Below are 230,686 nucleotides of genomic sequence, written 5' to 3'. Positions count from 1 at the left end.
CGTGCACCGTGCAGGCGACGTGGCGGATGTCCGGGCGCGACTCGAGCGCCTTGAGCGCCCGGGCCGCGAACTGGCGAATCTCGTGGTAGCCGAACTTCCCCAGCTTCACGGTGCCGAGGAAGAGGGCCAGGGGCGCGCCGATGGCGCCTCGCGTCTCGATGAAGACATGCTCCCCGATGGGCACCGAGAAGCTCGCCATCGGGATGCCCGCCTGGACGAGCCGCGAGGCCACGGCCTGATCCGCGCCGTAGAAGCTCTGGGCGTGCTTGAGCAGCACCACGTCCGCGCGCGTATCGGTGATGTTTCCGGCTTCCAGAACGAGATCGAGGGCAGCGCTCATCGGGAGGGACTGTCTCACGGAGGGGGCGGGCCCGTCACCGGGGCGCGACCTCGACCGCGCCTCCCGGCTCCACCGTCACGCGCACGGGCAGGAAGCGCTCGATGAGCCACGCGTGCGTGGTGAGGTGCTCCGTCACCCGCGCCGTCGTGTAGCGCGTCGTCCCCGGAGACGAGGGGCCCAACAGGCCCGCCGCCAGCAGCGCCGCGGGCAGGAGGATCTGATCCCCGAGGTGCTCGTCCAGCGCGCCCCCGCTCTCCATGAAGCGCGCCACCTCCTCCGCCGCCTCGCGCCCCACGTCCTCCGCGGGAAGTCCCCGCTTCCCCAGGGCCGTGAAGCCGGCGAGGGTGTTCTCGAACTGCGCCAGGATGAACGTCACCGTGCCCACCGAGTGCGTCACCGGCAGCGGCCGGTTCTCCGCGTGGCTGTAGATGCCCCGCTCGCGCAGCGCCGCCACCGCCGCCTTGGACTGACGCTCCGCGATGCCAAAGGGCAACCCGCCCACGAACGAGCCCACCGCGATGTCCCGCAGCGTCCCGCGGGAGGGCAGCTCCACCCGGTTCGGTGGATCCCTCACCGGCTCCACCTCGGCGATGAACTCTCCCGCCCCCTGCGGGTAGAAGCCCGCGTGCACCAGGCGCAACGAGGCGTTCAGCCCGTAGGCCTTCGCCACCGGCAGCCACACCCCCACCACGTAGTGGTAGCTGGGGCTGTGCGGCAGGTGCGTCCCCCCGCGCAGGGTGAGCGAGCCGCCCCCCGCCAGCGCCAGCGGGTAGAAGAGGCACTGGAAGAGCAGCGGCGTGCTGCCCGCCGTCCCCACCTCCAGCACGTAGTTGCCCGGGTGCACCGGCCCCGGCTCGAAGCGCAGCTCCGAGGCGCCCACCGCCGCGCCCTCGCTCTGGCCCCCGCTGATGGCCTCCGCGCCCCGCACGCAGGCGAGGTGCTGCGGCCTCAACCCCGGCGGCTGGCGGTGGGCCCGCACGTTCTTCATGTGGAAGGGCCTCCCGGTGATGAGCGACAGCGAGAGCGCCGAGCGGAGGATCTGCCCTCCTCCCTCCCCCTCGCTTCCGTCGAGCTCCACCGGTCCGTCGTGGCGGTCCGTGCCTGCCATGCCCCTTCCCCTCCGAGAAAGTCCCGCGCAGCCTAGCAGAAGGCTTTCGGGTACTGTCCGCCCGCCGTGGCCCTCGCCATCTTCCTGTTCACCTACGTCTTCATCGCCGGTATCCGCCTCCCCTTCCCCCGGCTGGATCGCCCCGGAGGCGCGCTCGTGGGCGCCGTCCTCATGGTGGTGGCCGGTATCGTCGCCCCCTCCGAGGTCTTCAACTACAGCGCCGATCCCTCCCGGCACGCCGTGGACATGGACACGCTCGTGCTCCTGCTGGGGATGATGTTACTCGCGGACTACCTCTCGCAGGCCTCCTTCTTCCGAGCGGCCGGTGCCTGGGCGCTGCGCAAGGCCCATACGCCCCGGCTGCTGCTCGTGGCCGTGGCCTGCACCAGCGCCTTCCTGTCCGCCTTCCTCGTCAACGACACCCTCTGTCTCATGCTCACCCCGCTGGTGCTGGTGGTCGTCGAGGACGCGCGGCTGCCTCCCATCCCGTACCTGCTGGCCGTGTGCATGGCCTCCAACTCGGGCTCGGTGGCCACCTTCACCGGCAACCCCCAGAACATGCTCATCCAGGGCGCCTCCGGGCTGCCCTATGCGCAGTTCGTGGCCTACATGGCGCTGCCGGCCGTGCTCTCCACCGGCGTGGTCATCGCGGGGCTCCTCTTCGTCTTCCGCAAGCAGCTCTCCCACGAGCGCTTCGACACGCACCCGCCTCCGCCTCCCGTGGATCGGCCGCTGCTCGGGCTCACGCTCGCCACGCTCGTGGGCGTGGTCGCCGCCTTCTTCATCGGCCTGCCCATGAGCTGGAGCGCCCTGGCCGGCGCCGCGGTGGTGATGACGCTCTCCCGCCGCGCCCCGCCCCGTCAGGCCATCGAGCGCGTGGACTACGTCCTGCTGCTCTTCTTCGCCTGCCTCTTCGTGGTCGTCTACGGCGTCAACAAGGCCGGCTGGGCGGATGACATCTACCGCGTCTTCTCGCCCTTCATGTCCGGGCCGCCCTGGCGCGAGACGCTCGGCTTCGCCGGGCTGACGCTCGTGGCCTCCAACCTCTTCAGCAACGTGCCCTTCGTCATGCTGGCGCGCGCCTGGGTGCCCACGCTGCATGATCCCGTGCTGGGCTGGCACGTGCTGGCGCTCGGCTCCACCCTGGCCGGCAACCTCACCCTGGTGGGCAGCGTGGCCAACCTCATCGTCTTCGAGGCCGCGCGCGGCAAGGCCGAACTCAGCTTCCTCGGCTACCTGCGGGTGGGTTTGCCCATCACGCTCGTCAGCTTCGTGCTGGGGCTCGCGGTGCTCCTCGCGGAGCACGCGCTCTTCTGAGCACTACGGATCCGGATCCGGCAGCTCGCCCGGCCCCAGCTCGGGCTCGGCGGGCTTCGGCGGCGCCGGCAGCTCACGGCCCGTGGAGTGGACGCTGTCGCCCTCTTGCGGCGGCGGCGCGCCCGGCTTGCGATCCGGCGGACGCAGCTCCTCGGCGAACTGCGCGGCGACCACGTCCAGCATCGACGTCAGCTCCTGGCGGAACAGCGACGGATCCTTCCCCACCTTGAAGGGATCCAGGTGCTCGGCGCCCTCGGCCACGCGGTCCACCTGGAAGGGACGGCGCCAGAGCTCCGTACGCCCGTTGATCTTGAACATGCGCGCATAGCCCCGCATGTACGCCCCCGCGTGCCCCTTCACGCTGCGCATGCCGTAATCCTGGATGACGAACTCCACCACCGAGTCCGCTCCCAGCCGCGTCAGCAAGTCGTAGTCCGGGGCGTTCGCTGGCACCTCCTCCACCAGGAAGCTCTCCAGCATCGTCGCCACCCGCGCCGGATCCAACGTGTCCACCCACGGCCGCTCCTCGGGGAGCTGCCGGAACGTATTCACCCGCAGGCGCTCGGAGACCTCGAAGCGCGTCACCGCCGCGGTCAGCTTCGCCTGCAGCCGGCGATCCGCCTCCTTCGGCTCCAGCTTCTTGAGCTTGTCCTTGTAGGCGCTGTCGTCCCGGAACACGAGGCTGTGCGGGCCCGCCTCCAGCTCGATCCGGGAGATGAACGCGGGCCGCGACACGCGATCCAGATCCGCGCCCGCGAGCCGCTGCGAAGCACAACCCCCAGTGAGAAGCACCACCCATACGAGGAATGAGATTCGCCCCATTCCTCACACATACAGCATTTTTCCGCTTCTACCCAACGCACGGCGTCAAGGGACGGACACTCTCTCCCAGGGGGAGCAGGCTTCAGAACAGCACCAGCTCCTCGTGAGGCTCCAACGTCTCCCCGTGGACGTGGGGATGCCCTCCGAGGAGGGCCTCGTTGCTGCGCTGGCGGGCCTCGGAGAGCTCGGAAACGAGCTCGAGGATCTGCGGGTGGGTGAGGATGAGGGTGTCGAAGTCCTCGCGGGGCAGCCGCAGCAGCGAGGTGTTGCGGGCGGCCGTCACGGTGGCGTTGGCGGGCGTCTTCTGCAGCAGGGACATCTCGCCGAACAGCTCGCCCTCGTGCAGCCGGGCCAGGGACTGCTCGCCCTTGGTGACGGCCACCTCGCCGGAGAGCACCACGTAGAGGCCGTCCACCTGGTGGCCCTCGTGGATGATGGTGTCGCCCCGGCGCACCTCGCGGGCCCGGAAGCGCTCCACCAGCTCGCGCCGATCCTTGCGGCCGAAGGGCTGGAAGATCGCCGAGGTGTTCACCACGTCCGACAGCAGCCGCTGCCGGCAGAAGCGCCTCAGCGCCCGGGCCACCTGCGGGTAGCTGCGCGAGAGGCCCGCGAGCACCGGCGCGGAGATCTCCAGCACCTGCGTCTCCTCGGAGGCGCTCACCACCGAGGCCGAGCGCGGCGCGCCCGACAGCAGCGCCATCTCACCGAAGAAGGCGCCCTCGCCCAGCTGGGCCAGCTCGCGCTGCTCGCCGCCGGCCTGGCGCACGATGCGCACCCGGCCCGCGCAGATGACGTAGAAGGCATCGCCCTTGGTGCCCTGCTCGATGATGCGTCCGCCCTCGGGGAAGCGGCGCAGCGGGCAGCGCTCGAACAGCGCGATGAAGGCGTCGCGCGGCAGGTCCGAGAAGAGCGGAATCTTCGGCAGCGCCTCGTCCTGGGGGGCCGCCTCGGCGATGGGCTCCTCGGCCTCCGGCGTGCCCGGCTCTTCCATCGCGGGGGCGGACGCCACGGGTTCCGCGAGCTGCCCCGCGCCCGCGAGTGCCGCCAGCTCCACCGCGTGCAGCAGCGAGTCCGCCTGGACGGCCAGCTCCGTGAAGGGCGTGCTGCCCGGCACCGGAGGCTGGAAGTCCACGCCGTCCTGGGGCGTGAAACGCTCGAGGCGCGGCGAAGCGGGGCCCACCGCCGCCACCCGGAGGGGCTGGGGCGGAGGCTCGGGTGTGGCGGGCGCGGGGTTCGGCTCCATCTCCGTCACGGCCGGACGGAGGTCGCTCGAACGGCGGCGCAGACCGGGAGGCCCGGACTTCGCCACGGCGGCCTGGGCGGGCGCGGCCTCCGGGCTCCCCTCCTCCGCGCCGCTGAGATCCAGCTCCACCTCGATGTCCGCCGCGGGCGCGGCGGGAGGCTCGGCCCCCGTCTCCTCGATGTCCAGCTCCACCTCGATGCCCGACAGGGACGAGGCGGCCTTGAACCCGGGCGCGGGCGTGGGCGCGGGCTCCCGGGCGGACGCCTCCTCCGAGGCCAGGGCCTCGTCGACGTCCGGCGGCAGCTCGATGAAGAACGCGGACGGCTTCGCCACCGGAGGCGCTTCCAGGGGCTTGGGCGTCACCGCGCGAGCCGCGCCTCCCGCTCCACCCCGGCGGGCGTAGAGGTTGGCGAGCATCTGCTGCACGCCCTGGTGCGACGCATCCAGCTCCAGGATGAGCTTGCTGGCGGCGATGGCGCGCGGGAGGAACCCCTCGCGGGCGAAACCCTCGGCGGCGGCCTGGTAGGCGGAGATGGCGCGGGCGTTCTCGCCCACCTTCACCCAGGCATCTCCCAGCCGCACGCGCGCCTGGTGGTCCTTCGGGTCCAGCTGACAGTATTCCTCGAAGAGCTCGGCGGCCCGGGCAAAGCGTCCCTTGGTGAGGGCTTCGTTGGCTTTGTCCCTGAGCTGCCGTGGCTCCATGTCAGTGTGCCCCCTCGGCCGCGGTCGTCGTCTTGGCCAACGCCGTCACCGCGGCCTCTCGGACCCGACGGTAGTAGTCACTCTTGAGCGCGTCCAGTGCATCGGCCTGGGCGCCGGTGCCCATCTTCGTGAGCGCCCCCGCCGCCGCGGCCCGGATCTCCGGCAGATCATGGTACAGGTCGCGCGCCACCACCTCGGCCGCCGAGGTGTCGCCGATCTCCCCCAGGGCGGTGAGCAGCTCGCGCCGGCCAACGCCCGAGGGCTCCTCCAGCGCCTTCACCAGCGTGGGCACCGCCTCCTTCGCCTTCAGCCGGCCCAGCAGCGTGGCGGCCAGCACCACCTCGGGGCCGCCGTCGGAGACGACCTTCTGGAGCTCGCCCGCCGCGGAGGCCGGCGCGCCCGCCTTCACGAGCGCATCGAGCACCACCAGCTTCTCGCCGTGGATCTGCGGCAGCAGCTCCACCAGCGCGGATCGTCCGGCCTCGCCCTGCTCGGCGAGCGCCTGGGCCAGGGCCTTCACCAGCTCGCGCTCGGCCTCGAACAGGCCGTTCTTGGCGAGCGCCACGCCCTCGGGCCCCAGCCGCGTCAGGCCCACCAGGGCGGCGGTGCGCACCGTCACGCTGGAGTCACCGGCGAAGCTCTTGAGCAGCTCCAGCGCCCCGGGCGCCTTCACGGACCCGAGCGCGCGCAGCAGCCCGGCCAGCGGCTCGAGCTTGCTCGAGTCCACGTCATCGAACAGCTCGGCGGGCGCGCGCTGCTGCACCACGGGCCGGCCCTGCTCGCGCGCCTTGGCCGCGTTGAGCGCCTTCACGCGGGCCATGAGGCTGGCGTGCTTCTCGCGCTTCGGATTGTCACCGCTCCCCGGCTGGGAGGGATCGAACCCCGGCCCGTAGCGCTCGGGCAGCTTCAGGGTGACCCAGTCCTGGCGGAGCGCCTGCGCGGCCGCGAGCTCCTGCTCGAAGGCCTTCTGCAGCACGGGCGCCGCGGAGGACTCCCCGATGGCCGCGGCCGCGTCCACGGCGAGCGCGCGCAGCGTGGCATCGCCCTGGGTGATGTAGGGCAACACCTTGGGGAGCAGATCCCTGGCCGCGGGGCCGAGGCCGATCACCACCTGCAGTCCGCCCGCGGCGGTGGAGGGACGCGCCAGGCGCTCGACGATGGGCTCCACGGGGCAGCCGCCGCGCTCGCGCATGGCCCGGGCGACGGGGATGGCCTCACTGGTCTCGGCGTCGAGCGCGATGGAGCACAGCGCGGCATCCGTCTGGGGCTGGCGCGGCATGTCGAGCAGGGCGTCGATGGCCAGGGGGCTCACGGAGCTCTTCTCCACCGCCACGGCCTGGAGCCGGGGAATGGCCTGGGGCTCCTGCAGCCGCGTGAGGGCGGTGATGGCGGACTCGCGCAGCTCGGGGAAGCTCTCGTCGAGCAGGGGCAGGATGGCCTGCACGGCGCGCTTGTCGCCCAGGTCCCCCAGGCCGCGCACCGCGGCGGCGGCGAGGACGACCTGGCTGTCGCGCACCAGGGGCACCAGCCGGTTGAAGGCATCCGGACGGCCGCTCTTGCCCAGCTCCTCGGCGGCGCCCACGCGCTCGGGCAGCGAGCCCTCGTTGAGGGTCAGCAGGTTGCGCTCCCAGATGGCCTTGGACTCGGCGGCGACGACCTCGGCCATGGCGCCCGGCACGTTGGCCTGCTTGAGGGCCTGGACGATCACCTGGCGCGTCTGACGGCCGCGGCGGCCGTACTGCAGCGTGAGGTAGGCCTTGGCCTTGTCGTTCTTCACCTGCGCCAGGGCCATGGCCGCCTGACCCTGCACGTCCACGTCGGAGTCCTCGAGCAGCTCGCCGAGCAGATCCACCACGCGGGGATCCTGGCTCTTGCCGAGGGCGGAGGCGGCCTCGCCGCGGACGATGGAGGCCATGTCCTTGGCGGCACGGGTGAAGAGGGCCAGGTCGTCGGGACGGGCGTCCTCGGCGAGCTTCTTCACGGCGAGAGCCCTCACCTCGGGGCGAGGGCTCTGCAGATCCGCGAGGAGCTGATCCCGGCTCCCACTGCACCCGGCGGTGGCGAGAAGGGACAGGACGACAAGGAAGGTGCGCGCGCCGGTTCGCATCGTTCTCCGAGGAGGGAAAGCGTGAGACGCCGGCGGTTATATCAGCGGTGCGCGCGACCGCCCACGACTCAGCGGCCCTTGCGAGGGCCCCCTCGGCCCCTGGGCGCCCCAGCGCCGCGAGGACCGCCGGCCCCCCGGGGACCACCAGCGCCTCGGGGACCACCGGCACCCCGGGGACCACCAGCGCCTCGGGGAGCCCGGGAGTTCCACTCGGAGGAGGGACCCGGCTTCTTCGCGCGCCAGTTCACGAAGGACTTCGAGCCCTCGCCAGCCTCCTCGCCTCCCGGGCGTGCCGCACCGCGGCGCTCCTCACTACCCCGAGGACCCGCGCCGAACGGCTTGCGCGCGGGACGCTCACCGCGCTCCTCGCCACCGCGAGGCGACCACTCGCGGCGCTCCGGACGGGGCCCACGCGAGGGAACCCGGCGCTCGGCGCTCGGATTCGACGCGAAGGGGCTGCTGCGTTCCGGACGGCCACCGGCATCCTCGCCGAAGGACCTGCGCGCGGGACGAGCACCCCGCTCCTCACCACCGCGAGGCGACCACTCCCGGCGCTCCGGCCGGCCACCCGCGCTCGCGCCGAACGGCTTGCGAGCAGGACGCTCACCGCGCTCCTCACCACCCCGAGGACCCGCGCCAAACGGCTTGCGAGCAGGACGCTCACCGCGCTCCTCGCCACCGCGAGGCGACCACTCCCGGCGCTCTGGACGGCCACCCGCGCCCGCGCCGAACGGCTTGCGAGCAGGACGCTCAGCGCGCTCCCCACCACCCCGAGGACCCGCGCCAAACGGCTTGCGAGCAGGACGCTCTCCGCGCTCCTCACCACCCCGAGGCGACCACTCCCGGCGCTCCGGCCGGCCACCCGCGCCCGCGCCGAAGGACTTCCGGGCAGGACGCTCTCCGCGCTCCTCACCACCCCGAGGACCCGCGCCAAACGGCTTGCGAGCAGGACGCTCACCCCGCTCCTCACCACCCCGAGGACCCGCGCCGAACGGCTTGCGCGCAGGACGCTCACTCCGCTCCCCACCACCCCGAGGCGACCACTCCCGGCGCTCCGGACGGGCACCCGCCCCCGCACCGAACGACTTACGGGCAGGACGCTCACTCCGCTCGCCACGCTCCTCCCGCTCGGGACGGCTGCTCGGAGTCTCCTCGCTCTCGACCTCGTCCTCGCCGGGCGTCCACGTCCCACGGCGCTCGGCTCCACGGCCCGCCGCGCCACGGAACGCCGGACGGGAACCGCCCTCGCCACGCGGGGCGAACGTCTTGCGCGCGGGAGCACCCGCCGCGGCTCGCGCCGGACGCTCCGACTTCACACCCTTGCGCTCGGGACGCTCCGTCCGGGCGGCCTCACGGGGCGCGGGCTTCGCCGCCGCACGCGACCGGGCCGGCGCGGGAGGCGCCTCGTCACCGAAATCATCGTCATCCAGGTCCGCCTCCGCGAAGCCCGGGGCCGAGCGCCCATGGCGCCGCGGCGGCAACCGCAGCTCGCGCTCCGGCGGCGAGGCCTTCCCGTCCGCCACCTCCTGCAGCATGCGCACCTGGCTCTCCGACAGCGGCCGCAGCTCGCCCGGGCGCAGGCCCTCGACGGTGATGCCCGCGTAGGAGGGCCGGAACAGCCGCACCACCGGGGCCCCCACCGCGGCGCACAGCCGCTTGATGAGGTGCGGGCGGCCCTCGGCCACCACCAGCTTCAGCCACGTGTTGCGCTCGGCCTGCTCGAAGACGTCCACGGACAGCGGCGTGGCCATGCCGTCCTCCAGCCGCACGCCGCCGCGCAGCTTCTCCAGCGTGGCCGCGTCCGGCGAGCCCTTCACCTTCGCCAGGTACGTGCGCGGCACCTGGAAGCTCGGGTGCGTCAGCTTGTGCGCCAGCGCCCCGTCGTCCGTGACGAGCAGCGCCCCCTCGGCGTCGTAGTCCAGCCGGCCCACCGGGAAGAGCCGCTTGCCGGTCTCCTCGATGTAGTTGGCCACCGTGGGCCGCCCCTGGGGATCCGAGAGCGTCGTCACGACGCCCACCGGCTTGTAGAGCACGTAGTAGGTGGACTCCTCCGGCGGCGAGACGAGCTTGCCGTCCACCGTCACCAGGTCTCCCGGGGACACCTTGGAGCCCAGCTCGGTCACCTTCTCGTTGTTCACCGTGACGCGGCCCTCGGTGATGAGTTCTTCCGCGTGCCGCCGGGAGGCCACGCCCGCGCGGGCCAGGTACTTCTGCAATCGTTCAGACGCCATTTCCGCCACCTTCCACTTCTTCGTCGACCCGTCAAGCGGGCTCTACTGGCCCCTTATCACCTTCGGCGGGTGGCGGGGTCGGGTTCAGGATGCTGGAGGCGGCCTTCTGCGTCTTCTCCGCGGCGTCCATGGCCTGCTCCAGCTCCTCGAGCGCGGCCTCCGACGCCGCCACGCTCTTGTCCATGCGCTTCTGGAAGTCCGGATCCGCCAGCAGCTCCACGGTGCCGGCGGCACTCGGGGCCGAGGACCGCTCCTTCTCGACAATCTCCTGGTGCTCCTGCGTCAGCTCGTGGAACTCGCGCAGCGTGGGCAGGGCGGACAGGTCCTTCAGGGCGAAGAACTCGAGGAACTCGCGGGTCGTCCCGTACAGCATGGGCCGGCCCACCTCCTCCTTCTTGCCCAGGATCTTGATCAGCTTGCGATCCAACAGCGCCTTGATGACGGCGCCGCAGTCCACGCCGCGGATGTCCTCGATCTCCGGGCGGGTGACGGGCTGGCGGTAGGCGATGATGGCCAGCGTCTCCACGGCGGCGCGGGTGAGGCGCTGGGGCTTCACGCGCAGGTAGCGCCGCACGTACTCGCCCGAGTGCGGATCCGTGCGGAACTGCCAGCCGCCGGACACCTCGTACAGGACGATGCCGCTGATGCCGTCGCGGTGGATGCCGGAGATGAGGTTGAGCGCCTCCTGGATCTTCTCGCGCTCGATGCCGGTGGCCTCGTAGAGCTGATCCAGATCCAACGGCTTCTCGGCCACGAAGAGCACGCTCTCCACGACGGTGCGGATGCGCTCCGGGGAGAGGTTGCGGCTCTTGGCGACGAGCTTCTCGAAGGACGACTGGAGGTCGGGGACCTCGTCGGCCTCGATGGTGGCGGCCTCGGAGTCCTCCAGCTCGTCCTCGTCACCGGGGCCGGTGACGGCGGCGATCTCCTCCTCGGTGAAGGGGCTGGGGCCGCCGGAGGAGCGCGGGGGCTTGCCTCCGGTGTCCTCGGGGCCGTTGTTACCGGTACTCACTCTCATCCACCTCCGTGGGGACCAGCCGTTCCAGGGCATCCCCGTTGGGCGTGAGCATGATGTCCGCCAGGGGGGCTTCCTGGCTCACCTTGAGCAGCCGCCGCTTCACCATCTCCAGGATGGCCAGGAAGGTGATCACCAGCTCCTGACGCGTACGATGCTCATCGAACAGACTCTCGAAGGTACACGCTCCCTGGGCCTTCAGGCGCTCGGCGATGCGCAGGATGGCCTCGGAGATGCTCACCTTCTCGCGCACCACCTCGTGCTGCAGCTTGGGCGTCAGCCGCTCCAGCACCCGGTCGAGCGACTCAATCAGCTTGAGGACGGAGAACTCCTGCAGGCCCACCTCCTCCTCGGGGATGGGCACGGCCTCCACGGGCACGCGGCGCGGGAACACGTCGCGATCCAGGAGGTCCTGCTTCGCCAGCTGCTCGGCGGCGTCCTTGTACTTCTGGTACTCGAGCAGGCGGCGCACCAGCTCGGCGCGAGGGTCGGCGGCCTCCTCCTGCTGCAGCTCCGTCACCGCGTCCGTCGCCTGCTCGGCGGTGTCCTGGCGCGGCAGGAGCATGCGGCTCTTGAGGTGGGCCAGCGTGGCGGCCATCACCAGGAACTCGCCGGCGATGTCGAGGTTGATCTCCCGCATCTTCTCCAGGTGCTCGAGGTACTTCTCGGTGATGAGCGCCAGGGGGATGTCGAAGATGTCGAGCCGGTGCTCCTTGATGAGGTGGAGCAGCAGGTCGAGCGGTCCCTCGAAATTGGGCAAGGCAACGCGGAACGCGTCACCCGGACTGCGGGGCACGTCTGCCTCGAGGGTCTCCTCGGTGGGAGGGGCGCTGCGACGGCCTGCGCTCACCAGACGTCCTTCATGCGCTCAGGGAACGCCCACGGCGCGGCGGACCCGCTGCATGAGCTGGGAGGCCTCGGCACGGGCGCGCTCGGCGCCATCCTGCAGGATACGCTCGAGCTCGGCCGGATCGCGCTTGAGCTCGTCATAGCGCTTGCGGGCCGGGCCGAAGTTCTCGTGGAAGGCCTCGAGGAGCAGCTTCTTGTACTCGCCGTAGCCCTTGCCGCCCGCGCGCCAGGACGCATCCACCTCCTGGAAGCGCTGCTCGGGGAGCATCAGCTTGAGCAGATCGTACAAGGGGGCGTTCTCGGTGGGCTTGGGCGCCTCGACGGCCGTGGAGTCCGTCTTGATGCCCATGATGCGCTTCTTGATCTCCTTCTCTTCTCCGAAGAGCTCGATGGTGTTGCCGTAGGACTTGGACATCTTCTGTCCGTCCACGCCCGGCACCGTGGCGGTGCTCTCCTGGACGCGGGCCTCGGGCAGCTTGAGGATGCCGGGGGCATGGCCCTTCTCCTTGCCCTCGGGATCCTGGGGGTCGTAGCCCGGCACGTAGGTGAGGTTGAACTTCACGGCCCAGTCGCGGGCGAACTCGATGTGCTGGATCTGATCCTTGCCCACCGGCACGTAGTCCGGGCTGTAGAGCAGGATGTCGGCGGCCATCAGCACCGGGTAGGCGAAGAGGCCGAAGTCCGGGCTGATGCCCTTGGCGATCTTGTCCTTGTAGCTGTGAGCGCGCTCGAGGTGGGCGTGGGGCACCACGGTGCCGAGGATCCAGTACAGCTCGAGCACCTCGCGCACGTCGCTCTGCCGGAAGAGGACGGCCTTCTTCGGATCCAGGCCGAGCGACACGTAGGCCATGGCGGCGTCACGCGTCAGCTCCTCGGCGAGCTTGGGCTCGCGCACGGTGGTGAGCGCGTGCAGGTTGGCGATGAAGAAGTAGGCCTGGCCCTCGTCCTGGAGCTGCACGAACTGACGGATGGCGCCGTAGTAGTTGCCGATGTGCAACCGGCCCGACGACTGGACTCCCGAGAGGATCCGCATGACTCCCACGCCTATACACGAAAGGGGTGACAGCCCTGGTTCGCACACCCAGGGCGACCCTGCAACTTTCCTGCAAGCCCGTTGCACGGAATGAACTGGCCCGCCCGCTCCCCGAGCAGACCGACTCCTGGAAACTTCTCGGGAGGCGAGACAAAAGGCCGTGAAATCAAAGGGTTGCCGGGGCTGGCCACCTTCGTTACCCTGCCGTTCCCCCAGCAGGAAGGAAGTCGTCGACATGGAGCGTTTCAAGGGGAATCTGGCCAGCTACCGGCTGCAGCTGTTGATGCCCGCGTTCTTCGAGGCACCCGCGGTGGACGGGATGCTGCGCGTGGAGCGGGGTGCCGTGCGGCGGCACTTCTTCTTCCAACGCGGCGACCTGGTGGGCGAGAGCTCCAGCGAGGCGACGGAGCACCTGGGACAGATGCTGGCGCGGCTGCGGATTCTCGACGCGGAGCGGGCGGCGGTGGCGTTCGAGGCGGCGGAGGTGGCGGGGGTGCCGTTTGGCACCTACGTGGTGGAGCGGGGCCTGGTGGCGAGGGCGCGGCTGCTGGAGGCGATGGGGCACAAGGCGCGCGAGGCGCTCTTCGACTGCTACGGGTGGGAGTCCGGCGAGGTGGAGTTCCGCCCGGGGCTGCCGCCGCTGGGGCGGGCGGTGGAGCTGCAGCTGGGCCTGAAGGAGCTGCACCGGGACGCGCTGGCGCGGCTGCTCGAGTGGAAGGTGTTCTGGAATCTGTTCCCGGGGCCGGCGACGACGTTCGGGGTGTACCGGGAGTTCGCGGTGGAGACGGTGTCGGCGGCGGAGGAGCAGTTGCTGCAGCTGGCCGAGCACGGGGCGACGCTGAGCGAGCTGCTGGCGGCCTCGGCGGAGGGTCCGCTGCACGGGGCGCGCTGGGTGCTGCGCCTGTACCGGCGAGGGGCGCTGACGCCGCGCAAGCCGAGGGGCCCGAAGGTGGGCGAGCAGGCGGAGCTGGCGGATCTGCTGACGCTGGCGCGAGGCCTGGTGGACGGAGGCCGGTACGAGGAAGCGGTGGCGGTGGCGGCGCAGGTGTTGGAGCGGGCGCCGGTGCCGGAGGCGCACACGCTGTACCGGGAGGCGGAGGTGCGGTTGACGGTGGCGCTGGCGGAGGAGGTGCTGGCGCTGGACGGGCGGCTGTACTTCGAGCCGTTGCCGCGCCCTGCCCCGCCGTCGCTGACGGCGGACGACCTGTACCTGTACACGAAGCTGAGGGGCACCCGGACGGTGCGCGAGGCACTGCGGAACACGGCCATGGGCGAGCTGGCGGCATACCGCTCGCTGAAGCGGCTGATGGAAGCGGGCGTCGCGAAGCTGATGCCGGACACCGGGACTCCGAGGCGGCGTGCGAAGACGGAGCCCTTCGGAATCCCGATCGTCGTGCGCTGAGCCCGTGCGATGTCCCCTCTCCCCCTGGGAGAGGGCTAGGGTGAGGGTATAGAAGCCCGTGTGGCACCGGCCCGTGGCCACCACAGCGAGCCCAGCGTCAACGAGAGCCCGTCAAACGGCTCGGCGATGACCGCTCCGTCTCCGCTGTGCAGACCCACGCGCAACCAATCCCTGTCCTGCCGGCGGTAGATCTCCAGGCTGCGAGCCGATGGATCGATGAGCCAGACATGGCTCACGCCCTCGCGGTGGTAGAGCGGCAGTTTGCGTTTCCTGTCGACCCGCTCGGTGGAGGGCGAGAGCACCTCGCACAGCCAATCCGGAGCCACCGTGGAGAAGGGCGCGTCCATGAAGGGCGGGACAGGCATCCGGTCGCGACGCCACCCCGCGAGGTCCGGCACCAGGACGTCCCTGCCGAGGTGGAGCTCCGGCTCGTTGAGGATCCACCACCCACCGCCGGGCCCATGCTGTCCCAGGTCGGAAGCCGGGCCCAGCAGCACTCCAAGTGCCCAGGCCACCCGCAGATGCGGCATGGCCGGTCGCGGAGAAGCCACCAGCTCGTCCCCCAACAACTCCCCCACCCACCCGACCGGCAGCGCCTCGATGTCCTCGTACGTGGCCGGCTTCTTCCCCTTCCCCATCTCCGCACCCCCTACCTCTGTGGTCAGAACCCGCGAGGCAGCACGTCGCTTCCTCGTCTCGGCCCATCATACACCGGACTCTGACTTCTCCGGTAGGGTCCTCGCACTGCGGGGGCCGAGGCGTTCCTCCAGGAGTCCACGTTCCCGGACGCTTGCGAGTGCTCAGGACATTCCCCTATGACCCGCCCGCCTCCCCACCCGACAGGAAAGTGCTCCCCATGATCAAGAAAATCATCTTCGGCGCCATCAGCGTCATCGTGCTGGCGCTGCTCGGCCTCATCGCCCTGCAGCCGTCCACCTTCAGCGTGCAGCGCAGCGCGACGTTCAAGGCGGCGCCGGACATCGCCTTCGCGCTGGTGAACGACTTCCACCGCTGGGAGGGGTGGTCGCCCTGGCAGAAGCTGGACCCGAACCAGAAGATGACCTTCGAGGGCGCGGCCGCGGGCGTGGGCGCGAAGTACGGCTGGTCTGGCAACGATGATGTGGGCGAGGGCCGGATGACGATCGAGGAGAGCAAGGCCAACGAGCTCATCCGCATCAAGCTGGAGTTCATCCGGCCGTTCGCGTCCACCAGCCCAACCACCTTCACCTTCAGCCCGGCGGCCGAGGGCGTGAAGGTGACGTGGAGGATGGACGGCACCAACACCTTCATGGGCAAGGCCGCATCGCTGTTCATGGACATGGACGCGATGCTCGGGAAGGACTTCGACGCCGGCCTGGCGGCGATGGGCAAGCTCGCAGAGGCCGAGACGCAGAAGCGCGCCGAGGCGGAGGCCGCGAAGCTGGCGGCCGAGAAGGCAGCGGCAGAGGCCGCGGCTGCGGCTCCGGTCGAGGGCCAGCCGGCGCCCGCGGGCGGCCAGACTATGGCGGCGCCCACGCCGTGATGAGGTGAAGGCGGGTGGAGGGCCTACGTCCCCCCTGCCCTCTTCCTGGCCACGCGGCCGCCCAGGGCGCCTCCCCGCCCGCGCACGTCGTCTCCGCGCGGGTGGGCGTTGTCGTAGACGGCCCGCAGCCGCGCGCTGTTGACGTGCGTGTAGATCTGCGTGGTGGCCAGGTCCGCGTGGCCGAGCATGGCCTGCACGGCGCGCAGATCCGCCCCGCGCTCCACCAGGTGGGTGGCGAACGAGTGCCGCAGCTTGTGCGGCGACAACGGCTTGCGGATGCCCGCCTTGAGCGCGTAGCGCTTGAGCAGCTTCCAGAAGCCCTGCCGGGTGAAGCCGTCCCCGCGCGGAGTCACGAAGAGCGCCTTGGACTCGCGCTCGCCCAGCAGCAGCTGCCGGGGGCCCGCGAGGTACGTCCGCACCTTCTCCGCCGCGATGGTGCCCACCGGGACGATGCGCTCCTTGGCACCCTTGCCCTTGGCCACCAGGTAGCCGGCGCCCAGCTGGATGTCGTTGATGCCCAGGCCCACCAGCTCGCTCACGCGCAGGCCGGTGGCGTAGAGCACCTCGAGCATGGCCTTGTCCCGCATGCCCGCGGGCGAGCTCTCCTCGGGCGCGGCGAGCAACTGCTCCACCTCCTCGAGCGTGAGGAAGACGGGCAGCTTGCGCGCCGAGCGCGGGGTGTCGATGTCCTCGGAGGCATCCTTCTCCACGTACTTCTCGGCCACGAGGAAGCGGTGGAAGCTGCGGATGGCCGCCAGGTGCCGTGCCTGGCTGCGGCGGGAGAGCCGGCGTGTGTTGAGCGTCGTCAGGTGGCCGGTGATGTCGTCCTGCTGCACGCGCACCACGTCGGTGATGCCCTTGCGCTTCAAGTCCGCGAAGTACACCGCCAGGTCCGCGGCGTAGGCATCCACCGTCTTGCCGGACAGGCCGCGCTCGGCGCGGATGAAGGCGATGAACGCGTCGAGGTACCCTTCCATGGTGCGTGCAGGCTACCCCAGTGGGGGACACGGGCAATCTTCCGGGCAACCTGGGTGGAAGGTGGAACAGGATGAACCTCCAAGATCGACTGAAAGCGCTCACCGGCCTGCTCGGGCCCTGGTCCGAGCTCTGGTCACGTTCCATCCTCCAGAACTGGCCGGAATCGAGAGCCGCCTATCCCGAATCCTGGCTGTCCTACGCTGAATCACTCGACGAAGCGGGCGAACGGATGCTGGATGATGGGGAGCTTCCAGGTGAGCCACCCCGTTCGCTGCATTCGCTCGTGCTCGAGCTGCGTGAACTGACAGCGCTGCCCTGGCATGAAGGCGCTCAACGCCTGACGACCGCGGACGCGCAGGGACTCAATGCCAAGAAAGCCCATGAGATCGAGCGGGTCCTCTCCCTGCTCGGGCCGAGAACCCGGATGATCCGCCAGGCGGTCGACATCGGTGGCGGCATGGGACATCTCGCTCGTCTCTGTGTCAGGACTTTCGATTGGACCTTCCACAGCATCGATCGGGATGCGGCTTTGCAGGAGAAAGGCCGGGACTGGCTACGACGGGCCCGGACCCTGCCGCGGGAAAAGCTGTGTTTCATCCACGCCTCCGTCGAAGACAGGCCGCAGAGCGAGATTGATCCACTCTTTTCCGGTCAGGACCGGGTCTCGATTGGGTTACACACCTGCGGGCCGCTCGCGCTGACGCAGATTCGCAAGAGCCAGACGGCAGGGCTGCTGCTGAACTTTGGCTGTTGCTACGACCAGATGGATGCCGCACGGGACTACCCTGTCTCCCGCTTCGGGAAGGCCCATGCGCTTCCCATCACCCGGCGTGCCCTGTTCCTGGCGACGCGTGGACGGCACCACAAGACCGGGGCGGAGTTCGCGCTGATGAAACGCGTCAACGAGCAACGGTTCGCGCTCGATCTCCTGCTGAGGCAAAAGTTTCCCGCGCTCGGCTTCGTGCGGGCGGGGGATGCACCCAAGACGCTCTATGCCGGGAGTTTCGCTGTCTATGCGCGTGATCGCCTGGAGCGCCTGCGACTCGATGCCGGCATGACGGACGCCGAGCTGAATTCCTTTGAAGTGTCCGCTCGCCCCGAGACGAGGCGCATCTTCCTCTGTCATCTGATGAGGGATCGCTTCGCGCGGGCGCTGGAGATCGTGATTCTGCTCGATCGCGCGCTACTCCTCGAGGAGATGGGCTTTCAGGTCGAACTCCTGCAGGTCTTCGAGCCGCGCCTCTCTCCCCGCAACATCGCCCTCATCGCGTCAAGGGCGGACTGACCGGCTGAACGGCCGCTGCACCGGCCTGGCGCACAGCCCGCGTGTCACCCATCTCCACCGCCAACTCGAGCTTCTTCTCCGCCTCCACCCCAGCACCTCCGAACTCTACCTACCACCCGCCTTAGAAATACGTCACACCGTTCAAAAGCAATCACAACAGATGAAATCAATTTCCCCCAACCCCAGCACCCATATCATCATGGAAAAATCAGGAACCGAAAAGACAAGGAGATCAAGATGCATGGACTGAGGATGTGGGGACTCGCGCTGTCTCTGCTTGTTGGGATTGCACATGCGGAGCCTGTCATTCCGCAAGAAAATACCCGACAAGGCATTCTTCTGAACGAAGTTCCGACCCGGGTCGAGGCCTTCACGAGCTGGCTCACCAATGCCGCGGATTTCACATCCTCCTCATCATCGTCACATCTGAAATTAAAATACACGAATGTCCGGCAGAACTCCGCTCTTGATGTCTTCGAGCTACAAACCGATGGAAGCCTGAGAATCCTGAAGGCTGGAGTCGTGTCTCTCTCCGCGAGCTATGATGCGATTCCCACAAGCGGAGCAAGGTATGTGGAGATGATGATTCTCATCAATGGCGCCATCGTCGCTCAATCGGTTGGCGCGAACACAGGCGACTGGACGCAGGTTGCCACTCATATCAACTGGAAGGTCGAACCCAACGACACACTCACGTTGCTTGCGAGGCCTTCTGGGATCGCAAGCATGGACAACGGCTCCTGGAGCGTGCTGACCGTGAAGTGGACATCACGGTGATTCAGACCGAGCCCGTCTCGTACTTCGTACTGTCAATCCAGCTGGCCCTTGCCCTGCCGGAGCACCTCGATCTGGTCGTCGATCAACGACACCACCGTCGAGGGCTCCATCAGCCGTACCCCGCCATCGAGGATGAGATCCAACCCGTGCCCCAGCGCGTCCTTGATGTCCTTGGCGTCGATGAGGGGCTCGCCCTCGGCGTCCGTGGCCGAGGTGGTGACGATGGGCCTGCCCAGCGCCGCCGCCAGCGCTCGCGCGAGCTCCGAGTCCGGCACCCGGATGCCCACCTGCTTCTGCTTGGACATCATCGCCTCGGGCACCAGCCGCGTGGCCTCGAGGACGAACGTGAAGGCCCCGGGCGTCAGGCTCTTCATCGTCCGGTACGCGAAGTTGCTCACGTGCGCGTACTTCGCCACGTCCGACAGGTCCGGGCACAGGAACGACAGCGGCTTCTTCCTGTCCCGCCCCTTCAGCTGGTACAGCTTCTCAATCCCCTTCTTCGAGCCCAGGTCGCACCCCAGGCCGTAGTAGGTGTCCGTCGGATAGGCGATCACCCCGCCGCTGGAGAGGATCTCCACCGCGCGCTGGATGTGCCTCGGCTGCGGGAACTCCGCGTTCACCTCGATGATCGCCGCTGACGCCATGACCGTGTCTCCTCAGGCCGGCCCTTGTAGCGGCTAGGAGTGTACCTCGCCACTGCGCTGCAGGGCCCGCCGGGTGAGCACCGGGCCGATCAGCTCATGCGCGGTGATCATCGCCACGATGAGCACCTCCACTTGGGGCCCGAAGTCCGGGAAGGTCCGCGAGATGAGCGCCGCCAGCCCGAACGTCACGCCCGCCTGCGAGATGAGCCCCATCCACAGATAGCGGCCCAGCCGGGGATCCTCCGCCGGAGCGAAACGCCGGCACGAGCCGTAGATGGCCACGCCGCGCAACGCCACCAGCAGCAGGGCCGCCGGGCCCACCGTGAGCAGCGCGTCCAGCTTGAGCCCCGCCCCGGCCGCGGCGAAGAAGAGCGCGAAGATGGGCAGGCCCGCCACCTGGATGGCGTGGTGGATGCGCTCGCCCTCTCGCTCGTCCAGGTTGGCGATCAGCGCCCCGGCCGCCAGCGACACCAGCAGCGGCGACAGGTGCAGGCGCGCGCCGCCCTCGGCCGACACGAAGCACAGCCCCACCAGGAAGAGCGGCAGCTCGCGCTTCACCCGCCGCATGTACACCAGCATCACCACCGCCAGCAGGCACCCCACCACCACCGAGCCGAACAGCTCCCACCCCACCCCGCTCAGCAGCCCCGCCACGTCCAGCCCGCCACCGAAGCTCGCCCGCGTCAGGCCCGCCGCCACGGCGAAGGCCACCATGACCACCAGATCCCCGATGATGACGAGGGCCATGAGGAACTCGGTGAAGCTGCCGCGCGCGCTCGTCTCCTGCACGATGGCGATCGTCACCGTGGGCGAGAAGGACACCACCACCGTGGACACGAGCGCGCTGACGGCCAGCGCCTGCCCCACCGTCATGGGCGTCAGGAAGGGCAACACCGGCTTGAGGGCGAAGAGCGCCGCGAAGACGGCCAGGAACGTCGCCCCGCAGACGGCGACGCACAGCGCCGCCACCTTGGCCCCCACCCGGCGGATGAGCCCCCACTGCAATTCCGTGCCCGCCACCAGCGCGATGAGGCTCACCGCCAGCCCCTTCACCAGCTCCAGCCCCTTCACGCCCGCGCTGGGGATGAAGCCCAGCGCGTAGGGCCCCACCGCCACGCCCACCAGCAGGTAGCCCGTGAGCCGGGGCAGTCCCAGCCCCTTCGCCACCTTGCCGGCGAACAGCCCGCACAGCAGCAGCGCGCCCGCGGCGAGCGTCACCGGCGTGCCCGTGTCCACGCGCCACACCTGCGCCCGGCCAATGGCCGCCAGCACCAGCACCAGGAACAGCAGCCGCAGGAGCGCCCCCTTCATGACGGGCCTCCTCTCGCCGGGGTGGACTCCAACACGGAGCGGAAGGCCTGGTTGCCGAGCAGCTCGTTGATGACGGCCCCCGCCACCACCACGTCGAAGACGCGCTGGGACAGCGGCCCCGGCACCAGCACCAGGTACTCCACCACCAGGCACAGCGCGAGCCCACCCTGGGCGATGAGCGCGTAGCCCAGCCGCGGCGGCAGCGCCAACGTGCCCCCGGCGATGCGTTGCGCGAGCGCCCCTCCCAGCACCTTGCCCAGGAAGCGCAGGCCCAGGTACCCCGGCAGCAGCGCCCACGCCATCAGATCCCTCGCCTGCACGTGGGCGCCCACCAGGAAGATCAGCAGCAGGTACGCGGGCCGCTCGAAGCGCCCCAGCCCCCGCGCGGCCTGCTCCACGGCCCGGCCCCCCACCAGCGCCAGGGTGGCCCCGCAGGCCACTCCCGCCAGCAGCGCCGACACCCGGAGGTACGCCGCCGCCCCGGACACCAGCGCCACCCCGCCCAGCAGCACCGCCATCAGCTCGCCCTGATCCTTCAGCCCGTGCATGAGGAAGGCGAGCAGTCCTCCACACGCCATGCCCAGCAGCAACGCGAGCGCCACCAGCCCCAGCCCCTCCAGCGGATGGCCCGCCGCGCCGAAGGCCAGCGCCAGCACGAGCACCCCCAGCCCCACCAGATCATCCAGCATGGTGAGCAGCGCCACCGCCAGGCCGCTGCGCCGCTCCAGGCGCCCGGTGCGGTAGCCCAGCACCGCGAAGTGGCCCGAGGACAGACTCGCCGCCGCCCCCAGCAGCGCCGCCGCCCCCACCGCCGCCCCGGGCTCCAGGCCCATGGTGAAGAGCAAGGGACCGGCCAGGGGCAGGGCCACCCACAAGAAGGCCGTCCCGGCATGAGCGAGCGCCGCCGCGTACACCTCCCGGGGCAGCAGCCTCAGCAGCCGGGGCTCCAGGTTCAGGCCGATGATGATGCCCGCCACCCCGAGCCCCAGGGCCAGCACCGGCCGCAGGGCCGTCAGATCGCCCCAGGAGAGCACCCCCAGGGTGCCCGGCCCCATCACCGCCCCACAGGCCAGGAAGAGCAGCCCGCTGGCCGCCAGGTGCGCCAGGGACGGAAAGCGGCCAGGGTCCAGCACCGTCCGGCTCGAGGCGAGCAGGGAGAGCGCCGCGATGGCGAGGAAGACGAGCAGCGCCTGCACGGAGACGGTGCTTACACCGCCCGTCGCGGTTCGTCACTCCCGGCGATGCATGGGGGCGGCGATCACCGGCAGGGCCACCAGCCGTCCCATCGGCGGGTCGTCCGCGTCCATCTCCAGCTGGACGCGTTGTACGAGCCGCTCCACCTCCTCGGCGGACTGGGCCGGCAGGAGGCTCACCAGCACGAGCCGATCCTCGTCCGCCCCGAGCGCGAGGCTGCGCAGGCCGGCGAAGATGGGCACTTCGGCCGACAGCGTGGCCGCGGCGCTTCGGGCCCGCACGACCAACGGCTCCGGGATACCGAAGTCCCGGAGCCGTCGGATGGCCCGCTCAGGTTGGTCCGCGTGGTCGAGGAACGCGAGGAAGAGGTACACGACCCGTGTCTATCCGGTCCGCGGCCCTTGCGTCACGCGCTACTCGGTGCGGCCTGGGCCCGGCTCGCCGGACGGAGGCGAGGCAGATGCTGTCGGCTCCTCGGCCGCTGGGGCTGGGCTTCCGCCGGCCGCCGCCTCCTGCGCCGCCCGGGCCGCCCGCTTGCCCTCCTCGATCAGCTTCTTCACCTTCTGGCCGCCCTTGCGGCCGATCTCCTCGTAGAAGTTCGGCCCCCGCGTGGCCTTCACGCGGTCTCCGCCCTTCTTGCCGATCTCCTCGTAGAACTTCGCCCCGCGCTCGGCCTTCACGGTCTCGCCGCCCTTGCGGCCGATCTCCTCGTAGAAGGAGCGGCCCCTCTCGGCCTTCACCGTCGCTCCGCCCTTGCGGCCGATCGTCTCGTAGAACTCCCGGCCCCGCTCGTTGCGGACGGTCTCTCCGCCTTTCCGTCCCGCCTCGGCCACCGTCATGCTGCCCTTGTTGTCTTTGTCCTGCTGCATGTCGTCTCTCCTCCTACGTTCTCCCCATCCCCGCCAGGGTGCCCCTTGCCCCAAAACTTGGGACGGAAGCGCCCCGATGCAAGCAAGCTCCGTACACCGCCAGCCGTTCACACCGGACAGAGCACTGAAGATCCCCAGGAATTATGCGGAGTTGGGGGCCTACGCTGTCCCGGCGGGCGTGACTACGGCCTGCCCGCCCGGACGCTTCAGTGTCAACAACACACCAGTGCGCGTTGCAGATTCCCGTTCGCTGTCCCACCTTTCCCGCCAATCGAGAGTGGGAGGACGGCGTGAACGGTGGAGGCGGAGGAGGAATGGGTCTCAAGGCCTGGCTGAAGCTCCTGGCGCCGGTGCTGGCCTCCATCGGGGGGCTCACGATGCTGCGGCTGCTGGGCCCGGACTTCATCAACCAGGAGCAGCTGCACGGCTTGCTGGCGCCCATGGGGAAGTGGGCGCCGGTGGCCTTCGTGTTCTTCCTGGCGGTGCGGCCGGTGACGCTGCTGCCCGGCCAGGTGTTCACCGCGGTGGGGGGGATGATCTTCGGCACCCTGGCGGCGACCATCTATTCACTGATGGGCAGCTTCCTGGCCACGCTGCTCATCTTCGGACTGTCGCGCTGGCTGGGGACGCGGTTGATGAAGCGCATGGCGGGCAGCCGCTATCCGGCGATCACACGGGCGGCGAAGCGGCACGGCTTCAAGTTCGCGCTGCTCATGTGCATCAACCCGCTGATGCCCACGGACGTGATGATCGCGGCGGCCACGGCGGCCCGGGCGCGCTTCTGGCCGCTGGCGATGGGGGTGCTGCTGGGCACCGTCCCGGGCACCTTCCTCACGGCGCAGTTCGGCAGTGGACTGGCGCAGGGGCGGACGGTGATGACGGTGGTGTCCGGCGTGGGGATGGTGGTGTCGCTGGGGCTGGGAGCGCTGCTCGGCCGCCGCATCTTCCGGGAGATCAGCGAGGACGCCCCGGCCGACGAGCCGGAGGAGAAGGCCGAGCCCCGGCGGCCTCGTGAACCACCGCTGAGGACGAAGGGCCAGTCAGGCATGCGACCGTCGCTGTCGACCTTCCAGGAACTGCCGCCCGCGGGCCCGTGAGCCCCCTCAGCTCCGGACCTCCGCGCCCTCCCGCTCCAGGGCGTCCAGGGCGGAGGTGATCGCCTCCACCAGCGCCGCCTCGTCACCGGGGCCCTCGATCCGGGCGCCCTGGCGGGTGACGTAGAAGGAGTCCATGGCGCGGTGGGCCTCGGTGGCCACCTTGGCGAGGGCAATCCCAGCGCCCGCGCGGGTGAGGGCCGAGGAGATGGCGTGCAGGAGGCCCACGCGATCCTGGGCCACCACGTCCACCACGGTGAAGTCGCGGGAGGCGCGGTTGTCCACGGTGACCTTGGGAGGAACGGGAGGCAGGTGCCGTTGCAGGACGGAGCCGGAGCGGCGCCGGCGCAGCACGTCCTCGATGGTGGTTCCGCCGGAGAGCACGCGCAGGAGATCCGTCCGGGCCATGCGCCAGCGGGAGCGTTCGAGCAACAACCCATGCGGGGGCCGCACATCGAAGACGTCCAGCGCGAGCCCATCCGACGTGGAGATGATGCGCGCCGAGAGGATGTCGATGCGGTGGGCGGAGAGCACGCCCGCGAGCAGCGCGAGCAGACCGGGCCTGTCCTGGACGGCGAAGGACAGCTCGCTGTAACCGGCGTCGGGGTGGTGGCGCAGGGCGGCGGCGAGGGGGCGCTTCCGGGCGCACGCGAGCAGCCGCCCATGGAGCGTGGCGCGCGAGGGATCCGTCCCGAGGAAGTACCGCTCGGGGAGCACCTGACCCAGCTCGCGCGCCCGGGGCTCGCCGAGGACGCGGGCCCAACGCGCGTGGAAGCGCTCGCGCAGGTGCTCGGCGGAACCCTCCCCTCGCGGAGCCACCGAGCCCACGAGGTGGGCCCGGGCCTTGTCATACAGCTCGCGCAGCAGCTGTGCCTTCCAGCCCGTCCACATGCGCGGCCCCACCGAGCAGATGTCCGCCCAGGTGAGGAGGTAGAGACAGGTGAGCTTCTCCACGTCGCCCACCCTGCGGGCGAAGTCGGCGATGAGGGCGGGATCACTCAGGTCGCGGCGCTGGGCGGTGTGGCTCATCGCCAGGTGTTCCTTCACGAGGAACTCGGCCACCTCGCGCTGACGGGGCGTCAGGCCCAGCCGCTCGCCGAGGGCCACCATGAGCAGGCGGCCCTTCTCCGAATGATCTCCACCCATCCCCTTCCCCGCGTCGTGCAGGAGCATGCCGAGGTAGAGCGGGAGGGGATCCTTCAGGTCGCGCATCTCGCGGGAGAGCTCGGGCTCCTGCGTGACGAGATCTCCGGCGCGCAGGCACTGGAGGCGGCGCACGGCGAAGAGGGTGTGAACGTCGACGGTGTACACATGGTACAGGTCGTGCTGGTGGTGGGCGGTGACGCGGCCGAACTCGGGCACGACGGCGCCGAGCACGCCGGCATCGTGCAGGGCGAAGAGGAGCTCGCCGCGAGTGCCGGGCCGGGCGAAGAGGGCCTTGAAGGCGGAGGTGACGGCGGGGGTGGCGCGGGCGGCCTCGAGCGCGGGCAGGGCCTGCACGGCCTGCTCGCGGGCCCACGAGTAGAGGGGCAGCCCCTGCTCCTCGGCGGTGCGGAAGAAGTCGAGGACGGTGGCGGGCTCGCGGGTGAAGAGGCCCGGGTCCGACACGGTGAGCTTGCCGCGGAACACCTTGAAGGCGCCGATCCGGCGCTCGGGGAAGAGGGAGATCTTCCGGGCGGTGCTGAGCTCCTCGCAGCGAGCGATGAGCGCGTCGGCGGCCTGACGCAGGGCATGGGCGGACAGGTAGTAGTCGCGCATGAAGGCCTCGACGGGCAGCACGGGGCCCTGCTGGTAGCCGAGGAAGCGCGCCACCTCCTCCTGGAGATCGAAGGTGAGCCGGTCCTCCTTGCGTCCGCGCAGGAAGTGGAGCTGGTGGCGGATGCGCAGGAGGAAGTCGCGGGCGGCCTTGAGGCGCGCCACCTGTGAGCCAGGAAGAATGGACTGCTGGAGCAGACCGGTGAGGCCGCGCGTGCGGAAGCGGACGCGGGCGATCCACAGGGCGGTCTCCAGATCTCTCAGCCCGCCATTGCCCTGCTTGAGGTTGGGCTCGAGGAGGAAGACGGAGTCGCCGAAGCGCTCGCGGCGGGCGCGGAGCTCCTGGACCTTGTCCTGGATGTAGGCGTCGGCGCGGTGGGTGAGGAGCTCGGGGAGGACGTCCTCGGCGAGGTGGCGGAAGACGGCGGCATCGCCGGTGACGAAGCGCGAGTCGAGCAGCGCGGTGCGGATGGTGTGGTCGGACTCGGCGGCGCGGGCGCACTCGTCGGGGCCGCGAGCGCTCCAGCCGACGGCGCGCTTGAGATCCCACAGGAGCGTGGGGAACGCGCGGGCCAGGGGGGCGGTGGCCTCCTCGGAGACGCCGGGGCCGCGCAGGAGGAGCAGATCCAGGTCCGAGTGGGGAGACAGCTCGCGGCGCCCGTAGGAGCCGAGCGCGACGAGGGCGAGGCCCGGAGGGGCATGGAGCTCGGCGGAAAGCTCGGAGAAGAGCCCCTGGACGAGCCGGTCCGTGGCGGCGGAGAGGAGGCGGCAGGTGGAGAGTCCGGCGGCCCCCTCGCGGTGGAAGGCCTCGACGCGGGCGTGGGCGTCGCGGAGGTATTCACGGGCGCGGGCCAGCCGGTCCTGGGGATCACCGGGGCGGAGCTCCGGAAGCGAGCCGAGGGCCTCGCGATGAGAGGGCGCGGGTGGCTGCGGGATGGGCGGAACGCTCATGGAGGAGGTTCTAGCGCTTCGGCCAGAGCCGTACCCAATCATCTTGGATGAGCTTGCCGCTCATCTGGTCGGTACTGCCGCTCGCCATGAAGTCGCGGGGACCGCGCAGGGCGAGCGTCCCGGCCTCGAGCCACAGCAGCAGCAGGGCGCACGAGGCGAGCACCGGAAGTCTCCCGGCCAGGGAGGGGCGGCTGTCGGCGAACACCTTCAGGGGCAGCAGGAGCAGCGGCACCAGCACGGGAAAGAGGACCAGCATGCCGCGCGTGTACCCGAAGAAGGCCAGGGTGATGAGCGCGCGGTGCAACAGCACCAGGGTGAACAGGCTGAAGGCCCGGTGCGGCGCGCGCAACGAGAGCCCCGCCCCCAGCAGCAACAGCAGCGCGAGCGGCCACTTCAACCAGGTGCTCTCCGGGACGAAGACATCCACCGGCGCGCGGGCCCCCTCGAGCCCTCCGGGCAGGTTGGAGGCGCCATACCCCAGGCTCAAGCCGTCCAGCCAACGTCCCAGCTTGGCGGCCAGCAGGCGGACCGCGCCGGCGGGGTGCTCGCCCATCCACCGCAGCCCTTCCGCATAGCCGTGCAGCAGCAGGTGGCGCTGGGAGGGATTGGCCGCGTCCAGCCGGCCGTCCTGGCCGAGCCGGTTGACCAGGTCCGGCGTGAAACCGCCCGTGGCTCCGGCGTGGTTGGCCATGGCGAAGTTGATGGGGCCATAGACGGTGACGGGGGCCACCACCGGCAACGGCTCGAGCTCCGGCGTGCGCGCGTTGAGCTCTTGGAGCACGCGCGCGTTGTGCAGCGCCCAGGGCGCGAGCACCACCAGGGACACCCCCACCGCCCCCGCCCACCGCACGAGCTGCGCGCGCACCGGGGCGCCCCGCTCCCGGTGGAGCCAGGCGTAGACGAGCAGGAAGGGCCACAGGTGCAGGTGCTCGGCCCGGGTGAGCGCGCCCAGCCCCATCACCGCGCCCAGGAGCACCGCGCCCTTCCACGACGGCCCGCTCCGGTGCTCGAGCATCAGCCAGCACGTGGCCGACAGGAAGAGCACGTACAGCACCTCGTTGCTGTACGTCGTCGAGAGCACCAGCCACCCGAAGCTGGCCGAGAAGAGCCCCGCGGCCAGCAGGCTCCACCCCACCCCGAGCACCCGGCGCCACCACCACCCGGTGAAGGCCACCGTGGCCGAGTTCAACAGCGCCAGGCTCAGCTTGTAGGGCCAGGCACTACCTCGCGGCTCACCCAGGAGCTGGTACAGCAGCCCGAGCGTCCAGGGAAACAACGGCGGGTGGTACGGGAGCGATGCCTGCGCGGGCCGCCCGCGTGCCCAATCGAGCGCATAGGCATGGAAGAAGCGCGAGTCCCCGTAGAAGAAGATGGAGAACGGCCAGTTCCGATCCATCGACGCCTCGAGGAACAGCAGCCGCAGCACGAGGCTCAGCAGGAACGTCCCGAGCACGCCCACGGCCACCGCGTGCCGCGTCAGGAATCCAGGAGCGTTGAAGCTTGGCGATCTCATGAAACCTCGTTGAGCCTTCCATCGTTATTTCTCATGACCCTCTAGAAAAGACACTCCTGGATAGAGCAGGATTCACGGGCCGTCCGGGTCTCTCAGTACGACGAGAGGGACGAGCGAATCCAGATACCCCCCGGCAGATCAATCCACGAGGTGTGACATGAAGCGATTCCTGGGCGTCGCGACGCTCGCCACCGTCCTGAGCTCTGGCGCGAGCTGGGCCATCCATCCCGAGCACGGAGCGTCGCGCAGCGCCGTGGCCCGTCAGGCCTTCTTCAACTCCGAGCTCTCCATCAGCTCGAACAACGTCGAGCTGCGCGAGGCCCGGGCGAAGGGGAAGCTGAACCCCGCGAGGGAGCGGGCGTTGAGCGACTTCATGCAGCGCTACGGGAAGGACATCAACGTCTACCTCGAGCCGCGCTCGGGAGCGGTCTCCGGCATCCATGCGCGCATCCCGATGATCCCGGGCAACGGGATGGACAACCGGGTGACGCTGAGCGGCGTGGGCCAGAACCTCGGCCGCGCGGTGTCCACGGTGGACGAGTCCGTGGTGGGCGAGCTCGTCGTCCGGTTCGCCCGTGACCACGCGGAGGTGCTGGGCATCGATCCGTCGCAGCTCGGCGAGCCGCGCGTCACGCAGGTCACCGAGCACCTCTGGCAGGTCCACATCCCGCAGCAGATCCAGGGCATCCCCGTGCGCGAGGGCCGGCTGGCGGCCACCCTCAGCCATGGCAACCTGGTGCTCATCGGCACCGAGGGCTGGGCGGACGTGAAGATCCGCACCCTGCCGCTCGTGGCCGCGGATCAGGCGCTGGAGCGGGGCCTGGCCCGCGCCGGTCTGGCCCACAGCCCCAAGGCCATCTGGAAGGACGCGAGCCTCGAGGTGGTGCCCACCTCCGAGGGAGAGGGATACGGCCACAAGCTCGTCTGGGCGTTCGGCTTCCAGGACGAGGGGGACGACGCCACCTGGGAGGTGCTCGTCGACGCCCACAAAGGTGAGGTGATCGCCCTTGAGGACAAGAACCAGTACCTCGACGCGTCCATCACCGGCGGCGTCTACCCGCTGACCAACACGGAGATCTGCCCGACCGACGGGACGTGCGGCTCGATGCAGGCCAACTACCCCATGCCGTGGGCCAACACCGGCCTGGTGAGCCCCAACAACTTCACCAACGGCGCCGGTGTCTTCAGCTACACCTCCGGAACCGTCACCACCACGCTGAGCGGCAAGTACATCGGCATCAGCGATCGGTGCGGCACCGTCAGCAACGCCTCCACCACGGGCGACATCAACCTGGGCGGCACCAACGGCCAGCACGACTGCACCACGGGAGGCGGCTCCGCGGGCAACACCCCGGCGGCCCGCGCCGCGTTCTACGAGCTGAACAAGCTGGCGGAGCAGGCGCGCGGCTGGCTCCCTAGCAACACCTGGGTCAACGCGAAGCTCACCGCCAACGTCAACATCGCCAGCACCTGCAACGCCTACTGGAGCGCGGGGACGGTCAACTTCTACCGGAGCGGCGGCGGCTGCCGGAACACCGGGGAGATCGGCGCGGTGTTCGATCACGAGTGGGGCCATGGCATGGATGACAACGATGCCAACGGCACGCTGAGCGCCTCCAGCGAGGGGTACGCGGACATCGCGGCCATCTACCGGCTGCAGACGTCCTGCGTGGGCCACGGCTTCTTCGCCACCAGCAACAGGGGCTGCGGCCTGACGGCGGATGGGACGGGCTACAACCAGAACGAGGCGCAGTCGGGCGCGGCGCACTGCGATCTCAACTGCTCGGGCGTGCGCGACGCGGACTGGGCCCAGCACTCGGACAACACCCCGGACACGCCGCAGAACCACGTCTGCGTCCGGTGCACCACCTCGACGGGCCTGTGCGGCCGCCAAACGCACTGCGCCGCCGCGCCCACCCGCCAGGCCGCGTGGGACCTGGTGGCCCGCGACTTGCGCGCCGCGCCGTTCAACTACGACGCGAACACGGCGTTCATCGTCGGCAACAAGCTCTTCTACCAGGGCAGCGGCAACGTCGGCTCGTGGCACGCCTGTGACTGCACCGCGAAGACCTCCAGCGGCTGCGGCTCCACCAACGGCTACATGCAGTGGCTCGCCGCCGACGACGACAACGGCAACCTCGCCGATGGCACGCCGCACATGACGGCCATCTACAACGCCTTCAACCGGCACAACATCGCCTGCGCCACGCCGGCGCCGCAGAACGGTGGCTGCTCGGCCGGCCCCACCGCGACGCCCTCCGTCACGCTCACCCCCGGCACCCGCCAGGTGGCGCTCTCCTGGACGGGCGTCACCAACGCCGCGAAGTACTGGGTGCTGAAGACCGAGGGCCACGCCGGCTGCAACTTCGGCAAGGCGCTCAAGGCCACCGTCACCGGCACCACCTGGACGGATACCGAGGTCCTCCCGGGCCGGCCGTACTGCTACTCCGTGGTGGCCGCCGGCTCGAGCAACGCCTGCTACACCCAGGCCAGCACCTGCTCCTGCGTGACGCCCAACTGACCGGGCAGCCCGTCGGCGCCATCGTGCTCGACGGGCACCACGGCTACGACTCCTGAGCCAGGCCGTCAGTTGCACCCGACGCACCCGCCGGGCTCGCCCCGGTAGGTGCCCGTCGTGAGGAACCACTGCTTCTGGCCCAGCGTCCCGCTGCTCGTGCTGGTCTGCTCGTGGACGTGGTAGTGGTAGACGGGCGTCTCCGGGCTGTCCGCGGTGAGGCCGGTGTGGCCGCCCACCGAGTCCAGCACCGGGGCGCTGCCGTCCGCGTCCTTCCTCCCGTAGATGGGGTAGCCGTCGCGCATGACGCCGATGAAACGCGCGTCGTCGTAGGAGAGCGCGTAGGGCTCCGAGTGGTAGTGGTAGACGCCCGTGTTCTGCGGATGGGCGCCGCACCGGTCGAACGTCTTCGCCTCCGTGAAGATGTCATCGCCGGGCGCCGCGAAGTTGCCGAAGATGGGCACACCGTTGAGCGCGAGCCCGACGATGGCACCCCGCATGGCCTGGGACAGCATGCTCTGCACGACGGGGAAGTCGATGGTGTAGCGCTGCGCCACAATCGAGTTGGGGTTGCGGATGGCGCCCGAGTACGTCTCGTAGCAGGCGTTCGTCGTGGAGAAGTAGAAGCTCTTGTAGTCCGGCTGGCCGTCCGCCTGCGCCCGCACCATCTTCAGGCCGTTCGTCGTCGTGGACGAGAGCGAGACGCGGCAGGAGAACTGGAGCCAGTAGCCCGAGAGCCCCTGGGCCTTGCGCTCGGCCTCGCACGCGCTGGTGTCGCGCGTGAGGAGAGGGCACCCCGAGGGGCTGACCGTGGACGTCTCCGCGGTGTTCGCCGTCAGCGTGCAGGCGCCCGCGTTCGAGGTCCCCGCGTCGGGGCTCGTCCCCGGGTTCTCCGGGTCCGCCCCACACGCCGCCAGGCCCAGACACATCCCCACTGCGACAATCCGATTCCAGGTGCGATTCATCGTACGGTTCTCCCCTGCTCCATTCACGAGCACATTCCCTGAGACCCGTGGAGATGAATTCCGGGCAACCCGGTGGGATTTCTGGGCTTCCGAGACGGGTCAACACCCCGAAAGGGTTCCTGGAAAAACGGTGCGGCAACGCCCGGGAATCTGGCGTAAGGAGCGGGCGCATGGCGCGGATCATTGACGGAACTGAAATCAGCCGGGTGATGCGGGAGGAGTTGGCGAAGCAGGTGGCGGAGCTCCGGGCCTCCGGGGTGACGCCAGGGCTCTCCGTGGTGCTGGTGGGCAACAACCCCGCGAGCCAGGCCTACGTGGCGAGCAAGACGCGGGCGTGCGAGGCCCTCGGCATGAAGGGCCAGACGCTCAACCTGCCGGAGGACGTGTCCGAGGAGGAGCTGTTCGCGGTCATCGACCGGCTGAACGCCGACCCGGCGGTGCACGGCATCCTCGTGCAGCTCCCGCTCCCGGCCCATCTGCCCTACAAGGCCGTGCTGGAGCACATCCACCCGGACAAGGACGTGGACGGCTTCCACCCGATGAACGCCGGGCTGGCCTTCGTGGGCGACCCCCGGGCCTTCGTGCCCTGTACCCCGGCCGGCATCATGGAGATGCTCCGCCGGGAGGGCATCCCCACCCGGGGCAAGCACGTCGTCATCGTGGGGCGCAGCCTCATCGTCAGCAAGCCGCTGGCCTCGCTGCTGATGGCCCCCGGGCCCGATGCCACGGTGACGCTCACGCACCGGCACACGCCGGACCTCGCCTCGTACACGAGGCAGGCGGACATCCTCATCGTCGCGGTGGGCAAGCAGAACCTCATCACCGCCGACATGGTGAAGCCCGGCGTCGTCGTCATCGACGTGGGGCAGAACCGCGTCCCCGACGAATCCTCCCCTCGCGGTTACCGGATGGTGGGAGACGTGGACTTCGACGCCATCCATCCGAAGGCCGAGGCCATCACGCCCGTGCCCGGCGGCGTGGGCCCGATGACCATCACGATGCTGCTCGCGAACACCCTTCAGGCCGCGCGACAGGCACGGCAGGCGCGCGAGCTGCCGGGAAGCCCGCGTTGAGGGTCAGGTGCCGAGAATCAGCGGTGTTCCAGACCCGGCACCCGGCGGGCTGGGCCTACGGCGGCGGCTCGCGCGGCAGCGACGTGGGCATCGTGCGCGACGGCGGCATCTTCAACTACCGGCAGTTCAGCGGCATGTCCGTCTACGGCAACAACTGCGAAGTGACCGCTCGGCGGTCATTCCGTTCTTCCAGAGACCGAGTCGTACCATGAGCTGCCCGCTGCGCTGGCGCTCGCCCTGGCCCGAGCTGCGGCTGCTGCACCCCAGCCCCCTGTCATGAGCTTGGCGCGCTCGTTCGTGGCTGCCGGGGCGCGCTTTCATGCTCCGACCGGCCCCACCAGGACCCGCCAGGTCCTAGCTCCAATGGAGGACCCGGCCATGTGTCTCCGAGCGTGCTTCGCACTTCTGCTCTTTCTCTCAGCCTGTACGACGACCCCCCCAAGCCCAAGAGAGCCAGCGGCCCAAGACCCAAGGCTCGCCAATCTCCAGCGAGCGGCGAAGCTGCCCTGGACGGACGGAGGGCAGTGTGCCGTCCGCGAAGCTTCTGAGCCCTGGCCCGTGCTGGCGGAGCGGTGCTTTCATGCCCTCGACCATGACCGGGTTCGGTTTCGGGACATCACGGGCAGATGCGCCGTCGCCTCCGCAGGTGCGGCAGTGGGCGTCGGACTCTGTGTCTTGGCGGCGCCGGAGATCATCGTGGGAGCAGTGATCGTCGCAGGCGTGGTGGTGGTGGGATTCGCCATCAAAGAGGCCCTGGATGCGTATGAGCTGAGCTGGGGCGATCCCAAGAAAGGGAGGCCCGCGCCAGAAACGAGGCCCGCGCCAGAAACGAGGCCCGTGCCTGACACAAAGCCCGCCCCGCCGAAGCCCTCGCCGAAGAAAAGGCCCAAGCCGGAGCCCAAAGGACCGGATTTTCCTCCCGTGGGGCCAACCGAAGTCACGGAGCGAGAGCGCCGCCCGGAGTGCAAGCCCCAACGGGTGCCGCCCAAGGGTGGAAATAGGCTGCACAATCAGTGTGCTGACGGGATTCCGTTCAACGCCTACCGTGGGGCCAACGCGCTGGTGAACGGCAAGGCTTTCGACGCGTTGCAGGTTGTCGCGGGCGTGCTTTGGGAGGTGAAGACTGACAACTTCGGTTCGTACCCGCTAGAACTTCAAAACATTGTGATCAAAAAAAATGTGCATGATTTCTTGATCGAGCGTGAGCTTGCGAGGGCATGTGGATTTGACTTCCGGGTCGGTGTGCGAAGCGCAACGCACAAGGCCATGCTGGAAATCGAGGAACCGCAACTCCAGGGCATTATCGTCCTCATGGATTGGTGCTGAAATGTCCGCCACACGAAAAGACCAGATGACCATGATCGTCTACGCGCCTGCGCTTACGGTCGATGATGGCCGTCCTTTGGCTGTTGTTCATGGAATGGAAAGCGCAGTTCCTGGCTTGTGCATCGGGCTCATGATTTCTGACGAGGGACAACTTGTCCCGTTACAGGATCGTGATGCACTTGTTGCCCGTGAGAGTAAGCGCGGGGAATTTCCGACTCTGCGCAGCATCGATGACAACCTCCGAGTGAGCGTCATGGGATGGGGGAAACCGGCGGCGATTTCCCCTGGCGGTCGGGCACAGTTTGAATTCCATGTGTCAGTGCCTCTGTCCGCGGAGGGCATCGCGGCCGCGGCGGCTTTGCTAGAGGCTGTGGCGGAGGAAGCACGCGCGTTCTGGGGGCACGCGACGCCGTTCAGCGCGGGGGTGGACATTGCACGCCAGACGAAGAATCGGCCAGACGACCTGGAGCCGCCTCCCCGTGGCCTGCCGGTGATCAGATCTCCTGGTGCCATGCGCTTGCCAGAGATTCCGCATCGCCTTGGGTGGCTGAACTACTGGTCAGACGCCGCTGCACGGATCATCGGCTTCCCGGACCCGCTCCGCGACGCCGAGCTGCTCTCACGGGCGCGGCGTACCGCAACGGGCGGGTGGGTCGTGCAGCTCACCGATGCGCCGCTCGACCTGGACAACCCCGCCCACCTGGACGCGCTTAAAAGGGCCTACGAGCGCTTCCCGGAGATTGGCGGGCGCGCTACCCCTTGAGGCTCGGCACGGCTCGCGCTGGCCGTGCTCACGGAGATGATGGCAGGAATCGAACCCGCCACCGGAGGCTTCCGGCGAGAGCGCTCCCGCCGGGAGACCGCTTGCCGTTGTGATAGGAAGTGCCTCCGTCCCAGGAGGTGAGCCCTGTCTTCGGAGCCCCGCAGCCGTTTCCTCGAGAAGATGCTCGATCGCCTGTACGCCTCGCTCGCGTCGGGCCCGAGCATCAACTGCCGTCCCCACAACAGCCGCCAGCGCGTGGACCTCACGCTGCTGAGCCGGCTGGATGGCACCTCGCCCCACTCCGTCCTCGCCGGGCTCCTCGGGGACAAGGCCACGGTGAAGCTCTCCGTGCGCACCCCGAGCGCCTCCAAGGACGCCACGGACTCCCCCTCCAAGCGCGAGGACGACGAGCGGCAGACCCTGCTGCGCAAGCTGAACACCATCGCCGAGGATGCCCGCACCTTCGAGCAGGACACCGGCGCCCAGGTGCTCCACGTGGGCTTCCCCCTGCTCCACCTGCCCCCGAACACCCAGGACTCGCGCGGCTTCAACAGCACCAAGCGCGTCCTGGCGCCCATCGCCTTCATCCCCGTGCGCCTCACCCTCAAGAAGGGCCGCACACCGGGCCTCGAGCTCGAGTCCGCCGCCGATGGCGCGGATCGCGTCATGCCCAACACCGCCCTCATCGCCTGGGTCGAGCGGCAGACCGGCAAGCGCCTCGGGGAGCTGTTCGCCGACGAGTCGGGCCAGGATCCCTGGCGTGAGCTCAACGAGCTCTCCGCCGCCGTGGCCAGCGCCCTCGAGCTGCCCGCCCCCGCGCCCTTCTCCGCGGAGACGCCCCTCTCCCCCACCCCACGCTCCGAGGACGAGACCACGGCGGGGACCGCCATCCTCCCGTGCGCCGTGCTCGGCCTCTATCCCCTGTCCAACCAGAGCCTCGTGGATGACATGCGGGCCCTCGTGGACGGCGAGCCCGTCCGGGGCCCCATCGAGAGCTTCCTGCGCGTGGGCGTCTCCCTCGGCGCCCAGGGCTCGCCCAGGAAGGACGCCACGGCCCAGGGCACCTGGCGCGCGGGCGAGGACCGGCTCGTCTCTCATGCGGACCCCTGCCAGTCACGCGCGGTGCGGCTCGCGCGCAGCAGCCGGGGCCTCGTCGTCCACGGGCCTCCCGGCACCGGCAAGTCGCAGACCATCGCCAACGCCATCGGAGACCACCTCGCGCGCGGAGAGCGCGTCCTGCTCGTCTGCGACAAGCGCACCGCGCTCGATGTGGTGAAGCATCGGCTGGAGTACCTGGGCCTCGGCTCCCTGTGCGCCGTGGTGCACGACGCGCAGCGGGATCAGCGCGAGCTGTACCTCGGCATCCGCGAGCAGCTCGACAACCTCACCGAGTCCAAGGTCAACCCCGCCGCCAAGGCCGAGCTGGCCCGCGTGGACACCGAGATGCAGGCGCTCCACGACGAGCTGTCCTCCGCCGAGCGCGCCCTCTCCGAGCGCCCCGCTGGAGGCACCGAGCCCTCCTTCCACGAGCTGGTGGGCCAGTGGTTCGGCCAGGAGGCCCCGGAGTCGCTGGCCCGTGCGACCGAGTCCCTTGGTGCCTTCCGTCTGGCCGAGTCCCGTCCCCACGAGCGCGAGGTTCGCGAGGTGCTGGAGCGCGCTGGCAAGGAGGGCTACCCGGACAACCCCTGGCGCACCTCGCTCGGGGCCGAGCTGAAGGACTACCTGTCCACGCCGCTCGCCACGTACCGCGAGCGCATGGCGTCCGCCCTGGAGGCCGCGCGTGAAGCGGATGCCCAGGCCTCGCCCGATGTCCCCGCCTTCTCACCCACGGGAGACGTGGCCGCCGAGGGCCGGGCGCGAGCCGAGCTCGCCGACAAGCTGGAGCGCGTGCTGAGCGAGGCGCGTCCCGAGTGGCTGGCGCGCTGGGCCTCCTCCATGTCCGAGGCCGTGCAGGCGACGAAGACGCAGCTCGAGGGCCTGGCGCCGCAGGTACAGGTGTTGAACGAGGGCCCGCTGGACACGGAGCTGGCCCTGGTGCACCGCTCGGAGCCGCAGGGGTTGAGTGCCCTGGGGCAGTCCCTGGCGTTCCTGGCGTCCTGGCTGCTGGTGGCTCGCAAGTGGTACCGCTTCCTCTTCTTCTTCACCCGCCGGGCGAAGGCCGCCGAGGTGCTCCGGCGCTTCGGGCTCGCCGTGGGGGCCGAGACCGCCGAGCGCGTCTCCCGCTTCCTCACGGGTGTGCGCGCGCGGCTCCTGCTCACCGAGTTCCATCACTCGGTCCTCGCCCCCGGTCCCACCGGGCCCCTCGCGGATGAGGCGCTCGCCCGCGGACTGAGGACCCATGCCGCGCTCTTCGAGGTGTTGTTGCAGCTGGAGCGGCCGGTGTTCGCCTCGTGCCGGCAGGCGGTCCGGGAGGCCTTGAAGTCCGACGACGCGGCGCGGGCGCGCCTGCTCGCGGGCCTGCGCCAGTCCGCCGCCCGGAGCGAGGCCGTGGTCCGGCTGGAGTCCCGGCTGGCCGAGGTGGGCCTCTTCTCCTCCGAGTGGCGCGTGGCCCGGAGCCGGGCCCTGCGCTCGGGCGAGCAGATGCAGCCGCTCGTCTCGGCCCTCGCGGCGCGGCTGTCGAGCGTGGAGGGGCTGCTGCGAATCCAGACCCTGGTGACGGGGCTGCCTCCGGCGCTCGGCATGGCGGCCGAGAAGCTGGCCCTGGCCGTAGCGGACGCGGAGAACGGCTGGCGCGCGGTGCGCAAGGCGGTGCTGGCCGCCGAGGTGTCCGCCCGGGTGAAGGAGAGCCCGGTGCTCCAGCACATCGACGCGGACCGCCTGCACGCGAGCCAGACGCGCTACCGGGCCCTGGAGGCACGCAAGCGAGAGCTCGTGCGAGACGTCATCCTCCACCGCTGGACGGAGTGCCAGCGCGAGCGGCTGCTGGCCGCCACGGGAGGACGGCTCAACGGAATGGGCGCGGAGCTGCGCCGCCGTCTGCTGCTGCGGGGCGAGCGAGCACTTCGGGTGCGACAGGTCATCGCCGCGGGTGCGAGCGTCGAGGGAGGCGATCCCCTCTTCGACATGCGGCCGGTGTGGATGGCGAGCCCCCAGACGGTGGCGCAGATCTTCCCCCGCCGGGAGCTCTTCGACGTGGTCATCTTCGACGAGTCCTCGCAGTGCCGGCTGGAGGAGGCACTGCCGGTGCTGACGCGGGCGAAGCGGGTGGTCATCGCGGGAGATCCCAAGCAGTTGCCGCCCACGCGCTTCTTCGAGTCCGCCGTGGTGCAGAGCCAGGAGGAGCTGGACGCCGAGGACGAGCAGGGTCTCTTCGAGGATCAGCAGGCCGAGGTGGAGGATCTGCTCGGCGCGGCGCTGAACCTGGAGATCGATCAGTGCTACCTGGACGTGCACTACCGCTCACAGAACGCGGATCTCATCGGGTTCAGCAACGAGCACTTCTATGACTCGCGGCTGCAAGCCATTCCGGGGCACCCGTCCAACCGGGTGGAGCACGCGCCGCTGCGGCTCCTCCACGCGAGAGGCCTGTACGAGAAGCGGGTGAACGTGGTGGAGGCGCGAGCGGTGGGAGCGCTGGTGAAGGAGCTGCTCTCGCAGCCGGAGCCGCCGTCCATCGGCGTGGCGTGCTTCAACCTGACGCAGCGCGATGCCATCACCGAGGTGCTGGAGGAACTGGCGGCGGCGGACGCGGACTTCGCGGCGAAGCTGGCGGCGGCCCGGGTGCGGCGTGGCGAGGGCTCGTTCGAGGGGCTCTTCGTGAAGAACCTGGAGAACGTCCAGGGTGACGAGCGGGATCACATCATCATCAGCACCACGTACGGTCCCGACGCGAAGGGCCGTTTCTACCGGCGCTTCGGACCGCTGGGGAGCGCGGGCGGAGGGCGGCGGTTGAACGTGCTGGTGACGCGGGCGCGGCAGCAGGTGCACCTGGTGACGTCCATCCCGCGCGAGGTGTACTCGGCGCTGCCTCCAGTGGAGCAGGGCCGCAAGCCGAACGGAGGCTGGCTGCTCTTCGCCTATCTCCAATACGCCGAGCGGCTCACGGAGCAGTACGCGAGCGAGTCCGGACAGCCTGAGGAGACACGGGAGCGGCCGGAGCCGGTGGTGCACGAGCGCGAGACGGAAGCGGGCTCGGCCTTCGCGAGGGCCCTGGCGACGGATCTGGCGCGGACGCACGGCGTGTCCTCGGACGTACACTGGGGCAACGACGGCTTCTGCGTGGACGTGGCCCTGCACCATCCCCGCCGCGCCGGGGACGTCACGGTGGGCGTGCTGTGCGATGGCACGCGCTACCCGAAGGCGGCGGACCCCGTGGAGTGGGATCTGTTCCGCACGGCCATCCTGGAGGGCCAGGGCTGGAAGCTGGTGCGGCTGTGGACGCCGCACTTCTTCCGGGATCCCGAGAGCGCGCGGGAGAAGGTGCTCCAGGCCGCCAGCGAGCAGATCGCCCGCCAGCCTCCCGTCCCGGACACCCAGGACCGGGGCGAGACCCGCCGCGTGCTCAATTGAGCGCGCTCGGCCCTTCTTGACGATCTCAGTCCACCTGCACCTTGGCCAGCTGACGGCGGCCGAGGAAGTCCTCCACGCCCAGGGCGATGGCCTGGGCCACGTCCTCCTGGTACTTGTCCGAGGCCAGACGGCTCTCCTCCTCGGCGTGGGACAGGAAGGACGTCTCCACGAGGATGGCCGGCATCTTCGCGCCCAGTAGCACGTAGAAGAGCGCCTCCTTCGTGCCCAGATCCCTCACGCCCTTGTAGCCGCTGGACAGGTGGCTCACGAGGTTCTTCTGCACCCGGGTGGCCAGCCGCGTGGACTCCTCGGTGTTGGCCTTGGTGGCCAGGTCCGCGAGGATGAACTGCAGATCGCTGATGCCCTTCTCCGAGGACGCGTTCTCACGCGCCGCCAGGCGGATGGAGTAACGGTCCGCCGACGTGTTGAGCGTGTACGTCTCGATGCCGCGCAGCTTCGAGGTGGGCGCCGAGTTGCAGTGGATGGAGATGAAGAGATCGCCCCGCATCTCGTTGGCCATGCGCGCGCGCTCCTCCAGCTTGAGGTAGCGGTCGCCCTCGCGGGTGAGCATCACCTCCAGGCCCCGATCGCGCAGCTCGCGCGCCAGCTTCTGCGCGATGGCCAGCGTCACTTCCTTCTCCTGCGTCCCCTTGCGGCCGATCGCCCCCGTGTCATGCCCGCCGTGTCCCGCGTCGATCACTACCCGGCGCACCTTCAGCCCGAGCTGCTCCGCCAGCGTCAGCTCGGCTTTGCCGGACACCTTGGCCACCGCCTTGAGCCGGGCCTGCGCCACATGCTCGTCCACCGGGGCGGTGATGGGCTTGTTCGACGCGAGCACCTCGGTCTTCGAGGGCTCCACGGCCGGCTTCACCGGCTCCACCGCCGGCTTCACGGGCTGCTCCTCTGCCACCTTCACCGGCTCCACCACCGCCGCCTTCGCCGGCTCCACCACCGCCGGCTTCACGGGCTGCTGCTCGGCCGCCTTCGCCGGCTCCACCACCGCCGGCTTCACGGGCTGCTGCTCGGCCACCTTCACCGGCTCCACCACCGCCGGCTTCGGCTCCGGAGCGGGCCCCGGCTGCGGCGCCTGCTGCGTGGAAGCGGGCTCCCTCGACGTCCGGCCAATGGCATCGATCAGCGGCGAGCCACCCGTCCGCTCCCCCGCCGTCGCGGAGGCCACGGTCTGCTGCGCGGGCGCGGGCTGCGGCTCGGCCGACTTGGACAGCTCGACACGGATCACCGGGAGCGGCTCGGAGGCCGGCTTGGACGACGGAGTGGAGGCCACGGCGGGCGGGGCCTTCTCGCGCGGAGGGGCCGGCGTCTTGGGCGCGGGAGGCGGCGGCAGCGAGGCCAGCAGCGCCTTCAGGTCCCGGACGCGATCACCTTTGGGGTTGGCCTTGAGGCTGCCGGTGATGACGCGGCGCGCGGCCTCGGGCTGATCCAACCGCTCGAAGTACATGCGCGCGAGCGTCAGCGCCGCGTCGTCCGCCAGCCGGTGCCTCGGGTGGGACTCCACCACGCGGGTGTAGTCGGCGATGGCCGCCTGCTGATCCTCGGGGACGAAGGAGATGCGGCTCAGCTCGCTGAGCAGCTCCGCGGCCGTGTAGAGCGCGTCCGGGGCCCGAGGGCTCTTCGGATGGTTGCTCGCCACGGCCTCGAACCGGGCCGCCACGTTGAGCCAGTTGTGGCGCAGCTTGCGCCGCGCGGCATCATCCTTAAGGGCGTAGTAGGACCGACGCGCCTCCTGGTAGGCGGTCTCGGCCGGATCCCGTTTCGCCTGGGTGGCGATCGGCGACAGCACAGCCAGGAGCAGGACGAGGCGCGGGAGCATGGTCGGTCCTCCAAGGACGAAGAGGGCTACAGGTGTGTGTCACGGCCCCCCTGCCCCCGCAAATTTTCGCCCCCCTCAGCGGATCCACCCCAAGGAGCGTGCCAACTGCTCGTCGATGACCCGGGCCTCGCCGGGCAACGAGGACAGCACCGCGGCCAGCACCTTGTCTCCATTGCGCACCGGCGCCCGGCCCGAGCGCAGGCGCGCGCGCACCGTGTGCTTCTGATCCTCCTTCCGGAAGCTGGCCGGGAAGAGCACCTCCCGGCGCGACTCCGGCAGCGGGCCCTCCGGGGTCAGCCACACCAGCATCCCCTTGCGCAGCGGCTCCAGCTCCGCGCGCAGCGTCCGCCGCAGCTCCCGCACGAAGAGCCCCACGCCCACGAGCGCTCCAAGTCCCAGGCCCCAGGGCACCAGCCCCAGCGTCTTCGCGCGCGCGCGCACATACCCCGCCTCCCGGGGCTTGTCCGGCACGAGCGGATCCACCAGCAGCAGGACGCGCGCCCCCGGTCCCAGGCCCTCGGCGTACTCGGCATGCGTGCGAACTCCACTGGCCGAGTACCGCACCTCACCCACGGCGTAGAGCACCTCCAGCGTGGCCTCGGCGCCCTCGCGCTCGCCCCGGGGGGGCAGCGTCGACGCCGCCAGCTGGCCCTCCAGCTCCTGGGCGCGCGAGAGGAAGTCCTGCTCCTCCACCACGAAGCGGCCCAGGGCCCTCGCGCCCGCGCCGAGCACCGCCATCAGCCCCAGCCCCAGGAGCGCCACACGCACCAGCCGGGCCATGGCACCGGGGACCTTCGAGAGGGGAACGCGTCGGGGAGCCTGGGGGATACCGAGTTGCATGCCCCCATCCTACCTGCTCCTCCCGGCTCACCCCCAGGACAACACGTACTCGCAGGAGAGCGGCCCCAGCACCCGGCTCCACACCCGCGGCTCGCGCGTGCCCACCACCTCGAGCGCCGCCACCAGCGCCCCCTCCACGTACGCGCGGGGGAGGAAGTCCCGATCCAACTGCACCAGGGCGCTGCCCGACTGCGCCCACGCCACCACGCACTGGCCCCCATTGGCCGCGCCCGCCGCGTAGGCCATGGGCAGGCTGTCCAGCAGCTTCTTCGGATGACCCGCCAGCAGCGCCTGCAACGGCCTGCCCGTGGCCGAGGCGAAGAAGTCCGTGGCGGCCCGGCGCCCCAGCGCCCGCATCGCCCCCGGGAAGTCTCCGTACCCGTTGCCCAGCAACCGCGCCGCCGTCCACAACAGCCGCAGGAAGTCGCTCGCCGGGTAGCACGTGAAGTCCGCGAACTTCCGCCGCCCACACACCTCGACGCAGTGCTCCACGCAAGCCTCGTCCCCCAGCGCCCACATCACCTCCAGCACGCTGCGGAAGAACATCCCGCGCACACTGTCGGCTGGTGTCACCAGTCCGAGTCTCCGCTCCAGTTCCAGTTCGGCCCCGACCTCTCCCGGATCGGCGCCGTTCTCACGCCTCATGTGCAACGCCCCTCCCGGGCTACCTCCCCCCATCACCGCCCTAATATCGAGCAGGCGAGCGCATCTCGCACGGAAGACCTGCCCCGGAGGTTTGGATGCGGAACAGATCGCCTCGGGGAGCAGACTCCCCGGATGCGCTCCAGGCAGGCACGCCCCCATGGGGTATCCGCAACGGAGTGGCGAAGTCCTTCACGCTGGCGGTGTATGGTTGTGGACAGGCCGCTCGCGGAGCGCGGGCGTGGGGGACGTACCTTCGTCATGTCGAGCACTTCCACCATCCAGGCGGGACAAACGATCGCGGAGTCCGCGAGGCCCCATGGACAGGGGCGTTGGAATCAGCGGCTGGGGGGGTGGATCCTCTCGCGGCTGGACGTCTTCCTGTCGAAGCCGCTGCGCCGGGCCGCCCCGGAGGATCTGATCCGCTGCCGCCTGCTGGTCTGCATCGCCCTGGGGTTGATGCTGCTGGATCTGGTGGTGCTGCTCGCGCTGCCCGTCAGCCCCCAGCCGCTGATGCACGCGTCCATCGGGCTCTTCTCCCTGTCCATGAACACGGCCGCGCTGGTGCTGCTGCGGCGGCGCTCCTCCCACGAGCTCTCCGCGCTGATCATCTGCTCGGCCATCGCCACCGCATTCGTGTTCACCTGCATCACCAGCACCCGGCCCTTCTCGGCCTCGCATGCCGCGAGCATGCTCCTGCCCGCGATGTCGGTGTACCTGATGGGGGCGCGGCTGGGGTTCATCCTCACCGTGCCGGTGGCCCTGTTCGTGGGCCTCATCCACCCCATCCACTTCCTCGCCCGCACGTCCGAGCCCCTCCACGCGGGCAACCTGTGGATCGTGGACATCTGCGCCGCCCTCTGCATGATGAGCATCTGGGCGATGAGCTGGCTGCACACGTCCGCGCGCAACCAGGCCCACGCGGCGCGCGAGCAGGCGCTGCGCACCCTGCGCGAGAGCGAGCGCAAGCTGCAGAGCCTCATCGAGAACACCGAGGACCATGTGTGCTCGGTGGACGTGGAGGGGCGGCTCATCCTCGCCAACTCGGCGCTGCGGCGCGCCTACCGTGAGCGCTACGGGCTGGAGCCGGTGCCGGGCGAGCCCTTCCTCCTCCACGCCCCCCCGGAGCACCAGGAGGGCTTCCGGCAGGTCCTCGAGAAGGCGCTCCGCGGGCAGCGAGTGAGGCACGAGGACTCCTATGTGCGAGGGGACCGGACGCAGCAGGTGCTCGACATCTCCTACAACCCCGTCTTCGGCGAGGATGGCCGGCCGCTGGGGGTGAACCTCTTCGGGCGGGACATCACCGAGCGCAAGGAGTCCGAGCTCAAGCTCAGCGAGATGCACCGCAGCCTGTTGGATGTCTCGCGCCACGCGGGCATGGCCGAGGTGGCCACCGGCCTGCTGCACAACGTGGGCAACACGCTCAACAGCGTCAACGTCTCGGCCAACCTCGTCACCGAGCGGCTGCGCAACCTCCGGGTGAGCGGGCTCGTGCGCTCCGCGGAGCTGCTGCGCGAGCACTCCGCGGACCTGTGCACCTTCCTCGCCACGGATCCACGCGGCCGGCAGCTCCCGGCCTACCTCATCGCCCTGGCGGACCAGCTCACCGAGGAGCAGCAGGCCCTGCTGGACGAGCAGCGGACGCTCACCGAGGGGCTCGAGCACGTCAAATCCATCGTCAGCATGCAGCAGGAGCACGCGCGCTTCGCCGGCATGGTGGAGCTGATGTCGGTGACGCGGCTCATCGACGACGCCCTGCGCCTGCAGTCCGTCTCCTTCTCCCGCCATGGGATTGAAGTGCACCGCGAGTACGCGGACGTGCCGCCCATCCTCCTGGACCGGCACAAGCTGCTGCAGATCATCCTCAACCTGCTGAGCAACGCGCGGCACGCGCTGATCGACAGCGGCAGGCCGGACAAGCGCATCACCATCCGCGTGGCGCCCGCGCCCGACGACCGGCTGCGCATCCAGGTGGCCGACAATGGCCTGGGCATCCCCGCGGAGAACCTGGGACGCCTCTTCTCCCAAGGCTTCACCACCCGGAAGAACGGCCACGGCTTCGGGCTGCACATCAGCGCGCTGTCCGCCATCGAGATGGCCGGCAGCCTCACCTGTGAGAGCGACGGCGAGGGCAAGGGCGCCACCTTCACCGTCGAGTTGCCCATGCAGTGCGAGGATCCCCGCCTCTGAGGGCGGGGCTCCCCGGCCCACGTCCTACTTGGACTTCAGGTCGCGCTCACCCAGGTTCGTGGCGCCGATCCACCGCAGGCGGTTGAAGCCGTCGAGGTTCTTGTTGGCGACGACCTGGAAGCAGGTGGACGCGCCCTGGGCGGCGATCTCCACGGACCAGCCGAGGAACATCTGCCAGAGGCGGAACCACCACTCGCCGTAGGTCTTCACGACGTCGGCGCGGTTGGCCATCCAGTTGTCGTACCAGCGCGAGATGGTGAGCGAGTAGTGGATGCCCACGTTCTCCACGCTGTGGATCTCGAAGCCCGCGGTCTCCAGGTTGCTCACCACGAAGGAGAGCGGCATGGAGGCATCGGCGCCCGGGAAGATGTACTTGTTCATGAAGAGGCCCCAGACCAGGTCCTCGAAGTGGAAACCCAGGGTCCCCTTCTTGGCGCGCAGCCCGGCGATCTGCAGGTAGAAGAGCCCGTCGTCGGCGAGCATCCCGTACACCTGCTTCATGAAGTCCTGGAACTTGCGCACGCCCACGTGCTCGGCCATCTCCAGGCAGGAGATCTTGTCGTACGGGCCGGCGGGGATGTCACGGTAGTCCAGCGTGAGGATGCGGGCGCGCTCGCTCACCCCCATGCGCTGGATCTGCTCCGTGCCGTACGCGGCGCCCTTCTCCGCGATGGTGATGCCCGTCGCGTCCACGCCGTAGTCCTTGGCGGCCGTCGCCACGAGCGTGCCCCAGCCACAGCCGATGTCGAGGTAGCGCTCGCCCTTCTGCAGCTGCAGCTTGTCGCAGACCAGCTTCATCTTCTGATCCTGCGCCTGCTCCAGCGTCTGGTTGGGCGAGGTGAAGAAGCCCGACGTGTAGATCATCCGCGGCCCGAGGAACCAGCCGAAGAAGTCGTTGCCCCGATCGTAGTGCTCGCGGCCGATGCGGATGTCCTGCTCCTGCGAGTGGATGAGCACCTCGGGCAGGAAGTTGGTGAGCAGGAACTTGAAGTGATCCGCGACGAACTTGTAGTCGGCCACCGAGTGCCGCTCGCGGATGAAGGCGCGGAAGTCCCCCTCGATGTCGAGTCGCTCGTGGATGTAGTCCTCGATGAGCGTGGTCATCGGGACCTTGCCAGCGGCATAGCGTGCGGCGGCTGGACCCTTCGGGTTGAGACGGAACGACACTGGAGCGTCCATGCGTTTTCTCCTGAGATGATGTACCTGGTGGAGGAAAGCGGGCCCGCACGAGGGCCCTGTCCCCCCCTGGTGCGGGGTGGCCGGCCACACTACGTGAGTACGCGCGGTCACGTGTGAATTCCTTCACAGCCCGCCCCGGGTGCCGTCGTGTTAAGAGCGTCCGGCATTCAACGACGACGTCACGAGGGGGGGAACATGCGGACATCATTCATCCTGGTTGCCACGGCGAGCGCGCTCATCGCGTGCAAGGGCGGAGGCACGGCGGGTACGGCGGACTGCTCCACGTCTGCGGCGTCACCGGGCGGCTCGGCGGGGCTCACGTCCTTCGAGCAGGGCCTGGTGGGGCCGTTGCTGTCGGACGTGCGCGAGGGCGTGCAGCCGTACAACGAACAGAGCATCGGTATCTGCAAGGGCCAGGGCCGCGACTGCGAGGAGTTCCTCGGCACCAGCGTCGACGAGCTGCCGCCGGGCGAGTACATGATGCGCGCCGAGCTCAAGGTGCCGCGCGTGGGAGAGAAGGGCACCTGGCGGGTGAAGTTCGAGGCCCAGTGCACCACGACGCGCAAGACCGAGCGCGGAGAAACCACCAGCACGAGCACCACCAGCAAGGAGTACGACGTGCAGTACGCCGGTGCCGAGCGCGGCTCGCGCCTCTCTCCGCTCTACACCATCCGGAGCCCGGACCCGAGCGGCGAGAAGCACTGCAACTACAAGGTCACCTCGCTGCACCCGGACAAGCCCACCGAGTGGACGGGGAGCTGGTCCGTGCCGCAGGGCTGAGCCCTCGGAACTGTGGGAATCGCGTGCGATAGTCGAAAGTCCGGGCGCCCCCAAGGGGGGCCCGAGAACGAGGACGATTCATGCACGCTTTTCCCCTGAAGAAGTCGTTGTACGCGATCATGCTGTTGAGCCTGGGCGGCGCCGGCTGCGACTGGTTCCCGGGTCATGACGGTCCGGATCCGCAGCCGTCCAACATCGCCCCCATCATCACCCAGGTGCTCGCCACGCCGGCCTCCATCAACGAGGGCTCGAACACCGGCCTCTCGGTGACCGCCAGCGACCCGGATGGGGATGCGCTCACCTATACCTGGACGCAGCTGAACCCCGCGACTCCGGCGGGGACGTTCGGCGGCGAGACCGGCTCGACCCGCACCTGGACGGCGCCCGCCATCGCCACCAACACCACGTTCACCCTGCAGGTGACGGTCTCGGATGGAAAGGGAGGCTCGGCCCAGGCCTCGGTGGATGTGCCGGTGGCCAACGTGGCCGCCCCCAACCGCGCGCCCACCGTGGACGCGGCCATCACCGTCGCCACCCCGGCCATCGCGGGTGACGTGACCCTCTCCATCGGCGCGACCGATCCGGATGGGGACACGCTCACCTACGCCTGGAGCACGAGCGTGGCGGGCCAGGGCACCTTCACGGCGCCGACGGCCGCCGGGACGCAGTGGCTCTCGCCCGAGCTCACCACGGCCACGACCTACACCTTCCAGGTCACCGTCTCCGATGGGACCGAGTCCGTGACGCGCACGCTGGCCGTGGAGGTCGGCGTCCCCCAGTACGCCCGGGACATCCAGCCCATCTGGGACGCGCAGTGCACGAACTGCCATAGCAGCCCCCGAGGCCTGGACCTGCGAGCGAGCAACTCCTACGCCTCCCTCGTCAACGCCGCTGGCACCGGCAGCTACCCCGCCGGCTGCGGTGGAACCACGCGCGTGGTGCCGAACGATCCCAACGACTCGTTGTTGGTGAAGAAGATCAGCGGTACCGCCTGCGGCGGAAGGATGCCTCAGGGCAACACGGACTACTTCGACAACAACCCCGGCCAGCTCACCCGCATCCGCTCGTGGATCCTCGCGGGCGCTCGCAACGACTGACGGCGGCCACAACGGCCTCCACTTCCGGAGTGGGAGCGCGCTACTGTCGCCCCCCTCCGGAGGGTAGAGAGGCATGCGGCGTTTCGAGTTCGTCGAGGGCTCTTCGAAGAAGTTCTGGAAAGCGGCACCGGTGCCTTCCAACACCGACGCACCCATCGCCTGGAGCGAGTCGCTCATGCGGCGTGTGCACCCGCGGCGAGGCGGGCTGGCGGTTCCGGTCCGTCCCCTCGTCTCCGTGAAGAAGGCCTGGGCTTCGGCCCGCGAGACGTTCTCGAACCGCGGGGGGCCCGGGCACGACAAGGGCAGGTTCGGCGCGCAGACGAGGGCCCTCGCGGCGCGGTTGCACGGGACGGAGCCCGCCATCGGCACTCCCGAGGAGGACGCCATCCTCCTGGCCTTCATGCAGCACAAGGCGAACTACAACGACAAGACGCCCCACATCGATGCCACCGTCGACCTGCTGTTCTCACTGGGAGGGCCCGCCCATGCGACGCGGGCCGTACTCCTGTCGCTGGCGATGCACCTCGACGGCTCGGGCTCGAATTCCGAGGTGAAACAGGGCCCGGGGACGGACTGGTTCAACAGCCTGCTCCGGGGGGAGCTGTGCGGGCTGCCCCGGCTGCGCGCCCTGCTCGCCACCCAGACCGATGACGCGGGCTACGCGGCCGCCCGTGACGCCGCCGCGGCCCTCCAGGAGCAGGCCACCGCCGAGCAGCGTGCCGGCGCCGCCTTCCTCTTCCCCACGGAGAAGGCCTGGGTCCGCGCCGAGGCCGAGGCCTACAACCCACAGCCGGACATGCAGAGCGATCTCTTCCTCTGCTCGATCTCGGACCGCGCCACCCTCGAGCTCGTGGCGCCCCACCTCCAGGGGCTGTACCTGCTCGGCGGCTACTACACCCGGGACTACCTGCCCTCGCTGCTGGACGGCGTGGGCGTGGACGCGTTGGTGCTCCTGCGGAACATGGACACCCTGCAGTACTCCAACGCCGAGAGCCGGCGGGGTTGGGCGGAGCTCGTCTCCGTTCTCAACACCGACGAGGCGATGACGCTCCTGCTCGATCACCTCGACAAGGAGGTGACGCCCTTCGCGCTCGAGGCGGCGCTGCGTTGGCCCGGCCGCGCGCTGCGCCTGCTGGTGCCCAGGGCCGCCCAGCGCGGCAAGGAAGCGGAGGCGCAGCGCACGGTGCTCACCACCCTCGTGCGCCGCGCCCCCGAGGCCGTGCGGGCCGAGCTGCCCGCGCTGTCCGAGGAGGCGCGCAAGCTCGTCACCAGCCTCCAGGCGGGGTCCGCCGGCCCCGACGTGCCCGAGGCGAGTCCCAGCCAGCTCCCGCCCGTGCTCGCCCATCCGCCCTGGAAGACGGGCAAGCCCGCCACCCTCCCCGTCCTCGCGGACGTGACGCCGCCCGCGCTTCCCGATGCCATGGTGTGGCGCGAGGGAGAGCGCGAGGCGTGGTCCCAGGAGACGGGGCCATATGAATACGGCGAGCAGTACTCGAAATACACCCCGGCGCAGTGGGAGGGGGTACGCAAGACCCTGCCCCCGGAGACGGCGAAGCCCCGGGCGAGCTTCTTCGCGTACGCCCCCGAGGAGCTCGCCCACCACTACCTCGCGCACTTCGTGCCCACCCAATGGGGAGACGAGGGCTGGCTGCCCGCCATCGCCGCGCACCTCGGGCTCGCGGTGCTCCCCTCCCTGCGCCTGAACGTCAACGCGAAGGGAGGAGAGTCGTTCCGCCTGCTGTTGCCCTTCGGCGCCTCGCGGCTCGCTTTGCAGGTGGCCGAGGCCCTCGTGGGCTCGAAGAAGGCCCGTTACCACGCCCGCGCCTGGCTGCTCCGCCACCCCGAGCACGCCACCGCCGGGCTGCTCCCCGTCGCACTCGGCAAACAGGGCAAGGCCAGGGACGCCGCCTGCGCCGCGCTGCGCCTGCTGGCCAGCAACGGACACGAGGCCACCGTGCTCGACGTGGCCGGCCGTGTCTCGCCCCAGGTGCGCGAGGCGGCCGCGCAGGTGCTCGCGTTCGATCCGCTGCAACTCTTCCCCCAGAAGCTGCCGAGGCTGCCCGGCTTCTTCACCCCGGGAGGCCTGCCCCGGCCGCTGCTCGCCGATCGCTCGGCGAAGCTGCCCGTCGCGGCCGTGGAGACGCTCGGGATGTGCCTGGCCATCTCCTCCCTCGAGGAGCCCTATGCCGGCCTGGCGCAGGTGAAGGCCGCGTGTGAGCCGGCGAGTCTCGCCCGCTTCGCCTGGGGCCTCTTCGAGGCGTGGATGGTGGCGGGGGCGCCGAGCAAGGAGGCCTGGGCCTTCCAGGCGCTCGGCCATCTGGGTGACGACGAGTCCGCGCGGAAGCTCGCGCCGCTCATCCGCCAGTGGCCCGGGGAGGCGGCCCACGCGCGCGCCGTCACGGGACTGGACGTGCTCGCCACCATCGGCACCGACGTCACGCTCATCTACCTCAACGGCATCGCCGAGAAGGTGAAGTTCAAGGGGCTCCAGGAGAAGGCGCGGGAGAAGATCGAACAGATCGCCGAGGCCCGGGGCCTCACCCGGGACGAGCTCGCCGACCGGCTCGTGCCGGACCTGGGGCTGGACGAGAACGGCTCGCTGCCGCTGGACTTCGGCGAGCGCACCTTCACGGTGGGCTTCGACGAGCAGCTCAAACCGTTCGTGAAGGACGCCACGGGGGCGCGGCTCAAGGATCTGCCCAAGCCCACGAAGAAGGATGACGCCGGGAAGGCCCAGGCGGCCGAGGAGCGGTGGAAGGCGCTCAAGAAGGACGCGAAGGCGGCCGCGGGCCTCCAGGTGCTGCGCATGGAGCTGGCCATGTGCGCCCGGCGCCGCTGGAGCGCGGAGACGTTCCGTCAGTTCTTCGTCGAGCACCCGCTGCTCATCCACGTGGTGCGCCGCCTGGTGTGGGGCAGCTACACGGCGGACGGAAAGCTGGCGGCCACCTTCCGCGTCGCCGAGGACCGGACCTTCGCGGACGTGAACGAGGACACGTGGGCGCTCGCCGATGACGCGAGCGTGGGGATTCCGCATGCGCTGGAGCTGGATGCTCAAGCGGGGGCGTGGGGGCAGATCTTCGCGGACTACCAGTTGCTGCAACCGTTCGCGCAGCTGGGCCGCCCCATCTACACGCCAACGGCGGAAGAGCGCACGGGCACGGAGCTGGTGCGCGTGAAGGGGCTGAAGGTGAACACCGGCAAGGTGCTGGGGCTCGAGACGCGCGGCTGGCGCCGGGGTCCTCCGCAGGACGGGGGCGTGGTGGGCTGGATGGAGAAGCACCTCGGTCCGGATCGCATGATCGAGCTGGACCTCGACCCCGGCCTCTACACGGGCATGCTCTCCGAGTCGCCCGAGCAGACACTGGGCACCGTCACGGTGCGCAAGCCCAACACCTGGGGGAAGGAAGGCACGTACCCGCTCGGGACGCTCGACCCCATCCTCTTCTCCGAGCTGGTGAGGGATCTCGAGGGGCTGCGGCCCTCTTGATTCGAGGCAGATGGACGACCGGCGGGTTCGAGTCCCGCCGCGTCCAATAGAGGTTGCCCGCCGCCTTGAGTCGAACTCACTCCTAACGAGGAGACGCGGATCGCCTTGGGGGACCAAATCGGTGCTTGTCGGACCAAATTTGGACCAAATCCGGAGGCGAGCGGTACGCCAACACACTCCGCCGGTCTCCACATCTCACGCAGGCGAACACGTCGAAGTCGAACGTCTTCCTCAGAAGTTGCGCCCAGTCCACTCGCGACGTCCACTCCTTCTGCAGCTCCTTGCCGGCCGCTGCCTCGAGCGCCACGCTCGCCTCCTCCGTTCCTGCTTGGAGGAGCAGCCCCCCTGTCGCGGGGAGCACGCCGCTCGCACTCCCGCTGTCCGTCAGCAGCGATACTTCGGCACTTCGCGCGAGAGCCTGACGAGCTGCTCGCGGATCTGCTGGAGGGTTGAATCTTCGAGCGAAGCCGGAGACTCCTTCAGGAGCCAGCGGAGATACTGGTCGAGGACCTGCTGAGCCTGCTCGGTCTTGTCCTGAAGATTCAAGGCGACGAAGAGGCCCCACGCCATGAAGACCGTGTCGGGGGCCCGTCGCCCAATGGCCTTCTCGAGGGCTCGAACGCCTTCCTCATGGAGTTCCTGCTGGGCCTTGAAGTCCCGCTGCTCCCGCAGAAACGAGGAGAAATCGGCCCATGCGTCGCGTGTCTGGGGGTGGTGCTCACCCAACCTCTGACGGCGGAGGCTCAGGATCCGCTCGTGAAGTTCGCGAGTGCCCTTCTGGTCTTTCTGCACCTCGAGTGTATGGACGAGATCCGTCATCAACGAGAGGGTGGAGGGATGCTCCGCACCGAGTACCTGACTGGAGAGCACCAGCGCCTCCTCCTGGAGTTCGCGCGCCCTCGCGAGGTCCGATTGGAAGTACGCGGTGGTCGCGAGGTTCTTCATCGCGACCAGCGTCTCGGGGTGCGTCTTTCCCATGACGCGGAGATAGGCCTCGAGTAGGGCTTCCTGCATGGCCCGCGCGGTGCCGAGATCACCCTGCTTCCGAATCGTGGTAGCGAGGGCAGTCTTCGACAACAAGGTGAGAGGATGCGTCTCTCCGAGCGTACGCTGCCGGATGGACAGGACACGCTCATGCCAGGCTCTAGAGCCCTGCACATCATCCAGGTCCCAGAGGATGGTGGCGAGGTTGTTCATCGCATGGAGGGTGTCCTGGTGCTCCTCTCCCAAAAGCCGTAGGCGCGCCTCGAGCACGTGCTCCGCGAGGGGCCGGGCACCCGGGTCATGCAAATCCGCCAGCGCCAGGGAAAGATTGTTCATCAAGATGAGCGTGCCGGGATGGTCCTCCCCCAGGAGCCGCAGATGCGCTTGGAGCGTTTTCTCCAGCAACTCCCGCGCTTCCCGGGGGCGCCCTTGTTGACGCAAGGACTCCGCGCGATCGCAATCCGCACTCAGGGTGGCGAGGTGCTCCTCGCCCAGGGACTCGCGGGCTCGCTCCGCGACGGCTTGACGGAGCTCCGCCGCCAGCCTCACCCACCCCCGTATCGCCCGGAAGGTCCCCAGCCTGGAACCCAGGTCCACACCGATCGCTGGCATCAAGGAAGCCTTCAATCGCTCGAAGAGCCACTCCGCATGGGGAGCGAAGGCTTCCAGCAAGGGCCACGCTTCCGGATTCTCGGAATGAGCAGGAGACATGAACCGCGCGAGCACCGTCCCCGCTGCCTCCATCATGAGCATAGAGTTCTGCGAGCGGCTGCGGATGAAGTCCGCGAGCACCCGATGCATGGCTCCGAACATGGGCACCCGGCCCCCCGTCGCTCCGGTGACGAAGGAGCGCACCGTTATCATGCTCCGGACCGGCGGGGTGAAGAGCGGCTTCATGAGGTCGAGCAACGCAATGGGAATAGGGGCGGGTGAGAGGTGCGCGAGGAACTCGGCTGCCCGCTGTGCCTCTGGGGTGAGGCGTTCGAAAGAGATGGAGAGCGCTTCGGTGACGCCCCGTAGCTGTCCTTCCGGAATGTGCGGGCGCAGGGCCTCCATCTGCTGGTCCAATTCCAACGTGGGGCCCACGTGCCGCGACTTCTCGAACAACTCGGCCGGAGTGATGGCGCTGGCATGCATCGCTCGGTTCAGCAGTTCCAAGGCCAGCGGGAGGTGCCCGACCCAGTCCGCGATGAAGTGCCAGTCCTGGGCGCCCAGGCTGGAGCGATCCACCCCTTGTGTGAGCAAGGCCACGGACGCGTCCGGCGCGAGCGTGGGCACGGGGAGCGACTGAAGACCCTCGTTGCCCAGGGAGCGCCGGACGCGAGAGGTGACAAGTAACGCAACCCGGCCCTGCGCCGGGCACCAGGTCTTGAGCGGTCTCGGACTCTGGCCCGGGGGCGTTTCCGGAACGTTGTCCACGACGAAGAGCACGCGCTCCTTCGCGGAGACCGTGTGAAGCGCCTGCGCCAGCTCGCGTGCGGCATTGCGCTGCTGTTTGCGGAACTCGGGCAGGGGCTCGACGCCCGGATTCAGGGTGCGGAGGATGTCGTGGTGCTGCTCCTCGAGCCGCTCATCACTGACATCCGCGTCCACCCAGAAGAGCCCTCCTGGGAAGCACAGGGGCCCCAGGCGGTGCAGGTACTCCAGGGCGAGCCGCGTCTTGCCGAAACCTCCCGCCGCCTCCAACGCCCCCGAGAGCGCCGCGCCCGCCCCCTCTCCCACGTGCGAAGAGGTGAGCGCGAAGTCGATCCTCCACAGCTCATCCTCGCGACCCACGAAGGACGCGCCGATGGACGGGGGCGGGTCCAGGGGATGGAGCCGCAGGCCCGCGAGGCTCCTCGGAGGCGGGAGGGCGGACGACTGGAGAAGGCTCTCACGGGTCTCCTCCAAGCGCCCCAGCTTCTCCAGGCGCGACTCCAGGGACGGCGGCTCACCGGCCAGACACGCGCGAATCCACTGCACCAGCGCTTCGGTCTGCTCGGCCCTCGGCCACTGCATGGCCCGGAGTGGGGGCGGGAGCCGCTCCAACGTACCGGGTGACGGGTCCCAGGCGGGGAGCGCCAGTACGAGGGACGAGAGCGCCAGGGATTTGTCGACCTCGGGAGCGTTGGGCGAGAGCGCAAGGAACGGAGTCAGCGCGGCACGCAGTTCCCACAAGCAGTACCACCGCGTGAAGTACAGCTCGTCGGCGAAGGCGACGATGACGCGCGAGCCCAGCAGCGCATCCGCCAGAGCCGAGGGGAAGCGCTCACCCACCTCGATGCTCGACGTGTCGAGGAACGCGACGTCCGCGCCCAACGCCTGCTGCAGCGCCTTCGCATGCTCGAGGGACGACCCACGCGCATAGGAGATGAAGACCTGGGGACTCATGTGGCGGCGAGCCTGACGCCTTCAGCCACGGGAGTGAAGCCCGCGGAGCACGCCCGCGTCACCCCGTGTGGGCGCCAAAACGGTTGTGGCGCTGGGTGTCGCACATGAGGCCGTACACGAGCAGCAAGCACAGGATGCAGCCGGACACGTCACACTCCAGGTACCGGGCGTGCGTCCCGCTCCACGTACCGGGGCAGGCTCAGAGCGAGAGTTCCTTATGGTTTCGTCGGATTCAGTTCCAAGGTACGCATGAGCGCACCTGCTGGCTGCTCATTGCCGAGCACCAATGCCTGGGTCGCCCTGACCAGATTTTGAAGCACTTCCGCTGAGGAGAGCGCGCTGAGTGGGAGTTCAAACCAACGGAGCTCATCCGCTCCCGACCACCGGCTTTGCCCCTTGCCAGTGGGTCTGGCGATTCGAATGCCGGGTTCTGTGCTCATCAAGCGTTCGAACGTGCCCTGGTCACCCATCGCGTGGAACAGGAACCAATGGTCCAAATGAGCGTCCACCGTCGACCAACTCACTCGACCGCCAAAGCACTGAGGTCCCTGGCGCACGCCGTCGTGGAAGAAAAAGCCAAACACCGCGGCGACTCCAGTGTCAGCGTTCTCGGACACACCCGGCGGCGTTACACAGAACGCCTTGAAGTATGTGAACGGCCATTGATCCAATGAGAGCCCCATCGCCGCGCCCCCCCATCCGCTCCCGCTCCGGACCGTCCAGCCGTCTTCAGCGAAGGTGGACTGCGCATCGTCCCAGACTGCCCGCGTCTGTGCGTACACTTTCGCGATCCAGTCGAACGCCCGTCGGCCATCCTCCTGCCAGCGCATCTGTTCCTGCGTCATCTGCTCTCCTTGTAGAACTCGGCGGTGCCAACGAGTTGCGGCGCCATAGGCCACTCGTAAAAACCGCCAGGGTACCCGGGTGAGGACAGGACCTCGTCGGGATTCTGCCACCGATCAGCCCGAGCCGGGTCACGGAAGGGCTCGGTATAAAAGTCCGGGCTGCCGAGGCTCCCAAGCTGCTCGTCGAGTCGAATCGACCGGAAGCGAAACATCCGTACGCGTTCGAGGAGCTGGCAAACATCAGCCAGATGGCGGGACGACGAGCGCTTATTGACGATCACTTCATGAACATCCCGCCATGACAACCAAAAGAGTCGCTTCAACTCCTCTCCTTGACTGTGCTGCGCTAGCACACTCGCGGATTCGCGAAGCGACTCCCGTGGCATCGCTCCATGATGGGTGAGGTAGAGCAGCGCGCAGGGCAGCTCAGCATTGGTGCGGACGGCTTCAAGGAGATAATAAGCGAGCTGATCGCCGCTCCGCGCGTCACGATCAATAACCCCTAAGCCAGACTTTTCCGCGCCAAGTTTGGCCTCGACAATCACCCGACAAACGGTCCTGCCTCCTGCGCGCAAGTCAAGCCACGCGTCCGGCTCCCTTCCGCCGAGGTTCGGCCATAGCTCCACTTCGAAATCATCGAAGGCCGGCAACGCATAGCTACCCTCGAACAGCTTCGCGTGTGACAGAATGTGTCCGAGCAGCTCCGCATCCCGGCTGTACCGAAATGCGTCGAAGAACGCAGCAGTGAGCGCATCCTCGGACTCCGGGATCTTACCGTTCAGAACGAGCGAAATCACGGATACCTCCCTCCCTTGTGAGGACCGCATACTACAGTAGCCCACGAAGGTCATCTCGCACAGCGTGTGTGTGCTTCGAACTCGCGCCCGCGACCCTCCGCGTCTACGCGCCCAAGTCTACCCACCAGCACTGAGCCTGAATTCGGGCGGCCCTGCGGCCCTCCGTGGAGCACGCCTCGAGCCGAGTTGCAAGTGCAACCAAAATGGCAAGAACATGGATGTCCATTACATGCCAGAAGAGTACAGAGACGAGGCTCGAACCAAAGTCTTGTCAGACCCCTGATCCAAAATCCAAAAGACATTCTCCCGGCATGCGCGCACACCCGACCGAGGAGGATGGGGGGACAATCCATGCCGAAGGCACATGAACTCATTGACGACTTCAATGACAACCTGACGGACACGTCCAAGTGGACGGCCACTGCCAGAGGGGTGCAGGAGGTGAATCAGCGTCTCGAGTGCCGGCCTGAAACCACCTCCCCCAGATACGCGGGGTACTCCTCCAGTGCCAGGTACGACCTGACCGACTCCTTCATCCAGGTCGAGGTCATTCAGGCTCTGCTGTTCACGACGCCCACTGTCGAAACCATGCTCGCCGCCAGGGTGGATGGCAACAACATCGTCTACCTCAATGCCGCCAACAAGAGCCTGTCCTGCTACCAAGGTGTGGCGGGAAGCTACACGCTGCTCGCACGCGTCCCCTACGATCCGGAGCTCCACCGCTGGTGGCGCCTGCGCGAACGCACGGGCGTACTCCATTGGGAAGTCTCGGCCAACGGACAGGATTGGACCAGCCTGTTCAACAAGCCCGCGCCCCTGTCCCTCACCTCCGTCACCCTCGAACTCATGGCAGGCAGCATCGATGTGGCCCCCCTCCCCGGTGTGGCCATCTTCGATTCGCTCAACACCTCGGGCACCCGCCAGTCCAGACGCGTGGAAGAGCGACGCCTAGCCTCCCTGGGCACCCGCGAGAAGGCCGCCCAGCTCGCCGCCGAGCGCCCCCACCCTGAGCACTTCAACAACAACGACGAGGTCAACTACCCGGACCGGCCCTTTGTCGGCAACTACTCCAAGGGCCTCCGGCACGACTCCGTCGGCGACCCCGAGCCCATCTCCTATGGCACGCTGCTCCGGGCCCTGGAGAGCCGTGCGCCCAGTGACTTCGAGCGAATCCTCCAGCCCTCGGGCGCCGTGAAACTCACCAATCCCCAGGCCGGCTTCGCCTTCGACCTGGAGGGCCCGGACGCCCAGGCCGTCACCCAGCCTCCCGCGCCCCGCTTCGACAGCCGGGGGACGGCGGCCGAGATGGGTGAGCTGTACTGGATGGCACTCGCCCGCGACGTGCCCTTCATCAATTATGCCTCCGAGGCAGCCATCGCCAACAGCATTGTCGAGCGCGCCATCCGTTCGCTGAGCACCGAACTCCCCGCGTTCGGCGGAACCACGCCCGTCACGGCGCAGAACCTCTTCCGCGGCATCTTCCCCGGTGACCAGGTGGGCCCCTACGTTTCCCAATTCCTCTGGAAGGGTAACAGCGACCCGCGTAAGCCGGACGGCCAGGGGCGCGATGCCGACGAAGGCTTCATCACCTACGGCACGCAGGTCATCGATCAGCGCCAATGGACCGTGAAGGGCTTCCCCGATCTCGGCGCCGCCGCCGACTACCTCACTCGCCGTACAGAATGGCCGGGACGATCGGGGCAAGGACCAGTTCGACACCACCCGCCGACGCTTCATCCGCAACCTGCGCGACGGGGCCAACTTCGTTCACTTCGATCAGGTGGTGAACGCGTTCTGGAACGCCGCCTTCCTGCTGCTCTCCGAGCCCCTGGGCAACCAGCTCACAGGCATGGGCGCCAGCCGGCCCCAGGTGGATAAGGAATTCGCCTGCGATCAGGGCAACCCCTATGACCCACCGGGCACCGTCGACGACTCGCGCACCCAGGTGGGCTTCGCCACCTTCGGGCCCATCCACCTGCTGCAACTGCTCATCGAGGTGTCCGGGCGCGCCGCGCGAGCGGTGTGGTGGCAGAAGTGGGGCGTGCACCGGCGGTTGCGCCCCGAGGAGTTCGGCGGGCGCGTCGACAACCACCTGTCCAGCCCCAGCCGACGCACCTATCCAATCGACGCGTCTCTCCGCAACTCGCTGTCGACGGGGTTGCTCAGCACATACTTCCCCAGCCGCTGGGGCTCCTTCCTGCTCCCACAGGCCTACCCCGAGGGATGCCCCACCCACCCGGCCTACGGCGCGGGTCACGCCACCGTATCCGGCGCCTGCGCAACCCTTCTCAAGGCGTACTTCGATGAAAGCGCGCCCATCGAAAACCCACTCATCGCCAGTGCGGATGGGACCACTCTGGTGTCCTACACTGGGGCGGACGCCGGGCAGATGACCATCGGTGGAGAGCTCAACAAACTGGCCAGCAACATCTCCCTCTTCCGCAACGCCGCAGGCGTCCACTGGCGCTCCGACTACACCGAGTCCGTTCTGCTCGGCGAGCGCGTAGCCATCGGGTTGCTGCGCGAAATGAGCCTCACCTTCAACGAGGACGACGCCTTGTTCCTGATCACCCGCTTCGACGGCACTCCCATCCGCATCATCGACGGACGCGTGGAACCGAGTTGAGCGCATGGTGGGCCCCCGGCGCCAGACCAGGAAATTCCATTCAAGGAAGTACCTTGATGCTCCTTGCCTTACCTGAAAGGGATTGACTCGATCGTCCTCGTGCGTCTGGAACAACCCCCATCAAGCATGGGGGAGCTTGCGCAGGACCTCGGCGGCTTCTTCGTACACTCTGCCAAGCACTTCGTCCTGGGGCTTGTGTTCCTCCAGCAGGTCGGCGTCCTCCCGCTGTCCCACATACTCGAGGAGAGTTGCGGCTTTGATGCTGCGAACTGTCTCCGAGGCCGCAATCATTCTCCGGGAGACCTCGCGTAACACCGTGCGCGCCTTGGGTGGGAGCGTGGAGATGAGGCGCTCACGGTGTAAGAGCAGCAGGTTGAACAGGCGCTCACAGAAACGCCTTTCCTGCCCCTTACGTGTAGATGCCATGTTGAGCATGGACGCGGCCAGGAAGATGAACGAGGGCAGAACAGGAACCAGTTCCTCTGGCACCTCCTCATCCAACACGGTCAGGACCTTGGTCTTCTGCTCAAGGGGTACCGACTCGTCTTCAATCCACACCCGCAACTCTTGCGAAGAGCCCTCCAGCAGGCGAAGCAGGGCCCGCAGACCCTCGGAAGCAGGCGGGGCGATTCGCTGCAGTCCCGCGCGAACAGCGGGGAGCAACTCTGGATGCCGCTTGCGCCAGAGGGCGTAGACCACGTCATCCACGTCGGAACTATCTGGCGTTCCAGCGGCCAATCGGTTCAGCCTGCGTACGAGGGTCGACCTCGAACGGGTGCTCTCGAGGTGCCCAAGTGCCTCGGTGATGACCTGCACGACGGATGAGGCGTCGGAGTCCCCTCGCGATTCCTCCACGAGAAGCTGTTTCTCCAAGCGTCTGGCGCTCGTGGAACCACCCAGTTCCCCCAAGGCGAAGGCAGCCGCCTGGCGCACCTTCCCCTCGGTAGACTGGAGCATCTGCTCCAGAACGCCGTGGACCCTTCTGGGCTGCGCCTCGCGCAATGTCGCCACCAGGGCACGTGCCCTCTCCTGCTCTCCCCAGTGGAAGGCATCCACCAGCTCCGACCGCCACTGCTCCACATCGATTTCCCGTGCCATGGGGCGCTCCAGAATCCAGGCTACCTCACTGGTATGGGCGCTCGAAGCACCACGCCCCTTTCCTCTCCAGCGTCCTGCCGCCAACAGGACACGCGCGGCTCGCGACCACCACCCCTGCCTCCCTGCTATACGGCCAGCGCCGCCAGCGCCATCTCCCCAACGCCCCCGGGAGTCCCCGGAGGCGGGCGCTGTTACGTGGTGCAGATGGCCCGCTTCTCCTCTTCAGCCCTGGAGCTCCCCAGGCGCCCTGCTCGTCCACCTCCTCGCCAGGGGCCTCGATGAGCCATTCCATCAAAGCCCCCTGGGATGACGAGAGTCAGCTCGTCCACCTGCTCGCCAGCCACACGGTCGAGGCGTTCTTCATGATGGACGCCCAGGGGCTCGTCACCTACGCCAACCCCGCCGCCGAGCGGATGTTCGGCTGGGGCCGACAGGAACTGCTCGGGCAGGTCCTCCACGATCTCGTCCACCACCACCACCCCGATGGCTCCCCCTTCCCCATGGACACCTGCCCCCTTGGCCAGGTGATGCGCGAGGGACAGCCCGTCCGGGACCACGAGGACCTCTTCATCCACCGGGATGGCTCGTTCATCCCCGTCTACTGCTCCAATGCCCCCATCCTCGCCGAGGGGCACATCCTGGGCGCCGCCCTGGTCGTCCACGACATCTCCGCGCGCAAGCGCGCCGAGCAGGCCCGGGCCGAGCAGGTGCGGCAGTTCCAACTCCTCGCCGACACCCTCCCCCACCTCGCCTGGATGTCCCGGCCCGATGGCACCTGCGAGTACGTCAACCGGCCCTGGTGCGAGTACACCGGCCTCTCCATGGAGGAGTCGCTCGGGTACGGCTGGACGCGCGCGATCCACCCGGAAGACCTGGCTCGCGTCCTGTCGCACTGGCAGCGGACGCGGGACACCCTCGACGGCCAGGAGGCCGAGCTCCGGCTGCGCCGGGCCAGGGATGGCGCCTGGCGGTGGTTCATCGCCCGGGCCCAGCCCGCGCGGGCCGCGGACGGAACCCTCCTGCAGTGGATCGGCTCCTGCACCGACATCGACGAGCAACGGCGCGCCGGCCAGGAACGGATGGAATTGCTGCGGCGTGTGCAGGCGGCCCATGCGGCGGCCGAGGAAGCCAACCGGCTCAAGGATGACTTCCTCGCCACCGTGTCCCATGAGCTGCGCACGCCCCTGACGGCGATGCTCGGCTGGCTCCAACTCCTGCGCTCCGGACGCCTGTCCGAGGAGAAGCGCGCCCGCGCCCTCGACACGGTGGAGCGCAACGCCCGCGCCCAGGCTCAGGTCATCGAGGACCTGCTCGACATCTCGCGCATCATCACCGGCAAGCTCCGCCTGGAGCCCGGGCCCCTGGACATGCGCAACGTGGTGGAGGCCGCGCTCGAGTCCACGCGGCCGCTCGCCGACACCAAGGGCGTGAGGCTCGAGCTGGACACGCGCGAGGAGCCCCTGCCCATGTGGGGCGACGCCGGGCGGCTCCAGCAGGTGGTGTGGAACCTGCTGAGCAACGCCATCAAGTTCACCCCCCAGGGCGGCCGCGTCACCGTCCAACTGCGCCCGCTGGACGGCTCGGTGGAGCTGCGGGTGACGGACACCGGCGTGGGCATCTCCCCCGCCTTCCTGCCCCATCTCTTCGAGCGCTTCCGCCAGCAGGACAGCAGCAGCCGCCGGTCGCATGGCGGGCTCGGGATCGGCCTGGCCATCGTGCACCACCTCGTCGAGCTGCACGGCGGCCAGGTCTCAGCGCACAGCCCGGGCGTGGGCCTCGGCTCGAGCTTCGTCCTGCTCCTGCCCCGCGAGCCCCGCCCCGCTCCTCCGGCTCCCACTCCAGCCGCTCCGCCTCCCGTCCCCGCGCACATGGAGGAGGAAGTGCCGCCGGCCCGCTCCGTGCTCGCCGGCCTGCGCCTGCTGCTCGTGGAGGACCAGGAGGACACGCGGGAGATGCTCCGCATCGTGCTGGAAGACCACGGCGCCCGGGTCCGTGCGGTGGCCTCCGCGGCCGAGGCCTTCCACTGCCTCCGGGAGTGGCGGCCGGACCTGCTCCTCTCGGACATCGGGCTGCCCGGGGAGAACGGCTACGAGCTCCTCCAGCGCATCCGCGCCCTGCCCGCCGCGGAGGGCGGGCTCACCCCGGCCATCGCGCTCACCGCCTACGCGCGCGCCGAGGACCGGGCGCGGGCCCTGAGCGCGGGCTTCGACATGCACGTGCCCAAGCCCATCAAGGAGGCGGAGTTGCTCGCCGTCCTCGCCGCCGCGACCGAGCGGCTCGCGGCCGGGGAGACGTCACGCACCCGGGACGCGCCGTAGCGACGACGCGCCCGCCGCTCAGGCGCCGCAGAGATCGTCGTGGAAATCGACGTTCGACTCCATGCCGCTGTCGTCCACGACCTTGAAGTCGATCTCCAGCCTGTTGAAGTTGTCCCGGGTGGACGTCTGCGCGCAGGAGTAGCTCTTGGTCCAGCTCCCCGAGGCCCAGGAGCCAATGGACGAGGTGCCATTGCTGTACCGGATGGTCCGCCTCCACATGGGCGTGTAGATGCCCGTGCCGCCACTGGCGCCGCCGGTGCAGCTGAGGCTGGTCGTCGACACGCGCGAGCAGGAGAGCGTGGCCGTGGGGCAGGCCTGGACAACCGTCTGGGAGCTCGTCTGGGGCGTGTTGCCCGTGCAGATCTCCGTCTGCCCCGCGCTGTCGCGGTTCATGGGGTAGGCCTTCACCTGGAAGGTGTGTGAGCCGCAGGTGATTCCCGAGACGCTGAAGGACCAGTTTCCCCGGTAGACGCCCGCAACGGAGTCATAGGTGCCGTAGGACTCCTGCCTGCTGCGCTCGACACCATCGACGTAGAACAGCAGGTACGCCCCGTTGGCGAAGGTGGAGGTCGTCCAGGTTCCCGCCCCGGCCAGCACGCCGCCGTAGGAGCTGACCCCGTTCAGGCCCAGCTGGCTCACGCTCATGACCGAGCACATCGCCGATTCCCGGGTGCCCGTCGGCTCCTCGGCAACGCCGGCTCCCTCCTCGGGGGCACCCCCACAGGCGGTCAGCAACAGCCCGGAGAGCATGGCACTCAGGAAAGAACGCTTCTGGACTCGTCGCATCGTCGGGCTCCTCTCAGCTCAATGACAGGCACGGGGGCCGACGTCGAATATGACACGAATCGCCTTCCGGTAAAACAATAAAAAACCGCCCAAGCTGTCCAAGTGGAGCAACGGGAGATCGTGGTCTCCCGCGGCGCTCAAGAGGCTGGCGTGTCCCACCCCACTTGGGTACGAGGTGCTCCCGATGGCGACGACCCGGAAGAAGAACACCGCCCCCACCCCGGCCGACAGCGGCCCGGCGAAGGACGTCCAGCGGCCTCCCGCGGAGACCCTCCACGCGGAGGAGCTGGAGAAGCTGCGGGCCCACGATGACGCGCCGAAGCCCCCGGGCTGGAGCATGTCCCTGCACGCGGTGCGCCGCTTCATCCTCGGAGACGAGTCGCTGGGCGTGCAGCGCAAGTTCGTGGGCAACCCGAGCCTCGTGGACCGGGCCATGGTGACGCTGGCCACCAACCGCGGATTGATGCTCGTGGGCGAGCCCGGCACGGCCAAGAGCCTCCTGTCCGAGCTGCTCGCCGCCGCCATCTCCGGCACCTCCACGCTGACCATCCAGGGCGGCGCGTCCGTCACGGAGGATCAGATCAAATACTCGTGGAACTACGCGCTCCTCGTGTCCGAGGGCCCCACGCCCCGCGCGCTCGTGCCCGCCCCGCTCTACACGGGCATGAAGGAGGGCAAGGTGGTGCGCTTCGAGGAGATCACCCGCTGCCCCCTCGAGGTGCAGGACTCGCTGCTGTCCATGCTGTCGGACCGGGTGCTGGCGGTGCCGGAGCTGAAGGACGAGGACGCCATGGTGTTCGCGCGGGACGGCTTCAACGTCATCGCCACCGCGAACACGCGCGACCGCGGCGTCAACGAGATGAGCGCGGCGCTCAAGCGGCGCTTCAACTTCGAGACGGTGTTCCCCATCGGCGACTTCAACACCGAGCTGTCCCTGGTGCGCAACGAGACGAAGCGGCTGCTGGAGCGCTCGGGCGTGCCAGTGACGCCCTCGGAGGACCTGCTGGAGGTGCTGGTCACCACGTTCCGCGAGCTGCGGGCCGGCGAGACGAGCGACGGCCAGGCGATGGAGCGGCTGTCGGCGGTGCTCTCCACGGCGGAGGCCGTGTCGGTGGCCCACGCGGTGGGCGTGCGCGGCTACTACCTGCGCGGGGATGGAGGCTCGGCGGCGGACCTGGTGGAGACGCTGGCCGGCACCGCGGCGAAGGACAGCCCCGAGGATCTCAAGCGTCTGCGCGCGTACCTGGAGCAGCGGGTGGCGCGCCGCAACGGACCCCAATGGCGCGCCCTGTACGAGGCCCGCCACCTCCTGCCGGGCTGACACCGTGGGCATGCAGGGGACTCCGGGCCTCCATGTCGTCGGCGTGCGCCACCACAGCCCGGCGTGTGCCCGCGTCGTGGCCCACACGCTGCGCGAGGTGAAGCCCCGCCACGTGCTCATCGAGGGCCCGGCGGACATGAACGCCCGCCTGGACGAGCTGCTCCTCCCGCACGAGCTGCCGCTGGCCATCTTCAGCAGCTACCGCGACGAGTCGCGCACCCATGCCTCGTGGACGCCCTTCTGTGCCTACTCGCCCGAGTGGGTGGCCCTGACGGAGGGCAAGGCGGCCGGCGCGCAGGTGCGCTTCATGGACCTGCCCGCCTGGGACAAGTCCTTCCACGGCGTGCGCAACCGCTACTCGGACGGCGAGCGCCGCACCGCCCGGCTCATCGAGACGCTCTGCCGCAAGCTGGGCCTGGAGGGGATGGATGCCCTGTGGGATCACCTCTTCGAGCAACCGTGCGAGCTGGACACCCTGGCGGAGCGGCTGCGCGTCTACTTCGACTCGTTCCGCGGCGAGGAGGAGGCCACCGAGAGCGACCACCGGCGCGAGGCCTTCATGCTCGCGCACGTGGAGGCCGCGCTGGCCCTGGGAGACGGGCCCGTGCTGGTGGTGTGCGGCGGCTTCCACGCGCCCGTGCTCGCGCGGGCCACGGTGAAGCCGGGCACCCCCTTCCCCGAGACGCCGAGCCACCCGTCCGCGCGCAGCTACCTCGTGCCGTACAGCTTCCGCCGCCTGGACTCCTTCACCGGCTACGAGTCCGGCATGCCCTCCCCCGCCTTCTACCAGGCGGTGTGGGAGCTCGGTCCCGAGAAGGCCCCGGAGCACATGCTCCGCGCCGCCGTCACCCGGTTGCGCGGCCGCGGACAGCACATCTCCTCGGCGGACCTGATCGCCACCTCCGTCATGGCCGAGGGACTCGGACGTCTGCGCGCCCACTCGGCCCTGGCGCGCTCGGACCTGCTCGACGGCATGGCGGCCGCCCTGGTGAAGGACGCGCTCGACGTGGCGCTGCCGTGGACGATGCGCGGCGTCCTCTCCCCGGACACGGATCCGCTCCTCGCCGAGGTGCTGCGCGCCTTCTCGGGCGAGCGCACGGGCCGCATCAGCGACCTCACCCCGAGGCCCCCGCTGCTCGCCGACGTGGAGCGCGCCCTGACCACCCACGAGCTCCGGCCGCAGGGGCGCGCCCGGAAGGTGAACGTGGAGCTGCGCGAGCCGGCGCACCTGGAGCGCAGCCGCACGTTGCACCGGCTGCGGGTGCTCGGCATCCCCGGCTTCACGCGGGACGCGGGCCCCACCTTCCCCACCGAGCCCGTGCTCCAGGAGTCCTGGACGGTCTCGCCCTCGGAGGACTTCATCTCCTGGGTCATCGAGGCCTCGGGCTGGGGTCCCACGCTGGAGGGAGCGGCCACCGGACGGCTCGAGGAGGCACTCGGCACGGCGGGCCCGGACCTGGGCAAGCTCGCGCTGCTGCTCGCCGAGAGCCTCTTCATCGGCGCGAAGGGCCTGGCGCAGCGTGTGCTCGAGAGCGTGGCCGCGCAGGCCCTGCACGAGCCGGATCTCACCCGCCTGGGCACCGCCCTGGAGCGGCTGCTCTCCGTGTGGCGCCATGACGTGCTGTTCGGCGCCCAGGGCTCGGCCGAGGTGGGCACCGTCATCGCGGCGGCCTTCGATCGGGGACTCTGGCTGCTCGAGCAGCTCGACGGGCCCGCGCTTCCCGCGGACGAGGGACACCTGCGCGCCATGGCCGCGCTGCGCGACACGCTCCGCTTCGCGGGCCGGGCCCTCTCGCTCGACGAGACGCACGCCGCCGCAGTGTTCGAGCGCCGCATGGCCGATCTCCGCGCCCCGCCCGCCGTGCGAGGTGCCGCGCTCGGGGCGCTCTGGTCCCTGTCCCGCTTCTCCGACGAGGCCAGCGCCGAGGCCGCCGCCATCCGCGCGACCCGGTCCGCCGCACGTCCCGCCATCCTGGGCGACTTCCTGGCCGGCCTGTTCCGGCTCGCCCGCGAGCAGGTGGTGCGCGCGCCGCCCGTCACCGCCGTGCTGGACGAGGTGCTCCGCGAGCTGCCCCAGGAGGACTTCCTCGTCGCCGTCCCGGCCCTGCGCCTGGCCTTCGGCTTCTTCCCGCCCCAGGAGAAGGAGGACATCGCCCGGTCGATCCTCACGCTCCACGGCAAGGATCCCTCCGGCGCCCGGTCACTGCTCCGCCTCGAGGTGGCTCCGGCGATCGTCGCCGCGGGCGCGGCGCTGGACGAGGAGGTGGAGCAGGTGCTGGCCCGCCATGGGCTGCTGCGGCCCCCCGAGGGAGGTGCACGATGACGCTGGATCCCCTGGCGCGCTGGCGCCTCGTGCTCGGCGAGGCTGCCGAGGGAGCACTCGGCGGCAGCCTGGACGCGCAGGGCCGCGCCATGAACGCGGCGCTCGAGTGGCTGTACGGGCGCGAGGGAGACCTCGCCGAGCGCGACGTGCGGGGGCGTCAGGGCGGCCTGGGCCCGTCCTCGCTCAGCGTCCCGGACTGGATCAACGAGGTCCACACCCTCTTCCCCCAGGAGACCATCGAGCGCCTCGAGCGTGATGCCGTCGAGCGCTACAAGATCGACGAGGTGGTGACGCGGGCCGATGTGCTCTCGCGCGTGGAGCCCAACGAGACGCTGCTGCGCGCCGTGCTGCGCACCAAGCACCTCATGAATCCCGAGGTGCTCGCGGTGGCCCGCCGCATCGTCGAGAAGGTGGTGCGCGACCTGATGGAGAAGCTCAGCAAGGAGGTCCGCCAGACCTTCTCGGGCGTGCTCGACCGGCGCCGCCGCTCGCCGCTGAAGGTGGCGCGCAACTTCGACTTCCGGCGCACGCTGCGCGAGAACCTGGACCGCTACTCCCCCACCGAGCGCAGGGTCTCCATCGAGCACGCCGCGTTCTTCTCGCGCACCCGGAAGTACACCGAGCGCTGGCAGGTCATCCTCCTGGTGGATCAATCCGGGAGCATGACGTCATCGGTCATCCACTCGGCCGTCACCGCGGCCTGTCTGTGGGGGCTGCCGGGCATCCAGACGCACCTGGTCGCCTTCGACACCGCCGTGGTGGATCTCACCCGCGAGGTGACCGATCCCGTGGAGCTGCTGATGAAGGTGCAGCTCGGAGGCGGCACGGACATCCAGAAGGCGGTGGCCTACGGCGCGGGGCTCATCGAGTCCCCTCGTCGGAGCATCGTCGTCCTCATCACCGACTTCTACGAGGGCGGCGGCCCCGAGCTGCTCGTGCGCCGCGTGAAGGAGCTGTGTGCCCAGGGGACGAAGGTGCTGGGGCTCGCGGCGCTCGAACCGGATGCGACCCCCAACTACGACCGGGACCTCGCCCGGCGGCTGGTGGACGTGGGCGCCCACGTGGGAGCGATGACGCCCGGCCAGCTCGCGGCGTGGATCGCCGAGAAGGTGCGCGCATGAGCCGCCCGGATCTCCTCGCCCTCACCCCGCAGGCCGTCGCGAGCGTGTCCAACCTGGGCCTGGTGAAGCGCGCCCAGAAGGAGCTCGAGCAGGGCAAGGGTCCCCGGCTGGAGGAGCTGGCCGATGGCACGGTGGTGGGCACCTTCGAGGAGGGCATCACGGCCCGGCTCCTCCCGGGCAAGAGCCTGAAGGACAGCCCCTGCTCGTGCAACTCCACCACCGTGTGCCGGCATCGCGTGGCCGTGGCACTCGCCTACCCGGCGTTCGCCCACGCCTCGAGCGCGGCTGCGGCACCGGAGAAGGCCGCGGAGGCCACGCCGGAGCCACCCTGGTCCCCGGGCTCGGTGGAGGACAAGACCCTGGAGGAGGTGGTTCCCCGCCGCTCGCTGGAGCGGGCCGAGTCCCTCCGCGAGCGCGGCTACCTCGCGCAGGTGCGCCGGGGGACGTTCGTGGGCGAGGACATTCCCACCGTGTCGCTCGCCACGTGCACGGTGCGCTTCCTCGTGCCGCGGAACCTGGGCTACGCGCGCTGCGACTGCTCGGTGGGCACGGGCTGCGAGCACCTGCCGCTCGCCATCTGGGCCTTCCGCGCCGCCGACGCGAAGGACCCCACGAGCCGCGAGCTCTCCGTCGAGGTGGCGCGAGGACACGTCGCGTCGCACGAGGGCGGGCCCGCGATGGACGCGGCGAGCGATCTGGCCAGCTTCCTCCTGTTGGAGGGCGCCCAGCACGCCAGCACCGGCCTCGCGGGGCGCTTCGCGGTGGCACGCGCGAGCCTCGCGGACGTGAAGATGGCCTGGCCGCTCGCGGCGCTGGAGGAGCTGGAGGATCTGCTCGGCGCCTACGTGAGCCGAGGTGCCCGCTACACCCCGGCGAAGCTCTCGGCCACCCTGGCGGAGCTCCTCGCCCGGCTGCGCGCCGCCCGCACCTCGGGCGCCGTCCCGCCCCGCGCGGTGCTGGGCATGGACGAGGCCCCCGAGACGAAGCTCGACTACGTCCGGCTGGTGTCGCTCGGAGCGCGGCTGTTCGCCGATGGCCGGGAGCGCCGCGCGGAGCTGGTGCTCGCGGATCCGGCCAGCGCGAGCCTCCTCGTCGTGCGCCGCGCCTTCACCTACGCGGAGGATCAAACCCCCGAGGACGGCGCCGAGCTCGGACGCCGCCAGGGGGCTCCCGGTGCGACCCTCGAGGCCCTCGCGCGGGGACAGGTGGTGACCTCGGGGGCCACGCGCCTGCCGGATCGCCTCGTGGTGTTCTCCACGCGTGGGCTGCAGCGCACCTCGGTGACGCCGCAGTCCGGGGACTGGAGCCAGCTGCCGGCGCCATTGCTCGTGAAGGATGTCTCCGCGCTGGAGGCCTCCCTGCGGGCCCGGCCTCCGCGCTTCCTGCGGCCCCGGCAGCTCGCCGAGAACGTGCACGCCTTCGAGGTCTCCCGCGTCGTGGACGTGTCCTATTCTCCGGGCGCCCAGCTGGTGCGCGCGGAGCTGGAGGACGCGAGCGGGCACGGCTTCCTCGTGGAGCTGTCCCACCGCGCCGTGGCCCCTGGGGCGCTGGATGCGCTCGCCGAGGGACTGGCCGGAAAGCGCGGGGCGCCGCGCTACGTCTCGGGTGAGGTGCGGAGGACCGCCCGGGGCCTCGTCGTCGAGCCGCTGGCGCTCTCCTGCGAGGGCTCGGGGGTGGTGGTGCTCGACGTGCAACCCGCCACCTCGACGGGGCCGCTGCGAACCTCTGGGGACAGGCCAGCCCTGGAGCCCCTCCCGGCGGCCCTGGCCGAGCTGGAAGGCTGTCTCGCGGACGCGGTGCACCAGGGCCTGCGCCACGTCGTCCCGGCCTGGGGCACCCGGCTCTCCACCGTGGCCGCGCGGGTCCAGGAGCTGGGGATGAAGCGCTTGGCGCAAGACCTGGGCGCGCTCGCCACGAAGCTGGACGCGGCCCGCGCCTCCGGACTCCCTGGCGACGAGGCGGCGCTCGCGGCCGCCTGGGCCGATGCCGCCCTCCGCGTCACCGTGGGGCTCGAGCAGCTCGGGGCGTAGGCCCCCTCCCTACTTGTCAGGAATCAAACACTCTGATGAGTCTGGAAAGTTTCAGTTGAAAACCTCAAATTTAGAGGTACCTTGTATCCCACGAAAGCATCGGCAAACCCACACGGGGCCGTGCGCGTGGGGCCGTTGGCATTCGGGAGGGTAACCACGGGCAGATTTTTCTTCTTCATGTCGTTGCAGGGCTCAACCTGTTGCATCCCGCGGAGGTGTTCCGATGAACGACGAGCACAAGCCGGAGTCCACATACGGGGATGAGTGGTTCGCGCTCGAGGACGGGCTCACGGGCTCGCGCCGGAACGTGCTGGGGGCCCCCTACGTCCCCCTCCGCGCCTCCTCCGTGGCATCCGCCGCCCCCGCCAGGAAGCAGGCAGCACCCGCGGCCGCCCTGGCGCGGTTGCCGGAACAGTCGGAGCTGCTGCTGGAAGCCCGGCGGCTCTTCGATGCCATGGGCGTTCACCTGCCCCAGCGCATCAGCGCCGAGGAGCTGGGTGATGCGCTGGAAGCCCTCCAGCGGATGGTGAGGGCGGGAGAGTCGACGTGGAGGATCCAGATGAGGATCCTCTCCACCCTCTTCTGGGTCAGCGCCCACACGGTGCAGGACGGCGTCCACGCGCTCCTCGGGGCGGAGACGGCGGCCACCGGCAACAACGGCCAGGGCCACGAGTAGCAGGAGCACCCGGGCGGGGCCGCGATGGCCCTGCCCGTCTTCGACACCCCCTCTGGCTCACAAGGCGTAGCGCTCGGCGTCCCGCCGTTTGAGATCCAGGCCCATTCCCGGCCTGGACAGGTCCGGTGTCAGCGCCCCCTTCACCGGGCTGCGCGCGCCATCGAAGAGCATCTGCTCGATTCGCACGTGATCATGGAAGTACTCCAGGTGCACCAGGTTGCGCGCCGCGCAGGCCACGTGCAGGTGGAGGCTCGGCGCGCAGTGCCCCGACAGCGGCACCTGGAAGCCCTCGCAGAGCGCGTCCACCTGCAGGAAGCCCGTCACCCCCAGGCACCGCGTCGCGTCCGCCTGCAGCACGTCCACCGCCTGGGCGCCCAACATCCTCCGGAAGTAGATGGCATCCCAGCCGTACTCCCCCGCCGCCACGTTCATCCCGCTCGGAAGCCGCTGCCGGAGCAGGTGCAGCCCCTCCAGGTTGTCGCTCGACACGGGCTCCTCGAACCAGACGACGCCCGCCTCCGCGAAGCGGTCCGCCATCGCCAGCGCCTGCTTCGCCGTGTAGGCGCCGTTGGCGTCCACGAAGAGCCGGGCCTCGGGCCCAATGGCCCGCCGCGCCTCCGCCACCCGTTTTGCGTCCTCGTCCGGGTGGCTGCCCACCTTCATCTTCACCCGCGGAATCCCCTGCTCCACCCACCCCGAGAGCTGCTCCCCCAATCGCTCGAGGGAGTACGAGGTGAAGCCGCCACTGCCGTAGACGGGCACCCAATCCCTCGCGGCCCCCAGCAGCCGGACCAGCGGCACGTCCAGGAGCCGCGCCTTCGTGTCCCACAAGGCCGCGTCCACCGCGGAGAGCGCCATGGCCACCAGGCCCGGCCGCCCCTTGTTGCGCACCCGCATCAGCAGCGACACCATCCGCGCGGGCACGTCCATCACGTCGTGGCCCTTCAACTCCTCGGCGAGCGTGCCGTGGATGAGGCTCGCCGCCGAGGCATCCGCGTACGTGTAGCCGAGCCCCCGCGTGCCCCCCGCCGTCAGCTCCACCACCACCAGGGTGGTGCTGTCCCACTCCGCGGTGCCGTCCGCCTCGGGCGCGTCCGTGGGTATCTCGTAGGCCCGGGCCTCGATGCGTTCAATGGGGACGACGTCGCCGCGCTTCCGGACCATGGCCGCTCCAGCGTCAGTCCTTCTTGTGGGGCTTGAACTGCTCCACCATGCCCTTGAGGGACTGCTTGATGAGCCCGGCCGCCTTCTCGTCTCCCCTGAAGATCGCCTCGGAGAAGTGCTTCGCCTGCTCCAGGGTGATGTGCGGCGGCAGCGGCGGCACGTCCGGGTCCACGTACGCCTCGAGCAGCACCGGGCGATCCGCGCTCAGCGCCTGGTCCCACGCGCGGGCGATCTGATCCGGCTTGTCCACGCGGATGCCGCGCAGACCGAGCGACTCGGCGTACCGGGCATAGGGGAAGTCCGGCAGATCCTGCGAGGCCGGGTAGCGCGGGTCTCCCGCCAGCACGCGCTGCTCCCATGTCACCTGGTTGAGGTCGCGGTTGTTGAGCACCAGCACGATGAAGCGCGGGTCCTTCCACTCCTTCCAGTACTTGGCCACGGTGACGAGCTCGGCGTTGCCGTTCATCTGCATGGCGCCGTCACCCACCAGGGCGATGACGGGCCGGTCCGGGTAGGCGAACTTGGCGCCAATGGCATACGGCACGCCGCAGCCCATGGTGGCCAGGTTGCCCGACAGCGACGCCATCATCCCCTTGCGAATCTTCAAGTCGCGCGCGAACCAGTTGGCCGCCGAGCCCGAGTCCGACGAGAGGATGACCCCGTCCGGCAGCTTGGGCGACAGCTCGTGGAAGACGCGCTGCGGGTTGATGGGGTTGGCGTCGTTCATCGCCCGCCCCTCCACCACCTTCCACCACTGGCGGATGCCCTTCTCCAGCCCGTCACGCCAGCTCCGGTCCTCCTTGCGATTGAGCAGCGGAATGAGCGCGCGCAGCGTCTCCTGGGAGTCGCCCGTGAGCGGCACCTCCATGGGGTAGCGGATGGCGAGCATGCGGCTGTCCAGATCGATCTGCACTCCGCGCGCCTGGCCCTCGGGCGGGAGGAACTCCGAGTAGGGGAAGCTGGTGCCCACCATGAGGAGGGTGTCGCACTCCATCATCATGTCCCAGCTGGGCTTGGTGCCCAGCAGGCCGATGGCGCCGGTGACGAAGGGCAGCGCGTCCGGCAGCACCGCCTTGCCCAGCAGCGCCTTGGCCACGCCCGCGCCCAGCAGGTCCGCCACCTCGATGAGCTCGTCCGCCGCGCGCAGGGCGCCGGCCCCCACCAGCATCGCCACCTTCTTGCCGGCGTTGAGCACCTCGGCGGCGCGCTTGAGGTCCTTCTCCTGGGGAATCACGCGCGGCTCGCTGTAGCCCACGCTCGAGTGGATGGAGCCGTGCACGCGCGGAGGCGGCTGGTACGTCTCCTCCTGCACGTCGTTGGGGATGATGACGCACGTCACCGTGCGCTCGGCCCGGGCGATGCGCACGGCCCGGTCCACCGCGTGGCGGATGGCCGAGGGGTTGGAGACCATGACGATGTACTCGCTCGCCACGTCCTTGAAGAGCACGGGCAGATCCACCTCCTGCTGGTAGTGGCCGCCCAGGCCCATGCTCTTCTGCTGGCCCACGATGGCCACCACGGGCTGGTGGTCCAGCTTGGCGTCATAGAGGCCGTTGAGCAGGTGGATGGCGCCGGGGCCCGAGGTGGCCACGCACACGCCCACCTCGCCGGTGAACTTGGCGTGGGCGCACGCCATGAAGGCGGCCATCTCCTCGTGGCGTGTCTGGATGAACTGGAACTCGGAGTTGCGGCCGAGCGCACCGAGGATGCCGTTGATGCCGTCTCCCGGGTAGCCGTAGAGGCGGCGGATACCCCACTGCGAGAGGCGATAGAGCAGGTAGTCGCTGACGGTGGCACTCATCTGGGCTCCCCATCTTCCAGGCGGTGAAATCGCACTGGCTGAAATTGGGGTTGGCCCGGGAACGATGGGAACCCACGGGGAGCGGACGAGGGAGCCCACGCGGGCCCCTCTGAATCACCATCTTTCCCCTGCAGAGGGGTGCCTAGCTTCACACGGGGAGAAATCACCCATGCGTCCCATGGCCACCATCCAACGCGCGCTGTCGAGGGTGTCACGCAAGCGGCCGCTCTCTCACTCGCTCCCGGGCTCGCAAGGAGGCGATCTCCTGGTGGACGTACGCGGGTTGGAGGCCGACCTGCACCGCGCCGTGAAAGGCGAGGTCCGCTTCGATGACGGCACGCGCGCGCTCTACGCCGTGGACGCGTCCAACTACCGCCAGGTGCCCCTGGGTGTCGTCATTCCGCGCAGCATCGAGGACGTCATCCAGACGGTGCGCATCTGCCGCGACCACGGCGCGCCGCTGCTGTCGCGCGGTGGCGGCACCAGCCTCTGCGGCCAGACCTGCAACGTGGCCGTGGTCATCGACTGGATGAAGTACCTCCACCAGGTGCTGGAGGTGGACCCCGGCACCAAGACGGCCCGCGTGCGGCCCGGCGCCGTGCTCGACGATCTGCGCGAGCAGGCCGAGCGCTACCACCTCACCTTCGGCCCGGATCCGGCCACGCACTCCCACTGCACGCTGGGCGGCATGATTGGCAACAACTCGTGCGGCTCGCACGCGCAGATGTCCGGGCCCGTCGCCCACAACGTGCTGGAGCTGGACGTGCTCACCTACGATGGCCTGCGCCTGAAGGTGGGCCCCACCTCGACGAAGGAGGAGACGCACACCACGCGCGGCCGGGCGCACCTGCTCTTCGAGATGCTGCAGGGCCAGGTGATCCGAAAGGGCTGGCGCGACGAGAACGTGAAGCGGTCGCTGGACCTGTGCCTGGCGTGCAAGGGCTGCAAGGGCGACTGCCCGGTGAACGTGGACCTGGCCACGCTCAAGGCGGAGTTCCTCTCGCACTATTACCAGGGGCACCTGCGCCCGAGGCCCGCCTACGCCATGGGCCTCATCATGTTCTGGGCCCGCGCGGCCAGGGTCGCGCCGGGGGCGGTGAACTTCCTCACGCAGCACTCGCCGAGCAAGGAATGGCTGCAGAAGCTCGGAGGCATGGCGACGGAGCGGAAGATGCCCCGCTTCGCCCCCGAGTCCTTCCAACACTGGGCGGCACGCCGGCCGGTGTCCCAGGGCAAGGGACGGCGGCGGGTGATGCTGTGGCCGGACACCTTCAACAACCACTTCTTCCCGGAGACGGGGGCCTCGGCGCTGGAGGTGCTGGAGGACGCGGGCTTCGAGGTGGTGGTGCCCCAGGGCTTCCTGTGCTGCGGCCGGCCCTTGTACGACTTCGGCATGCTGCCCACGGCGAAGTGGCTGCTGAGGCGCACGCTCCACCGGTTGCAGCCGTACATCGAAGCGGGCGTTCCACTCGTGGGGCTGGAGCCGAGCTGCGTGTCCGTGTTCCGCGACGAGCTGCGCAACCTCTTCCCGGACGCGGGCCTGGCCGAGCAGCTGCGGCGGCAGACGTTCCTCTTCAGCGAGTTCCTCGACACGTACGCGAAGGACGCGCGGTTGCCGCGCCTGGAGAAGAAGGCGGTGGTGCACGGGCACTGCCACCACAAGTCGCTCTTCCAGCTCACCGACGAGAAGTCCCTGCTGGACAGGCTGGGCCTGGACTACGAGGTGCCGGAGACGGGCTGCTGCGGCATGGCGGGCTCGTTCGGCTTCGAGGCCGGAGAGAAGTACGAAGTCTCCCAGAAGGTGGGCGAGCGCGTGCTGCTGCCCAAGGTGCGGGAGACGCCCAGGGACACGCTCCTCATCGCCGATGGCTTCAGCTGCCGGGAGCAGATTTCCCAGAACACGGATCGCCAGGCGCTGCACGTGGCGCAGGTGGTGCGGATGGCGAAGGCCTACGGGGCGGCGGGCCCCTCGGGCGAGTACCCCGAGCGTGGCTGGGTGACGAATGGGTTGGGCAAGCCTCCGCCCCGCTGGGGACTGCGCGCGGCGGTGGTGGGCGTCGTGGGCCTGCTGCTTGGGGGTTCGTGGCTGCTGCGCAACGGCGCCTCTTCAACTGGTCACTGGCGGGCATACCCGTGACGTGGGGTTGTAATCCTCGAAGTCCGAGGTAGTCTCCGCGGCCCATGGACACTCCCCTCTCGACCCGGACCGCGATCCTGACCGTGCTGGTGCAGGACAGGAGTTTCGGACTGGAGCTGATCGAGAAGGTCCGTGCGCGGACCGGGGGGAAGATCGTCCTGGACGAGGGCTCGGTGTACCCCGCCCTCAAGGCGCTCGAGCGCGAGGGCCTGGTGCGCAGCTTCGAGGGAGAGCCCCTGGCGGAGCGCGGGGGCCGGCCGAGGCGCTACTACGAGCTGACAGGCAAGGGCCGGCGTGCCGCGCTCGAACAGAAGCGGTCCGTGCCCGGAGGACTGCTGAGACCCGCGGGAGCCTTCTGAGTCGCCACCGCGTGCTCGGTTATGCGGTATAGGGGTCCAAGGCTCACGCCCCCCCATATGCTCTGGCTCCTGTTCGCAGACACCGTCCCGGAGTTCATTGCCTGCCTGTTCGCGGTGGGCACCCGTGCGCCGCTCAGCTCCCGGAATTTTCCCCTCGAGGGGGCACCATGACGGCGGAGCGGAACACGTCGGAGGCCCGGCTCGCGGGCATCATCTCCCTGGCCGCGGACGCCATCATCTCCGTGGATGGCCAGGGACGCATCACCCTCTTCAACTCCGGGGCGGAGCAGATCTTCGGCTACAGCGCCCAGGAGATCCTCGGTCAGCCGCTGGAGCTGCTCCTCCCCGAGCGCTTCCGGGGCGGCCATCCCGGGCACCTCGACGCCTTCGGACGGGGGCCGGTGGCCTCCCGGAGGATGGCCGAGCGCCAGCCCATCTTCGGCCGGAGGAAGAACGGAGAGGAGTTCCCCGCCGAGGCCGCCATCTCCCGGATGGAGGTGGAGGGCGAGCGGGTGCTGACGGCCATCCTGCGGGACGTCTCGCTGCAGAAGCAGGTGGAGGCGGAGCACCGTTTCCTGGCGCGGGCCGGGGAGACGCTCTCCAGTTCCCTGGACGCCGAGCGCACGCTGGCCGAAGTGGCGAGGCTCACGGTGGAGTCGCTGGCGGACTGGTGCATGGTGTACGTCTCGGAGGGCGAGCACGTGCGCCGGCTGGAGGTGGCCCACCACCTGCCCGGACAGCGGGAGCTGGCCACGGCCCTGCGCGAGTCCCGCATCGACATGAGCCGGCCCTTCCTCGGGCGCGACGTGCTGATGCGGCGCGAGCCCCTGCTCATTCCCGTCATCACCCCCGAGGCGCTGGAGTCCATGGCCCAGGGCGGCGAGCACCTGTCCCTGCTGCGGCGGCTCGAGCCGCGCTCGCTCATGGGCGTGCCGCTCGTGAGCGGTGAGAAGCTGCTGGGGGCGTTGCTCTTCATCTCGACCCGCCCGGGGCGCGGCTATGGCGCGGCGGACGTGGAGTTCGCCCAGGGGCTGGCACGGCTGGCGAGCCTGGCCCTGGAGAACGCCCGGCTCTACCAGTCCGCCCAGCGCGCGACGAAGGTGCGCGACGAGGTGCTGGGCATCGTGGCCCATGACTTGCGCAGCCCGCTCAACTCCATCTCCCTTTGGACCCAGGTGGTCGAGCGGCAGATCCAGAAGCTGGGCCCGGCGGACCTCCAGACGCGGAGCCAGGAGGCCCTGGGCTCCATCGCCTCCGCGTGCCGGCGCATGAGCCGGCTCCTCCAGGATCTCCTGGACGTGGCGCGGCTGGAGGCGGGCCGGCTGTCGTTGAGCGTGAGCCCCCAGACCCCCGCCAGCCTGCTCCGGGAAGCCGTCGACTCGGCCCGTCCCGAGGCCACGGGGCTCCAGCTGCACCTGGAGGCACCCCAGGAGGCGCCCCCGGTCCTGGCCGATCGCGATCGGCTGCTCCAGGTCTTCTCCAACCTGCTGGGCAACGCGGTGAAGTTCACGCCTTCGGGAGGGGAGATCCGGGCGGGCGCGAACGTGGAGGGCGAGGAGGTCCGCTTCTATGTGCGCGATACCGGTCCGGGGATTCCCGCCGAGTCGCTCGTGCACATCTTCGATCGCTTCTGGCAGGCGAACCGGGCGGACCGCCGCGGAGCGGGCCTCGGGTTGTCCATCGCCAAGGGCATCGTCGAGGCGCACGGGGGAAGGCTCCAGGTGGAGAGCGAGCCGGGCCGTGGCAGCACCTTCTCCTTCACCGTGCCTGCCGTGCCTCGAGCGAAGCCGCGCTGAAACGCCATGACCTCCCCTCTCCTGCTGACGATCCTCGTGACCACGCTCACCTCCAACACGCCCCCGTCCCCGGAGTTCGGCGCCGACGCCGCGACGCGCTTCGCGCAGCTGGCGCTCGCCTGCGTCCACAAGGAGTACCCGAACAAGATCGCGCACGTGATGACGGGCGACGCGGATGTGCGCCCGCCTCGCGAGCTGACCCCGGCCTTCTACGGCTGCTACGACTGGCACTCGGCCGTGCACGGGCACTGGCTGCTGGTGCGGCTGGCGCGGACCTTTCCGGAGGCGCCCTTCGCCGCGCGCGCCCGGGAGGCGGTGGCGAAGAGCCTGACGCCCGCGAACATCGAGGCGGAGGTGCGCTACCTGAGCGCCCCGGGCCGGGTGTCCTTCGAGCGCCCCTATGGGCTGGCGTGGCTGCTCCAGCTCGCGGCGGAGCTGCGGGAGTGGGACGATCCCCAGGCACGCGAGTGGTCGGCCACGCTGAAGCCGTTGGAAGCGCGCGCGGCCGATCGGATCCGGGAGTGGCTGCCCAAGCTCTCGCGGCCCATCCGCGAGGGCGAGCATGATCAGACGGCCTTCTCCTTCGGGCTCATCCTCGACTGGGCGCGGCGGGCGGAGGATCGCGCGATGGAGCAGTTGCTGACGTCGCGGGTGGAGACCTTCTACGGGAAGGACGTCCGGGGCCCGCTCGCGTACGAGCCCTCGGGGCAGGACTTCCTCTCGCCGTGCCTGGCGGAGGCCGACCTGATGCGGCGGCTCCTCTCTCCGGCGCGCTTCGCCACGTGGCTGCGCGGCTTCCTGCCGGAGATTCCCACGGATGGCTCCACGGCCTGGCTCGCCCCGGCGGTGGTGACGGACCCGAGCGATCCGAAGCTGGCGCACCTGGATGGCCTGAACCTGAGCCGGGCGTGGATGCTGGACGGCATCGTGTCCGGACTGCCGCCCGCGGACAAACGGCTGCGCTCGCTGCGGGCGACGGCGAAGCTCCACCGCGAGGCGGGGCTCCAGGCGGTGACGGGAGCCCACTACGAAGGCGGACACTGGCTGGGCAGCTTCGCCGTGTACCTCGTCACGAACAGGGGCCTGCGCAAGCCCTGACGGAGCGGCTCACCCCCCGCTGCCGGGCTGGCGAGGCTCCGCTGGCGAGGGGATGAGGATGAGCGCCTCCTGCGGCGGGATGAGGTACTCCGCGCCCTTCTCCGTCACCACGGCCATCTCCTCGACGGAGAGCGTCTTCGTCTCGCCGGGAGTCGCGAGCTTCCAGGCGAAGAAGCCGTCGAAGCCGAAGACCTGACCAGGACGCAGGGGCCGGAGCGCCCAGCCCTCGGGCGGCTTGCCCTTCTGCGCACCCGAGAGCGCCGGGCCCACGTCGTGCGCCCAGTAGCCCACGGGGTGGCCCGTGCCCCACATCACCGGCTCCGAGCCCGCCTCGCGCATCCAGTCCCGCTGGGCCTTGTCCACGTCATAGCCGCGCACCCCGGGCTTCATGGCCGCGAGCGCCACGCGGCTGCCCTTCTTCGACTTCTCCCACTTCTCCAGTGCCTCGGCGGGAGGCCGCGTCTCGCCCGGGGCGAGCACATAGGCGAAGCGCTGGATGTCGGTGCTCCACATCCCCTCCACCTTGATGCCGAAGTCCATCTGGATGAAGTCACCCGGCTGGATGACCCGGTCGGTCGCGTGCGAGTGGCCCCGGTCCGGGCCGGAGTTCACGTTGGGGTTCTGGTCGGGCTGCCAGCCGTCCTCCACGCCCAGCTCGGCCATGCGCTTCTTGAGGAAGCGCGCCACGTCCGAGTCACGCGTCCTGCCCGGAACGACGGTGCGGTAGGCCTCCTCCTGGAGCGAGGCCGTCAGCGCCGCGGCGCGCCGCATGATCTCCACCTCCTCGGGGAGCTTCACGGACAGCCACTCGAAGACGAGCTCCTCGGCGGAGACGATGCGGCGGCGCAGCGCGGGAGAGAGCGCCGCCTCGAGCCGCTGACGCTGGGTGGCCGACAGCCCGTCCGCCACGGTGAGGTGGCTCGAGGAGTTCACCGCGATGCGCTGGGGCTTCGCCTCGGCGAGCGCCGTGGCCACGCGGGCGAACAGGTCCGTGCCGCGCTCCAGGGAGACCACCTCGTCGAAGGGGCCCACGTCCTGGAGGGCCTTGGCCTCACCCGCCGGAGACAGCGCGAGCGAGCGCACCCCGCCCTTCTGCTTCAGGAACAGGAAGGCCGCCTGGGCCCCGGTGTTCTCACAGCCCACGTGCATGGCCAGGGGATCGTTGTCGTTCTCGCGGCAGATCACGACCCAGGCATCCACCTGCGCCAGCTCCATGGCGCGCGGGAGCAGTTGCTGGATGCGGGCCTTGCGGATGCGGGGCCAGGAGCTCTGGGCGTGGGAGTCGGCGGCGCTGGCGGGCAGCGCCGTCAGGAGCAGCAAGGCGGAAATCAGGGCACGGCGCATCGAGGTGGGGCCTCCGGACGAGCGACAGGGCCCACCATTCTCACACGTCCCGCTGGACCGCGACCAAACGGATGGCCTTTTCCGGGCACGCGACGACGCACAGGCCACACGCCTGGCACTGGTCCGCCTGGGGCGTATAGGCCGTCTTCCGCCCGTGCACGATGCTCTTGAGCTTCCCGAGCACGGAGAGCCCGGCGAAGTCGGAATCCTCCATGCGGCGGACCTCGAAGACGCCGTAGGGGCAGACCTCCACGCAATCGCGCTTGCCCTCGCACCTGCTCCGGTCGACCACGGGGACGAAGCTCCCGGCCTCGGCCCGGCACTGCTCGCCAGGACGATCCGGGTGCGCGGCCGCGCGCCGGGCCTTCTCTCGATTCAGCGACTCTGGCATCAGACGCTCCTCCTCGGCACTGTACCGCTTCGAGGGGTGAGCCGCGAAGGTTGGCGGGCGAGCAGAGGAGCGCCGGGAGGGCATCCGGCCCTTCAACATCTCCTGGGGACCGGGCTGGCGGGTGCTAAGGTGCGCGGCCGATGAAGCGCATTCTTCTCGTCCTGGTTGGGATGTTCGTCCTCGCGGTGGGCGGTGTTGCCGGCACGTTCTTCTGGGCGGAGCGCGAGGTCCAACGCGCCGTGGCCCCGCCGGGCGCCCCCTCCGTGGAATTCACCGTGCCCAAGGGCACCACGGGCCGCGGTCTGGGCACCCAGCTCGCCGCCCAGGGGCTGATCCGCGACGTCCGCATCTGGCGCTGGCACCTCTACCGCCGCGGCCACTTCGCCCCCAAGGCGGGCCGCCACAGGGTGAGCCCGTCCATGACGATGGCGGAGTTGTCCACCGCGCTCGAGGGCAGCCCCATCCCCGAGGACGTCCCCTTCGTCGTCATCGAGGGCTGGCGCCTGCGTGACACCGACGAGGCGCTCGCCGCCGCGGGCCTCATCAAGCCCGGCGCCTACATCGCCGCCGCCAGCGAGCCGAGCCGCTACACCGCGGCCTTCCCGCTCCCGCGCGCCACGCTCGAGGGCTACCTCTACCCGGAGACGTACCGGGTGGTGCCCGGGGCCTTCAACGTCCAGGAGCTCATCCAGCGCCAGCTGGACACCTTCGCCGAGCGCTTCTACACGCCAAACCGCGAGGCCCTCGAGCGCAGCGGCCGCAGCCTGCACGAGGTGGTGGTGATGGCCTCGATGCTGGAGCGCGAGGAGCCGGTGCCGGCGCAGCGTCCGCTGGTGGCGGGCATCCTGTGGAAGCGCGTGGACAAGGGCTTCCCGCTGGGCGTGGACGCGACGTCGCGCTACGAGCTGGCCGAGTGGAATGACCGGGTGGCCTTCCTCAAGCGCCTGCGCGACCAGGAGGATCCGTGGAACACGCGGCACCGCAAGGGGCTGCCGCCGGGGCCCATTGGCGCGCCCACGGTGGAGTCGCTCCAGGCCTCGCTCAAGCCCAAGCCGAGCGAGTTCTGGTACTACCTCCACGACGCCGAGCGGCGCCTGCACCCCTCGCGCAACGCCGACGAGCACGAGGCGCTGCGCCGCAAGTACAACGTCTACTGACGGTGGCTCACGCCGAGGCGGCCAGCGGAGCCGGCTCGGCGCCAGCGGGCTCGTCCAGGACGCGATCCGGCACCTGGGCGAGCGCATCCCGGAGGACCTCCATCCCCGCTCCGGCCCGGCAGGCGCGCTCGCTCAGCACGCGCCGCCAGCCCCGCGCCCCCGGCTGCCCCGCGAAGAGCCCCAGGATGTGGCGGGTGACGCGCGACAGGTGCACACCGCGCGACAGCAACTCCTCCACGTACGGCATCAACGCCTCGACCACCTGACGCCGGGTGGGCGCGGGGCGCTCGTCGCCGAACAGCAGCCCATCCGCGAGCGCCAGCATGTACGGGTTCTGGTACGCCTCGCGGCCGATCATCACGCCATCGGCCCACTGCAGGTGCTCGCGCGCGGCCTCCAGCGACTTCACGCCGCCGTTGAGCACGAGGGTCAGCTGGGGGAAGTCCGTCTTGAGCTGGCGGACGACCTCGTAGCGCAGCGGGGGAATCTCGCGGTTCTCCTTGGGGCTGAGGCCCTGGAGCCAGGCCTTGCGCGCATGCACGATGAAGGTGTCACAACCGGCCCCGTGGATGGTCCGGACGAAGTGCGTCAGGAGCTCGTACGAGTCGAGATCGTCGATGCCGAGCCGGTGCTTGACGGTGACGGGCAGGCGGGTGGCGCCGCGCATGGCCTCGACGCAGCGGGCCACGAGGTCGGGCTTCGCCATGAGGCACGCGCCGAACATGCCGTTCTGCACGCGGTCCGAGGGGCAACCCACGTTGAGGTTCACCTCGTCATAGCCCCACTGTTCGGCGATGCGGGCGCACTCGGCGAGCTGCTCCGGATCACTGCCTCCGAGCTGGAGGGCGATGGGGTGCTCTTCCCGGGAGAAGTCGAGGTGCCGCGCCTTGTCGCCATGGAGGATGGCGCCGATGGTGACCATCTCGGTGTACAGCCGCGCGCGCTTGGAGATGAGGCGCAGGAAGTAGCGGTCGTGACGGTCCGTCCAGTCCATCATGGGCGCGACGGAGAGGCGGTGGATCGAGCGGTCGGTCATCGGGGCATCCATGCCGGGGTTCGGGCCTCCATGCAAGCCAGTCCGATGAACACACGGTGAAGAACGAGCCCACCTGATGGGGCGCGATGGGCTCTCTTCGAGGCATGCAATCGGAGGCCCGGTTGCTCGTATACCCTCCGGAGATCCCACCGTCATGGCCCGTGCCTACCCTTTGTCCGCAGCCCGTGTGTGGGGAGCGCCCCATGCGGCGGCGGACCGTGAGGGCCTGGGCACATGAGGCACCCATCCCGTGTCTTGAAATTCGCCCTGGCCCTCAGTCTCGCGCTGCACCTGGTGCTGCTGTGGTGGTGGCAGCGCATCCCGCTTCCCCCGTCTCAACCCTCCGTCTCCTCGCATTCCACCCGGAGTCCAGTGGAGGTGCTCGTCGTCGACGTCCCCCCTCCCCGGCCCGCTCCCGCTCCGCCTCCTGCCCCGACGCGCCGGGGTCCGGAGACGCGCCAGCCCCAGGCGGGACGCCAGGGCGACAGGCCCCGCACGGCCGCACCCGACGCGGGCCCACCGTCAGCCCCCGCGCCCCTCGCCAGTGACGTGCCCCGGGCCGAGCCGGGTCCGGAGAAGCCCTCGCTCCTGCCGGACGCCGACACGTTAGCGCTCCAGTCCGGTGGAGACTTTCCCGTGCCGCCATCCGAGCCGGGGCCTCCGGGCACCCGCCTTCATGCCCCCGCGCGCCCCGCCTCTCCCCAGGAGCTCGCCACCGAGACGGCCCGCGACACCATCGCCCGGCGGCGCGCCGAGAGCGGCCTGACGCACTCGTACTTCGGAGACATGGGCCGGGTGCTCGCGCGGCACTTCCAACAGAGCCATGCGGAAGTCGAGCGCGGACAGACGACACGCGAGAAGGTGGCCCAGAAGGCGCGCGACGTGGGCAGCGTGCTCTCCCGCTCCGGCGAGATGGAGGATCCGCTCGAGCACCCCCGCCGCGTCGATCCGCTCGCGAACGGACCGGCCTCCCACCCCATGCTGGAGGATGCCCAGAAGCGGCTGGCCTACTCGCTGCCCAGCAAATGGACGCACAGCGAGGGCGTGGCGAGGGTGCGCCTCACCCAGGGCGCCGACGGGAAGGTCCTCTCCGTGGAGTTGCTCACGCCCTCGGGCAATGGGGGACTGGATCAGGCCGCCGTCACGGCCGTGAAGACGCTCGGCGAGGAGCTGCCCTCCCTTCCGCCGGAGGTCCTCCGGGGCCGCGACTCGGTGGTGAGCGAGTGGAAGTTCGAGCTGCTGCGCACCGTGGGAGGCCCGGGCGCCAACGGCGTGGGCATCGTCGGAACGTTCGATCCCGTCACCGGTGTCGAGGACGCCCTGCCCACCTTCGCGGCCCGGAGCCACGTGCGTGTCACACTCGTGGCGTATTACTGAGACGCTGCTGCACCGCGCTCCACTCCAAGTGGTTTCAGGGCGATCTCGGCGCTTGGGCTCGCCCCCCATTCGTGAGACACACGCGGGCGGATGCGGGGGGTTGTGAGGGCCTTGCACGTGCGTCTGGATTTCAACAGAGGAATGGAGCGCTTCACCCGGCTGTCGTACCGGCGGCCCGGGCTCGTGCTCGCATGTGTGGTGGCGGCGGCGCTGCTGTCGGGCGTGCTGGCCTCGCGGCTCGTCTTCCGGGGCTCCTTCGTGGAGCTGCTCCCGGCCCACACCCAGGAGGTGCGCGAGCTGGAGGCCGTGTCCCAGAAGGCCGGCGGTGACGGCTACCTGGTGCTGCGGGCCCGCGGTGGGACTCCGGAGACGCTGCGCCGTTTCGCCCATGCGCTGGCGCCGAAGCTGGAGGCCCTGGACGAGGTCCGCTACGTCGAGTTCCACTACGACACGCGCTTCTTCGAGGAGCGCGCCCTGCTGCTGCTTCCCGCGGAGCAGCTGCGCTCCCTGCGCGCGGACCTCGAGGCCATTCTCCGGGCGGAGAAACGCGCCGCCCTGCCGCTGCTCGTGGAGCCCGAGGAGACGCCACCGCCCTCGCTCGAGGAGCTCGCCCGCCGCTACGCGCCCCGCGCCGCCGCCGTGCGCGAGTACCTGAGCCCCGCGGACGGCAGCGAGCTGTACCTCTTCGTGAAGCCCTCGGGCGTCGCCGCGGATCTCCCCTTCGCCCAGCGTCTGGTGACGCGGGTGCGGGAGACGAGCGCCGAGGTGGCGCGCCACTTCCCCGGGGTGGAGACGGACGCCACGGGCGCGCACGTGCTGCGGCTCGAGGAGGACAAGCGGATGCGCGCGGATCTCACGCGTGCGTCCATGCTCTCGTGCGCCATCGCGGCGCTCATCGTCGTGCTGTCCTGCCGGCGGCTGTCCTCGCTCCTGGTGGTGGGCGCGCCCGTGGGCGTGGGGTTGCTCGTCACCTTCGCGCTGGCGCAGCAGACCATCGGCTACCTCAACATCATCACCGGCTTCCTCGTGGCCATCCTCATCGGGCTGGGCATCGAGTACGGCCTGCACCTGGCCATGCGCTATGGCGAGGAGCGCCGCCAGCACCCCGCCGCGGAGGCGCTCGTCGAGGCCGTGCTGGGCACGTGGAAGGGCGCGCTGACGTCGGCCTGCACCAACGCCGCGGCCTTCGCCGCGCTCACGCTCGCGCAGTTCCAGGCCTTCGCCCAGTTCGGGTGGATCGCCGCCGCCGGGGTGATGTTCACCGTGCTGGCCACGTACCTGGGAGGCCCCGCGCTCATCGCCCTGACGGAGCGGCTGCGGCCCGGACGCGCGGAGCGGCCGCTGCCGGCCCGTCCCCGCCGCGAGGCCCCGCACCTGTCCCGTGCCGTGCTGGTGAGCATCGTCGTGGGCGTGTGCGCGCTGGCCGCCTGGTCCGCCACGGTGGTGGGCTCCATCGGCTTCGAGCCCGACATGCGCAAGCTGCGCGGGGAGTTCGCCGCCACCCGCCTGGACGATCACATCATCGCCCAGCTGGGACGGCGCCACTCGCCCACCATCTTCCTCGCCGAGGACGTGTCGCGCGCGGGCCAGCTCGCGGCCGCCCTGCGGGAGCTCGAGACCCGCCATGGCGCCGAGCGCACCTTCACGGAGGTGGTGTCGCTCAGTGACTTCCTGCCGCGCACGGGCGAGGACGTGGAGGTGGAGCGGGCCGCGCTGCGCGCCTTCCTCGAGCGCATCCCCGCGAGCGCCTGGGACTCGGAGCGGGTGGGCCCCGCGCTGCGCCGCCTGGAGTCCCTGCTGAATGCCCGGCCCTACGGCGTGGAGGAGCTGCCCGCCGAGGTGCGCCGCCGCTTCACCGCGCTGGATGGACAGGGCACCTTCGTGCTCGCCTTCAAGCGCGAGTCGCTCGCCGACACGGACGCGCTGCACCGCTTCGGCGTGCAGATGGACGAGCTGCGCGAGGTGGCCCGGGCCCGGGGCCTGGCGGTGCAGGTGCTCGACCCCAACCTCATCGCCTACCGCATCTTCGAGCTGGTGAGGATGGATGGCCCCTGGCTGCTGCTGGCCGCCGCGCTCGCGGTGTTCGCGATGATGGGGCTGAGCCTGCGCAGCCTGCGCCGGGCGGCGCTGGTGGCCGGGCCGCTGTACCTCGGGCTCGCGTGCCTGCCGGCGGCGATGCACCTGTACGGGCTCAAGCTCAACTTCATCAACGCGGTGGTGCTGCCCAACCTGCTGGCCATCGCCGTGGACAACGCGGTGCATCTCTACCACCGCTACCGCGAGGAGGGGCCGGGCTCGCTGCCCCACGTGGTGCGCACCACGGGCGTCGCGGCGGTGGTGGCCACGCTGTCCAATGCTGCGGGCTACGGCGCGCTGCTCACGGCGCGTCACCCGGGTTTGCGCTCCATCGGGGAGATCGCCCTGCTGGGTGTCGTCTGCGCCTCGCTGGGCACGACGGTGCTGTTCCCCGCCGTGCTCGCGTTGCTCGAGCGCCGCGCGCCCGCGGGCCTCCCGGAGCAGGAGGAGCCCCTGTCCCTTCCGCTCCAGACGGAATCGGAAGAGGAGCCCCGTCACTCGGCGTGACGTGAAGAGACCCGGTACGTGCGCACCCGGGTCATCCCGCTCCCCGCCCGGGTCTCAGAAGACACAGGATCTGTCAAGCCATCTCTGGAATCCCTGACTTGACGGCATACGGCCTCGTGTTGGAAAGGATTCTTCCAGTCCTTCTGTAGGGAGCCGTCATGCAAGCCAACCGTCTGGCATCACGCTGGAATCGTCTGAGAGCAGCCCTCGTCGCGGTGCTGCTCGTGGGGGGAGCGGTTGCGGGTCACGAGGCGTCGGCGTCCTCGTTCACCCTCTTCGAGAGCGGACAGGTGCGGCCGCTCGCGCTGTCCCCCAGTGGCAGGTTCCTCTACGCCGTCAACACGCCGGACAACCGCCTGGAGATCTTCCAGGTGGTGGCGGGCACGCTCTCGCACGTCTCCTCGGTGCCCGTGGGGCTCGAGCCCGTGGCGGTGGCGGCGCGGAGCGACGACGAGGTCTGGGTCGTCAACCATCTGTCCGACAGCGTGAGCGTCGTGCGCCACAACGTGTACGGGCGCGCGGGCGCCGTGGTGCGGACGCTGCTCGTCGGTGACGAGCCGCGCGACATCGTCTTCGCCGGACCGATGAAGAGCCGCGCCTTCATCACGGCCGCCCACCGCGGGCAGAACGTCCCCTTCGATCCGCAGTTCACCACGCCGGGCGTGGGCCGCGCGGACGTCTGGGTCTTCGACTCCAACAACCTGGGCAGCTCGCTGGCCGGCAACCCCCTGAAGATCATCACGCTCTTCAGTGACACCCCGCGCGCACTCGCGGTGACGCCGGATGGCTCGCGTGTGTACGCCGCCGCGTTCCACTCCGGCAACCGCTCCACCGTGGTGCATGAGATCCTCGTGCCCAACGGAGGCGAGGCGGCCGGTGGCGTCCCGGGACCCAACGTCAACGCCGAGGGCAAGCCGGCGCCCGAGTCCTCGGTGATCGTCCACTTCAACGGCACGGACTGGGTGGACAGCCTGGGCCGCCCGTGGACGGACAAGGTGAAGTTCTCCCTGCCGGACAAGGACGTGTTCGTCATCGACGCCAACGCCAACCCGCCGGCGCAGCTCTCCGGCACGGCCGGCTACTACACCGGCGTGGGCACCATCCTGTTCAACATGGCCGTCAACCCGGTGAACGGGAAGGTGTACGTCAGCAACACCGAGGCCCGGAATGACTTGCGCTTCGAGGGCCCGGGCACCTTCGCGGGCGAGACGCTCCGCGGCCACCTGCACGAGAGCCGCATCTCCGTGCTGAGCTCCACGGGTGTGGCCCGGCGGCACCTCAACAAGCACATCAACTACGCGGCCTGCTGCGCGCCCATTCCCAACGCGGAGAACGAGAAGAGCCTCGCGCAGCCGCTCGGCATGGCGGTGAACTCCAATGGCACCACGCTGTACGTGGCCGCGTTCGGCTCCTCGAAGATCGGCGTCTACTCCACCGCGGCGCTCGAGGCGGACACCTTCGTGCCGAGCACCACGAACCAGATTCCGCTGAGCGGTGGCGGGCCCACCGGCATGGTGCTGGATGAGAGCTGCGGGCGCATGTACGTGCTGACGCGCTTCGACAACGGCATCTCCGTGGTCAACACCGTCACGCGCCAGGAGGTGGCCCACCTGAAGATGCACAACCCCGAGCCGGCGAACGTGGTGGCGGGACGTCCCTTCCTCTACGACGCGAAGAAGAGCTCGAGCCACGGCGACTCGTCCTGCGCGAGCTGCCACATCTTCGGTGACTTCGACAGCCTGGTGTGGAACCTGGGCAACCCGGATGGCACCTACAAGGTGAACCCGAACCCGATCGTCCCGGTGCCGCCCGAGTTCGGCGATGATCCGACCTTCGGCCAGGATCCCAACTTCCATCCCATCAAGGGGCCGTTCTCCACCCAGAGCCTGCGCGGGATGGCGAACCACGGACCCATGCACTGGCGGGGGGACCGCACCGGCGGCTACACCGCGCCGAGCGCCCAGCCGGACAGCGGCGCCTTCAACGAGGCCGAGGCCTTCAAGCAGTTCAACCCGGCCTTCATGGATCTGCTCGGGAGGAACGCGCAGCTGTCCGCCGCGGAGATGCAGCAGTTCACCGACTTCATGCTCCAGGTGAGGTACCCGCCCAACCCGGTGCGCAACCTGGACAACTCGCTCACTCCGGCGCAGCAGCGCGGGCGGGACTTCTACTTCAACACCACGAGCTTCTTCCACGGCTCGTGCAACTCCTGCCACACGTTGGATCCCAACGCCAACCCGGGCGAGGGCCCGGTGGGCAAGGGCTTCTTCGGAACGGACGGCCGCCCGTCCTTCGTCGCCACGGCGCTCTTCCCCAAGACGCCGCAGCTGCGGAACATGTACCAGAAGATCGGCATGTTCGGCGTGGGCTACGACTTCGGCTTCACCCCGGCGGATGGCTTCATGGGAGATCAGATCCGCGGCTTCGGCTTCAACAGCGACGGCTCCATCGACACGCTGTTCCGCTTCAACAGCGGCTTCGACTTCCACCCGATCTTCAACTCGGTGGGCATCCCGGAGGGGCCCGAGGGCTACCAGGCCAAGCTGGACATGGAGCAGTTCCTGCTGGCCTTCGACACCAACCTGGCGCCGATCGTCGGCCAGCAGGTGACCCTCACGCCTGGCAACGCGTCCGTGGTGGGCCCGCGGCTCAACCTGCTGGTGGCGCGCGCGAACGCCGGGGAGTGTGACCTGGTGGCCCAGGGCCGGATCGGCCTGAGCGAGGTGGGCTTCTTCTACCAGGGTGGCTACTTCAAGCCCGACCGGCAGTCCAGGCCGCAGCTGACGGACGCGGCCCTGCGTCTGCAGGTGTCCACGGGGGGTGGGGCGCTGACCTATACGTGCACGCCTCCGGGCTCGGGCCAGCGCATCGGCATCGATCGCGATCTGGACGGCTTCCTCGACGGCGACGAACGGGCCGTGGGAAGCAACCCGGCCGATCCCCTCAGCACCCCCTGAGCAGGCCGAGCACCCCCATGGCCAGACAGCACGAGTCTTCCCTCCCCGCCCGGTCGTCTCTGGCTCGCTCGACGCTCATCAACATGGGGGTGCGCATCGCGGTGATCATCGCGCTGACCACCTTCTTCAGCTACCTCCACATCTTCTACTCCCTGCGCGACGAGGCCCTCGTGCAGTTGAAGCGCAACGTCACGGAGCGCAGCCAACGGGAGCAGCTCCTCTTCGTGCTGGCGGAGGACGACCACGCCGCCATGAAGAAGGCCCTGGAGGAGCGGCTCCAAACGTTGAGCCAGGAGGACGTGGACGCCCGGTTCGACGAGCTGTTCGCCCCGCGTGCGGATGGGACGATCCGCAACCGCCGCGAGAGCTTCGATGGCACGCGGATGCCGGGCGTCTTCGTTCCCCCGGGCGTGACGGCGGATGCCGACTTCCGCCGCCGGCTCGTGGCCGCTTATGACGTGACGGCGCAGTACGCGCCCGCCTTCCACGTCCGCTTCGAAACCACCGGCATCATCCTGCCGGAAGGCGCCATCGCGGGGTACTGGCCGGAGGGGGCCAACTACTTCCAGGATCTCGAGCCCACGTTCTCGCTCGAGGACTTCGAGTACTACACGCTGGGGTTGCCCGCGAACAACCCGCGGCGGGTGTCCGCCTGGACGAGCATCTACGAGGATCCGCCCACCCAGACGTGGATGGTCACCGTCGCCACCCCGGTGGACGTGGAGGGCCGCCACGTGGGGACCATCACCCATGACGTGCTCCTCAACGATCTGATGGCCCGGACCATCAACAACCACATGCCCGGGGCCTACAACATCCTCGTCCGCGAGGATGGGCAGCTCATCGCCCACCCCGAGATGAGGATGAAGAGCGGAGAGGGCGTCTACGACATCCTGAAGAACACCGGGAAGCCGGAGGATGCCGCCGCGTACGTGGGCACCGCAGCGCAGCGGGCCCACCTGCACGCCATCTTCGAGCGGGTGAAGAACCAGTCCCCAGAGCAGACCGTGCTGGAGCTCCCGGAGTACGACGAGCTGCTCGGCGTGGCCCGGCTGAAGGGCCCGGGGTGGTACGTCGTCACGGTGCTGTCCGAGCAGGTGGTGTCCGCGGGCGCGTTCCGGGCGGCGCGCTACGTCCTGGGATTCGGCGTGGCGTCGCTGCTGCTGGAACTGGCCATCATGTACTGGGTGCTGAAGCAGCAGATTACCCGCCCGCTGATGGGCTTCACCCAGGCCACCGCCCGGCTGGAGGCCGGCGACTTCGACGTCCAGTTGGAGACCTCGCGCGGCGACGAGCTGGGGCAGTTGGCGAACGCCTTCCAACGGATGGCCGGGGAGATCCACCGGCGCGAGGAGGCACTGCGGCAGGCCAACGAGGGCCTGGAACAGCGGGTGGAGGAGCGCACCCGGGAGCTCCAGGACGTCCACCGGCAGCTGGTGGAGACGGCGCGGCAGGTGGGCCGGGCGGAGATCGCCACCAACGTGCTGCACAACGTGGGCAACGTGCTCAACAGCGTCCTCACCTCGACGCTGCTGGCCCGGGAGCGGCTGGGCGCGTTGAAGCTCGAGAGCCTGGAGAAGCTGGCGGAGCTGCTCGAGGCGCACCGGGCCGATCTCCCCACCTTCCTCACCCGGGACGAGCGCGGGAAGAACACGCTGCCCTTCCTCACCCGGCTGGGCCAGTACATGTCGGAGGAGCGGCAGGAGCTCCAGACGCTGCTCGGCGACATCAGCCGGCACACCGAGCACATTGGCGCCATCGTCAAGCTGCAGCAGCGCTACGCCCGGACGCCCCAGCACATGTTCGAGCCGGTGCAGCTGGGGGAGCTGGTGGAGGACGCCCTGCGCATCAACCAGGCCGCGCTCGGCCGCCACGCCGTCCAGGTGGAGCGCGACCTGGCCACCGTGCCTCCCGTGGAGACCGAGAAGCACAAGGTGTTGATGATCCTGGTGAACCTGATCAGCAACGCCAAGTACGCCATGGATCCGGTGCCCGCGGGACAACGGCGCCTGACGGTGAGCCTGGCGAATCTCACGCCCGGGTGGATCCACATCGAGGTGCGGGACAATGGCGTGGGCATCCCGCCGGAGATGCTCACACGCATCTTCCAATATGGCTTCACCACCCGCAGCGAGGGGCACGGCTTCGGCCTGCACTCCAGTGCCCTGGCGGCCCAGGAGCTGGGAGGCTCCCTGAAGGCGCACAGCCCGGGACCGGGCCAGGGGGCCACGTTCACACTGGAGCTGCCCCTCACTCCCGAGCAGCGCGGTGAGCGGGCGAGCGCGTAGCGGAGGCCCCATGGACACCACCCTTCCACCCGCGGTCCGTGTGCGCTGGCTCGTCGCCGGGGCCTTCCTCCCCTCCCCTTCGGGCCACCGGTTCCTCCTCACCGAGGCCGCCTTCGCCGAGCAGCTCGGGCGCGCCGGGAGCGGGCTGAACGTCACCCTCCGGGATCGCATCGGCTCCGGCGACGCGAGTTCCCATACCCTCTCCTTCGAGGGGCTGGAGTCCTTCCAGCTCTCCGCGGTCATCGACGCCCTGCCGGATCTGCGCACCCTGCGCGCCGTCCGTGACGCGCTCTCCGGCGCGAGAGGCCTCGGTCCCCAGGACGCCGCCCGCCTCCTGGAGGGCCTGGGCCCGGGCCTGCTGTCCTCGGCGCTGGCCGAAGCCCTGCGCCAGACGCACTCGCCCCAGGAGGCCCGCGACGCCGCGCTCGCGCTCGTCGAGGAGGCCCTCTTCGGCACCGCGCGGGACATCCTCCTGCACCCCCGGGTGGCGCGGCTGGAGTCCGCCTGGCGCGGGCTGCACTGGCTGTGGACGCACTGCCCCACCGCCGCGGGCATGGACATCGAGGTGCTCGACGTGGAGCCCCACCAGCTGGTGGACGCGCTCACGCGGAGCCTCGACGTGCCCGCCCTTCAGCGGCCCGATGCGTGCTTCCTCGTGGATCCCCTCGACGACGTGGACACCCTGCGCCGGCTCGCGGCACTGGGTGAGCAGGCCTGTCTGCCCCTGGTGGTGGCCGTCCGGGAGGCGCCCGAGTCGGAGGCGTGGAACCGGCTGCGAGCGGAAGAGGACTCCCGCTGGCTGTGTGCCGCGCGGAATCCCGTGGTGATGATGGCCGAGCAGCACGGGGAGGTGCACCGCGAGTGCTTCACCAGCCCCGCGTTGGCCATGGCGGCCCTGTTGGCGGCGAGCTTCCGTGACACGCGCACCTTCGGCCGGTTGGTGGGGCCGGGCAGCGGGACGCGGGCACCGGCCGTGTGGAGGCCCGGCGGACGCTCGCCGGTGTCGACCGAGGTGGGCCTCTCCCTGAGAGAACAGGAGCGGCTGGCCGCGCGGGGCGTGGTGGGCGTGGGAGGCTGGTGGGACTCGAACGCGGTGCTGCTGGCGGCGGCGCCCATGGTGTACGGCGGCGGGGATGCCACGCCGCTGCCCGCGCAGCTGCTCACCGGCCGCATCGTCCGCCTCGCCGAGGAGATCGCCGAGCGGCTCCCCGGGGGCGCCAGCCAGGACGCGGTGTCCGCCGTCTTCACCCGGGCCGCCGAGGCATTCCTCCCCACGGGGAATGCCGGGCGGGCCTGTCAGCTGCAGGGCAAGGTGGTGTCCACGGGGAACGGCGAGCGCGGCGTCCAGGTGTTCGCCGCGCTGAAGCCCGAACTCGCGGGCACGCACGTGCAGCTCGAGTTCATGCTGCCGCTGCACGGCTGAGAGGCGGGCCCGGGGCTCAGCCGGCCCAGGGCAGGCCCTGAGAAGTGCGAGGGGCTACGACAGCCAGTGGAGGTCGCCGGGGACGAATCCAGGGGCGATGTGCGATGATGCGCCCAGGCACCCTGCTCGAGGGGAGGACACCACCCGGTGAGGACGGCATTCCAGGAGGAGCTCAAGCCCGAGTTGACGCTCACCATCGGCGGCCAGTCCTTCTCCATCCCCGGTGGGCAGGTGAAGCACCTGGCCGTGCGCCTGGGCAGCCACGGCTTCAACGCCTCGGTCACCTTCTGGACCTCGTTGGAGAAGAAGGACTCGCCGCTCTTCACCGCCTTCCAGAAGCCGGACCTCGTCCAGGTGCGGCTGGCCGTGGCCTCGGTGAACCCCGCGCTCGACTCGCCGCCCGCGCCGCTCGTGGTGCAGGGCATCGCCCGTAGCCGCCGGGTCATCGCCGAGCCCCACGGCAAGGACAAGAAGGCCGAGCGCGTCTTCCGCCGCTACACCTTCGAGTTCGCCGACGCCGCGCAGGTGCTCTGGCGCCAGCACCGCCCCATCGAGCTGCACACGGACATGTCCATGCAGGAGGTGCTCGAGGCCCACAAGGCCACCCTCCAGCTGTCCTACGACTGGGCCTCGCTGCGGCAGAAGCAGGAGATGCTGTGCCTCGCGCTGGGCGCGGATGCCCCCGAGGTGAGCTTCTACGACTTCGTCCTCTGGTACGTGGACGCGAACAACGGCGTCTTCAGCTACGACTGCCAGAAGAACGAGTACCTGCTGGCCGACAGCAAGCCCTCGGGCACGGCCGAGCCGCTGGATCGCCTCCAGGTACAGCACGTGGACGTGCGGCTGCCGCAGCCCATCCGCCACGGCACGCGCGTGCTCAACGCCCTGGCCAACGGGCCCACCACCACGCCCATCGAGCAGCCGCAGGCCGTGGCGGGCGTGTCCCATGACGTGCTGCTGCGCACGCCCATCACCACCCAGGCCGAGCAGCGCGAGAAGCTGGAGAAGGCCCGCCTGCAGGTGCGCCAGCGGCAGTTGCAGCTGTCCTTCAAGCACTTCCCCACGGTGCCCGTGCATCCCGGCGCGCTGGTGCGCCTGGAGGGCCCGCTGTGGCCCAAGGCGTTGACGGGGCTGGACGAGGACCAGCGGGTGCTGGAGCTGGAGCTGGAGGCCCATGCCGAGCGCGATGGCCAGCACGACAACCAGCAGACGCCCCAGGCCAACTACCAGGTGATGATGTCGGCGCGGCTGGAGTCCGCCTCGGAGCCGCTGGTCACCCTGCCCCCCTTCCGCGCGCCGCGCTACCCCATCCACGTCGAGGCCCTGGTGCACAGCCCCGGCGGCGAGCCCCAGGACAGGCGCTACCTCATCGTCGAGGACGAGAAGACGTCACTGACCTGGTTCCGGATGACGGTGCCGCTGTGGAACCAGACGGTGAGCGTGCCGGCCGAGCCCATCCACTTCCCGGGCCAGTTCTTCTTCCCGCCGTACAAGAACACGCGGGTGCTGGTGGCGCTCCACTTCGCGCATGCCGAGTTCGACCGCTTCCTCGACTGGAAGGAAGGCGTGCGCACGCCGCAGGACGGACAGGGCGATCAGATCCTCCTGGGCTGGAACAAGACGAGCCAGACGGCCTTCACGCACGACTTCCAGGAAGACAAGCCGGTGTGGAACATGCTCCGCACCAACGGGGGTGACACCCAGGTCATCCGCATGAAGGAGGGCAACCTCTTCATCCAGGTGAAGGAGTCGGAGGCCAGCGGGCCCCCTACCCCCACGTACGATGTCACCCCCCAGGTCGAGGCCGCCAAGGGAGACCTCACGGCGGCGGTGGGAGGCGCTGTCGGGGAGACGTCCGCCGCCTACCAGGCCGCGATGGGCTCGGTGCGTGCGAAGATGAAGAGCGCCCAGGCGGAGGCCAAGGCGGCGCTCAGCGGGGCCCGCGCGGAGGTGGGCGCCAAGGTGGCCGAGGCCAAGAGCGGGCTGAAGGGGGCGACCTCGCGGCTGTCCCAGGGAATGGGGCAGTTGTCGGGCGCGGCGGAAGCGGCCAAGGCGGCCCTGAAGAAGCTGCTGTGAGAAGGAACCGGGGGACGGAGCGCACCCATGAAGCAACTGAGCGGCAAGGTAGCGGAGCTTCGCGGAGAGCTGGAGTCCTTCAGCACGGGCGTGGTGGCCCGCCTGAAGCCGATCCGCACGGAGGTCGAGGCCCTCACGGGCAAGCTCGAGGCGGCCGTGGGCGCCCTGCGCCCCGAGGTGGACGCGTTCGGTGGCGAGCTCTCGAAACAGATTGATGCACTGGACGCCGAGCTGGCGGAGATGGAGCCCTGAGTGAAGGCCCTGTGGTCCAGGTTCGACAAGGCCGCGGACGACGTGCTCGCCCTGCGCGAGAAGCTCACGTCCTCCGGGGGCCGGATCCAGAAATCCGTGAAGGCCATCGAGCCGGCGGTCTCCTCGCGTTTCGACGCCCTGGAGAACACGGTGAAGGACAAGGAGAAGTCCTTCGTGACGCAGCTCGACTCGCTGGGGCAGGAGGTGGTGAAGCGCTGCCAGTCCCTCTCCTCCGAGCTGCTCGCCGCGCTGAAGAAGCGCAAGGACGCCCTGAAGGCGAAGCTCGACGAGCGCGTGAAGCAGCTCGAGGCCGAGTACAAGAAGCTGCGTGATCAGGCCGAGCAGGAGCTGAAGAAGCTCACCTCCGAGCTGGAGGCCCGGCAGAAGCAGCTCGAGGGGGAGTACAAGAAGCTGCGCGCCCTGGCCGAGCAGGAGGCGAAGAAGCTCACCACGGCGCTCGAGGCCCAGGAGAAGAAGCTCCAGGACGAGCTCGAGAAGCTGCGGGCCCAGGTGAAGAAGAAGGAGCCGGGGGCGGCCGCCCAGCTGGAGACCCGCGAGAAGCAGATCAAGGAGGAGCTCCAGAAGCTGCGCGCGCAGGTGGATGAGCAGGTGAAGAAGGCGGCCGCGCAGGCGGATGCGCGCGAGAAGCAGATCAAGGACGAGATCCAGAAGCTGCGCGATCAGGTGGAGCAGCAGAAGAAGAAGTTCGAGGAGCGCGAGAAGCAGCTCGAGGAGGACTTCCAGAAGCTGCGCGCCGACGCGGAGAAGGAGCTGGAGAAGGCCTTCGCGGAGATCGAGGCCCGCGAGAAGCAGGTGCGGGAGGAGCTCGAGAAGGTCCGCACCCGCGCGAGCCAGGAGCTGGAGGGGGCGGCCACGAAGCTGGAGAACGTGACCACCCTGGTGCTGGCCCCGGCGGTGCAGATCCGCGAGACGGTGGGCCAGGAAGCCGAGCGGCTGAACACCGCGCTCGACGCCGTGATCGCCGAGCCCACCAACGCCCTGCAGCGGCTGCACGATACCGTGCAGTCGACGAGCGAGTCCTCGAAGGCCGAGGCACGACGGTTGATCGGCCAGGTGCGCGCGGGGCTGGAGCCGGTCCGCTCCACGGTGAAGAGCGCCACCGAGACGGCCGATCAGCTCCTCCAGACGCTGGAGACCACGGTCGCCAACACGCTCGGGGCCGGGCGCGATCAGCTCAACCAGGTGCTGGACACCCTCGAGCAGACCCTGGCCGGGCAGGTGGAGAACCTGGCCAGCCAGATCAAGGCCGTGGAGCAGCTGATCGAGCAGATCCAGCAGCAGATCGACGCGCTCATCACCCAGGGCAGCGAGGCCATCGACACCGTGATGAGCACGGCGATGGCCACCTTCGAGTCCATCCAGCGGCCCGTGCAGCAGACGATCGACACCGCCTTCTCGGTGATGGATCAGCTGATGGAGACGGTGGCCCAGCTCGAGAAGCAGCTGCAGGCGCTCTTCGCCCTGCTGCCCGAGAAGCTCGAGCAGTTGCAGACACTCTACAAGACGCTGGTGGGCACGCTGGAGTCCGTGCTGGCCAAGGCCGTGCAGATGCTGGAGGCCATTCCCGCCTCGGACCTGCCCAAGGCGCTGGTGGATCCGGCCATGCAGGCCATCAGCAAGGTGGTGACGCAGATCTCCACCCAATTGACGGCGATCTCCAACCAGGTGGGGCAGCAGATCACCTCCCTGTCGGATCAGCTCATCACCCAGGTGGAGCAGCTCCAGACGCAGGCCGTGCAGCAGGTGCAGACGCTGCAGGATCAGCTCGTGCAGCAGATCGGCACCCTGCTGGAGTCGGTGCAGAGCACCATCGATCAGGCCGTCACGCAGGTGGAGCAGCTCGTGGCGCAGGTGACGGCGCAGATCGCGAACGCGCGGGATCAGGTGGTGAAGCAGGTGGAGGCCATGGTGGAGCAGGTCTCCGCGCGCGTGGACGCGCTCAAGACGCAGGTGAAGGAGCAGCTGGACATGCTCCAGCAGCGCCTGGCGGACGGGGTGAAGACCGCGACGGACCAGATGGCGAAGGTGGGCGAGACGGTCGAGACCCAGGTGAACGCGGCGCGCGATCAGCTCAAGTCCAGCATCGACACGGCGCGCACGTCGGTGGAACAGGGGCTGGAGGAGGTCCGCAAGGCGCGGGAGCGCATCGAGACCGAGCTGACCCAGCGGGTGGATCAGCTGCTCACGCCCATCGCGACACAGGCCGGCTCACTGATGGATGCGGCGGCGAAGCAGATCGACGCGATGGCGGGCCGCGTGGACGAGGCCCGGGAGCAGCTGCTCGCGCCAATGGACAAGATCGAGCAGTCCATCAAGGAGACCACCCTCTTCGAGGAGCCGGTGAAGCAGGCCCGCACGTGGGTGGAGAAGATGATGGACGGGCTGGACGCCCAGGTGCGCGCGCTGGCGGCCTGAGCTACTTCCCGCCGGGGAGGCCGGGCAGCTTGGGCATCTCCTTGGGCAGCTCCGGCATCTTGGGCGCCTCGGGAGGCTTGGCCTCGGGCGCGGCCATCTGATCCTGGGGCAGCGCGGGAGGCGTCGAGTCGCTCAGGATGCGGCTCACGGTGAGCTCGATGTCCACCGCGCTCGACACGGGTGGGCTGAGCAGCAGCTGCCAGTTGCCGTCCGGGGCGGTGAAGAGGAACGAGACGGCCAGGGCCCCCTCCGACGGGGCCTTCACCTGGAAGCGCTGGATGGTGCCCGGGTAGATGACGGACGTCTGGAGCACGGTGTTGTCCGGGGCGCCCACCTTGGCGGCCACCTCGGAGTACGCCTCGTTGGCGTACTGCTTGGGGTCCACCTGCCGGACGAGCATGTACATGGGCCGGCCCAGGTTCGTCCCGGGAGGCGACTTGACGTTGAGGTTGATCTGACTGGCGCCACAGCCACTGAGCAGTGCCAACGCCGCCAGGGCCGAGAACCGATACATGCGTGCGCTCATCGTGGCACCTCCCGGAAGGGCACCCAGGGGTCTCCCTTGAGGCCGAAGCTGATCTCCAATCCGCGCTTGCCCACGCCGTTGCCCTGCAGGGCGAGGCTCCACTGGCGGCGCTGATCGCTGGTGAGGGTGGCCTCCTCGAAGAGACGGAAGCAGCTCCAGGCCGAGCGGTTCCACGGCAGCGACAGGTACTGGGGCGCGTCGCGCGCGGGCGAGCGCATCTCCAGCACGATGGAGGACACCTGCTGATCCCACCAGCTCAGGGGGAACTCCTGCCAGGTGGGGCTCTGGTTGAAGCCGTAGGCGGTCGTCTTCCCGCACTTGAGGGAGGACATGGTGACGAAGACGCCGGTGATGGGCGGCGCGGGCAGGGGCTGGGGCTGCACCTTGAGCATGAGCGGCCGGGGCCTGCCCTCGTCATCCCACAGCAGCTTGGACAGGCGGGACAGGCGGCTGAGGCTCAGCAGCAGCTCGTCCGGCATGGTGAGCTTCTCGCGCAGGGGCCCGCGCAGGGACCACTGGGTGCCGCGCTCCACGGCGACGCGGGAGAACATCTGGTCCACGAAGTGCCAGAAGGCACCGTCCTTGCGGCGCAGCACCTCCAGCTCGCCCGGATCCACGTCCTCCTTGGAGTCGGGGTTGAAGGGGTAGCGCTCCAGCATGGGCCGCAGCATGCGCCCGGCGGCCTCTTCCCACTGGCGTGACAGGGTGCTCTCCAGCTCCTGCTTGCCCAGCTTCTGCACCTGGAGGAAGGGCTCGAGGAAGGGCTGGCGCAGCTCGCCGGTGATGCCCTGCGAGTCCAGCCACTCCTGGGCCTTGCGCAGGTACGAGCCTTCCTCCTCGAGCAGCATGGACAGGGCCACCTTCTCCAGCGGGGTGATCATGTCCGAGAGCTCCGCGGTGCCATCCTGCGGCGCCTCTTCGCCCTCCCCTTCCTCGGCCGGGGCCTTCTTGTCCTTCTTGGCGGGGGCCGCGGCGGCGGCCTTGTCGTTGCCCGCGGCGGCCTTGTCCTGGCCGGGCCTGGACACTGCGTCCAGCTCGTCGTGCATCTGCGCCACCAGCGCCTGGTACGGAGCGAGCGCGGCATAGAAGCCGCTCTTGTCCGCCGTCATGAGCTGGACGATGGGCCGGAAGGGCGCCACGGCGTTGCGCAGCGGCTCGTAGTAGGGGCCCTCCAGCGGCTCGAGGTTGGCGCGGGTGGCCACGTCGCGCAGCATGTCCACCTGCTCCGAGGACGGCTGGGTGAGCCGGGCCAGCGAGTCGAGCAGCTGCCGGCGCGGCGCGGTGAAGCGGTAGCCGCGGATGGTGTGGAAGAGCCCATCGCGGTAGCCCTGGGAGAAGAGGTTCACCCGCTTCTGCACGTACGCCTCGCGCTTGGCGGCCTCCTCCAGCGGCAGCTGGGCGTTCTTGAGGCGCTGGGTGAAGTCATCCACCAGCGGCTTGAGGTCCGCCTCGAAGGGCGTCCGGGTCAGCACCATCTGCCCATCGCGCACGGAGGCGTGGGCGGCGACCGACAGCCGTCCGCTCTTCTCATAGGTGTCGAGCAGGGCCTGGAGCAGATCCCGCGACAGCTGGGGCGGGCGGAACTCGAAGGACTGCTGGAGCAGCTCGATGCGGTAGGGGCCCTTGTTCTCGCCCGTCAGCCAGAGGCCATCGCGGGTGAGCAACTCGGAGGGGGTCATCTTCTCCACGGCCTGGTAGCCCGCGTAGGCCTCCTCCTCCATGCGCAGCACGGCGGCGAGCGTGTCCCGGTTCGCCCTCAGCCAGTCGAGCACCTGCACGGTGGTCTCGATGCCCTCGAAGTGGCGCGTGTTGACCTGCACCGCCGAGGCGTCGAACAGGTTGAGCACGGTGGGCAGCGAGGCGTAGACGTCCAGGTCCGCCAGCTGCGCCTGCAGACGCTCGCGCTCCTCGCGTCGCAGATCCAGCTCGGCGAGCCCCTTGGGCCCGGCCTCCAGGGTCTGCCGCAGGAAGAGGAAGTGATCCACCCAGGGCTTGAGCTGGCTCTCGAACGTCAGCCGCTGCGCGTAGGGCCAGCAGGACCAATCCTCGTCCGCGTTGTTGGAGATCTGCACGGCGCCGCGGCGGCAGGGCGGTGAGCGCTCCCAGGGCTCGTCACTGGCGAGCACGTAGGTGGCCACCAGGGGCTCGCGCAGCTCCAGCGCGGAGATCCACGTGCGGCTCTTCTCGATGGTGGAGGCGGTCTCGTTCGCGTCCTCGCCGCCGCGGAACCGGCTCAGGAGCCGCGTGTGCTGGGGCTGGATGCTGGAGCTCACGAAGGTGCCCAGGCTGTCCCCGTTGGAGGCGTGCAGGGTGGCCAGCAGGTAGAGCACCTGCTCGGGGCGGCAGTCCCTGGGCTGCTTGCGGCAGTGCGTGAGGGCGGGCCGCAGGTGGCTCTCGCGGATCCCCCGGGCCAGGCGCTGCCGCAGATCCGCCATCTCATCGGGGAAGCTGGAGCTGAGCGGCGGCCACCAGCGCGTGGCGCGGTTGAGATGCAGCAGCGCCTCCGCGGCCTCGTTCACCTCCTGCTCGACGACCTCTCCCCTGCCCTCCAGGCCCTGCTCGCGCAGCTCGGCGATGGTGTCCTCGAAGCCCTTCAGCTCGTCCTGGGCCTCGCCCAGCAGCGAGTAGAAGTGGGCGTACGCGGCGATCACCGGCAGACAGCCCACCACGGCGATCGTCACGGCGCGCCGCAGGTGGGTGCGCAGGTAGTGCTGGCGCAGCGACTGGGTGGAGCTCTCCTCGGCCAGCACGGACAGGGTGTCGCTGGCGCGCGCCTCGGGCGTACGGGAGGAGAAGAACACCCGGGTGATCCGCGGCTTGAAGGAGAGCGTGTCGCCCTCCAGCAGCGCGGAGACGAAGCGGCCCAATGCCGAGAACGAGCGGCCGCCCTGGGAGTAGAAGTGCTCCAGGCGCTCGAAGTCGTCCACCGGCAGCGAGGTGAGGCCCAGGGCCAGGTACTGCTCCTGCCCTTCCAGCAACGAGGCCAGCCGGCCTTCCTCACCCGCCTTGGGGATCTCGAAGGACAGCGGCACGTTGTGCTTCTTCAGCAGCCGGGCGAAGTCCTCGAAGCCCTCGAGCCCGTCCATGTGCGTCAGGCACAGGCGGGTCTCCATGGGACCGCCGCGGGCCTCGGACATGATGTTGAGCTTGCCGCGCAGCAGCTGGGCCATGCGGCGCTGCTCGTCGGGCGGGGTGTCCGCCAGCCAGCGCACGTCCAGGGCGATGACGGCCAGGCCCTTCTGCCGGTGGTTGAAGCACTTGCTCCACATCCGGCGCAGGGCGCGGCGCGCCCCGAGCGACTCATCCTCCAGCAGCGGCGCGGACACCTCCTGCACCACGCAGTCGGGGCCCAGGTAGATCTGCAGCAGCGCGTCCGCGGTGTAGCTGGGGAGGAACTGGCGGGCCTGGCGCTGCCAGTCCACGTCCAGGCCGATCAGCTCCGTCTTGCCGCTGCCGGCGGGCCCGAGCACCACCACGTTGGGCAGGTCCACCACGGCGGCGCGGTTGGCCCAGGGCAGTCCGGAGAGGAACGCCTGGCGCACCCGCAGCAGGCGGTTGGAGTCCATCGGCGGAGGGCCGCTGGCGGCCGGATCTCCGGCACGGCGGCGGCGCCACCACGGCAGGATCCACTTCACCGTGGCGAACACGAGGAACGCCACGACGGAGATCACGAGGATCCAGATGAGGTACGGGCTCACCAGGGCCCAGAGCTTGCCGAGCGTCGTCGCGCTCGACTTGACGGACTGGGCCCCCGAGTTGAGGGAGTTGACCCCCGCGCTGAGCGCCTTCGTCGGATCTCCGCCCCCGGCGGGAGCTTGCGCCAACACCACATTCAGCAGCTGCGACCCCACGGATCATCTCCCCCCGCGGGCCGCGCTCGCCTTGGAGCGGCCAGAGCGCGCGGCCAGTTGGAGTGCCTCCAACACGTCTTCCAGCTCGTCCAGGGTCTGCAAGAGCTTGTCGTGCCGGGCCTCGTGCTCCTTGGGCGCCAGCCGCGTGCCACCGGCCTCCGGGAAGAGCGCGGCCACTCCCGCGCGCACCTCGGCCAGCAGGGGCTCCACACCCGCGCTCAGTCCCCCCAGATCGGACTGGATGATCTTCTCCAGGCGGACCAGTTGCGTCCGGGCTCCCTGGAGCTCCTTGGTGATCTGCGCTTCGGCCCTCATCGCGATAGCCACCACAGTAGCACCGGGACGGTCACCACCACGAATCCGGACACCGCGTAATAGCGCCACGGGAAGGCGTGGACGAGCGGCTGCTGCGCCGCGGCGGGCGGCGGAGCGGGCACGGCCTCGGGCGTGGGGATGCGAGCGGCCAGGCGCTCCTTGTACTCGCGCAGCCGGGCGGTGTTGCCCGCGTAGCGGCCCTCGAAGCCGGCGGTGAGGCAGAAGTGCAGCAGCTCGAAGACGAGCGGCGAGGCCCCGCGCTGCACGAGCTTCTCGTCGGCCACCTCGTAGAAGCGATCGCCGCCCGAGTCGATGCCGTACAGTTTGTACTGCAACAGGGGCCAGTCGGCCTGTTCCAGGTCCGCGAGCCGGCGCAGCACCAGCTCGTCGACGAGATAGACGAAGGGACGCACCGCCTCGTCGATCTCCTCTTCGCGGTAGGTACCGCCCAGGGCGCGCTGGAGGAAGCCGACCTCGGCCAGGAGCAGTTGCTGGAGCTGGGCCAGTCCCTGGAGGCCCACGCGGACCTGGGTGCGCTCACCGCCCGCGGCGGGCTCGGGAGGCAGGGATTGATCCAACAACGAGCGCACCTGGCGGTGCGTCCGCAGGATGCTCTGCCAATGCTCGAGTTTCATGAGGATACCTTGAACTGGAAGGGCCCTGCCCCCGCCACGGTGGGCCGCAGCACGACCGAGGCCTCAGCATTCCACGCTTCCAGCAGTTGCTGCACCTGCTCGAGGAAGCAGGCGACCAGGGGCTCGGCGCTGGCGTCGAAGGGCTCGAGCAGCAGCTCGTAGACGTGCAACAGGCCTGATCCACGCAGGGCGCCATCCGGGGCCACGGTGGCCTTGAGCTCGCGGAGCCAGGGGATGACGCGGCGGAAGGGCTCCTCGGCGGGAGTGCCGAGGTAGTTCAGCAACGCGGCCAGCTCGTTGCGCTCGAGCGTGGATTTGACCTTCCAGGCGAGCAGCCGGGTCAACCCCGCCACGTCATTGCGCAGGGAGCTCTCGCGGTGCGCCTCGAGCCGGCCCACCAGCTGCCAGCCGAGGCCCTCCACGTGGCGGCCCGGGGTGGAGACGGAGACCTTGCCCACGGCCTCGGAGACGAACTGGGGCTGGTACCAGAGCGCCTCCACCAGGAGCTTGCGCGGCTCGAGGAAGGCCTCGGGCATGCGCACCAGCAGGCTGTGGCGCGCGCGCAGATCCTCGTCGAGCGACTCGTCCAGCTCGTAGCTGGGCCCCTCGCCGGGGAGGAAGGCCGGGCGCATGGGCGTGCGTCCCGTCTTGTCCAGCACGTACACGCCGGTGATGGAGTGCAGCTGCAGATCGCGCCCGGCGGTCATGCCGCGGACGGGGTACTCGGAGCGGGTGCCGTCGGTGACGATGGGCTGGGCGGGCTCGGCCTTGAGGTTCTCCACCGGGACGACGAAAGGGTGGAGGAAGTCCGGGTAGCTGGAGCGGCCCACCGACCAGGACTTGTCCAGGTCCAGGCACAGGCTGAAGCGAGTCCACTCCTTGCGGTGCGAGGGCACCGACACGTGGAGGAAGAGCCCCTGCTCGGGCATCTGGAAGAAGGCCCGGACGCGCTGCAGCGGGTGCTCATAGGCGCCCGCGTCATCCAGCTCGCCGGGGGCGTTGCCCAGGGAGAACTCGCACGGCAGCGGCTGGGAGGACTCGTTGGCGGGCGCGTCGTACACCACGCCCACCTGGGTGAGGTGCTGGCGCAGCGCGTGGAAGACGGCCAGCGAGGGGCGGTACTCGTCCAGGTGGCGCACGTGCAGGCTGAAGAGGCCCACGGGATCCCGGCGCGGGAAGCTGGACGCGTAGCGGAGGATGAGCCGCCAGCGCCCGTCGGGCAGACGCACCACCTCGGTGCCCGCGGAGGAGATGGGGAGGATGCGCAGGTGGCGGCGGGTGCGGAAGGTACCGGCCACGCCGTGGGCGGGAGACAGGCGCAGCTCGGTGCCCCGGGTGAGCACCACCGTCTCGGTCATCTTCTCCGCCGGCAGCGCCTGCACCAGGCCCACGGCGGGCAGCGGCTGCAGGAGGAAGTCGAAGAAGGAGGAGAACAACCGCAGCCAGGTGGAGCGCAGGTTGTGCTGCGTGGCCAGGCGCGTCTGCACCGAGAAGAAGGCCATGGACTCGATGAGGCGCCGCACGTGCGGGTCCTCCCGGTCCATGGGCACGGTGGGGTACGAGCCCAGGAAACGCTGCCGGAAGCGCTCGAGCGCATCCAGCTCGTTCAGGTAGTCCAGGTAGATCCGCTCCGACGAATCGCTCACCGCACCCTCATCATCCCAGCTTCACGAGCGAGCCGCCGACGGTGGTCATCGAGCCCTTGAGATCGGCCATGCCGGAGGACTCGAGGCCGAGCTTGGCCTGGGCGGCGACCTTGATCATGGGGGCGGCCAGCTCCGCCTGGGCCTGCCCGGACATCTTCAGGTTGACGCCCTCGATCTTGTTGTCCCCGCCCGAGGCCGTGAAGCTGGTCTGCATGCCCTTGAGATCGAGGTTGGTGGCGGCCTCGATGGCCACCTTGGCGTTGGAGGACAGCGCGGCGTCCTGCGTGGCGCTCTGGGTGAGCTTGGCGCTGGAGGTGAAGGTCATGTCCTTGGTGCTCTCCACCGTGAGCGTGTCCTGGCTCGCCCAGCTGGAGGCCTTGGCGGACTTGAGGGTGAGCGTGCCGGTGGCGTCCACGGTGAAATCCTTGCACGTGATGGTGACGCTGTCCTGCTTCTGGACGTAGGTGCTCGTCTCCTCGGAGCCCTTCACCGTGATGGTGATGCTGGTGCCATCCATCACCACCGTCTGGGTGATCTGGTCGTCGGCGTTCTCCACCTTGACGGTGACGCCTTTCTCCTTGTCCAGTTCAACGGTGCAGACGAGCTTGCCCATGGTTCCTCGCCCTCTTGGTGGGGATCCGAAGCGCCCCGCGCATCACGACTGCTCTTCCTTCACTTCGATGAGCAGCGTGCCCTCGTCCAGTTGGATCTTCTGCGTGTCCTTGGCACTCGTGCGCTGCATGAGGAACACGGGCTTGTCGTCCGTGTAGAAGTGCTTGAGCGCGGTGCCATTCTCGGGAGTCTTCCCCACCAGCAGCTGCACGCCCTGCCCGTCCTGGGGCATGCGCGCGCCAGTGCGCCAGTCCAGGAAGCGCTTGATCCACGCGTTCTGGAAGCCGAGCGCCACCAGCACCCGCTCGCCCTTGTAGGCCGGGAAGTAGAAGTGGCCGGGCAGCAGGTTGGGGTTGAAGGGAGCGGGGATGATCTGATCGGCGAAGAGAGGGATCTTCACCTTGTACCCGTCCTGGGACGTCTTCGAGTCGGTATAGGCCTGCCAGGTCTCGTCCTTCTCGGCGCCCTGCTCGCTGACGATGAGGCCCTCCACGTAACGGGGGTAGGCCGGGGGCTGCCAGGCGGGCAGGTCCACGTGGGGATCGTCCTTGCGCTCCAGCCGCGTGCTCATGCGGAAGGAGAAGAGCGCGCTGGGATCGTTGTAGACCTCTTCCTGGCCCTGCTCTTCCGACACCTCACCGGACACGTGCAGGCTGCGGACGCGGAGAGGCTCGCCCGCCGCGAGGCCCGCGGCGTTCCAGGCGGCGTTGTCCGGCAGCTTCACCAGGGCGCCCGGGGTGAACGTCTTCTCGGGGAAGGAGCGCCAGACGAGCTCCATCTCCGGGCCGCGCCACTTGAGCCGCGCCGTCTCCAGGTCCACCCGGGCCTGCACCTCGTCCGAGATGGGGGTGACCAGCAGCACGTCCTGGCGGATGCCGGCGACGGCCTGCGTCTGGGTCACGGGCTGCGTCTGGGGGCTCTCGGCCGTGGCGTTGAGCACCGTCACGTCGTGGCGGATGACCTCGGGCAGCAGCACCTCCAGGCCCTGGAGGTTGTCCTCCTGCAGCTTCAGCGGCGTGCCCGAGGCGTCCTTGGCGGCCGCGAACTTGTAGCCGTGGGCGGCGTAGTCGTACGTCCACACGCCCATGTGGCCGTGCACGTACCAGAGCACCCAGTCGTAGAAGCTGGCGCCGCGCTGGGGATCCAACCCCACGAAGATCAGGGAGTGCGAGGTGCCCAGGCCCGCGTCCCAGTCATAGGCGAGGCTGATCTTGTCGCCCTTGTGCTCGTCCAGCACATCCTTGAGCGTCTTGGAGGTGTAGAGGGCACAGGGGAAGTGCTGCCGCCACAGCACGCGCGCGGCGTCGAGGAAGCGGATGCCATAGCGCCGGTGGAGGATGACGGTGGCGCCGCTGGTGGTGGGGACGACCTCCTCGACGAGCGTCTTCTCGGTGACGAGCCCCTTCACCGTCAACGCGGTGTGGGACGGCCGGGCGGACGCCTCGGCGAGCACGGCCTTCACCTCGAGCGACACCTCGACCAGGTCGGGCTTGATGAAGTCCGCCAGCAGCGCGTCCTTCTCCTTGCCACCCTGGGCCGAGTTGTCCGTCAGGAGGAACTCCACCTCCCCTTCCAGCCCCCAGCTCCACAGCTCCAGGGCGAAGCGCTTGATGCTGCCGGCGATGATTTCATGCGCCTTGCCGGCGATGGTGAGGGTGAGCGAGACGGTCAGCCGTTCGTCGAAGGTGCGCTCCATCACCCCTCCTCGTCCTCTTCCACCCGGACGCGGCCGCTCACGGTATGGAAGAGGAGCCGCAGTGTGCAGGGCGCTCCGTTGAGCCGGGCGGTCAGCACGAAGTGCAGCCACAGGCCCGAGTCCCGGCCGCGCAGCTCCAGCTCCGGCTCCTCCAGGCGAGGCTCGAACTGCCGCACCGAGTGCAGCAGCTCCTCGGAGAGCGTGGTCATCAGATCGCGCGTGCCGAACTTCTCCGTGTAGCGGCCCACGCCGAAGCCCTGGACGAAGTAGCCGAAGCCCTCCTTGGTGTTGAGCACGGACTCCAGGTTCTGCCGCACCAGGGGCAGCTCACCCTGTTGGGAGCCGGAGCGCTGCCAGGGGCTGGTGAACTTGTCGAGGAAGGAGGGGCGTGCCATCTCAAGCCCTGCGCCAGAAGAGGAAGACCTGCGTGCCCTGGAGCGACGGGGTGGCATAGAAGGCCATGCCGTTGTCGCGCTGGGCGTACTGCCACTCCTCGCCCATGGACAGCTTGTACCAGGAGATCTCCGGGCCGAAGGCGTGGGGGAAGGCGGGGTGCGGCACGTGCTGGAAGGGAATGCCCCGGAGCGCCAGCCGGCGCACCGCGGGCAGCCGGGCGGGGCTGGCGATCTTCACGCCCTCCATGGAGGGCGGCTGGCTGGGATCCTCGCTGCGCACCAGCAGGTACAGCTCGCTCGGCACGCCCTCGTCCAGCGTGGGCAGCGGCGCGAGGACGAACTGGCCCTCCTTGTGATCGAAGGGCTTGTAGGTGAGCCGCGTGTCCTCGGGGCGGAAGGCCCGGTTGAGCAGCGTCATCCACCCCCACAGCCCCTCGGCGGGATTCTCGTGGAGGTAGGTGGGCATGTCGCTGGTGGGCTCCAGTTCCAGGTAGCAGCACACCTCGAAGTAGAACTGCCGCAGGGCGGCGAAGAAGAAGTACGGGTGCGGGCTGATGCCGTTGCGCATGTCGGTGCGCAGGGCCTGCAGGCGGTGCACCTCGAGCAGCGTGCGGCGGGCACTCGCGAGCCGCTCGCCCCGCTGGTAGCTGTCCAGCAGGAGGGTGCGGAGCTGGCCGTGCGCCTTCTCCAGCAACGAGTCCAGCTCGGCGAGCAGCCCGTTGAGGAAGGGGTTGGGCCCCACCAACAAGAGCGGCGGCACCTTCCGGGATGCGGGGCGCCAGGAGCCATCGAGGTTCTTGGAGAAGGACACCAGCTCCAACGAGGAGAGGGCCCTGTCCACGGCCTGCTCGCTGGAGAGCTGCAGCTTGCGCAGCACGCGCTGCACGTTGGGCGGCTCGTCCGCGTAGAGCGGCACGCCCTCGGTGCCGCGCGTGTCCTCCAGCAGGTGCAGGAAGACGGTGACCTCCGCGCGCCCGGTGGCCTCCAGCGAGAAGGACGGCAGGGCGGCGTTGCCGGGCACGTCCACCAGGAAGCCCCCGGGCAGGACGGCGGTCAGTGAGGAGATGGAGAGACTGCCTTCGGCCAGGAGTGCTTCACTCCACGCGAGCGAGGCGATGCCCACCTGGGGCAGCCCGGACAGCCCGGCGTGTACCCGCGCCTCCGCGGAGAGGGACTCATCCTGGGCGCGAAAGTGCTCGGGAAGGAGCGTCTGGCCAACCTGCCAGCGGACCCGCGCGAGCTTGTGGTGCTGCATAGTGTTGCTTCCTGGGGTGAAGGGTCAAAGAGGCCGTCTCGCTGGAGGCTCTCCAGCCCCTCCCAGGCGGGACTCGAACGCGCCTTCCCATCACCCTGGCAGGAGGAAGCCTCCTCCCGCCAGGGGTCCGACGGGCTAGCGGCGCGCGGTGACTACTCCGCGGTGATGCCCCACTGCTTGGACAGGTTCTTGTTCAGACCCGTGGCCATGTGCACCACCTGCTCCAGGGTCTGCGGCTTGATGCCGATCTGGAGGGTGAAGTTCTCGGGCGACTGCACCTCGCGCGACGCATCATCCGCCACGGAGAGGTTCAGGTCGTTGCCGTTCTTCTCCAGGATGCCCTTGAGCTCGGCGTCCAGGTGGTTGGACTTGAAGTACTTCTTCTCCTTCGGGTCGTACTCGTAGACCACGTAGTTGAAGGTGACTTCCATGTTGGTCCAGTCCGTGAGCAGCTTGGCCTGGAGGGCCTGCTTGTTGGACGTGGAGATCTGCGCGGACAGGTACATGGCGTCCGTGGTGCCCGTCTCCCACAGGTAGTGGCTGAGCACGCCCACGACCTTGGAGCCGAAGTCGGAACCCGGCTGCTCCGGATCCTTGATGGTGGCCTGATCGGCGACCAGCTCCACATCACCCACCACCAGCTTGGTGATGTAGCCCACCGGCGTCTGCTTGTCCTTCTTGAAGTTGAAACCCTGGTACACGTCCAGGGACTTGGCGTACTGAGGCATTTCGCCCTCCTGCGCTTGATTGAATGGGGACTACGACGGGGGCCTGGTCATCCCAGGCGGGACTCCAACATCAGCTCCACGTTGAGGCCTTCGAACTGGATGTGCGGAAGCACGGCCACCTTGCAATCATACCAGCCAATCTCACCCGGGCGGGCCTCAACCTGCACGGCCACGGACTTGAACGGGAAGCGCCGCAGCGTCAGGTCGTCCGGGTTGGTCACCGTGGTGACGTAGCCCGACAGCCAGGACTCGATCTGCCGCTGCACGTAGCCGGCGTCCGCCGTGCTCCCGATGTTGTCGCGCTGGATGCTCTTGATGTAGTGCGCCAGGCGCGTGATGGAGAAGGTGTAGGCCAGGTTGGTGACGAGCTGCGAGTTCTCGGAGTCCTTCGGGTCCTTGAACTTCTTGGCCTGCTTGATGGACTGGGTGCTGAAGAAGGCGGCCTCGCCCGTGGACTTGCGGTACACCAGCGGGATGAAGCCGTTGCGGGCGAACTCGTACTCGCGGTAGTCCGGGATGGCGATCTCCACCGGCGCCTGGATCATCTTCTGACCGCGCAGGGTGAAGGAGTCCACGGGCAGGCCCGTGACGAGACCGCCGCTCTTGGGGCCGCGGATGGACTGGCACCAGCCGGACATCTCGAAGGCCTTCACCAGGTTGCGGCCCATGAGGAAGGCCGTGTTGCCCCACAGGTACTTCTTGGAGTCACCCTGGGCGTCCTCCTTGAAGTTGAGCACCTCGCAGGGGTTGCTCTCGGGATCCCACGGCAGGCGCACCACGTAGCGCGGCAGCGTCAGGCCGATGTAGGCGGCCTCTTCCTTGTCGCGCAGCTCGTGCCACTTGCTGTAGCGCGGGTGGCTGAGCACGCCGTCCAGGTTCTTGAGCGACTCGAGCTGCTCGACGCTGTCGCAGTCGAAGAACCTGGGGCTGGCGGCGGCGATGAACGGACAGTGCGCCGCGTTGGCCACCGTGCCCATGCGCTCCAGCCACGTCAGGTCCGCGCGCGAGGCGCTGAAGTCGTACAGGCCCAGCATGACGCCGTAGGGACGGCCGCCGAACTGGTCGTACTCCTTGATGTAGACCTTGTCGAAGAGGGCGCTGGAGAAGAGGCTGCTCGAGTTCTTCTCGAAGTCCTCGGCCAGCTCCTCCTTGGCCACATCCAGGATGTCGAGGGTGATGTCGGCCTGGAAGTTGGTGTTGTTGACGAGGTCCTCGAGACCGCGCCACACCGACTCCACCTGCTGGAACTTCTCGTGGTGGAGGATCTCGTTGATCTGCCCCTCGATGAGCTCATCGATGCGGGCAACGGCCTTGAGCACCTCGCCCTTGTCGAAGCGGATCTGCCCCGCCTCGTCCTGGACGGGCTCGACGTTGTAGAGCAGCGCGGCGAGCGAGGACATGAAGCGCTCGTCGCCCGGCACCTGCACCTCGTTGTGGGTGGCGGGCACCAGGCCGGTGCCGATCATCGGCGAGGCGCTGGTGGGCATGTCGAGCCCGCGGACCTTGAACAGCTCATTCAGGTAGTTCTTTTCGACGGCCATGGGAAGAAGGTTCCTCGGCGTGAAGAAGGGTGCGTGGGGTGATCAGGCCTTGGCGGCCGAGGTACCGGCGGCGAGCGCGGGCTGGTCGGACTTCGCCTTGGCCGGCGTGGGCAGGCGCATGGACTCGTAGCTCTTGAGCGCGTCGCTCTCCAGGAGCTTCTGCAGCTGCTCCTTGTTGGAGAACAGCTCGTAGAGGGTGCGGCGCAGCTCCTTGCGGTTGTCGATGTCCGACTGCATCTCCATGAGGAGCTTGCGCAGGAGCATCAGCGCCTTGAGCTTGGGCACGTGGTGGACGATCTCGTCCGGGTGGAAGGACTTCATGCGGTCGATGGGAAGCTGGACCTGCATCTTCCCCTCGCCATCCGCGCTGACCTTGTCGTCCACCTCGAACGAGATGGACATCCCCATGTCCTTCATCAGCTCGTTGATGTTGGAGCCGGTGACCGAGCGCATGGCGCGCTCGTCCAGGTCCAGCTGCCGGTCCTTGGAGCTCCCCTGCGAGAAATCACCAAGCACCACGACGCGGAAGGGCAGCTTCACATCTTCCGGCTGGCCGTTGATCTTGGTGCGGTAGACGAGCGTAATACGAGACTTGGGCAGCTTGTCCTGGATGGGCACGGCTTCTCCTTACACCGAGCGGTCTGCGTCCCCTGCTTGCCCCCGCGCCGACCCCCACCACCGCAGGACACAGCCCGCTGTGTTCTGGATCGGGAGTTTAGGGAGAAGCGATTACAGGGGTCAAGGGAGGCTCTCCCGCCTCAGGAGCCACCAGGCGAGGAAGAACGCGACGTGTCACCCGAAAACAGGAGGACCTGCCGGGTCTGCACCTCGGCGCCGTGAAGCGGATCATAACCGAGGTGGCTCTGGCGCTCGATGCGCAGGAAGCCCTCTTGTTCTCGCAGCACGAGAATCACGGTGAGCATCAGCACCGTCTCGGAGAGCAGCGGCAGCAGCTGCGCCTCGAGGCGGCGCTGGGCCTCGATGGCCCAGGGAACCCCGCTGCTGCAGATGGGCTCGTCGGCGAAGAGCCGCACCTCCATGCCACCGGTGGGGATGGAGGCGAAGCCGCCCATGGCGCCGCCCTCACCGAGCGCGCTGGCGCCCAGCCGCATCTCGGGCGCGGCGACCTTCTGCGGGCGGACGTCGCGGCGCACCGACAGCTCCGTCTCGGGGAAGACCTTGCGGAAGAGCCAGTGCAGGGTGCTCTGACAGGTGGGGCGCATCAGGCGCAACCGGTCCTTGGCCGCCTCCGGCCACCCGGGCAACAGGGCCCCTTCGCGCTCCGGGTACAGCCCGGCGAAGCACTCGCGCAGCAGCTGGTGATCGAAGAAGCCGATGAAGCGCTCGAGCCGATCATGGTCGAGCTGGTCCATCGTCTGCATCATGAAGGACGGGAGCGGGGACTGGGCGCTGAGCAGGCCCACGTTCACCGTGATGATGATGCGCTTGCGCGGCTGGTGGATGAACTGGATGTCGTGCACCAGGTGGGACTGGTGCAGGGTGGTGCGGTGGCTGCGGTACTCGATCTCCGCGTCGCCGTAGCCGGACGTGTTCAGCACGTCCAGCAGCGCCGGGACATCGAAGCCGCGGATGCGCTCGCGGATGCGCCGCTCGAGCGCCTCGTCCATGGCCTACTCCCCTTCCCCCGAGCCCTGCGCGAGGAAGGCCTCCAGATCCACGCGGTAGAGCTGATCCAGCGCGCGGAAGGACAGCGTCTCGGTGCTCTGCAGCAGGGATTCCACCTGCTCCGCGTTGGTGCTCAGCGCGGCGAAGAAGCGGGAGAAGAGCGCGGGCAGGTACACGCGCGGATCGAAGTGCTCCACCACGTTGAGCACATCGGCCGCCACCACGCTGGCGCGCTGGAAGTCCTGGCGCGCGACGAGGGTGTCGAACGCGGCCAGCTTGAGCATCAGCTGGGCCAGGGCCGGAGAGACGGGCATGGTGGGCACGGCCGGGGTGGGAGCGGAGCGCGCGGACGCGGCGGGACGCACCGGGGCCTGGGACTCCTCCTCCGCGGCGGGCTCCTCCGTGGGCTCCGGCCCGGGCTCTTCCTCCGGGGCTGGGGAAGGCAGCGACTGCAGATGGCCCTCCAGCCACTGGGTGAGGCGGCGGAACGGAGCCTCACAGCCGTTGCGAGGCATCGCCCCGGCGAACGCGGAGAAGATCTCCTCGCTGAGCGTGAGCGCCTGCTCCAGGGGCTCGCGGTTGGTGGGGGCGTTCCAGCGCTGCCACGTCTCGTCCTTGAGTCGCTCGTGGTGCTCGAGGTGCTTGTTGAGCACCTTGAGCATCCAGCGCAGACCGCCATCGGCGAAGACGTCCTTGCGCTCGCGGGGCCCGAAGTACTGCCAGTTGATCAGCAGCGTGCGGGAGAGCCCCTGGAAGACGAGGGGCATGGCCTCCAGACCGCCCTCGATGAAGAGACCGAGGAGGTAGGGGCCCACCAGCCGCACGTCGTAGAGGCCCTCGCGCAGCAGCGCCTCGGCGGCCCGAGCCGCATCGAGGTAGGCGCTCTTGGACACCAGACCGTTGACCTTCTCCAGCCGGTCATCCGAGCTCTCGAGGTCCGGGGCCTCGGCATCCAGGAGTTTTTCCAGCAGGTTGCGCTGGAGCGGAGAAGGAGGAAGGGACTTCGCGGACTCAGCCATCTTGCACCGTGAACTGACCAGGGGAGACGACCTGGATGACGCCGCCCCAGTTGCACATGAGTTTGCAGTTGCTGTCCAAGGCCGGCATGTTGCCGATCAGCAGCTTGGGGCAACCGGGCGCCCAGGGAGCCGCAGTGGCGGGCACGCACGGCATGGGCGTGAGCACTCCCATGGCCGCCGCGGTCGCCGCGGCCACCGTGGGGTTGGCCATGGACATGCACATGCCGAAGGGCATGATGTTCAGCATCGGCTTGTTGTCCATGATGTTGGCCGCCGGCGTGGTGGCCAGGATCTTGTTGGTGGGCAGCACCACCATCGAGGAAGGGGCCGCACCGAAACTGCACTGCAGCATGGCCCCCATGACGACCTGGACTCCCATGGCGCACTCCGTGGCGAAGGTTCGCGCGGCGCGCCATCGTCACACACCCTGCCCTCCTTTTTCCAGCAGGTGGCCACGCAGCACGGTGAGGGACTGGAAGAGCGGATCCGAGCTCTTCCGGTGCAGCGCTCCCGTGAGGTACTGGGTGTGGCACCAGGCCTCGTCCACCTGCCCGTCCACCTTGCGAGGATAGAGGGGGATGAACTCGGTCCGGTCCGGCAGGTGCTCCGCCCCGAGCTGGAGCTCGAGCCAGCGGCGGAGCTCCTGCAGCCAGAGGTTGCTCTGCTGCGCCTGGGCACCGGTGAAGACGAGCAGCACATAGCGGTAGTGACCGGCCACACCTCCCGTGGGGGCAGGCACCACGGCGGCGCCCCGTACGAAGGCCAACTCCTGCACGGCCTCGGCCACCTCGACGGCCGGGTAGACACGCCCTTCCCTCCTCGCCGTCCGGGGTCCCCCGTAGTGGTACAGGCCGTAGGAGCGAGTAAGGACCAGGTAGGCGGGCGGCCGATCCTTGTCTGGGAGCAGGGTGAAGACGCCCAGATCTCCCGGTGCCTCCTGGCCGCTCATGTTGACGTCGTGCAGCGCCCAGCGGCGTCCGGGAGCGGGAGGCGTCTCCGTGTGCACGTCCCTCACCCGCCGCGGGGAGACGAGCACCGCACCACCAGCGGAGGGATCCACGAGCACGTTGGAGGATGGGGTCGTGGACAGCCCGCACTGCTTGACCCAGGCGCGCCAGGACTGCCAGTCGATGGGCTCCTCGGGGTTGCGGAACCAGTGGGCCACGTTCTTGAGCTGCGTGCGGGCACGCAACAGCACGTCCCGCAGTGCTGGCGTGACGCCGAGCGCCCGAACGGGATGCTCGGTGAGCAGCGCGGGATTGGCCTCGATGTCCGGCAGCTCGAGGTGGAGGTACGTGGCCCCGCGCAGCAGGGTGGCGAAGAGAAAAGCCGGCAGGTGCTGCAGTGGGTGGAAGCCGGGAGCGGCCAGATGCTCTCCGGGACCGACACCGAAGGTGAGCAGCCCATCCACCAGCGCCCCACGCCAGGCGTCCTCCGCGAGGAGCGGAGCCGGCGTACCAGCGGGCTCCACCAGGGGTGAGAAGAGCAGACCCACCGGATCGGCCGGCTTGTAGGTGTGCGAGGTGAAGGCGGGAGAAGCCTGCCCCTGGTTGTTGAGCAACTTCTTCTCGAAACCCTCCAGCAGGAGCACCTGGTGCGGCTCGGCGGCGACGTGGTCCGGCGCGAGCGCGGCCAGGCGGCGCGCGATGAAGCGCCGGCCCTGGGGTGGCAGGAAGCTGATGCAGGCCCCCAGGCCCAGGGCGGCCACGAGTGAGACGAGCAGCTCGCTCCCGACGGAATAGACCAGACACACCTTGGCGCCAGCCTTGACGCCCTGCCGTGCCCACTCCGTGGCCCGCCGTGAGGCCTGCTCGTGCAACTGACGGTAGGTCAGCACCTGCCAGCCGCTCCTGCGGTCGTAGTTGCGCAGGGCCACGCGATCCGTGTTGCCGTGACGGACGACGAGGTCGTGGAAGAAGTCGTAGTGCTGACCCGCGCGGCTCTTGAGGGGAGCGCCGCGGCCCACATGGGCCACGGCCAGGGCGGCGGCGAACCCGTCCGGATCCTCCCAGCTCTGCTGCTGCCAGACGGGCACCCCTACATCCGCCGGGGTACCCGTCTCGAGCTGTTCGAGGATCTTCCTGACGTCGAAGATCATCCGGCTACTCGCGCCTGCGCCGCCGCGAGCCCAGGCCCACGAGCGCCAGCAGCATCAGCATCCCCGCGCTGCCCGCCTCGGTGCTGCCGCAGGCGCAACCACCGCCCGAGCCCGTCAGGATGCGACCAATCCCCTTCACGGGGATCTGAACCTCGGGCTCTGCGATGTCCTGCAATCGCACCTGCACCTCGTCCTCGACCTCACCTGCCTTATCGGGATCAAACGTCACCGTGAAGGTAGCGCTCCCCTCTGGCGGAATGCTTCCTGTCAGGCCGCTCGTCCCCAGGCCGAAAGGAGACGCATCGAGCGCTTTCATCGTCACCACTACATTCTGCGGCTGGGGCGACTTGTTGGTGATGGTGACTGTTTTGGTCTGTGCTGGCGCCGTGGCATCCACCCGGCCGAAATCCAGACTGGCCACGTCGGTACTGAGAACGCGTCTCGTTGCCTTGCCCTGCATCTTGAACACCACTGCCCTGGGCTTCAGCGGAGAACTCGTCCCGAAGTACAGTTCGGTCTCGGACGTGGACTCCACCACAGGCTGGTATTTCACCTTCTTGATGACGGGCTCGCCGGGATTGAGCACCAGGCCCTCCAGAGAGGCCCAATCGAAGAGGAAGGGCTCGCCGTTGCTGTAGATCACCTCTGGCTTGAGAAGGGTGATTGGATCACTGCTCAAGTTCATGAGGGTGATCGGCTCTTCTCGCATGCCGGTCCCAGCACGCACTCCACCGAAGTCCAGTGGTGAGGGGTTGATGGAGAGCACCGTGGGAATGCCCTTGCCACGCAAAGGAACTTCTATCGGCGAAGGCAGTTGGGCGAAGAAGAGTTTCAGCACACCATTCGCATCGGCCTGGGCCCGTGGCCTGAAGGTCACATTCAGGGGAAACGGCGTGCCGCGAACCAGCTCAACCGACGTTGGCAACGTCGCTGGTATGAACTGCGCGGAATCCGTCCCCACGACCAGGGCCCCCGTGAGGTTGATGCGGCTGTCCGTGTTGTTGGAGATGTGGAGCGTGCGCGGAAGCGAAGTATTGTCCACGAGTTGCTGCCCGAAATCCAACTCCGACTCCACCGAGACGGGATCACGAACTCCCACACCCACGATTGACACCAATACACGCGGTACGCTCGTACTGCTCGGCACCGCGAGCAACTGGGCCGAAGCCAACGGTTGCGCGTCGGTCGGCGAGAATGTCACGAACAACGTCTCGCTCGCCTTTGGCGCGAGGGGAATGGGCAAATCGGAATGCGTCAACTTGAACGTTTCGCCCGTTTGGCTCAGCGTTATACTGTTGATGGAGACCGAACCGTTGCCCTCATTGGAGATCTTGATCTGGGCCGTGGAGGAGGAACCCAGCAGGACTCCCTCAATCTTCAGGCTGGGTGGATCCACGACCAGGACAGGCGACGTCCCCTCACCCGAGACATCGAACCTGACGGTCTTGGCATTCGAAGTAATGACTGCCCTCGCCTCCCGGAGACCTACCGCCGTCGGGGAGAACTTCAGTTCGACAGGGACGACGTCCCCGGCATCCACCGACAAGGTGAAGAGGGTGCCCCCATCGGCACTGCGGCCGACACTGAAATCCGACGCCATGTCATCGGTGCCCGCTGTGCCCCCATCCAGGACGGTCTTCTTGTCGAAAGAGATGTCATAGATTTGCAGGGTCCTCACGCCTTTGTTCCTGATGGACAACGTCTGTGAGTTGACCCCGCCCACATTGGTCTTGTTGAAAGTGACGCTCGGGCGGAGCAACTCGACCTCCGCGCCCTCGCCCGTGCCCGTCACCGTCAGATTATGCTTGGGATTGAGCGCGGAATCAGTCTGGATGACGAGGTTCGCGCTCTGATAACCGTTCACGAGGGGCCTGAACGCGACGAAGAACTCGTGCACGTCCACAGCTCCGGGCCTCAGCGTCATCCCAGTGTTGAACCCCGTGATGATGAAGGGATTCTCCTCCGTCGAGTTCTGGATCGTCGCACTCACGAGCGTCAGTGGGGCATCTCCCCCGTTTCTCACCCGCACCGCCACCTTCGCGGAAGAAGACCCCACCTCCGCTCCCCCGAAGTTGATATCGGTGGGAGACACACTGCTGAGCCCATCGATGCCTGTTCCGCTCAACGCCAGAGGCGGGACCGTATCAATGGCATTGCTGAGAATCGTCACACTGCCCTCCACCAGGCTTCGCACCGAGGGCGTGAAGATCACGTCGAGCGCACGCGTTCCTCCCTCCTTGGGCACCACCAGCGGGGCCTCTGGAGAAGGGAGTGACATGGACGGAGAGATGGCAAAGTCACGAGTGAAGACAAGTCCCTGGATCTTGAGATCGGCCTTGCCATCATTCGTGATGAACACCCGCTGGGGCAGGCTGGGGCTCCCCACGCGCTGATTACCGAAAGCAAGGAGAGACGAGGACAGCCTGAGCCGGGCGGCAACGCCATTGCCAATCAGGGGGAGCTCTACCGGATTGTTGACGGCGTTCGAGTTGATGACGAGAGTCGCGGAGGATTCGGCATTCTGCGTAGGCGTGAAAGCCACCGGGAACTGCACGTACCCGCCATCAGGCGAAATGTCCACGAGTGTGCTCGGGCCGCGATATTCGAAAGGAGCACTGGAGACAGCGGTACCGCCGTCTGCCAGCTTGGTGATGACCCTGGCACTGGTCAGATCGAGCGGAGCGCCTCCGATGTTCGTGAGCCGCACCAGTTCCTGTTTCGTACTGTTGACCTCCACGTTTCCGAAATCGAGCGCGGTCTGGCCAGGCTGGCTGGGAAGAGAAATCTGCACCTTCGCCTCAGTGCCCCTGCCCGAGAGCGTCAACGTATGGGAGTTGTGGGTGGCGGAGCTCTCGATGATGATGATTCCATTCGCATCCCCCGTTCTGCTGGGAGTAAACCTCACCTTGAGGGGATAACCTGGACTGCCAGGATTGAGCACCACCGGCGAGGAGAGCCCTTCCACGCTGAACTGACCATCCGAGTTGAATGAGACCCGCGTGAGCGTGATGGCGACCGGGGTTTCGTTCTTGAAGGTGACCTGCTGCTCGCCAGGCGTTCCTCCTACGCGAACGTTACCGAAGTCGATGGTGGTGGGGGACACCCCGAGCGAAGTCTCGCCATTGCCAGACAGGTTGACGGTGACCCTGGGATTGACCGGATCATTGGTATCCAAGGTGATGCTCCCGCTGACCGGGCCCTGTGCGGTGGGGCGGAACGTGACCGCAAGCGTTCTGTCCCTGTCGTCATCCGTCAGGTTGAACGGATCCGTCGAGTCGAGCGAAAAGGGTCCACTCACGCGAACGGAAGTGATGCGAAGAGTACCACTCCCCGTGTTGCTCACCTTCACTGGCGTGGGCGCGCTGACACTCCCCACAGGCAGCAAACCAAAGGCGTATGACGTGGGCTCCACCTTGACAGCGGGCTTCACCCCCCTGCCACTGACCTGGAACTGGCTCTCGAGGAAGTCCGGGTCCGCACTGGTGAGTTTGATGGTGGCCGAAACAGCAGCTGGCATCTCGGAGAGAGGCTTGAACTTCACCGTCAGCGGCAGGTCTCCCGGAGACAGCGTGTACGGGGTTGCCGGAGGAGAAACGAGCGTAAAGGCCGAGTCCCCCTCAATGGAGATCTTGGAGAAGGTGATGGAGCCGGTACCGGTATTGCGCACCGTCACCGTGCCCGTGGTGACGTCGGAACCCACATAGGTTTCGCCAATGTCGAGTCCGCCAACCGGGGCAAACGCGATGTTTGGCTTTACTCCCCTGCCCTTGAGGGTATAGGGGGTGCTGGCGAATGCCGTGTCCGCACTGTTGAAACTCAGGGTGCCGATAACGGATGCGGACATCAAGGCGACAGGCTTGAACTTCACCAGCACCTGCTCCTGTCCACCGTTGGCCGCCAACGTGAAGGCCCCGCTCGGCCTGGTCACGATCGTGAAGGACGAATCACCCGACAGCGTGACGGAATCGATGGTGATGTCGCTGGAACCATCATTGCGGATCGTCACCAACTGCGTGGGCTCGTTGTTCACTCGTACGTTGCCAAAGTCGTACCCGCCAGCCGGATCAAACACGAGGTTGGGATTCACCCCCCTGCCGCTCAGGGTGTAGGGGGTGCTGGGGAATTCCGTGTCCCCGCTGGCGAACGTCAGGGTAGCCGTGACGGATGCGGACATCACGGCCGTGGGCTTGAACTTCACCGTCACCTGCTCCTGCCCTCCATTGGCCGCCAGCGTGAAGGCGCCGCTCGGCTTGGTCACGATCGAGAAGGCCGAGTTGCCCGTCAGCGCCACCGAATTGATGGTGATGGCCATGCCGCCGGTATTGCGGATGGTCACGACCTGCGTGGGTTCGGTGTTCACTCGCACGTTGCCGAAGTCGTACCCACCGGCCGGCTCCAACACGAGATTGGGCCTGACGCCCTTACCGCTGAGGGCATAGGAGGTGCTGGAGAATTCCGAGTCCCCACTGGCGAACGTCAGGATGCTCGTGGCGGCAGTGGTCATCGGGGCGGTAGGCTTGAACTTCACCGTCACCTGCTCCTGCCCTCCGTTGGCCGCCAGCGTGAAGGCACCGCTCGGCCTGGTCACGATCGTGAAGGACGAGTCTCCCGCCAGCGCCACGGAGTCAATGGTGATGGGAAGACCACCGTTGTTGCGGATGGTCACCACCTGTGTGGGCTCGGAATTCACACGCACATTGCCGAAGTCGTACCCACCGGTCGGTGACAGTACGAGGTCGGGCTTCGCCCCCCTGCCGCTCAGGGTGTAGGGGGTGCTGGGGAATTCAGTGTCCCCGCTGGCGAACGTCAGGGTGCCCGTGACGGATGCGGACATCACGGTGGTGGGCTTGAACTTCACCGTCACCTGCTCCTGCCCTCCGTTGGCCGCCAGCGTGAAAGCGCCACTCGGCCTGGTCACGATCGTGAAGGACGAGTCTCCCGCCAGCGCCACGGAGTCGATGGTGATGGGGATGCCTCCGGTATTGCGGATGGTCACGACCTGCGTGGGTTCGGCATTCACCCGTACGTTGCCGAAGTCATACGGACCGGTCGGCTCCAACACGAGGTTGGGCTTCGCCCCCCTGCCACTCAGGGTGTAGGGGGTGCTGGGGAATTCCGTGTCTCCGCTGGCGAAGGTCAGGGTGCCCGTGACGGATGCGGACATCACGGTCGTGGGCTTGAACTTCACCGTCACCTGCTCCTGCCCTCCGTTGGCCGCCAGCGTGAAGGCGCCACTCGGCTTGGTCACGATCGTGAAGGCCGAGTCACCCGTCAGCGCCACGGAGTTGATGGTGATGGGGAAACCACCGGTATTGCGGATGGTCACGATCTGCGTGGGTTCGGCATTCACCCGTACGTTGCCGAAGTCATACGGACCGGCCGGCTCAAACACGAGGTTGGGTTTGACGCCCCTGCCGCTGAGGTTGACCGTGGCGCTGGTCTTGAACGCATCTCCAGCGATGTTGAAACCAAGCGTCCCCGTGACGGAAGATGCCATCGGGGCAAGGGGCTTGAATTTCACCGTCAACGTCGTCTGTCCACCCCCTCCTGGCAGGGTGACTGAACCACCCGGCGGAGACACGAGCGAAAAGGACGAATCACCTGCCACGGCAATACCACTGAGGGTGACGTCGGTAAGGCCGGTATTGCGAACCGTCACCGTCTGCGTGGGTTCAGTGCCCACACGCACGTCATCAAAAGCGAGTGATTCAGGACTCACATCGGTGGCGAAGCTCACCCCCGTTCCGGAGAGAGGGACCTCCGTCGTGGCATTGGCGGCATTGCTGGCGATGATGAGGTTACCAGAGAAAAATGCCAGGGCATCGGGCGTGAACTGTACCTTGATGACCTGGGTTCCACCGTTTGCATTGACGACAAGCCCCCCAGCGGGGATGGTGGGACTGACAATCGAGAAGACAGGGTTGTCAGTGGAAAGCCCGGAGACCGTCAGGGGCGCGCCGCCGTTATTGGTGATCGTCACATCCTGGGCAGCACTGAGAACGCCCCTCTTCTGATTGCCAAAGTCGATCCCCTCAGGCGAAACCTCGATGCTCCGCTCCGCGACAGTCAATGTGATATCAACATGGGAAGCACAATAATCCCCGTCATTCGGAGCGATCGTGAGTTGGTTCTTGGTCGTACCCGTGAGCCAACCAATGCCGGCGGGGTTCGCTTTGTTGAAAGGCTTCGCTGAATCACAAGCGGAAGGTGGCCCACAGGTGCGATCCGAGACGGAGAAGGTGGTGCCACCACCAGCACCAGTGTAGTTGAGAGAAGCACCATTCAGTTTGACGCCAACAGTCGTAGTGCCTTTACCATCACTGTCCACGCTCGCGCCGTACACTTCCGCCTTGAATCCCACGACCAGCAGGCCGGCGGGAATAGTGACGTCAATGTCCTTCGTCCACTCAGGAGAGGTCGCACTACCTGGGCAGCGGTACCCACCGGATCCACACGAGAGGCAAGTGGTACTCGTGCCCGGACCGTTCCCCGTCCACTTGAGGGTATGAAGAATGGGGTCGGTGGAGACCGCCGCAGACCTTCGCTGGAGCGAGACGGGTGGAACCGCAGGAGCCGCTGGACCCGTTCCCTCTGGTTCACTGGACCTACACGACGCCAGCACTCCAAGAAACAGCAGGGCCAACACCTTGAGTCGGAGCACTTGTCTCTCCCCACGTAAAGCGAGGTAGGATTCTACCCGATCATGAGCATACCTTCCTTCACCCGGGGCGCAATGGCCGCCATGTTGCTGGGCTGCTCTCTGGCCTCGGCGCAGTCCACCGACCAGTTGCCCGGCTTCGACCTGGAGCGGCTGGACGCGAACACGGGACGCGGCACGGCACTGGTCGGCAATGGCGAGCTGATGGTGCCCGGAGGAATGAGCCTGAGCCTGCTGGGGCACTACCAGCGCCTGCCCCTCGTCCTGAATGACGGTGAGCAGGATCTGGCAGTGGTGCGAGACAGGGCGACCGCGCTGCTCTCGGCCAGCTACGGAGTATTGCCGTGGCTCGAGCTGGGGGCCCAGGTCCCGTTCGTGCTCTGGCAACAGGGGGATGATCCGAATACGGTGGGCCTGTCCGCACTGGCCGCCCAGGGCATGGGAACCCCCGTGCTCCAGGCTCGGCTGGGTCTGCTGTCACGGCGCCAGCGGCAACCCGTGGACCTGTCGGCGGACCTGGGAGTGGGTCTGCCGGTTGGCACCGGGCTGGCGCTGGCGGGCGATGAGGGGCCTCGTTTCCACGCGCGCCTGGTGGTGGGCACGCTCCTGGGTTCGCTACAACCCTCCCTCGAGGCGGGCGTCCTGTTCCGCCCCACCATCCTCCTGGGAACCGCCGAAGAGAACGCGGTCAGGCAGGGCGCGACCTCGGAGGTTCGCCTCGGAGCGGCGCTGTCCACGACGGGAAACGGGTTGAGAGGTGAGCTGGGGCTACGGGCCACGCTCGTGCCCCAATCAGCCCAGGTTTCCATGGATCTGCTCGGAGGCGTGCGGTTTCCGCTCCTGGTCGGGTTGGACGCTTTCGTCATGGGAGGACCCGGCCTTGGCGGAGCACTCGGAACGCCGCGCTTCCGCATGCTCCTCGGCGTCTCGTTCCGAAGCGAGCCGCCACCCAGGATCTCCTTCATCGACGAGCATGTGGATCGCGAGTTCCAGCTCTCACTCGCCACACCGAAGCCCCCGGAACGAGACGATCGGATCCGTCCGGCCGGCACCTGGGAGCTCATGTCCGTCACCCGTGACGACCCTCAGGGGACGTCGGACGTCAGAACGCAGCGGGAACCTCCGCGGCCCTATCAGCCCGGTCCCCAGGAACGGCTCGTGATGAGGGGTGAGCTCCACTTCACGCAAGGTAGCTCCGAGTTGCAGGGCGTGGTGCCCCTGCTGGATCAGGCCGTCCTGCGGCTGTCGGAGCTCCCCAAAGGGGGCACCCTCATCATCGAGGGGCATGCGGACACCGAGGGTACCGACTCGTCCAACATGATCATGTCGCTGCGACGTGCCCAGGCGGTACGGCGCTATCTGCTCGATCAGGGCGTTCCCGCGACCCAGGTGCGGATTCGCGGCTTCGGCTCGGATTGGCCGGTGAGCGCCAGACCCGCCACCGAGCAGGAGCGGCAGCTCAACCGCCGCGCAGAGGTACTTCTCATCACCGAGGCACCGGCGCCACTCACCACCCAGGCTCCGGCCCCGTAACGCCCCCTCTCCTGTTTCTCGGCTGGTAACGTGGGTGACAGCCCACCCACCGGCCAGGCATTGCCCGACACGACTCCCTCCTTCGACTGGAGTGAGGTGAAGCCCTTGCGTGTACGGCGGGCAGTCGAGCGCGCCATGCGAGGCGTGCACCGCCGGGGCCTCCACCAACGCCCCCCCCTCGCGACCGATTCGTCCTATCATCGCGGCCCTCTAGTCGTGAAAAGGAGTTCAAAATCCATGAGACTCAACAAGGCGCTCCCATGGTTTCCCGCGCTGCTGGTGCTCGGAGGGTGTCCCGGCGGAAATACCAAGGAGCCAGCCCATCTGAACGAGATCACGGTGACCTGTGATCCCAACCCCGTGGTTGCCGGGCAGACCACGAAGTGCACCGCTGAAGCCAGGGACCAGTACGGCGAAAAGTTCACCAGCGTTTCCGGTTACGACTGGAAGTCCAGCAACGAGTCCGTGGCGAAGGTGGTGGATAAGGCTGGGAATGCCACCACGTCCGCCGCCGGAACAGTGACCATCAGCGCCAGTGCCACCTCAGGCAACGAGACCCGGCAGGGAGAGGTCACCCTCACGGTGAACCAACGCCCTCCCACCCTCCACACCACCAACATCACGACTTCCGAGACCTGGCGAGCGGCCGAGAACCCGCACGTGGTGAGAGGGCAGCTCGTGGTGAACGGCACTGGCGGAGCCCCCACGCTGACCCTCGAGCAGGGCGTGGAAGTCCGTTTCGACCAGGACGCCGAGCTGCGCATCTCCAACGGAGCCTTCAGGGCCTTGGGGAGCCAGGGGGCGCCGATCCGAATGGTGGCCAACCAGAGCGCCCCCCCCAAGGGCTACTGGCGGGGCGTGGTGTTCTCCACGGAGGGGAGCGGTTCGGAGCTGAGCTTCGTCACGCTGAGCGACTGTGGGAACGCCGCGGGAGCGGGCGCATGCCTTGCCGTGGAGAACAAAGCAGCCCCCGTGCTTCGTGACGTGACGGTGCAGAACAGCGGCACCGTGGGAGTGAAGGTGGCGGATGACGGCAGTGCCTTTGGAACTGGCTCGACCAGGCTCCATGTGTCTGGGAGCACGGGCTACGCGGTGCACATGGCCGCCAACCAGGCCGGCACGCTCCCGACCGGAGGCTCCTTCACGGGCAATGCCCCCAACGCTGTCGAGCTCAGCGGCAATGTCTCGCTCTCGCAGACCTGGCCCAACCCCGGCATCCCCTACGTCATCAATAGCCTGGTCCTCATCGAGAACCCCCCGGACGACAGCACCCCGGAGAATGCTCCGGGCCCCACGCTCACGCTCTCCGCTGGCACGGTATTCCGCTTCGGAGCCACCGGTGAGATGGTCGCCGGTTACCACCTCACGGGGGATTTGATCGTCAATGGAACCGAGTCCTCGCCCATCCTTTTCACGGCCGACTCGGACAACCCCAAGCCCGGCCAGTGGAGGGGAGTGCACCTGGCGGACCATGCCACCGCCGCCAGCCGCATCTCCTACACCACCATCGAGTACGCAGGTGCTGCGAGCAGCCTCCTCGGGACGACGGGCAATCTGAATGTGCACGGGTCTCTTCGTCCGTGTGAGGTTGATGGCCCCTGTCCCATCATCCAGAACGTCGTCGTGCAGAAGGGCAGTGGATACGGCGTCTACATGTCGAATGGTGCGAAGTTCGGTCCGGGTTCGACAGCACTGAGCCTTCGCGACAATGGCAACTATCCCCTTTCGCTACCAGCCCATGTCGTCGGGACGATTCCCACGGGAATCACCTTCAGCGGCAACACGCCCAATGCCGTGGAGATCAGCGGGAGCGGCGTGGACACCACCCAGACATGGCGGAACCTGGGCATCCCCTACGTGATCCAGGGAAACGTGAACGTGGGCTATACGACCAATCCAACGCTGACCGTGGAAGCTGGAACGCAATTGCGGTTCGCCCAGAACACCGAGCTCACCATCGGAAGTTACGCCAGCCATCCCGGTGCGCTGATCGCGGTGGGAACCGCAGAAGCACCCATCCACTTCATCCCGAATACCTCGACCCCGACGAAGGGGTACTGGCGCGGGCTGCACTTCTTCCAGGGAGAGGGAAGCCGGCTTGACCACGTCCTGATCTCCCATTCCGGAGCCGCTGGCCGTTTCTTTGGGGGCAACCTGAACGTCTACAAGGAATTGGGCGCGTTCGTGACCAACAGCACGTTCAGTTCCTCGGCCAGTTGCGGCGTCACCGTGAGTGATGGCTCCTATCCGGGCACCACCGCCGTGACGACGGACTTCTCCCTGGCCACGTACAACAACACCTTCGTCAACAACGGCGTCAACAAGCAGTGCGCGGACGCATGGATTCCATGACGTCCACGACACACTGTTGCTGGAAGAGGTAGGTTGGAATTCCAGCAGAGCCCCACGATTCCGCTCGGCGGCCGGAGCGCGCCGCCGAGCGGAAGGTAGCAGGTGAGACTCAGCTCCGAGGAGCAACGGCGCCAATCCGGACGAGGAACCGGGCCTTTCGCTCCAGATCCCGCTGCAACTCATGCAAATGGCGGGTCGAGTCGCGCACCACCGGCACGCTGGCGGGCGGGCTCGCTGGCGGCGCGGGCACGAGCGACGGGGGGCTCACGGGCCGCCGCTGTTCCAGCACGACCTTCGATGCCTCGCGCTCGACCGGAACGCTCCGGGCCTTGCCGATCAGCGCCTGGCGGACTGGAAGCGGAGGCACACGCTCATCGACCGCACGGCCATAGAGCCACGCACCGCATCGCCAGAGCACGTCGTAGCGCTGATGCAACAGCGTCCAAAAGCGATCGCGGAGCTCGACAGCCTTGACGAGGGACGGCGCTCCCCCTTCGCTCTCGACGCCCTGCTGTCCGAGCATCACACGCAGCTTCCCAGCGAGTTGCTCCGCCTCGGAGATGTCGGACGCAACCACCGGCGATCGGCCGGAGATCCTCGCCTCGTTCCTTCGCAACAACGCGACGAGCGCCAGGCAATCGTCCAGGACATCGTGCTGACCGCGAAGCCAGACCTCATCGACATCGGCATCGGGAAGCAGCCGAGCCTCGGCGAGAGCGTCAGCGGCCTTGCGCAGCTTGCGGCGCAGCTGTTGCACCCGCTCGAACATCTTTCCGAACGAGGACGCCTCGAGCTCGCGGTCTACCTGCAGCGCGGCGAAGGCCAGACCCTGAGCAAGCCGAGGGAGCATCGAAAGCTCCACGACGTTGATGTTGGGCAGCCTGCCGATGACCACCGTCCCACTGCCCAGCACATTCTCCACACCGCGCATCACGGTTTGGTACGTGAGCACGATGTCGGCACAGCACTCCTCGACGAAGCCAGGCTCGACGGCCTTCGCCTCGACGAGGAACGCGTCGTAGGCGGCCTGCGAGCTGATGCTTTCGAGTTCGGTGGCGTCCGCCGAGCCATTCTCCGATGTCTCCGGCTTACCGCCGTCATCCTCTGCCATGTGGGCAGATTATCGAGGGCGCTCCGGTGCTGCAACGCGCCCCCTCCCCGCCTGGGCACGGGAAACCCGAGACGCTCGGCCACAGGTCATCACCCCATGAGCAGACAGCCAGGCACGTGGGCCGAGGCCTCGAGGAGCATGACGCGCAGTCGCTCCTCCGGCTCACTGCGTGCCGAGCAGCAGCCAGGTCCGCATGGGCCCCTTCCCCTTCACGGGGACGATGCCCTGATCCTGGAAACGGAAGCGGCCCCGGAGCCGCTCGTAGACCGCTTCCGACAGGTGGATACCATCCACCACGCCGTGCGACTCCATCCGGCTCGCCGTATTCACCGTGTCGCCCCACAGGTCGTACGCGAACTTCTTGCCGCTGATCACCCCCGCCGTCACCGGGCCCGAGTGCAGGCCAATCCGCAGGTGCAGCGGTATCTGCAGCTGATCCCCCAGCTTCAACACCTCCGCGCGCATGGCCAACGCCAGGTTCGCCATGGCCTCGGCGTGGTCGCTCCTCGGCAGCGACAGCCCGCCCACCGCCATGTACGCGTCCCCGATCGTCTTCACCTTCTCCACCCCGAGCTCGTCCGTGAGCTGATCGAAGATGGAGAACACCATGTTCAGCACCTGCAGCACGTCCGGCGGCGAGTGCTGCGCGGCGAAGCGGGTGAAGTCCACCAGATCGGCGAACAGCACCGTCACGTCCGGGAAGTTCTCCACGATGATCCGCTGGCCGCTCTTCAACCGGTCCGCCACCGGTTTCGGCAGGATGTTCAGCAGCAGCTGATCCGCCCGCTCGCGCTCGCTCTGGATGGTGCGCAGGTGCGCCAGTTCCTGCTCGTGCATCCGGCGCAGCTGGGTGAGGTCGTGGTAGATGGCGATGAAGCCCACCCGCTCCCCCTCCACCGTCACCGGCAACGCCACCAGCTCGACGTCCACCGGCGTCCCATCCTTGCGCAGGCGTTGGGTGACAATCTGCACCCGGCCGCGCTCGAGCGCCTCGCGCGCGGTGGCCTCGGCCTCCTCCTGGATGGGCCCCTCCCCCGCCAACAACCGCAGGATGTTCCGGCCCTTGGCCTCCTTCGCCGTGTAGCCGAACAGCCGCTCGGCCGCCGGGTTCCAGGACACCACGTTGAACCGGAGGTTCACCGTCACCATCGCCACCGGACTGTGGAGCACCAGCGACTCGTAATACTCCTTCTGGTGGCGCAGCGAGGCCTCGACCTCCGCGTGCGCCGTCAGATCCCTCAGCACCAGCATCCGCCCTTCCGGCAGGGGCACGCAGCTCACGCGCAACACGTGCGCATGGCGCGGAGACTTCTCCGTCCCGTGCCAGACCCACTCCCCTTCCCTCGGCGGCTCCCCCGAAGGCAGCGGTTCCGGCGGAGTCCACTGAGGCAGCAGCTCCGAGAGGGGTCTGCCCCTCAGCGCCTCCCCGGACTCCCCGAACAGCCGCTGCGCGGCGGCGTTGGCCTCCATGAGCCGGTCCTGAAGGTCCAGCACCAGCACGCCGTCGGACGTGTGCTCGAAGAGGGCGGTATGGGCGCGGCGCACCAGGTCGGACATGGAGGATTCCATGAGCAGTGTAGGCCACCCTGCTGACGTGGGCACCCCCTCCCTTTCCTACTTCAGCTCCCGCTGCAGCTTCGCCAGCAGGGTGAGCGCCTCCATGGGCGTCGTCTCGTCCACCTTCACACCTCGTAGGGCCTCCAACACCTTCTGGTGCGAGGGCTCCAGCTTCGGCCCGGGCTCGGCCACTCCGCCGAACAGCCCCAGCTGCCCCGGCGACGGCGCCCGCGACGACGTCCGCCGCGCCAGCCTCGGCCGCCCGCTGTCGTCGAACTCACCGGACTCGAGGTTCTGCAGGATGTCCCTCGCCCGCGTCACCACCTCCGGCGGCAGGCCCGCGAGCCTCGCCACCTCGATGCCGTAGGAGCGGTTGGCCCCTCCCGGCACCAGCTTGCGCAGGAACAGCACCTTGCCCCCCTGCTCCCGCACCGCGATGCACATGTTCTTCACCCGGGGCTTCTCCCGGGAGAGATCCACCAGCTCGTGGTAGTGCGTGGCGAAGAGCGTCCGCGCCCCCACCTTGTCGTGCAGGTGCTCGGCCACCGCCCAGGCGATGGACAGGCCGTCGTAGGTGGACGTCCCCCGGCCAATCTCGTCCAGCACCACCAGGCTGCGCCGCGTGGCGTGGTGAAGGATGTGGCTCGTCTCCGTCATCTCCACCATGAAGGTGGACTGCCCGCGCGCCAGGTTGTCCGCCGCTCCCACGCGCGTGAAGATCCGATCCGACAGCCCGATATGCGCCGCGCCCGCCGGCACGAAGCTGCCCGCCTGCGCCATCAGCACCGTGAGCGCCACCTGCCGCATCACCGTGCTCTTGCCCGCCATGTTGGGTCCGGTAATCACCAGGATCTGCGCGTCCTCCGAGTCCATCTTCACGTCGTTGGGGACGAACGCCTCGCCCGCCCCCAGCATCCGCTCCACCACCGGATGCCGCCCGCCGGTGATGGACAGCACCTCGGACTCGTCCACCACCGGCCGCACGTACCCGTACTCGGCCGCGCACCGCGCGAAGGACAACAGCGCATCCGCCGTGGCCACCGCCTCCGCCGCCGAGCGCAGCCGCGGCGCTTCCTTCGTCACCTGGGCCCGCAGCTGCTCGAAGAGCTCCAGCTCCAGCGCGCTCCGGCGCTCCTCCGCCGTGAGCACCTTCTCCTCGTACTCCTTCAGCTCCGGGGTGATGAAGCGCTCGGCCCCCACCATCGTCTGCTTGCGGATGTAGTCCGAGGGCACCAGGTGCAGGTTCGCCTTCGTCACCTCCAGGTAGTACCCGAACACCCTGTTGTAGCGGATCTTCAGCGAGTTGATGCCCGTCCGCTCCCGCTCCCGCGTCTCGATCTTCAGCAGGAAGTCCTTGCCGGAGGTGGACAGCTCCACCAGCTTGTCCAGCTCGGCGTGGAAGCCCGGGCGGATGAAGCCGCCCTCCTTGAGGCCCGTGGGCGGCTCGTCCACCACCGCCCCCAGCAGCAGCTCCGTCAGCTCCGGCAACGCCCCCAGCGGCCCCGCCAGCGACTTGAGCAGCGGGGACTCGCAGCGCGCCAGCACCGCCCCCAGCCGGGGCAGCTGCGCCAGCGACAAGCCCAGTGCCCGCAGATCCCTCGCGTTGCCCGCCCCCAGCGACAGCCGGCCGCACAGCCGCTCGATGTCGCCCACCTCCTTGAGGAGGCTCGTCATCTCCTCGCGCCACACGCTGCGCTGGGACAGCTCCTCCACCGCGTCCAGCCGGGCGTTGATCTCCGGCAGCGAGCACAGGGGCGCGGCCAGCCACCGGGCCAGCTTGCGCGCCCCCAGTCCCGTGGCCGTCCTGTCCAGCACCCCCAGCAGCGAGCCCTTGCGGCCCCCGTCCCTCAGGGTGCGCAGCACCTCCAGGTTGGACCGGGAGGCCTCGTCCATGAGGAGGTGCACGCCCCGCTGGTGGCGGCTGAGCCTGTCCACGTGGGCGGCGGCCGTCTTCTGCGTGTCCTTCAGGTAGCGCAGCGCAGCGCCGGCGGCCCCGGTGGCCAGCGGCGCGTCCTGCAGCCCGAAGGCCTCCAGCGACTGCACCGCGAAGTGACCCCGAAGGTAGACCGTGGCCCGCCCGGGCTCGAAGGCCGCCTTCTCCAGTTCCGCCACCGCCGGAGGCCTCGGCAGCCGTGACACGAGGGTGGCCGTGTCCGGGGAGTCCCTCTCCCCCTCGGGCACCAGCAGCTCCCGCGGCTCCACCCGGGCCAGTGCCTCCACCAGCTCCTGCGTGGTCTCCGCCTCCAGGCAGAAGAACTCGCCCGTGGAGGCCTCCAGCAGCGCCGCCCCGAAGCCGTGCGCTCCCGGGTACACCGCGGCCAGGAAGTTGCTCGCCCGCGGCTCGAGCGCCTCCTCGTCCAGCACCATGCCGGGGGTGATGACGCGCGTCACCTCGCGCCGGACGATCCCCGGCCCGCTGCCCGCCTCCTCCACCTGCTCGCAGATGGCCACCTTCAGCCCGTGCTCCACCAGCTTCGCGATGTAGCGGCGCGCCGAGTGGTACGGCACCCCGGCCATCGGCACCTTCTCCGCGTTCTTCGCCCGCGCGGTGAGGGTGATCTGCAAGAGCTCCGAGGCACGCACCGCGTCCTCGAAGAACATCTCGTAGAAGTCCCCCAGCCGGAAGAAGAGGATGGCGTCCGGGTTGAGCGCCTTCACCTCGAGGTACTGCCGCATCATCGGGGTGAGCGCGCCAATCTCCCGCGCCCCGGCCTGCTCGGCCGCCGCTTCCACCGGCGCCTCGGCCTCGTCCCCGTGTCCCTTGCCTGCCTTCGCTTGCGTCGCGCCCATCGCCGCCTCTTGTGTCATGCGTCCGGTCCCGGATCAACAGAACACATGACTTCTGCCGTCCCCCCGTCCGTGCCTACTCCGCCGATGGCTCGCACGTCCTCCTGACGGCCAGCCGTCCCGGTCCGGAAAAATCGTGAGCTGCTCCTCCGAAAACGGTTGGCCTGCACCACCCCCGGAGGGCACCCTTCCGCCCGCCATGGAGACCCGCACCGATACCGTCCAGCCCGTCCCCGTCCCCCGGCTCTTCAAGGCCGCCGTGGCGCCCGTCCAGGCCTTCTTCAAGCTCGAAGCCAGCGGCGGCATCCTCCTGGCGCTCTGCGCCCTGGCGGCCATGATCTGGGCCAACTCGCCCTGGGCCGACACCTACACCGGCCTCTTCGACGCCCCCCTGGCCGTCGGCTCGGGCAGCGCCCCCTTCCATTTCACCTTCCGTGAATTCATCAACGACGGGTTGATGACGATCTTCTTCTTCCTGGTGGGGATGGAGATCAAGCGGGAGCTGGCCGCCGGAGAGCTGCGCTCCCTGTCCAAGGCCCTGCTGCCGCTCATCGCGGCGGTGGGCGGCATGGTGGTGCCCGCCGCCATCTACGCGGCGATCAACGCCGGGACGCCGGCACTCAAGGGGTGGGCCATCCCCATGGCCACGGACATCGCCTTCGCCATCGGGTGCCTCACGCTGCTCAAGGGGCGGGTGAGCCACGGCCTGGTGGTGTTCCTCACGGCGCTGGCCATCTTCGACGACATCGGCGGCATCCTCGTCATCGCCATGTTCTACGGCACGGGGCTGCACGTGGAGTGGCTGCTGGCGGCCCTCGGCGTCACCGCGGTGCTGGCGGCGTGCAACAAGTTCTACGTGCGCAACGGGCTGGTGTACGCGGTGCTGCTGGGAGCGCTCTGGTACACCATGCACCACGGCGGCGTGCACGCCACCATCGCGGGCGTGGTGGTGGGAATGATGATCCCCGCCCGGCCCGTGCGCCGGGGCCGCCTGGTCCTCGAGGAGCTGCACGGCTTCATCGGCCAGCTGCTGCGCGAGCCCGAGGACGAGGCCGTGCGCACCAACCAGCTGCTGCACATCGAGGAGCAGCTCGAGGACATCGAGCCGCCGCTCACCCGCTTCGTGCACATCTGGCACGGGTGGTCCGCGTACGCCATCGTCCCGCTGTTCGCGCTGGCCAACTCGGGCATCTCCCTGGCGGGGATGAGCCTGGCGGACGTGCTCCAGCCCCTGCCCCTGGGCGTGGTGCTCGGCCTCTTCGTGGGCAAGCAGGTGGGCATCTTCCTCTTCACCTGGGTGGCGGTGAAGACGAAGCTGGCGGACATGCCGGGGCGGGCACGGGTGCCGCAACTGCATGGCGTCTCGGTGGTGGCCGGCATCGGCTTCACGGTGGCCCTGTTCGTGGCCGGACTGGCCTTCGCCCACGAGCCGCACCTGCTGACGGAGGCGAAACTGGGCATCCTGCTCGGCTCGCTCCTGTCCGCGGTGGTGGGCTACCTGTTGTTGCGTTTCGGACCCACGCCCCGGCCCCAGGGGGAGCCGGCCTCCGAGCCCGCCTCCGGGACGGCTTGAGCGGACGACAGCGGGGCTTCTTGGGGTTTGCCGGCGGCGCGGGCCCGTGGAAAGGTGCCGGCCACCGTGCTTCTCCAGGATTTGAACCGCGTCCGGCAGATTGGGGTCATCGCAGCGCGCCACGGCTTCGGCGAGTGGCTGGAGCGCGCGGGCGTGTGGCGCCAGCTCGGGCGGCGCGAGAAGGTGGAGGTGTCCCCCGAGGCCCAGCGCGCCTCCACCGCGCGCCGCTTCCGGATGCTGCTCAATGATCTCGGCCCCACCTTCGTGAAGCTGGGGCAGATCCTCTCCACGCGCGCGGACCTGCTGCCGGCCGAGTACATCGAGGAACTGGCCACGCTGCAGGATCATGTGGAGCCCGTCCCCGTGGAGGACGTGTACGCGCAGATCCGCGAGTCGCTGGGCCGCGAGGCGGACGAGCTCTTCAAGCAGATCGAGCCCCAGCCGCTGGCGGCGGCCTCCATCGCCCAGGTGCACCGGGCGGTGACGCTGGAGGGCGACGAGGTCGTGGTGAAGGTGCAGCGGCCGGGGATCGCCGAGCGGATCGACTCGGATCTGGTGGTGCTGCGCTCGCTGGCGAGGCTGCTGGAAGCGGTGGTGGAGGAGACGGGCATCTACTCACCCACGGGGATCATCGACGAGTTCGACCGGGCCATCCACGAGGAGCTGGACTTCGTGCACGAGGCGTCGAACATCCGGGCCTTCCTGGAGAACAACCGCAACCGGCCGTACATGAAGATTCCGCGGGTGTACGACGGGCTCAGCAGCCGGACGGTGCTGACGATGGAGTTCGTCCGCGGGGTGAAGATCAGCCAGGCGGAGCTGTCGCCGGAGGATCGTCGGGAGGTGGCGGGCCACATCCTGGACGCGAGCTTCCGGCAGCTCTTCGAGGACGGGCTGTTCCACGGAGATCCGCACCCGGGCAACCTGCTGGTGCTGGAGGGCAACCGGCTGGCGCTGCTGGACTTCGGGGTGGTGGGCCGGCTGTCGCGCGCCATGCAGGAGACGCTGGTGATGCTGGCGCTGGCGGTGGCGCTGAAGGACAGCGACTCGGTGGCGCGCATCCTCTACCGGGTGGGCGTGCCGGACGCGCGGGCCAACCTGGTGGGCTTCCGCAACGACATCGAAGGACTGCTCGGCAGGCACCTGCCCATGACGCTGGGCCAGGTGGACGCGCGCAGCCTCATGCGGGAGCTGTTGGATCTGGCGGTGAAGTACCGGATCCGGATCCCCAAGGAGTACGCGCTGCTGAGCCGGGCCTCGGTGTCCACCGAGGGCATGTTGCGCAGCCTGTACCCGGACCTGAACATCCTCGAGGTGGCGATGCCGTACGCCAAGGAGCTGCTGGCGGACCGGTATGATCCGAGCCAGCTCCAGGGCGGGCTGATGCGCACGCTCTTGCGCTTCCAGTCGCTGGCGCAGGACCTGCCCACGCAGCTGTCGCAGATATTGCTGGACCTGGAGTCGGGGAAGTTCAGCGTGACGGTGCGGGCGGAGCAGTTCGACAAGCTGAACGACAACCTGCGCAGCGCGGCGATCGTGATGTTCATGGGCCTGTGCGCCTGCGGGCTCATCGTGGGAACGTTCATCTCGTTCGCGCAGACGCCGTGGCAGTACCACGGCCTGCCGGTGCTGGGCCTGCTGGGCATCATCCTGTCGGCGGCCATCTTCGGCGCGGTCTTCACCTGGTACCTGTTCGGCAGACGCTTCGGGAAGGTCCGGGTGAGCCGCTGGCTGGCGAAGAAGCGCCGGAAGTGAGCCCGCCCACCTTGAAGGGTGGCCTCGGGCAGTGACTCCCCAGGTGGTCCTTCAACGGGGTGACGCCTTCTGATTGAAGCAGGGGCGTGCTCATCCTCCCACGCTTCTACTCGACCTCCACCACGGCCCGGCTCGAAACCCGGGCGCGGCAGCTCGGTCTGCGCCTGGGCATCTCCTACGGCGAGGGCGACCGCTGCGATCGCTACTTCATCGTCTCGGTGAACGGAAAGAAACTGGAACGCATGGTACCGCTCGGATGGACCGGACCGGAGGCCGAGCAGGCCCTCGTGCAGTACGCCAAGGAGATGCACGCGTCGAAGTGAACCCACCGGGTTCCTTCCCTCGCCCGCGCGCCATGCCAACCCGTCACGTCCGGGGCTGCGGGCAACCGCTCTGGTAGCCTCCGGCGCTTTTCGGAGGTAGGCTGGATGTTCGACGGAAGCGGTGGACGGGGCGATATCCCCTCGCTGGGATTGGCTCCCGGCATGGTGGTGGCGGGTTTCACGATCGAGGGGCTGCTGGCCAGCGGCAGCTTCGGCACCGTGTACCGGGCCAGGCGGGACGGCCGCCTCTTCGCCATCAAGCTGGTGCCCCTGGCTCCGCGCGGAGACCGTGAGGTGGACGCGCTGCGCCGGATGCGGCACCCGAATGTCGTGGGCTTCCATGGGTATGGCCTCTGGCCAGAGGAGCAGCCGCACTCCCTGGTGCTCGCCCTGGAGCTCGTCGAGGGCCTCCCGCTGGACCAGTGGGCGCAGGAGGAGAACCCGACCGCGCTCGACCTGGTGGGCCGCGTGCTGCTCCCGTTGGCGCTCACCCTCGCGGATGTGCATGCCATGGGCGTGGTCCATCGGGACGTGAAGGAGGCCAACATCATCGTGCGGCAATCCGATGGGATGCCCGTGCTGGTGGACTTCGGCGCGGCGAGCCTCGAGGGGGCCCAGCGCCTGACGCAGTGGATGCCACCGGGCACCCCCGAATACCGCAGCCCCGAGACGCTGCGCTTCGGCCGGCAATGGGAAGGCGAGCCCTACCCGGTCAGCCCGGCGGAGGACCTGTGGGCCATGGGCGTCGTCACCTACATCCTGCTGACGCGCAGCCTTCCCTTCGGGGACCGGCACGACCCCGGGATGGTGCGCGCCATCCTCGAGAAGACCCCCCGGGCTCCGGATGAGCTCAACCCGCGTGTCCCTCCCGCCTTGAGCGAGCTGTGCATGCAGATGCTGGAGAAGGCACCCGAGGACCGGTACGCGGATGCCCGGGCGCTCGCGGAGGCGCTCTCGACGGCGTGGAGCGAGGCGGACCGCTCCTGGCGCGTGCGCCTGTTCCCCGAAGTCAAACGCGAGGAGGCACCCGCCCCGCCCCCGCCTCCCGCCCCCGAGGCGCCCATCGAGCGGCAGGCACCTGGCCGATGGCGGATGGCCAGGCTCGTTCTCGGCGCCGCCCTCCTGGGAGGCGTCTTGATTCCTTCCTCCCAACGTTCCGAGTCCCCCCCCCCTCCCCAAACGCAACACGCCAGTGCTCGCCAGGAATTGGCTCCTCCCCAGGTGATGGGAGAAGTTGGGCACGTCGCGGGACCGCAGAAGTCACTGCCCCCCGCGCCCGTCGCCAGCGCGACGCCAACCCAGGAGCCCAAGATGATCAAACCCAAGAAGGCCCGTTCCCTTGCCGCCGCCACCCTCTTGACCGGCGCCGCCTGCATGGGGGCCGGATGCGCGAGCACTCCGAAGCACGAGCCCCTTCCAACCTCGCCGTGCCCGCCCGGTGCGAAGGAGGCCCTGACGCAAATCGGCCTCATCCCGGGAGACGCCAGGCGCATCTACATCCCCCCCAATGAGCCGAGGGGGCACACCATCGAGATTTCGGAGGGCGAGGTCACGGCTCGAGTGGTCGGTGCCTGGGGGAATCTGCCGAATGATGCCTTCTTGTACGGTGAGTTCATCTTCCGGAAGAACCATGTCTATGGCCACTTCACTCGTGCCCAATTGAAGAACGGGGAGATCGTGCCGGTCTGCATGGAGGTGACTACGTCACGGGGCATTGGTATCGCGAAGGAGCCCGGCAGCACCTCCAAGAAGGCCATCGTCAAGAACTTCCTGTACGCCTCGGTGACGTCGAGATTCGACTAGGCCGCGCAGAAAGACCCTCACCGTGCTCCCCACCCTCCCCTTTCTCCTGTCCCTGGTTGTCCTTCAAGGTACTCCTGACCTGGAACCGGCCGTCGCGTGTGAGGACTCACAGCGAATTGATTTGACGTTGACGCCCTCAGCGGAGGCTCGCGAGATATGCGTCAGCCCGGGAATGATGACGGGCTTCCTCTTCGACACCATCCCCGGGTCACTGGAGTTACAGGAGGAAGTGCGTTTCGTGGAGGTGCTCCGCGGCCAACGTGGCATCAGCTTCGTGCCACCCAAGGACATGATGCCTGGAGAGCGCCTGCGGCTGACGGTTCGCTTCGGAGCCGCAGCCGCTCAAGAGATCATCACCTTCATCCTGGTGGCCCACCGGGGACAAGCCACCCGGCAGGTCGAGGTGTACCGCGACAAGCGCCCTCAGGAGTCCTACCAACAGGAGGCACTGGAGGAGCGCGCGAAGAATCAACAACTCCGCAACGCGAACCAGCAGTTGCAGGTTCAGCTGGAACGGGCACGGGGACTCCGGAGCCTCATTGCCAATGGCATCGTAGGGCATTCCGGAGTCCAGACCCTGGATTTGGCAGTGGACAAGACCAACATCCCGGCCGGAGTCGTATTCTTCGACACCGTCGTCAGCTACCGCGCAGGCAAAACCGTGGTGGCGGAGACGTGGTTGAGTAATTTCAGCGCAGCGCCGTGGAACACAATCCGGGCATCCCTGCTCACCGCCGACAATGAGGAGGTACCTGGGGTACAGTTCCTGCAGCTGAATGTCATTGCGCCCACCATGCGCGAATCAGTCATCCTGGAAGTCAATGCGGAAAGCAAGGATTTCCACGGTGAGTTCAAGCTGATGCTCTGGGATGAGACATCGCGAGTCATCACCTTTCCAGGGTTGAGGTTTCCGTAGGCCTCGTTCCCTGAGCCACCGTGCCATGGCCTGGGCGAGGCCGCCCCGGCACCCGTCATTCATCACGGAACCACTCCGCTGGAATATCCAATGCCGCGAGAATCCGCTCGGGCGAGCGCTCGCCCTTGATGTTGCCCACCGCCGGCACGAATGAATCCTCACGAGGCGGCAGCGAGAAATGGCCGATGCACGCTCCTCCCCGAAGGACGGTAACGAAGAACACATCCAGGCTCGGAGAGGCGGCTACTCCATAGCCCGTCACATGGGGAAGCCACTCGGAGAGAGTGATGTCGGCGAACCCGATGTCACCCGTTTCGCTGGACACGCGGAGCCCTCGCGGTGTGTCCTCGAAGCGATAGTGGCCCGGAGGAAATGGGTCACCCGCCTCCTCCAGCACCCGGGATGCCTCTTGCGCCCGGACGCCCTCCATCAGGGCGGCTTTGCGCAGGGGCTTGTTGGCCGCGGCTCCAGATGGCTGCTCTGCGCCAGGCAGCGGACAGCCGAGAGACTGTGCCAATGCATCTGGGTCTGCCTCCTCGACCTCCAGCGTGCCATGTCGCCAGGACGTGACGGCCCACGGATCGTTGCCGCGGTCAATCGAGTACACGGGCTCATCCACTTCGAGTGACAGCTCTTTGGCGATTTGAAACCCGGCGCCGACATCGCTGGGATCCGTCCCCACGATGGCATGGTAAAGACCACTGCCTGGAATGACCTCGAAGGATGGCTCTTTTTCGTCCTCCAACATCAGCGCGGAGCGGACGCGGCGCTCGAGTTGTACGGGATCTCCTGGAGTCAGGACGGCCCAGAGCGGCCACTGGCTCATGGTGCGCCTCCTGACAAATTCTCTGGAAGGCTCAGCGCCGCACGCAGTTGCCTGGTCTTGTCCAGTATTTGAGCCTCCTCCAACTGGATGACTTTCGTGCCCGGTGAGTATTTGAGCAGGAAGCCCAATAATTTGGCTCTGGTCGGTCCGCTCAAGTTGTCCGTGCTGACGAGAAACGGTTGTCCGTGAGGTGCCTTGGCCGCATCAGCCAGTTGATCGATCAGGTGCTGGAGTTGCTTGACGAGCGCCTCCTGCTGCTCGTCAAGCTTCCTGCCTGCATCTCTGGTCAGCCAGGAGTCGAGCGCTCTGCGCCATCGCTTGTCGTTCCAGCCTTTGACTTCTACTCCATGCTGAAGTTTCGATCCGGCCGTCGCCGTCAGTACGTTGTCGATGATGTGCCCGGCTCTCATTTTCACCTGTCGGCCGGTCAACCGGAATCCCTTGAAGAGTTTTTGTGCGTTGTCTTCGGTCAGCATCTCCGCTGCGACGCCTCGGAGTTGCTCGCGCACACGCCGTTGAAGTCTCGAGTTCCATGGCTCTGCCGCCGCCTGCTGGAAATCCTTCCACGACGTCATCCTGTTTCTACCCATGAAGTCGAGGTCCTTCATGGACAGCCCTGTTGAGCGGAGCCAGCCCAGGTCCACGCTGCCCTTGCAAGCCTTCCTGGCCAGTTCAACGACTGCTTCGGCGTCCAGTTCCGGGTGGCTGACGAGCCACTGGGCCTGCTTCAGGAGGGCAAGCGGATCCTTCAGGCTTGGAGCTCCCGAGCGTCTCAGAAGCCGCGCAAGTGCCGGCTTCGCCGCACTGGGCGTGGAGGAGCGCAACAATTCCACGGCGGAGAGGTACGCCTGAGCCTTGTCGGCCGGCAGGGCGGCCGCGCGCCGTGCCACCGCACCGTAGGCGAGCGCCATCTCCTGGCTCTCCGCTGCCAGCAGCTTCAACGCATGCAGTGTCTTCTCGGCCTTCTCGGCCGCGAGCCCCGCGCTGCGAATGCCGCCAATGGCCCGTGCGGCGGCCATCTCCCCGCGGATGGCGAAGAAAGCCTGCTTGAAAGCCTCGGCGCCGCCTGGAAGAGAAAACCGCAGCCCGTCCGGTGTCGCAACGGCCTCGCCCTCGGCGAGCATCCGCTCCAGCGTTTTCACCAGCGCATGAACGGACTCCACCGACTCGCGCAGTCCGGACGAGGCGCGGGCCCCCGCCGCGCTCAACGCCAGCCTGCCCCGGTTCACCAACTCGCGTCCAATGCCCGAGGAGGCCAGCTTGGAGATGTCCCTGCCGGCCAGCGCCACCATGGCCAGGTCGTGCACCGCGAGGAAGGCCCGTCCCGCTGACGTCCGCGACAGCTCGTCCCGGTATGTGTCCACCGCCGCCAGAGTCGCCACCAGCGACATGCGGCCCACGAACAGGCGCACCGCGGATCCGCGCGCCTCCAGCACATCATGGTCGAGGGCGAGCAGAGGCCGAGGCTCCTGCGGTGTCGCCGTGGCGAGGGCTGTCTGGAGGAGCTCCCGCCGCAAGGCCGCCAACTCGCCCGTACCGGCCCCCAGCCCGGGCCGCCAGTCTCCCGGCCGAATGAGGAGCGTGTCCGGGTAGTACCAGTAGGCATTGCCATCGAGCTCTTCGAGCGGCTGGGGAGCGCCGGCAACGGTGTTGAATTCAGCGCTGTAGCCCCGCCAGCGCCCATCCTTCCCGGGAAGGATGACGCGCGGGCTTCCACGGAAGGCGTTGCGCACGCGCAGTTCCGCCCGCTCCAGGGAGGTCTCCTCGGTGAGCAGCAGCAGGGTGCGCACCTGGACGCTGGAGCCGCCCGCGAAATAGAAGCGGCCCACCACACTGCCCGGAGCCAGGACGGGCGAGCCATCCGTGACGCTGTAGCTCACCTTGAAGCGTTTGGAGCGCAGAGCGATGGCCTTCCGCAGGGGCTCGGCGGCTCCCGCGAGGAGGTGTACACGCTGCGACTCGTCCCACCAGGGCTCGAGCGCCTGGAGGTAACGGTCGAAATAGCTCTGCCCGGCCCCGTCCAGAATGTTGGAGCGTTGAGCCCAGCGCAGGCCGCGCTCCACCAGCGCGGCGGCCCCGGGCCCGTCCGGAGGGGCCGCCGAGAGCTGGGAGCGGCTCCACGCGACATCCGCTTCCAGCTGCGCCTCCAGGGCCCGGCGCATGGCGGTGAGCAACTGTGGCACGAGCGCTGGCGGGTGGCGCACGCGCACGCAGACCTGGAGGCCCTCCTCAGCACTGGAAGGTGGCGCACGGGGCTCGATGTCGAAAGCGCCCACCGCCGCGGCATCCCCGAAGAGCCGCGAGGCGATGTCCTCACGCGAGGCGTACCCGGGAACCCAGAGCAGCTCGGACCGAGCCGGATCCTCCTGAACGGGGAAGGAAGCGTCCTGTGCCGAGAGCAGGGCGAGTGCGCCCTCCTCCTCGTTCTCGGCTGTATCCTCCCGTTCCAGCGCGACCCGTTCGTCCTCCAGCCACTCTGGCGGGATGTCCTCCATGGGCGGGAGGCGCCAGGTGCGCTCCAGGGCGGGCGTGTCCTGGTGGTGCCAGGCCCACTCATAGGAGAGGGTGAGCATGGCACCGGCGCCAGTCCCCTCCGGAACGTCTACCTCCACCTCCTCCCGGCCTCGCTCGCTGCTCACCACTCGGGGGAGCGGTGCCGGTGGGTAGCCCTCGAGCGGGTCCACCCGCAGCCGCTCGTCCTCCCCCCAGTTCAGCTCGCCCGCGGCGATGATTTCATCTCCTGCCTCCACCATGAGGCGGCCGGGGTCCATCACCCGGAGGGAGAGCACGCCTTCCTTCCAGTCTTCCAGGGGAGGGTTGGGGGCTCTGGCTCGCGCATGCGCTTCGGCCGAGAGCGTTACCCGCTCTCGTCTCAGCTCTTCGCCGGCCACGCTCATGCTGGCGACGAGGCAGCTTGTGAGCAGGAGGGCCTGAAGTCCTTTGACCCAATGGGACCGGCACATGCTCCCTCCCCTTCCCGCCTTCGGCTCCCGCCAGGACAATCACTACTCGGAAAGGCGGGTGAGACACCTTTCATGGCGGGGTGCTGTCCTGTCAACTCCGCCGGACGATGAGAGCTCTCCAACCAAGCCAACGCGGTGAACGGCCATATGTCCACCAGTCAACATCGCCCGTCTTTCCGTTGGTTCCGGGTCTGACGGCTCTTCATGCTGCTCCCCCTCGGCGGCACGCCGCCGCCTCAGGGGGAATCACTGAATGCGTACCCGGATGCTCGCTGCCTGCCTGTCGCTCGCGCTCACCGCTTGTGACACCGAGTCCTTGGATCCTTCCGCCGATACCGCCTCCACCGAGGATGTCCAGGCGGCCCTCGCCGCCCTGCCCTCGGCCCAGGTGCTCGGGGCCCACGAGGACGGCGTGCCGTACATGATTCGCGGCCGGCTCGGCACCTCGACGAGCTCCCTCCGGGGTGTCTCCGCCTCCGAGGCCCACGCGAACGTCAGCGCCGCCCTGTCCCGCATCACCCCCGTCTTCCGGCTCCAGGCCTCCGACCTCGTCGTGCGCAAGCTCTCCCAGGACGAGCAGGGCCACACGCACATCCGCTATGCGCAGACGAAGAACGGGCTGCCCGTCGTGGGCCACGAGCTCATCCTCCACGTGGATGAGAACGGCCTCGTCCATGCCGCCAACGGCTCGGCCCGGGATGGCGAGTCCGTCCCCTTCCGCGCCCGCATCGCTCCCGAGGCCGCCCGCGCAGCGGCGCTCGAGAGCACCCCGGGCACCGTCCACGCCGAGGAGGCCCCGCGGCTCGTCTACGTCCGCTCCAGCGAGGATGGACGGCTGAAGCTTGTCTTCGAGGTGCTCGTGACGGGCGAGAACGGGGATCAGCCCATCCGGGAGCACGTCTTCGTCAACGCCCTGGATGGATCCATCACGGAGCGCACCTCGGACATCCACGAGGCACGCAACCGTCTGGTGTACTCGGCCAACAACACCACCACCCTGCCGGGAACCCTGAAGATCAGCGAGGGAGGCATCACCACGGGCGATCCCGTCGTGGACAAGGCCTATGCCCACCTCGGCACCTTCTATGATTGCTTCAAGGCCAACTTCAACCGCGACTCGGTCAACAACGCCGGGGCGCCGCTGACGGCCACGGTGCACTACAGCAACAACTACGTGGGCGCCTTCTGGAACGGCACCACCATGGTCTGTGGTGATGGGGACGGCGTCACCTCGGGCCCGCTGTGCAACGACATGGACGTCATCAACCACGAGTACTCGCACGCGATCATCAGCGCCGAGTCCAACCTCACGTACGCGCTCGAGCCCGGTGCGCTCAACGAGGGCTTCGCCGACATCTTCACCGCCTACTGCGAGAGCTGGAGCAACGCCTGGTCCACGAACGCGGACGTCTTCAAGATCGCCGAGGACGTGTGGACTCCGGCCACCGCGGGTGACGCGCTCCGCTACATGTGCGATCCGGCCCTGGATGGCTCGTCCAGGGACTACTACCCGGACCGCTACATCGGGTCGGCCGACAGCGGCGGCGTGCACGCGAACTCGGGAATCGCCAACCTGGCCTTCTGCCTGCTGAGCAAGGGTGGCACGCACCCGCGTGGCAAGAGCACCACCGTCGTGCCGTCCACCGGCGCGCAGAAGGCCGGCGCCATCTTCTACAAGGCCAACTCGGACCTGATGACGGCCAGCACCACCTTCGCCCAGGTGAAGACGTACACGGAGCAGGCGGCCGCGATGCTCTACGGCTCGGGCTCGGCGGAGCAGACCGCGGTCACCCGGGCCTGGGAGGCCGTGGGTGTGGGCCTGGCGTCTCCCCCCACCCCGCTGACCAACGGTGTCGCCCTCCTCAACCAGTCGGGCGCCGCGAGCTCGCAGAAGTTCTACTACCTGGATGTGCCGGCCAGCCGCCCGGTGACCTTCACCATCAGCGGCGGCACGGGCGACGCGGACATGTACGTGAAGTTCGGCTCGCAGCCGACCACCAGCTCGTACGGCTGCCGCCCGTACCTGGGCGGCAACAACGAGACGTGCAACATGGCCGCGCAGGCCACCGCCGGCCGCTACCACGTCATGCTGTACGGCTACAGCGCCTACTCGGGCGTCTCGCTCACGGGCACGTACTGAGCCACGCACGGCCCCCGGGAGCACACCTCCCGGGGGCCGCTTCGTCTCGAGCGGACGTGCTCAGTTGCGGCGGCGGCGCAGGCTCCACGCGCCGAGCACCAGCGTCAACAGCGCCGCCGAGCCCGCGTCCGTGGCACCGCAGCCACACGACTGCGTGGCGAGCCCTCCCCCCATCTCCTGGATGATCCCCAGGATGGCGGGGCCATTGTCCTGGATGAGCATGGGCGCGCCCACGTCGCTGTACTGCTCCACGCGCTCCGCGTTCGGCCCCCGGGTGACGGGCTGGTTGAACTTCGTGAAGAAGAAGCGCCCGTCCGGCAGCTCGATGCGCACCGTGCGCTGGGAGAAGTCCTGCTGGCAGCTCTCATAGTGCGCCTTGGCGGTGAAGACGTTGGAGATGTCCGGCGCGTCCGGGTTGAAGTCGAAGTCCGGATCCACCGTCATCTCCTCGGCGGACATGGTGGTGTAGAGGCGCGTGAGGTACGGGTGGGCGTCGAGCAGGGCGATGGCTCCCTTCAGCGGTCCCACCACCTGCGTCTCCAGCGCCTGCGCGAAGCCCTGCGCATCGAAGGCCGGCCGCCCCGGATCCGCGTCGATGGCGGACCGGTAGTTCCACATGAAGTTGTAGAACTGGGACTCCGGCACGCCCTGCGACACGAGCGAGGCCGGCATGGGGATGTACTTGCGCAGCAGGCCCTGCACCGTGCTGTCACCCAGGAAGCCCTGGTTGAGCATCTGCTGGGTGAAGTCCACCGGGTGTGAAATGGACGAGAGCGCCGCGGTGTCGTAGTTGCGGCCGAAGTTCTGCTTGAAGCCCCGCGCGAAGGACGTGGAGCTCCCGGCGAACTCGGTGAGGAACGCGCGGCCTCCCGCCTCGTCCACGGCCGCCGTGGCCACCATCGGGTAGTTGCGGCCGCCCCCCAGCCAGTCCACGCGCGTGGGGTTGATGAGGACGTGCCGGTAGTTCGTCGGGATGGCGCGCTTCTGCGCCAGCACGTAGGCGATGATGGGCATGTCCGGACGCGCGGCGATGGCCGTGAGCCGGATGGGCACGCAGGGCCGGTTGCTCTCGGACTTCAGCACGATGGGCCGCAGATCCCCCACGTCCTTGTCCTGTTGCAGCTTGAGCGCCACGAAGTAGTAGCCGTTGCCCACGTACGGCGTGAGCGCCTCGCCAGCCGCCTCGGGGATGTCGTAGCCGTTGGTGGTGAGCCATTCGCGCAACGCCACCGCGTCGTCCGCGGTGAGGGTGGCCGCGTCATAGGGCCCCACGTCCTCGCGCGACACCACCACGACGCCGCCGTCCCCGGCCCCTCCCGGCGCGGCATCCTCCATGGGCGGCGACCCGAAGACGCTACCCGGAGGGAAGAGCGGCTGGCACGACTGATCCCACTGGAGCTGGAAGCGCGGCTGCGTCACCTGGTCCAGGTACGTGAAGAGCTGCGCAGAGCCCACGCTCAGCGTGGGCTTCGCCTGCACCGGCACCACCCAGGCGAACTTCTTCGCCTCGCCCTGGTACTGGATCTGGACGTGGGCCTCGATCGAGCTGCCGTTGACGCCGAAGACGATGCGCTCTCCGGCCTGATCGATGGGCGTCTGGGAACAGAAGAAACCGCCGCACGCCTCGGCCCTGGGCGCGGACAGCAACCCAACGGCCACCAGCGCGCCGAACACCACCGCGTGACGCATGCAAACCCCCTTCGAGGGAAACCCGGAGGGCATTGCAAGCCCCCGGCCGGACGTCAACCCCGCGACATCCGGGGCCTCGAAGGGGTGGGCCCCTCGGAAATCCACGAGGGGCCCACGAATCCCCGGCGGGGTCAGCTCCCCGCGAGCCGGGCCTTGTCCTCATCCACCCCGGGCGCGGGCTCGCCACCGGAGCCCGGGCCGTGCTCGCCGGAGTCTCCGGAGCCACCGCGGAGCCGCTCCAGCCGCGCCTTCATCCGATCCGCCACCACGTAGAAGGCGGGCACCACCAGCAGGCTGAGCACGGTGGAGACGGAGAGTCCGCCCAGCACGGCCACGGACATGGGGGCGCGCGTCTCGCTGCCCGCGCCCAGCGCCAGCACCGCGGGCACCGCCGCCATCATCGTCGCCAGCGACGTCATGAGGATGGGCCGCAGGCGCACCGGCCCCGCCCGCTGCATGGCCTCCACCGCGTTGGCGCCCAGCTCGCGCTGCTGCAGCGCGTAGTCCACGAGGATGATGGAGTTCTTCTTCACAATGCCCATCAGCAGCAGCAGGCCGATCATGCTGAAGATGTTGAGCGTCGTGTTGGTGCCCCACATGGCGAAGGCCGCCCCCGCCACCGACAGCGGGAGGATGGTGAGCACCGTGACGGGGTGGAGGAACGAGTTGAACTGCGAGGCCAGCACCATGTAGGCCACCCCGATGCCCAGGAAGAGGGCGAAGAGGAGGCTGTCCATCGACTCCTGGAAGGCCACGCTGGAGCCGCCGAACACCACGCGCGTGCCGCCGGGCAGCTCCTTCGCCAGCCGCTGCACCGTCTCCATCGCCTCCTGCTGCGTGGCTCCGGGGGCCACGTTGGCGTAGATGCTGATGGCGCGCTCACGGTCCTTGCGGGTGATGGCCTGCAGTGCCGGGCGCTCCTCCTGCGACACCAGCGAGGAGAGCGGCACCAACTCACCGGTGCCGGTGCGCACCTTGAGGATCGACAGGTCCTCCGGCCGGGAGCGCTGATCCTTGAGCAGACGCAACCGCACGTCGATGCGGCGCCCGCCGGTGCTGTACTTGCCCACGCGCACGCCGCCCACCAGGGCGTTGAGGGTGGAGCCCACGTCCTGCATGGACACGCCCAGATCCGCGGCGCGCGCACGGTCCGGGGTGATGCGCAGCTCCGGCATGCCCACCTGGTAGTCCGTGTCCACGTCCACCACCTTGCCGCTCGCCTGGAGCTGCTCGCGCATGTCCGTGCTGGATTCGATCAGCCGCTCCCAGTCCGAGCCGCGCACGCTGAACTCCACCGGAAAGCCGCGCGAGCCGGTGAAGCCGCTCTGCGACAGGTCCATCACCACCGCGCGCAGGCCCGGGTACGAGTTGAGCTCCTTGCGCAGCACCTGGTTGAACTCGGACATGGGCATGCGCTGCTCCGGAGGCACCAGGGTGATGAAGAGCATGCCGCCATTCACAGAGCTGCCGCCGCCCCCCACCACCGCGAACAGGCGCGTCACCTCGGGCCGGTGGCGCAGGAAGTCCTCGGCCCGCAGGAAGAGCCGGTTCGTCTCGTCCACCGTGCTGCCCACCGCCGTCTGCAGGCGCACCATGACGCGGCCCTGATCCTGGGAGGGGACGAACTCGCTCGACAGGCCCTTGAAGGCGAAGCCGGACAGCGCCAGCAGCGCCAGCGCGCCGCCCAGCACCCACCAGGGCCGCTGCAGCCCCCGGGCCAGCACCCTGCCGTAGTGGTGCTCCAGCCAGGTGAAGGCCTTGTCCACGGCCAGGCCCACCCGGCTGCGGCCCTCGCGGCCCGTCTTCAGCAGCTGCGCGCACCGGGCCGGCGCCAGGGTGATGGCCTCCACGTAGGACAGCATCACCGCCACGCACAGCGTCACGCCGAACTGGAGGAAGAACTTGCCGATGACCCCCTTCATGAAGATGACGGGGATGAAGATGGCCACCACCGCCAGCGTGGCCGCCAGGGCCGCGAAGGTGATCTCCCGCGTGCCCTCGCTCGCCGCCTTCACCCGGCTCTTCCCCTCCTCCGCGTGCCGGAAGATGTTCTCCATCACCATGATGGCGTCATCCACCACGATGCCCACCGCCAGGGACAGGCCCAGCAGCGTGAAGGTGTTGAGGGTGAAGCCCAGGAAGTAGATGACCGCCACCGTGCCCAAGAGCGACATGGGGATGGCGAGGATCACGTTCATCGTGCTGGAGAGCGAGCCGAGGAACGCCCAGCACACCAGCGCCGTCAGCAGGCAGGCCAGCAGCAGCTCGAACTCGATCTCGTGGACGCTCTCCTCGATGAACTGGGTGGAGTCGAAGTTGATCCCCAGGTCCATGCCCTCGGGCGCGTCCTTCTGCAGCTCGGCCAGGCGGGCGCGCACCTCCTGGGCCACCGCCACCGCGTTGGCCCCGCGCTGCTTGCGGATGCCGAGCCCCTGCGCGGGCTGCCCATCCACGCGGGCGATGCGGCGCTCGTCCTCGAAGCCGTCCTCCACCAGCGCCACGTCGGACAGGTAGATGGGAGCGCCGTTGCCCTCGCGCACCACCAGGTGGCGCAGCGTCTCGAGATCCAACGCCTCGCCCATGACGCGGACGTTGACCTCGCGGCCCGCCGTCTCGATGCGGCCCGCGGGCAGCTCCACGTGCTCGCGCTGCAGCGCGGTGACGATGTCCGCCACGGTGAGCCCGCGCGCGTCCAGCTTCTGCGCGTCCACCCAGATGCGCACGTTGCGATCCAGCGAGCCGCCCAGCGACACCTCGCCCACGCCCGGCACCGTCTGGAGCACCTCCTTCACCCGGTAGCGCGCGAAGTCGGAGATGAACTGCCGGGAGAAGGGCCCGGACACGCCCAGCCACATGATGGGGTTGTCCTCGGGGTTGCTCTTGGAGATGACCGGCGGATCCACGTCCCGAGGCAGCCGGTTCTGCGCCTGGCTCACCTTGGCCGTCACGTCCTGCAGCGCCTTGTCCACGTCGCGCGAGAGATCCAACTCCACGGAGATGCCGCCACCGCCCTGGCTCGCCCGGGAGGTGATGGCCTTCACGCCCTCCACCTGCATCACCGCTTCCTCGAGCGGCTCGATGATGTCCGTCTCCACCGCCTCCGGCGAGGCCCCTTCCCAGCTCACGTTGACGCTGATGACGGGGTAGTCCACGTCCGGGAACTGGCTGATGCCGATGCGCTCGGCCGCCACCAGTCCGAAGACGATGGTCGCCGCCATCAGCATCCAGGCGAAGACGGGCTTCTTGATGCAGACGTCCGTGATGCTCATCGGGCTCCGCCTCCCGTGTTCGCTTCCACTTCCTGGCGCGGCTCACCCGTGACGGCCGGCTTGGGGCCCTCGGCGATCCGCACCCCGGCGCCGTCCTTCAGCGCCTCTCCCCCCCGCACCACCAGCTGCTCGCCGGGCTTCAGGCCCTCGCGCACCTCCACGAGCCCGTCCGCCGTGCGCAGGCCCAGCTCCACCACGCGCTCGCGCGCCTTGCCGTCCTGCACCACGAACGTCAGGAAGCCGCGCTCGCTGGGGCGCACCGCCGTCTGGGGAATCACCGGAGCCCCCTTGGCCGTGTCCACCGGCACCGTCACCGTGGCGAAGGCCCCCGGCCGCAGCGCCTTGGCGTCCTCGCCGCGCACCTCCGCCGTCACCTTCACCATGCGGCTGGCTGGATCCGCCGCGTCCGCCACGTAGCTGATCTTCCCCGTGTACGTGCGCGAGTCCGAGCGCACCGTGAAGCGCGCCGGCATGCCCGGCTTCAGCCGCGCCACGTCCGCCTCGGGCACCGTGAAGCGCAACAGCAGTGGATCCCTCCGCAGCAGCGTGGCCAGCACCGTGCCCGGCTGCACGTACTGCCCCGTCTGCACCGTGCGCGTCTGCAGCACCCCTTCCATGGGCGCCTTCACGTACGCGTCCCGCAGGTTGAGCTCGGCCTGATCCACCGCCGCCTTCGCCGCGCTCGCGTCCGCCGCGGCGGTGCGCGCCCGGGCCTCGGCCGTGTCGATCTGCTCGGCCGGCAGCAGCCCCGGCTTCACCTCGTTGGCCGCCGCGCGCCGGCTCGCCGCCGAGTCCGCCTCGGCCTTCGCCGCCAGCGCCTTCTCCAGCGACGCCTGCGCCGAGCGCACCGCGATGCTGTAGCGCGTGGGCTCGATCTCCGCGAGCACCTCGCCCTTCTTCACCGACTGGCCCTCCATGAAGCGCACCTGCTCCACCACGCCCGCCACGCGCGCGGTGATCTGCACCTGCTCGAAGGCCTCCACCGAGCCCACCGCCGAGACGACGTACTCCACGTCGCGCGACTCCACGGGCCGCACCTCCACGGGGAACTGGAGTGGACCGCGGCCACCGGGGCCTCCCCCCTTCCCGCCGCCCTTGCCACCGCCCTGGGCCGCTGGAGCGCCTCCCGCCGGCTTGCCCCCACACCCCGTCCCCAGGGCGAGCGCGGCGCCCAGTACCCAAGTCACCACACGCGTCTTCACTTACGGCTCCTTCCCCAGCGGATCGAGTCCGACGGCGGCCCGCAGCTCCAGGAGCGCGGACCCCAATGCATAGCGAGCCCGGGCAAGCGCCACCTCGGCCTCGAACTGCCTCACCTGCGCATCACTCAACGCCAGCGACGACGCAATCCCCTGACGGTAGAGGATGCTCGTCTCCTCGGCGTTCTGCCGGGCGGCCTCGAAGGCCACCTGGCTCCGGTTCAGCGCGGCCTGCGCCGTGCGCAGCGCCACGTTCGCCCGGTCCACCGAGACGTCCACCCGGCGCGTCCGAGCCGCCACATCCAACTCCTGCACACGCACCAGGGCGAGCCGCTCCCGGCGATCCGCGTAGCGCTCGCCTCCGTCGAAGAGCGACCAGCCGAGGTTCACCGACAGGAAGGCGTTCCAGTTGCGGCCGGCGAGGCCCGCCTCGTTGGTGAGGGTGTACACCCCGGAGGCCGACAGCGTGGGGAAGAGCCGGGCCAGCGGCTCCCGCGCGAGCGCCTCCTGCTGCTGAATCCGGAGCTTCGCGGAGAGGATGTCCGGGCGGCGCTCCAGGGCGCCCTCGGTCAGCGGCGCGAAGGACTCCGCGGGCCGCGAGGCCTCGCCCAGCAGCGTCTCGGGCGCCGCCAGCGGGCCCTCCACGGGCGTCACCAGGAGATAGCCGAGCTCCAACCGGCTCGTCTCGGCCTGACCCACCGCGTCAGCGAGCTCCGCCTCCGCGGTGGCCACGTCCAGCTGCGCGCGCGTCACGTCGTTGGTGCTGGCCAGGCCGGCCTGGGCGCGGGCCTTGGCCTCCTCGAGCGACTGGCGGGCGAAGGCGAGCCGGCGCTCGGCGGCCTGCGCCACCTGTTGCTGGCCCAGCGTGGTCAGGAAGGCCGTGGCGGCCTGGAAGGACACCTGCCGGCGCGCCTCCACCGCGTCCAGTGCCGTCGCCTCGCGATCCCGGTTCGCCGCCTGGAGGAGCGGAAAGCCGCGCGCGTCGAAGAGGGGCACGCTGGCCGTGGCGTTTCCGGACAGGGCGTTGAGCGTCTGGATGACCACGTCCTCGCCGCCCACCTGGCGCACCACCTCCTGCAGGCGGCGGGTATAGGTGGCGCTGACGTCGAGCCTCGGGAAGAAGAAGGCGCGCGCCCGGGCCACACGCGCCTCGGCGGCCTCGGAGCGGGCCTGGGCCGTCAGCGCGGACTCATTGCGCTCGGCCGCCAACGACACCGCGCGCTCCAGCGTCAGCGGCTCCCGCGTGGGCTCGGACTGCCCGGCGGCCGGGGTCTCTGCTCCAGGCCCGGGAGCGGGCCGCGAGTCCTGCGCGCGCGCTTCCGGCACACATAGGGCGAGCCAAGCGCACACGGGGAGGGCAACAGCGGAGCGAATCAAGTGCATGGTCGGGCGAGGAGGGGGAGCTCCGGGGGGGAGAACGACGGGCCCATATATAGGACCCGAGCGAGCAGGACCACGGGAACCCACCTCGCTGGACGCTGCATCGCACATCGGGCTAATGGGGAGGAGGACGAAGACCTTACGAGTGGGGCGCGGCGCGCCCGGGAATGCCCGAACGATGCGTTTATTCCTGCTGGCCTTGGGAATGTTGGCGCTGTGCGGCTGTCGCGGGGAGCAGCCCGGGGCGGGCGCCGTGCGTGTGGAAATCTTCTACGCCACGTTCCGCCCGGGATGCCTGACTGTGACGGCACTGGACGAAGCGGATGTGAGCCACACCGAGACGCAGCAGCTGACGGTGGAGGAGCGCAACAGCGACGCCAAGACGGTGGCGGTGTTCCGCAAGGCGGACTGGAGCCGGAGCCTGCAGGTGATCGCGAACGCGCACGAGCGCTCGTGCTCGGGGCCGGTGGTGGCCACGAGCTCGCGGCAGGTGGAAGTCCCCACGAGCGGCGCCACGGCGGTGTACCTGGATCTGCGCGCGGAGGATCTGGACGGAGACGGCTTCGTCTCGGCGAGCGCGACCGGAGGCAAGGGCACGGACTGCGATGACACGGACGCCACCGTGAACCCGAGCGCCTCGGAGATTTGCGACGGCAAGGACAACAACTGCTCCGGCAACGAGGAGGACGTCCCCAGCAAGAATGGCTACTACGTGGACGCGGATGGCGACGGGTACGGCGACCTCTCCCGGGTGGTGAGGGCGTGCGTGCGGCCCGCGGGCACGGTGATGGAGGCCGGGGACTGCGACGACAGCGACCCCGGCGTGCACCCGGGCATGGCCGAGTCGCGCTGCGACGGGCGGGACGAGGACTGCGACGGCACGGCGGACGATGACTTCCGCGTGGGCGCCACGTGCAGGACGGAGCTCGGCTGCACGGGCGCCTGGGCGTGCACGGCGGCGAAGTCCGGAGCGGAGTGCAAGAGCTCGCAGGTGCCGGTGACGTGGTACGCGGACGGAGACGGAGACGGGCTCGCCGGCACGTGGACGGCCCTCGCCTGCGAGGCTGCCGCGGGCGCGAAGTCCACGGTGGAGGATTGCGATGACACCTCGCGCTTCCGCGGCGGCACCGAGGTGTGCGACCGGCTGGACAACGACTGTGACGGCCTCACGGACGAGGGCGGCGTCTGCGCGACGAGCAGCTGGACGACGCGCACGCTGTGGACCACGGCGTGGGAGGCGGTGACGACCTACGCGCTGGGGAAGGCGTGGCTCGCGGGCCCGGGCGGCTGGCTCGCGCACGTGAATGGCCCTTCGGTGACGGACTTCTCGACGGCGTGCGGCACCACGAGCTCCTGGAAGGTGGCGTGGGCCCGGCCGAGCGACGGGCGCGTCTTCGCCGGCACGGCGGAGGGCACCTTCGCCAGCGTCCACCCCTCCACCTCGGGGTGCGTCATGCAGACGGTGAGCGGGGTGCCGGGCACCGTCACCGGCATGGTGGGTTACGAGCGGAGCGGCACCACCACGGTGTACGCGGTGACGAGCACCGGCCATGTGCTGCGCTGGGAGTGGCGGGATCCGGTGAGCACGCCTCCGCCGGTGGTGGTGGCGACGCAGCTGGCGGCGAACCTGCGGAGCATCCACGGCCTGGGCCCGGACACGCTGCTCGCCGTGGGCGCCGAGGACTTCCAACCCGGCGTCGCTCCCCTGCCCCGCGTCTACCGTCTCGACATGGCCTCGGGGCAGTGGATGCGCGAGGAGCTGCCGGCGGACGTGGGCACGGGCTACCTGCACGGCGTGTCCGTGGTGGACGGAGCGCTGGCCTACGCGGTGGGCGAGCACGGCCTGGTGCTCGAGCGCCAGTCGGGGACGTGGCGCAAGCTACCGCCCCCCGGAGGCACGGCGGCGCCGGATCTGCTGGACGTGGCCGCCTTCCACCCCACCGCCGTCTACGTGCTCTCCAACAAGAGCGGCACGTTCCTCCACCGCTTCGACGGCACGGCCTGGAGCGAGCCCTACCCCCAGAGCCAGGTGCTCCAGTCGCTCGACGCCATCAGCCCCCGGGAGCAGTGGGCCGCGGGACAGAACGGCACGCTGGTGCGCTGGGGCGCGCCCTGAGCCCGGGGTGACATGGAGCTGCGCGCGGACAGGCTCTCGGTTCGGCAGGGGGGACGGTCGCTCCTCGAGGAGGTGACCTGCACCCTTCCACCCGGCAGCCGGGTGCTCGTCCTGGGGCACTCGGGCGCGGGCAAGACGACGCTGCTCAAGGCGCTCGCGGGGCTGGTGACGCCCGCCAGCGGACGGGTGCTCTGGAATGGCGAGGACGTGGCCCGCCTGCCGCCCGCCGGCAAGCGCGCGCGCCAGGCGGCGTTCGGCATGGTGTTCCAGACGGATGCCCTCTTCGACTCGCTGACGGTGCGCCGCAACGTGCTGCTGCCCCTGGAGCGGCGGCGGGTGCCTCGCGAGGAGGCGGAGGCACGCGCGGACGAGGTGCTGCGCGCGGTGGGGCTCGCGGAGGCCGCGGACGCCCTGCCCGAGCGGCTCTCCGGAGGCATGCGCAAGCGGGCTGGCATCGCCCGGGCGCTGGCGGCGAGTCCCACGGTGCTGCTGGCGGACGATCCCTTCGCGGGGTTGGATCCGGGCACGGCGCGGCAGGTGGCGCGGGTGCTGCTGGAGGTGGCCGGGAGCGGCTCGCTGGTGGTCGCCGCGCCCGAGGCCCCACCGGAGCTTCCCCTGTCCCGCTGGCTGTACCTGCGGGACGGACGGCTCGTCCACGACGGCCCGCCCGCCCCCGAGCTGGAGACGCAGCCGGACGAGGCGCTCACGTGACGGCGACGCTGACGTGGCTCGGCCAGGAGGCGCTGGGCGCGGTGCGCGGCGTGGGCTCGGTGGCGCTGGTGCTGGCGCGCACGGTGCTGGGGCTGGCGCGGATGGACCGCCACGAGCTGCTGCGCGGGCTGGAGGAGTTCGGCTGGGGCTCGCTGCCACTGGCGCTGGCGACGGCGGCGCTGACGGGGGCGACGGTGGTGGTGCAGACGTCGCTGTACGTGGAGCGCTTCGGGGCGAGGGCCATCCTCGGGTGGGCGGCGGGGTACGCGGTGCTGTGGGAGTTCGGCCCGCTGCTGCTGGGGCTGGTGATGGCGGCGCGGCTGGGAGCGCGCAACGCGGCGGAGCTGGCGACGATGCAGGTGGGCGGGCAGCTCGAGGGCCTGCGCGGGATTGGATTGGATCCCTTCGCGGTGCTGGTGGCGCCGCGCGTGGTGGCGATGACGCTGAGCGTGTCGGCCCTGTCCGCCCTCACCTTCCTGGTGGCGGTGCTCTTCGAGGCGGTGGCGGCCTTCTTCACGCTGAAGCTGCCGGTGCGGGCCTTCTTCGGCAGCTTCGAGCAGATGCTGCACGCGACGGACGTGGTGGGCGGCATGGTGAAGGCGAGTGCCTTCGGACTGGCGATTGCCCTGGTGTCGACGGCGGTGGGACTGAGGGCGCGGGGAGGCGCGCGGGCGGTGGGCCGTGCGGCGGCGGGTGCGGTGGTGCACGGATGTGGCGCCATCTTCCTGCTGGACTTCCTGCTCACCACCACGCTGGCCATGTGGCTGAGCTGAATCCGGCCGGGGCCTGAGCTCAGTGGGCCGGGGTGAGCTTCAGGCGCGAGCCCGTGGCCGCCTCGAAGAACGCCGCCAGTGACCGGGCGATGGCCTCCGCGCGCTGCACGGCGGCCGCATCGGGCGACTTCCCTCGGTGCAGCAGGTAGATGGACAGCGTGAATTCACGCTGGGCCTCGGAGGCCGAGGGGCGGCGAGGCCCCATGGCGGCCACGATCCGCTCCATCGTCACCGGCACCTTCCGGGCCGCCAGCCGCCCCTCACCGAGCTCCTCGATGTCGGTGAGGAGGAAGGTGTCGGGCACCTCCTCGGGTCGGGCCAGTCCCATCGCGTACAAGTCCAACCAGGAGAACCCCGCTGGCGTCAGGTAGGGCTTCTCCTCCCTCATGAAGGTGCCGTCGGCCTCCTCGCGCAAGGAGTGGCCCCCCATCAGGGAGCTCTCCGGATACGGCTGGGAACTGAAGAGAGAGGCCACGGAGTACGCCGCCGGAAGGTGGAGCCCCTCGGGCCAGTGACATTGGCAGTCGTCGCCGAAGAGAGGCCGACGCTCACCGCTCGCCGGCTCCAGCTGCTCGAGCCCCACTCCCCAGCGGTGTGTCAGCTCGTGGGCCAACAACCCCACGGCGAAGGCATGCCCCCCGTATTCCCTCCGCCCGTCCGCCACCACCTCGTCGAAGCGGGACACGCCCACCCAGACGGGCCGCACGGCCACCTGCAGCGCCGAGGAGCCGAAGAACACCCCGGGGCGCGGAGACTTCACCAGGGGCCCCAGGCCCTCCAACGGGTGGTTGATGGCCCCGGTGGACGCCGCCGCCGCGTAGAGGCCGTCGAACCGGAAGTCGGTCATCAGGATGACGAAGTCATCCCGGGCCGGGTGCTGGGAGTAGATGTCCGGGAGGTACGTCGTGGCCTCTCGCGACAGCACGGGATGGTGGAAGACCTCGTAGAGGGTTCCTCCCGCGGCGTCCCCCGCCGAGAGGTCACTCTCCCCGCTGACGCCGTCCCAGGGAGCGGCGCCCGCGAAGAGACCCACGATTCCGTCGAGCTCGGGGACGCTCTGGTACCGGAACTCGATGGTCCCATCCGCGAAGAGCTTCGCCTGGAAGATGCACGCTCCGCGCGGCCCGTAGGAGACGGATCCCTCGGGACGCATGGCCTTCCAGGTCACCTCGAGGCTGTCCGCCTCGTGCTTCACCGCGACCATGCGGGCCCCATATTCGGCCCAGAGGGGGACGATCCACTTCGCCCGACCTTCGCGGACGCGGGCCAGGAGCAGATCGGCGGCGGTCCGCATGCCGCCCTCGGGCCAGAGGGCGCTGGCCGAGATCGCCTCCGCATCCGGGGCCCCGAACGAGAGGCTTCCACTCGGGTTGACGAACAGGCTCTTCCAGGTGGTGCCGCCAAACGGAAAGGCAAAGGGCAGTTCCACCAACCAGGTGCCGAACAACGGCTTGGAGCCAGCGAGGTCCAGCTCGATGGGACCCTCCAGGACGTGGAGGGTGTAGCCTTCGGGTGAGGGCGTGAAGCGCAGTGTGCGCTGCTCCAGGTCGAACGGCCGGGTGTCCTGGAGGATCCACCCGTCCGCGGGAACGGCATGGACCCACCGCGGCTCGTCACCGCAGGCACTGAGCACCGCGAGAAAAAGGGCGCAGACGATTCTTCGCATGAGGCGGACAGGCTACCGCACCGTCGCACCTGTCACGCGGCGGCCGCGGCCAGGACGCGCTCCGCGGGACGGGCGGAGCGGGCCTGTTCTACTGCTTCGCGGCGGATCAGGGCGCGCGTACGGGCCGGGTGACAGGCATCACCCGTGGCCTCGGGCGGGCCTCAGCACCTCGGTCCGGGGCCGTTCCCGCGCGGAAGCGGGCGCTCGCACCTCGGACAGGCGAGCCAGCGTGAAGGCGCCCACCGCCATGACCAGGTCCCTCACCGCGATGTCGAAGTACTTCCCCGTGGTGAGCAGGTTCAGGGCAATGCCCACCAACCACGCCGAGACGATGTAGGCCCCCTCGCGCGTCAGCTTCGACAACACCAGGAGCCCCGCGGCGATCTCGATGATGCCCACCGCGTGCATGAAGGTGCTGGCGGGAATGACCCGGGCAACGAGGGGACTGAGGTACTGCTCCCAGTTCGTCAGCAGGTTGAAGAACTTGTCGAGCCCCGCGACGATTGGCACCACACCCAACGCGAGCTTCAGGGCCCACCAGGACTGATTCAGACGGCTATCCATGTCGATGACCTCTCCTCCGCGAGCAGCACCGTTGCTGCCATGGGATGGGAGTCGCGAGCACGGCGAGAGGTGACACGCCGGGGGGCTGTCACGTCCGGGCCGCCCGCCGCATCTCATGCGTATGGAGACGACGACAGGACAGGCAACCAGACAGGCGGCCATGGGCTCGCCCTCCGATGAGGAGATCGTCCACCGCGTGTGTGCGGGAGAGACAGCACTGTTCGAGGTGCTGATGCGCCGGCACAACGCACGGGTGTACCGGGCCGTGCGCGCGCTGCTGCGGGACGAGGCCGAGGCCGAGGACGTGATGCAGCAGGCCTACGTGCTCGCGTTCACGCACCTGGACCAGTTCAAGGGCAGCGCGAGGTTCTCGACGTGGCTCCTCCGCATCGCGGTGAACGAGGCGCTGCTGCACCTGCGCAAGCGCAGTCGGCTGGTCGCCCTCGATGGAGGTGCGGACGATGCACTGGAGGCTGGCATGAAGCGGTTGGACCGACCCACGCTGGACCCCGAACGGCGGACCGCGGAGCGCGAGCTCGTCCGGCTCCTGGAGACCAGCATCGACGCGCTGCCGGCCTCCTCGCGGATGGTGCTCATGCTGCGGGAGGTGGACGGGCTGTCGACGGCGGAGACCGCCGAGGTGCTCTCGGTGAGCGAGGACGTGGTGAAGACACGGCTGCACCGGGCCCGGGCGCTCCTCCGGGAAGAGTGGGAGAACCGGCTCGGTGGCCAGCTCGAGGAGGTGTTCTCCTTCCTGGCTCCGCGCTGCGACCGCGTGGTGGCCGCGGTGATGTCCCGCCTCGGGGCGCACTGACGGCGGCAGGCGAGATCTTCACCCGGCCTGGAGGCCCGATCACTCCCGATACAGGCCGGGGCGGACAGTTTGCGCGACACCGCCCCCTGCCTGAGAACCGGAGGGGGCGGTGAAGAACGCGAAGTCACAACGCTGGGACAGGGACGCTCAGTAGACCTGCACCTTGCGGAGGGTGGAGGCGTTGAGGCTGCGGCCGTGGGAGTCGCTCAGGGCCGTGGACTGGACGCCCAGGGTGCCCGTCGTCGTCCAGGCCTTGGCGCGCGTCGTGGTGGTGCTGGGCGCGGCGCTGTAGGAGGTGGTGGTGCCGTCACCCCAGCTGAACCGGGAGGAGACGGTGTCGCCGTACGGCCAGCAGGGACGCATGCGCGAGCTGTAGTTCGTGAAGGTGTTGACCGGGGTGCTGGCGGGGCCGAGCAGCGTGGGCCGGAGGGCGGTGGAGCCGCCGCTGATCAGATCCCAGAACTTGATGTGGCGGCGCGAGGTGTTCCACAGGTTCCAGTTGTTCGAGGAACCAAAGGCCGAGGCACGGGCGGTGATGTACAGCTGCCAATCCAGATCGAAGGTGAGCGCGCTGACGGTCTCGTTGATGAAGTCGCCGTCGGCGTCACCGCAGGTATTGCCGTAGTAGCCCCAGAGGTCGCCGTACAGGTAGGGGCGCAGACCCACCTGCGCATAGGCGATGCGCTCGCTGTAGAGGTAGGCGCGCACGGCGACCTGGGCCCACAGCGTGGGGTAGATGCGGCCGGACACGCTGGCCGTCACGGGTTGGGGCGTGGGCGCGCTGCCCAGGTTGTAGTTGGCGTAGCCGCTGCAGCCGCCGGTGTTGCAGGTGTAGTCGAAGCTGCCCGTGGCCGTCTGCTGGCCGTTGTAGGCGAGGGTGCCCGTGACGGTCGCGTTGATGCTCACGCCCAGCTCGATGGGCAGGTTGAAGCCGATGTGCACCGGCAGGGGGCCAATCATGAAGTTGAGCGAGCCCAGGTGCGGCTTGGTGATCTGCCGCTGCCAGTTGAAGGCATAGCTGAGCGAGCCGTTGATGGACGAGTCGTTGCTCACCGAGGCATTGCCCCAGGCGCGCGCATGGCCGAACCGGACCGCGTAGGGGACGCAGACCCAGAAGACCTTGCTGCGCTTGATCTTGATGACCACCTCGCCCGTGGCGCTGCCCGACATGTTGCCCGTGGTGTAGAACGAGCCGGAGAAGCCGCCCCCGAAGTTCGCCGAGGTGTTGATGGGGGTGTTGATGCTGAAGCTCTTGCTGCGGCTGTGGACCTTGTCCGAGCACGAGCCGAAGGGCCCCATGCCCTGGACCTGGCCCTCGTCGACGGGCTCGGCGATCTCCTTGAGGTACGGGGTCAACTCCCCCTTCTCCTCGGCGATGAGGAGCTCGTCGACGATGCGCTTGTCGATCGAGAACACCTTGTCCTCTTCCGTCTTGGCCTCTTCGAACGCGATCCTCACATCCTCCTGGATCGCGATGGGCAGCTTCAGCTTCTCGAAGGCCGCGAGGGACGTCAGGGTGTAGAACTCGCGCGAGTAGGGCTCGGCCTTCTCGTCGTCCACGGGGATGCCGGAGATGAGCTTGAGCTGATAGCCCTCGCCCTCCTCGAGCACCGTCTCCGAGTAGATCTTCGGATCCTCACCGGGATCTTCCTGCTCCTGCGCGAGCGCCTCGGCCCCCGTCAGCAGCGACAGGCCCGCGGCCAGGCACCAGGCAAGGGACTTCCATCCACGGCGCGCGGCCGTGGTGACACGGTAGGAGTGAGTCATGGCATCCATCCTTGAAACGAGACAGGAAACCCGGGGCCGCTCCTGGGAGTTGGGAGCGAAAGCAACTGCGTCCGGCGGGTGGAAAGCCGTGTCTCATGATTGACTTTGGATTTCAAGCCTCACAGACAATCCCTGTTTTGTTGCCTCGGAGGCAACGCAGCCCCCGAAGCAACACGTTGCCTCGGGAGCAACAGCGCGTCTCAAATGACAAGAATATGTGTCTTGGATTGATAGCTGGAGAGACTCAGCTCACCGGCACACCGCACGAACGCCATCCGGGGTGCTGGAAAGGTCCAGATAGGCCCGGCACTCCGCGTCGTTCTCACACCCGGAAAAGGTGCATCGTCCCGCGTGGCACACCTCGAAGGCTGTAGCGTTGCACTCGTTGTCCTTCGTGCAGCCCACGAAGCACGCGCCATTCTCACAACGGCCGCGTGGATCACCGAGCACGAAGCTGCACTCACGATCCGAAGTACAACCAGAAGGCACGCAGGCTCCCGCTTCACAAGCATGGAGTCGCGGACAGTTCTCATTGGTCTTGCACAAAGTCTTGCAAGCTCCCGCGACACAGCGCTCTCCCTCGCCGAGACAGTCCCCCTGGTCCCGGCACTCCACGCACTGGCTCGCCACACAATACGGCGAAGACGTTGACGGACATTCCGAGTCCCTGGCGCAGGCCGGTTCCTTGTCCACGCAGAGCTCACTCACGCATGCGCGATTGCACTGGCAGAGCCTGCGATAGGCATCACAATCATTCGGGTCGGCTTTGCACGCCGCTTCGTAGATGTCGCAGCCCGAAGCGGGAACGAAATCGGCACAACATCCGGCATCATTCTCACACTCGACCCGGTAACACCCCTTGCCTGTCACGCTCAGGTAGGGGCGATCGGGAACACATGTCTCGTTGATGCAGGCGAGACCGAGCTTACAGTCGTTGCGAGCCCGGCAGCTCTCGCCTGCCGTACCGCGTTGAAACGAGGTTTCGCTCGAGCAGCCCGCCAGCAGACCGCCGCTCAGCAAGACCCCGAGAATGAAGATGGACGACACGGTAGGACCCAGGCGCATGATTTCCTCCATTGACAGTATCGATACATATTTGAAATCAAAGCTCTTCACATTGTCACCCCTGCTGGAGAGCCGTGATGCCTACTCACCGAGGTGGATTTTTCACCCCGCTCAAAATTTCCGCGGCTGCGGTGATGTTCCTGGTGACCTCCCTGTCCTGCCAGGGCACGGAGGAGTCCCCCACGGGCGAGACAGGTGAAATCGCCGCGCAGCGGCTCACGCCACGCGCGCTGGAGGCCAGCACGGACCCTGGCGCCTGGGCGCTCTTCGATCGCGACACCGCCATTGGATGGAGACCCTCCGCCAACAGGGGTCATACGGATGTCACGGCCCAGCTGGACGCACGCGCGGAAGTGGCCGCGCTCAAGGTGTTCGGCCCGAGCCCGTACCGTCTCTCGTTGCTCGACGCCCTGGGCCAGCGCATCTCGGGCCCTCATGACCTGACGGCCCTGCCACACGGCTGGTCGGTGCTCCCCCTGCAGGCGCCACAGCGAATGGCGCGCCTCATCCTGAGGTTCGAGCCTTCGCACGAGAACGAAGCGGTGGTCCCCGAAGTGGAGCTCTGGGGCACCTCGGAGGCCCTGCCGCTCGCCTGGGAGCCATCCACTACCTCTGGCGAAGTACCCCCCGCTGCGCTCGCCGACGTGCTCCCCGTCACCCCGGAGAGCGAGAGCCTCAGCCGAGAGCCCACCAGCGGTCTCTCTGGCTGCACCACGCTCTCGTTCCAGCTCGCACGCCACCCCGGCACATACCGGCGCGCCTGGCTGAGCTATCACGCCGAGGGCGTGTTCCGGCCACTGGTCTTGACGCGCGGCATCAACGGCGGACCGCGGATGCTCGGATTCTGGGTGCCGCCCACCGCCGAGGCCTCCGGTGAGGAGGCAAGGACATTCGTTCATCCCATTGACACCGAGCAGCTGCGCTTCGGGCACAACGAGGTCGAGTTCTGCCTGCCCAGCGAAGCCCGCGGCACCATCAAGCTCGGCGCGGTCAAGCTCATGGCCGAGCTGGATCATGGCAGCAATGCCATCGAATCCGCCTCCATCGCACCGTTCGATGCCATTCCCACGCAAGGTGCGATGGCCCTGCTCCGCGAGGGGGGTGAGGCAGTCACGGTCGCGGCGGGCCAGGAGCTGGTCGTCGCCTTCGAGCGGTGGATCTCTCCGGACGTGGTGCGCATCGCCGCTGGGTCGGAGGTAACCTGGTCCCTGCGCTGCGTGGATGCCGACGCGGTGGCGCATGACCTGCCAGCCTCTCGCCTCGAAGTCACCCCGGGCATGACGGAGTATGCCATTGGCGATGCGGGGAGCGTGCGCTGCGCTGGCCTCCGCCTGCGCCCTTCCGCGGATGTCTCGGTCACGCGCCTGCGCGTGTTTGGCTCGGGCGCTGCTCGCCGCATCGACTTTCCACGCATCGTCCTCGCGTCGGCCCGCGAGCACTTCGGGCATGAGGCGTGGGTGGAGGGTTGGGCACGTGCACCCAGTCATGTGAGTGGCGGCGTGCGCGTGAGCATCGACAGCCGGGAGACCGATGGCACCGCGGGAGTGTTCGCCTCCATGCTTCGGCGGACCACGAAGCCCGATGAGGCCTGGCCGGTGACCGTCACCGCCCGCTTCGCCGATGGAAGCACCTTCACGCGTCAGTTCGTGCTCGACCGCGACGCGGGCCTCATGCCTGGGGCCGCAACCCGAGACCCCGTGCTCAATGACGGCCTCACCCAGGAGGAGCGCCGCGCCCGCTATGGCGACGTGGGGCAACTGGCCGAGGCCGAGGTCGCGCCTGGTCAGGCGAAGCGCATCGAGCTCGGCACCCGTGTGTCGGTCGACGTCCCGGCCACCGCCATGAAGGGCCGCAAGCGTGTCTCGCTCAAGCAGCTCGATGCCTCCCAGCTTCCTCCGCTGGATCCAGGTCTCGTCAATGTCACCGCCCCCTTCCGGCGCGCTTACGAGTTCCAGCCGCACGGCGAGACCTTCGACGATGCCCTGAAGGTTTCGTTGCCCTACCAGCCCTCGCTGGTGCCGCCGGGCTATGTGCCCGAGGACATCCAGACCTTCTACTATGACGAAACCCTGAAGCGCTGGGAGCCGCTCGCCCGCGCCGGGGTCGCGCGCGACCGGGAAGTCGTCGAGAGCCTCACCGATCATTTCACCACCATGATCAACGCCATCGTGGTGGCACCCGAGCATCCGCAGATCGCCTCGTTCGATCCCAATCGCCTCAAGGGAATCAAGGCGGCCACGCCCTCGGCGGGCATCCAGCTCATCCAGCCACCGCAGGTGAGCTCCAATGGCGATGCGGCGCTGAACTACCCCCTGGAGCTTCCCCCGGGCCGGCTCGGCGTACAGCCCTCGTTCGCGCTGGGTTATAGCTCCGCGCGCGGCAACGGCTGGATGGGGCTTGGCTGGGACATCGGCCTCTCCGCCATCGAGGCCGAGACCCGCTGGGGTGTTCCCCGCTACGACGCGTCCCTGGAGACCGAGACCTACCTCTTCGATGGGGCCCAACTCTCCCCCACCGCGCACCGAAGCCTGCCGAGCCCGCGCTCCACGGGCGACAAGGTGTTCCACCCCCGCATCGAGGGCTCGTTCCAGCGCATCGTGCGCCATGGCACGGGCCCCAGCCGGTACTGGTGGGAGGTCACCGACCGCAAGGGCACGCGCTACTTCTACGGCGGTACGCCCGAGACAGGCAGAGTCTCCTCGGCATGTCTGACGGACGATGAGGGCAACGTCTTCCGCTGGGCCCTGCGTGAGATTCGCGACACCCACGGGAACCGCGTGCGCTTCGACTACGACACGGTCACCTGGAGCGCACCGGAACAGGTCCCTGGCCGTGACCTGTACCTGTCTTCGGCTCACTACACCCTGCGCGTGGGAGAGACCACGGCGCCCTATCGCGTGGTCTTCCTGCGCGAGCCCGCCTGCACGCCAGAACGCCAGACGGGCTGCCGCCGGGACCTCATCGTGAGCGGCCGCGGTGGTTTCAAGCAGGTCACCAGTGAGCGCCTGAGCCGCGTCGAGGTCCACTACCGCCAGACACTCGTGCGCGCCTGGGATCTCGACTACGACCAGGGGCCTTTCGGCAAGAGCCGGCTGAAGAAGCTCACCCAGTTCGGCGTGAACAACCGGCCCTTCCTGGGCAACGTCCACACCTTCGAGTACTTCGACGAGGTGACCAGGACGAGCACCGTCTATGACGGCTTCGCGCCGGAGCAGGCCTGGAACGCGGGACCGGAGAAGCCCGATACGGGACTCGCTCTGCCGGACGGATTCTACGATGCCATCGGAGAGGCCGATGCCAGCGCCCTGGGTGGGTCGCGGACGCGGTCGTTCGGAGGCCACCTGTACGTCGGCGTCGGCTTCGGCATGACCAAGGGGCTCTCGGTGGGAGCCAAGGTCGGCCGGCGGTCGGACGATACCAAGGGCCGGGTCGTGCTCGCGGACATCAACGGTGACGGACTGGCCGACCGCGTGTTCCGTGGCGCGGGCGGTGGTTATTTCTTCAACCGCAACCAATCCGGCCCCGCGGGCAGCGCCAGCTTCGCGACCTCGGCCGTCCCTGTCGAGGGTCTTCCGGCGCTGTCGCATGAGCGCTCGCTCATGAGCTTGTCCGTCGGCCCCGAGGCGTACTTCACCCCAGGACAGTTCCACGCGAACCTGGCCTTCTCGTCCTCGGAGCAGGACACCTATCTGTCCGACGTCAATGCGGACGGACTGGTGGACCTGGTGCAAGGCTCCGCCGTCTACTTCAACTGGCGGCGCGCGGACGGCCTGCCCCGATTCGTTCCCGGAGACAGCAGTGGCACTCCGGTGCACATCGGCGCGAGTGCAGTGGCCCCTGGTGCGCTGCCCGCATCGCTCGAGGACCCCGAGTTCGAAGCCGAGCTCGACCGCCATGCCCCGCCCGTGGATGTCGTCCGGAGTTGGCAAGCCCCCTACCCGGGGCGTGTACGCATCTCGGGAGAGGTGAGGTTGAGCCGGGCCCAGCGCTCCGGCGGAGATGGTTTCAGAGCCACCATCGAGCATGCCATCGAACCTGAAGGCAACCAGCTCTGGGCGCACGTCTTCGGCCCCGCTGAGACCCGGCCACAGAATCCCAGCGTGGAGGTCGATGTCGCCGCTGGCGAGCGCATCCTGTTCCGGGTCCACGCGCTGGAGAACGAGTGGGATGACCGGGTGAACTGGAGCCCGGTGGTCGAATACATGGGGCTCGCTCCGGACAAGGACGAGAACCGCCTCGACGTCCATCGCTTCGACGCCACAGCCGAGTTCGCGCTCGCTGGACGCGCCAACACCGGCATGAACGTCCCCTATTCCGGCACCATGCGGGTCTCGGGCCGGCTCACCAAGCTGCGCGAGACGTCCGATGACATCACCGTCATGCTCATGGTCGACGGCAAACCGGCGTTCGCCCAGGTACTCCCCCACTCGTCCCGGAGTACCGTCAATCTTGATCAGGCGATCTCGGTCAACGCCCGGAACTTCGTCTCGCTGCGCATCCACTCGGACTCGCCTGTCGATCTGACCGCACTCGCCTTCGAGCCCATCAGCGGCACGGACGGTAAGCCCAGACACGGCCCGTGGATCCGCTACACGAGCGCACGGAACGAGGATGGCCGGGCCGTGCCCGTCGTGGATCACCAAGGGAAGCCCATCTTCGACATCCCGCTGGTCTACGACATGACCACGTATTCGCTGCGCACACCGGTGAGCCCGGCTCCCGCCTTCGTGCCAACGGTCAGCGGAAACTTCCCCCTCGTGGCGACAGTCGACGCGGGCAGCACGCTTCACACGGGCACGGTGACGTTCACGGCGAAGAGCCAGGGGCGCCTGCTTGGAAAGAGGCAGGTCACCATCGACAAGGGCGGCATCCATACGATGAACCTGGATGTGCAGGTGACCGCCAACGAGCCGGTCTTCTTCTCCTTCTCCGTGAGCACCCCGGAACTGTTCGACGCCGTCCGTACCACGGTCTCGAAGGGAATCATCCCGCTCCCGTCCATCCGCTACGGCGTGGAGCGGCCGGGCCGACTCTCTCATGGCTATCGTGGCTGGGCCTACGGTGGCTACAACGGCGGTGAGGCGCGGGGCGAAAAGCCCATTCCGCCAACCGAGCTTGACAAGCCGCCGCCCTTCGACGGCACCGAGACCATCAATGAGGACACGGCCGCCGACATGGCCCGCCGGTTCTCCGAGGAGGGCATGCGAGCGTTCTCGTTGCTGCCCATGGCCGACACATTGCCCTGCCGCTACACCGAGGAGGATCCCTTCGAGTGCAGCCCGGTGCGAGGCGGCCACTGGCAGGGGCCTCATGAGCTCATCTATGTGACCGCGACCGAGATGTCGACCACGCGGCTCGGGGGTCCCCTGCCGCGGCTCCCGAAGCCAGCCCAGCTCGCCGGAACTCCGGCAGTGCCCCGCATCTCCCGCTCGCGCAACACGGCCGTGGGTGGCGGCGCCGGTCCTGCCTCCTTCTCCATGTCCGACGGGAAGTCGCGAGGCCTGCTCGATTACCTCGACATGAACGGTGACGGCTTCCCCGACGTGGTGTCGCCGGAGCGCGTCCAGTACACGTCGCCCCTGGGAGTCCTCGCGGAGCTGCGTGAGGTGCCGAGCCGCGAGCTGCGAATCAACAGCTCCGAAAGCTCGACCTTTGGCATTGGCGGCAACATCTCCAGTGCGATCGCCACCGCGCGCGGTCTGATCGGTGGCGGTGCCGAGAAGACCGGAGGTGGTTCCGCCAGCACCCAGCAGATGCAGCCGGTTGGATTCTCGCTGAGCCTGGGCGCCAGTAAGGGAGACGCCACGTCCGAGGCAGACCTCATGGACGTCAACGGTGACGGGCTGCCTGACCGGGTTTGGAAGGGCGCGGGGACGCTGGATGTGTCGCTGAACCTGGGCTACCGGTTCGCGGCTCGCGAGCCCTGGGGGCAGGCCGTCATCCACGAGGGCGTCACCGAGGAAAAGAACGCGGGCGCCTCCCTGGGCTTCAACGATGGCGTCTACGGGTTCGGCGGAGGCATCAACGGAAGCAACAGCCAATCCGGAGTCAAACCAGGCGGTGGCTCCCTGCTCGATGTCAACGGCGACGGTCTGCTCGATTACGCCACGCAGGATGCCGCTGGGCTGCGGGTGTGGTTCAACCAGGGCCATCGAATCGCCGCGAACCCGGTGATTTGGAGCGGAGGTACCGGCAGCAAGGAGATCTCCGAGAACCAGTCGACCACCCTTGGAGGTGGCGCGTACTTCACCATCAGCATCCCTGTCTTCGTTGGAATCAGCCTCATCATCAACCCGGGCGCGGACTTCGGCGAATCGGTCGGTCGGCCCACGGTCTCCATCCAGGACATCAACGGCGACGGGCATCCTGATCATCTCGTCTCGAGCAACCCGCATGAGATCAAGGTGGCTCGCAATCGCACGGGCCGCACCGACCTCCTGCGCCACGTGAAGCGTCCGCTGGGCGCGGAGTTCTGGCTCGACTACGTGCGCACCGGCAACACGCAGGACATGCCACAGAGCCGCTGGGCCTTGAGCGAGGTCAAGGTCTACGACGGCCAGGCCGACTCCGCCGAGCTTGGCAAGGTCACGGACTACTCGCTTCAGCGTATGCGCTACGAAGGAGGCCGCTACGACCGTTACGAGCGCGAGTTCTACGGCTTCGCCCGGGTCGAGGTCGACACGCTGGATACCCGCGGGTGGAATGGTGTCTCGGATTCGAGCACGCTGCCGGTCTACCGCCGCCAGAAGCTCGAGTTCCGCAACAACGGCTATCACGAGCGCGGTCTCATGGCCGCGTCGCAACTCCTGGGCGGCGACGGCTCCGTCTTCGAACGCGCCACCTACCAGTACGAGCTCCGCGACATCGAGAACGGTCTCGTGCTGACAGCCGAGCAGGCGGCGCGCACCGAGGCGGTGTTCCCGGCGCAGGTGGAGGAGCACCACTACCAGCACGAGGGCGATGCCAAGGCGTTCATCCACACCTTCACCACCCAGGACTACGACAGCTACGGCAACGTCATCTCGCTCCATGACGCGGGAGGGCCTGGAACGAGTGACGACTATCGGGCGGAGATCAAATACACGGGCCGGCTGTCCACCTGCCGTGCGCACCACATCGTGGGAGTGGCCGATAGCATCATCGTGCGAGATGCGGCTGGTACGCTCCTGCGCAAGCGGGAAGCCGATGTCGACTGTGCCAGTGGCACGGGCAACGTGAGACAGATTCGCGTGTCCCTCGACAGTGACACGGCCGCCCACACGGATCTCAGCTACGACACCGATGGCAACCTGAAGAGCGTCACCTCACCGCCCAACCACAACGGCCAGCGCTATCAGCTCCGCTATACCCATGATGATGAGGTGCGGACCCACGTGGTTCGCATCGACGACAGCTTTGGCTACTACTCCACGGCCGGGTATGACCTGCGCTTCGGTGCGCCCACGAGCGAGATCGACATCAATGGCAATCCGGTGCTCACCGAGTATGACGACTTCGGGCGCATCTCGCGTGTTCGTGGGCCTTATGAGATAGAGCGAGGGCTCGATTACACCATCCGTTTCGCGTACCGGCCCGATGCCGTGGTGCCCTATGCCACCAGCGCGAACATGGATGTGTTCCGCAATGTGACCGATCCGATCGAGACGGTGACCTTCGTGGATGGCCTCGGCCGGGCCATCCAGACGAAGAAGGATGGCACTCTGCACCGCGGGGTCGATGCCGCTGCGCAGGATGCCATGATCGTGTCGGGCCGCACGCACCTCGATCCCTGGGGCCGGGTCATCGCGCGGTGGTATCCCACCGAGGAGCCCAAGAGCACGGCGCGAAATCTGTCATTCACCCGGCCGGTGGATACCAGCGCACCGCCTACGCGCATCACCCATGACCTGCTCGACCGCGAACTCCTGGTCGTGATGCCCGATGACGCACGGACGCAGAGGACTTATTCGCTGGGGTCGGCGCTCTCGGGTGGCGGCCTGTGGGCATTGACCACCACGATCGATGCCGAGAACAACCGCCGCGATGCCTGGCGTGACGCGCGCGACAACATCCGCGCAGTGGTCGAGTACCTGGACGGACGGGGGATCACCACGCGCTACGAGTACGATCCGCTCAAGCAAATCCGGCGCGTGCTCGACGCGGCTGGCAATCTCACGCGGTCGGATTACGACCTGGCCGGCCGGAGAACCGACGTAGTCCATCCCGACAGCGGCCACACCGAGATGGCCTATGACGAAGCGGGCAACATCATCCGGCGAATCACAGCCAACCTGCGCCGTGAAGGCGGGGCAATCGAATACCGGTACGACTTCACGCACCTGACCGAGATCCGATACCCGCGCTACCACGACAACGACGTGACCTATGCCTGGGGCGGAGCCTCACTTCGGGATCAGGGTGGCAATCGTGTGGGCCGTATCGTGCGCGTGGACGACAACAGCGGATTCGAGGAGCGGCGCTACGGCGCGCTTGGCGAGACTGTCTACGAGCGGCGCAGCATTGACAGCCGCACCATGGGCAACAGTTCCAACAGCCCAGAGATCTACGTGACGCGGTACATCTACGATACCTGGGGACGGCTGCAGCAGATGGTCTACCCGGATACCGAGGTGCTCACGTACTCATACGACTCAGGCGGGCAGGTTCGCGCGGTCGAAGGCGTGAAGCTGGGAGTCCGGTTCCCCTATGTGACTCGGTTGGAGTACGACCGGTTCGATCAGCGTGAGTTCCTGCAGACAGGTAACGGCATCCGCACGCACTATGGCCATGATGCGCGCAGCCGACGGCTCGCCACCCTCGCAGCCGGGGAGTTCCAACGATTTACGTATAAGTTTGATAAAGTTGGCAACGTCACCAACCTGGTTAACGACGTGCCGCATGCGCGACCAAACGAGTACGGCGGGCGGGTCGAGCAAATCTTCTCCTACGATGACCTGTACCGGCTGACCAGTGCGACCGGTACGTGGTTCCAACCACCGGGCAAGAGCAACGAATACTCGTACGTGCTGCAGTACGACGAAATCCACAAAATCAAGCTAAAGAACCAGCAGCATTGGATCCGCAATCGCAGTGACAGCAAGCCCATTCCGCAGCACAAGACCACCTACGCATGGAATTACGATTACGGCTCCGCCAAGCCGCACGCGGCGACACACATTGGAGACCGGACGTTCTTCTACGATGACAACGGCAACCAGACGGGGTGGGACGATGACCGCAATGGTCAACGCCGGACGATCGTGTGGGACGAGGAGAACCGCGTCCACTCGATCTCCGACAATGGGCGGACCACGCGCTTCGTGTATGATGATGGAGGGGACCGGATCATCAAGACGGGCGCACAAGGCGAAACCGTCTATGTGAATGACAAATGGACCGTGCGGAACCGGTCTGTGGGAACCAAGCACGTCCATGTCGGCACGATGCGCATTGCGTCCAAACTGTCTCCAGGCGATGCACACGTGCGACCGGATGACCATGACCTGGTCTCCATGATGCTCGGCAAGTGGTGGGAGCATCGCTCGGTGAACGGCCATCAGAGTGGCCGCAATGTGGAGAAGAATCCGCATTACGAAGTGCCCAGCGAGATGCCAGATGATGGAATGCCGGATACGAACTTCCTGTACTTCTATCATTCGGATTACATCGGCAGTACGAGTTACGTGACGGATGTGGACGGGGAACTGTATGAGCACATGCAGTACTTTCCGTCTGGCGAGCCCTGGGTGGACCAGCGGTCCAATACCGAGCGATTGCCTCACTTGTTCACCAGCAAGGAACTGGATCAGGAGACCGGGCTTCATTACTTCGGGGCGCGGTATTACGATCCACGAGTGGGGTTGTGGACGAGCACGGATCCGGCATCCTCCGATTACCTTGATGGACAAGCCGGTTTTGGCGGCGTGTACCAACCAGTCAATCTGTCAACGTACGCATACGCTGGTCACAACCCACAGACCTACATCGATCCGGACGGCCGAATCGTCTGGCTGCCCGTACTCGCAGCAGCCTGGGCGATTACGGAAGTGGGACTGGCCGCTTACGATGCCTACAATGCATATCAAACAATCAATGACCCGAACGCCACCACGTTCGACAAGGGAATTGCCGTCGGCGGCGTCCTGCTCTCGGCCCCGCTTCCAGGCGGCGGTTACGGTGCAATTGGCAAACTGGGAAAAGAGGTTGTTGAGGAGACCTTCGAGCAAGGATTCAAGCAAGGCAGCCGCGAGGTCGCCGAGAAGGTTGCAAGCGAAACCAGCCAGTTCATCGACGATGCCGCAAAGAAGGCTGGAAATCGCCGGGGGCCGAAAACGGACCCCAATGCTCCTCACAACGCCAAGATACGAGAAGAGGCCGACCGGCTTGAAACGGAAGGAAATACCATCATTGCCGGGGGGGGCAGAGCAAAGGAGCGACTCATTCCAACGCCGGGAGGCTCCAAGAGCGGCCGGCGGCCGGATATTTTGTATGAGACCCCGGATGGAAAGATCCAAGGTAGAAATATCGGGAAAACCAAGGCGGACGGATCGCCTGTACCGCGAGAAGTGGATGCCCTCAACGACCTTAATGGCCCCGGTGGGGTTCCAACCGACTTCGTTCCTTACGATAGGTAACAAATGACTGATATTTCTATTCAGCTCCATGCGCTACCGGAAGAACTCCTGCCCATCATGAGTGAATGCGCACGAGATTTCAGCCTGCATGTCACGGCATTGAGATTCAAGCCATTCACGGCCACCGCGATCGATGCAGACGTTCTTCATGAGCCCATGCTTGATGGAGGTGTGCGACGAATCGCATTCACGATTACGAAACCATCCCTTCCGGCGGAAACTCTCAATGGGTTTCTCGATCGGAACCCCGATGCCTTGTTGTTGGATCTGGGCCGTCTCAAGGAAAACGGTCTCGGGGAATCATGGCTGACGGCACGCACGTCCAACACGGTGGCGCTCGAAATATGGAAACGGGTAGCGCAGAAGTTCCGAAGCGCAACAAAGGCAGGCGCTATTGCAATCGACCCCAGAACCGGAGCCACATCGAAACTCAAGGCGCATCGCTACTCCGAAGGAGCCAGAGCACTCCAGTCAAAAGGAGTGGTGATGCTTCCGGTAGCGGGAAGCTCCATTATTAAATTACCTGATTGAAAACAGCCCAAGCTCGCCGAAAAGCCGTATAATGCGGCTCCGCGCTTGGGCACTTTTCACTTCAGCAGCCACTCCGCCCTATTCATTCCAGGGTTTGTGCCTGACTGGTAGCATCGGGGCCGTCATGAACCCCCTGGCCTTCATCGGAGCCCCGGCCTTGATGCTCGCGCGCACGGTGCGGGCGAGCGTGCGCCATGGCCTGTCCTGGCGCGAGTGCCTGCACCAGTTGCACGAGACGGGCTCGCGCAGCGCGTGGCTGGTGATGTCGGGGATGGCCTTCTTCGGGGCGGTGCTGGTGACGTTCGCGGACAGCCAGGCGCGCAAGGTGACGGGGAACCTGCCGGTGGTGGGTCCGCCCTACTTCGAACTGCTGGTGCGGGAGTTCGGCCCGGTGGTGTCGGCGCTGCTGGCGGCGGCGCGCGGCGGGGCGAGCCACAGCGCGGAGCTGTCCACCATGAGCGTCAACGAGCAGGTGGAGGCGCTGGAGATGTCGGCGGGAGACCCGTACGCGGACCTGGTGGCGCCGAGGGTGGTGGCGGGGCTGGTGGGGGTGCCGCTGCTGTGCATCGTGGGGACGATGGCGGCGACGCTGTCGGCGGTGGCCACGGCGAGCTGGGCCTTCGGGGTGGACGGGACGGCCTTCATGGACGCGCGGTTCGTGGATGGGTGGGACGTGCTTGCGGGGCTGACGAAGGGAGCGGGCTGCGGCCTCTACATTCCGCTGGCGGCGGCGGTGGCGGGCCTGTCCGCGCGCGGAGGCGCCGAGGCGGTGGGCGAGGCCACCACGCGCGGGGTGGTGGCGGCGTGCTTCGGCTGCCTGCTGATCGCCTTCGTGGTGGCGCTCGGCTTCCAGGCGCTGGGAGTGTGAGCGGGAATGCTGCGCTTCTCCGACGTGGAGGTGACGTTCGAGTCCGGCCGGCGGGTGCTGACGGGGCTGAGCGCGGAGCTGTCCACGCGGGAGCTGACCTTCGTGGCCGGCGCGAGCGGCGCGGGCAAGAGCGTACTGTGCCGGCTGGCGGTGGGGCTGCTGAAGCCAGAGTCGGGCCGGGTGGAGCTGCTCGGCGAGCGGGTGGACACGATGCCCGAGCGCGCCCTGCGGGCCCTGCGCCAGCGGGCGCCGTACCTGGTGCAGGGCCCGGCACTGTTGGACTGGCGGACGCTGCGGGAGAACGTGGCCCTGGCGGCTCCGGGCCTGTCACCGGAGGCGGTGCACGAGGCCCTGGCCCAGGTGGGGCTGGAAGCGGCGGCGGATCGGCTGCCCACCGAGCTGGGGCCCGGGGCGAAGAAGCGGGCGGCCATCGCCCGGGCGCTGGCGCTGCGGCCGGAGTACCTGCTGCTGGACGAGCCCACCACCGGGCTGGACCGGAGGGCGGCGGCGCAAGTGGAGGAGGTGCTCGCCTCGGTGAAGGCCCGGGGGCTGGGCGCGTTGGTGGTGTCCCATGACTACCGGCTGCTGCGGACGTTGGCGGACCGGGTGCTGGTGGTGGGTGGGGGGCGATGCGCCTTCCTGGGCACACCGGAGGCATTCCTGGCATCCTCGGAACCGGAGCTACGGGCCCTGACGGCGCCCTTCCTGGAGAGCGCATCGGATGGATGAGCGTCGCTTGGAGATGAAGGTGGGCGCGCTGGTGCTGGCGGCGCTGGTGGGCGTGCTCGGGCTGCTGTGGTTGATGGGCGAGCTGACGCTGGGCCGCGACACGGTGCTCTCGGTGGACTTCAGCCACACGGGCAACGTGGTGAAGGGCGCGCCGGTGAAGCTGGGCGGCGTGGTGGTGGGCCGGGTGGAGGAGATCCACCTGGAGCCGGACCGGAGGGACGCGCAGGGCCGGCCGCTGCCCGTGCGGATGGGGCTCTCGGTGAAGCCCGAGGCCATGGTGGCCCTGCGGGAGGACACGCGGGTGACGGTGGCCACGGTGGGGCCGCTGGGCGAGCCGTACCTGGAGCTCAACCCGGGCTCCGCGTCCTCCCCTCCCCTGCCCGCCTCTGGAGGCTCGCTGCGGGGCACGGACGCGCCGCGGTTGGATCTGGTGGCCCAGCAGCTCTCGGCCTTCCTGGATGTGGCGAGCGGCGCGCTCGCGGAGGATCCGGAGGGCATGCGCAACCTGGCCACCAACCTGTCCCGGCTGACGGGCACGTTGGCCGGCGTGCTGAGCGACAACCGGGGCGACCTGAAGAGCCTGACGGGCGATCTGACCGCGGCGGCGAAGGACCTGCGGATGCTGGCCAAGGTGACTCGGGAGGCCATGCAGCCCGGAGGCACCGGGGCCCGGCTGCTGGGCGACGCGGCGGAGACGGCGGCGCTGATGAAGCGCGAGCTGCCCGGCCTCTCCGGCTCGGCGGCGAAGACGCTCAACGGGCTGTCGATGGTGACGGGCGGGCTCGACGCGAAGGATGGCGAGCGGCTGAAGCTGGCGCTGGAGCGCTACACGGCCGCGGGCGAGAAGCTCGATCAGATGGCCGCGAAGGCGGACCGGCTGCTCGCGCGCATCGAGGCCGGCGAAGGCACGGTAGGTGCGTTGCAGAAGGACAAGCAGGTGTACGACGACCTGAAGACCCTGCTGTCGGACCTGCGCAAGCACCCGTGGAAGATGCTCTGGAAGGAGTGAGGGAGCCGAGCCTCTCCCGGCGCGATGGACGGGTTGACTACTCAACCACGAGAAGTCAGGGGCTCATGGAGATGCCCGAGCCCGGAGGCTGATCGCGCACGAGCCACGGGTTGACAGGTAGACGCGCCCCCGGGGGAACGAGTCCGCGGCCCGACACAGCTCCATCCCCTGGCCCAGGGTGCAATCCCCCACCCGGGCAGGACGGCGCACCTTGTCCCTCACATCCGCAAGAGGCCGCCGAGCATCACGCCAAAGGCCGCGTGCGACACCAGCGCCATCAAGGGTGTCCGCGTCCCGTAGTGCAACCCCAGGAAGCCTGGCGGCTCCAATTGCTTCACTTCCGTGGGGCCCTGGGACTCGCTCGCCATCCTCGGGTGTACGGCGGGCATGGCCGGCAGCACCACCAGCAGCACGAAGCCCGCGTGCAGCACCCCCATCAGCCCCCCCAGCCACCAGCTCGCCCGCCCCCAGGCGGCGAAGGCCACCACGTACACCCCGGAGAACAACAGTCCGAGCAACAGGTGCAGCCCCAGCCCATACACCTTCGCCCTGTCCCGGTCCGCCGTCACCATCGAGCCCAGCAGGTAGGGCAGGTTCATCCGCGTCAGCCTCAGTTGCTGGCTCCCCGCCAGCAGCCCCGTCAGCACCAGGGTGCTCACGAAGCCCCACACCCCCCAGCGCAACAGCCAGCTCATGCCCGCGCCTCCTCGCCGGTTTCCTCCCGCCCCGGGCGCCACACCGGCTCGCGCCAGGGCCTCGCCTCCTCCAGCTCCAGCGCCGCCGAGATGAGGCCCACGTGCGTGAAGGCCTGGGGGAAGTTGCCCCGGGCCTCCCCCGTCTCCGGGTCCAGCTCCTCCGCGTACAGCCCCACGTCGTTGGCGTGGTGCAGCAGCCGCGCGAAGGACTCCTCCGCCTCCGCGAAGTCCCCTCCCCCCTTCGCCAGGAAACCCACCCGCCAGAAGGCGCAGATGCCGAACGCGCCCTCGCCCTCGTGGATGTCGTCCTCATTGCGGAACAGCAGCCCGTCCCCCACCCCGAGCCGCTCCTGGATGCACCGGTACGTGCTCCGCATCCGCTCCGAGCGCGCGTCCTCGAAGCCGTACCAGGACAGCAGCAGCAGGTCCGCGTCCACCTCGTCGCCGTCCAGCTTGCGCACATAGCTGTGCAGCCGCTGGTTCCATCCCCGCGTCCGGATCTCCTCGCGCAGCTGCTCGCGCGCCTCCCGGAAGCGCTCCACCGGCACCCGCACGCCCCGGAATACCCCGCGCCCGTGCAGCTCCAGCAGCCGCTCCAGCGCCATCCAGCACGACACCTTGGAGAAGGTGTGCTCGCCGCGGCCCGAGCGCGGCTCCCAGATGCCCTCGTCCGGCCGCTCCCAGACCTTCGTCACGTATTCGCCGAAGCGCCGGAGCATCTTCAGCGCGTCCCGATCCAGGTGCCCGCCGCGACGCGCCAGCTGCGCCACCGCGTCGATGGCCTCTCCATAGGCGTCCAGTTGGAGCTGCGTGGCCGCCGCGTTGCCCACCCGCACCGGACGGGAGCCCTCGTAGCCACGCAGGTGTGGCAGCTCGCGCTCGCCCGCGCGCACCCGTCCGTAGACGTCGTAGAAGACGTGCATCCGCGGCTGCGTCAGCCACGTGGCGCGCAGCAACCAGGACACGAAGGCCTCCGCCTCCTCCTCGTAGCCGAGCCCGTAGAAGGCCCGCGCGGTGAAGGCCGCGTCCCGCACCCAGCAGAAGCGGTAGTCCCAGTTGTCCTTCCCGCCCGGCACCTCCGGCAGGGACGTGGTGGGCGCCGCCACCACGCCTCCCGAGGGCCCGAACGTCAGCAGCTTCAACGCCAGCGCGCTGCGCACCACCGCCTCCCGGTACGGCCCCGTGTACGTGCACTTCGCCGCCCAGTGGCGCCACGCCTTCACCGTACGTGTCACGTGCTCCCAGGTGAAGCGCCCCACCGGCGGCAGCACCGCCGGCCCATCGTCCGTCGCCGTGAGCGAGAAGTGCACCCGCTGCCCCGCCCGGAGCGGCAGCCGCCCGGACAGCCCTCCCTCCGGTCCCGGCCGCAGCGGCACGTCCGTGCGCAGCGTGTACAGCCACCCGCCCTGCTCCAGCCTCCAGCCCAGCTTCCCCCCATCCTTCACCCGGGCCTTCGCCCTCCCGTAGTCCGGCCTCGGATCATAGAGGACCTCCAGCGTCACCTCTCCCCGCTCGCAGGACACGCAACGCACCAACTCGCGCTCGGGACGAGGCCAGGGCGGGCGCTCCTCGTGGATGGGCATCAGGTCCGTCACCACCAGCACGCCCGTGTCCGTCTCGAAGCGCGTCTCGAGCACGTTGGTGTCCGGCAGGTAGCGCCGCGTCGCTCGCGAGGGCCCCACCGGGTGCAGGCGCCAGGTGCCGCCCGCCTCCGGATCCAGCAGCGCCGCGAACAATGAGGCGCTGTCGAAGCGTGGCCAGCACAGCCAGTCGATGGCGCCCGCGCGCGAGACGAGCGCGGCGCCATGACCGTCCCCGATGATGGCGTAGTCGTGAATGCGCGCGCGCCGCAAGGCGGGCCTCCCTTCCCGGAGGGTGGTCACTCCGCCGGGAGCGTCAGCCGGAGGAGAGCGCCGGGCGCCCGTCCTCCTGGCCGCTGAAGCGGTGCGCGGGCGGGACCTCTCCCCAGCCCATGCACCTCTCCTGTCGGAAAGGTGGCACCGGGGCGCATGGGTTCAACCCGGGGAGCGAGCCCACGCTCGGATGAGCACGGCAGCGAATGCCAGGTACGATGGTAGGTAGACAACCAGGTTCGGGGTCGAACCCGCGTGCGATTCCAGACATCGTGTGAACAGTCGCGGTTCACTATTGGAACGACGTGAAACGCACGCTTGGTGAGCTTGTCTGCCATTCGTAGGGTCGAAGGCCCTCGGAGACGCTCGTTGATGGGAGCGAAGGTCCGAGGCGCTCTATGGCCTGGGTCTTCAAACGACGCGCGAATACGGTGTCCCGAGTCGTCGCCGCGGCCTTGCTGGCCACGCCGGGGCTCGTGCTCTTCCTGCTGTGGCTCTACGCGCGCAGCCCGCTGGCGCAGAACATGCGCCAGCCCATCGCCCAACCGGTGCAGTTCGACCACCGCCACCACGCGGGCGACGAGGCCATCGACTGCCGCTACTGCCACAGCTCCGTCGAGGTGTCCTCCAGCGCCGGCTACCCCTCGGTGTCCACCTGCCTCAACTGCCACTCGCAGATATGGACGCAGAGCCCGCTGCTCGAGCCGGTGCGCCAGTACTACTTCGCGGACCGGCCGATTCCCTGGAACCGCGTCCATGATCTGCCGGACTTCGTCTACTTCAACCACTCCATCCACGTGAACAAGGGCGTGGGCTGCGTCACCTGCCACGGGCGGGTGGACCTCATGCCGGAGATCACCCAGGCGCATCCGCTCTCCATGGGCTGGTGCCTGGAGTGCCACCGCAATCCCACGCCCAACCTGCGTCCGCTCGACACCATCACCTCCATGCGTTGGCAACCGAGGCCCGGAGATCCACCGGCCGAGGAGCTGGCGCGCCGCTACGACGTCCACCCCCGAACGAACTGCACGACATGCCACCGCTGACCGATCGCCATCCGCTGCCGGTGCTCCAGGACTCGTCTCGGACAGGCCCCTCCGGGCCGGGAAGGGACGAGGAACGCCCACGCACGTGGCGCAGCCTGGAGGAGCTCCACGGCTCGCCCGAGCTGGCCCGCGCCGCCGAGCGCGAGTTCCCCCCCGGCGCCACCGAGCCTCCCCAGGGATTGGACCGGCGCCGCTTCCTCCAGCTCGCGGGCACCACGGCGGCGCTGGCGGGGCTGGCCGCGTGCAAGCAGCCGGCGGAGAAGGTGATGCCGTACACGCGCCAGCCACCGGACGTCATTCCCGGCGTGCCCAACGCCTATGCCACGGCCTGGGAGCACGAGGGCTACGCGGCGGGCCTGGTGGTGACGAGCTGGGAGGGCCGGCCCACGAAGGTGGAGGGCAACCCGGACCACCCGGCGAGCCTCGGGGCCACCAACCACCTGGCCCAGGCGCTGCTGGTGGACCTCTACGACACCCGGCGGCTGAAGGCGGTGAAGCAGCGGGGCGCGTTGCGCTCCTTCCCGGCGTACCTCGAGGAGCAGGCGGAGCACGCGCGCGGGCTGGAGGCCAGGGGGGGCGAGGGGCTGTGGTTCCTCCTGGAGCCCTCCTCTTCCCCGACGCGGCGCGAGCTGCTCGAGCGCATCCGCCAGCGCTTCCCGAGGGCGCGCGTGGAGACGTACTCGGCCACCGCGAGGGACAACGTGTACGAGGGCGCGCGGCTCGCCTTCGGCCGGCCGCTGGAGACGCGCGTGCGCTACGACGAGGCGCGCGTGGTGCTGTCGCTGGACGCGGACTTCCTCACCCGGGGCCCCTTCGCCCTGCGCCAGGCGCGGGAGTTCTCCCGCACGCGGCTGCCGGAGCCCGGGCCGATGAGCCGGCTGTACGTGGCGGAGAGCCACCACGGCGTCACGGGGATGAACGCGGACCACCACCTGCGGATGAAGCCCTCGGAGGTGGAGCGCTTCGCCCTGGCGGTGCTGGGCGAGCTGGCGCGCACCCACAATCTCGCCGGGCTCGCGCGCTTCCAGGAGCGGGAGCTCTCCTGGCCGGAGAAGGCGAAGGAGGTGCGCGCGGTGGCGGCGGACCTGGCGCGCAACGGAGATCGCTCGGTGGTGGTGGCGGGAGAGCGGCAGCCGCCCCGGGTGCACGCCGTGGCGCACCTGCTCAACGCGGCGCTCGGCAGCCACAAGCGCCTCATCACGCTGCACGAGCCCGGGGTGGACGCGGTGCGCAGCGGGCCCGAGGTGCTGCGCGAGCTCTCCGAGGCGGCGCTCGCGGGCCGGGTGGACACGCTGGTGGTGACGGCGTTCGACCCCGTCTACACGGCGCCCGTGGGGGTGACGCTGGGCGCGGCGGTGAGCGCGGTGCCCAACTCCATCTACCTGGCGTTCCGCGAGGACGACACGGCGAAGCAGAGCGCGTGGGTGCTCCCGGCGGCGCACGTGCTCGAGTCCTGGGGCGACGCGCGCGCCCTGGACGGCACGGTGAGCATCATCCAGCCGCTCATCCAACCGCTCTACGCGGGGGTGACGGAGCTGGACGTGCTCTCCCCCTTCGCGGGCGTGGCGGAGCAGCCGGCGTACCAGTTGGTGAAGGGCCACTGGGCGAGGCAGTGGGGCGGAGCGGGCCTGGCCTTCGAGGACGCGTGGGAGCAGTGGCTCGCGGTGGGCACCGTCCCGGACACCGCGGCGCCCGCCGTGGCGGCCACGGTGGACGCGGGCGCGGTGGACGCGAGCCTCCAGGCCTACTCGCCCAGGGCCTCCCAGGGCTTCGAGCTCAACCTGGTGCCCGGCTACAAGGTGCACGACGGGCGCTACTTCCACAACGCCTGGCTGCAGGAGATGCCGGAGCCGCTGACGATGCTCGCGTGGGGCAACGCGGCGTTCCTCAGCCCGAAGACGGCCGAGCGCCTGAAGGTGTCGCCCCGGGACAAGGTGAAGCTCACGCTGCGCGACCGGTGGCTGGAGGCCCCGGTGTACGTGCTGCCCGGGCACGCGGACGACACGGTGACGGTGGAGCTCGGCTGGGGGCGCGAGTGGCTCGACGACAGCATCGAGAAGCTCGGCACGCTGGGCGTCAATGCGTACCTGCTGCGGCACGTGGACGCGCCGTGGTTCACCGACGGCCTGAAGGTGGAGAAGGTGGAGGGGCGCGGGGAGTACGCGACGTCGCAGGACCACTGGTCCATGCACGGCCGCGAGGTGGCCATCCAGGACAAGCTGGAGGAGTTCGAGAAGAAGAAGTCGCACTACCTGCACCACCTCAAGGGGGACGTGGAGAAGCTGTACGACCCCTTCAAGTACGAGGAGGGCTACCAGTGGGCCATGGGCATCGACCTGAGCCGGTGCATCGGCTGCGGAGCGTGCGTGGTGGCCTGCCAGGCGGAGAACAACATCCCCGTGGTGGGGCGCACCATGGTGGAGAAGGGCCGGGAGATGCACTGGCTGCGGGTGGACCGCTACTTCGAGGGCTCCCCGGACGAGCCGCACGCCATTCCGCAGCCGATGATGTGCCAGCACTGCGAGGCGGCGCCGTGCGAGTACGTGTGCCCGGTGAACGCCACCGTCCACTCGGACGAGGGCCTCAACGAGATGGTCTACAACCGCTGCGTCGGCACGCGGTACTGCTCCAACAACTGCCCCTACAAGGTCCGGCGCTTCAACTACCTCGACTACAACCCGCGGGTGAGCGAGCTGGAGAAGCTGCGCATGAACCCGGACGTCACCGTGCGCATGCGCGGGGTGATGGAGAAGTGCACGTACTGCGTGCAGCGCATCGAGCGGGCCCGCATCGAGTCACGCAAGGCGCGCGAGCCCATCGACACCGAGGCGCTCCAGAGCGCGTGCGCGCAGGTGTGCCCCACGGAGGCCATCGTCTTCGGCTCGCTGCACGCGGAGGGCTCCGAGGTGGTCCGGCGCCACAAGGACCCGCGCCACTACGCGGTGCTGCACGAATTGGGGACGCGCCCGCGCACCGCCTACCTCTCGCGCATCAAGAACCCCAACCCGGAGCTCGAGCATGGCTGAGGGACAGGCTGCCGGGGAACAGGCGGCGGAGACCCCCACGAAGGACCCGCTCGAGCCCATTCCCCTCATCGAGGGAAGGCAGAGCCCGGAGAGCCTCACGGCCTCGCTGCTGCAACCCATCCAGCGCAAGCCGGGCCGGGTGTGGTGGTCGCTGTTCTTCCTGACGCTGGGGGGGACGGCGCTCTTCTTCACGGCCATCACGGTGACGTTCGTCCGGGGCGTGGGGGCCTGGGGCAACAACATCCCGGTGGCGTGGGCCTACGGCATCATCGACTTCGTGTGGTGGATCGGGTTCGGCCACGCGGGCACGCTGATCTCCGCCATCCTCGTGCTCTTCCAGCAGAAGTGGCGCGCGTCGGTGAACCGCTTCGCCGAGGCGATGACGCTCTTCGCGGTGATGCAGGCGGGCCTCTTCCCGCTGCTGCACCTGGGGCGGCCCTGGGTCGCCTACTGGCTGGTGCCCTACCCGAGCACCATGCGGGTGTGGCCCAACTTCCGCAGCTCGCTGCCGTGGGACATGGTGGCCATCACCACGTACTTCACCGTGTCGCTGCTGTTCTGGTACCTGGGCCTCATCCCGGACCTGGCCGCGGCGCGGGACAGGGCCACCACGCGCCGGAGGCAGTTCTGGTACGGGCTGGCCTCGTTGGGGTGGACGGGCTCGGCGAGGCACTGGCACCACTGGAAGACGGGCTACCTGCTGCTCGCGGGGCTGGCCACGCCGCTGGTGCTCAGCGTGCACACCATCGTCAGCTTCGACTTCGCCATCGCCCAGTTGCCCGGGTGGCACAGCACCATCTTCCCGCCCTACTTCGTGGCGGGCGCCATCTTCTCGGGCCTGGCGCTGGTGCTCACGCTGCTCATCCCCACGCGCAAGCCCCTGGGCCTGGACCATGTCATCACCGACAAGCACCTGGACATCATCTGCAAGCTGCTGATGGCCACGGGGATGATGGTCGGCTACGGCTACCTGCAGGAGCACTTCTTCGCCTGGTACAGCGGCGACGAGTACGAGATGGCCGCCTACGCGTACAAGCGCACGGGCGGCTGGGCGTGGCTCTTCTGGTATCAACTCTTCTCCAACGTGCTGGTGCCGCAGCTCTTCTGGTTCGCGAAGCTGCGCACCAACGTGGTGGTGGTGTGGCTCGCCGCGGTGGCGGTGGACATCGGCATGTGGGTGGAGCGCTTCACCATCATCGTGCCGCCGCTCTCCCATGACTTCCTGCCCAAGAGCTGGGAGTGGTACTCGCCCACGTGGGTGGACTGGAGCCTGCTGGGCGGCTCCATGTGCTTCTTCGGCTGGCTCTTCCTGCTCTTCCTCAAGTTCGTCCCGCCAGTGTCCATCAGCGAGGTGAAGGAGCTGCACCACGAGCTGAAGGAAGCCCTGGAGCACCAGGAGCAGGTGCGGCGCACCGAGAGCCTCCTGCCGGAGAAGGGGGCCTGAGCCATGCGCTACTGGGTGGTGGGAGAGTTCGGCTCGGGCGACGAGGTGAAGCAGGCGGTGAAGCGCCTGCGCGAGCTGGGCTACGCGACGGACGCGATGGATGTCTTCTCGCCCTACCCCGTGGAGGGCATCGACGAGGCGCTGGAGCTCAGACCCTCGCCCATCCGGGGCCTGGCCTTCGTGGCGGGGCTCACCGGGGCCATGTTCGCGTACGCTGTGCAGTGGTTCTGCAACGCGTATGACTGGCCGCTCAACGTGGGCAACCGCCCGCCGCACGCGGGCCCGGCCTTCGTGCCCATCACCTTCGAGACGATGGTGCTGTTCGCCTCGCTCACCATCTTCTTCGGGCTGATGTGGCTCTACCGCTTCCCGAGGCCGCACCACCCCCTCTTCGAGCTGGAGTCCTTCCGTACCGCGTCCACCGGTGGCTTCTGGGTGAGCGTCACCACGCAGAAGCAGGCCGAGACGGAGCCCGCGCTGCGCCACCTGCGCGAGCTGAAGGCGAGGACCACCTCGGTGGTCGAGGAGGAGGCATGAGGCGCATGTTCCTCCTGCTGCCCCTGGTGCTGGGGCTGGCCGGCTGCGAGGTGGATTGGCAGGGCTGGGCGGGCATGAAGCGGCAGCCCAAGGCGCTGCCCTACCGGGAGAATGAGTTCTTCGCGGACGATCGGGTGATGCGCCAGCCGCCGCCCGGGACGGTGCCGCGCAACAGGCGGGGCAAGGAGCACCTCTTCCTCACGGGGAAGGACGGGCCGGACGGCGGGTACGTGGACGTCATTCCGCTCACGCTCACCCTCGAGGTCCTCCAGAGCGGGCGGCACTCCTTCGACATCTACTGCGCCGCGTGCCACGGCCTCCTCGGGGACGGGGCGAGCCAGGTGGCGCGCAACATGGGGCTGCGCACGCCGCCCTCGCTGTTGGATCTACCCCCGTACCCGAATGGCCACTACTACGAGGTCATCAGCGAAGGGTACGGGCTGATGCCCGCCTACGCGGAGAAGCTGTCGCCCGAGCAGCGCTGGGCGGTGGTGGCCTACGTGCGGGCGCTGCAGGCCAGTCAGCGGGCGAGGCTCGAGGAGGTACCGCCCGAGGCCCGGCCGCTGCTGCAACCGAAGGAGGGCACGCCATGAAGCTCATGGAGCGCTTCACGGGAGGGCGCACGCCCATGCTCGTCTCCGCCGCGGTGGGCGCGGTGGGGCTGGGGGTGACGGGCGTGGGCTTCGTGGTGGACACGAAGCGCGCGCTCTTCTCGTACCTGTTCGCCTTCGCGTACTGGGCGGGCATGGCGGTGGCGTCGTTGCTGCTGCTGGGCATCTGGCACGCCTCGAAGGCGCGCTGGCCGGTGGTGCTGCGCCGCATGCTGGAGACGATGGCGGCCTCGCTGCCGCTCTTCGCCCTCCTCTTCCTTCCCATCCTCGCCGGGGCCGGTCAGCTCTACCTGTGGATGGATCCGCATCCGCCGCTCGCCGGGAAGGAGTTGGAGAAGCTCGAGCACAAGCGGCCCTTCCTCAACCTGCCCTTCTGGGGGGTGCGCTCGGCCCTCTACTTCGCGGTGTGGATTCCGGTGAGCGAGCTGCTGCTGCGCTGGTCCCGCCGGCAGGACGAGTCGAGAGACCTGAAGCTCACGAAGTGGCTGTGGGCGTTGGGCGCGGGCACGCTGCCGGTGGTGGCGCTGGCCATGTCGTTCGCGTCGCTGGACTGGCTCATGTCGCTGGAGCCGCTCTTCGTCTCCACGGTGTATGCGTTGTACTGGTTCTCCGGGGCCTTCGTGGGAGCGCTGGCGATGCTCACGCTGGCGACGGCGCTGGCGCGCGGGCCCAACCTCCATGGCGAGTTCGTCAATGACTCGCACCGCGCGAGCCTGGGCAAGTTCCTGCTCGCCTTCAGCGTCTTCTGGGCCTACATGGCCTACAGCCAGTTCTTCCTCATCTGGATCGCGGACCTGCCGCACGAGGTGCCCTGGTACATCCTGCGCGCGGAGGGGCCGTGGCAGCCGGTGGCCCTCTTCATCGCCAACGCGCGCTTCCTCTTCCCCTTCATCGTGCTGCTCTCGAGGCCCTTCAAGCAGCACCGCCGGACGCTGGCGGCGATGGCGGTGTGGCTGCTGCTGGCGCACGGGGTGGACACGTGGTGGCTGGTGGTGCCGGTGGTGAGCCCGGACGCGGTGCGGGTGCACTGGGCGGACGTGTCGGCGTTCCTCGGCGTGGGCGGCGCGGCGGTGGCCTTCACCCTGTGGCGGATGCGCGGGCACGCCACCGTGCCGGTGGGCGACCCGTACCTTCACGAGTCCCTGGGGTACAGCGAATGAGCGGCGACGACGAGTCCAAGGTGGAGTGGGAGACGCCCCCGCGCGACAAGGATCCGGTGAGCGGCCGCTTCATCAGCGCCGTCATCGCCGGTGCCCTCATCGTCTTCACCTTCTTCGTGCTGGGCACCTGGGCGCAACTCCAGGAGCGGGAGAAGCACCTCGACCCCGCGGGCCCCACCACCCCCCAGGTGCTGGGCAAGGCGGAGATCAACATCGTCAACACGGGCCTCTTCCAGCTCGACACCCGTGCGTACGAGGAGAAGAACCAGCAGCTCCAGCGGCTCCAGGAGTACGGCTGGATGGACCGGGACGCGGGCGTGGTGCACATCCCCATCGAGCGGGCCATGGAGCGCATCGTGAGCGGACAGCCGCAGCGGCGCGATGGAGGCGGGCCATGACTCCGGGCGGCCAGGCCCTCGCGGGCACGACCCAGACCGAGCCGGGGGCCGTGAACGAGTTCTTCCGGAAGATCCTCTTCCTGCCCGAGCAGGCGTCCACCATCGCGAAGGACGTGGACCACCTGCACTACGTCATCATCTCCACGGCGATGGTGGCGGCCACCCTCATCTTCGCAATCGCCGCGTACTTCCTCATCCGCTACCGGAGGCGCTCGGAGACGGACGTCACGCCGAAGGTGCAGACGACGCTCGGGTGGGAGGTGCTCTTCGTGGGCCTTCCGCTCACCGTCTTCCTGGTGTGGTTCTTCATTGGCTATCACGACTTCATCCGCATGCAGACGCCCCCGCCGGAGGCCATGGACGTCTACGTGGTGGGCAAGCAGTGGATGTGGAAGTTCACCTATCCCGAGGGCCCCAACTCCATCGGTGTCCTCCGGGTGCCGGTGGGCAGACCGGTGCGGCTGTTGCTCACCAGCCGGGACGTCATCCACTCCTTCTACGTGCCCTCGTTCCGCATCAAGCAGGACGCGATTCCCGGCGCCTATACCCAGACCTGGTTCCAGGTGGTGAAGCCGGGCACGTACCGCGTCATGTGCGCGGAGTACTGCGGGTTGAAGCACTCGGAGATGTGGGCCGAGGTCGTGGCGCTCTCGGAGCCGGACTACGAGGCCTGGATGAGGGAGCAGCGCCAGGGCCTGGTGACGCGCCGGGACGCCACGCCCAGCGCCGCCGAGCGCGAGGAGCCCCACACTCCGGCACGCCAGGCCGCGCGCTACGACGCGCAGCGGCCGCACGGCGAGCTGATGTACGCCGAGCGCGGCACGCTGGCCGAGCGGGGCCAGCGGGTGGCGGCGGAGAAGGGCTGCTTCAAGTGCCATACGGTGGATGGGACGGCGCACATCGGGCCCACCTGGGTGGACCTGTACATGCGCCACGAGCGGCTGACGAATGGCCAGACGGTGGTGGCGGACGAGGCGTACCTCACCGAGTCGATGATGAAGCCGCTGGTCAAGGTGGTGGCGGGTTTCGAGCCGGTGATGCCGTCGTTCCAGGGGCAGCTGGAGGCGGCCGAGGTGGCGGCGCTGCTCGAGTACATCAAGACGCTGCGCAGCACGCGGCTTCCCAACGTCGAGTCCAAGGGGCCTGTCTATGAACCCGTCGGCGGAAAGTAGTCAGCCGGCCATCACCTATCTCAACCACGAGACGACGGTGAAGTCGTGGTTGCTCACGCACGATCACAAGCGCATCGGCGTGATGTTCCTGGTGGGTGTCATCCTCTCGCTGCTGCTCGGTGGCGTGTTCGCCATGGCGCTGCGGCTCGAGCTGCTCACCCCCGGGCCCACCATCATGAGCCCGCTGACGTACAACCGCATGTTCACCCTGCACGGGGTGACCATGGTGTGGCTGTTCATGATTCCGGCCATTCCGTCCGCCTTCGGCAACTTCGTGGTCCCCATCATGCTGGGGGCCAAGGACGTGGCCTTCCCGAGGCTCAACCTCGCCTCGTTCTACATCTACCTGACGGGCTCGCTGCTCACGGTGTCCGGCATGCTGTGGAGCGGCGCGGACACGGGCTGGACGTTCTACACGCCCTACAGCACCGTCTCCCCCACCGCGCTCACGCCGGTTCTCCTCGGCGTCTTCATCATCGGCTTCTCCACCATCATCACCGGGGTCAACTTCATCACCACCACGCATACCCTGCGGGCACCGGGCATGCACTGGACGCGAATTCCGCTCTTCGTGTGGACCATCTACGGCACGTCCGTCATCCAGGTGGTGGCCACGCCGGTGCTCGGCATGGTGCTGCTGCTGGTATTCATCGAGCGCGTGGTGGGCGCGGGCATCTTCGATCCCTCGCGCGGCGGAGACCCGGTGCTCTTCCAGCACATGTTCTGGTTCTACTCGCACCCCGCCGTCTACATCATGGTGCTCCCGGCCATGGGCGTCATCAGCGAGGTGGTGTGCGCCTTCAGCCGCAAGAACATCTTCGGCTACAAGATGATCGCCGCGAGCACGTTTGGCATTGCCTTCGTGGGCTTCTTCTCGTGGGGCCACCACATGTTCGTGTCGGGCCAGTCCACGTTCACCTCGGGGATCTTCGGCGTGCTGAGCATGCTCGTGGCCATCTTCACGGCCATCAAGATCTTCAACTGGGTGGCCACCCTGTATGGGGGCTCCATCGATCTGCGCGTGCCGCTGCTCTACGTGCTCGGCTTCATCTTCCTGCTGATGTTCGGCGGGATGACGGGCGTGGCGGTGGCCACCACCTCGTTGGACGTCCACTGGCACGACACGTACTTCGTGGTGGCGCACTTCCACTACATCATGGTGGGCGCGGTGCTGATGGCCTTCCTCGCGGCGCTGCACTACTGGTGGCCGAAGATGTCCGGCCGGCTCTACCCCGAGCGCTGGAGCTTCCTCGCCGCCGTCACCATCATCTTCGGGTTCATCGTGACGTTCCTGCCGCAGTTCCTCCTGGGCAACATGGGGATGCCGCGGCGCTACTACGAGTACCCCCAGGAGATGCAATGGCTGCACGTGGCGAGCACGGCGGGCGCGTCCCTGCTCGCGTTCGGCTTCGTGCTGATCGCCATCTACCTGCTCTGGTCGCTGCGCTATGGCCCGGTGAGCCCGCCCAACCCGTGGGGCTCGCGCGGGTACGAGTGGTTCAGCGGCTCCCCCCCCGCGCCGCACAACTTCACCCAGGCTCCGCGGTTCGAGCGCGAGGTCCACGACTACACCGTGCCGGAGGCGCCCCGTGTCTACTGAATCGTCCCCCTGGGAAGATCACTTCAGCGGCCCGGAGAACCAGAGCCATGCGGCGCAGCTCGGGATGTGGATCTTCCTGGGCTCGGAGGTGCTGCTCTTCACGAACCTGTTCGTGGGCTACGCGGTGTACCGGTACTACTACCCGGACGTCTTCGCCGAGGCGAGCAAGCACCTGAAGACGGACCAGGCCATGGTGCAGACGCTGCTGCTGGTGACGAGCAGCCTCTTCGTGGCGCTCGCGGTGCATTTCATCCGGCGGGGCCGCCAATTCCTGACGGCGGCGGTGCTGGGGGCGGCCATCGTCCTGGGTGTGGCCTTCCTCGCCATCAAGGGCTGGGAGTACTACGAGCACTACAAGGAAGGGCTGCTGCCGGGCGAGTTCTTCCACAACGAGGAACTGACGAAGCAGGGGGCGAACCTCTTCTTCACGCTCTATTTCCTGCTCACGGGACTGCACGCCATCCACATGATGGTGGCGCTCGGACTGCTGACGTGGCTGGTGTGGGGAGCGATGGCGGGAACGTACACGGCCGAGTACCACATCCCCGTGGAGGTGGGCGGACTGTACTGGCACCTCGTGGATGTCTTCTGGCTGTTCATCTTCCCACTGCTGTACCTGGTGGAGTGACGGGGGCGCAGCATGGCGCAGGAGAAGAGGAAGAAGTCCGCGTGGGAGTACGTGGGGGTGTGGGCCGTCCTGTCGGTGCTGACGGTGACGACGTGGGTGCTGGGGAGCAAGGTGCAGCTGGGGCCGTACTCGCTGCCGGTGGCGATGCTCATCTCCGTGGTGAAGACGGTGCTGGTGGCGATGTTCTTCATGCACCTCGTCGAGCAGCCCGGGGCGCGGCGGGTGGTGTTTCCCGTATCGGTGGTGTTCCTCGCGCTGCTCATGGGCGTGGCGCTCATCGACGCGATGACGCGCGTGCGCATGGCGAGGCCGGACGGCATCCAGGACGAGCTGGAGCCGATGCGGCCCGCTTCGACGCGGACGGCCCCGCCGGGCTCACCGACCCGCTGGATGGGGAATTGAGCCCCCGGCCGCCTCCGGTTACTGCCCGTTGCTCGACGTCTGCGCGTTCTTCGCCGCCGAGTACTGGGTGAGGATCTGGTTCATGTCCATGGTCTGCAGCGTGGCCCCGCTGCGTCCGCTGGGCATGAAGATGATCTGCTTGCCCATCAGCGCCTCGGCGATGCGCATCTTCACCATCGTCCGGCCGCCCGCGCCCGCCATCGCCTCGTTCTCCTTGGCGATACCCTTCGACTTCGCCTCGGCCTCCTTGAGGATCGCCGTCGCCTCGTTCGTGGCCCGCACCAGCTCCGCGTCCGCCGCCAGCTTCGTCTGCTCCAGCTCACCGTGCGCCTGGGCGATCTTCTGCGACACCGTGCCCTTGGCCGACTCCAGGTTGCGCTTGGCCTCCTCCGCCGCCGCCTGCGCCTCCGAGCGCAGTTTCTCCGCCGTCTGCTCGGCCAGCTTCTTCTCGCGGATCACCTTCTCGTACTCGGGGTTGAAGCGGTGCTCCTGGAGGATCACCTGCTCCACGATGACGCCCTCGGGAAGGAGCGCCTCCTCCAGCAGCTTGCGCGCGTGCTCCGCCGCCGCGAAGCGCTTGTCCGCCGTGTAGAAGTCCTCCGAGCGCAGCACGTTCAACGCGTCGCGCACCAGCGCCCGCGTCGCCGGCCGCACCAGCCGGTTCTCCACGTCCTGCGTCGTGCGCCCCACCTTCTGCATCAGGTGCGGCGCCTTCGCGGGATCGATCCGCCAGGCCACCGTCACGTCCACCGCGATGTCGTTGCCGTCCACCGTCTTGAACTCGATGTCGTCCGTGCGGCCCTTCTCCCCCTCGACCTTCGCGCTCATCCGCAGGTTCTGCAGCTTCGTCTCGAAGGTGTCCCAGTCCGTGGAGAACGGCGGGAAGAAGAAGTAGGTGGCGCCCGGCGCGTACGTCTCCGGCTGCACGCCCCGCGAGCCCATCAGCGTGAACTTCCGCGTGAGCACGCCCACCTCGTTGGCCTCCGTCGAGTGGCACGCGCACCCCTGCACCACCGGCAGCGCCAGCAGCACGAACAACCCCAGCATCCTCAAGTCCATGCGCTTCATCGCTCTCACATCCCCTTCACGTCGAAGCGCCGGAGCGCCGCGTTGAGATCCAACGGGTTCACCCCCGCCTCCCCGTCCGTGGGCACGATGATCACCTGCGTGCCTCCCAGCACGTCCGCCATCTTCAGGCCCACCATGTTCTCGCTGCCCGCCCCGCGCAGCGCCGCGTTCTCCAATTCAATCCCCTTCGCCTTGGCCAGCTTCACCACCAGATCGCCCTCGGCCGCCTTGGTGCGCCGGTACAGCTCCGCCTCCGAGCGCAGCTTGGCCACCTCCGCGTCTCCGCGCGACAGCTCCACCTGCACCTTGGCCTGGCCCTCGGCGATGATCTTGTTCTTCTCCGCCTCGGCCTGCGCCGCCGCCGCCTCCGCCATGTTCTTGAAGACCGACTGATCCTGGATCTTCCGCTGTTCGATCGCCTGCTGGTAGCGCGAGTCGTACCGGTACTGCCGCAGCAGCACGTGCGTCACCCGGATGCCCTTGGGCTCCAGCTCCGAGACGAGCAGCTTCTGCGCCTGCGCCACCGCCTTGTCGCGCCGGTCTCCCTTGTAGAAGTCATCCGCGTCCATCTCGCCCAGCGTCCGGCGCAGCACCTGCTCGGCGCGCGGAATCACCGCCGAGTCCTCGTACAGCCGCCCCGGTCCGATCTGCGTCATCACCTTGTACGGATTCTCGATGCGGTAGAGCACCGTGACGTCCGCGGACACCGTGTAGCCCTCGGACGTCTGGATCCGGATGGCCCGCACCACGCGATGATCCGCGCCCTCGCCCACCTCGGCGGGGTTGTCCGCCATCTCCAGCAGCTGCAGGTCCGTGGGGAAGCGGTGCATGCGCTCGGCCCCCGGCGTCACCCAGTGCAGGCCCGGCCCGTACACCGTGTCCCGGATGCCCTTCTCCCCACCCAGGATCACCTGCTTCACCCCGCTCTCGTACGGCCGGATGTAGACGGTGCACACGTTGTACGCGAACAGGCCTCCGAACAGCAGCACGCCCAACGGCCAGAACATCCGCGTCCGGGACTGCTTCAGGGCCGCGAGAATCCGCTCTCCCGCCTTGCTCATACCTTCTCCTTCGAATTCGAGGACGCTCCACCGCTCCGCTCCGGAGACTCCGGCTCGGAGAGTCGCTCGAGCTCCGGCGGGACGGACTCGTCCAGGGGCCGGTACGCCTCGAGCTGTTGCTGTTCCACACCCATGTCCCGCACCAGCGTGGCGAGCTGCCGCCGGTAGCGGCGCTCGAAGTAGGACTCCTGCATGTCCGGCAGGAAGGGCCCGAAGGCGATGAGCGCCATGGGCAGCGGCTCCATCCAGTCCGGCACCGCCGTCAGGGCGATCACCACCGCCGCGGCGATGCCCGCCCCCGTGTAGGCCACGCGCGAGAGCAGATCCCCCCCGCGCCACAGCCCGTATTTGCGCCGCTGCAGCGCGTGGTGCTCGCGCGCCAGCTGGAAGTAGCGCGGCACCGCCACCGTGAAGACGCTGCGCTCCAGACGCGCCCAGTAGCCCGGATCCACCGCCACCTCGGAGAAGCGCCGGGCCACGTCGGCCAGCGCCAGCCGCGCCTCGGCCCGCAGCTGCGCCTCCACCTCTCCGTCCCACTCACCAAACCCGGGCCGGCGCCGCTCCAGCCACGTCAGCACGTGCTCGGTGACCTGGGGCAGCCGGAAGTGATCGGGATACACGCGGGAGTTCCCCCTCATGCCGCGCAAGGGGCGGCCCGCCGAGTCTTCCATGTAGGTCCATTCCCCCACAATGCCCGACCGCCCCACGCACTCCCGGGCGATCCGGATCGGACCGTGCGCTCCATCCAGGTGCGCCGGAATGGAGCAGCCGATCTGCCCTACCGCCCTGGATTCCCAGCAATTCCGGCCATTTGAGGTTGGCAACGTCCTTGCTCTGAGAGGGCAGCGTGAGGGCGGCCGGAACGGGCCGCCCCAGCCGTCGAGGAGGAGCGACCATGGAAGTGCGATTCTACGGAGTGAGGGGGAGCATCGCGGTGTCGGGGGCGCACGCCGCGAAGATCGGGGGCAACACCTCGTGCCTGGAGGTGGTGAGCCAGGGGCACCGGCTCATCCTGGACGCGGGCACGGGCATCCGGGCGCTCGGCGAGGCGATGATGCGCGAGGGCGATCCGCGCAAGGCCACGCTCTTCTTCTCGCACCTGCATTGGGATCACGTGCAGGGCTTCCCCTTCTTCACGCCGGGCTACCTGCCCACCACGGAGCTGACGCTGTACGGCCCGGGGACGGATGGGGCGCAGGCGCTCGAGTCGGTGCTGGCCAGGCAGATGGAGCCGCCCCACTTCCCGGTGCCGCTGTCCACCATGCGCTCGCGGATGACGTTCGGCTCGGCGCTGCATGGGCGCACGGTGGAGGTGGGGCCCTTCCGGGTGACGCCCTTCGACGCGCCGCATCCCCAGGGGTGCCTGGCCTACCGCGTGGAGGCGGACGGCCACAGCTTCGTCTACGCCACGGACATGGAGATCTCCCTGTCCACGTTGGATCCGCGGGTGGCGAAGTGGATGGAGGGCGCGGACGCGCTGTGCCTGGACGCCCAGTACACCCCGGACGAGTACAACGGGAAGAAGGGCATTCCGAAGAAGGGCTGGGGGCACTCCACCATGGTGGACGCGGCGCAGGTGGCCGCGGCGGTGAACGCGCAGCGGCTGTTCCTGTTCCACCATGATCCGGCCCACAACGACGAGCAGGTGGAGAACATGGCCGAGGAGGCGCGCAACCACTTCTCCGCCACCGAGCCGGCGCGCGAGGGCAAGCGCATCGTGCTCGGGGCCGCCTGCGGATGATCCGGAGGGGCGCATGGGCCCGCACTGCGATAGTGTCCCCCTGGACTTCGAGCTACCCCCCCTGCCCGTCATGGCCTCTTCCCCGGACATCAGCCAGGTTCTGCTCCCGATCGGCGGGCTCGTCGGGCGCGAGATCGATCTCGATGCGTTCCTCCAGACGTTGATGGATCGCATCGCGGTGACGATGCAGGCGGACCGGGGAACGCTGTGGCTCCTGGATCCGGCGCGCGGTGAGTTGTTCTCGCGGGCCGCGCACCTGCCCGAGGTGTCGCAGATCCGCGTGAAGGTGGGCCAGGGCGTGGCCGGCTACGTGGCCGAGCACGGCGAGCCCGTGAACATGCCGGACGCCCGGGGCGAGACGCGCTTCTTCGCGGACATCGACCGGCTGACGGGCTACCGCACCACGACGATCCTCGCGGTGCCCCTGCGTGACTCGGCGGGCAACATCTACGGCGTGCTCCAGGTGCTCAACCGGCGCGGCGGCGGGCGCTTCACGGACGATGACGTGGAGCGGCTCATGGCCATCGCGGTGCAGGTGAGCCACGCGCTGCAGAGCACGAGCCTGTACCAGGAGCTCCAGCGGGCGAAGGATCAGCCGCAGGCGCCGGTGGGCTACTTCTTCAACCGGATCATCGGCGAGTCCGAGCCGCTCAAGGTCATCTACCGGCTCATCCAGAAGGCGGCGCCCACGGACGCCACGGTGCTGCTGCGGGGCGAGAGCGGGTGCGGCAAGGAGCTGTTCGCCCGGGCGGTGCACGTCAACGGGCCGAGGCGGGACAAGCCCTTCGTGAAGGTGGACTGCGCGGCGCTGCCGGCGTCGCTGATCGAGAACGAGCTGTTCGGCCACGAGAAGGGAGCCTTCACGGGGGCGGACCACCGGGTGCCGGGCAAGTTCGAGGCGGCGGATGGCGGCACGGTGTTCATCGACGAGATCGGCGAGCTGCCGCTGCCGGTACAGGGCAAGCTGCTGCGGGTGCTGCAGGACCGGGAGTTCGAGCGGGTGGGCGGCACGCAGACGATCAAGGTGGACGTGCGGATCGTCGCGGCGACGAACCGCGATCTGGTGAAGATGGTGGCGGAGGGGAAGTTCCGGGAGGACCTGTACTACCGCATCAAGGTGGTGGAGCTGGTGCTGCCGCCGCTGCGCGAGCGCGGTGGGGAGGACATCGAGCGGCTGGCGCGGCACTTCATCGCGGCGTCGGCGAAGCGGCACCGGCTGCCGTTGCCGAGGCTGAGCGGGGTGGCGCTGGAGCGGCTCAAGCGCTACCGGTGGCCGGGCAACGTGCGCGAGCTGGAGAACTGCATCGAGAGCGCGGTGGTGCTGTGCGAGGGGGAGATCCTCGAGGAGCACCTGCCCCTGCCCAAGGTGGTGAGCGCCGCGCCGGCTCCGGTGGAGTCCGGTGAGCCGGTGGCGGAGGGCGGCACCGGGGAATTGCTGCCGCTGTCCGAGGTGGAGAAGCGGCACATCCTGCGGGTGCTGGACTCGGTGAAGGGCAACCGGACGGCGGCCTCGAAGGTGCTGCAGATCGGCCGCAACACGCTGGGCCGGAAGCTCAAGGAGTACGGCATCGCGGACGAGGGGTAGCCCCTCAGTCGAAGTGGTACAGGAAGCGGAGTGACCCTGATAGCCCCGACGAAGGGCCAGCGCTCCGTGGCAACCACGTCGCATCCGCAGTCACAGTGAACCTCCTGCCCGTGAACTCCAGGTTGGATTTCACGTCCTGAGGGTTCTGGGTTTTCTTCATGTCGGACTCCTCCCATGTCAGAGAACCCACCAGGGACAACTTGAGTGAGTACTCGTCCTGATGGACCACCGTCCAGGTCGCTCCCGCCTGGGTGGAGATCACTCTGGACTCGAGTCCGAGCGGAAAGACGTTCTGGGTATTCTTGACCCCCGCGGAGAGTTGCAGTTTGTTGGTGGACTTGGCGGTATTGGTACCTGTCAGGCAATCGACCTGAAGCGTACATTCCAGGTCGCGAATCACGCCTCCGATGAGAGGGGCGTAGGGCGAGGGGACGGGCAGATCCTCCTTGAACGCATGCCGGGTGTTCGCCCCCATTGCTACGGAGACCGGTCCTGATTTGACGCGAAGGTCTGTTCCGACATGGGTAAGCCACTGCTTTGCCTTAGGGCTGTATGCATGGCCTCCCTTGACGCCAACAGTCGCCGAAATCTTCTCCTCTTTCATGGAGAGCGTGGGATTCACAAGGGCGGGAATCTCACTAATGGGGATATCCTTGAGTTCCTTCCCCTTGAGATCCCTGACCTTCCACCCTTTGTCGATCCTTCCCTGCTGGAGGTGGGATCGCAGTTCAGAGGTCGTGTAGTGCGCACACGTCGCCTCGCAATACCACAAGTGCTCGTCCGTGAGCCCGCTGACTGTCAAATCCGGCTGATCCGAATCGGATTTGTATCGGGTCCAGTTGAATGACGTAGAAGCACTGGAGCCCAGCGTCTTTCCCTCAGCTCCGGTGAAACTCTTGCCTGGGCTGACCAAGTTGCCCTTCAGCGTGAACAGATTCACTTTGCCCGGCGCGGAGCTGACCTTGAACTTAGCCATCCCGAGCACCATGTCGTTGATGCTGTGGACATATTGATCGAGCCCTTGGCCTTTTCCCTCCGCGACACGTTTCTGCGCGGGGATGTACCACGAGAGAAAGCCCGAAGCCGCTACTCCCGAGACCACCATGCTGAGGGGCTTGCCCTTGAAGGCATCGCTCCCGAATTTCTGCGCCTGTTTGCTGAGCGCATCGAGCTGCTTTTTGAGCGAGTCGAAGGTCTCCTGATTCTCTTTCAGAATGGGACCCAGGATGTATTTCAACCGCTTCATATCCGCGATGGATGGCGAGTAGGCTCCAGGCAGCTTCCCAGGCTCTGGTTCCTCGCCGGGCTTGAGTGGTTTGCCGACCATCACATCGCTGTAGAACTTCAGGAAGTCACTGAAATCCTTGTAGCCGAACTTGATGAAAAACTTATCGTTATTGATGATGTTCGCCCAGGCGGAGCTCTTCTTGGGTGGGTTCGAATCCTTTTCCTTCACGCGGCTCTTATCGAAAACCTGGATGGACTCGAGGCGGGCGAGGGTCTCCGCATCGAGTTCCCCAGTCACACCGACTGACAGCAATCCTTGAATGAGTTTCAGGGAGTCTATTGTCTTGGCGCCGAAGCACGATTCACCCGGTACCTGCTTCTTCTGCTTGGGGTCGAGAAACCGGCGGGCAACTTGAAGGAGTCTCTGCACATAATGCACCGCAGGACCGGTCTGCATGTAGAGCTTGAAATTTCCATCCCGCAGCACGTTGATGGCCTGCGCCTCCTCGCCAAACACGAGCCGGTCGCGAGCAATGGAGTCGATGATCCGGGTTTTGCGCTCGTCCTTCATCTTCCATTGCCCCGCCTCGATGGCTTGGAGCAATGATCCCTCATCCCAGACATCCGAGCCAGGGAAGTGCTTGGTGAATGTATCCACCCCGATGACCAAGATGAAATCAAGCAGTGCGACCTTGCTGTCCCGGAAGAGAAGCCTGAAGGCGGAGCCCATGGCGGTTTGCGCCGCGTCCAGAGCCTTGACGGCGCGCTGGAAGAACTCGCCCGAGGGGGAAGCACCGGCCTGGATCGGACCTTGACAGGCCTCCAGCATGGCCGGATGGACGTCGGCGGCGAGGAGTCTCATCATGTCGGCCCAGACATCCACCAACGAGCGTTCTTTCTCCATGGCCAGGAGCCTACCAAACCCATGAGGCAAGCGCACCCAGAGTCCCATGCAGCGCTACACAGGGCGAACGCCTGTTAAGCAGTTCCCGAGGCCCTCGAGCGCGTGGCCGACCCACAAAACCTGGGTGCCCGAGGAGTACGGCATCGCCGACAAGGGGTAGCCCCGTTCCCCGGCCCCGTGGCGCGCGACCGGGCTGGCCCGCGACGCCCCCTTGGCGGCCCCCTGCCACGTCTTCATTCATGAAGGATGGGCCGGAGGGACTGCATCGCCACGAGGTGAACGACAGGAAGGACACCGCCGACGAGCGTCGGCACGCTGGTTGCCCTCGCCCGCCCTGCTGCTGGTCGTGGGGCTGGGCGTGGCGCTCACCGGTGCCCTGCTCGTGTTTGCCCAGAGGGCGCTTCATGGCCAGGAACAGGAGGCGCTTGCCCAGCAGACGGCTCGCGCCCACGAGCTGGCTTCCGAGCTCGACGAACAGCTGCGTGCCGCGGAGCGGCAGGCCATCGAGGATCTGCTCCGCCGGATGCTGGCCTCCGCTCCGGAGCAGGTGGTCTATGGGAGGGGAGTGTGGTTCGAGCCCGGTCAGTTCGCCTCCGGCGTGCGCTACATGGACCCCTACGTCCACCAGCGCCAGGTCCTCACCTACCAATGGTCCACCCCCGCCTATGACTACCCCCACCAGGACTGGTACCAGCAGGCGTGGAAGCGTGGCGAGCGCATCGCCATCTCCGAGCCCTACTTCGATCCGGACCATACGTACGTCTCCCTGACGCGGGCCTTCTTCGACGACCAGGGCCGGCAGCGGGGAATCGTGAGCGTGGATCTCATCCTCCCCATGATTGGAGAGGTGGTCCGTCAGGCCAACGACTCGCCAGCGGAGACCCTCTACCTCGTCAGCACCCGTGGCGCGCTCATCGCGCAGCCCTGCGGGAAGGTGCTCCTCGCCTGGGCACGCAGGCGCGGGCGCTCCCCGCGGAGCCTCGCCGAACTCACGCTCGAGGACCTGCGAACGTGGGAGCACGAGCAGGGATTGGATCGGGGATGGCGGACCACCGAGGTGAACGTCCGCGATGCCGGCTGGAGGGTGTTCGCCTCGACGAAGAAGGACATGCTCTTCTCGGACGTCCGCCACCAGCGGTGGTTGCTGGTGGCCCTGGGCGTGCTGCCTCCCAAAGGGGTGGAGGGGCAGGAGCTGGCCTTCGACACCCTGCCCCTGCCCCGGGCATTGAGGGGGGGAGCAGGTGGACGACATCCTCGTCTTCACCCTGCCCCGTTGAACCGCAGGCGCGTCCTGCGGGTGAACGCCGCGCCCATCCGGGACGAGTCGGGCCAGGTCGTCGCCGCCGTGTCGGTGGGACGCGACATCACCCAGGCCATTGAGCTGGAGCGCCTCCAGGGCGAGTTCGTGAAGATGGCCGCGCACGAGCTGAAGACGCCCCTGGCGGTGATGAAGTCCTTCGCCCAGCTCGCCTGCCGCACGGCGCATCCTGGCCCCGCGCTGCGCCGGGCCCTCGAGGGCATCAGCCGGGGCGTGGACCGGATGGACCGGGTGGTGCGCACGTTGCTGGATGCCTCCCAGCTCCAGCTCGGCCGGTTGCACTTCGAGAAGACGGAGCTGCGGCTGCGCGCGCTGGTGGAAGCGGCCGCCGCGAGCACCGCCGCCCACCATCCGCGCCATCCCATCCATGTGCGGCCGGGACCGGACGCGTGGGTGCTCGGCGATCGGGCCCGGTTGGAGCAGGTGCTCACCGAGCTGATGGACAACGCCGCGCGCTACTCGCCCGCGGGAACCCCCGTGGAGGTCTCCCTCCGCATGGAGGGAGGAGAGGTGGAGATCTCCATCCGGGATGAAGGCATCGGCATCTCCGAGGAGCAGCGGGAGCGGCTCTTCGAGAGCTTCTACCGCGCGCAGGCGGGAACGCCCCATGATCGCGGTGGAATGGGCCTGGGGCTGTACCTCTCGCGGGGCATCCTCCTGCTCCACGAAGGCCGGGTGGAGCTGGAGAGCCAGGAAGGCGAGGGCACCCATGTACGCGTCCGTCTGCCCAGGCTCCCCGAGCAACAGCCAGCGCCGGAGATGGCCTCGCACCAGGAGCCCGCCTACGCGGCGGAGCACGGACTTGTAAGGCCGGCTCCTCGTTGGAGCGGTATCCGGGCGGCCGTCCCGTACCGGGGGGCGAGTCACGCGCCGCTTCTCCCCCGCTCCTCCCGTGAAGACCCTCGACGAGGAAGTGGAGGACACGGGGCTCGGCCGCGAGGGGCCCTGCCCGGGACGGTGGCACATGGGGACGGCGGCGACCCTGCCCCGCGGGGTGATGATCGCTCGCAAGGTGCGCGAGCAACCCAGGCGGCTCATCCCCCTGGGGGTGGTGGCCGTGGCGCTGCTCGTCTGGGCCGGGTACCAGGCCTGGGCGGCCCGTCAGCCCTACACCTGGGCGGGCACGGTGGAGGCCCGGGACGTCGCCGTGGGCTCGCGCGTGGGCGGCCGGGTGAAGGACGTGCTCGTCCGCGAGGGTGAGCGCGTGGAGCCCGGCCAGCCCCTCGTTCTTCTGGAAGCCGGAGACCTGCCCGCCCAGCGGTTGCAGGCCGAGGGCCAGCTGCTCCAGGCCCAGGCCACGCTCGACAAACTCCAGGGACAGGGCTCCAGGCGGGGAACCGGCAGCCTCGCCGAGCAGGTGACCCGCGCCCGCGCCGAGCTCACCGCCGCCCAGGTGGCCCTGGACAAGGCGCAGCTGGATGCACGGCGGGCGCGCACGCTCTTCCAGCAGCAGGTGAACACCCGCGCCGAGCTCGACACCGCCGAGGCCACGCTCCGCCAGGCCCGTGCCGAGCGGGATGCCCGCCGCTCCCGGCTCCAGGAGTTGGAGCAGGGCACGGACGCGGACGTGCGCGCGCAGCAGGGCCAGGTGGAGGCCGCGCGGGGACGGCTGGAGGCCATCGACGTGGCGCTGGGGGAGCTGACCATCCGCGCGCCCGTGGCCGCCCGCGTGGAGTCCCTGGACCTGCGGCCTGGGGATCTGCTCCCGGCCAATGCCACCGCGGCCACGCTGGTGGAGGATGAGCAGCTCTACGTGCGCATCTACGTGCCGGAGACGCACCTCGGCAGGCTGCGGCCGGGGAGCGAGGTGCCGGTGCGCGTGGACTCCTTCCCGGATCGCAGCTTCACGGGCGTGGTGGAGACCATCGCCTCCCAGGGCGAGTACACCCCGCGCAACCTCCAGACGCCGGACGAGCGCGCCTCGCAGGTGTTCGCCACACGCATCGGCCTGCGCGACGATGGCCTGCGCCTGCTGCGCGCGGGAATGGCCGCCTACGTCACGGTGCCGAAATGAGCGCCCCCGAGCCCGCCATCTCCGTGCGGGGGTTGACCCGGCGCTTCGGGGACTTCACTGCCCTGGACCGCGTGGATCTCCAGGTCCACGGCGGCTCCATCTACGGGCTGCTCGGGCCCAATGGCAGCGGCAAGTCCACGCTCATCCGCATCCTCTGCGGGCTGCTGTCCCCCACCGAGGGAGGAGCCCGGGTGCTCGGCCTGGACGTGGCGCGCGAGGGCGAGGAGATCCGCCGCCGCATCGGCTACATGAGCCAGCGCTTCTCCCTCTACGAGGACCTGACCGTCCTGGAGAACCTCCGCTTCTACGCGCGCATCTACGGCCTGTCCGGGGAGCGGGCCCGGCGGCGGCTGGAGGCGGCGGTGGAGCTCACGCACATCCGCCCGTACCTGGAGCGGCGGGCGGGACAACTGTCGGGCGGGTGGAAGCAACGGCTGGCGCTGGGGGCGGCGCTGATGCACGAGCCGCGGGTGGTGTTCCTCGACGAGCCCACGGCCGGGATCGATCCGGTGGCCCGGCGCGAGCTGTGGGATCTGCTCTTCCTGCTGGCGGCCGAGGGCGTCACGCTCTTCGTCACCACGCACTACATGGACGAGGCCGAGCGCTGCGGCGAGGTGGGGTACCTGTACCTCTCGAAGCTGCTCGTCACGGGCACGCCGGAGGAGCTCAAGCAGCTGCCCGCGGTCCACCGTCCGGGCCAGCGCCGGCTCGCGGTGGAGACGCCGCACCCGGCGCGCGCGCTCGCCTTCCTGCGCACCGTGCCCTGGTGTCAGGGCACCACCCTCTTCGGACAGTCCGTGGAGGCGTTGGTGGACACGGGCCTCACGGACGCCGAGGTGCTCGCGCGGCTGGAGGAAGCGGGCTTCCCCGGCGCGGAGGTGCGTCCCATCGCGCCCTCGCTGGAGGACGTCTTCGTGGCGCTCACCGAGCAGGCCGCGCGCGAGCGGGAGGGCCCGGGCACGGCCCCGCCGCCCCACTCCGGGCTCGTGGAGGTCCACCCATGAACCTGCGTGCCATCTGGGATTCCTTCGTCGCCGTGATGCGCAAGGAGTTCGTCCATGTGCGCCGGGATCGGGCCACGCTCATGGCCGCGCTCTCCATTCCCCTCTTCCAGCTCATCCTGTTCGGGTTCCTGGATCAGACGGTGCGGCACGTGCCCACGGTGGTGGTGGACCAGGATCGGACGAGCGCCAGCCGCGAGCTGGTGGAGCAGCTCGAGGCCACCGAAACCTTCCGCGTGGTGCTGGTGACATCGGATCCGGGCGAGGCCCGTGAGCGCATCGTCCAGGGCCGGGCGAAGGTGGGCGTGGTGCTGCCTCCGGACTTCGGGGCCGCGCGAACGGGCGCCGCTCCGGGAGCACATGCGTCGATCCTGGTGCTCATCGATGGCTCGGACTCGGTGGTCAGCTCGCAGGCGCTGGCGGCGGTGAACGGGCTGGCGGCGAAGGTGAACCTGGACGCCATCTCCGAGCGGGTGGGCACCGCGGCCAGGCCGGTGCTCGACACACACCCGCTCATCCTCTTCAACCCGAGTGGCCGTACGGCCAACTACATCATCCCGGGACTGGTGGCCGTGCTGCTGCAGATCGTCGCCACGCTGCTCACGGCGGTGGCCATCGTGCGCGAGCGGGAGAAGGGCACGTTGGAGCAGCTCCTGGTGACGCCCGTGCACCCGCTCGGGCTGATGCTGGGCAAGCTGGTGCCCTACCTGCTGCTGGGCATGGGGGAGATGACGCTCATCCTGCTGGCCATGCGCTTCGCCTTCAGCGTGCCCATCCGGGGCAGCCTGGTGTTCCTCTTCGCGATGGCCGTGGTGTACCTGTTCGCGCTGCTGTCGCTGGGGCTGTTCGTCTCCACGCGCGCGAAGACGCAGGCGCAGGCACAGCAGATGTCCCAGCTCTTCATCCTCCCGTCCATCTTCCTCAGCGGCTACATCTTCCCCGTGTCCGGCCTGCCGTGGCCCCTGTACGCCCTCGGACGGATCCTTCCGGCCACGCACATGGTGGAGATCATGCGCGGCGTGGTGCTGCGCGGCGCGGGGCTGATGGACCTGCTGCCCAACGTGCTCGCGTTGATGGCCCTCTCCGCCGCGCTGCTCGGCTTGAGCGTGCGCCAGTTCCAGAAGGTGACGGCCTGAGCGGGCGCGTGCCCGGGGAGCACGCGCCCTGCCCTCTGGAGCTTCTCGCCGGAGACAGGCTCAGAAGCTCAGGATGGCGCCCGTCTCGAGGCCCAGCGAGGTGCGCACCGGATTGACGTTCGGCAGGTCCACCGCCTGCAGCCGGTGGCGCGACTGGTAGAGGAAGCCCTCCAGCACGAAGGCCAGCCTGCGGTTGGGCTTGATCTCATAGCCCAGGCGCACCGCGCCGTTGTGCTCCAGGCCCGGACCGGTGCCCGACAGGGTGGCGGCACCACCGGCGGCGGGATAGTCGTAGCTGGGCACCACCTTCGAGGGCTCGATCACCCGCTGGTAGCCCGCCATGCCGTAGACGGCGTGAATGCCCGTCAGCACCTGGCGGACCGAGATGAAGCCGCCGAACTCCTGCACGTCCGTGGCGGCGCGGCCCTGGGACAGCGACAGCATGCCCAGGTTGGCGGCGTTCTGCCCGAAGTTGAGCTCCACCCGGATGTTGGTGTTGTCGGAGGGCGCCAGCTCGGTGAAGAGCGCGGTGCCGAAGGCGGTGGCGAAGCGCTCGTCCGTGGCCCTGAAGTTGAAGGGAAGCCGCGTGGCGAGCGCCGAGGCGCCCACCCGGCTCTTGCCGAACTTGTAGGTGCCGCGCACCGCCAGGGTGGGCAGGGCGCCGATCTCGAGCATCGCGTCCTTGGCCGCGACGTCCGGGGCGGGGAAGCCCACCGCCGCGCCCAGCTCGAAGCTCGGCGTGGTGTAGAAGTACTTGAACTGCTGGCGCATGAAGCCGCTGTTGCCCGCCTGGAAGAGCGCGCCCACCAGGTTGATGCCGTGCGGATTGAGCGGGGCGTGCAGATCCCAGTCCTGCCCCAGGGACACGCTGTGGCCGGGGGCGATGGTGTAGTCCACGTGCGCGATGCGCAGGCGGGGCACACTGGCCACGGTGGGCGTGGCCTTGGTGAAGTCCACGAAGTCGATCTCGACCTGGGCCCTCAGGGGTCCCTTCTCGTTGAGCCAGAAGCCCACGCGCGACTGCGCCACCTGGAAGGAGTGGCGGGCCGAGTCCGGGAAGTTGGAATAGACGGGGTTGCCCGCGGCGGTGATGGCCGACTCGTTGGGCTGGCTGAAGGACTCCACCGCGCCGGTGGCCGTCACGAAGCGCGGGTTGAGGATGCCGTAGAACCGGAAGAAGTTCTCGTCGGCGCTTTCGGCGGTGGGGGCTGGAGGGGTGGCCGGGGGCGGCGTCGGAGTCGGGGCGGGCTGCGTGGCGGACGGGGGGATGGCGTCACCGGTGCCCGGGGTGGGGGTCTGGGCCAGTGCGGTGGTGGCCGAGCAGAGTCCTCCCGAGGCGATCAGTACGGCAAGTCGAGCATTCTTCATGGCTTCCCTGGGGTTGTGGGGTCGAATGGGTGCCTGGAGGCTGCGAACGCAACGTCCGTACCATCGAAGCCCACACTCTGGTGGTCCCAAGGTGCCGCGATGTGTTCAGTGTGATTTCGTAACCGCTGTTACCGTCGGTAACAGAACCTCTCTGGGGCAAAGCACCCCCGAGGGGCAGATTGCCTCAGCCCGCGAGAACCCAGGCCGCGGCCACGGTGAGCGCTCCGGCCAGCGCGAACAGCTTCCAGGCCCGCCTTGCCAGCACCGTGCCCGTGCCCTCGCCCGCGTTGCCCAGGATGACCATGGCCGGGCCACCCTGCTTCCCGCGCAGCTCGTACACGCCCGGCACCGGCCCCTGCCGCAGCTCGCCCACCACCAGGCACTCCTCGCCGAGCCGCCCCACCCGCTCGTACGAGAGCGACTCCTCCACCACCCGTCCCTCCGCCGGCACGCCCGTGCCCGTCTCCGCCAGGGGCTGGCTCATCTGGCAGCGGAGGATGCGCACCGGCGCCAGCAACAGCTTCGGCGAGAAGCTCACCGCCGCCTCGGCCCGCGCTCCCCTCACCTGCAGCACCGGCGCGTACGCCCGCTCCAGGGACAGCAGCGGACCCTTGCTCCCGTCCGGCATGACGCCGCGCAGCTCCGCCTCGTAGAAGGCGCACACCACGCCGCCCGGCGACGTCACCTGATCGCTCGACGCCAGCCGGCCCCGGTACACGCCCCACCCCGGCGAGCGGCCCGCGCGCAGCGCCGCCACGCCCTCGTCGATGCTCCGGGGGGCCTCGGCCCGCAGCGCGTCCGCGCGCACCCAGACGCGGGAGCCCACCACCGCCAGCCCCGCCGCCGCCACCAGCAGCGCCAGGCCCAGCCCGTCACCGAGCGATCCCAGGGACACCCAGGTGAAGGGACCGGCCCCGTCCCGCAGCGCGACGAGCGCGAAGAGCACCGCCAGTAGTCCGAACCACGCCATCGGCCACTGCGGCATGAAGGCGCGGGCGTCCTTGCGGCCAAAGGCGAACGCCGCGACCACCAGTGCACCCAGGCTCGCCGCGTACAGCGGGGCGAATGCCCACCGCAAGTCCATGGCTCCCCCTCGACCTGGAGTCCCGGCCAAAGGTGGAGACGCCTCCCGCCTTCCGCCTTCCGCAAGAGCACACCGGGAGCGTGCTCCCGTGCACTCGCGGACGCGGGCTCGTCCTCCAGGACGAGGCGTGCCGTCACTCCTGTTGGGTTTCCGCCACCTTGTGGGTGTTCGTGGACTTCTTCGTCGGGAGGCCCCGCACCACCACCTCGTCGAAGGTGCAGACCAGGTTGCGGCACCCCAGCGCCACCTTCGCCGAACGCCCCTGGAAGCCCTCCAGGAACTTGGACGCGAAGGGCTCGGAGGCGCCGTTGAGGTACGCGGCCACGTCCACGCCGTTCTTCTTCTTCTTGAGCTGCAGCTTCACGCGGAAGGGGTGCCAGGGCACGGGCGTCTCGTCCTGCACCAGGCTCTCCACGTCCTGCGAGCTGTTGCCCGCCACGATCTCGCCCTCCGGGGTGGTGTACTTCCAGCCCAGCCGCATGCCCGCTTCCGGGATGGCGAAGACGGACACCTGCAGGCCCGTGACGCGGTAGGACAGCTCGGCGTAGTGCTGCGCGTCCGGCTCCTGGACGTAACCCTTGTCCAGTGGCGTCGCGCTCATCAGCGCCTCGACGGTGAAGTCGTCGCTGGAGAAGTAGCGGTGGGCCAGGTACGCACGCGGAATCAGCTGCCCATCGGTGGTCTCATCGCCGCCCTGGATGACATGGAGCTGTCCGTTCTCCAGCTTCCACGTCCCCGCGTGGGCATTCAGCTCCTCGTTGCCCGGCATGAAGTCCACCCGCAGCCGCACCTTCCCGTCCGTCTGGTCCTCCATCATCGAGTGGACGAACAGATCCCCCTCCGTGTTGGCCGGCCACGGCTTGCCCGCTTCCTTCCACCAGGGACCCCACGATCCGAGCACCAGCTTCCCGGTGGTCCCCTGGTAGAGGGTCGCCGGACCCAGCACCTGCCTCGCTCCGGCGAAGATCACCACCAGCCCGCCCAGTACCGAGAGCACCGCCCGCACCGTGCGCCAGCCCGTCCGCAGCCGGCTGCGCACCGGGCTCAGCTCCTCCTGGGCCCGCAGCGCTCCCGGCGGCAGCGAGGTGCTCGATACGAGCCCCTCCAGCGCCTGGCACACCTCGGCGGCCTTCGGGAAGCGTGCCTCGGGCTCGTTCTCCAGCAGCCGCGCCACCACCGCGTCCACCCGCGCGTCCAACCCCTGCACGCGCTCGGACGGCAGCTTGAAGCGCCCCACCGGAACCTCGCCGGTGAGCATCTCGTAGAGCACCACGCCGAACGAGAAGAGGTCCGCCCGCCCATCCACGTTCTTCGCGTCCCGGCGCTGCTCCGGGGCCATGTAGTTGAGCGTCCCCATGGCCACCGCCGTGGCGGTGAGCTGCAGCCGCGAGTCCGGCCGGCGGATGCCCGCCAGCCCGAAGTCCGCCACCTTCACGTGCCCGCGCCCGTCCAGCAGGATGTTCTCCGGCTTCAGGTCGCGGTGGATGATGTCCTTGTCGTGCGCGCACTCGATGGCCCGCGCCACCTGCAGCGCCACGCGCAGGGCCTCGGGAGGCGACAGCTCGCGCATCACGTCGCGCAGCGAGCGCCCCTCCACGTACTCCATCACGAAGTAGTAATGCTCCCCCGCCACCCCGCGATCGATGATCTGCACGATGTTGGGGTGGTTGAGCGCCGCGAGCGCCGTGGCCTCCTTGTCGAAGCGCGTGACGAACTCGGGATCCTTCGCCAGCCGCGGCGGCAGGATCTTCACCGCCACCATGCGGCGCAGCGACTGCTGCCGTGCCAGCCACACCTCGCCCATGCCGCCCCGGCCCAGCACGCGCACCAGCTCGTAGCCCGGCAGCTCCACCGCGCCACCCATGCCCGTGGCCTCCGCTTCCTGCTCCCTCGGCTCCAGCTCAGTCCCCGCCACCGGCAACGAGTGGCGCACCAGCGTGGGCGCGGACAGCATGGGCTCCAGCTCGGAGGGCGGCGCGGCCCGCACCGGGAAGCGCGCACCGCAGGCACACGCCACCTCATGGCCCTCCGCGAAGCCACTCACGTCGTGCGCGCGCGCGCAGCTGGGGCAGTTCAGGGTCTTCATCGCTGGGAGTTGGTGATCTCCAACCCGAGGACGCGGAACGCCTGGACGCCCTTCTCCTTGCCCTTCACCTGGGTGACGGGCAGCGGCTCCACCTCGAAGCCGGTGCCGGCCTTCTGCACGGTGCTCTGGTTGGCCACCACCTCGCCGCCCCGGGCCAGGCCACACAGGCGGGAAGCCGTGTTCACCGTGTCGCCAATGGCGGTGAACTCATGGCGCTCGGTGCTGCCCATGTAGCCCACGACGGCCTGGCCGGTGTTCACGCCGATGCCCACCTCGATGGGCCGCTTGCCCGCCGCCATGCGCGAGCCGTTGAGCACCTCCACCGCGTCCTGCATCTCCAGCGCCGCGCGCAGCGCCCGCGCCGGATCGTCCGAGTGCGGCGAGGGAGGGCCCCACACCGCCATCACGCAGTCGCCGATGAACTTGTCCAGGTTGCCCTCGTGGCGGAACACCACGCCCGCCATCAGGGTGAAGAACTCGTTGAGCATGGACACCACCTCCTGCGGAGACTCGTTCTCCGACAGGGTGGTGAAGCCGCGGATGTCCGCGAACAGGCACGTCACTTCCGCCAGCCGGCTCTGCCGCAGGTCTTCCGTCTCGCCGCGGATCACCGCCTCGGCCACCGCGCGCGACAGGAAGCGGCTGAGCTCGGCGCGGGTAATGGCCTCGGCCTGGATCTGCTCGCCCAGCGCCGCGTTCTCCAGGGCGATGGCCGCCTGCGCCGCGATGCCCGAGAGGATGGTCAGATCCTTCTCCGAGAAGGCGTTGGTCTGCTGGCGCGAGTCCAGGAACAGCACCGCCTCCAGCTTGCCCTTGGCCAGCAGCGGCACCGCCATGGCCGAGCGGATGCCCTGCGCCACGATGCTCTCCGAGGAGGAGAAGCGCTCGTCGATGATGGCGTCCGCGGTGAGCACGCCCTTCTTCGTCTCGGCCACCTTCTGCAGCACGGTGTCGGAGACCATCACGTTGGGCTGGCTGCCCTGCCGGTGCTTCATCGCCGCCGGGGTGAACTGGCCGTCCGGGCCCGGCTTGAGGACGACGCCGTGGTCCGCCGCCAGCAGCTGGAAGGCCACGGACAGGATCTGCTCGAAGAGATCCGCCTGTTTGCCCTGCTGGCTCACCTGGCGGTGGAACTCGTAGGCGATGCGCAGCTTCTCGTACTCGCGCTTGAGGGTGGCCAGCTCCTGGATCTGCTCGGCGGGCCGGAAGTTCTGCGGCACCTGCTGATCCATCTGCGCGAGGAACGCGGGGATGGAGTGCGACTGCGCCACCACCGTCACCCGGGGCGCGGCCCGTCCCGGAGAGGCGCTCGGGCCCGCCACGGGCGGTGCCGAGGCCACCGCCGGCTCCCCGGAGTGGAAGACGAGCTTGGAGGTGCCCAGGCTGATCTCATCCCCGTCCCGCAGCCGCAGCTCGGCCACGCGCCGCCCGTTGACGAAGGTGCCGTTGGACGAGCCCAGGTCGCGCAGGATGAAGTCGCGTCCCATCCGCTCGATGGTGGCGTGCTCCTTGGACACCTCGCGATCCACCAGCCGCACCGTGTTGGACGGATGGCGGCCCAGGGTCGTCAGCTCCCCGAGGGGGTACTCCCCGGTCGTTCCATCCGGGAACCGCCCCTTGAGGTGCGGCCCCCGCGGGTTGAGGGACTTTGCGGATTGGGTGGAACCTTGACTCACGCGCGAGACCTCGACGGTCCGGACATCGACGGAACCGGCGGGACACTACCAGAGCCGTGGAAGCGCCGGAACGACCACGGACGCCCGCCTGGAGGGCTGCTTCAAGGGAGCGAAACCGGGTTTTGCGGGGCTGGCGGAGTCTCCGAACGGGACGCCTGCCTGCCCAGCGGCAGCGGATTCTTGAAGGCGATTCCAATGGACGGGTACAGGGTGACCCCCCCCAGATCGCGCCGCTGGCCGAAGACGACGGGGCGGCAGTCGGTGTAGCCGCCGGTGAGCTCGGCATAGAAGTGGACGTACTTGTAGCCCAAAGCAATGCCCACACTGGCGCCGTAGAAGTGGCTGGTCACCTCGGCCGGCAGGGACAGGTCGAAGCCCGAGACGTCCTGGCCCTCCTGGGAGAGGTCCACCAGCTTCGAGTCCAGCGAGGTGCGGCTGTAGATGTACTTGGGGGCCGCGTACAGCTTGAAGATGTCTCCCAGGTCCATGCTCAGGTAGACGGGGACCTCGAGGTCCCACCGGGAGAACTCGTCGATCTGCACGATCTCCAGGGCGTCCAGGACGGGGCTCTTGAAGACGTGGCGCGAGTAGCCCAGGCCGATGGCCAGGTCATAGGACTTGCGCTGGTAGTCGGGCAGGAGGGAGTCCTCGGGATCGCCGCCGTGCGCCAGGCGCACCTTGCCGTCCAGGCGCAGGGAGGTGGTGCTCAGGCGCAGGCCCAGGTCCAGGGTGTGGGAGTCCAGCAGGCCGGTGCGGATCATCAACTCGTTGGCCGGACCCGGGGGCGCCACCGCCAGCGCCATGCCCACGCCGAGCAGCCGCTGGGCCTCCGCCTCCTCCAGGTGGTAGGGCTGGCCGGACTCGATGGTGTCGCGGATGGACTTGCCCTGGCGGATGCCCTCGTCGAGCAGCGTGCCGAGCTGGCCCACCGGGGTGAAGACGCCCACCGCGCCGGAGACCTGGAACTGGCCCCGGGCGAGCGGCTTCGCCGTTTGCAGGGTGGACAGGGTGGAGGCACAGCCGGTGACCAGCAGGAGGACGAGCAGGGGGAGCAGTCTCATGGGGGGCGGCACCTTACGCCGCGGGATGTCGGGTTGTCAGGCCCCCGGCCATTCGTTCCTTCCTCTCAGGCCACCCTGGCTGTTAAGGGATCCCCGTGCGAATCAAGCAGAAGCCCGAGGATTTCTCCGTCAAGGAGTCGTACCGCTTCGACGAGGTGCCGAGCGGTCGCCACCGCGTCTACCTGATGGACAAGCAGAAGCTGTCCACCTTCGACGCGGCGGACCGCATCCGCGACGCCTTCGGCCTCAGGCCCGGCTCCATCTCGTACTGCGGCCTGAAGGACAAGCAGGGCCGCACCGAGCAGCTCATCGCGGTGGACGGGGCGGACGTGGACATGCAGGACCCGGATCTGCGCCTGAAGTACCTGGGGCGCACGGATCAGCCGCTGTCGGCCGCCAACATCACCTCCAACCGCTTCGCCGTCACCGTGCGCATGCTGACGGAGGAGTCCATTGGCCCGCTCAACCGCGCCGCCGCGGAGATCAACCGCCTGGGCGTGGTGAACTACTTCGACAGCCAGCGCTTCGGCTCGCTCAAGCACGGCCAGGGCTTCATCGCCAAGGATCTCATCCGCGGTGACTTCGAGGCCGCGCTGCGCAACTACCTCGCCCAGCCCTCGGAGCTGGACCGCAGCGAGGACGCCAAGGTGAAGGCCTTCTGGCGCGAGAACTGGGGCAAGTGGGACGCGCGCGTCCCCTTCGAGGGCAGCCGCAAGTACCACCGCATCCTCAAGTCCCTGCGCGAGCACCCCGGCGACTACCTGCGCGCCTTCCTGCAGATCGACGCGTCCTACCGCGCCATGCTGCTCTTCACCTACCAGAGCTACCTCTGGAACGAGGGCGTGCGGCGCTACCTCCAGCTGCTGCTGCCCCGCGAGAACCTCTTCCCCCTGAAGTACCAGGCGGGCACCCTGCTCTTCCACCGCGACGCCGACGCCGGGGTGCTCGAGGCGCTGCGCTCGTCCACCTTCCCGCTGCTCGCCCCGGACAGCACCTTCGGGGATCCGACGGTGAAGCAGGCCGTGGAGTGGGTGCTCGGCCGCGAGAAGCTGAAGCTGCAGGACCTCCGCATCGAGGAGGCCTCGCGCATGCTCTACTTCAAGCACGAGGAGCGCCCCACCGTCGTCATCCCGCACAAGCTCGTCATCGGCCGCGTGCAGAACGATGACCTGAACCGGGGCTACCTCAAGGTGAACATCGCCTTCACCCTGCCCCCCGGCGCCTACGCCACGCTCGTCATCAAGCGGCTCTTCCACTTCGAGTACGCGGAGGACACCGCGCAGCAGATCCGCGAGTCCTGGCGCGCCCCCGTCGAGGACAGGGACGACAACGAGCGGGAGTCGGGCGACACCGCCTTCGCGCCCCGGGGACCCCGCAGGGCCCCCGCGCCCACCCCTCCCCTCTCCGAGCCCAGGGCGGCACCCACGGCGGGCCCCCGGGCCGCCCGGCGCTCCCCGGCTCCGGAAGGTGCCCCCACCCCCGGCAGGCGGACCCAGGCCCGGGAGCCCGCCCAGGACCACCGCCCGTCCCAGCCCTCGGCCGGATTCCTGGAGCGCCAGCGGCAGAAAAAAGACGCCAAGGAGCAGGCGCGGCGCGAGCAGGCGGCCAAGCGCCCGGAATCACGGAAGAAAAAGTAACAGGGACCGCCGATTTTCCCGGCGGTGCAATCAGGCCAGACATGTTCCGTAGACCTGGGCGTGAACGCTCTCGCCCTCAACGCAGCAAACGTCGCGGACCTCGCCCGGGCTATCGGCATGCTGATGGCCGATGACGCCCCGGCCACTCCCTGGAAGGCGGATGTGGCCGCCGCCCGGCGGGGTGACCCGTCCGCCTTCGAGTCGCTCGTGCGCAGCGTGCAACGCCCGGTCTATGGCCTGGCCCTGCGCCTGCTCGGCAACGAGGCCGAGGCCTCCGAGATCGCCCAGGAGGCCTTCCTCCGCGCCTACCAGAACCTCCACAAGTACGACGACGCGCGCCCCTTCGACTTGTGGGTGATGGCCATCACCCGCAACCTGTGCCTGGACCTGCTGCGCCGGCGCACCAAGGTGAAGACGGAGGAGCTCGAGCCCATGAAGGAGGTCCTCCCCAACGGAGAGGCCTCGCTCGAGGACGGCGCCATCGCCCGCCAGGAGCGCCAGTCGCTCGAGGCGGCGCTCGCCACCCTGTCCGCCGACGACCGGGAGGTGCTGGCGCTCTACTACGTGCAGAAGCGCACCACGAAGGAGATCGCCCAGGTGCTGGGCTGCGCGCCCGGCACCATCATGGCGCGCCTGTTCCGCGCCCGGGAGAAGCTCCGCAAGCACATGAGCCCGGAGGAGCCGACATGACCCCCACGTCCATCGAATGCCCGGACCTCGAGGTGCTCTTCACCGAGCTGGAGGCCGGTGAAGGTCCCGCCCTGGAGCACGCGGAGCAGTGCCCGCTGTGCACCGCCATCATCGAGGAGCACCGGCTGCTGGAGAAGGATCTGTGCCGGCTGGCGGATCCGCTCCCCCCGGCGGATCTGGTGCACAAGGTGATGGCGCGGGTCGCCGCCGAGCCCACGCCCGTGCGCCGCGAGCTGTGGACGGGCCTGTCCATCCTCGGCGCCTCGCTGATGATGGGGCTCGGGTTGCTGCTCACCAGCGACGCGGCCCTGAGCGGGCTCGGCAAGTCGGTGGCCCGCACCCTGGTGGGCGGCACGGCCTTCACAGAGGCCCTGATGAGCGGAGTCCACGCGCTGTGGAATACCGCCGCCGGCCCGCTGGTCGCCCTGGTCGCCTTCGTCATCCTCTCGTCCGTGTTCGGCCTCAAGCGGCTGATCGGCAACGGTCCCACCCCTTCCGAAGCGTGAGTGTCGCCATGAAACCCTTCAATTCCCGGGGCCTGTTGCTCTCCGCGGCCCTCCTCGCCTCGCCCCTTGCCCTCGCCCAGACGCGGAACGCCCAGCCCCAGGCCGAGGACACCACCATCAGCATCCAGGCCCGCGGCACGTTGAAGGACGTGCTCCAGGAGATCTCCGAGGAAGGCGGGCTCAACCTGGTGCTCATCGGCCCGATGGACGCGCCCGCCGAGGTCTACCTCAACAACGTGAGCGCCCGGCAGGCGCTGCGCACCGTGGCCCGCGCCCACTCGTTGCAGTTGGACGAGCAGGACGGCATCTTCACGGTGCGCTCCGTGGGGACGGGCTCGGAGAACGCCAACGCGGCGGCCCCCGTGCCTCCGGTGCCCGCCGTGGCGCCTCCGCCGCCCACGCCCCCGCACGACGCGGACGCGGTGGCCGAGAGCGCCGTGGACGAGGACGAGGTGAAGGAGCGCATGCGCCAGAAGATGAAGGAGGCGCGGCGCTCCAGCAACGGCTCGCGGGACGTGGTGGCCCGCGGCCGCTCCATCGAGGTCAAGGAGGGCGAGGCGGTGGACAGCGCCGTCGTCTACGGCGGCAACCTGACGGTGAAGGGGCACGTGGACGATGACGCGGTCGTCTTCGGCGGCAACCTGGACATCGACGGCCAGGTGGATGGAGACGCCCACGCCTTCGGCGGCAACGTGGTGCTCGGCCCCAACGCCGTGGTGAAGGGAGACGTCTCGTCCTTCGGCGGCGCCGTCGTCAAGCAGGACGGGGCGCGCGTCGAGGGCAGCACCGAGTCCTTCGGCGGCGCGAAGCTCGGCAAGGTGATCTCCGGCGAGCTGAAGCACGGCCTGAGGAAGGCGAAGCACCCGGACGCCGGCGATGACGACGAGGAGCGGGAGGAGCGGCACGGGAGCGGTGGCTTCGCCGCCTTCCTCATCCAGTTCGCGGTGCTGTTCGGACTGGGCTTCCTGGGACAGATGCTCTTCCCCGCGCGGATGAAGGCGCTGGCGGAGGACATCCAGGCGAAGCCGCTCGCGGGCGGAGTGGTGGGACTGGTGGGGACGCTGGCGCTGCTTCCCGCGTCCATCCCCCTGCTCGTGGTGTCGATCGTCCTCGCGGTGACGATCATCGGCATCCCGGTGGCGGTGGCGCTGTGGCTGCTCCCGCCCCTGGCGGCGGCGGTGGGCTTCACGGCGGTGGCGAGCAGCATCGGCACGCGGCTGCCGGTGATGCGCGGCCGCAAGACGCAGGCGATGGTGATGGCGCTGGGGCTGCTGCTGTTGCTGGTGGTGGGGCGGATTCCGGTGCTGGGAACGCTGGTGGTGGTGGCGGCGGCGCTGGTGGGCTTCGGCGCGGTCATCCGCACCCAGTTCGGACGCCGCTCGCGGGGCATGCCGGAGCCCATCATCTCCGACCACATCCCGGTCTGATCAGCGGGGCGGGACTGTAGACGGGCAGCACCTCACGGGGGGCGGCACGAGGCGCGGGGGCGCTTCGGCCGCCCCCCGGAGTTTTTCCGATTCACCGGCCGACGGGGGCCGGCTCAAGGGCCCGCGTGCTCCCAGGTCGTGTCGTCCTCGGCCAACCTCCGCACCCACTCCCTCGCGGTGAGCCCCGTGCTGGTGGCGATATTCGGAGTGGACAGGACCACGTGCGGATCGCCTGGCAGGTAGTACGTCTTCATGTTCGAGGCCGCCGAGGCGCGCACCGCCTCCAACCGGGTCTGGACCTGGGCGCCAGTCAGTCCGAAGTAGGCGGCGATGGTTCCGTCCTGGAGGTAGCCGAGCATGCCGTAGCGGCGCGGCGCGGCCAGCAACCGCGCCGAACTGTCGAGCACAGCCGAGAGGCCCGCCTCGCACTGCGTGCAGCCGGGAGGGAACTCGAGGCCCCAGTTCTGACGCATCGTTCCGTAGCGGCCATCCCCCGCCGTGTCGATGATGAGCCCCGAGTCATTCAGCACATCGACCCGCGCCCACGGCAGCGCCTTCTGCACGCGCCACCCGTGGAGGGTCGCACCGTAGCCCCCCGCGCTCACCCCCGTGAGCCACACCCGGCCGGCATTGGGGAAGGTGGGCCGCAGCCGCCGCAGGTACGCGTCCATGTTCCGGGCGCCGACGTGCTCGAGCCTCCTCGGGCCGAACCAGTCATAGGTGTGGACGCGCGTCCCGCCGTGAAGGTCTCCGGTGCAGTAGGGAATGTAGACGAAGCTCGCGTCACGGAACGGGTTGCCGGTGTCGGCGCGGTCGAAGAACACCGCCAGATTCGATGCCCGGGCCTCGGCCAGGACGGGGCCCTCGCCCATGGTGTCGTTGATGTGCGTGGCGGTGCCGAGCGCGCAGGCCGCCGCCTCCCAACACGCGCCGCCGCCAGCGAGGAAGATGACGACCTGGTTGGAGCGGCCGGTCAGGTTGACGGCCATGCCCGTGGACGTGCCGTTGGCGCAGTGGGCGTCGGGAACCGGGACGAACGTCCAGGTCTCCTGGGGAGCCTCGATGGGCGGGGCCGGGTCCACCGTGTAGGGAATCGATGGGAGATCGTATTCCCCTCCGGCATCCGTCTGCCCTCCGTCGAGTCCCGCATCACTACCGGAGCCCGCGTCGGCGTTTCCCGCGGCGGGGTACGGCATGCTACAGGCGGACAGCAACAGGAGACTCAAAACTGCCAACACATGGTGGCTCATAGGCCCGCCAGTATAGACGGCCCCCACACCACGAGCCCTATGCTCACACCCCCTCGGGACCCCCGGCCAGCAACACGCGCTGGCCGGTATCCGGGTGCGCGGGATCCAGCAGCGAGGTGCCGTGCCGGAGCTGTCGGGCGGCCGGAAGGCCCGCGGCCCGCAGCACGCCCCGGGGCATGAGCGACGACATCCGCACCAACCACCGGTACGCGAGGCCCGGGTGCACGAGCGGCCGGGCCCGATCGAATCCCTCGAGGGCCTCGCGGGCACACTGCGCCGCGGAGATGCGCAACCACGACGGAGCCCGGCCGGCGAGTGTCTGGGTGCCCGCGACCTCGTTGAACTCGGTGTCCACGGGCCCGGGCGCCACCTGCGTCACCACCACCCCCGTGCCCATCAACTCCAGCCGCAGCGACTCGGTGAACCCATCGAGGAAGTGCTTGGTGCCGTTGTAGACGGCCAGGCCCGGGAGGAAGGCCCGCGCCCAACAGGAGCCGATGTTGAGGATGCCGCCGCGTTTGCGCTCCACCATGCGCCGCAACAACCGGTGGGTGAGCAGCAGGGGCGCCGTCACGTTCACCTGCACCATCTGGTGGATGCGCGCCCAGCTCTCCTGCTCGTAGAGGCCGTAGTCCCCCAGGCCGGCGTTGTTCACCAGCACGTCCACCCGCACCAGGTGCCGGTGCAGCGAGTCCAGGAGCGAGTCCACCTCGTCCGGCTGGGCCAGATCGCACCGCTCCACCACCACGCCCAGGGTGGGGTTGCGCTCGAGCAGCTCGTCGCGCAGGGCCTCCAGGCGCTCCTCCCGGCGCGCCACCAGCACCAGGGTCCGGGCCCGGCGGGCGAGCTGGCGGGCGAGCTCCCTGCCAATCCCCGAGGAGGCCCCGGTGATGAGGACCGTGCCCGAGTCAATGGGTGGACGCATGGCTCCTCCTTCCGCCAAAGAGGAAAACTAGGCACCTGGCACAACCCTCACATGGCGCGTCGGGCCGAGCGCCCCCCACGCCCCCCTGCTCCCCGGACATGCCGCGTGAATTGTCCGTTTTCGCTACAAATCCCAGAAAGCATGATGTTCTGTTTCAGGACACTCGCTTGGAGCCCATAAGGTCCGGGGCCGACTCGGGTTTCGTCCGGATTTGTGCAACCCTTTTACATCTACAACCCAGAAACAGGAGCGCGGACGCACCACCATCAGCCCATGAGAAAGGACCTGTCCCGAGTGAAAACAGCCACTTGGGGGATTGGCACGGCAAGTGCCATCAGACTGGCCGCGCGCACTTCCCCGCGCGACAGAGAGAGAGCCCCTTTATGAGCCTGAAGCTGGTCCGTGCGTTCCTCGTGGTGGGTCTGACGGGTTGTGGTGTGGCGGAGCTGCCCGAGGACGTTCCGAACGCCGACGCGGCCTCGGTCGAGTCCCCTGTCATCGTCGGCTCGGTGAACTGGTCGGAGGTCACGTCGCTGAGCTCCACCAGCACCGAGCGCATCCGCTCCAAGGCGGTGGGCTATCTGTCCATCCCCGCCGTGGGCAGCCGCTGCACCGCGTGGCTGGTGGCCAATGACAAGATCGTCACCAACAACCACTGCGTCGGCAGCAGCGCGGACGCGGTGGGCGCCCGGGTGTCCTTCAACTACGAGAACGGCGTCGCCTCCACCAGCCGCATCTGGTACGACTGCTCCACCTTCGTGCGCACCTGGACGGCCGAGGACATGACCGTCCTCACGTGCAAGCCCCTCAACGGCTACCTGCCCGGCCAGGTGTACGGGAAGCTGACGGTGGCCAGCACCAACGCGGCCAACAGCTCCGCGATGTACATCGTCCACCAGAACTGCGACTACATCGCGACCCCGAGCTGCGTGCCCAACAAGAAGTACTCGCCGGGCACCGTGCTCAACACCAACGTGACCACCAACGAGCTGTCCTACAACGCGGACACGCTGGGCGGCTCCTCCGGCTCGCCGGTGTTCGCGGGCGCGGGCGCCGCCAACGCGCACCTGGTGATCGGCCTGCACCACGTGGGCGTCGGCACCAACTACAGCACCAGCGCCTCCAACCGGGGCGTCGAGGCCACGGCCATCCGCGCCCGCCTGGCCGAGATCGGCCTGTAATTCCGGCTTCAGGTGTTCCCGCGCGTCTCTGGGGCGCGCGGGGACCAGCGGCGGCTCCTCACGGGGCCGCCGTTTTTCATTTCGGACACCCCCGGGCCCCGCCCCCACCCCTCCGGGCAGGCCGCCGTCCCGCGCAAGGCTTGCGCCCCTTCCGCACCGCGCGGAAGAGTTTGCGCGCGGACACCCCACGGTGCGTGAAACGGCCCTGGCACGCATCTTCCAGGGATGAAGCAGCAGAGCACCCGCCCCACTCCAGGGTCCGGGCCGCAACGGAGGGAATATCCATGCCCACGCCTTCTCGCATCCTCGTCCCCGTGGACCTGATGGAGGGCTCCAAGGCCGTCATCGACTACGCGGTGCAGCTGGCCAAACCGTTCAATGCCTCCATCGAGGTGATGCACGCCTGGGAGCCGCCCCAGTACGTGGCGCCGGATCTCCTGGTGGCCGCGCCGGGCTGGAATCCCCAGTCGCTGGAGAAGACGGCGCTGGATGCGGCCCGCCAGGAGCTGACCACGCTCATCGGCGAGCTCAACGCCCCGGGTCCCATCACCCAGCGGCTGGAGGTGGGTGAGCCCGCCGCGGCCACCCTGCGCGTCGCCGAGACGGGCGGGTTCGATCTGATCGTCATGGGCACGCACGGCCGCCGGGGCCTGCCGAGGCTGCTGCTGGGCAGCGTGGCCCAGAAGGTCATCGCCCGGGCCCCCTGCCCCGTCCTCACGCTGCACGTGACCGAGGAGAAGTAGCCTCACCGTCCCGGAGCGCCAGCCTCCGGGAGTCCAGCGGCCCGCTTCGCCGCGCGGCGGGCCGCGAGCACCGTGGGGAGGCCGAGCACCAGCATGGCCCCCATCACCAGCGCGGCACCCACCAGCTCCCGCTTCCCCGCGCCCGGCATTCCGAGCAGCGCGGAGAGCAGCCCCGTGGCCACCACGCCCGCGACGATGCTGGAGGCGCGGTTCACCGGGACGCAGAAGGAGTTCTCCCGGTGGTCCAGCAGGATGAGGCCTCCGAAGATGCCGGTGCCCTGGGACAGCACGCCCACGAAGAGCTCCTCGAGCACCCGCCCGCGCGAGAACAGCTCCGTGAAGCCGTGGCGGATGTCGGTGAGCACGGGCCCCTCGCCGATGAGCGCGCCCACCGCCAGGGCCGCCACGAGGACGGGCGTGGCCACCATCTGCTCCTCGACGAAGTAGCGGATGCCGGCCGTGGGCTCCCCCGTCTTGGCCAGGTGGCTCATGAAGCGCAACCGGATGAAGTAGCCGAGCAGGTACACGCCCAGGTCCACCAGCGCCGCCGTGGTGACGCGGGCATCCACACCGGGCGCGGTGGCCACCGCCACGGCGCCGAAGCTCAGCCCGAGCGCCACCCACGAGGGCCACGCCACCCGGCGCCGGCTCAGCAGGTCCACCACCGGCGCGAGGATGAGCACGCCCCCGCGCATGAGCAGCATCATGAAGACGATGGACGTGCCGCTGAAGGTATAGGCCAGCGTGGTGGTGGCGATGATGGCCGCCGAGCACAGCCCCGAGAGGAACGTCCACGGGCCGGGGAAGGGCACCCTCACGCCCAGCACCGTGCGGGTGCTCGCGTGTTGCCACCAGCCCCGCGCGGTGAGGAAGAGGAACATGCCCACCCCGGACGCGAGCGTGCTCCAGGGCAGCAGCTCGAATCCGGAGATACCGCGCGTCATTCCGTCCAACGCTCCGCGTGAAAGCGCCTTGGTGAGCGCGCTGTAGGGCGCGTAGCAAGCGAAGTAGCCGAAGGCGTAGCCCCAGATGGCGAGGTCGCGCCGGTGCGTCGTCATGTCCACGTGAGGGCCCTCCCCGGGCTCCATTCCGTGGACTCTGCAAGAGTGGCGCCTGGCGTGACGGGGGCTCGCCCCCACCGGGCGTATCGCCTATGGTCCCGCGCGCATTCAGTCCCTGGAGGGGGGAACCGATGGAGCGCTTGAACACGCTGGCCGAGGACATCCGCCATGTCGCGGGGTTGCTCGCCGAGGATGTGCTGGAGCCGGATCCGGAGCGGACGGACTGGAAGGGCATGACGGTCCGCGTGGACATGGTGCGTCAGGGCATGGAGCGGGTGCTCGACGGCCTGTCCGGCGCGCTGGAGGAGGCCGACGAGGCCGAGCTGAAGGTGCTCGTGCGCAAGCGGGTGGCGGGCGTGGCCAGCCGGGTCGCGGCGCTCCTGCACGCCACGGGCAGCGCCGAGGGCTGCCGCCGCCTGCTGGAGAAGGCCGTGAAGCTGTGCGAGGACGCCGCGCAGCGCGCGGAGCTCGAGGCCGGACTGGCCGAGCCGGACGTCTTCTGCCGCTTCGCGTACGCGGGGTGGCTCCTGGGCAAGGGCCGCTTCGACAAGGCGGACGCCCTCCTCAAGCGCGTGGTGAAGGACACCCGCCAGCTGGTGCTGAAGCAGGCGGCCCAGACCGCGCTCCGGGGCTCGCGCCCCCTGAATGGCGCCCCCACCCTCTTCCGCCTCAACGGCTGCGGCGTGGGGCTGTACGGCAAGCGCGACGAGGCCCCGGACGGCTCCTACGTGGCCACGTACTTCATCAGCCTGATCTTCATCCCCGTGTTCCCGCTGACGGCCTACCGGGTGCGCGAGGTGGAAGGCAACGCGTACCAGTTCTACTCCAAGGAGTCGCTCGGCCCCGTGACGCGCGTGTGGCAGCGGCTGGTGCTCGCCGGGATCGCGGGCTCGCTGCTCTGGTCGGGCGTGGACGGCTACCTGAACTCGCCGGAGCGCCTGGCGCGGCTGGCGCTGGAGGAGGCCCAGAAGGCGGAGGCCACGCTCTCGCGCGAGCAGGCCATCGAGCGCTACCGCTCCGTCATCGACGCGCATACGGATGATTCGGCGCGGGCCCGGGCGGGGGACGCCGTGGTGAGCCTGAGCCTCGCGGGCCTGCCCACGCCCTGCACGAAGGACTCGGTGGAGGCGGTGGGCCGCGTGGTGACGGGCATCAGCACCCTGCCCTCCAGCGCGATCAGCGGCGAGCCCTCGGCCCGCTTCGGCGAGCGGCTCGACGCCTGCGCCCGGGAGATCGGCCAGGAGACGACGGCGGACGCGCGGGCGGCACTCACCGTGGTGGAGGACGCGCTGCGGGTGGCGGGCACTCCCGCGCTGAAGGAGCGGCGGGTGGCGCTCATGCGCGGCCAGGCGGAGCGGCTCGTGAAGGATCAGCCCCTGCGGGCCCTCTCGCTCTACGTCCGGCTCCCTGGCCAGGAGTCACTGGCCGCGGCCGAGGCCATCATCGACACCTTCGGCGAGGCGCCCTCGCTGTGGCTGGAGGCCTCCGGTGATGTGGAGGCGTGGACGAAGCACAAGGACCAGAACACGTCCCGCGGCGACAAGGTGGCCCTCTACCGCAAGCGGCTGGAGGCGGCCGTCGCCACGAACGCGAAGGACAAGGCGCTCATCGAGGAGGGCGACGGGGCGAAGATCGCCCAGGCCTTGAAGGCATCTCCTGGCAACCAGGAGCTGGCCGTGGCGATGGCCAGCCTGGCGCGCGCCCAGGGAGATGCGAAGGAGGCCATGGCCACCCTGACGGCGCTCGGGCCCATGGGGCGGCTCACGGGCGATGCGCAGATGATGCTCGGCCTCTGCTACCGGGACCTGGGACAGTTGCCCGAGGCGGATGCGGTGCTCTCCACCTACGTCGCCGATCGCCTGGAGTCCTTCCAGCGCGTGCAGCGCAAGTACGCGGAGGAGGCGGACGCACTGCAGGAGCGGCTCGTCGCGCGGGCGCGCACGGGCCAGCTCCCCGCCGAGGTGTCGAACCGGTTGGAGGTGGCCTCCGGCAGCGAGGAGCAGCAGCGGAAGATCTTCAACGAGTGGCTGTCCGAGCAGATGGAGGCGGACCCCCGCCTGGAGAAGCTGCGGGAGGAGTACCTGCGTCACCAGTCGGTGGTGCCGGCCTCGCTCATGCTGGGCATGGTGAAGCTGATGCGGGCCAACGAGCTGGAGGGCGAGGCGCGCCAGGCGCTGCTGGGCGAGGCCGAGCGCGTCTTCCTCTCCATCCGCCAGGACGCCGAGGGAGATCCGCGCTTCCACCTGGGACTGGGGCAGGTGTACCACCGGCTCGGCCGGAGCGAGGAGGGAGACACGGAGCTGCGCGGCGTGGTGGAGCGCAAGGAGCCGGAGCTCACGCTGCAGGTGGTCCATGTCTACCGCGAGCTGGATCGGCTCGACCTGGCCCGGCCGCTCTGCGAGGAGGTCTACGACACCGCGACGGAACCGGAGATGAAGTACGGCGCGGCCATCGCCCTGGCCCGCATGGCCACGGACGAGGACGAGGAGGAGAAGTGGCTGCGCAAGAGCGATCCGCGCTCACCGGCCATCCAGGACGATCTGCTGCAACTGGAGGCCTACCGCGCCCTGCGCGAGAGCCGGCTGGAGGACGCCGATCGCGCCCTGGCGAAGAACGTGGCCTTCCGGGCCCGCGAGGCGAAGCACAACGCGACGGCCGCCAACAACACGGCCACGGCGCTCATGGGCCGCTACCGGGCGACGGGAGACGTGACGCACCTGCGCTCGTCGGTGAAGTACCTGGAGGACGCGGTGCGGCTGGCGCCGGACAACTCCCTGGTGGTGGGCAACCTCGCGGACGCGCTGGAGTACCTGGGCAAGATCACCGTCCTGGAGCGCTTCGTGCGCACCAGGGCGCTTCACCTGCGGGATGACGAGGCGCGGGAGTTGCTCGGGACGCTGCTCGATGGCCCACTGCGCGAGGAGGTGCTGCGAGCGCTGGATGCGGATCCCTCGCTGCGCCGGAGCCAGGAGCTGAGCCAGCAGGAGCAGACCCTGTCACCGGGGAAGGCCTCGGCCTGGGAGCGCCAGCTGCAGTGGCTGCGGTGGCACCAGGACACGCAGGGCCTGGCGTCGCTGGCGAAGCGGCTGGAGACGCTGCCGTCCTTCGAGGCAAGCGCCGGGATGCTGACCCGCAAGAGGTGGGAGTCGGGCGAGATGGACGCGAAGGTCGGCAAGTGGATGACCCAGCACGTGGCCTGGTCCGAGGCCACGCTGAAGCGGGCGAAGCAGACGAACCACGCGCCCACGATCGCGGCGGCCTGGCACCTGCTGGGCGATAACCTCGGCAAGCAGCACTACTTCGATCTGAAGCCGGAGCAGCTCGCCCCGATGGTGGAGGCCTACCGCGAGGCCGCCAGGCTCTGGCCGCAGCTCGGCGTGAGCTCGTCCCTGGAGTGGGCACTGGCCACCGTGGCGCTGGAGCGTGGAGCGGCGAAGTCCGCGGCGCTGGAGAAGGTGTGGAAGCAGGAGCGGCGCATCCAGGGAATGGGGACGATCCTGCACCGGGCGCTGACGGGTCCCTCGGGCGCGGAGGTGGCGGAGGCGCTGCGGGCCCAGCCGGAGCTGAAGGAGGCGGCCGAGCACGCGCGTGAGCGGGCGAAGGTGCGCCCCGAGATGGCGGACTGGTTGCTGGCGAAGGCGGCGGGAGACGTGGTGCTGGAGCAGGCGGCGGCCGTGGTGTTCTCGCGGCCGGACGTGGAGCTGAAGCTGGCCATCGACACGCGGCTGGCGGGCGGCCACCCGCGCGAGAAGGCGGAGCAGGAACTCTTCAAGCAGGCCAAGGCCCAACAGGGCCGGCCCTGAGCACGGAACGACAGGAGCGGACGACCGAATGAATCCGAAGCGAGGTTTTGCCAGCGACAACAACGCGGGGATCCACCCGACGATCCTCGAGGCCATTGCCAAGGCCAACGTGGGCCACGCCCTGGCGTACGGCGGCGACCCGTGGACCGAGCGCGCGGTGGCGAAGTTCCGCGAGCACCTGGGCTCGCACGTGGACGTGCACTTCGTCTTCAACGGCACCGGCGCCAACGTGCTGGGCCTGAGCGCGCTCCTGAAGCCGTACCACGCCATCCTCTGCGCCGAGTCCGCGCACATCAACGTGGACGAGTGTGGCGCCCCGGAGAAGGCCACCGGCTGCAAGCTGGTGGACATCCCCACCCCGGACGGCAAGCTGACCCCGGCGCTCGTGGAGCCGCGCATCCGCGGCCTGGGAGACCAGCACCACGTGCAGCCCCGCGTCATCTCCATCTCCCAGACCACGGAGATGGGCACCGTCTACACGCCCGAGGAGATCCGCGCGCTCGCGGACCTGGCGCACCGCCATGGCATGTACCTGCACATGGACGGCGCCCGCATCTCCAACGCCGCCGCCGCGCTCGGTGTCCCGCTGCGCGCCATCACCACCGACTGCGGCGTGGACATCCTCTCGTTCGGCGGCACCAAGATCGGCCTGATGGTGGGCGAGGCCGTGGTCGTCTTCGAGCCCAAGCTGGCGCCGGACTTCCGCTTCCTGCGCAAGCAGGGCATGCAGCTCTCCTCGAAGATGCGCTTCGTGGCCGCCCAGTTCGAGGCGCTCCTCACGGATGACCTCTGGCTGAAGAGCGCGCGCCACGCCAATGCCATGGCGGCGCTGCTCGCCCGGGAGGTCTCGTCGATCCCCAAGGTGCGCATCACCCGGGCCACCCAGGCCAACGGCGTCTTCGCCACCCTGCCCAAGGAGCTCATCCCCCGGATGCAGGAGCACGCCTTCTTCTACGTCTGGGACGAGTCCACCTCCGAGGTGCGCTGGATGACGTCCTTCGACACCACCGAGGAGGACGTGCGCGGCTTCGTCTCGCGGCTGCGCGAGCTCGTGGGCGGCTGAGCCTCAGGGCCCCAGCGAGCCGCCAGTCTGAATCGCACGGCGGACCATGTAGGCCGTCGAATGCACAACCGGCCCCCGGGGCCGGGCCCGGCGGCCTACCAGTAGCGGCGCGGCGGCGCGGGGGGAGGCACCGGCACGGCGACCGGCTCGAGCATGCCGCACTCCAGCAGGCGATCGATCGCGGCCTTGACCTCCTTGGGGCTGGCGCAGTCCTCGAGGTTGCGCGTCACCTCGGAGATCGTCCGCTCCCCCACCCCGAACTCCACGAGGTAGAGGCCATCCTCGGAAGACAGGCCACGAGGCCCGCTCCAATCACCCCGGGCCGCGTCGAACTGCGCGCGCCCCGAGCCGGCCCGGGCCTTCTCGACCATGAGCGTATACGCCGACACGGCCTCGTTGCCCCTCGAGGAGAGCCGGAACTTCTGCCCACGCCCGAAGCGGACCTTCTCCCCAGTCTCATCCTTCATCACACGGCCTCCAAGGCCAGGGGCTTGCCCATTCGTTTGAGCCAACGCACGTGGCTCCCCAGGGCCGCGCGCACGTTGTCCTGGGCGCGGTAGCGCACGCCGTGCTCCAGACACGTCTTCTCGATGATCCGCGAGAGCGCCGGGTAGTGCAGGTGGCAGACACGCGGGAACAGGTGGTGCACCACCTGGAAGTTGAGCCCGCCGAGATACCAGCACAGCAGCCGGTTGCCACGCGCGAAGTCCACCGTCGTCTCCACCTGGTGGACGGCCCACTCGCGCGTGAAGTCGCCGCCCCCTTGCGGCACCTCGGGGAACTCCGCCTCCTCCACGCAGTGTGCGAGCTGGAACACACTGGCGAGCGTGAGCCCGAGGATGAACGACGTCAGCGCGTGGCAGAGCACGACCTTCCACACGGGATGGAAGAAGGCGGGCAACACCAGCGCCCAGCTGAAGAAGAACAGCTTTCCGAGCAGCACCCCGGCCAGCTTGCGCCCGGTGGGACGCGGCATCTTCTGCAGCCCGACCTTGCCGGAGAACACGTCCTTGAAGTCATCGACGAACTGCCACTTCACCGCGAGCAGCCCGTAGAGCATCCAGATGTAGAGGTGCTGGAAGCGATGGGCCGGACGCAGCGTCTGGCTCGGAGCGACCCGGCAGAAGGGCTCGATGTTGATGTCCGCGTCGAGCCCGGCCACGTTGGGATGGCTGTGGTGGAAGATGTTGTGCTTCCAGCTCCACACGTAGGAGGAAGCGCCGAGCACATCGAGCGTCAGGGCGAGCAGCCGGTTGATCGATCGCCGCTCCGAATAGCCCCCATGGTTCGCATCGTGCTGGACGCTGAAGCCGATCCCCGCCATCGCCAGCCCGAGCGACACGCACCCGAGGAGCGCGCTCCCCACCCCATCCGCCACGAAGACGAGGAAGGCATACGAGCCCGCGAACCAACCGAGCAGTGCCGCCGTCTTGGCGTACATGGCCGGGAGATCTCGCGCCGGACGCCCACTGTCCTTGAAGTACTGGTCTACCCGCGTCTTGAGAGCCTGGTGAAAGGGTCCCGCCTCTGGAAACTTCGCCTTTGTCGCCTGCGCCAACGTCCACCCGCTCTCGCGCTCCGATGGGTCTTCGATCCAGCGGGGAGGAGCCCCACGCGGTCCTACCCCAGCTCGGCAGCCCCCCTTCGTAACACGTCCGGACCGTGACGGGTGTCCTTGAATCCCAAAGCGTCCGATCCCCCGCTAAGCCACCTCGCCCAGCGCCGCAATCATTCCGGGGGACGTCCGTAGACCGGATGCGCCGCCTCGAGCGGCCGCTCTCCCGGAGTCCACACGCCATGTCCAGGTCCCTCCTGTCCGCCGTGACCGTCGTCACCCTGCTCGCCATGCCCGCCGCCGCCCTCGCGGGCGATGACGCCAAGAAGGAGGCCAAGGGCTCGAAGTGCACCATCAACGTCAAGAAGGGAGATCTGGTCTCCCAGGGCAAGGACCTGGTCGTCGATGGCAAGAGCGCGGTCCGGGACGCGGTGGCCATCGACGGGGACGTGGTGGTACGTGCCGGTGCCACGGTGAATGACGTGGTGGCCATCCGCGGCAAGGTGACGGTGGAGGCTGGCGCCCGCGTCTCCGGGGATGCCACCGCCATCAACGGGAACGTCCAGCTCCAGAAGGGCGCCACCGTGGCGGGGGATGTGACCGCCATCGGGGGAGAGGTCCAGGCCGACGAGGGGGCCACCATCGCCGGTGACAAGAATCAGCTCTCCATCAACATCAACGGAGAGGAGCTCTTCAAGAAGATCATCGGGGCGGCCCTGAGCGGCACGCTCAAGGGCGACTGCGAGCTGCGCTTCACGGAGGAGTGACGGCCCGGTCCTGAGCGGACAATCGGGTGCCGGCTCAATCGAGAAAGCGCCTCCACCAGCGACGAGCCTCGTCCTCGGTGAGGCGAAGTAACGTGTACCGGGGCTGCTCAACGGGCGTCGTTCGCGGCAGGAACAGCGGCTCGAGCCACGGCTCGAGCACCCGGGCGAGCTCACGGTACGCGGGAAGGGACTCCCCTCGGGTCAGATCTCCTGCTTCCGGCCGCTCTCCCAGGGAGACAACAACGCGATCCTCGGCGAGCTCCACCAGCGTCGTTCCGGCGGAATGCAGCCGGGAACGCAGGGCCGAGGCACCGCCGAGCCGCTCGAGCACAGGGGCACCCAGGAAATTGAGCCAGTGGACGCCGTCCACCCGAAGACCCATCCACTCCTCCTGGCCCCAAGCCTCTCGGAGATCGATGCCTGGGTAGCGCAGAGGCTCGATGCGGAAGGCGTCGTCCGAGTGCGGTACCCACCAATGCAGCCGCAAGGCCAGGCCCGCATGCCCGGAGGCGAAAAGCAGCTGGGAGGCCATGTCGAGCACCAGCTGGCGCACATGGGTGGGCCCATGCTCTTCGACGTACTCGAGGGGAAGCGTTGCCGTGAGCAGGCTCACGGGCGGTGTCTCGGGGGCAGGCCGCCACGGAATACGAGCCCTGTATTCGAGCTCGTAACCATTTCGGATGCCAGAGCCTCCACTGAAGAGGAGCCCTCGCTCGAAGCGCCGCTTCTCGATCTCCCTCTGCTTCCAGGCCTCATAATCGGAGGGGAAGGACCAGCGCCGCGTGTCCTCGAGAAGACGCCGGACCCAACCCCACTGTTCCTCCGTCAAGACGGAGCCTTCGTCATGGGAGAAGCTGACGAAGTGGATGGTCCCGGGCCCCACTCCCACGGCACGCATGTAGCAGTCGATGGCATGACGCACCCCGAGGGAGCTCTCCGGGTGATCGTGCGGCATGTAGAAAGCGACGCGAAACACCTCCCGCGCAAGCAACTGCCGCCGCGGATGCGGAGCGCCTCCACTGCTCAGCACCCGGACTTCTGGAACGCCACGAAGGCGAAGACGGGGGTAGCCGCTGGCGCTCATTTCCCCTCGTACGGCTTGGGCCCGGCGGGTGTCACGAGCATCACCTGGCAGTTCCTGGAGAGGTACAGGTAGCCATTCAACTGGTCCTGCACCCCCGGAGAGCTCATCGGGTCGAGCCGGTGTCTTTCGAGACAAGGAAACTTGAACTCGAAAACACACTGGATGTTGGTCGCGTTCCGAGTGGCATGCACCACGAAATCGGGCTTGATGGAACCGAGCTTGTTGTTCGTGAGAACGGCGCCGTTGATGTCGGGGTCACCCTTGTAGCGCGGCTCGACGGAGACACTGCTCCGGAGATCCTCCGGGAGGCGCTGCCGGATACAGGCGAAGGCGGCGGCGTGCTTCAGAAGCCCGAGTTGCTGGGCAAGCGTGACCTTTCCGCCCTGCTCGTCGATGCGCACGACCCGGTTGCACTCGGCATCGTTCGGGAACTTCCCATTCTTGAACGGAAAGCCCCCCTCCTGCTTCTGGAAGGCCTCGTTGACGTCCGCATGCGCCTGGGCCACGCACTGCTCGACAACGGTCTGGACTTTGGCCAACTCCGACTCGGTGAGGAGCCGCTGAATGGTCAGGAGGCCCTGAGCCGCCTCGATAGCCTGGGCGGCCTTTTCGACCACCGGACCCAACCGGGTCGCGGCTGGCGCGAGGATCTCCCCCGTGCTCGCATTGACCGGAGCGGCGCACGCCGCGCCACAGGACTGGTTGAATCGGGCCTGACCGCCAGTGAGTGCCCCACCCCAGGAGGATTGGGACGGGATGCTGACGGGGCCACCCAGGAGCAAGACGGCCGGGATAGCGAGCAGACACAGGGAAGGCGAATGGGCTCGAGTCCAGGGAGAACCAGGCTTCCGAACGGACACCGCGTACCTCTCAGGTCGTGCTCTGCTGGGCGAGTGTCCCGAAGCACACGAAATCACGGCCTCGCCCGTCAAGCCGGTGATGGGCGAGCCCTGGAGGACGGCCCCGGTCTCATGCGGGCGGCGGCGAAGAGGGCTCCCCGCCCTCGACACCGGTGAGCGGCATCAGCGTGGCCCGGAGCGCGAGGATCTGCTCCCGGGCCATCTGCTTGAGCCGCTCCACGTCCGCGAGCGTCATGCCCTGGGTGGAGATGGGCGTACCCACCGTCACCAGCGCGCGCGAGGTGGCGAAGCGCCACGAGTGCTTCGGCAGGGCGCGGCGCGTGCCACTCACCGCCATGGGCAGCACGTCGGCGCCCGTCTCGATGGCCAGCCGGAAGGCGCCGTCCTTGAAGGGCAGCAGATCCTCCGTCTTCGAGCGCGTGCCCTCGGGGAAGATCATCACCGGCATGCCCTTGTCCAGCCAGCGGGCGCAGATGGCCATGGCCGCCTGGGCCGAGTCCTTCTCGCCGCGGCGCACGGGGATGTCCCCGGCCAGCCACATGCTCCAGCCCACCACGGGAATCTTGAAGAGCGAGGCCTTGCCCAGCCACTTCATCTCCCACGGCAGCAAGGAGATGATGAACGGGTCCGCGTTGGACTCGTGGTTGCTCACCACCACGGTCCGGGGCCCGGGGGGCACCGGCTTGCCGTGGATGCCGAACTTCCAGAAGGGGTTGAGCTTCGCCGCGGTGACGCCGATGAGCCGGAAGGCCCGGCCGGTGATCACCTTGCGCTTGTCGAAGGGCCAGGTGATGACCAGGGGAGCCTGCAGGCAGAAGCCCACCAGGGCCACCAGGCCGGTTTCCAGCCACACATACATGGAGAGCAGAGCGTTCATGAAGTGCCTCCCGCCCTATCAGCGCCGGACCTTGGGGTCCAGATCCACGCTCACCGGGCAGTGGTCCGAGCCCAGGATGTGGGGGTGGATGGCCGCCCGTTTCACATAGGGCATGGCCCCGGGTGAGGCCAGCACGTAGTCCAGGCGCCAGCCCACGTTGCGCTCGCGCACGCCGAAGCGCTGGCTCCACCAGCTGTAGTGCCCCGAGCCCTTCTCGAAGTGGCGGAAGGTGTCCACCCAGCCCGCGCGGATCCACCGGTCCAGCTCCTCGCGCTCCTCGGGGCGGAAGCCACTCGTCTCCCGGTTGTCCTTGGGACGGGCCAGATCGATCTCTTGATGCGCCGTGTTGAAGTCCCCCATCACCAGGATGCGCTCGCCGTCGCGCAGGCCCTTCTCCAGCCGCGCGAAGAGACGCCGGTAGAAGGCCAGCTTGAAGGGGATGCGGCTGTTGTCCCGCTCCTTCCCGTTGCCGTTGGGGAAGTAGCAGTTGACCACCGTGAGCAGCCCGATGCGGGCCACCTGCAGCCGGCCCTCGGCGTCCATCTCCTTCACGCCCAGCACCGTCTCCACGTCGTCCAGCCCCTTGCGCGCGAAGAGGCCCACCCCGCTGTAGCCGGGGCGCTCCGCCGCGACGAAGTGGGTGGTGCGCCAGCCCCTGGGCGCACGCACCTCCTCGGGCAGCTGCTCCTCGCGAGCGCGCACCTCCTGCACGCCCACCACGTCGGCCTTCTCGGCCGCCAGCCAGTCCAGGAAGCCCTTCTTGTGGGCCGACCTCAGCCCGTTCACGTTCCAGGAGACGATGCGCACACCCGTTCATTGCCCGAGCGGCGCGCGCTTTTCCAGCCCTCCGTGAAGCTCCCCGCTCCCCCAGGGAGCGAGCCGAGAATCCATCCCGACGCGGCGCGACTCCTCAGGTCACGGCGGGAGAGCCTTGTAACCAGGGCAAGCCCAAACTCAGGGCTCGGCACCGCTTGGGGGCACCCAGCGCTCCCCTGGCTTCGTCCACCCAGCCTCCGAGCGGGAGAAGATGCCCGTGCGCACGAGTTGGGAGAACACTTGCTGCTGCCGCTGCTTGAGCACTGCAGCGCCCTGCAGCCACGGCTCTTGCAACAGGTCTAACATC

General features: G+C 68.8%; 166 protein-coding genes, 1 tRNA gene and 1 pseudogene (2 of these 168 running past the window's edge). 81 read left to right on the top strand and 87 right to left on the bottom strand.

Features of this window, described 5'->3' with window-relative positions:
• Together AC16DP_RS37350 and rtcA are read right to left on the bottom strand one after the other, a co-directional pair.
• On the bottom strand, window positions 1-340 hold the 5' portion of the coding sequence (locus AC16DP_RS37350; protein ID WP_329726080.1) for a hypothetical protein. The gene continues 656 nt to the left of window position 1, outside the view; the window shows 340 of its 996 coding nt (coding positions 1-340); it begins with the start codon at window positions 338-340; its stop codon lies off the left edge, out of view.
• A 34-nt stretch (window positions 341-374) separates the two neighbouring features.
• Complete coding sequence (gene rtcA / locus AC16DP_RS37345; protein WP_329726081.1) at window positions 375-1,448, bottom strand: RNA 3'-terminal phosphate cyclase; 1,074 nt, start codon at window positions 1,446-1,448, stop codon at window positions 375-377.
• Between the two features lie 66 nt (window positions 1,449-1,514).
• On the opposite strand from rtcA, the gene AC16DP_RS37340 reads away from it, so the two are divergent.
• A complete protein-coding gene (locus AC16DP_RS37340) occupies window positions 1,515-2,765 on the top strand; it encodes an ArsB/NhaD family transporter (RefSeq protein ID WP_329726082.1) in 1,251 nt (416 codons plus the stop codon).
• Between the two features lie 3 nt (window positions 2,766-2,768).
• Here AC16DP_RS37340 and AC16DP_RS37335 read toward each other — a convergent pair whose 3' ends face one another.
• From AC16DP_RS37335 to trpS, 7 genes are all read right to left on the bottom strand, one after another.
• Window positions 2,769-3,587 carry a hypothetical protein gene (locus AC16DP_RS37335; RefSeq protein WP_329726083.1) on the bottom strand — a complete coding sequence of 273 codons (819 nt, stop codon included), beginning with the start codon at window positions 3,585-3,587 and terminating at the stop codon, window positions 2,769-2,771.
• An 82-nt stretch (window positions 3,588-3,669) separates the two neighbouring features.
• Entirely contained in the window at window positions 3,670-5,532 is a 1,863-nt protein-coding gene (locus AC16DP_RS37330; RefSeq protein WP_329726084.1) for a cyclic nucleotide-binding domain-containing protein, read from the bottom strand.
• Between the two features lies 1 nt (window position 5,533).
• Window positions 5,534-7,639: a HEAT repeat domain-containing protein gene (locus AC16DP_RS37325; RefSeq protein WP_329726085.1), complete on the bottom strand. Its 2,106-nt coding sequence runs from the start codon at window positions 7,637-7,639 to the stop codon at window positions 5,534-5,536.
• A 68-nt stretch (window positions 7,640-7,707) separates the two neighbouring features.
• Window positions 7,708-9,870 carry a pseudouridine synthase gene (locus AC16DP_RS37320; RefSeq protein WP_329726086.1) on the bottom strand — a complete coding sequence of 721 codons (2,163 nt, stop codon included), beginning with the start codon at window positions 9,868-9,870 and terminating at the stop codon, window positions 7,708-7,710.
• A 31-nt stretch (window positions 9,871-9,901) separates the two neighbouring features.
• Window positions 9,902-10,882: an SMC-Scp complex subunit ScpB gene (gene scpB, locus AC16DP_RS37315; RefSeq protein ID WP_329726087.1), complete on the bottom strand. Its 981-nt coding sequence runs from the start codon at window positions 10,880-10,882 to the stop codon at window positions 9,902-9,904.
• Entirely contained in the window at window positions 10,869-11,735 is an 867-nt protein-coding gene (locus AC16DP_RS37310; protein ID WP_414640669.1) for a segregation and condensation protein A, read from the bottom strand. Before AC16DP_RS37310 ends, scpB begins: the two co-directional genes overlap by 14 nt.
• A gap of 18 nt (window positions 11,736-11,753) precedes the next feature.
• Window positions 11,754-12,767 carry a tryptophan--tRNA ligase gene (gene trpS, locus AC16DP_RS37305; RefSeq protein ID WP_329726089.1) on the bottom strand — a complete coding sequence of 338 codons (1,014 nt, stop codon included), beginning with the start codon at window positions 12,765-12,767 and terminating at the stop codon, window positions 11,754-11,756.
• Between the two features lie 235 nt (window positions 12,768-13,002).
• On the opposite strand from trpS, the gene AC16DP_RS37300 reads away from it, so the two are divergent.
• Entirely contained in the window at window positions 13,003-14,169 is a 1,167-nt protein-coding gene (locus AC16DP_RS37300; protein WP_329726090.1) for a DUF4388 domain-containing protein, read from the top strand.
• A 35-nt stretch (window positions 14,170-14,204) separates the two neighbouring features.
• Here AC16DP_RS37300 and AC16DP_RS37295 read toward each other — a convergent pair whose 3' ends face one another.
• Entirely contained in the window at window positions 14,205-14,807 is a 603-nt protein-coding gene (locus AC16DP_RS37295; protein ID WP_329726091.1) for a Uma2 family endonuclease, read from the bottom strand.
• 218 nt (window positions 14,808-15,025) lie between these two features.
• On the opposite strand from AC16DP_RS37295, the gene AC16DP_RS37290 reads away from it, so the two are divergent.
• Window positions 15,026-15,691 (top strand): SRPBCC family protein, encoded by a 666-nt coding sequence (locus AC16DP_RS37290; RefSeq protein ID WP_329726092.1) that lies wholly within the window; start codon window positions 15,026-15,028, stop codon window positions 15,689-15,691.
• A 23-nt stretch (window positions 15,692-15,714) separates the two neighbouring features.
• Here the strand turns inward: AC16DP_RS37290 and xerD are convergent, their stop codons facing one another.
• Window positions 15,715-16,668: a site-specific tyrosine recombinase XerD gene (xerD, locus tag AC16DP_RS37285; RefSeq protein ID WP_329726093.1), complete on the bottom strand. Its 954-nt coding sequence runs from the start codon at window positions 16,666-16,668 to the stop codon at window positions 15,715-15,717.
• 71 nt (window positions 16,669-16,739) lie between these two features.
• Here xerD and AC16DP_RS37280 point away from each other — a divergent pair, with 71 nt between their 5' ends.
• Window positions 16,740-17,954, top strand: coding sequence for a methyltransferase (locus tag AC16DP_RS37280; RefSeq protein WP_329726094.1), 1,215 nt, complete (start codon window positions 16,740-16,742; stop codon window positions 17,952-17,954).
• A gap of 237 nt (window positions 17,955-18,191) precedes the next feature.
• Window positions 18,192-18,731 (top strand): hypothetical protein, encoded by a 540-nt coding sequence (locus AC16DP_RS37275; RefSeq protein WP_329726095.1) that lies wholly within the window; start codon window positions 18,192-18,194, stop codon window positions 18,729-18,731.
• A 32-nt stretch (window positions 18,732-18,763) separates the two neighbouring features.
• On the opposite strand, the gene AC16DP_RS37270 is transcribed toward AC16DP_RS37275, so the two are convergent.
• Genes AC16DP_RS37270 through AC16DP_RS37250 form a run of 5 tightly spaced genes read right to left on the bottom strand, consistent with a single transcriptional unit; the run spans window position 18,764 to window position 22,749 of the window.
• Window positions 18,764-19,375, bottom strand: a complete 612-nt coding sequence (locus AC16DP_RS37270; protein ID WP_329726096.1) for an L-threonylcarbamoyladenylate synthase — start codon at window positions 19,373-19,375, stop codon at window positions 18,764-18,766.
• Window positions 19,376-19,408: 33 nt separating this feature from the next.
• On the bottom strand, window positions 19,409-20,686 hold the full coding sequence (locus tag AC16DP_RS37265; RefSeq protein WP_329726097.1) for a cation:proton antiporter: 1,278 nt from the start codon (window positions 20,684-20,686) through the stop codon (window positions 19,409-19,411).
• Window positions 20,683-21,882 (bottom strand): cation:proton antiporter, encoded by a 1,200-nt coding sequence (locus AC16DP_RS37260; RefSeq protein WP_329726098.1) that lies wholly within the window; start codon window positions 21,880-21,882, stop codon window positions 20,683-20,685. The genes AC16DP_RS37265 and AC16DP_RS37260 overlap by 4 nt, the downstream gene beginning before the upstream one ends.
• Before the next feature lie 33 nt (window positions 21,883-21,915).
• Window positions 21,916-22,254, bottom strand: coding sequence for a hypothetical protein (locus AC16DP_RS37255; RefSeq protein ID WP_329726099.1), 339 nt, complete (start codon window positions 22,252-22,254; stop codon window positions 21,916-21,918).
• A gap of 39 nt (window positions 22,255-22,293) precedes the next feature.
• Entirely contained in the window at window positions 22,294-22,749 is a 456-nt protein-coding gene (locus AC16DP_RS37250; protein ID WP_329726100.1) for a general stress protein, read from the bottom strand.
• A gap of 314 nt (window positions 22,750-23,063) precedes the next feature.
• Here AC16DP_RS37250 and AC16DP_RS37245 point away from each other — a divergent pair, with 314 nt between their 5' ends.
• Complete coding sequence (locus AC16DP_RS37245) at window positions 23,064-23,846, top strand: TVP38/TMEM64 family protein (protein WP_329726101.1); 783 nt, start codon at window positions 23,064-23,066, stop codon at window positions 23,844-23,846.
• Between the two features lie 6 nt (window positions 23,847-23,852).
• On the opposite strand, the gene glnD is transcribed toward AC16DP_RS37245, so the two are convergent.
• Window positions 23,853-26,549, bottom strand: a complete 2,697-nt coding sequence (glnD, locus tag AC16DP_RS37240) for a [protein-PII] uridylyltransferase (protein ID WP_329726102.1) — start codon at window positions 26,547-26,549, stop codon at window positions 23,853-23,855.
• A 10-nt stretch (window positions 26,550-26,559) separates the two neighbouring features.
• On the bottom strand, window positions 26,560-28,062 hold the full coding sequence (locus AC16DP_RS37235) for an ArnT family glycosyltransferase (RefSeq protein WP_329726103.1): 1,503 nt from the start codon (window positions 28,060-28,062) through the stop codon (window positions 26,560-26,562).
• A gap of 157 nt (window positions 28,063-28,219) precedes the next feature.
• On the opposite strand from AC16DP_RS37235, the gene AC16DP_RS37230 reads away from it, so the two are divergent.
• A complete protein-coding gene (locus tag AC16DP_RS37230) occupies window positions 28,220-30,583 on the top strand; it encodes a hypothetical protein (protein ID WP_329726104.1) in 2,364 nt (787 codons plus the stop codon).
• Between the two features lie 65 nt (window positions 30,584-30,648).
• Here AC16DP_RS37230 and AC16DP_RS37225 read toward each other — a convergent pair whose 3' ends face one another.
• Complete coding sequence (locus tag AC16DP_RS37225; protein WP_329726105.1) at window positions 30,649-31,542, bottom strand: YHYH protein; 894 nt, start codon at window positions 31,540-31,542, stop codon at window positions 30,649-30,651.
• Window positions 31,543-31,712: 170 nt separating this feature from the next.
• Here AC16DP_RS37225 and folD point away from each other — a divergent pair, with 170 nt between their 5' ends.
• The 5 genes from folD to AC16DP_RS37200 all read left to right on the top strand — a co-directional run bounded on the left by folD (window position 31,713) and on the right by AC16DP_RS37200 (window position 39,213).
• On the top strand, window positions 31,713-32,615 hold the full coding sequence (folD, locus tag AC16DP_RS37220; RefSeq protein ID WP_329726106.1) for a bifunctional methylenetetrahydrofolate dehydrogenase/methenyltetrahydrofolate cyclohydrolase FolD: 903 nt from the start codon (window positions 31,713-31,715) through the stop codon (window positions 32,613-32,615).
• Window positions 32,616-32,638: 23 nt separating this feature from the next.
• Window positions 32,639-32,827, top strand: coding sequence for a hypothetical protein (locus AC16DP_RS37215; RefSeq protein WP_329726107.1), 189 nt, complete (start codon window positions 32,639-32,641; stop codon window positions 32,825-32,827).
• Window positions 32,828-33,311: 484 nt separating this feature from the next.
• On the top strand, window positions 33,312-33,941 hold the full coding sequence (locus AC16DP_RS37210) for a DUF6310 domain-containing protein (protein ID WP_329726108.1): 630 nt from the start codon (window positions 33,312-33,314) through the stop codon (window positions 33,939-33,941).
• Window positions 33,942-33,966: 25 nt separating this feature from the next.
• Window positions 33,967-34,704 carry a DUF5953 family protein gene (locus AC16DP_RS37205; RefSeq protein WP_329726109.1) on the top strand — a complete coding sequence of 246 codons (738 nt, stop codon included), beginning with the start codon at window positions 33,967-33,969 and terminating at the stop codon, window positions 34,702-34,704.
• A 144-nt stretch (window positions 34,705-34,848) separates the two neighbouring features.
• The gene (locus AC16DP_RS37200; RefSeq protein WP_414640670.1) at window positions 34,849-39,213 is read left to right on the top strand and encodes an AAA domain-containing protein; all 4,365 of its coding nucleotides are present in this window, start codon (window positions 34,849-34,851) and stop codon (window positions 39,211-39,213) included.
• Between the two features lie 25 nt (window positions 39,214-39,238).
• On the opposite strand, the gene AC16DP_RS37195 is transcribed toward AC16DP_RS37200, so the two are convergent.
• The 3 genes from AC16DP_RS37195 to AC16DP_RS37185 all read right to left on the bottom strand — a co-directional run bounded on the left by AC16DP_RS37195 (window position 39,239) and on the right by AC16DP_RS37185 (window position 42,529).
• Window positions 39,239-41,044: an N-acetylmuramoyl-L-alanine amidase gene (locus tag AC16DP_RS37195; RefSeq protein WP_329726111.1), complete on the bottom strand. Its 1,806-nt coding sequence runs from the start codon at window positions 41,042-41,044 to the stop codon at window positions 39,239-39,241.
• Between the two features lie 75 nt (window positions 41,045-41,119).
• Window positions 41,120-41,884, bottom strand: a complete 765-nt coding sequence (locus AC16DP_RS37190) for a DUF3592 domain-containing protein (protein WP_329726112.1) — start codon at window positions 41,882-41,884, stop codon at window positions 41,120-41,122.
• Window positions 41,885-41,911: 27 nt separating this feature from the next.
• Window positions 41,912-42,529, bottom strand: a complete 618-nt coding sequence (locus tag AC16DP_RS37185; RefSeq protein WP_329726113.1) for a TIGR02265 family protein — start codon at window positions 42,527-42,529, stop codon at window positions 41,912-41,914.
• A 258-nt stretch (window positions 42,530-42,787) separates the two neighbouring features.
• Between AC16DP_RS37185 and AC16DP_RS37180 the strand changes: the two genes are divergently transcribed.
• Window positions 42,788-44,716 (top strand): ATP-binding protein, encoded by a 1,929-nt coding sequence (locus AC16DP_RS37180; RefSeq protein WP_329726114.1) that lies wholly within the window; start codon window positions 42,788-42,790, stop codon window positions 44,714-44,716.
• 24 nt (window positions 44,717-44,740) lie between these two features.
• On the opposite strand, the gene AC16DP_RS37175 is transcribed toward AC16DP_RS37180, so the two are convergent.
• Window positions 44,741-45,895 carry a class I SAM-dependent methyltransferase gene (locus AC16DP_RS37175; protein WP_329726115.1) on the bottom strand — a complete coding sequence of 385 codons (1,155 nt, stop codon included), beginning with the start codon at window positions 45,893-45,895 and terminating at the stop codon, window positions 44,741-44,743.
• 195 nt (window positions 45,896-46,090) lie between these two features.
• Here AC16DP_RS37175 and AC16DP_RS37170 point away from each other — a divergent pair, with 195 nt between their 5' ends.
• Entirely contained in the window at window positions 46,091-46,675 is a 585-nt protein-coding gene (locus AC16DP_RS37170) for a hypothetical protein (protein ID WP_329726116.1), read from the top strand.
• A gap of 80 nt (window positions 46,676-46,755) precedes the next feature.
• Window positions 46,756-47,772, top strand: a complete 1,017-nt coding sequence (locus AC16DP_RS37165; protein ID WP_329726117.1) for an Ig-like domain-containing protein — start codon at window positions 46,756-46,758, stop codon at window positions 47,770-47,772.
• Between the two features lie 1,059 nt (window positions 47,773-48,831).
• Here the strand turns inward: AC16DP_RS37165 and AC16DP_RS37160 are convergent.
• The 4 genes from AC16DP_RS37160 to AC16DP_RS37145 all read right to left on the bottom strand — a co-directional run bounded on the left by AC16DP_RS37160 (window position 48,832) and on the right by AC16DP_RS37145 (window position 50,580).
• Window positions 48,832-49,146 (bottom strand): hypothetical protein, encoded by a 315-nt coding sequence (locus AC16DP_RS37160; RefSeq protein WP_329726118.1) that lies wholly within the window; start codon window positions 49,144-49,146, stop codon window positions 48,832-48,834.
• 435 nt (window positions 49,147-49,581) lie between these two features.
• A complete protein-coding gene (locus AC16DP_RS37155; RefSeq protein ID WP_329726119.1) occupies window positions 49,582-49,935 on the bottom strand; it encodes a hypothetical protein in 354 nt (117 codons plus the stop codon).
• 18 nt (window positions 49,936-49,953) lie between these two features.
• Window positions 49,954-50,217 (bottom strand): hypothetical protein, encoded by a 264-nt coding sequence (locus AC16DP_RS37150; protein WP_329726120.1) that lies wholly within the window; start codon window positions 50,215-50,217, stop codon window positions 49,954-49,956.
• The gene (locus tag AC16DP_RS37145; RefSeq protein ID WP_329726121.1) at window positions 50,218-50,580 is read right to left on the bottom strand and encodes a hypothetical protein; all 363 of its coding nucleotides are present in this window, start codon (window positions 50,578-50,580) and stop codon (window positions 50,218-50,220) included.
• Between AC16DP_RS37145 and AC16DP_RS37140 the strand changes: the two are divergent.
• Window positions 50,468-50,941 (top strand): annotated as a pseudogene (locus AC16DP_RS37140) (DUF4132 domain-containing protein); the annotation flags it as partial. The gene AC16DP_RS37145 and the pseudogene AC16DP_RS37140 overlap by 113 nt on opposite strands.
• 253 nt (window positions 50,942-51,194) lie before the next feature.
• Window positions 51,195-51,305, top strand: a tRNA-OTHER gene (locus AC16DP_RS37135).
• A 338-nt stretch (window positions 51,306-51,643) separates the two neighbouring features.
• On the opposite strand, the gene AC16DP_RS37130 is transcribed toward AC16DP_RS37135, so the two are convergent.
• From AC16DP_RS37130 to AC16DP_RS37120, 3 genes are all read right to left on the bottom strand, one after another.
• Window positions 51,644-54,613 (bottom strand): tetratricopeptide repeat protein, encoded by a 2,970-nt coding sequence (locus AC16DP_RS37130; protein WP_329726123.1) that lies wholly within the window; start codon window positions 54,611-54,613, stop codon window positions 51,644-51,646.
• 215 nt (window positions 54,614-54,828) lie between these two features.
• Window positions 54,829-55,458 carry a hypothetical protein gene (locus AC16DP_RS37125; protein ID WP_329726124.1) on the bottom strand — a complete coding sequence of 210 codons (630 nt, stop codon included), beginning with the start codon at window positions 55,456-55,458 and terminating at the stop codon, window positions 54,829-54,831.
• On the bottom strand, window positions 55,455-56,255 hold the full coding sequence (locus AC16DP_RS37120; RefSeq protein WP_329726125.1) for a hypothetical protein: 801 nt from the start codon (window positions 56,253-56,255) through the stop codon (window positions 55,455-55,457). Before AC16DP_RS37120 ends, AC16DP_RS37125 begins: the two co-directional genes overlap by 4 nt.
• Window positions 56,256-56,606: 351 nt before the next feature.
• Here AC16DP_RS37120 and AC16DP_RS37115 point away from each other — a divergent pair, with 351 nt between their 5' ends.
• The gene (locus AC16DP_RS37115) at window positions 56,607-58,133 is read left to right on the top strand and encodes a hypothetical protein (protein WP_329726126.1); all 1,527 of its coding nucleotides are present in this window, start codon (window positions 56,607-56,609) and stop codon (window positions 58,131-58,133) included.
• Window positions 58,039-58,881 carry a vanadium-dependent haloperoxidase gene (locus AC16DP_RS37110; protein ID WP_329726127.1) on the top strand — a complete coding sequence of 281 codons (843 nt, stop codon included), beginning with the start codon at window positions 58,039-58,041 and terminating at the stop codon, window positions 58,879-58,881. The genes AC16DP_RS37115 and AC16DP_RS37110 overlap by 95 nt, the downstream gene beginning before the upstream one ends.
• Before the next feature lie 120 nt (window positions 58,882-59,001).
• On the opposite strand, the gene AC16DP_RS37105 is transcribed toward AC16DP_RS37110, so the two are convergent.
• Complete coding sequence (locus tag AC16DP_RS37105; protein ID WP_329726128.1) at window positions 59,002-59,979, bottom strand: HEAT repeat domain-containing protein; 978 nt, start codon at window positions 59,977-59,979, stop codon at window positions 59,002-59,004.
• A gap of 278 nt (window positions 59,980-60,257) precedes the next feature.
• On the opposite strand from AC16DP_RS37105, the gene AC16DP_RS37100 reads away from it, so the two are divergent.
• Window positions 60,258-62,297, top strand: a complete 2,040-nt coding sequence (locus tag AC16DP_RS37100; protein ID WP_329726129.1) for a PAS domain-containing hybrid sensor histidine kinase/response regulator — start codon at window positions 60,258-60,260, stop codon at window positions 62,295-62,297.
• A gap of 18 nt (window positions 62,298-62,315) precedes the next feature.
• On the opposite strand, the gene AC16DP_RS37095 is transcribed toward AC16DP_RS37100, so the two are convergent.
• Window positions 62,316-63,083, bottom strand: coding sequence for a hypothetical protein (locus AC16DP_RS37095; RefSeq protein WP_329726130.1), 768 nt, complete (start codon window positions 63,081-63,083; stop codon window positions 62,316-62,318).
• 184 nt (window positions 63,084-63,267) lie between these two features.
• On the opposite strand from AC16DP_RS37095, the gene AC16DP_RS37090 reads away from it, so the two are divergent.
• The 5 genes from AC16DP_RS37090 (at window position 63,268) to AC16DP_RS37070 (ending at window position 70,554) form a co-directional block, all read left to right on the top strand.
• Complete coding sequence (locus AC16DP_RS37090) at window positions 63,268-64,404, top strand: AAA family ATPase (RefSeq protein WP_329726131.1); 1,137 nt, start codon at window positions 63,268-63,270, stop codon at window positions 64,402-64,404.
• 10 nt (window positions 64,405-64,414) lie between these two features.
• Window positions 64,415-66,727 carry a DUF5682 family protein gene (locus AC16DP_RS37085; RefSeq protein ID WP_329726132.1) on the top strand — a complete coding sequence of 771 codons (2,313 nt, stop codon included), beginning with the start codon at window positions 64,415-64,417 and terminating at the stop codon, window positions 66,725-66,727.
• Window positions 66,724-67,848, top strand: a complete 1,125-nt coding sequence (locus tag AC16DP_RS37080) for a VWA domain-containing protein (protein WP_329726133.1) — start codon at window positions 66,724-66,726, stop codon at window positions 67,846-67,848. The genes AC16DP_RS37085 and AC16DP_RS37080 overlap by 4 nt, the downstream gene beginning before the upstream one ends.
• Complete coding sequence (locus AC16DP_RS37075; RefSeq protein WP_329726134.1) at window positions 67,845-69,878, top strand: hypothetical protein; 2,034 nt, start codon at window positions 67,845-67,847, stop codon at window positions 69,876-69,878. Before AC16DP_RS37080 ends, AC16DP_RS37075 begins: the two co-directional genes overlap by 4 nt.
• Before the next feature lie 223 nt (window positions 69,879-70,101).
• Window positions 70,102-70,554 carry a hypothetical protein gene (locus AC16DP_RS37070; RefSeq protein WP_329726135.1) on the top strand — a complete coding sequence of 151 codons (453 nt, stop codon included), beginning with the start codon at window positions 70,102-70,104 and terminating at the stop codon, window positions 70,552-70,554.
• Between the two features lie 57 nt (window positions 70,555-70,611).
• On the opposite strand, the gene AC16DP_RS37065 is transcribed toward AC16DP_RS37070, so the two are convergent.
• Window positions 70,612-71,718, bottom strand: coding sequence for an enolase C-terminal domain-like protein (locus tag AC16DP_RS37065; protein WP_329726136.1), 1,107 nt, complete (start codon window positions 71,716-71,718; stop codon window positions 70,612-70,614).
• Window positions 71,719-71,731: 13 nt separating this feature from the next.
• Window positions 71,732-73,519, bottom strand: a complete 1,788-nt coding sequence (locus AC16DP_RS37060) for a thiamine pyrophosphate-requiring protein (RefSeq protein ID WP_329726137.1) — start codon at window positions 73,517-73,519, stop codon at window positions 71,732-71,734.
• A 169-nt stretch (window positions 73,520-73,688) separates the two neighbouring features.
• On the opposite strand from AC16DP_RS37060, the gene AC16DP_RS37055 reads away from it, so the two are divergent.
• The 4 genes from AC16DP_RS37055 to AC16DP_RS37040 all read left to right on the top strand — a co-directional run bounded on the left by AC16DP_RS37055 (window position 73,689) and on the right by AC16DP_RS37040 (window position 78,909).
• Window positions 73,689-75,656 carry an FAD-binding and (Fe-S)-binding domain-containing protein gene (locus AC16DP_RS37055; RefSeq protein WP_329726138.1) on the top strand — a complete coding sequence of 656 codons (1,968 nt, stop codon included), beginning with the start codon at window positions 73,689-73,691 and terminating at the stop codon, window positions 75,654-75,656.
• Between the two features lie 44 nt (window positions 75,657-75,700).
• A complete protein-coding gene (locus tag AC16DP_RS37050; protein WP_329726139.1) occupies window positions 75,701-76,015 on the top strand; it encodes a PadR family transcriptional regulator in 315 nt (104 codons plus the stop codon).
• A 167-nt stretch (window positions 76,016-76,182) separates the two neighbouring features.
• Window positions 76,183-77,811, top strand: a complete 1,629-nt coding sequence (locus AC16DP_RS37045) for a sensor histidine kinase (protein ID WP_329726140.1) — start codon at window positions 76,183-76,185, stop codon at window positions 77,809-77,811.
• A 6-nt stretch (window positions 77,812-77,817) separates the two neighbouring features.
• The gene (locus AC16DP_RS37040; RefSeq protein WP_329726141.1) at window positions 77,818-78,909 is read left to right on the top strand and encodes a DUF2891 domain-containing protein; all 1,092 of its coding nucleotides are present in this window, start codon (window positions 77,818-77,820) and stop codon (window positions 78,907-78,909) included.
• A gap of 9 nt (window positions 78,910-78,918) precedes the next feature.
• On the opposite strand, the gene AC16DP_RS37035 is transcribed toward AC16DP_RS37040, so the two are convergent.
• Window positions 78,919-80,253, bottom strand: a complete 1,335-nt coding sequence (locus tag AC16DP_RS37035) for a M24 family metallopeptidase (protein ID WP_329726142.1) — start codon at window positions 80,251-80,253, stop codon at window positions 78,919-78,921.
• A 40-nt stretch (window positions 80,254-80,293) separates the two neighbouring features.
• Window positions 80,294-80,644, bottom strand: coding sequence for a ferredoxin family protein (locus tag AC16DP_RS37030; RefSeq protein WP_329726143.1), 351 nt, complete (start codon window positions 80,642-80,644; stop codon window positions 80,294-80,296).
• A gap of 140 nt (window positions 80,645-80,784) precedes the next feature.
• On the opposite strand from AC16DP_RS37030, the gene mltG reads away from it, so the two are divergent.
• A complete protein-coding gene (gene mltG, locus AC16DP_RS37025) occupies window positions 80,785-81,801 on the top strand; it encodes an endolytic transglycosylase MltG (RefSeq protein ID WP_329726144.1) in 1,017 nt (338 codons plus the stop codon).
• Between the two features lie 7 nt (window positions 81,802-81,808).
• On the opposite strand, the gene dusA is transcribed toward mltG, so the two are convergent.
• Window positions 81,809-82,837, bottom strand: a complete 1,029-nt coding sequence (gene dusA, locus AC16DP_RS37020; RefSeq protein WP_329726145.1) for a tRNA dihydrouridine(20/20a) synthase DusA — start codon at window positions 82,835-82,837, stop codon at window positions 81,809-81,811.
• A 255-nt stretch (window positions 82,838-83,092) separates the two neighbouring features.
• On the opposite strand from dusA, the gene AC16DP_RS37015 reads away from it, so the two are divergent.
• The 8 genes from AC16DP_RS37015 (at window position 83,093) to AC16DP_RS36980 (ending at window position 98,229) form a co-directional block, all read left to right on the top strand.
• The gene (locus AC16DP_RS37015; protein WP_329726146.1) at window positions 83,093-84,214 is read left to right on the top strand and encodes an energy transducer TonB; all 1,122 of its coding nucleotides are present in this window, start codon (window positions 83,093-83,095) and stop codon (window positions 84,212-84,214) included.
• 141 nt (window positions 84,215-84,355) lie between these two features.
• Complete coding sequence (locus AC16DP_RS37010; protein ID WP_329726147.1) at window positions 84,356-86,797, top strand: efflux RND transporter permease subunit; 2,442 nt, start codon at window positions 84,356-84,358, stop codon at window positions 86,795-86,797.
• Window positions 86,798-86,955: 158 nt separating this feature from the next.
• Window positions 86,956-89,754 (top strand): YncE family protein, encoded by a 2,799-nt coding sequence (locus tag AC16DP_RS37005; protein ID WP_329726148.1) that lies wholly within the window; start codon window positions 86,956-86,958, stop codon window positions 89,752-89,754.
• 17 nt (window positions 89,755-89,771) lie between these two features.
• Window positions 89,772-92,042 carry an ATP-binding protein gene (locus AC16DP_RS37000; protein WP_329726149.1) on the top strand — a complete coding sequence of 757 codons (2,271 nt, stop codon included), beginning with the start codon at window positions 89,772-89,774 and terminating at the stop codon, window positions 92,040-92,042.
• A 10-nt stretch (window positions 92,043-92,052) separates the two neighbouring features.
• Window positions 92,053-93,465, top strand: coding sequence for a type VI secretion system contractile sheath domain-containing protein (locus AC16DP_RS36995; protein WP_329726150.1), 1,413 nt, complete (start codon window positions 92,053-92,055; stop codon window positions 93,463-93,465).
• A 147-nt stretch (window positions 93,466-93,612) separates the two neighbouring features.
• Complete coding sequence (locus AC16DP_RS36990; protein WP_329726151.1) at window positions 93,613-95,541, top strand: hypothetical protein; 1,929 nt, start codon at window positions 93,613-93,615, stop codon at window positions 95,539-95,541.
• Window positions 95,542-95,568: 27 nt separating this feature from the next.
• Window positions 95,569-95,793 (top strand): hypothetical protein, encoded by a 225-nt coding sequence (locus AC16DP_RS36985; RefSeq protein WP_329726152.1) that lies wholly within the window; start codon window positions 95,569-95,571, stop codon window positions 95,791-95,793.
• Entirely contained in the window at window positions 95,794-98,229 is a 2,436-nt protein-coding gene (locus AC16DP_RS36980; RefSeq protein WP_329726153.1) for a phage tail protein, read from the top strand.
• Window position 98,230: 1 nt separating this feature from the next.
• On the opposite strand, the gene AC16DP_RS36975 is transcribed toward AC16DP_RS36980, so the two are convergent.
• The 17 genes from AC16DP_RS36975 to AC16DP_RS36895 form a co-directional block, all read right to left on the bottom strand.
• Window positions 98,231-98,755 carry a hypothetical protein gene (locus tag AC16DP_RS36975; RefSeq protein ID WP_329726154.1) on the bottom strand — a complete coding sequence of 175 codons (525 nt, stop codon included), beginning with the start codon at window positions 98,753-98,755 and terminating at the stop codon, window positions 98,231-98,233.
• The gene (locus tag AC16DP_RS36970; protein WP_329726155.1) at window positions 98,752-102,606 is read right to left on the bottom strand and encodes a hypothetical protein; all 3,855 of its coding nucleotides are present in this window, start codon (window positions 102,604-102,606) and stop codon (window positions 98,752-98,754) included. Before AC16DP_RS36970 ends, AC16DP_RS36975 begins: the two co-directional genes overlap by 4 nt.
• A gap of 3 nt (window positions 102,607-102,609) precedes the next feature.
• Entirely contained in the window at window positions 102,610-102,921 is a 312-nt protein-coding gene (locus AC16DP_RS36965) for a hypothetical protein (RefSeq protein ID WP_329726156.1), read from the bottom strand.
• On the bottom strand, window positions 102,918-103,556 hold the full coding sequence (locus AC16DP_RS36960; protein WP_329726157.1) for a DotU family type IV/VI secretion system protein: 639 nt from the start codon (window positions 103,554-103,556) through the stop codon (window positions 102,918-102,920). Before AC16DP_RS36960 ends, AC16DP_RS36965 begins: the two co-directional genes overlap by 4 nt.
• Window positions 103,553-105,202: a type VI secretion system baseplate subunit TssF gene (locus AC16DP_RS36955; protein WP_329726158.1), complete on the bottom strand. Its 1,650-nt coding sequence runs from the start codon at window positions 105,200-105,202 to the stop codon at window positions 103,553-103,555. Before AC16DP_RS36955 ends, AC16DP_RS36960 begins: the two co-directional genes overlap by 4 nt.
• A gap of 10 nt (window positions 105,203-105,212) precedes the next feature.
• Window positions 105,213-105,815, bottom strand: coding sequence for a hypothetical protein (locus tag AC16DP_RS36950; RefSeq protein WP_329726159.1), 603 nt, complete (start codon window positions 105,813-105,815; stop codon window positions 105,213-105,215).
• 42 nt (window positions 105,816-105,857) lie between these two features.
• Window positions 105,858-107,510, bottom strand: a complete 1,653-nt coding sequence (locus tag AC16DP_RS36945; protein ID WP_329726160.1) for a hypothetical protein — start codon at window positions 107,508-107,510, stop codon at window positions 105,858-105,860.
• A complete protein-coding gene (locus AC16DP_RS36940) occupies window positions 107,510-107,905 on the bottom strand; it encodes a GPW/gp25 family protein (RefSeq protein WP_329726161.1) in 396 nt (131 codons plus the stop codon). Before AC16DP_RS36940 ends, AC16DP_RS36945 begins: the two co-directional genes overlap by 1 nt.
• Window position 107,906: 1 nt before the next feature.
• Entirely contained in the window at window positions 107,907-109,160 is a 1,254-nt protein-coding gene (gene tssK, locus AC16DP_RS36935; RefSeq protein WP_329726162.1) for a type VI secretion system baseplate subunit TssK, read from the bottom strand.
• Window positions 109,161-109,312: 152 nt separating this feature from the next.
• The gene (locus tag AC16DP_RS36930; RefSeq protein ID WP_329726163.1) at window positions 109,313-109,888 is read right to left on the bottom strand and encodes a hypothetical protein; all 576 of its coding nucleotides are present in this window, start codon (window positions 109,886-109,888) and stop codon (window positions 109,313-109,315) included.
• Between the two features lie 47 nt (window positions 109,889-109,935).
• Window positions 109,936-111,429, bottom strand: a complete 1,494-nt coding sequence (gene tssC, locus AC16DP_RS36925; RefSeq protein ID WP_329726164.1) for a type VI secretion system contractile sheath large subunit — start codon at window positions 111,427-111,429, stop codon at window positions 109,936-109,938.
• 42 nt (window positions 111,430-111,471) lie between these two features.
• Window positions 111,472-112,047: a type VI secretion system contractile sheath small subunit gene (tssB, locus tag AC16DP_RS36920; RefSeq protein ID WP_329726165.1), complete on the bottom strand. Its 576-nt coding sequence runs from the start codon at window positions 112,045-112,047 to the stop codon at window positions 111,472-111,474.
• Window positions 112,048-112,187: 140 nt separating this feature from the next.
• Window positions 112,188-113,057, bottom strand: a complete 870-nt coding sequence (locus tag AC16DP_RS36915; protein WP_329726166.1) for a hypothetical protein — start codon at window positions 113,055-113,057, stop codon at window positions 112,188-112,190.
• 3 nt (window positions 113,058-113,060) lie between these two features.
• Complete coding sequence (locus tag AC16DP_RS36910) at window positions 113,061-114,074, bottom strand: type VI secretion system protein IglI family protein (RefSeq protein ID WP_329726167.1); 1,014 nt, start codon at window positions 114,072-114,074, stop codon at window positions 113,061-113,063.
• A complete protein-coding gene (locus AC16DP_RS36905) occupies window positions 114,067-114,453 on the bottom strand; it encodes a DUF4280 domain-containing protein (RefSeq protein WP_043411168.1) in 387 nt (128 codons plus the stop codon). Before AC16DP_RS36905 ends, AC16DP_RS36910 begins: the two co-directional genes overlap by 8 nt.
• A gap of 39 nt (window positions 114,454-114,492) precedes the next feature.
• Window positions 114,493-116,172: a class I adenylate-forming enzyme family protein gene (locus tag AC16DP_RS36900; protein ID WP_329726168.1), complete on the bottom strand. Its 1,680-nt coding sequence runs from the start codon at window positions 116,170-116,172 to the stop codon at window positions 114,493-114,495.
• A gap of 4 nt (window positions 116,173-116,176) precedes the next feature.
• Window positions 116,177-122,533 (bottom strand): choice-of-anchor D domain-containing protein, encoded by a 6,357-nt coding sequence (locus AC16DP_RS36895; protein WP_329726169.1) that lies wholly within the window; start codon window positions 122,531-122,533, stop codon window positions 116,177-116,179.
• Window positions 122,534-122,875: 342 nt separating this feature from the next.
• On the opposite strand from AC16DP_RS36895, the gene AC16DP_RS36890 reads away from it, so the two are divergent.
• Both AC16DP_RS36890 and AC16DP_RS36885 read left to right on the top strand, forming a co-directional pair.
• Window positions 122,876-124,363: an OmpA family protein gene (locus tag AC16DP_RS36890; RefSeq protein WP_329726170.1), complete on the top strand. Its 1,488-nt coding sequence runs from the start codon at window positions 122,876-122,878 to the stop codon at window positions 124,361-124,363.
• 237 nt (window positions 124,364-124,600) lie between these two features.
• Window positions 124,601-126,715, top strand: a complete 2,115-nt coding sequence (locus AC16DP_RS36885) for an Ig-like domain-containing protein (protein WP_329726171.1) — start codon at window positions 124,601-124,603, stop codon at window positions 126,713-126,715.
• Between the two features lie 109 nt (window positions 126,716-126,824).
• Here the strand turns inward: AC16DP_RS36885 and AC16DP_RS36880 are convergent, their stop codons facing one another.
• The 3 genes from AC16DP_RS36880 to mutS all read right to left on the bottom strand — a co-directional run bounded on the left by AC16DP_RS36880 (window position 126,825) and on the right by mutS (window position 132,062).
• Window positions 126,825-127,826 (bottom strand): hypothetical protein, encoded by a 1,002-nt coding sequence (locus AC16DP_RS36880; protein ID WP_329726172.1) that lies wholly within the window; start codon window positions 127,824-127,826, stop codon window positions 126,825-126,827.
• Between the two features lie 162 nt (window positions 127,827-127,988).
• A complete protein-coding gene (locus AC16DP_RS36875; protein WP_329726173.1) occupies window positions 127,989-129,383 on the bottom strand; it encodes an adenylate/guanylate cyclase domain-containing protein in 1,395 nt (464 codons plus the stop codon).
• 57 nt (window positions 129,384-129,440) lie between these two features.
• A complete protein-coding gene (mutS, locus tag AC16DP_RS36870) occupies window positions 129,441-132,062 on the bottom strand; it encodes a DNA mismatch repair protein MutS (RefSeq protein WP_329726294.1) in 2,622 nt (873 codons plus the stop codon).
• A gap of 307 nt (window positions 132,063-132,369) precedes the next feature.
• Here mutS and nhaA point away from each other — a divergent pair, with 307 nt between their 5' ends.
• The 5 genes from nhaA (at window position 132,370) to AC16DP_RS36845 (ending at window position 138,540) form a co-directional block, all read left to right on the top strand.
• Window positions 132,370-133,743, top strand: coding sequence for a Na+/H+ antiporter NhaA (gene nhaA / locus AC16DP_RS36865; protein ID WP_329726174.1), 1,374 nt, complete (start codon window positions 132,370-132,372; stop codon window positions 133,741-133,743).
• Window positions 133,744-133,809: 66 nt separating this feature from the next.
• Window positions 133,810-135,498, top strand: coding sequence for an ABC1 kinase family protein (locus AC16DP_RS36860; RefSeq protein WP_329726175.1), 1,689 nt, complete (start codon window positions 133,810-133,812; stop codon window positions 135,496-135,498).
• A gap of 86 nt (window positions 135,499-135,584) precedes the next feature.
• Window positions 135,585-135,821, top strand: coding sequence for a hypothetical protein (locus AC16DP_RS36855; RefSeq protein WP_329726176.1), 237 nt, complete (start codon window positions 135,585-135,587; stop codon window positions 135,819-135,821).
• 105 nt (window positions 135,822-135,926) lie between these two features.
• Complete coding sequence (locus AC16DP_RS36850; protein WP_329726177.1) at window positions 135,927-137,624, top strand: serine/threonine protein kinase; 1,698 nt, start codon at window positions 135,927-135,929, stop codon at window positions 137,622-137,624.
• Between the two features lie 22 nt (window positions 137,625-137,646).
• Window positions 137,647-138,540 (top strand): DUF2381 family protein, encoded by an 894-nt coding sequence (locus AC16DP_RS36845; protein WP_329726178.1) that lies wholly within the window; start codon window positions 137,647-137,649, stop codon window positions 138,538-138,540.
• A gap of 55 nt (window positions 138,541-138,595) precedes the next feature.
• Here the strand turns inward: AC16DP_RS36845 and AC16DP_RS36840 are convergent, their stop codons facing one another.
• Together AC16DP_RS36840 and AC16DP_RS36835 are read right to left on the bottom strand one after the other, a co-directional pair.
• Complete coding sequence (locus AC16DP_RS36840; RefSeq protein ID WP_329726179.1) at window positions 138,596-139,366, bottom strand: hypothetical protein; 771 nt, start codon at window positions 139,364-139,366, stop codon at window positions 138,596-138,598.
• Entirely contained in the window at window positions 139,363-142,155 is a 2,793-nt protein-coding gene (locus AC16DP_RS36835) for a hypothetical protein (protein ID WP_329726180.1), read from the bottom strand. The genes AC16DP_RS36840 and AC16DP_RS36835 overlap by 4 nt, the downstream gene beginning before the upstream one ends.
• Window positions 142,156-142,582: 427 nt before the next feature.
• On the opposite strand from AC16DP_RS36835, the gene AC16DP_RS36830 reads away from it, so the two are divergent.
• Window positions 142,583-144,469, top strand: coding sequence for a M4 family metallopeptidase (locus tag AC16DP_RS36830; protein WP_329726181.1), 1,887 nt, complete (start codon window positions 142,583-142,585; stop codon window positions 144,467-144,469).
• A gap of 60 nt (window positions 144,470-144,529) precedes the next feature.
• Here AC16DP_RS36830 and AC16DP_RS36825 read toward each other — a convergent pair whose 3' ends face one another.
• The 4 genes from AC16DP_RS36825 to AC16DP_RS36810 form a co-directional block, all read right to left on the bottom strand.
• Window positions 144,530-146,158 carry a DUF2330 domain-containing protein gene (locus AC16DP_RS36825; RefSeq protein ID WP_329726182.1) on the bottom strand — a complete coding sequence of 543 codons (1,629 nt, stop codon included), beginning with the start codon at window positions 146,156-146,158 and terminating at the stop codon, window positions 144,530-144,532.
• Window positions 146,159-146,289: 131 nt separating this feature from the next.
• Window positions 146,290-149,427, bottom strand: a complete 3,138-nt coding sequence (locus AC16DP_RS36820; protein WP_329726183.1) for an efflux RND transporter permease subunit — start codon at window positions 149,425-149,427, stop codon at window positions 146,290-146,292.
• Complete coding sequence (locus AC16DP_RS36815; RefSeq protein WP_329726184.1) at window positions 149,424-150,629, bottom strand: efflux RND transporter periplasmic adaptor subunit; 1,206 nt, start codon at window positions 150,627-150,629, stop codon at window positions 149,424-149,426. The genes AC16DP_RS36820 and AC16DP_RS36815 overlap by 4 nt, the downstream gene beginning before the upstream one ends.
• Window positions 150,630-152,009, bottom strand: a complete 1,380-nt coding sequence (locus AC16DP_RS36810) for a TolC family protein (protein ID WP_329726185.1) — start codon at window positions 152,007-152,009, stop codon at window positions 150,630-150,632.
• A gap of 250 nt (window positions 152,010-152,259) precedes the next feature.
• Here AC16DP_RS36810 and AC16DP_RS36805 point away from each other — a divergent pair, with 250 nt between their 5' ends.
• From AC16DP_RS36805 to AC16DP_RS36795, 3 genes are all read left to right on the top strand, one after another.
• Entirely contained in the window at window positions 152,260-154,122 is a 1,863-nt protein-coding gene (locus tag AC16DP_RS36805) for a putative metal-binding motif-containing protein (RefSeq protein ID WP_329726186.1), read from the top strand.
• Between the two features lie 72 nt (window positions 154,123-154,194).
• Entirely contained in the window at window positions 154,195-154,833 is a 639-nt protein-coding gene (locus AC16DP_RS36800; protein ID WP_329726187.1) for an ABC transporter ATP-binding protein, read from the top strand.
• Complete coding sequence (locus AC16DP_RS36795) at window positions 154,830-155,606, top strand: MlaE family ABC transporter permease (protein ID WP_329726188.1); 777 nt, start codon at window positions 154,830-154,832, stop codon at window positions 155,604-155,606. Before AC16DP_RS36800 ends, AC16DP_RS36795 begins: the two co-directional genes overlap by 4 nt.
• A gap of 19 nt (window positions 155,607-155,625) precedes the next feature.
• Here AC16DP_RS36795 and AC16DP_RS36790 read toward each other — a convergent pair whose 3' ends face one another.
• Window positions 155,626-157,272 (bottom strand): hypothetical protein, encoded by a 1,647-nt coding sequence (locus tag AC16DP_RS36790; RefSeq protein WP_329726189.1) that lies wholly within the window; start codon window positions 157,270-157,272, stop codon window positions 155,626-155,628.
• 138 nt (window positions 157,273-157,410) lie between these two features.
• Complete coding sequence (locus tag AC16DP_RS36785; protein ID WP_329726190.1) at window positions 157,411-157,836, bottom strand: DoxX family protein; 426 nt, start codon at window positions 157,834-157,836, stop codon at window positions 157,411-157,413.
• A gap of 115 nt (window positions 157,837-157,951) precedes the next feature.
• On the opposite strand from AC16DP_RS36785, the gene AC16DP_RS36780 reads away from it, so the two are divergent.
• Window positions 157,952-158,650 (top strand): RNA polymerase sigma factor, encoded by a 699-nt coding sequence (locus AC16DP_RS36780; protein ID WP_483956942.1) that lies wholly within the window; start codon window positions 157,952-157,954, stop codon window positions 158,648-158,650.
• Between the two features lie 147 nt (window positions 158,651-158,797).
• Here the strand turns inward: AC16DP_RS36780 and AC16DP_RS36775 are convergent, their stop codons facing one another.
• Window positions 158,798-160,417 carry a hypothetical protein gene (locus tag AC16DP_RS36775; protein ID WP_329726192.1) on the bottom strand — a complete coding sequence of 540 codons (1,620 nt, stop codon included), beginning with the start codon at window positions 160,415-160,417 and terminating at the stop codon, window positions 158,798-158,800.
• Between the two features lie 1,142 nt (window positions 160,418-161,559).
• Here AC16DP_RS36775 and AC16DP_RS36770 point away from each other — a divergent pair.
• The 5 genes from AC16DP_RS36770 to AC16DP_RS36750 all read left to right on the top strand — a co-directional run bounded on the left by AC16DP_RS36770 (window position 161,560) and on the right by AC16DP_RS36750 (window position 175,232).
• A complete protein-coding gene (locus tag AC16DP_RS36770; protein ID WP_329726193.1) occupies window positions 161,560-172,095 on the top strand; it encodes a SpvB/TcaC N-terminal domain-containing protein in 10,536 nt (3,511 codons plus the stop codon).
• 3 nt (window positions 172,096-172,098) lie between these two features.
• A complete protein-coding gene (locus AC16DP_RS36765; RefSeq protein ID WP_329726194.1) occupies window positions 172,099-172,626 on the top strand; it encodes a hypothetical protein in 528 nt (175 codons plus the stop codon).
• A 124-nt stretch (window positions 172,627-172,750) separates the two neighbouring features.
• The gene (locus AC16DP_RS36760; RefSeq protein WP_329726195.1) at window positions 172,751-173,494 is read left to right on the top strand and encodes an MlaE family ABC transporter permease; all 744 of its coding nucleotides are present in this window, start codon (window positions 172,751-172,753) and stop codon (window positions 173,492-173,494) included.
• 6 nt (window positions 173,495-173,500) lie between these two features.
• Window positions 173,501-174,223, top strand: coding sequence for an ATP-binding cassette domain-containing protein (locus tag AC16DP_RS36755; protein ID WP_329726196.1), 723 nt, complete (start codon window positions 173,501-173,503; stop codon window positions 174,221-174,223).
• Window positions 174,216-175,232 carry an MlaD family protein gene (locus AC16DP_RS36750; RefSeq protein WP_329726197.1) on the top strand — a complete coding sequence of 339 codons (1,017 nt, stop codon included), beginning with the start codon at window positions 174,216-174,218 and terminating at the stop codon, window positions 175,230-175,232. The genes AC16DP_RS36755 and AC16DP_RS36750 overlap by 8 nt, the downstream gene beginning before the upstream one ends.
• 218 nt (window positions 175,233-175,450) lie before the next feature.
• Here the strand turns inward: AC16DP_RS36750 and AC16DP_RS36745 are convergent, their stop codons facing one another.
• Both AC16DP_RS36745 and AC16DP_RS36740 read right to left on the bottom strand, forming a co-directional pair.
• Window positions 175,451-175,927 carry a hypothetical protein gene (locus AC16DP_RS36745; RefSeq protein ID WP_329726198.1) on the bottom strand — a complete coding sequence of 159 codons (477 nt, stop codon included), beginning with the start codon at window positions 175,925-175,927 and terminating at the stop codon, window positions 175,451-175,453.
• Window positions 175,924-177,780 (bottom strand): glycoside hydrolase family 15 protein, encoded by a 1,857-nt coding sequence (locus AC16DP_RS36740; protein ID WP_329726199.1) that lies wholly within the window; start codon window positions 177,778-177,780, stop codon window positions 175,924-175,926. Before AC16DP_RS36740 ends, AC16DP_RS36745 begins: the two co-directional genes overlap by 4 nt.
• Before the next feature lie 398 nt (window positions 177,781-178,178).
• Here AC16DP_RS36740 and AC16DP_RS36735 point away from each other — a divergent pair, with 398 nt between their 5' ends.
• Genes AC16DP_RS36735 through AC16DP_RS36685 form a run of 11 tightly spaced genes read left to right on the top strand, consistent with a single transcriptional unit; the run spans window position 178,179 to window position 189,804 of the window.
• Entirely contained in the window at window positions 178,179-178,826 is a 648-nt protein-coding gene (locus AC16DP_RS36735; protein ID WP_329726200.1) for a cytochrome c3 family protein, read from the top strand.
• Window positions 178,814-181,852: a TAT-variant-translocated molybdopterin oxidoreductase gene (locus AC16DP_RS36730; protein WP_329726201.1), complete on the top strand. Its 3,039-nt coding sequence runs from the start codon at window positions 178,814-178,816 to the stop codon at window positions 181,850-181,852. Before AC16DP_RS36735 ends, AC16DP_RS36730 begins: the two co-directional genes overlap by 13 nt.
• Entirely contained in the window at window positions 181,845-183,296 is a 1,452-nt protein-coding gene (gene nrfD / locus AC16DP_RS36725; RefSeq protein ID WP_329726202.1) for an NrfD/PsrC family molybdoenzyme membrane anchor subunit, read from the top strand. Before AC16DP_RS36730 ends, nrfD begins: the two co-directional genes overlap by 8 nt.
• A 3-nt stretch (window positions 183,297-183,299) precedes the next feature.
• Entirely contained in the window at window positions 183,300-183,833 is a 534-nt protein-coding gene (locus AC16DP_RS36720; protein ID WP_329726203.1) for a DUF3341 domain-containing protein, read from the top strand.
• Complete coding sequence (locus tag AC16DP_RS36715; protein WP_329726204.1) at window positions 183,830-184,426, top strand: c-type cytochrome; 597 nt, start codon at window positions 183,830-183,832, stop codon at window positions 184,424-184,426. Before AC16DP_RS36720 ends, AC16DP_RS36715 begins: the two co-directional genes overlap by 4 nt.
• A complete protein-coding gene (locus tag AC16DP_RS36710) occupies window positions 184,423-185,604 on the top strand; it encodes a hypothetical protein (protein ID WP_329726205.1) in 1,182 nt (393 codons plus the stop codon). The genes AC16DP_RS36715 and AC16DP_RS36710 overlap by 4 nt, the downstream gene beginning before the upstream one ends.
• Window positions 185,601-186,002 (top strand): hypothetical protein, encoded by a 402-nt coding sequence (locus tag AC16DP_RS36705; RefSeq protein WP_329726206.1) that lies wholly within the window; start codon window positions 185,601-185,603, stop codon window positions 186,000-186,002. Before AC16DP_RS36710 ends, AC16DP_RS36705 begins: the two co-directional genes overlap by 4 nt.
• 50 nt (window positions 186,003-186,052) lie before the next feature.
• Complete coding sequence (gene coxB, locus AC16DP_RS36700; protein WP_329726295.1) at window positions 186,053-187,174, top strand: cytochrome c oxidase subunit II; 1,122 nt, start codon at window positions 186,053-186,055, stop codon at window positions 187,172-187,174.
• On the top strand, window positions 187,152-188,774 hold the full coding sequence (locus AC16DP_RS36695; protein ID WP_329726207.1) for a cbb3-type cytochrome c oxidase subunit I: 1,623 nt from the start codon (window positions 187,152-187,154) through the stop codon (window positions 188,772-188,774). Before coxB ends, AC16DP_RS36695 begins: the two co-directional genes overlap by 23 nt.
• Window positions 188,764-189,402, top strand: a complete 639-nt coding sequence (locus tag AC16DP_RS36690) for a cytochrome c oxidase subunit 3 family protein (RefSeq protein WP_329726208.1) — start codon at window positions 188,764-188,766, stop codon at window positions 189,400-189,402. The genes AC16DP_RS36695 and AC16DP_RS36690 overlap by 11 nt, the downstream gene beginning before the upstream one ends.
• Before the next feature lie 12 nt (window positions 189,403-189,414).
• Window positions 189,415-189,804, top strand: coding sequence for a cytochrome C oxidase subunit IV family protein (locus AC16DP_RS36685; protein ID WP_329726209.1), 390 nt, complete (start codon window positions 189,415-189,417; stop codon window positions 189,802-189,804).
• A gap of 18 nt (window positions 189,805-189,822) precedes the next feature.
• On the opposite strand, the gene AC16DP_RS36680 is transcribed toward AC16DP_RS36685, so the two are convergent.
• The 3 genes from AC16DP_RS36680 to AC16DP_RS36670 are packed head-to-tail and all read right to left on the bottom strand — an operon-like array spanning window position 189,823 to window position 192,553.
• Window positions 189,823-190,872 (bottom strand): SPFH domain-containing protein, encoded by a 1,050-nt coding sequence (locus AC16DP_RS36680; RefSeq protein WP_329726210.1) that lies wholly within the window; start codon window positions 190,870-190,872, stop codon window positions 189,823-189,825.
• A 5-nt stretch (window positions 190,873-190,877) separates the two neighbouring features.
• Complete coding sequence (locus AC16DP_RS36675; RefSeq protein ID WP_329726211.1) at window positions 190,878-191,933, bottom strand: SPFH domain-containing protein; 1,056 nt, start codon at window positions 191,931-191,933, stop codon at window positions 190,878-190,880.
• Complete coding sequence (locus tag AC16DP_RS36670; protein WP_329726212.1) at window positions 191,930-192,553, bottom strand: hypothetical protein; 624 nt, start codon at window positions 192,551-192,553, stop codon at window positions 191,930-191,932. The genes AC16DP_RS36675 and AC16DP_RS36670 overlap by 4 nt, the downstream gene beginning before the upstream one ends.
• A 275-nt stretch (window positions 192,554-192,828) precedes the next feature.
• Between AC16DP_RS36670 and AC16DP_RS36665 the strand changes: the two genes are divergently transcribed.
• Window positions 192,829-193,674: an MBL fold metallo-hydrolase gene (locus tag AC16DP_RS36665; RefSeq protein WP_329726213.1), complete on the top strand. Its 846-nt coding sequence runs from the start codon at window positions 192,829-192,831 to the stop codon at window positions 193,672-193,674.
• Window positions 193,675-193,687: 13 nt separating this feature from the next.
• Window positions 193,688-195,259 carry a sigma-54-dependent Fis family transcriptional regulator gene (locus tag AC16DP_RS36660; protein ID WP_329726214.1) on the top strand — a complete coding sequence of 524 codons (1,572 nt, stop codon included), beginning with the start codon at window positions 193,688-193,690 and terminating at the stop codon, window positions 195,257-195,259.
• A gap of 4 nt (window positions 195,260-195,263) precedes the next feature.
• On the opposite strand, the gene AC16DP_RS36655 is transcribed toward AC16DP_RS36660, so the two are convergent.
• Entirely contained in the window at window positions 195,264-197,390 is a 2,127-nt protein-coding gene (locus tag AC16DP_RS36655; protein WP_329726215.1) for a hypothetical protein, read from the bottom strand.
• Between the two features lie 319 nt (window positions 197,391-197,709).
• Here AC16DP_RS36655 and AC16DP_RS36650 point away from each other — a divergent pair, with 319 nt between their 5' ends.
• The 4 genes from AC16DP_RS36650 to AC16DP_RS36635 are packed head-to-tail and all read left to right on the top strand — an operon-like array spanning window position 197,710 to window position 202,859.
• Window positions 197,710-199,908: an ATP-binding protein gene (locus tag AC16DP_RS36650; RefSeq protein WP_329726216.1), complete on the top strand. Its 2,199-nt coding sequence runs from the start codon at window positions 197,710-197,712 to the stop codon at window positions 199,906-199,908.
• The gene (locus tag AC16DP_RS36645) at window positions 199,835-200,722 is read left to right on the top strand and encodes an HlyD family secretion protein (RefSeq protein ID WP_483956944.1); all 888 of its coding nucleotides are present in this window, start codon (window positions 199,835-199,837) and stop codon (window positions 200,720-200,722) included. The genes AC16DP_RS36650 and AC16DP_RS36645 overlap by 74 nt, the downstream gene beginning before the upstream one ends.
• Window positions 200,719-201,726, top strand: coding sequence for an ABC transporter ATP-binding protein (locus AC16DP_RS36640; protein WP_329726217.1), 1,008 nt, complete (start codon window positions 200,719-200,721; stop codon window positions 201,724-201,726). Before AC16DP_RS36645 ends, AC16DP_RS36640 begins: the two co-directional genes overlap by 4 nt.
• On the top strand, window positions 201,723-202,859 hold the full coding sequence (locus tag AC16DP_RS36635; RefSeq protein ID WP_329726218.1) for an ABC transporter permease: 1,137 nt from the start codon (window positions 201,723-201,725) through the stop codon (window positions 202,857-202,859). The genes AC16DP_RS36640 and AC16DP_RS36635 overlap by 4 nt, the downstream gene beginning before the upstream one ends.
• A 60-nt stretch (window positions 202,860-202,919) precedes the next feature.
• Here AC16DP_RS36635 and AC16DP_RS36630 read toward each other — a convergent pair whose 3' ends face one another.
• The 5 genes from AC16DP_RS36630 to AC16DP_RS36610 all read right to left on the bottom strand — a co-directional run bounded on the left by AC16DP_RS36630 (window position 202,920) and on the right by AC16DP_RS36610 (window position 210,134).
• Window positions 202,920-204,227 carry a hypothetical protein gene (locus AC16DP_RS36630; RefSeq protein ID WP_329726219.1) on the bottom strand — a complete coding sequence of 436 codons (1,308 nt, stop codon included), beginning with the start codon at window positions 204,225-204,227 and terminating at the stop codon, window positions 202,920-202,922.
• 184 nt (window positions 204,228-204,411) lie between these two features.
• Window positions 204,412-205,311 carry a hypothetical protein gene (locus AC16DP_RS36625; protein WP_329726220.1) on the bottom strand — a complete coding sequence of 300 codons (900 nt, stop codon included), beginning with the start codon at window positions 205,309-205,311 and terminating at the stop codon, window positions 204,412-204,414.
• A gap of 133 nt (window positions 205,312-205,444) precedes the next feature.
• Window positions 205,445-207,397 carry a serine/threonine-protein kinase gene (locus AC16DP_RS36620; RefSeq protein ID WP_329726221.1) on the bottom strand — a complete coding sequence of 651 codons (1,953 nt, stop codon included), beginning with the start codon at window positions 207,395-207,397 and terminating at the stop codon, window positions 205,445-205,447.
• Complete coding sequence (locus AC16DP_RS36615; protein WP_329726222.1) at window positions 207,394-209,073, bottom strand: adenylate/guanylate cyclase domain-containing protein; 1,680 nt, start codon at window positions 209,071-209,073, stop codon at window positions 207,394-207,396. The genes AC16DP_RS36620 and AC16DP_RS36615 overlap by 4 nt, the downstream gene beginning before the upstream one ends.
• A 101-nt stretch (window positions 209,074-209,174) precedes the next feature.
• Window positions 209,175-210,134, bottom strand: coding sequence for a hypothetical protein (locus tag AC16DP_RS36610; RefSeq protein WP_329726223.1), 960 nt, complete (start codon window positions 210,132-210,134; stop codon window positions 209,175-209,177).
• A 95-nt stretch (window positions 210,135-210,229) separates the two neighbouring features.
• On the opposite strand from AC16DP_RS36610, the gene truD reads away from it, so the two are divergent.
• From truD to AC16DP_RS36590, 4 genes are all read left to right on the top strand, one after another.
• Window positions 210,230-211,771, top strand: coding sequence for a tRNA pseudouridine(13) synthase TruD (truD, locus tag AC16DP_RS36605; protein WP_329726224.1), 1,542 nt, complete (start codon window positions 210,230-210,232; stop codon window positions 211,769-211,771).
• A gap of 123 nt (window positions 211,772-211,894) precedes the next feature.
• Window positions 211,895-212,461, top strand: coding sequence for an RNA polymerase sigma factor (locus tag AC16DP_RS36600; protein WP_329726297.1), 567 nt, complete (start codon window positions 211,895-211,897; stop codon window positions 212,459-212,461).
• The gene (locus tag AC16DP_RS36595) at window positions 212,458-212,967 is read left to right on the top strand and encodes a hypothetical protein (protein ID WP_329726225.1); all 510 of its coding nucleotides are present in this window, start codon (window positions 212,458-212,460) and stop codon (window positions 212,965-212,967) included. The genes AC16DP_RS36600 and AC16DP_RS36595 overlap by 4 nt, the downstream gene beginning before the upstream one ends.
• Before the next feature lie 8 nt (window positions 212,968-212,975).
• On the top strand, window positions 212,976-214,394 hold the full coding sequence (locus AC16DP_RS36590) for a DUF8173 domain-containing protein (protein ID WP_329726226.1): 1,419 nt from the start codon (window positions 212,976-212,978) through the stop codon (window positions 214,392-214,394).
• A gap of 113 nt (window positions 214,395-214,507) precedes the next feature.
• On the opposite strand, the gene AC16DP_RS36585 is transcribed toward AC16DP_RS36590, so the two are convergent.
• Both AC16DP_RS36585 and AC16DP_RS36580 read right to left on the bottom strand, forming a co-directional pair.
• The gene (locus AC16DP_RS36585) at window positions 214,508-215,629 is read right to left on the bottom strand and encodes a pectin acetylesterase-family hydrolase (protein WP_329726227.1); all 1,122 of its coding nucleotides are present in this window, start codon (window positions 215,627-215,629) and stop codon (window positions 214,508-214,510) included.
• 58 nt (window positions 215,630-215,687) lie between these two features.
• Complete coding sequence (locus AC16DP_RS36580) at window positions 215,688-216,569, bottom strand: SDR family NAD(P)-dependent oxidoreductase (RefSeq protein WP_329726228.1); 882 nt, start codon at window positions 216,567-216,569, stop codon at window positions 215,688-215,690.
• Between the two features lie 383 nt (window positions 216,570-216,952).
• On the opposite strand from AC16DP_RS36580, the gene AC16DP_RS36575 reads away from it, so the two are divergent.
• Window positions 216,953-217,750, top strand: coding sequence for a trypsin-like serine peptidase (locus tag AC16DP_RS36575; RefSeq protein ID WP_329726229.1), 798 nt, complete (start codon window positions 216,953-216,955; stop codon window positions 217,748-217,750).
• A 284-nt stretch (window positions 217,751-218,034) separates the two neighbouring features.
• Window positions 218,035-218,493 (top strand): universal stress protein, encoded by a 459-nt coding sequence (locus AC16DP_RS36570; RefSeq protein ID WP_329726230.1) that lies wholly within the window; start codon window positions 218,035-218,037, stop codon window positions 218,491-218,493.
• Between the two features lie 2 nt (window positions 218,494-218,495).
• On the opposite strand, the gene AC16DP_RS36565 is transcribed toward AC16DP_RS36570, so the two are convergent.
• Window positions 218,496-219,551 carry a hypothetical protein gene (locus tag AC16DP_RS36565; RefSeq protein ID WP_329726231.1) on the bottom strand — a complete coding sequence of 352 codons (1,056 nt, stop codon included), beginning with the start codon at window positions 219,549-219,551 and terminating at the stop codon, window positions 218,496-218,498.
• 134 nt (window positions 219,552-219,685) lie between these two features.
• Between AC16DP_RS36565 and AC16DP_RS36560 the strand changes: the two genes are divergently transcribed.
• Complete coding sequence (locus tag AC16DP_RS36560; protein WP_329726232.1) at window positions 219,686-223,357, top strand: tetratricopeptide repeat protein; 3,672 nt, start codon at window positions 219,686-219,688, stop codon at window positions 223,355-223,357.
• 28 nt (window positions 223,358-223,385) lie between these two features.
• Entirely contained in the window at window positions 223,386-224,420 is a 1,035-nt protein-coding gene (locus AC16DP_RS36555) for a threonine aldolase family protein (RefSeq protein WP_329726233.1), read from the top strand.
• A gap of 95 nt (window positions 224,421-224,515) precedes the next feature.
• On the opposite strand, the gene AC16DP_RS36550 is transcribed toward AC16DP_RS36555, so the two are convergent.
• A complete protein-coding gene (locus tag AC16DP_RS36550) occupies window positions 224,516-224,887 on the bottom strand; it encodes a hypothetical protein (RefSeq protein WP_329726234.1) in 372 nt (123 codons plus the stop codon).
• Complete coding sequence (locus AC16DP_RS36545) at window positions 224,887-225,861, bottom strand: fatty acid desaturase family protein (protein ID WP_329726235.1); 975 nt, start codon at window positions 225,859-225,861, stop codon at window positions 224,887-224,889. The genes AC16DP_RS36550 and AC16DP_RS36545 overlap by 1 nt, the downstream gene beginning before the upstream one ends.
• A 356-nt stretch (window positions 225,862-226,217) precedes the next feature.
• Between AC16DP_RS36545 and AC16DP_RS36540 the strand changes: the two genes are divergently transcribed.
• Complete coding sequence (locus AC16DP_RS36540) at window positions 226,218-226,742, top strand: polymer-forming cytoskeletal protein (protein WP_329726236.1); 525 nt, start codon at window positions 226,218-226,220, stop codon at window positions 226,740-226,742.
• Between the two features lie 34 nt (window positions 226,743-226,776).
• Here AC16DP_RS36540 and AC16DP_RS36535 read toward each other — a convergent pair whose 3' ends face one another.
• The 5 genes from AC16DP_RS36535 to AC16DP_RS36515 all read right to left on the bottom strand — a co-directional run.
• Entirely contained in the window at window positions 226,777-227,718 is a 942-nt protein-coding gene (locus AC16DP_RS36535) for a type VI immunity family protein (protein ID WP_329726237.1), read from the bottom strand.
• 104 nt (window positions 227,719-227,822) lie between these two features.
• Window positions 227,823-228,443, bottom strand: coding sequence for a hypothetical protein (locus AC16DP_RS36530; protein ID WP_329726238.1), 621 nt, complete (start codon window positions 228,441-228,443; stop codon window positions 227,823-227,825).
• A 352-nt stretch (window positions 228,444-228,795) separates the two neighbouring features.
• The gene (locus tag AC16DP_RS36525; RefSeq protein WP_329726239.1) at window positions 228,796-229,563 is read right to left on the bottom strand and encodes a lysophospholipid acyltransferase family protein; all 768 of its coding nucleotides are present in this window, start codon (window positions 229,561-229,563) and stop codon (window positions 228,796-228,798) included.
• Window positions 229,564-229,581: 18 nt separating this feature from the next.
• Entirely contained in the window at window positions 229,582-230,370 is a 789-nt protein-coding gene (locus AC16DP_RS36520; protein ID WP_329726240.1) for an exodeoxyribonuclease III, read from the bottom strand.
• Window positions 230,371-230,517: 147 nt separating this feature from the next.
• A protein-coding gene (locus AC16DP_RS36515; protein WP_329726241.1) for a hypothetical protein crosses the window boundary here: on the bottom strand, window positions 230,518-230,686 show its final stretch. 581 nt of this gene lie beyond the right edge of the window; 169 of the gene's 750 nt are visible here — the last part of the coding sequence; its start codon lies beyond the right edge, outside the window; its stop codon occupies window positions 230,518-230,520.

This window comes from Archangium sp. (assembly GCF_057119385.1).
The sequence above is the reverse complement of the archived record's forward strand: the minus strand, read 5'-3'. Positions and strand labels throughout refer to the sequence as shown.

Excerpts from the sequence above, each read along its gene's own strand:
- rtcA (WP_329726081.1), bottom strand. The coding sequence starts at position 1,448 with ATGGCAGGCACGGACCGCCACGACGGACCGGTGGAGCTCGACGGAAGC.
- AC16DP_RS37335 (WP_329726083.1), bottom strand. The coding sequence starts at position 3,587 with ATGGGGCGAATCTCATTCCTCGTATGGGTGGTGCTTCTCACTGGGGGT.
- AC16DP_RS37330 (WP_329726084.1), bottom strand. The coding sequence starts at position 5,532 with ATGGAGCCACGGCAGCTCAGGGACAAAGCCAACGAAGCCCTCACCAAG.
- AC16DP_RS37325 (WP_329726085.1), bottom strand. The coding sequence starts at position 7,639 with ATGCGAACCGGCGCGCGCACCTTCCTTGTCGTCCTGTCCCTTCTCGCC.
- AC16DP_RS37320 (WP_329726086.1), bottom strand. The coding sequence starts at position 9,870 with ATGGCGTCTGAACGATTGCAGAAGTACCTGGCCCGCGCGGGCGTGGCC.
- trpS (WP_329726089.1), bottom strand. The coding sequence starts at position 12,767 with ATGCGGATCCTCTCGGGAGTCCAGTCGTCGGGCCGGTTGCACATCGGC.
- AC16DP_RS37300 (WP_329726090.1), top strand. The coding sequence starts at position 13,003 with ATGGAGCGTTTCAAGGGGAATCTGGCCAGCTACCGGCTGCAGCTGTTG.
- AC16DP_RS37295 (WP_329726091.1), bottom strand. The coding sequence starts at position 14,807 with ATGGGGAAGGGGAAGAAGCCGGCCACGTACGAGGACATCGAGGCGCTG.
- AC16DP_RS37290 (WP_329726092.1), top strand. The coding sequence starts at position 15,026 with ATGATCAAGAAAATCATCTTCGGCGCCATCAGCGTCATCGTGCTGGCG.
- xerD (WP_329726093.1), bottom strand. The coding sequence starts at position 16,668 with ATGGAAGGGTACCTCGACGCGTTCATCGCCTTCATCCGCGCCGAGCGC.
- AC16DP_RS37280 (WP_329726094.1), top strand. The coding sequence starts at position 16,740 with ATGAACCTCCAAGATCGACTGAAAGCGCTCACCGGCCTGCTCGGGCCC.
- AC16DP_RS37275 (WP_329726095.1), top strand. The coding sequence starts at position 18,192 with ATGCATGGACTGAGGATGTGGGGACTCGCGCTGTCTCTGCTTGTTGGG.
- AC16DP_RS37270 (WP_329726096.1), bottom strand. The coding sequence starts at position 19,375 with ATGGCGTCAGCGGCGATCATCGAGGTGAACGCGGAGTTCCCGCAGCCG.
- AC16DP_RS37265 (WP_329726097.1), bottom strand. The coding sequence starts at position 20,686 with ATGAAGGGGGCGCTCCTGCGGCTGCTGTTCCTGGTGCTGGTGCTGGCG.
- AC16DP_RS37250 (WP_329726100.1), bottom strand. The coding sequence starts at position 22,749 with ATGCAGCAGGACAAAGACAACAAGGGCAGCATGACGGTGGCCGAGGCG.
- AC16DP_RS37245 (WP_329726101.1), top strand. The coding sequence starts at position 23,064 with ATGGGTCTCAAGGCCTGGCTGAAGCTCCTGGCGCCGGTGCTGGCCTCC.
- glnD (WP_329726102.1), bottom strand. The coding sequence starts at position 26,549 with ATGAGCGTTCCGCCCATCCCGCAGCCACCCGCGCCCTCTCATCGCGAG.
- AC16DP_RS37235 (WP_329726103.1), bottom strand. The coding sequence starts at position 28,062 with ATGAGATCGCCAAGCTTCAACGCTCCTGGATTCCTGACGCGGCACGCG.
- AC16DP_RS37230 (WP_329726104.1), top strand. The coding sequence starts at position 28,220 with ATGAAGCGATTCCTGGGCGTCGCGACGCTCGCCACCGTCCTGAGCTCT.
- AC16DP_RS37225 (WP_329726105.1), bottom strand. The coding sequence starts at position 31,542 with ATGAATCGCACCTGGAATCGGATTGTCGCAGTGGGGATGTGTCTGGGC.
- folD (WP_329726106.1), top strand. The coding sequence starts at position 31,713 with ATGGCGCGGATCATTGACGGAACTGAAATCAGCCGGGTGATGCGGGAG.
- AC16DP_RS37205 (WP_329726109.1), top strand. The coding sequence starts at position 33,967 with ATGACCATGATCGTCTACGCGCCTGCGCTTACGGTCGATGATGGCCGT.
- AC16DP_RS37195 (WP_329726111.1), bottom strand. The coding sequence starts at position 41,044 with ATGCTCCCGCGCCTCGTCCTGCTCCTGGCTGTGCTGTCGCCGATCGCC.
- AC16DP_RS37190 (WP_329726112.1), bottom strand. The coding sequence starts at position 41,884 with ATGCAACTCGGTATCCCCCAGGCTCCCCGACGCGTTCCCCTCTCGAAG.
- AC16DP_RS37185 (WP_329726113.1), bottom strand. The coding sequence starts at position 42,529 with ATGAGGCGTGAGAACGGCGCCGATCCGGGAGAGGTCGGGGCCGAACTG.
- AC16DP_RS37180 (WP_329726114.1), top strand. The coding sequence starts at position 42,788 with ATGTCGAGCACTTCCACCATCCAGGCGGGACAAACGATCGCGGAGTCC.
- AC16DP_RS37175 (WP_329726115.1), bottom strand. The coding sequence starts at position 45,895 with ATGGACGCTCCAGTGTCGTTCCGTCTCAACCCGAAGGGTCCAGCCGCC.
- AC16DP_RS37170 (WP_329726116.1), top strand. The coding sequence starts at position 46,091 with ATGCGGACATCATTCATCCTGGTTGCCACGGCGAGCGCGCTCATCGCG.
- AC16DP_RS37165 (WP_329726117.1), top strand. The coding sequence starts at position 46,756 with ATGCACGCTTTTCCCCTGAAGAAGTCGTTGTACGCGATCATGCTGTTG.
- AC16DP_RS37155 (WP_329726119.1), bottom strand. The coding sequence starts at position 49,935 with ATGGCCAGGCACATCCCGAGCGTCTCCACGGCCGCGACGGGCAGCTTC.
- AC16DP_RS37150 (WP_329726120.1), bottom strand. The coding sequence starts at position 50,217 with ATGAGCGTGACGTCGGTGCCGATGGTGGCGAGCACGTCCAGTCCCGTG.
- AC16DP_RS37145 (WP_329726121.1), bottom strand. The coding sequence starts at position 50,580 with ATGCGCAGCACCTGGAGGCCCGCGGCCGCCTTCGCGTCCTTCTTGAGC.
- AC16DP_RS37130 (WP_329726123.1), bottom strand. The coding sequence starts at position 54,613 with ATGAGTCCCCAGGTCTTCATCTCCTATGCGCGTGGGTCGTCCCTCGAG.
- AC16DP_RS37125 (WP_329726124.1), bottom strand. The coding sequence starts at position 55,458 with ATGACGCAGGAACAGATGCGCTGGCAGGAGGATGGCCGACGGGCGTTC.
- AC16DP_RS37115 (WP_329726126.1), top strand. The coding sequence starts at position 56,607 with ATGCCGAAGGCACATGAACTCATTGACGACTTCAATGACAACCTGACG.
- AC16DP_RS37105 (WP_329726128.1), bottom strand. The coding sequence starts at position 59,979 with ATGGCACGGGAAATCGATGTGGAGCAGTGGCGGTCGGAGCTGGTGGAT.
- AC16DP_RS37100 (WP_329726129.1), top strand. The coding sequence starts at position 60,258 with ATGAGCCATTCCATCAAAGCCCCCTGGGATGACGAGAGTCAGCTCGTC.
- AC16DP_RS37095 (WP_329726130.1), bottom strand. The coding sequence starts at position 63,083 with ATGCGACGAGTCCAGAAGCGTTCTTTCCTGAGTGCCATGCTCTCCGGG.
- AC16DP_RS37090 (WP_329726131.1), top strand. The coding sequence starts at position 63,268 with ATGGCGACGACCCGGAAGAAGAACACCGCCCCCACCCCGGCCGACAGC.
- AC16DP_RS37085 (WP_329726132.1), top strand. The coding sequence starts at position 64,415 with ATGCAGGGGACTCCGGGCCTCCATGTCGTCGGCGTGCGCCACCACAGC.
- AC16DP_RS37080 (WP_329726133.1), top strand. The coding sequence starts at position 66,724 with ATGACGCTGGATCCCCTGGCGCGCTGGCGCCTCGTGCTCGGCGAGGCT.
- AC16DP_RS37075 (WP_329726134.1), top strand. The coding sequence starts at position 67,845 with ATGAGCCGCCCGGATCTCCTCGCCCTCACCCCGCAGGCCGTCGCGAGC.
- AC16DP_RS37070 (WP_329726135.1), top strand. The coding sequence starts at position 70,102 with ATGAACGACGAGCACAAGCCGGAGTCCACATACGGGGATGAGTGGTTC.
- AC16DP_RS37065 (WP_329726136.1), bottom strand. The coding sequence starts at position 71,718 with ATGGTCCGGAAGCGCGGCGACGTCGTCCCCATTGAACGCATCGAGGCC.
- AC16DP_RS37060 (WP_329726137.1), bottom strand. The coding sequence starts at position 73,519 with ATGAGTGCCACCGTCAGCGACTACCTGCTCTATCGCCTCTCGCAGTGG.
- AC16DP_RS37055 (WP_329726138.1), top strand. The coding sequence starts at position 73,689 with ATGCGTCCCATGGCCACCATCCAACGCGCGCTGTCGAGGGTGTCACGC.
- AC16DP_RS37050 (WP_329726139.1), top strand. The coding sequence starts at position 75,701 with ATGGACACTCCCCTCTCGACCCGGACCGCGATCCTGACCGTGCTGGTG.
- AC16DP_RS37045 (WP_329726140.1), top strand. The coding sequence starts at position 76,183 with ATGACGGCGGAGCGGAACACGTCGGAGGCCCGGCTCGCGGGCATCATC.
- AC16DP_RS37040 (WP_329726141.1), top strand. The coding sequence starts at position 77,818 with ATGACCTCCCCTCTCCTGCTGACGATCCTCGTGACCACGCTCACCTCC.
- AC16DP_RS37035 (WP_329726142.1), bottom strand. The coding sequence starts at position 80,253 with ATGCGCCGTGCCCTGATTTCCGCCTTGCTGCTCCTGACGGCGCTGCCC.
- AC16DP_RS37030 (WP_329726143.1), bottom strand. The coding sequence starts at position 80,644 with ATGCCAGAGTCGCTGAATCGAGAGAAGGCCCGGCGCGCGGCCGCGCAC.
- mltG (WP_329726144.1), top strand. The coding sequence starts at position 80,785 with ATGAAGCGCATTCTTCTCGTCCTGGTTGGGATGTTCGTCCTCGCGGTG.
- dusA (WP_329726145.1), bottom strand. The coding sequence starts at position 82,837 with ATGACCGACCGCTCGATCCACCGCCTCTCCGTCGCGCCCATGATGGAC.
- AC16DP_RS37010 (WP_329726147.1), top strand. The coding sequence starts at position 84,356 with ATGGAGCGCTTCACCCGGCTGTCGTACCGGCGGCCCGGGCTCGTGCTC.
- AC16DP_RS37005 (WP_329726148.1), top strand. The coding sequence starts at position 86,956 with ATGCAAGCCAACCGTCTGGCATCACGCTGGAATCGTCTGAGAGCAGCC.
- AC16DP_RS37000 (WP_329726149.1), top strand. The coding sequence starts at position 89,772 with ATGGCCAGACAGCACGAGTCTTCCCTCCCCGCCCGGTCGTCTCTGGCT.
- AC16DP_RS36995 (WP_329726150.1), top strand. The coding sequence starts at position 92,053 with ATGGACACCACCCTTCCACCCGCGGTCCGTGTGCGCTGGCTCGTCGCC.
- AC16DP_RS36985 (WP_329726152.1), top strand. The coding sequence starts at position 95,569 with ATGAAGCAACTGAGCGGCAAGGTAGCGGAGCTTCGCGGAGAGCTGGAG.
- AC16DP_RS36975 (WP_329726154.1), bottom strand. The coding sequence starts at position 98,755 with ATGAGCGCACGCATGTATCGGTTCTCGGCCCTGGCGGCGTTGGCACTG.
- AC16DP_RS36965 (WP_329726156.1), bottom strand. The coding sequence starts at position 102,921 with ATGAGGGCCGAAGCGCAGATCACCAAGGAGCTCCAGGGAGCCCGGACG.
- AC16DP_RS36960 (WP_329726157.1), bottom strand. The coding sequence starts at position 103,556 with ATGAAACTCGAGCATTGGCAGAGCATCCTGCGGACGCACCGCCAGGTG.
- AC16DP_RS36950 (WP_329726159.1), bottom strand. The coding sequence starts at position 105,815 with ATGGGCAAGCTCGTCTGCACCGTTGAACTGGACAAGGAGAAAGGCGTC.
- AC16DP_RS36945 (WP_329726160.1), bottom strand. The coding sequence starts at position 107,510 with ATGGAGCGCACCTTCGACGAACGGCTGACCGTCTCGCTCACCCTCACC.
- AC16DP_RS36940 (WP_329726161.1), bottom strand. The coding sequence starts at position 107,905 with ATGGCACGCCCCTCCTTCCTCGACAAGTTCACCAGCCCCTGGCAGCGC.
- tssK (WP_329726162.1), bottom strand. The coding sequence starts at position 109,160 with ATGCAGCACCACAAGCTCGCGCGGGTCCGCTGGCAGGTTGGCCAGACG.
- AC16DP_RS36930 (WP_329726163.1), bottom strand. The coding sequence starts at position 109,888 with ATGCCTCAGTACGCCAAGTCCCTGGACGTGTACCAGGGTTTCAACTTC.
- tssC (WP_329726164.1), bottom strand. The coding sequence starts at position 111,429 with ATGGCCGTCGAAAAGAACTACCTGAATGAGCTGTTCAAGGTCCGCGGG.
- AC16DP_RS36915 (WP_329726166.1), bottom strand. The coding sequence starts at position 113,057 with ATGGACGAGGCGCTCGAGCGGCGCATCCGCGAGCGCATCCGCGGCTTC.
- AC16DP_RS36910 (WP_329726167.1), bottom strand. The coding sequence starts at position 114,074 with ATGGCTGAGTCCGCGAAGTCCCTTCCTCCTTCTCCGCTCCAGCGCAAC.
- AC16DP_RS36905 (WP_043411168.1), bottom strand. The coding sequence starts at position 114,453 with ATGGGAGTCCAGGTCGTCATGGGGGCCATGCTGCAGTGCAGTTTCGGT.
- AC16DP_RS36900 (WP_329726168.1), bottom strand. The coding sequence starts at position 116,172 with ATGATCTTCGACGTCAGGAAGATCCTCGAACAGCTCGAGACGGGTACC.
- AC16DP_RS36890 (WP_329726170.1), top strand. The coding sequence starts at position 122,876 with ATGAGCATACCTTCCTTCACCCGGGGCGCAATGGCCGCCATGTTGCTG.
- AC16DP_RS36885 (WP_329726171.1), top strand. The coding sequence starts at position 124,601 with ATGAGACTCAACAAGGCGCTCCCATGGTTTCCCGCGCTGCTGGTGCTC.
- AC16DP_RS36880 (WP_329726172.1), bottom strand. The coding sequence starts at position 127,826 with ATGGCAGAGGATGACGGCGGTAAGCCGGAGACATCGGAGAATGGCTCG.
- AC16DP_RS36875 (WP_329726173.1), bottom strand. The coding sequence starts at position 129,383 with ATGTCCGACCTGGTGCGCCGCGCCCATACCGCCCTCTTCGAGCACACG.
- mutS (WP_329726294.1), bottom strand. The coding sequence starts at position 132,062 with ATGATGCGGCAGTACCTCGAGGTGAAGGCGCTCAACCCGGACGCCATC.
- nhaA (WP_329726174.1), top strand. The coding sequence starts at position 132,370 with ATGGAGACCCGCACCGATACCGTCCAGCCCGTCCCCGTCCCCCGGCTC.
- AC16DP_RS36850 (WP_329726177.1), top strand. The coding sequence starts at position 135,927 with ATGTTCGACGGAAGCGGTGGACGGGGCGATATCCCCTCGCTGGGATTG.
- AC16DP_RS36840 (WP_329726179.1), bottom strand. The coding sequence starts at position 139,366 with ATGAGCCAGTGGCCGCTCTGGGCCGTCCTGACTCCAGGAGATCCCGTA.
- AC16DP_RS36830 (WP_329726181.1), top strand. The coding sequence starts at position 142,583 with ATGCGTACCCGGATGCTCGCTGCCTGCCTGTCGCTCGCGCTCACCGCT.
- AC16DP_RS36825 (WP_329726182.1), bottom strand. The coding sequence starts at position 146,158 with ATGCGTCACGCGGTGGTGTTCGGCGCGCTGGTGGCCGTTGGGTTGCTG.
- AC16DP_RS36820 (WP_329726183.1), bottom strand. The coding sequence starts at position 149,427 with ATGAGCATCACGGACGTCTGCATCAAGAAGCCCGTCTTCGCCTGGATG.
- AC16DP_RS36810 (WP_329726185.1), bottom strand. The coding sequence starts at position 152,009 with ATGCACTTGATTCGCTCCGCTGTTGCCCTCCCCGTGTGCGCTTGGCTC.
- AC16DP_RS36790 (WP_329726189.1), bottom strand. The coding sequence starts at position 157,272 with ATGCGAAGAATCGTCTGCGCCCTTTTTCTCGCGGTGCTCAGTGCCTGC.
- AC16DP_RS36785 (WP_329726190.1), bottom strand. The coding sequence starts at position 157,836 with ATGGATAGCCGTCTGAATCAGTCCTGGTGGGCCCTGAAGCTCGCGTTG.
- AC16DP_RS36780 (WP_483956942.1), top strand. The coding sequence starts at position 157,952 with ATGCGTATGGAGACGACGACAGGACAGGCAACCAGACAGGCGGCCATG.
- AC16DP_RS36775 (WP_329726192.1), bottom strand. The coding sequence starts at position 160,417 with ATGACTCACTCCTACCGTGTCACCACGGCCGCGCGCCGTGGATGGAAG.
- AC16DP_RS36770 (WP_329726193.1), top strand. The coding sequence starts at position 161,560 with ATGCCTACTCACCGAGGTGGATTTTTCACCCCGCTCAAAATTTCCGCG.
- AC16DP_RS36765 (WP_329726194.1), top strand. The coding sequence starts at position 172,099 with ATGACTGATATTTCTATTCAGCTCCATGCGCTACCGGAAGAACTCCTG.
- AC16DP_RS36760 (WP_329726195.1), top strand. The coding sequence starts at position 172,751 with ATGAACCCCCTGGCCTTCATCGGAGCCCCGGCCTTGATGCTCGCGCGC.
- AC16DP_RS36755 (WP_329726196.1), top strand. The coding sequence starts at position 173,501 with ATGCTGCGCTTCTCCGACGTGGAGGTGACGTTCGAGTCCGGCCGGCGG.
- AC16DP_RS36750 (WP_329726197.1), top strand. The coding sequence starts at position 174,216 with ATGGATGAGCGTCGCTTGGAGATGAAGGTGGGCGCGCTGGTGCTGGCG.
- AC16DP_RS36745 (WP_329726198.1), bottom strand. The coding sequence starts at position 175,927 with ATGAGCTGGCTGTTGCGCTGGGGGGTGTGGGGCTTCGTGAGCACCCTG.
- AC16DP_RS36735 (WP_329726200.1), top strand. The coding sequence starts at position 178,179 with ATGGCCTGGGTCTTCAAACGACGCGCGAATACGGTGTCCCGAGTCGTC.
- AC16DP_RS36730 (WP_329726201.1), top strand. The coding sequence starts at position 178,814 with ATGCCACCGCTGACCGATCGCCATCCGCTGCCGGTGCTCCAGGACTCG.
- nrfD (WP_329726202.1), top strand. The coding sequence starts at position 181,845 with ATGGCTGAGGGACAGGCTGCCGGGGAACAGGCGGCGGAGACCCCCACG.
- AC16DP_RS36720 (WP_329726203.1), top strand. The coding sequence starts at position 183,300 with ATGCGCTACTGGGTGGTGGGAGAGTTCGGCTCGGGCGACGAGGTGAAG.
- AC16DP_RS36715 (WP_329726204.1), top strand. The coding sequence starts at position 183,830 with ATGAGGCGCATGTTCCTCCTGCTGCCCCTGGTGCTGGGGCTGGCCGGC.
- AC16DP_RS36710 (WP_329726205.1), top strand. The coding sequence starts at position 184,423 with ATGAAGCTCATGGAGCGCTTCACGGGAGGGCGCACGCCCATGCTCGTC.
- AC16DP_RS36705 (WP_329726206.1), top strand. The coding sequence starts at position 185,601 with ATGAGCGGCGACGACGAGTCCAAGGTGGAGTGGGAGACGCCCCCGCGC.
- AC16DP_RS36695 (WP_329726207.1), top strand. The coding sequence starts at position 187,152 with ATGAACCCGTCGGCGGAAAGTAGTCAGCCGGCCATCACCTATCTCAAC.
- AC16DP_RS36685 (WP_329726209.1), top strand. The coding sequence starts at position 189,415 with ATGGCGCAGGAGAAGAGGAAGAAGTCCGCGTGGGAGTACGTGGGGGTG.
- AC16DP_RS36680 (WP_329726210.1), bottom strand. The coding sequence starts at position 190,872 with ATGAAGCGCATGGACTTGAGGATGCTGGGGTTGTTCGTGCTGCTGGCG.
- AC16DP_RS36675 (WP_329726211.1), bottom strand. The coding sequence starts at position 191,933 with ATGAGCAAGGCGGGAGAGCGGATTCTCGCGGCCCTGAAGCAGTCCCGG.
- AC16DP_RS36665 (WP_329726213.1), top strand. The coding sequence starts at position 192,829 with ATGGAAGTGCGATTCTACGGAGTGAGGGGGAGCATCGCGGTGTCGGGG.
- AC16DP_RS36660 (WP_329726214.1), top strand. The coding sequence starts at position 193,688 with ATGGGCCCGCACTGCGATAGTGTCCCCCTGGACTTCGAGCTACCCCCC.
- AC16DP_RS36655 (WP_329726215.1), bottom strand. The coding sequence starts at position 197,390 with ATGGAGAAAGAACGCTCGTTGGTGGATGTCTGGGCCGACATGATGAGA.
- AC16DP_RS36640 (WP_329726217.1), top strand. The coding sequence starts at position 200,719 with ATGAGCGCCCCCGAGCCCGCCATCTCCGTGCGGGGGTTGACCCGGCGC.
- AC16DP_RS36635 (WP_329726218.1), top strand. The coding sequence starts at position 201,723 with ATGAACCTGCGTGCCATCTGGGATTCCTTCGTCGCCGTGATGCGCAAG.
- AC16DP_RS36630 (WP_329726219.1), bottom strand. The coding sequence starts at position 204,227 with ATGAAGAATGCTCGACTTGCCGTACTGATCGCCTCGGGAGGACTCTGC.
- AC16DP_RS36625 (WP_329726220.1), bottom strand. The coding sequence starts at position 205,311 with ATGGACTTGCGGTGGGCATTCGCCCCGCTGTACGCGGCGAGCCTGGGT.
- AC16DP_RS36620 (WP_329726221.1), bottom strand. The coding sequence starts at position 207,397 with ATGAAGACCCTGAACTGCCCCAGCTGCGCGCGCGCGCACGACGTGAGT.
- AC16DP_RS36610 (WP_329726223.1), bottom strand. The coding sequence starts at position 210,134 with ATGAGACTGCTCCCCCTGCTCGTCCTCCTGCTGGTCACCGGCTGTGCC.
- AC16DP_RS36600 (WP_329726297.1), top strand. The coding sequence starts at position 211,895 with ATGGCCGATGACGCCCCGGCCACTCCCTGGAAGGCGGATGTGGCCGCC.
- AC16DP_RS36595 (WP_329726225.1), top strand. The coding sequence starts at position 212,458 with ATGACCCCCACGTCCATCGAATGCCCGGACCTCGAGGTGCTCTTCACC.
- AC16DP_RS36590 (WP_329726226.1), top strand. The coding sequence starts at position 212,976 with ATGAAACCCTTCAATTCCCGGGGCCTGTTGCTCTCCGCGGCCCTCCTC.
- AC16DP_RS36580 (WP_329726228.1), bottom strand. The coding sequence starts at position 216,569 with ATGCGTCCACCCATTGACTCGGGCACGGTCCTCATCACCGGGGCCTCC.
- AC16DP_RS36575 (WP_329726229.1), top strand. The coding sequence starts at position 216,953 with ATGAGCCTGAAGCTGGTCCGTGCGTTCCTCGTGGTGGGTCTGACGGGT.
- AC16DP_RS36570 (WP_329726230.1), top strand. The coding sequence starts at position 218,035 with ATGCCCACGCCTTCTCGCATCCTCGTCCCCGTGGACCTGATGGAGGGC.
- AC16DP_RS36565 (WP_329726231.1), bottom strand. The coding sequence starts at position 219,551 with ATGACGACGCACCGGCGCGACCTCGCCATCTGGGGCTACGCCTTCGGC.
- AC16DP_RS36560 (WP_329726232.1), top strand. The coding sequence starts at position 219,686 with ATGGAGCGCTTGAACACGCTGGCCGAGGACATCCGCCATGTCGCGGGG.
- AC16DP_RS36555 (WP_329726233.1), top strand. The coding sequence starts at position 223,386 with ATGAATCCGAAGCGAGGTTTTGCCAGCGACAACAACGCGGGGATCCAC.
- AC16DP_RS36550 (WP_329726234.1), bottom strand. The coding sequence starts at position 224,887 with ATGAAGGATGAGACTGGGGAGAAGGTCCGCTTCGGGCGTGGGCAGAAG.
- AC16DP_RS36545 (WP_329726235.1), bottom strand. The coding sequence starts at position 225,861 with ATGTACGCCAAGACGGCGGCACTGCTCGGTTGGTTCGCGGGCTCGTAT.
- AC16DP_RS36540 (WP_329726236.1), top strand. The coding sequence starts at position 226,218 with ATGTCCAGGTCCCTCCTGTCCGCCGTGACCGTCGTCACCCTGCTCGCC.
- AC16DP_RS36525 (WP_329726239.1), bottom strand. The coding sequence starts at position 229,563 with ATGAACGCTCTGCTCTCCATGTATGTGTGGCTGGAAACCGGCCTGGTG.